Genomic DNA, 226,027 nt, shown 5'->3' on the forward strand with positions numbered 1-226,027 from the left:
CCGTGCCGATCTGCGTGATCGCCGTGAAGGCCGCGCCCGGGTCCTTCCAGCCCGAGAAGGCCGCCGTCAGGCGCAGATGCGCGCTGGAGGAGACGGGGAGGAACTCGGTCAGCCCCTGGACGAGTCCGAGGATGAGTGATTCGAACCAAGACATGAGGTAGCGGAGTCCAAGTGCCGATCGTGGGACGGACGACGGGCACACCGGGCCGCCGTTGCGATGAACGGGGGATCATGTGTGCCGAGGGGGAAGCGTAGCGCCCCCGGAAGGCCGCCCGGACACAGGGGTTTGGATGCGCCCCCGGAGCGGTGGGGATCAGGCCGCCGTCGGTCCGGTCACCGTCCAGCCGGGCGCCTGGGGGCGGGCCGTGAGGTCCTCGTGGCGCACCTCGTCGCCGCAGGCCCGGCAGGTGACGACCGGGGCGAGCGCCTGGCCGCAGGAGTGCTCCAGGACCATCGGACGGTCGCCGTCCCCGCGGAGATGGCGGTCGCCCCACGCCATGAGGGTCATGAGCACCGGCTCCAGCTCCAGGCCCGCCTGTGTCGGCCGGTACTCGAAGCGCTGCGGGCGCTCGCTGTAGGGCTGCTTGACCAGGATCCCGGCGTCCACCAGCCGGCGCAGCCGCGTGGCGAGGATGTCGCGCGGGGCCCCGATGTTGCGCACCAGCTGGTCGAACCGGCCGTTGCCGAGGCACACCTCCCGCAGTACGAGCAGGGAGTGCTTCTCACCGACGAGCGCGAGGGTGTCGGCGATGGAGCAGGGGCGCGGGTCTTTGCTGGCGGCCATGAAGCTCAGTCTAGGAGAGGGTTGGATTTTCCAACCCTGCGGGATACCGTGAGTTCGGATTTCCTACTCACCGGTAGTCGTGGAGGCCCGCACATGCGTGACGCAGTGATCGTCGAAGCCGTACGCACCCCGATCGGCAAGGGCAAGCCCAACGGCGCCCTCGCGCACGTCCACCCCGTGGAGCTCCTCGCCCACACCCTGCGCACGCTCGTCGAGCGCTCCGGTGTCGACCCGGCGCTGATCGACGACGTCATCGGCGGCACCGTCGACCAGGTCGGCGAGCAGGCCATGAACACCACCCGCTACGCCGTGCTGTCCGCGGGCTTCCCGGAGTCGGTGCCCGCGACCACCGTGGACCGCCAGTGCGGCTCCTCCCAGCAGGCCGTGCACTTCGCGGCGCAGGGCGTCCTCTCGGGCGCGTACGACCTCGTCGTGGCGTGCGGGGTGGAGTCGATGAGCCGGGTGCCGATGTGGTCGAACGTGCCCGAAGGCAAGGACCCCTTCGGCCCCGGGGTCGCCGAGCGGTATCCGGAGGGGCTCGTCCCGCAGGGCATCAGCGCCGAACTGATCGCCGCCAAGTGGTCGATCGGGCGCGAGCAGATGGACGCCTTCGCGGTCTCCTCCCACCGGAAGGCCGCCGCGGCCTGGGAGAGCGGGCTCTTCGACGCCGAGGTCGCGCCCCTGGAGGGCGTCACGCGCGACGAGTGCGTACGGCCCGGCAGCACCACCGAGGTCCTCGCCGGGCTCAAGCCCGCCTACTACGACCCCGGCTTCGCCGAGCGCTTCCCGCAGATCGAGTGGAACGTCACGCCCGGCAACGCCAGCCCGATCAACGACGGCGCCTCGGCGGTGCTCATCACCTCCGGCGAGACGGCGGCCCGGCTCGGGCTGCGCCCGCTCGCCCGTCTGCACAGCTTCGCCGTCACCGGCTCCGACCCGCTGCTGATGCTCACGGGCGTCGTCCCGGCGACCGAGAAGGTCCTGCGGCGGGCGTCCCTGACCCTCGACGACATCGACCTGTTCGAGGTCAACGAGGCGTTCGCCAGTGTCGTCCTGGCCTGGCAGCAGGAGACCGGCGCCGACCTCGACCGGGTCAACGTGCACGGCGGCGCCATCGCGCTCGGCCATCCGCTGGGCGCGAGCGGCACCCGGCTGACGACGACGCTGGTGCACGCGATGCGGGAGAGGGGTGCCCGGTACGCGCTCCAGACGATGTGCGAGGCGGGCGGGCTCGCCAACGCCATGGTGCTGGAACGGGTATGAACCGGGAGGTAACGGTTCGTCAGAGCCGGCGCAGGTGGTGCCGCTTGCGCCAGGCCACCACCACGCCCGCCAACGCCGGCAGGGCGATGCAGGCCAGGGCGATCAGGAAGGCCGGGGACGTCGGCGTCGAGGCGCGGGCGCCGGCGACCACGTAGGCGGCGGTGTTCGGGATGGAACCGAGGCCCGTGGCCAGCAGGAACGGCAGCAGGCCCATACGGGAGACGGAAGCGCAGTAGTTCGCGGCCCAGAACGGCACGCCGGGGAACAGGCGCACCGCGAGCATCGAGCGGAAGCCGTGCCGGCTGAGCTGGCCGTCCGCCGCCTTCAGCCAGCGCCCGCGCAGCAGCGGCCGCAGGGCGTCCTGGCCCAGCGCCCGGCCCAGGCAGAAGGCGATCCCGGCACCGAGCACCGTGCCGGCCAGGGACACGCCGAGGCCCAGCTGCGAACCGAACAGCGCACCCGCCGCCAGGTTCAGCAGCGGACGCGGCACGAACGCCACGGTGCACACGCCGTACGCCACCGCGAACACCAGTGCCGCCATGGCCCCGCCGAGCTGCGGCGGCCAGCCCTGCGTCAGCAGCCGCTGCGGCTCGAACAGCAGCACCCCGCAGGCGCCCGCGGCGAGCAGGGCGACGAGCAGGGAGAGCCGCGACCACGGAGAGAGCAGAACTCTGGTGCAGCGAGCGGTGAAACCGGTGGGTGCGGCGGGCGAGGCGGTCGCTGCCGGGGAAGCGGCGACGGCGAGCTCCGCGGTGGTGGCCCGGGGAGAGGCCGTGGCGGTGCCCCCAGAGCGGGTGGTGGCATCGAGCATCCGGTGACACTAACCGACAAATGTGTGTGATCGCCGTATGGTTCGTCTCACGAGCGTCACAGACAGCCGTACGCCTGTCTGTACGCAGGGCGGAGGAAAACCGTTCGACGTGCGGTAAAGCGTCGGCAATGATCTGTCTCATGTTCCGGCACGCCTTCGCCCTCGCAGCATCCGTGGTCACGGATGCCCCGAAGGCTGCCGTCGCCGTTCTCACGGCCGTTTCCGACGGCGCCCGAAGCTGACCCTCTCCGGTTCGTCCGGCGGACCCCGCAAGGGGAGGGTCGGGCAGGTCCTCGGGGTCCCACTTCTTCTTCGTCGACCAGACGCTTCGAGGTACAGCCATGTCCAAGACGGCCTACGTCCGTACGAAACCGCATCTCAACATCGGCACCATGGGTCATGTCGACCACGGCAAGACCACCCTGACGGCCGCCATCACCAAGGTCCTCGCCGACCGCGGCAGCGGCGCGTTCGTGCCGTTCGACCGGATCGACCGGGCGCCCGAGGAGGCGGCGCGCGGCATCACCATCAACATCGCGCACGTCGAGTACGAGACCGACACCCGGCACTACGCGCACGTCGACATGCCGGGCCATGCCGACTACGTCAAGAACATGGTCACCGGCGCCGCGCAGCTCGACGGGGCGATCCTCGTCGTCTCCGCGCTCGACGGGATCATGCCGCAGACCGCCGAACACGTCCTGCTCGCCCGGCAGGTGGGCGTCGACCACATCGTCGTCGCCCTCAACAAGGCCGACGCGGGCGACGAGGAGCTGACCGACCTGGTCGAGCTGGAGGTCCGCGACCTGCTCACCGCGCACGGCTACGGCGGTGACTCCGTGCCCGTCGTACGGGTCTCGGGGCTGAAGGCGCTGCAGGGGGACCCGCGGTGGACGGCGTCGATCGAGGCGCTGCTCGACGCGGTGGACACGTACGTGCCGATGCCGGAGCGGTATGTGGACGCGCCGTTCCTGCTGTCGGTGGAGAACGTGCTGACCATCACCGGGCGGGGGACCGTGGTCACCGGTGCGGTGGAGCGGGGTGTGGTGCGGGTCGGGGACCGGGTCGAGGTGCTGGGGGCTCCGGTCGAGACGGTGGTCACCGGGCTGGAGACCTTCGGCAAGCCGATGGAGGAGGCGCAGGCCGGGGACAACGTGGCGCTGCTGCTGCGCGGGGTTCCGCGGGATGCCGTCCGGCGGGGGCATGCGGTGGCCGCGCCGGGGAGTGTGGTGCCGAGTCGTCGCTTCACGGCGCAGGTGTATGTGCTGTCCGCGCGGGAGGGCGGGCGGACGACGGCTGTCTCCAGTGGGTATCGGCCGCAGTTCTACATCCGGACGGCGGATGTGGTGGGGGTTGTCGACCTCGGTGAGGCGGCGGTGGCGCGGCCCGGGGAGACGGTGGTGATGACCGTCGAACTGGGGCGGGACGTGCCGTTGGAGGCGGGGCTCGGGTTCGCCATCCGTGAGGGTGGGCGGACTGTGGGGGCGGGGACCGTGTCCGTGGTGGGTTGACGTTGTGGGGGACTGCGGGGCCGTTGTGGCTGGTCGCGCAGTTCCCCGCGCCCCTTAAGGGCCTGCTGCACAAAGGCACAATGGAGGGGTGAAGGAAGCCATTCCCGTTGCACGAGCCGTCGATCACGGGTTCGCCAAGCTGATGCCCGACATCGACCGGGAGCGGGCCTGGCTGCTGACCGTGGACGGGGCGCCTCAGTCGTATGTCGATCTGGACGACCCGACGCACCTGGAGTTCGAGTACGCGCGGCGGCTCGGGCATGTGCTGGATGTGCTGGCCGAGCCGGGGGCCGCGCTGGACGTGGTGCATCTCGGGGGTGGGGCGCTCACGCTGCCCCGGTATGTGGCGGTGACGCGGCCGGGGTCCCGGCAGGACGTCGTCGAGGCCGACCAGGGGCTGCTGGAGCTGGTGGCCGAGCATCTGCCGTTGCCCGAGGGGGCTCGCGTCGCGCTGCACGCGGCGGACGCGCGGCGGTGGCTGGAGGACGCCGCCGGGGACTCGGCCGATGTGATCGTCGCCGATGTGTTCGGCGGATCGCGGGTTCCGGCGCATCTCACGTCCGTCGCCTATGTGCGGGAGGCCGCGCGGGTCCTGCGGGGGAGCGGGGTCTACCTCGCCAATCTCCCCGATGCGGCGCCGTTCGGCTTCCTGCGCTCCCAACTCGCCACGCTGGCCACCGCATTCGAGGAACTGGCGCTGATCGCCGAGCCGGGGGTGCTGCGGGGGCGGCGGTTCGGGAACGCGGTGCTCGTCGCCGGGCACGAGCCGGTCGACATCGCCGCGCTGACCCGGCTCACGGCTGCCGACGCCTTCCCGGCCCGGGTCGAACACGGTGCCGCGCTGCGGGAGTTCGTCGGTGTCGCGCGGCCGGTGCGGGACGAGGACGCCGTGCCGTCACCCGAGCCCCCCGACGGGGCGTTCGGTATCGGCTGAGTCGTGGCCGGCGGCCCCGCCCCAGGGGCACCGGGACGGCGAGTGCGGCCGTCCGGCCCGCGGTTCAGTCTCCGGTTCAGCCGCCGGTCGGCTCCCCGTGCAGCCGGACCGTGCTGAGGATCTTCATGATGGTCTCCTTGGGCACCTCGCCCTTGACGCCCTTGGCACCGAAGAAGCTCCACGCGACGAAATCGCCGGCCGAGTTCTTGAAGCCGAACGTGACCGCCTTGCCGTCGCTGGCGCACTTGCCCTTGTCGGGCGTGTTCTCCGACCAGGCCCAGGCGACGCTGCCCTTCACGCCCGAAGCGGTGGTGTAGGGCTTGGCCTTGTCGTCGGTCTTGACGCTCTTCTTGTCCGGCTGCGTGTAGCCGCCGAACACCCACCAGGCCACCTGGTTGACCGCGACCTCGTCCGTGTTCTTGGCGCCGTCGGCGCCCTTGGTGCCCGCGCCGGCCAGGGCCTCGGTCTCGGTCCTGCCGTCCTTGTCGTCGTCGCTCGTGCACCACTTGGACTTGTAGAACGCCGGTGCCGACATGATGATGAGCGGCTTGCCGTCGTCGGACTTCTCGTCCTCGAAGAAGACGGACGACGTCGGGGACGCCACCTCCCAGTCCGCCGGGACGTCGAAGGCCGTGCCCCACTTGGGGTTGATGACGACCTTCCAGCCCTTGACCGTGGGCTGCTCCTCCTCGCCGCCGCGGGGGTTGTCGCCCGTCGCGGGCGCGCTCGGCTCCGAGGCCGACGGGCTCACCGACGCCTTGTCGCTCTTGCCGCCGCCGTCCGCGGTGTCGTCCTTGTCGCCGCCCAGCACCAGGAAGCCGGTGACGCCGGCCGCCACGACCACCGCCGTCGCGGCGATGATCGCGACCAGCTTCGTCCGGTTGCCGCCGCCACCGCCCGGCGGGGGCTGCGGCGCGCCGGCCGGCGCGGGGGCGCCCCACTGCGGCTGCGGCGGCTGCTGCGGCGGCTGCCCATAGGGGTGGGGCTGCTGGTACCCCGGCTGCTGATACGGATTCGGCTGCTGGTACCCCGGCTGCTGGTACGGGTTGTTCGCTTGCGGGTTCTGCTCGCCCCCGGGCGGCTGCTGTCCTGGCCACATGGGCAGCAACCCTAGCCGCGCTCCGGACACGATTCGGTCACCGCTCGTGGACGGAGACGTAGCAACGCAGGGACGGGACGGAGCCAACCGGCGTGCCGGGGGCGGCACGGAGTCGAACCGGCGTGCCGCGGACCCGTGCGGCGGTCGTCACACCGGCCTGGCCAGCCGTCTCTACTCGTGAGTAACATGCGGCCATGAGCGCAGACCAGATGTCCATCGGCGAGATGCTCGCCGCCACGGTGCCCATGGCCCGGACCCTGAACCTCGAGTTCCTGGAGACCACGCCGGAGCGGGCCGTGGTGTCGCTGCCGGACCAGAGCGAGTACCACAACCACGTGGGCGGCCCGCACGCCGGTGCGATGTTCACGCTCGGGGAGTCCGCGAGCGGGGCGATCGTGCTGGCCGCGTTCGGGGACCAGCTCTCGCGGGCCGTGCCGCTCGCCGTCAGCGCCGAGATCTCCTACAAGAAGCTGGCGATGGGCGCCGTCACCGCCACCGCCACGCTCGGCCGCCCGGCCGCCGAGGTCGTCGCGGAACTGGACGCCGGTGAACGGCCCGAGTTCCCGGTGGCCATCGCCATCCAGCGGGCGGACGGCGCCGTCACCGGCGAGATGACCGTGGTGTGGACGCTGCGTCCCAACGGCTGATCCGCCCGATGCGTGAGCGGTGCCCCGGCCACGTGCCGGGGCCCTCGCGCGTCAGGCCGCGATGTCCCGCCGCGAGGGGAGCGCGTCGCCCAACTCCGCGACGAACCCCTTGAGCCACGCCACGAACTCCGGCCCCAGATCGGGGCGTTCACAGGCCAGCCGCACCACCGTGCGCAGATAGTCGGCCTTGTCGCCGGTGTCGTAGCGCCGGCCCTTGAAGACGACTCCGTGCACCGTGCCGCCCGCGGCCAGTTCCTGGAGGGCGTCGGTCAGCTGGATCTCGCCGCCCCGGCCCGGCGGGGTGCGCTCCAGGACGCCGAAGACGGCCGGGTCGAGGACGTAGCGGCCGATGACGGCGTAACGGCTCGGCGCGGTGTGCGGGGCCGGCTTCTCGACCAGGCCGGTGACGCGGACGACGTCCTCTTCGCCGGCCGGCTCGACGGCGGCGCAGCCGTAGAGGTGGATCTGCTCGGGCGGGACTTCCATCAGGGCGACCACGCTGCCGAGCCGGCGCTCGCGGACGTCGAGCATCCGGCTGAGCAGCGTCTCGCGCGGGTCGATCAGGTCGTCGCCGAGGAGGACCGCGAAGGGCTGGTCGCCGACGTGCCGGCGGGCGCAGAGCACGGCGTGGCCGAGGCCGAGCGGGTCGCCCTGCCGGATGTGGTGGATGCTCGCCAGCCGCGCCGGGTCGCGCACCGCGTCCAGCCGCACGGTGTCTCCCTTGGCCGTGAGGGCCTGTTCCAGTTCGAAGGCGTGGTCGAAGTGGTCCTCGAGGGCCCGCTTGTGCCGGCCCGTGACCATCAGGACGTCGTCGAGTCCCGCCGCTGCCGCCTCCTCGACGACGTACTGGATGGCCGGCTTGTCGACGACCGGCAGCATCTCCTTGGGGGTCGCCTTCGTGGCTGGCAGGAAGCGGGTGCCGAGACCGGCGGCCGGGACGACCGCCTTGCGGACGGAGCGGGCGGCGGAAGCGTCGGAAGGGTGGGGGGCGCTCATGCGGCCCATGCTGGCGGGCGGAGCTGGGAGTGCGCCGAGAGCCGCATGCGAGAGCGCTGTGGAGGAGGAGATTTCGTGCACCAATCGCCCTTGTTCACACACAACTTGGCGCGCTGAGCGGCAGCTTTTCGAAAGCCGGTGCGGATACCGACGGTAACAGATCTGAATTCCCCGCGTTTTGAACTTGGGTCATCCGAACTCCTTGTTACCTGTGAGTCGTATGTGCGAAAGTGAGCCGCCTCACAGCCGAGTCCGCAGTTGACACGGCCCAGGTATGCACCAATCACGCACCTGCTTTCCGACGGACGCGCAATTCGCATGCCGTCCTGCGGCTGGAAGGAAATGGTTCCGTGCAATCCCGCTACCCCCCACGCCCGCCGTACCCGCCGCGCCCCGGAGCGAGGCCCGCGGAGTCCGACCGCAATCTCCTCGCCCGGGTCGGCGAGCCCGGTGAAGGCCCGCGTGCCGTCGCGCTGTTGCTGGCGCGGCACTGGCGGGCGGTCTACGAGTACGCAGTGATCTGTCTGGCCTCCTCGGCGGATTCCGCGTCGATGGCTGCCGCCGCCGCGTTCCGCCGGGAACTCGCCCGGCCGGGCGGCGGCGCCCTGCGTCCGCGGCTGCTCGCGGCCGTGCGGGACACGGTCGGGGAGTGGGCGGCCGACGACGGTATTTCCGGAGTGCTGCCGGAACTCCGCAAAACCGTCGGCGCCCGCGGTCTGCGCGCCGCCCGGTCCGTGACACCCGAAAGGCGACGCCTCGCCGAGCGTGCATTCCGGGCCCTTCCGGGGGCTTCCCAATGCCTGCTCTGGCACACGGAGGTGGAGGCCGAGCCCCTATCCGTACCGGCCGGTCTGCTGGGGGTGGACGCCGGTACCGCGTCGACCGCGCTGGAGCAGGCGCGCGAGCAATTCCGGGCCGGGTGCGTACGGGCGCACCGGGAACTCGCGCCGACGCGGGAATGCCGCTTCTACAACCGCCTGCTGGACGTTCCGATGCGCCGCGGCGGGGCCTTGCTGCCGGATGTGCAACGGCATCTCATGGCCTGTCGCTACTGCCGGCACGCCGCCGAGCAACTCAGCCATTTCGAGGGCGGTTTGGAGGACCTGCTCGCCGAAACCGTGCTCGGCTGGGGCGCCCGCCGCTACCTCGCGTCACGGCCGGGCCGCGACGAGGGCGGGAGCGCCCTGCCCGTCGGCGGCCGCCATCGCCTCCAGGCCCGTGCGCTGCCGGCGGGCGGCCGGTCCGGGCAGCCGAGACGGCACGCGAAGGCGCTGGCCGCCGCGGTCGGGGTGACCTCCCTCGTGCTGCTCGCGACGCTGCTCGCCGCCCGGGGCTGGTCGGAGGAGGGCGGTACGACCGGCCCGCAGGCCACCTGGGGAGCGGTCAGCGGCCACTCCGTCGACCCGGACGCCGTGGGTTCCTCGTCCACGGAGTCGTCCGCGGCCGGTGCCCCCGCGGCCGCCTCCGCGGGCGGTCCCGCCGAAGTGGCCCGTGGGCGGCTGCGCAACCTCGACGCCGGGCTCTGCCTCGACGTCCGGGGCCGGGCCGACGCCCGCGTCGTGCTCACCGCCTGCTCCGCCGGCTCCCCGCAGTGGTCGTACCAGGACGACGGCCTGCTGCGCAGCGCCGCCGACCCCACCCGCTGCCTCGGCTCCGACCCCGCCGACGGCTCGGTCGTCCTGGCCGGCTGCCTGGTGCACGCCGGGGTCGTGCGCTACGACCTGACCGTGCGCGGCGAACTCCTGCCCCGCGCCGGCAAGGGACTGGCCGTCGCCGCCGGCAAGGGCCGGGACGTGATCGTCACCGGGCGCGACGGCTCCGAGGCCCAACGCTGGGCGCTGGAACCGGTGACCGCCGTGGCCGCCCCCGAGGGCGCGGGACCGTCCCGGGAGAAGCGCGCCGAGGACGCCCCTCGGGAGAGCCGGCGCGAGCAGCGGGGCCCGGACGACCACGCCCCGCCCGGGCACCGGCCCGGGCCGCCGCGGACCACGCCCGAGGCACCGCCGCCCGAGCGCTCCGGGACGCGGTTCGCGCAGGCGGGGTGCTGCGGTGAGGCCGAGCCGGAGCCGGCCCACGCCGACACGGGCGCGTCCGGCACCGATGCCCTCGCTCCCGCGACGGACATGGTGACCGACGCCGTGTCGACGCTCCACACTGCGGCGTTGCGGTAGGGCCGCGGGGCGGCGGCGGGGCACAGGCCACGGCCTCCGGCCATGGCTCCGGGCCACCCGGCGACGCCCTGCCCCGATGCGACGCCCTGCCCCGATGCGGGACCCTGGCCCGGTGGCCCGGTGGCCCGGTGGCCCGGTGGCCCGGTGGCCGGGTGGCTCGGTGGCTCGGTGGCTCGGTGGCCGGGTGGCTCGGTGGCCCGGTGGCCCGATGGCCCGATGGCCCGATGGCCGGGTGGCCCGGGTGGCACCCTGGCCGGGTGGCCGGGTGGCCGGGTGGCCGGGTGGCCGGGTGGCCGGGTGGCCGGGTGGCCGGGTGGCCCGGGTGGCCCGGTGGCCCGCCGGCGCGAGCTGCGGCTGGCGGCCCCGCCCCCGCTGCCTCGCCGCCACATGGCCCCGACCCCCGTGTCACCCGGCCAGGTGACACGCCGTCGATGCCCGGGAAGAGGTTCACCCGCCCTGCCGGTGGTGTCCGGCGGGGCGGCAAGACGGGCCTGGCGCATAGTGCGTTCCATGACCGACACCGCGCCCCGATTCCCCCGGCGATTCCCCCGGCGCTCCGCCCTGCGTCTGCTCGGCGGAGCGGTCGCCGTCGCCGCGGCGGCCGCCGGGGGGCTCACCCCGCCGTCCCGTGCTCACGCGCGGGGCGGTCACACCCCGGGCGCCGGCGCCGGCGCACGCGTCGAGGCGCTGCTCGCCCGGCTCACCCGCGACGAGAAGATCTCCCTGCTGCACGGCGCCACCGACCTGCACCCGCTCGGCCAGGCGGGCTACGTGCCCGGGGTGGAGCGCCTCGGCATCCCGCCGCTGCGCCTCGCCGACGGCCCGGCCGGTGTCCGCGTCACCCGGCACGCCACGGCCCTGCCCGCCCCCGTCCTGCTGGCCTCCGCCTTCGACCCCGGCCTGGCCCGCCGCTACGGCCAGGTCATAGGACGGGAGGGCCGCGCCCTCGGCCAGGACGTGCTGCTGTCCCCGATGGTCAACCTCATCCGCACCCCGTACGCCGGCCGCAACTTCGAGACCTTCAGCGAGGATCCAGTGCTCTCCGCCCACCTGGTCGCCGCCGAGATCGAGGGCATCCAGGGCGAGGGACTCATCGCGACCGTCAAGCACTTCGCGCTGAACAACCAGGAGCGCGACCGTATGTCGGTCGACGTGCGCGTCGACGAGCGGACCCTGCACGAGACGGAGCTGCGCGGCTTCGAGGCGGCCGTCGCCGCCGGCACCGGCGCGGTCATGGGCGCGTACAACAAGGTCAACGGCACCTTCGCCTGCGAGAACGAGGCGCTGCTCACCGGCGTGCTGCGCGAGCGGTGGGGCTTCACCGGCTGGGTGATGAGCGACTGGTCGGCCGCGCACAGCACGCGCGGGGCGCTCCTCGCGGGCCTCGACATGGAGATGCCCGACGGCACCCACTTCGGCACGGCACTCGCCTCGGCCGTACGGGACGGCACCGTGCCCGAGCGGTACGTCGACCGGGCCGTCCGCCGCGTCCTGGGCGTCATGGACCGCTTCGGGCTGCTCGACGGCACCGCCCCGCACCGCCGGGACCGTGACGCGAAGGCCGGCGCGGCCGTCGCACGCGAGGTCGCCGAGGCGGGTGCCGTCCTCCTGCGCAACGAGCACGGCACCCTGCCCCTGGCCGGCGCCGGAAGCGTGGCGGTGATCGGGCCGACCGGCGCCCGGCCCCTGGTCAGCGGCGGCGGCAGCGCCCACGTCGTGCCCGAGCACGCCGACAGCCCCCTCGACGCCATCCGCTCGCGGGCCGCACGGGTGACCTACGCACTCGGCGAGGACGTCTTCGGCAAGCCCGTCCCGGCGAGCGCGCTCGACCCCGCCTTCGACACCGAGGCCCAGCGCGTCGAGGCCGGCCGGACCTGGACCTACGACGGCACCCTCACCGTCACCGAAGCCGAAGCCGAAGCCGAGGTTGAGGACTGGACCTTCGTCCTGCACTATTCCGGCCCGCCCCCGCTCCGCCCGAAGGTCCGCCTCGACGGCGAGGAGCTTTTCCCGCTGATGCCCGGCTGGAACGAGTACTTCATGGGCGGCCTGCTCACGCACGCGGACGACGGCCTGTCCGTGCGCCGCAAAACCCTGAGACTCACCAGGGGCCCGCACCGGCTGTCGATCACCGCGCGGGGCGGCGACGCCGGTGGGCTGTTCCGGCTGCGCCGCATCACGGACGCGACCCGGGCCGGCGATGTCGCCGAGGCCGTACGGTCCGCCCGGTCCGCCCGGGACGTCGTCCTCTTCGCCTACGAGGACGCCATCGAGGGCCAGGACCGCACGACGATCGCCCTCCCCGGCAACCAGGAGCGGCTGATCGAGGCCGTGACGGCGGCCAACCCGCGCACCACCGTCGTCCTCAACACCTCGTCCGCCACCTCGATGCCGTGGCTGGAGCGCACCGGGGCCGTGCTCCAGATGTACTACCCGGGCCAGGAGGGCGCCGCCGCCACCGCCGCCGTCCTGTACGGCGAGTGCGACCCCGGCGGCCGCCTCACCCAGAGCTTCCCCACCGACGACGACCACCACCCCGTGGCCGGCGACCCGCGCCGCTACCCGGGCGTGGCCGGGACGGAGGAGTACACGGAGGGCATTCACGTCGGCCACCGCTGGTACGACGCCGAGGACGTGCGGCCGCTGTTCCCCTTCGGCCACGGGCTGTCCTACACGTCCTTCGCCTATACGGACCCGGACGCGCACTGGACGCCCGACGGCCTCGACGTCGCCTTCACGGTCCGCAACACCGGCCCGCGCGACGGCGTGGACGTGCCGCAGGTGTACGCGGGGCCCTCCCCGGACCTCCCGCTCGACCAGCCGGTTCGCGTGCTGGCCGGATACCGGCGGCTCGCGCTGCGGGCGCGGGAGGAACGGCGTATCACCGTACGGGTCGAGCCGCGGACCCTGTCCTCCTGGGACCCGGGGGTCCACGACTGGGTGCTCGGCACCGGCCCGCGCACCCTGTGGATCGGGGCGTCGTCCCGGGATCTGCGGCTGCGGACGAGCGTTCGGGTGGGCGGCTGACCGGCGCGCACCCGACAGCAGGGTGACGCACGGCCGAGAGGCGCCGGGCATCGAACCGGAACAGACTGGTACTCCTCCTGAGGCCGCCGCAGAACCCAGGGAGTCACCCATGCCCGAGGCCCCGCGCCAGGACAGCCCGACCGCACCGACCGACGAGGAACTGCGCGCGCTGGACGCCCACTGGCGGGCCGCCAACTACCTGGCGGCCGGTCAGATCTATCTGCTGGCGAACCCGCTGCTGACCGAGCCGCTGCGGCCCGACCACATCAAGCCGCGGCTGCTGGGGCACTGGGGCACCTCGCCCGGGCTGAACCTCGTGTACACGCACCTCAACCGCGTGATCAAGGCGCGCGAGCTGGACGCCCTGTGCATCTGGGGCCCGGGGCACGGCGGGCCGTCGGTCCTCGCCAACTCCTGGCTGGAGGGCAGCTACAGCGAGAAGTACCCGGACGTGACGCGGGACGCGCAGGGCATGGAGCTGCTGCTGCGGCAGTTCTCGTTCCCTGGCGGCGTGCCCAGCCACGTCGCCCCGGAGGTCCCCGGCTCGATCCACGAGGGCGGCGAACTCGGCTACTCCCTGGCCCACGCCTACGGCGCCGCCCTGGACCACCCGGGCCTGCTGGCCGCCTGCGTGATCGGCGACGGCGAGGCGGAGACCGGCCCGCTCGCCGGGTCCTGGCACGCCAACAAGTTCCTCGACCCCGTCCACGACGGCGCCGTCCTGCCGATCCTGCACCTCAACGGCTACAAGATCGCCAATCCGACCGTGCTGTCCCGTCTGCCCCGGGAGGAGCTCGACGCGCTCCTGCGCGGCTACGGCCACGACCCGATCCACGTCGCCGGTGACGATCCGGCCACCGTCCACCGCGCCATGGCCGAGGCGATGGACACCGCCCTCGACCGCATCACCGAGGCCCAGCGCGCCGCCCGCGAGGAGGGCGCGACCGAGCGCCCGCACTGGCCGGTGATCGTGCTGCGCACCCCGAAGGGCTGGACCGGCCCCGCCGAGGTCGACGGCGAGCCCGTGGAGAACACCTGGCGCGCCCATCAGGTGCCGCTGTCGGGCGTCCGCGACAACCCCGACCATCTGCGGCAACTGGAGGCGTGGCTGCGCTCGTACCGGCCCGAGGAACTGTTCGACGCCCAGGGCCGCCCGGTCGCCGACGTCCTCGCCTGCGTTCCCGAGGGCAGCAGGCGGCTCGGCGCCACCCCCTACGCCAACGGCGGACTGCTCGTGCGCGACCTGCCGGTCCCGTCCCTGGACGACTTCGCCGTCCCCGTCGACAAGCCGGGCACGACGACGCACGAGCCCACCCGCGTCCTCGGCGACCTGCTCGCCCGGGTCATGCGGGACACCGCCGACCGCCGCGACTTCCGCCTGGTCGGCCCGGACGAGACCGCCTCCAACCGGCTCCAGGCCGTCTTCGACGCCAGCGGAAAGACCTGGCAGGCCGAGACACTCGACGTCGACGAGCACCTGGACCGGCACGGCCGGGTGATGGAGGTCCTCTCCGAACACCTCTGCCAGGGCTGGCTGGAGGGCTACCTCCTCACCGGCCGGCACGGGCTGTTCTCCTGCTACGAGGCCTTCGTGCACATCGTCGACTCCATGGTCAACCAGCACATCAAGTGGCTGCGCACCTCCCGCCGGCTGCCGTGGCGGGTCCCCATCGCCTCCCTCAACTACCTGCTGACCTCCCACGTGTGGCGGCAGGACCACAACGGCTTCTCCCACCAGGACCCCGGCTTCGTCGACCACGTCCTCAACAAGAGCCCCGAGGTCGTCCGGGTCTACCTCCCGCCGGACGCCAACACCCTGCTGTCCGTCGCGGACCACGCCCTGCGCAGCCGCGACTACGTCAACGTGATCGTGGCCGGCAAGCAGCCCTGCTTCGACTGGCTGTCGATGGACGAGGCCCGGGTGCACTGCGCCCGCGGCGCCGGCATCTGGGAGTGGGCGGGCACCGAGGACGGCAGCGAGCCCGACGTCGTCCTGGCCTGCGCGGGCGACGTGCCCACCCAGGAGACCCTGGCCGCCGCGCACCTGCTCCGCCGGTACCTGCCCGAGCTGGCGGTCCGCGTGGTCAACGTCGTCGACCTGGCCCGGCTGCTGCCCCGCGAGGAGCACCCGCACGGCATGAACGACTTCGAGTACGACGGCCTCTTCACCACCGACAAGCCGGTGATCTTCGCCTACCACGGCTACCCGTGGCTGATCCACCGCCTCGCCTACCGCCGCACCGGCCACCAGCACCTGCACGTGCGCGGCTACAAGGAGGCCGGCACCACCACCACGCCGTTCGACATGGTCGTCCGCAACGACCTCGACCGCTACCGCCTCGTCATGGACGTCATCGACCGCGTCCCGGGCCTGGCGGTGCGCGCCACGGCCGTACGCCAGCGGATGGCCGACGCCCGCACCCGCCACCACGCCTGGATCCGCGAGCACGGCACGGACCTGCCCGAAGTCGCCGAGTGGAGCTGGAACGCCTGAGCCGCGAGGGGCGTCCTATGACCCGGTAGGCTTCCCGTGCTCGCAGGGAAGCACAGGGAAAGGATCCGGCGTTGCACGTCCAGGAGTGGCTCGAAACCGTACCCGCGGTCGCCGTCTACGCGCTGGTGGGAGTGGTCATCGGCCTGGAGAGCCTGGGCATTCCGCTGCCGGGCGAGATCATCCTCGTCTCGTCCGCGCTGCTCGCCTCCCAGCACGGCGACATCGACCCCGTCGTCCTGGGCGCCAGCGCCACGGCCGGCGCGATCATCGGCGACTCCATCGGCTACGCCATCGGCCGCAAGGGCGGGCGGCCCCTGCTGGCCTGGCTGGGCGGGAAGTTCCCCAAGCACTTCAGCGAGGGCCACATCGCCACCGCGGAGCGCTCCTTCGAGAAGTGGGGCATGTGGGCCGTCTTCTTCGGCCGCTTCGTCGCCCTGCTCCGCATCTTCGCGGGCCCCCTCGCCGGTGTGCTGCGCATGCCGTACTGGAAGTTCCTCATCGCCAACGTCCTCGGCGGCATCGTCTGGGCGGGCGGCACGACGGCGGTCATCTACTACGTCGGCATCGTCGCCGAGTCCTGGCTGAAGCGCTTCTCGTGGCTGGGCCTGGTGGCGGCGGTCCTCGTCGGCCTGACGTCCATGCTGGTACTCAAGCGCAAGGCGAAGAAGGCGGGGCAGAACCTGGAAGCGGCAGAACCGCAGGTTCCTTAGGGGCGCGGGGAACTGCGCGACCAGCCCCCACGAACCCGCACCCGCCGAACAACCTACGCATGCACCTCACGATGCGCCTGCGCCAACTCGGCGTACATCCCGCCGTTGAGGGTGATGCCCTGCCGCTCTTCCTCTGTAAGAGGCCGCTTTACCTTGGCCGGCACACCCGCGACGAGCGACCCCGGCGGCACCACCATCCCCTGCGGCACCAAGGCCTGCGCGGCGACCAGCGACCCGGCCCCGATGACGGCCCCGTTCAACACGGTCGCCCCCATCCCGATCAGGCAGTCGTCCTCGACGGTCGCCCCGTGCACCACCGCGTTGTGCCCGATACTGACCCGCTCACCCACGCTCACCGGAAACCCCGGGTCGGCGTGGAGCGTGCAGTTGTCCTGCACGTTGCTGCTCGCCCCCACCGAGATCGACTCGACGTCCCCGCGCAGCACGGCCCCGTACCAGACACTCGCGCCGACGCCCAGCGTCACGCTCCCGATCACCGACGCCGTGGGCGCCACGAACGCCGTCTCGTCGATCTCCGGCTCCCGGCCGCCGATCCCGGTGATCATCGCCCGCTGTCCCATGTCCGCCTCCACAACGTCGTCGACAACGCGCAAACCGTACGCCACTCGATGGGGCGAAGATCACAGGCCTCCGACGCCGCGTGACGAGCTACCGCTGAGTACGGTGAGCGGGTGCCGAAGCGCAGGAACACGTTCTCATCCTGGCGGCGGGGTCTCGCGCAGCGCGCCGTCCACGCCGGCTGGGCCTGGCTGCAACGGACGGGGTCCGTCACGGCCGAGCACCCCGGGCGCTACCGGTTCGGCGCGATGGGAACAGGTACCAGACTCGCCTTCCCGCTCGGCACGGTCTTCGGCGAACCCTGGATCCACCTCGGCTCCCACTGCATCATCGGCGAGCAGGTCACCCTCACCGCGGGCCTGATGCCCGACCTCGACCTCGGTCCGGACCCGATCCTGCGCCTCGGCGACGGCGTCGTCCTGGGCCGCGGCAGCCACCTCATCGCCGACACGACCGTCACCATCGGCAGCGACTGCTACTTCGGCCCGTACGTCTACGTCACGTCCACGAACCACTCCTACGACGACCCGCACGAGCCGATCGGCAAGCAGTGGCCGCGGATGGAGCCGGTCGAGATCGGGCCCGGCTGCTGGATCGGCACGGGGGCGGTGATCCTGCCGGGTGCCCGCGTCGGGCGGAACGTGGTGGTGGCCGCGGGCGCGGTGGTCCGGGGCACGGTGCCGGACCACGCCGTGGTGGCGGGCGCGCCGGCCCGTGTCGTCCGGCGCTGGACCCCCGCCGACGGCTGGCAGCCGCCCCTGCGCACCCCGCCGCCGGTGCCGATCCCGGAGGGCGTCACGCCCGAGCAGCTGCGCGCGCTGTCGGGCCTGGACGAGGAGACCGCGGCGCGACTCGCCGAGCTGGACGAGGAGGCGGCGGCCGGACTCGCCGAGCTGGAACCGGGGTCCTGACCGTCCGGGCTCAGCCCGACGCCAGCAACACCGTCCCGACCAGCGCCAGCCCCGCGCCGGCGGCCTGCACGGCCCGGAGCCGTTCGCGGAGGATGCCGCGCGCGGCCACGGCCGTCACCACCGGGTAGAGGGAGGCCAGGACGGCGGCGACGGTGACCGGGCCGTGCTGCGCGGCGATCGAGTACGTGCCGTTGGCGGCGACGTCCGCGAGGCCGACGAAGGCGAGCGCCGGCAGGGAGCGCCAGGGGAAGCCGTCCGCCGGAAGGGCGGGCATCCCGCGCCGCACCGACACGCACAGCGCCAGTCCGCCGGCGGCGACGTTCGTCACCCGCTGCACGAACAGGGCCAGGAACAGGCCGGTGAGCGTCGTCGACGCCTCGGCGATCAGGGCCATCACCGCACCGAAGCCGAACGCCGCGAGCAGGGTCAGGGCGATGGCCTGGCGTTGGACGGGCGCGCCCCGGAACTGCGGGCCGCCGGCGAGGCAGACACCGGCGACGGCGACCAGGATGCCGAGGAACTGGAGCACCCCGGGCCGCTCGCCCAGCATCAGGCCCACCCCGACCGGCACCGCCACGCCGATCGAGCCCAGCGGCGAGACCACGCCCATCGGCCCCAGCGCGAGCGCCTTGTAGAACGCGAGCATCGCCACCGGCCCCACGAGACCGGCGGCCACGGCGAACCACAGCTGCGGTCCCGCCTCGCTCCATCCGCCGGTCGCCACCACCAGCGCGCCGAGGACGACCACCGCGATCGACTGCGAGACCACGACCACCGTCAGCGCGGGCGTGCGCCGGGTCAGCAGTCCGCCCGCCGAAGTCGGCCAGTCCCCACAACAGGCTGGTGGCCAGGGCGAAGAGCGCTGTCATGGGACGGATGCCTCGCAGTACAGTTCAGTAAACGATCAGGTCAACCACACCATAGTGCATCCTGTTGCACTGTGTCATACAGAATATTGGACGGAACGTGTCGGACCTCGACCTGCTGACCCAGTCCCTGGCGCGCAGCGTCAAGCACTGGCGCGCGGTGCGCGGCTTCACCCTGGACGTGCTCGCCGCCCGGGCAGGCGTCAGCCGCGGCATGCTCATCCAGATCGAGCAGGCCCGCACCAACCCCAGCCTCGGCACCGTCGTCAAGATCGGCGACGCCCTCGGCGTCAGCATCACCACCCTGCTCGACTACGAACAGGGCCCGAACGTCCACATCGTTCCCGCCGACCAGGCCGTCCGGCTGTGGCACACCGACGCCGGCAGCTACAACCGGCTCCTCGCGGGCACGGAGGCGCCCGGACCGCTGGAGATGTGGGACTGGCGGCTCATGCCCGGCGAGAGCAGCCCGTCGGACCCGCACCCCGCCGGCACCACCGAGCTGCTCCACGTCACGGCGGGCGAGCTGACGCTCACCGTCGACGGGGTCGAGCACCGCGTCCCGGCGGGCGCCAGCGTCCACTTCGAGGCCAACGTCCCGCACACATACGGCAACACCGGCGAGGTGCCGATGGAGATGGTCATGGCCGTCTCGGTGCCGCCCGTGCCCTGAACCGCCCGCCCGGGGAGCCCTCGGAGTTGCTAGCGTGCGGTCATGCGCGCACCCATCGGACACTTCGACAACGCCCGTCCGGCCCCCGACTGCCTCGACGAACTCACCGGCCCGGTCGCCGACGCCGTACGCCACTGGGCGGGCAGCGTCCCCGTCGAGGAGATCGTCTACGTCGACACCGACCCGGAGTGGGCCGACACCGCCACCTTCGTCGAGCACTACGGCCGGGAGCTGCTGGAGCAGTCCGCGAACTGCGTGGTGGTCGCGGGCAGGCGCGGCGGCGAGACCACGCTCGCCGCGTGTGTCGTGCTGTCCACCACCCGGGTCGACGTGAACGGTGTCGTCCGCCGTCACCTCGGCGTCCGCAAGGCCTCGTTCGCCCCGATGGACACCGCGACCGGTGAGACCGGCATGGAGTACGGCGGCATCACCCCGCTCGGACTGCCCGGCGGCTGGCCCGTGCTGGTCGACGCGGCCGTCGCCGACCTGCCGTACGTCCTCGTAGGCAGCGGCCGCCGGCGCGGCAAGCTCCTGGTCCCGGGCAAGGCCTTCGCGGAACTGCCGGGCGCGGTGGTGCTGGAGGGGCTCGGAGTCGCCTGAGCTACGCCGCCGCGTGATGGGCCAGGGGCAGATGCGGGTCGGTCTCGCCGGGGGCCGGTTCCGGGTCGGCGTGGACCAGGGCGGCGGTCAGGCGGGGTACGGCGTGCAGCAGCGCGTGCTCGGCGTCGACGGCGATGCGGTGGGCCTCGCGCACCGTCACGGTGCCGTCCACCACGACCGCCACCTCGGCGCGCAGCCGGTGCCCGATCCAGCGCAGCCGCAGCTCACCCACCCCGCGCACCCCGGGAACCTCCGTCAGCGCGCGCTCGGCCCGGTCCACCAGGGCCGGGTCGACGGCGTCCAGCACCCGCCGGAACACCTCCCGGGCCGCGTCCCGCAGCACCAGGGCGATCGCCGCCGTGATCGCCAACCCGACGATCGGATCCGCCAGTTGCCAGCCCAGGGCCGAGCCTCCGGCGCCCAGCAGCACGGCCAGTGAGGTGAAACCGTCGGTGCGGGCGTGCAGCCCGTCGGCGACCAGCGCGGCGGAGCCGATCGCGCGGCCGACGCGGATGCGGTAGCGGGCCACCCACTCGTTGCCCGCGAATCCGACGACAGCGGCCACGGCGACCGCCGGGACGTGCTGGACCGGGCGCGGGTCGAGGAGGCGGTCGATCGCCGTCCACCCCGCGAAGGCCGCCGACGCGGCGATCGTCAGCACGATCACCAGGCCGGCCAGGTCCTCGGCCCGCCCGTAGCCGTAGGTGAAGCGGCGGGTGGCCGCGCGCCGGCCCAGCACGAAGGCGATGCCGAGGGGGACGGCGGTCAGCGCGTCCGCCGCGTTGTGCACCGTGTCCCCGAGCAGCGCCACCGAGCCGGAGAGGGCCACCACGACCGCCTGCGCCAGCGCCGTCACGCCGAGCACCGCGAGCGAGACCCAGAGCGCCCGCATCCCGCGGGCCGAGGACTCCAGGGCGGAGTCCACCTTGTCGGCCGTCTCATGGGAGTGCGGGGTGAGGAGGTGGCCCAGCCGGTGCCGCAGGCCGTGCCGGTGCTCATGGGAGTGCTCGTGCCGGTGGTCGCTCACGTGGATCTCCTTCCGGTGCGCGGGGGTGGACGTGCGCACGCCCACGGCGCCATTATGTGCGTATGAGCGCACGCATGCACCTGTCACCTGCGCACGATGCGCACCCGCGCAGCCCCGGCGAGGAGCAGTTCGCGCTCGCCGCCGAACTGCTCGCCCTGCTCGGCGACCGCACCCGGCTCACCCTGCTGCACGCCCTGACCAGGGGAGAGGCCGATGTCACGACCCTCACGGAGGCGTGCGGCGCGGCGCGGCCCGCTGTCAGCCAGCACCTGGCGCGGCTGCGCCTCGCGGGCCTGGTGAACACGCGCAAGGAGGGCCGCCGGGTGATCTACGCACTCCGCGACGGCCATCTGCGCCGGCTCGTGGACGAGGCGCTGAACGTGGCCGACCACCGGCTCAGCGACCGCCCCCCGCACGACTGAGTCAGTACCGCGCGGCCGTCCCGAGATACTGCTCGGCGAAGGCGGCGGCCGCCGCGGGCGAGGTGAACAGGCGGCGCAGCCGGGCCAGCGTGGTGCCCGCGCGGAACGGGTCGCCCGCCGCCGTGCCGTGGTACACCTCGGACAGCCACTGCGAGAACTCCTGGGAGTCCCACACCCGCCGCAGGCACGCCTCCCCATAGCCGGCCAGGCCGCTGTCGTCACCCGTGGTCAGGTGGGCCACCAGGGCGTCGCCCAGCAGGAAGGCGTCGTGCAGGGCGAGGTTCATGCCCTTGGCGGCGATGGGGGCGACGAGGTGGGCGGCGTCGCCGGCGAGGAAGAGCCGGCCGGACACCATCGGCTCGACCACGTAGTCGTGCATGTCCAGCACGCGCTTCTCGATCAGCCGGCCCTCCGTCAGCGGCGGCACCCCGGCCGCCCCGAGCCGCTCCTGGAGCTCCGCCCAGACCCGCTCGTACGGCCAGTTCTCCGGATCGTCGCCCGGCGGGCACTGGAGGTAGTAGCGGGTCACCTCCGGGCTGCGGGGCATCTGGCCGGCGAACCCGCGGGTGTGGCAGCCGAACAGCACGCAGTCCGCGGACGGCGGCGCCTCGGCGAGCAGCGCCAGCCAGCCGATGCCGTAGTCGTGCCGCGCGATCCGGACCCGCTCGGGCGGCAGCGAGGCCCGGGTCACTCCGCGCGCCCCGTCGCAGCCGGCGATGAAGTCGCAGTGCACGACCTGCCGTTCACCCGTGTCCGGGCAGAGGTACGACACCGACGGCCGGTCGGTGTCGATGTCGTGCACCGCCACGTCCCGGACCCCGAAGCGGATCCGGCCGCCGCGCACGTCGGCGTACTCCCGTACCAGATCCGTGACCAGCAACGGCTGCGGGTATACGAAGTGGTGACTTCCCGTCAGCTCGCCGTAGGGGAACCGGTACCGCTCCCCGTCGAAGCGGAACTCGCACGCGGTGTGCAGCTCCGCGCGGTCCAGCAGGTTCCGGGCGAGGCCGCGCTTCTCCAGGCCCCGCACGGCCCATTCCTCGATGACGCCGGCCCGGGGCCGCTGTTCGATGAACTCCCGGGTCTCGGTCTCCAGCACCAGGCAGTCCACGGACGCGGCCCGCAGGATGTTGCCGACGGTCAGCCCGGCGGGACCGGCGCCGACGACAACGACTGGGAAGCGTTGCGGGGCGCCGGAGTTCGCGGGCGGGGCGGCGAGGGTCATGGGCTCATTATGGAGGCGGGTCTCAGTGGGCGGGCACCTCCGTGACGGCCAGCTCCTCGATGCTCCGCTCGATCTCCTCGGCCCGTGACGCCGAGGCCCGCGCCCAGTAGTAGACCGCCAGCGAGAACACCGCGATGACCGCCATGTCCCACCACATCCCGATGTGCCCCTGGCCCCCGAACCCGCCCTGCCAGGAGATGACGCCCATGCCGACCAGGTACACGGGCAGCCACTGCGCGGCCCTCCAGTCGAGCCGGGGAGCGTCGGGCAGGCCCTTGCGGGTGGCGTACCAGGCGTAGCCGCCGAGCAGGACGTAACCGAGGACGATGGCCACGCCGAGCCGCCACAGGGTGTCCCAGGTGGACCAGTAGATGATGAGGTTGGCCACCACGAACGACAGCGGGGAGACGACCTTCCCGCCGGGCAGCCGGTAGGGGCGCCCGCGGTGCGGCAGCCGGTCCGCGAAGACGCCGTAGGCCAGCGGGGCGCCCGCGTACATCAGGACGCTCGCCGAGGTGATGAAGCTGACCAGCTGCTGCCAGCTCGGGAACGGCAGGAAGCAGACCACGCCGGTCACGAAGGAGACGATCAGCCCGAACCACGGCACGCCGCGCGCGTCGGTGCGGGTGAAGATCTTCGGCGCGTAGCCGTTGCGGGCCAGGCCGTAGGAGATGCGGGACGTGGCCGTCGTGTAGATCAGGCCGGTGCCGCCCGGGGAGATCACCGCGTCCAGGTACAGCACCACGCTCAGCCAGCCGAGTCCCAGCAGGGTGGCCAGCCCCGCCCAGGGGCCGCTGATGCCCGGGTAGTCGAGCTTCGTCCAGCCGTGCGCGAACGACGCCGGCGGCAGGGCGGCGATGAAGACGACCTGGAGCAGGAGGTAGACGACCGCGCCGATGGCGACCGAGCCGATCGTCGCGCGCGGCAGGTCCCGCGCCGGGTCGCGGCTTTCGCCCGCGAGCTGGATCGCCTGCTCGAAGCCCAGCAGGGCGAAGATGATGCCGCTGGAACTGACGGCGCTCAGCACGCCGTGGGCGCCGAACGGGGCGAAGCCGTGCTCGGTGAAGTTGCCCGGGTGGAAGTTGCCGGCCGCGATGATGAAGATCGCGGCCAGCGGGACGGCCACCTTCCACCAGGTGGCGGCGCTGTTGGTGTGCGCCAGGAGCCGCACGCCGAGGAAGTTGATCACGACGAACACGGCCATGAGGACCACGGCGACGACGAACCCACTGGCCGTCAGCGTCCCGTCCTTGGCGTGCTGGAAACCCTGCGCCCAGTGCCAGTGCCCCGCGTAGCCGATCATGGCCTCGACCTCGATCGGTGCCACCGTCGCCGCCTGGAGCCAGGAGAACCAGCCGAAGGACATGCCGGCCAGTCCGCCGAACGCGTAGTGCGGATAGCGCGCCGTGCCGCCCGCGACCGGGAACATGCCGCCCAGTTCCGCGTGCACCAGGGCCAGCAGCACGATCGCCACCGCGCCGATGAGCCATGACAGGATCGCCGCGGGACCGGCCGCCACGACCGCCTTCTCGGCGCCGTACAGCCAACCGGATCCGATGATGGACCCGACCGAGGCCCACATGAGCCCGATCAGTCCGACGTCCCGGCGCAGCCCGTCTCTTTCCATGAACCGAGGGGCCTCTCATCAGTGAACTCGGGGAGTCCGGCGAGCAAGAGGCCTCAGGTTAGGAATCGGTCGGGCGGCGGCAGAAGACGAGTTGTGCAGCCTTGACCGGGCGCGGGGTTTTCCTGGGAATCGCTTCAGGAATTCTGTACGCGGCCCTGGGGAAGTCGTGGGATCTCGATGGCCGGGCAGCGGTCCATCACCATCTCCAGGCCCGCCGCGCGGGTCCGGTCGTACGCCGCCTCGTCGACGACGCCGAGCTGGAACCACACGCCCTTCGCTCCCTTCGCGACCGCCTCGTCCGCGACGGCCCCGGCGAGGTCGCTGTTCACGAACACGTCCACGACGTCCACGTCGAAGGGGATGTCCGCCAGGCTCGCGTACCCCTGCTCGCCGTGCACCGTCTCCGCCTTGGGGTGCACGGGAACGACCCGCTTGCCGAAGCGCTGGAGCACGGCGGCGACGCCGTAGGCCGCGCGCCGCTGGTTCGACGACAGGCCCACCACGGCCCAGGTGTCGCCGAGCTCGGTGAGGATCCTGCGGACCGTTGCCTCGTCGCCGTACACCGGCGGCCTCCTCGAAAGTCGCGGAAGAGCTGCTGCCGCGACAACGACGCAGGACGCGCGGTGATTCCCCGAGGCCCTCCGTGATAGCTTGCCGAGGCCAGTCGAACCCATGTACGTGGGTCAGGGAATCCGGTGCGAATCCGGAACTGACGCGCAGCGGTGAGGGGGACGGGCGGGGCCTCGGCCACTGGACGACTCGAATGGCGTCCGGGAAGGCGCCTCGCACCGGACGAACCCGAGTCCGAAGACCTGCTGGCGGCCCCCGCGGCCGGCGCGCGGCGGGGGAGCACCGTACGACCGGGCCCCGCGACCGGGCCCTCGACGACTGAGGACTGGTTCCCCGTGCCCCTCGCCCCACCTGCCCGTGCCGCCGTCCTGCTCGCGGCCGGCTCCCTGCTCCTGACCGGCTGCGGCGACGCGAAGGCCGGCCCCGCGAAGGCCGCCGTCACCCTGGACAACTGCGGCCACGAGGTGCGCGTCCCGGCCGTGCCCGAGCACGCCGTCTCCCTCAACCAGGGCACCACCGAGATCCTGCTCTCCCTCGGCCTCGCCGACCGCCTCGCGGGCACGGCCACCTGGACGGACCCCGTGCTGAAGGGGCTGGAGAAGGCCAACGCCCGGGTGCCGCGCCTGGCCGACGACAACCCCTCCTTCGAACGGGTCCTGGACGCGGACCCCGACTTCGTCGCCGCGTCCTTCGTCTCCACCCTCGGCAAGGGCGGCGTCGCCACCCGCGAGCAGTTCGAGAAACTGGGCGTGCCCACGTACGTCTCCCCGTCCGACTGCGCCGGCAAGGACAACTCGGGGAACGGCGACGGCGCGCGCGACAAGGCGCTCGGCATCGACACCGTCTACGGCGAAGTACGGGACCTGGCCACCGTCTTCGGAGTGCCGGAACGCGGCGACGAGCTGGTGGCCTCCCTCCAGCGGCGCATGCGGAAGGCCACCTCGGACATCGACGCCTCCGACGTCACCCTCCTGTACTGGTTCGCCAACTCCGAGTCGCCCTACCTGGCGGGCTGTTGCGGAGCGCCCGGCATCATCACCCGGGCACTCGGCGCGAAGAACGTCTTCGACGACACGCACGAGGAGTGGCCGCAGGTCAACTGGGAGACGGTCGCCGACCGCGACCCCGAGGTCCTCGTCATCGGCGATCTGACCCGGAAGTCACAGACCGCCGAGTCGGCCGCGAAGAAGATCGCCTTCCTGGAGTCCAACCCGGTCACCAGGAACATGGAAGCGGTCCGGCACAAGCGGTACGTGCTGCTCAGCGGACAGGCCATGAACCCGACCATCCGCACGGTCGAGGGCGTGGAACGGGTCGCCGCCGGGCTGCGCCGGTTCGGGCTGGCCGAGTGAGCGTCCGGGACCTGCCGGAGGTCGCGGGCCCGGCGGCCGGGGCCCGGCCCCGGCGCGGCGCCGGGCTCGCTCTGGGCGCGGCCGGGGCCGTCGCGCTCGTCGCCTCCCTCGCCGTGGCCATCACCATCGGTCCCGCCGACATCCGCGTCGGCGACGTGTGGTCGGTCGTGGCCGCCCACCTCGGTCTCGGCAGCTCGGACCTGACGCCGATCCGGGACGGGATCGTCTGGCAGCTGCGGCTGCCGCGCACCCTGCTCGCGGCCGTGTGCGGAGCCGGGCTCGCGGTGTGCGGGGCCGTGCTGCAGTCCCTGCTGCGCAACCCGCTCGCCGATCCGTTCGTGCTCGGGGTGTCCTCGGGCGCCTCCACCGGCGCGGTGCTCGTGGTCGTCCTCGGCGTGGGCGGCGGTGCCGTCTCGGTGTCCGCCGGTGCGTTCGCCGGCGCCCTGGTGTCCTTCGCGCTGGTGCTGCTGCTCAGCCACACCCTCGGCGGCACCACCGACCTGGTCGTCCTGGCGGGCGTCGCCGCCATGCAGCTCTTCTCCGCGCTCACCTCCTTCGTCGTGATGACGGCCGCCGACGCCGAGACGACCCGGGGCGTACTGTTCTGGCTGCTCGGCTCGCTCGGCGGCGCGGGCTGGACCGACGTGTGGCTCTGCCTGGCCGCCCTGGCGGTGGCGCTCGTGGTGTGCCTGTCGTACGGCCGTACCCTCGACGCCTTCGCCTTCGGGCAGGACGCGGCGGCCGCGCTCGGCGTGTCCGTGGCCCGGACCCGTCTGGTGCTGCTGTGCGTCACGGCCCTGCTCACGGCCGCGCTGGTCAGCTCGGCCGGGGCGATCGGCTTCGTCGGACTGGTCCTGCCGCACGCCACCCGGGCCCTGACCGGCCCCGGCCACGTCCGGCTGCTGCCGGTCACGGCCCTCGCCGGCGCGGTCTTCCTGGTGTGGGTCGACACCCTCGCCCGGACCGTCCTGGACCCGCAGGAGGTGCCGGTGGGCGTCGTGACGTCGCTGATCGGGGTGCCGGCGTTCGTGGCGGTGCTGTACCGGACGCGGAGGGCGCGGTGACCGACGCTTCTCTTGTGAGGACCGGGCTCCGCGCCGACCGGGTGAGCCGGCGGACCGACGGGCGCCTCATCCTCGACGGCGTCGTCCTCGCCCCGGAGACCGGCTCCACCGTCGGCGTCCTCGGCCCCAACGGCTCCGGCAAGTCCACGCTGCTGCGGCTCCTGGCCGGGCTGCTCACGCCGACGGCCGGAGTCGTCACCCTCGACGGCACGCCGCTGGGCGACCTGCCCCGCCGTACGGTCGCCCGCCGCCTCGCCGTCGTCGAGCAACAGTCCGACACGCAGGTCGAGTTGACCGTCGCGGACGTCGTACGGCTGGGCCGTGTGCCGCACCGCCGTGCCTGGAACCCCGCCTCGGCGGACGACGAGCGGGCGGTGCGTGCAGCCCTGGAGCGCACCGGCCTCGCCGACCGGGCCGGCCGGCGCTGGCACACCCTCTCGGGCGGCGAACGCCAGCGGGTGCAGATCGCCCGCGCGCTCGCGCAGGAACCCCGCGAACTCCTCCTGGACGAGCCGACCAACCACCTCGACATCCACCACCAGCTCGACCTGCTCGCCCTGGTCACGGAGCTGCCCGTCACCGCCGTCGTCGCCCTGCACGACCTCAACCTCGCGGCGATGTACTGCGACCAGGTCGTCGTGCTGAGCGGGGGGCGGGTCGTGGCGGCCGGTGCTCCGGGTGAGGTCCTCACGGAAGGGCTCATCGCGGAGGTGTACGGGGTGCGGGCCGCCGTCAGCCGCGAAGGGTCTGAGGGGCGGCCCCATGTGCGGTTCCTGGGGACGCTGGGGTGAGGGCTGGATGCCATGGGTGTCTGCACGCCATTGGTGGGGTGATTTCGCCACAGTGACCGAAAATGGCCGAACAGGCCTGCGCGGGCCCGCCCACCCGCCTACGCTCGCCTCGTGCTGCGCATCATCGACGCCCGTACCGGCGAGCCGGTCGACGCCGCCCCCGCCCGCCGGGGCCTGACCCGTGTCGAGGTGCACGCGCCCGGCTCCGACACGACGAACCTGCGGGTGCTGCTCGTCGCGGACCTCCTCGTCCGGGCCCTGGAGCTCGGCGGCACCCCCGTGTGGGCCACGCTGACCGGCGGACGCCGGCAGGCGGAGCTGCGAGCGGGCGCCGCGCTGCTCGGCATCCGCCCCTTCGAGGACAGCCCCGACGTCGGCGCGGGACTGGGCGAGGCCCAGGTCGTCCATGTCGCGGCCGAGGGCGGGTCGGCATCGGAGGGAGTGCGGATCGCTGTGGCGCCTGTGCAGCGGGGGGATGCGGGCGCGTCGGTCGGTGGGGCGGGGGGAACGGGTGCCTCGGCCGGTGAGCCGGGGGAGTCGGACCCGCCGCACGGTCGGTCGGCGGAATCGGGCGCGTGGATCGGTGGGTCGGCGGGATCGGACCCGCCGCACGTGCGGTCGACGGAATGGGGCCTGCTGCCCCACGCCCAGCCGGCGGAATCGGACCCGCCGGAGCACACCGACCCCGCCGTTCTGCGTCTCGCACTCCTCTCCCGGCACCACAGCGCTCCCGTCCACCTGGAGGCGGCCGGGCTCGACGACGCCGGTGTCACCCTCGCCCGGTGGCGGGGCGCCGTCGCCCGCTGGGCGCGGCGGCCTTCGCGGCCGGTGCCCGACGACGTGCGCGGGCGGTTGCGTGCGGCCTGGGAGGACGACTTGGACGTGCCCGGGGTGCTGGACGTCCTGCGCCACGTCGAGACCGACCCGGACCTGCCGGACGGCGCCCGGTTCGAGACGTACGCCTACGCCGACCGGCTCCTCGGCCTCGACCTCACCCGCGACCTGGGAACACCGTCATGATCGAGCGTGCCGGAGCGGGCCCGCTGCGCCGACTGGTCGTGCTGCGGCACGCCAAGTCCGCCTGGCCCGTGGACGTCGCCGACCACGAGCGCCCGCTCGCCCCGCGCGGCCGCCGGGACGCCCCCGCGGCCGGCCGGGCCCTGGCCGAGGCCGACTGCCTGCCGGACCTCGCGCTGTGCTCCACCGCCGTACGCGCCCGCCGGACCTGGGACCTGGCCGCCGCCCAGTGGGGCACGCCCCCGCCGGTCCGCTACGACCGGCGCCTGTACGCCGCCGGCGCCCCCGGCCTCCTGGCCGTCGTGCACGAGGTGCCCGCCGAGGTGGAGACGCTGCTGCTGATCGGGCACAACCCCGGCCTGGAGGAACTGGTCCTGGCGCTCGCCGGCGACGGCCTCGACGACAGTCTGGAGCGGGTCCGCACGAAGTTCCCCACCTCGGCGATCGCCGTCCTGTCCTGGCGCGGCACCACCTGGCGGGCCCTGACTCCCGGCACCGCGCTGCTCACGTCCGTGACCGTGCCCCGGGGCGCGAAGAAGTAGCCCCGGGCCCGCGCATAGGCTGGCCGGATGCAGGACGAATACCGCACGGTCGCCCGCGCCGGCGTGCACGAGACCGAGGTCAACCGCTCCCGCTTCCGGTGCGCCCTCGCCCCGGCGGCCACCGAGCAGGAGGCCCAGGCGTTCATCGCCACGGTCCGCAAGGAGCACGCCGACGCCACCCACAACTGCTGGGCCTACGTCATCGGCGCCGACGCCTCCGTCCAGAAGGCGAGCGACGACGGCGAACCCGGCGGCACCGCAGGCGTCCCCATGCTCCAGATGCTGCTGCGCCGCGACATGCGGTACGTCGTCGCCGTCGTCACCCGCTACTACGGCGGGGTCAAGCTCGGCGCGGGCGGGCTCATCCGGGCGTACGGCGGGGCGGTCGGCGAGGCCCTGGACACCCTGGGCACGCGCACCCGCCGCAGGTTCCGGCTGGCCACGGTCACCGTCGACCACCAGCGGGCCGGCAAGCTGGAGAACGACCTGCGCACCACTGGACGCGAGGTGCGGGACGTGCGCTACGGGGAGGCCGTCACGATCGAGATCGCCCTGCCGGACGCCGACGTGGACGCCGTCCGCGCCTGGCTCGCGGACGTGACCTCCGGCACGGTCCGCTTCGAACTGGGCGGGGAGGCGTACGGCGACGCCTGACGGTCCGGGCGAAGCATGCATAACGGGCGGGGCTGGGGCGAGTGATGACGGTCGATACGGGAGTAACCACCCGTGATGTCAGGCCCGGCGGTTAGTCTCGGGGGATCATGAGACTGCTGCACACTTCCGACTGGCACCTCGGCCGGGCGTTCCACCGGGTGAACATGCTCGGCGCGCAGGCCGAGTTCATCGGCCACCTCGTCACGACCGTGCGGGAGCGGGCCGTGGACGCGGTGGTCGTGTCGGGGGACGTGTACGACCGGGCCGTGCCGCCGCTCGCCGCGGTCGAGCTGTTCGACGACGCCCTGCACCGCCTCGCCGACCTCGGCGTGCCGACGGTGATGATCTCCGGGAACCACGACTCGGCCCGCCGGCTGGGCGTCGGCGCCGGCCTGATCGGGCGGGCCGGCATCCATCTGCGGACCGAGCCGTCGGCGGCCGGTACCCCGGTGGTGCTCGCCGACGCGCACGGTGACGTCGCCTTCTACGGACTGCCGTATCTCGAACCGGCCCTGGTGAAGGACGAGTTCGGCGTGGAGAAGGCCGGGCACGAGGCGGTGCTCGCCGCCGCCATGGACCGGGTCCGCGCCGACCTCGCCGGCCGCGCGCCCGGCACCCGCTCCGTCGTCCTCGCGCACGCCTTCGTCACCGGCGGCGAACCCAGTGACAGCGAACGGGACATCACCGTCGGTGGCGTGGCCGCGGTGCCCGCCGGCGTGTTCGACGGCGTCGACTACGTGGCGCTCGGGCATCTGCACGGCTGCCAGACCCTCACCGACCGCGTCCGCTACTCCGGCTCCCCGCTGCCCTACTCCTTCTCCGAGGCCGCCCACCGCAAGAGCATGTGGCTGGTCGACCTGGCCGCCGACGGCTCGATCGACGCCGAGCGCGTCGACTGCCCGGTGCCGCGCCCCCTGGCCCGGATCCGGGGCACGCTGGAGGACCTGCTCGCCGACCCGCAGCTGGCGCGGCACGAGGAGGCGTGGGTCGAGGCGACGCTCACCGACCCGGTCCGCCCGGCCGACCCGATGGCCCGGCTCACCGAGCGCTTCCCGCACACGCTCAGCCTCGTCTTCGACCCCGACCGGGACCAGGAGGAGACGGAGGTGTCGTACGCCCGCCGCCTCGCCGGACGCAGCGACCAGCAGATCGCGGAGGACTTCGTCGCCCATGTGCGCGGCGCCGGGCCCGACGCGCACGAACAGGGCGTACTGCGGGACGCGTTCGACGCGGTGCGGGCCGACGAGACGGTGCGGGAGGTGGCCCGGTGAGGCTCCACCGGCTCACGGTCACCGCCTTCGGGCCCTTCGGGGACACCCAGACCGTCGACTTCGACGAGCTGTCGGCCGCCGGGCTGTTCCTGCTGCACGGCCCGACCGGCGCGGGCAAGACCTCCGTCCTCGACGCCGTGTGCTACGCGCTGTACGGCTCGGTGCCGGGCGCCCGGCAGAGCGGCGGACAGGGCACGACCCTGCGCAGCGACCACGCCGCCCCCGCGACCCGCACCGAGGTCACCCTCGACCTCACCGTCGCCGGACGCCGGCTGGAGATCACCCGGCAGCCCCCCTGGGAGCGCCCCAAGAAGCGCGGAACCGGCACGACCCTGGACAAGGCGCAGACCTGGCTCCGCGAGCACGACGCGGCGGCCGGGGCCTGGAAGGACCTCAGCCGCTCCCACCAGGAGATCGGCGAGGAGATCACCCAGCTGCTCGGCATGAGCCGGGAGCAGTTCTGCCAGGTCGTGCTGCTGCCGCAGGGCGACTTCGCCCGGTTCCTGCGCGCCGACGCCGAGGCCCGCGGCAAGCTGCTCGGCCGCCTGTTCGACACCCGCCGCTTCGCCGACGTCGAGAAGCGCCTCGCCGAGCGCCGCCGCGCCACCGAGGCCGCAGTGCGGGACGGCGACGCCGAGCTGCTGGCCGACGCCCACCGCATGCAGCAGGCCGCGGGCGACGCCATGGAGCTGCCGGACCTCGCCCCGGGCGAACCGGGACTCGCCGAAACCGTGCTGGGCGCCGCCGCCGTCGCCCGCAGCACCGCCCGGGAACAGCTCACCGTCGCCGCGTGCACGCTCGCCGCCGCCGAGTCCGCGCAGGCCACCGCCGCCCGCGCCCTGGACGAGGCACGCGAACTCGCCCGGCTCCAGCACCGGTTCACTCAGGCCCGGGAACGGGCGGCGCGCCTGGAGGCGGGAGCCGAGGCGTACCGGGAGGCGCAGGCGCTCATGGAGCGGGCCCGCAAGGCCGAGGCAGTCGCGCCCGCCCTGGACCTGCGCGAGTCCGCCGACGCCGAACACCGGCGCACGGCCGCGGGCGAGGCACGCGCGCGTGCCCTGCTGCCCGAAAGCTTCGCCGACGCGGGCCCGGCCGGACTGGCCGCCGCCGCCCGCCGCGCCACCGAGGAACTGGGCGGGCTGGACTCGGCCCGCCGCGCCGAACGGCGCCTGGCCGAACTCCTCGACGAGCGCGTCGGCCTGGACCGCCAGGAGCGCGCCGACGCGGACGTCCTGCACGAGGCGCAGGCCTGGCTCGACGGCTGGGAGGAGACGCGCACCGCGCTCCAGGCCCGGGTCGACTCCGCCCAGCAGGCCGCCTCCCTCGCCGAACAGCTCGCCGTACAACGCGAGCCCGCGCGGCAGCGGCTGCGGGCGGCCCGGCTGCGCGACCAGCTCGCCGAGGACACGGACGAGGCCGTCGACCGGGTCCGCACGGCGCAGGACCAGGCACTGCGGGCCAAGCAGCACTGGCTCGACCTCAAGGAACAGCGCCTGACCGGCATCGCCGCCGAACTGGCGGCGCACCTCACCGACGGCGAGCCCTGCGCCGTCTGCGGTGCCACCGAGCATCCGGCCCCCGCCCGCAAGGTCGCCGGGCACGTCGACCGCGAGGCGGAGGAACAGGCCCTCGCCGCCTACCAGCGGGCCGACGAGGAGCGCGCCGAGCACGAGCGGCGCCTCGGCGTCGTACGGGAGGCGCTGGCCGCCGCCACCGCCGAGGCCGGGGACACCCCCACCGACCGGCTCGCCGTCGAGGCCGAGGAGCTGGAGGAGCGGTACGCGCACGCCCGCGGGGCCGGCGCCGAGCTGCACTCCGCGCAGGAGCGGCTGCGGCAGGCCGGGCACGAGCACGAACAGCGCGTCGCCGCCCGGCAGGAGGCCGCCGTGCGGACCGCCGCCCGGGTCGGCCACCGGGAACGGCTGGACCGCGAACGGGCCGTCCTGGAAGAGGAGCTGGACCGGGCGCGGGGCGCCCTGGACAGCGTCGCCGCGCGGGCCGCGCAGCTCCAGCGGCAGGCCGCGCTGCTCACCGACGCCGCCGACGCCGCCCGCGCCGCCGAGGACGCGGCGCAGCGGCTCAAGGACGCCGACGCCCGCCTCGCCGACGCCGCCTTCCGCGCCGGCTTCGACACCCCGCAGGCCGCGGCCGCCGCCCTCCTCGACGACGCCGCCCACCGCGAGCTGCAACGCCGGCTGGACGCCTGGCAGAGCGAGGAGGCCGCCGTACGCGCCGTCCTCGCCGAGGCCGACACCGCGACCGCCGCCCGGCAGCGGCCCGCCGACGTCGCCTCGGCGCAGCGGGCCGCCGACGACGCGGCCCGCCGCCTGCGCGACGCCGCCTCCGCCCACGACGCCGCCGGCCGGCGCTGCGCCGAACTCGACCGGCTGTCCGCCTGCGCGACCGCCGCCGTGCGCCGGCTGGCGCCGCTGCGCGAGGAGTACGACCGGGTCGCCCGCCTGGCCGGGCTCACCGCCGGCACCTCGGCGGACAACGAACGCCGGATGCGCCTGGAGTCGTACGTACTGGCCGCCCGGCTGGAACAGGTCGCCGCCGCCGCGACCGTACGGCTGCGGCGCATGTCGTCCGGCCGCTACACCCTCGTCCACTCCGACGACCGCACCGGACGCGGCCGCAGCGGCCTCGGCCTGCACGTCGTAGACGCCTGGACGGGCCGCGAGCGGGACACGGCGACGCTGTCGGGCGGCGAGACGTTCTTCGCCTCCCTCGCCCTCGCCCTCGGCCTCGCGGACGTCGTCACGGACGAGGCGGGCGGGGTGCGGCTGGACACCCTCTTCATCGACGAGGGCTTCGGCAGCCTCGACGACCAGACCCTCGACGAGGTCCTCGACGTCCTCGACTCCCTGCGCGAACGGGACCGCAGCGTCGGCATCGTCAGCCACGTGCCCGACCTGCGGCGGCGGATCCACGCCCAGCTGGAGGTCGTCAAGGGCAGGTCGGGGTCGGCGCTGCGGCAGCGGGGCACCGGCTGACGGCCTGAACCCCCGATTTTTTGCCGCGAGTTGACCCTGTAGGTTCTTGCGCCATGGTGCGATACGCGGAGCCGGGCGTCGTGGAGTGGGTGGAGTCGGGCGGTGGGCCGCTGATAGCGGTACCCGAGACCGTCCTGCCGTTCTGGGCGGGCGCCGACGGCGAGGAGACGGCGTCGGACTACGACCGGGCCTGCGAGGTGGACGGACACGTCGGACTCCTCCCGGTCGGCGACTGCACGGCGCTGGTTCTGGGTGACGAGCCTGCCTCGACGGCCTATCTGCCCGACCGTGCGATGTTCGTCCGGTGGTGCGCGGGCAACTCCGAGGACGAGTTGCTGGCGAGCGTGCCACTGGCTGTCGACACGGCGGAGTGGGAGCCGGAGGTTCACTGGGAGGTGCCCGGATCCGTGCTTCTCTTTGACGCGGCGTGGCCCGGGTCGGGCCCTTCGGGGAGCGAGGGTGTCCGGGTGGTCCTGGAGCCCGGGCGCTACGAGGTGCGGGCGGCTCGGGTTCAGCCGGGGCCTGAGACCTGGCTGGGTCTGGTGCAGCTTCGGCTGCTGGCGCCCAGATGACCTTGGGCCGACGGCTGTTCGGCCTGTGCGGGCTTTTTGTGGCTGGTCGCGCAGTTCCCCGCGCCCCTGAAGGGCGATATTCGCGTGCGTCGCTCAAGAAGCCCGGGCCACCATGATCCGTATGCCTCGACTTCCCCACCCCACCCCCGAAGAACTGCGCCGCGACCCCCTGCCCCTGCGCGGCCGGACGGCCCTTGTCACCGGTGCCAGCCGGCGCGCCGGTATCGGCCATGCCGTGGCCCGGCGGCTCGCCGCCTACGGGGCGAGCGTCTACCTGCACCACCACGTGCCGCACGACGCCGACCAGCCGTGGGGTGCCGACCGCCCCGAGGACGTCCTCGCCTCGGTGCGCGACGCAGTCTGCGCCCCCGAGGCCCGGGTCGTGGCCGGACCCGGCGACCTGGCCGATCCGGCCGTGCCCGCCGAGCTCGTCGCCCGGGCCGCCGACGCGCTCGGCGGACGCCTCGACATCCTCGTCGCCAACCACGCGCAGAGCGGATTCGACGGCGCCCTCGACGACATCGACGCCACGATGCTCGACCGGCACTGGGCAGTCGACACCCGGTCGGTCCTGCTGCTGATCCAGGCCCACGCCCGGCTGCGGCCCCCCGGCCCCGGGGGGCGCGTCGTGATGATGACCTCCGGGCAGGACATCGCGAGCGGCATGCCCGGCGAGATCGCCTACGCCCTCCAGAAAGGCGCCCTCGCCTCGATCACCCGCTCCCTGTCGGCCACACTCGCCGAGCAGGGGATCACGGTGAACACCGTCAACCCCGGCCCCGTCGACACGGACTACCTGAGCGGCGCGGACTACGAGGCCGTCGCCGCACGCTTCCCCTCCGGCCGATGGGGCATGCCCGACGACCCGGCCCGCCTCATCGCCTGGCTGGCGACCGACGAGGCGGGCTGGATCACCGGCGAGGTCATCAACTCCGAGGGCGGCTTCCGGCGCTGATCACAGGGCGGACAGCTCGTCCACCAGGTCGTCCAGACCCAGGGACCCCTGCGACAGCGCCGCCATGTGCCACGCCTTCGGGTCGAAGGCCTCCCCGTGCCGGGCGCGGGCGTTCTCGCGGCCCAGCAGCCAGGCCCGCTCGCCGAGCTTGTAGCCGATGGCCTGGCCCGGCATCGACAGGTAGCGGGTCAGCTCGCTCTCCACGAAGTCCGCCGGCCGGCTGCTGTGCGAGCCGAAGAACTCCTGCGCAAGCGCGGGCGTCCACCGCTCGCCGGGGTGGAACGGCGAGTCGTCCGGGATCGTCAGCTCCAGGTGCATGCCGATGTCGATGATGACGCGCACGGCCCGCATCATCTGCGCGTCCAGGTAGCCGAGCCGGCGCTCCGGGTCCGTCAGGAAGCCCAGCTCGTCCATCAGCCGCTCCGCGTACAGGGCCCAGCCCTCGGCGTTGGCGCTCACCATGCCGACGCTCGCCTGGTAGCGGGAGAGGTCCTTCGCCACGTGCTTCCACTGGGCCAGCTGGAGGTGGTGGCCGGGCACGCCCTCGTGGTACCAGGTCGACACCAGGTCGTAGACCGGGAAGCGGGTCTCGCCCATGGTCGGCAGCCAGGTGCAGCCGGGGCGGGAGAAGTCGTCCGACGGCGGCGTGTAGTAGGGGGCCGCCGCGCTGCCCGGAGGCGCGATCCGCGACTCCACCCGGCGCACCCGCTCGGCCAGGTCGAAGTGGGTGCCGTCGAGCGCGTCCATCGCCTCGTCCATCAGGGCCTGGAGCCAGTCGCGGACCTCGTCGACGCCCTCGATGTGCGTGCCCTGCTCGTCGAGGTGGGCCAGCGCCACCCACGGCGTGGCCGCACCCGGCAGGATCTTCTCGGCCTCGGTCCTCATCTCGCCGAGCAGGCGGTGGTACTCGGACCAGCCGTACGCGTACGCCTCGTCCAGGTCGAGATCCGTGCCGTTGAAGTACCGCACCCAGCGCGCGTACCGCTCCCGGCCCACCACGTCCGGCGCGCCCTCGATCGTCGGCGCGTACACGTCCCGCATCCAGTCGCGCAGCCGTACGACGGCCTCGGAGGCCGAGCGGGCCGCCGCGTCCAGGTCGGACCGCAGGGCCTCGGGGCCGGCCGCCGCGAAGATCTCGAACCAGCCGCGTCCCTCGCCGTCCGCGTCGGCCCACTCGCCGAGCTGCTCCACGAACGTGGCCGTGGCGCGCGGTCCGCCGTACAGCTTCCGCTCCAGGCCGAGCGCCAGGGACTCCCGGTAGCCCTCCAGGGCGGCCGGGACCGCGCGCAGCCGCTCGGCGATCGCCGTCCAGTCCTCCTCCGTCTGCGCCGGCGTCACCGTGAACACCTGCCGCACCGAGTGGGCGATGGAGCTCAGGTTGCTGACGGAACGCAGGGCCTCGTCGGCCTCGTGCACGGCGAGTTCGGCGGTGAGCCGCTCGCGCAGCAGCCGCCCGCACCGGCGTTCGACGTCACTGTCCGCGCCGGGCTGCCGCTCGGCCTCGTCCAGCCGGGCCAGCGTCCGGCGAGCCAGCTCCGCGAACGCCTCCTGGCCCGCGGGGGAGGTGTCGGGCAACCTGCTCGAACTCTCCTTCACGCCGAGGAACGTGCCGGTGATCGGGTCGAGGGAGACGAGCTCGTCGACGTAGGCGTCGGCGACCTCACGGGGCAGCGGGCTCTTGATCTCAGACATGCGGTCCATCCTGGTACGACGGGAAGCGCACGTCACGCGGATTGAGCCGAGGGCGAAGGAGGCAGCAGCGGCCCGCACTCCCACTGCTGGAAGATCAGCCGGGTCTCCACCCGGGCCACCTCCCGGCGCGCGGTGAACTCGTCCAGCACGAGCCGCTGGAGGTCGGCCATGTCGGCGACCGCGACATGGACGAGGTAGTCGTCCGGCCCGGTGAGGTGGAAGACGGTCCGCGACTCCGGCAGCGCCCTGATCCGCTCCACGAACGGCCCCACCAGCTCCCGCCGGTGCGGTCTGACCTGCACCGACAGCAGTGCCTCCAGGCCGCGCCCCAGCTTGGCGGGATCCAGCTCCAGCCGGTGCCCGAGGATCACGCCGCAGCGGCGCAGCCGGGCCACCCGGTCCAGGCAGGTCGACGGCGCCACCCCGACCTGGGCGGCGAGATCCCGGTACGTCGTCCGGGCGTCGTTCTGCAACAGCCGCAGCAGGTGGAGATCCACCGGGTCCAGTACGACAGATTCGGCCATCGGCCGAACGTAGCACGGCGTCCGTGCCCACAGACCCGTTCGGTGTTCACCCTTTCGTCATGGACACAGCGAGCCTGGGCGCCCACGACGACGTACGCACCCCACCGCGAGCACTCGCCACCGAGGCCGTGCACGCCGGGCGGGACGACCTCGCCCGGCAGGGCCTGCACGCCCCGCCGATCGACCTGTCCACCACCTACCCGTCGTACGACAGCCGCGGCGAGGCGGCCCGGATCGACGCGTTCGCCGCCACCGGCGCGGAGCCGGACGGCCCGCCCGTGTACGGCCGGCTGGGCAATCCGACCGTCGCCCGCTTCGAGACCGCGCTCGCCCGCCTGGAGGGCACCGAGGCGGCGGTCGCGTTCGCCAGCGGCATGGCGGCGCTGAGCGCCGTCCTCCTCGTACGGGGCTCGATGGGCCTGCGCCACGTCGTCGCCGTACGCCCCCTCTACGGCTGTAGCGACCATCTGCTGACCGCCGGGCTGCTGGGCTCGGAGGTGACCTGGACCGATCCGGCCGGCGTCGCCGACGCGCTGCGCCCGGACACCGGCCTGGTCCTGGTGGAGTCCCCGGCCAACCCCACCCTCGCCGAGGTCGACCTGCGGGCCGTCGCGCACGCCTGCGGCTCGGTGCCGCTGCTGGTGGACAACACCTTCGCCACGCCGGTCCTCCAGCGCCCCGCCGAACAGGGCGCGCGGCTGGTGCTGCACAGCGCCACCAAGTACCTCGGCGGGCACGGGGACGTGCTGGCGGGCGTGGTCGCCTGCGACGAGGAGTTCGCGGGCCGACTGCGGCAGATGCGCTTCGCCACGGGCGGCGTCCTGCACCCGCTGGCGGGCTATCTGCTGCTGCGCGGCCTGTCCACCCTCCCCGTGCGGGTACGGGCCGCCTCCGCCACCGCCGCCGAACTCGCCCACCGCCTCGCCGCCGACCCGCGCGTCGCCCGGGTCCACTACCCGCGCATCGGCGGCGCCATGGTCTCCTTCGAGGTGCACGGCGATCCGCACGAGGTCATCGCCGGAGTACGCCTGATCACCCCGGCGGTGAGCCTCGGCAGCGTCGACACCCTCATCCAGCACCCCGCCTCCATCAGCCACCGCATCGTGGACGCGGAGGACCGCAGGGGGGCGGGGGTGAGCGACCGTTTGCTGCGCATGTCCGTGGGCCTGGAGGACGTAGAGGACCTGTGGTCAGATCTCGACCAGGCGCTTACTCAGGGGCGCGGGGAACTGCGCGAACAACCACAACGCACCCGCACCCGCCAACGGTCATGACCTCCTACGACGCTGAGGCGCTCCCCAACTCACCCGCACCCGTCGCAACAGACTCACCCAGCCGCGCCGTGATGACCAGCGTCCCCTCCTCGACCTGATAGTCGAGAGGAAGCCCCAGCCCCCGCATCGCCGCGACCATCCCCGTGTTGGACGCCTGCGTCACGGCATACACACTCGTGCACCCCGCCTCGGCCGCCATCGCCACCAGCCGCCCCAGCAACTCGGAGCCCACACCCCGCCGCTGCCACGCGTCCTCGACGATCAGCGCCACCTCGGTCTCGTCGCCGTCCCACAGCAGATGACCGAGCCCGACGAGCCGCCCGGAAGCCGTCTGCACGGCCAGCGTGCGCCCGAACCGCGGGCTGAGCAGGTGGTTGAGATACCGGTCCGCGTCCCCGACCGGCCCGTGATAGCGGAGCTTCAGCGTGCGCTCCGAGCACCGCTCGTGCATCGCCCGCGCGGCCTCCAGGTCACGCGTGTCGGCCCGCCGCACGGTGATGTCACTGCCCTCGGCGAGGGTGAGCACGTCCCGGCCGTGCGGGACGCGCGGACCGAGCCGGGCGTCCAGTTCCACCAGGGCCCTGGCCCGGGCGAACTCGGTCGGGGTGAACGGCAGGTACGGCCGCTCCACGGTGATCATCCCGCCTTCCGGCGCGCGCAGGCGCATCACCGTGTCGTCGAGGGCGCCCTCCACCGGAGCGCCGCTCGGTGCCCGGTCGTCGCCGGCCGGGGCGGGCTGGGAACGGATCGTGCACCGGCCCAGCAACTGGCGCAGGGCCAGGGGCAGTTCCGCGGCGTCCAGGGCGGTCCGGGCGGCGAGGCCCAGGACCCGGGTCGGCGCGTCCACCAGGTCGTGGGCGTCGGCCCGCTCGATCCAGGTGTCGAAGCCGCCCGCCGACCGGACGGCCGTGGTGATCGCGGACGCCGACAGCGCGTCCGGGGCGCGCAGCAGGAACTCGTCCACCGTGCCCTCGGCCAGGGGATGCGTCTGGAGGCTGAGGATGTCGACCCGGTGCCCGGCGAGGGCCGTGCACAGCGCCGCCAGTGACCCCGGCTCGTCCTTGACCGTCGTCCGCATCCGCCACAGGGTGTTCGCCCCCGGCACCGGCTCCGGTGCCGGGGACTCGGTATCACCCGTCGGCGGCGCGTGTTCGTGGCGTCGTGTTCGCCAGGCCTGGAACGCCGCCGAGACCCGCTGCCAGGGGCCCGCGGGGCCGCCGTTGTTGAGGTGCGTCACTTCCGTTACGTTTCGCGTCATGCACCCACTGTGAAGGAAGGGTGTTGCGTGATCACGAACGCCTTGTGACTGGCGGGTAAAAAGGGCATCGTGCCCTCTTTATCACCCCTTCAAACGTTGAGTTCCGTACCTACTGGCCGACCAGGCCGGGCTGGAGCACCTGGGTGAAGAGCACGGTGCCGTCCTGCTCGCGCAGACGCACCGTCAGTTCGCCGCTGCCGCCGTCGATGTCGACCTCGCCGAAGAACTGGTAGCCGCCCGCGGGGGAGACGTTGGCGGTGGTGGGGGCCTTCACGAAGACGCGCTCCGGGCCGAAGGTGCCGTCGAGCGTGTTCGCCGGGAAGGCACCGGCGTTGAGCGGGCCCGACACGAACTCCCAGAACGGCTCGAAGTCGGTGAAGGCGGCCCGCGACGGCTGGTAGTGCTGCGCCGAGGTGTAGTGCACGTCCGCCGTCACCCACACCGTGCCCGTGATCCGCCGGTGCTTGATGAACCGCAGCAACTCGGCGATCTGGAGTTCACGCCCGAGCGGCGCGCCGGGGTCACCCTGGGCGACGGCCTCGATGTTCGGCTTGCCGTCGCCGGTGTCCGGGACGACCAGGCCGAGCGGCATGTCGGAGGCGATCACCTTCCACACGGCACGGGAACGGGACAGCTCGCGCTTGAGCCACTCCAGTTGCTCGCGGCCGAGGATGCCTCGCGGGTCGGTGGGCTGGTCGTCCGGGGAGTTGGCGTTGCGGTAGGTGCGCATGTCCAGGACGAAGACGTCCAGCAGCGGGCCGTGGTGCTGCACCCGGTAGACGCGGCCGTCGGGGCGGCGCAGCGTGGAGATCGGGAAGTACTCCGAGAACGCCTGGCGGGCGCGGGTGGCGAGCACGTCGACGTTCTTCTCGGTGTACCGGGTGTCGCCGAGGATCTCGCCCGGGTACCAGTTGTTGGTGACCTCGTGGTCGTCCCACTGGATGATCGACGGGACCTGGGCGTTGAAGGCGCGCAGGTTCTCGTCCAGGAGGTTGTAGCGGAAGTTGCCGCGGAACTCCGCGAGCGTCTCGGCGACCTTCGCCTTCTCCTCGGTGGTGATGTTCCGCCAGGTCCGGCCGTCGGGCAGGGCCACGGTCGGTGCGATCGGGCCGTCGGCGTAGATGTTGTCGCCGCTGCAGATGAAGAAGTCCGGGTCCAGGTCGGCCATCGCCCGGTAGATCCGGTAGCCGCCGAGGTCCGGGTTGATGCCCCAGCCCTGCCCGGCCAGGTCGCCGGACCAGACGAACCGCACGCCGTCGCGGCGTTTGGCGGACGCGGTGCGGAAGGTGCCGGTGACCGGCTCGCCGGTGCGGCGCGGGTCGTCCGGGTCGGCGAGCAGCACGCGGTAGTGGATCTGCTCGCCGGACGGCAGGCCGCGCAGCGGGGTCGTGCCCGTGAAGTCCGTGCCCGGGCCCAGCAGCGGGCCGCGCCATCTGCGCGCGTTGCGGAACGACTCGGTCGCCGACGTCTCGACGATCATCCGGGCCGGCCGGTCGGACCGCACCCACACCAGCCCGGAGTCGCAGGTCACGTCTCCCGCCTGCACACCCCACTCCGCCTTCGGACGTCCGGACCGCGCGAAGGCCGGTGCCGCGCCGAGCGCGGTGGGCAGGGAGAGGGCCGCCGACGCGGCGAGGGAGCCGCGCAGGACGCTGCGGCGCCCGGGGAACGGACGGTGTGACATGGATACGCCTCCAGGGACGGGATCCGGCCAGTGTGCAGAGCCACAACTACTGGTACGCCGCAGCGCACACACGAACCCCAAGTGAACAACTGGCCGCGGGGTGAGGGAACCCGTGAGCGCGCCCGGCTCACCCGGTCGCGGCCTCCGCCACCAGACGCACCCGCGCCCGGCTCACCCGGTCGCGGCCTCCGCCATCAGACGCACCCCCTCGGCGATCCGGGCCGGCGGGACGTGCGCGTAGCCCAGGACGAGCCGCACCTTCTTCGCGGTGTCCTCGGTCCGCGTGTGGGCGCAGGCCGACAGCGGACGCACCGCCACCCCGGCCTCCGCCACGCGCGCGAGGAACCGCTCCTCGGGGCCGTACCGCTCCGGCAGCGTGGCGATCACATGCAGGCCCGCGGCGATCCCGGACACCTCCGAGCCGGGGAAGTGTTCCTCCAGGGCGGCGACCAGCGTGTCACGCCGCTCGCGGTAGGCGCGCTGGCAGCGGCGCAGCTGACGGTCGTAGTCGCCGCGTTCCAGGAAGCGGGCGAACAGCGCCTGGTCGAGGGCCGGGTGGCCGAGATCCATGGTGCGCTTGCGTTCGACGACGTCCTCCGCCCAGGACGCGGGCACCAGCAGCCAGCCCAGCCGCAGGCCCGGGGCGAGGGACTTGCTGACCGAGCCCGTGTAGGCGACGTGGTCGGGGTCGAGGCCCTGGAGCGCGCCGACGGGGGCGCGGTCGTAGCGGAAGTCGCCGTCGTAGTCGTCCTCCAGGACGATGCCGTCCACGGACCGCGCCCAGTCGAGCAGTTCGGCGCGCCGGCGGGCCGAGTAGGCGATACCGGTGGGGAACTGGTGGGCCGGTGTCGTCACGACGGCCCGTACGCCCGACTCCCGCAGCGGCTCCAGGGCGATTCCCTCGCCGTCCAGGGGCAGCGGCACGGCCGTGACCCCGGCCGAGGCGTACAGCGCGTCGTGCTGGGGACTGCCGGGGTTCTCCACGCCGACGGCGCGCATCCCGCGCGCGTGCAGCGCGAAACCGAGCAGGGTGGTCGCCTGGGTCACCCCGGAGACGATCATGATCCGCTCCGGGTCGGCCACCACGCCCCGCCGCCGGGTGAGCAGTTCGGCCAGCGCGGTCCGCAGCCCGGGCAGTCCGCGCGGATCGGGGTATCCCAGGTCCTGGTGCGGTGATTCCGCCAGCACAGCGCGGTGCGCGGCGGCCCACGCCGAGCGCGGGAACAGCGACAGGTCCGGCGTCCCTGGCACGAAGTCGGCGCGGGCACCGGGCGCGCGCGGTGCGAGGTCGTGCGCACGCGGCCGGGCGGCCCGTACGGCGGCGCCCACCCAGGTCCCGGCGCCCCGGCCGCTGCGCAGATAGCCCTCCGCCGTCAGCTGCTCGTACGCCTCCGTGACCAGCCCGCGCGACACCCCCAGGTCCGCCGCGAGGTCCCGGCTCGACGGCAGCCGCGTGCCCGGCGCCAGCCGGCCCGAACGAACCGCCTCGCGCAACGCCGCCTGGAGGGCGCGGCCACGCGTGCGTGCCGGTGCCGAAGCGGCCGGGAGCAGCACCTCCCAGGCGGCGGACGCGGCACCCCTGCCCGGATCGCTCTTGGATGGCCTCATGAGGGGAGACCTTAGAACCCCCGTGCCGGTAGCAGGAGTTCCGGTTCAGCGGCTGCCGTCGAGCACCACCCTGGCCACCAGCGCCGGGTCGTCGTTCATCGGGACGTGGCCGCAGCCGGGCAGCCGGACCAGCCGGGCGCGGGGGATGACGCTCTTGGCGCGCACGCCCTGGCGGGGGATCAGCAGCCGGTCCCGGTTGCCCCACGCCACGGTGACCGGCGTGCCCACGATGTCGTCCGTGAACTGCACGCTCCGGCCGGAGCGGAGCGTCTCGGAGAACCCCTGGGCCCGGGCCAGCGCGAGCGTCTCGGCGACCACGGCCTCGGGCGAACGACGGCCCGGGCGGGCGTAGATGGTGCTCGTCAGCAGGGTGCGGCCGATCGCCGGGCGGGCCAGCCGCTCGACCACGGGCAGCGGCATCCGCTGGGCGATCTGCCGCATCGCCGTCAGCACGGCGAACGCGTAGCGGCGCTCGGCCTCGTTCCAGAACCCGGCGGGGGACAGGGCGGTGACGGAGCGGACGAGGCGCGCCCGGGCCAGCTCCAGGGCCAGCAGGCCGCCCAGCGAGTTGCCCGCCACGTGCGGGCGTTCGAGCTCCAGCGCCTCGCACAGTGCCGCGAGGACGGCGTTCATCGTCGGCAGGTCGTGCGCCATGCCGTCGGGGAGCGCCGGTGACTCACCGCAGCCGGGCAGGTCCACGGCGATGACGTCGCGCTCGGCCGCCAGCGCGGGGATCACCGGGTCCCACACCTGCCGGTGGTGGCCGATGCCGTGCAGCAGGAGCAGCGGTTCGCCGCTGCCCTCGCGCGTGTACGACAGGGTCACGTGCTGCTCACCGCGCGGGGTGGCGACGTCGAAGGAGACGGTGGCGGCCATGGGGTGCTCCTCGGCTGTGCTGGCTGACGGACGCTGTAGACAGCTTGTCAGCAATTGCTACCGACGGGTAGCCCCATGGGGCCGCCACCTTCACGGCCCCGTGCCGCTCAACGGGCCCGGCGCACCTCCAGATTGAAGTCCGCGTGCCCGAACTTCTGCAGCAGGCCGACCCACAGGGGCAGCCACATCTCCACGGCACGGGCCGTCTTGATGCCGCCGAGGTCGAGCACCCGGTCCGCCGGCCAGCCGAACTCCCCGAGCAGCGCCGTCACCTGCTCCTTGGCGCCCGGGTCGTCCCCGCAGACGAAGACGTGGTGCTCACCGGGCACGCGCGCGGGATCCACCATGACCCGGCAGTTGACGGTGTTGAGCGTCTTCACCACGCGCGCGTGCGGAAAGGCCCGCTGGATCTGCTCGCCCACGCTGTCCGACTCCACCGGGGACAGCCGCAGCTCGCCCTCCTCGAACGCCAGCGGATTGGAGACGTCCACCAGCACCTTCCCGCCGAGGTTCGCCGCCCCCGCCGCCTCCAGCGCGGCGAGCGCCACCCGCCCGCCCACCGCGTTCACCACGACCTCCCCGAACGCCGCCGCGTCCGCGAACGTCCCCGTCCGTGCCCCGGCGCCAGCTGCGGCGGCCCACTCCGCCGCGGCCGGGTTGTCCCGCGTCCGCGAGCCGAGCGTCACCTCGTGTCCCAGCTCCACCAGACGGCCGCCGAGCGTGCGCCCGACCTCCCCCGTCCCCAGCACCGCGTACCGCATCGCCACCTCCGGGAGCCGTACCGCCGATCACCGGCGTCCTCTCGGCCATTGTGTCCGGCACGGGGCGATTCCGCCTGGACAGGGCCCCACCGGTGGGCTGGGATGGAGCCGTGACCACCGAGACCGCGACCGACGTCTTCGAAGCCCACCGCCCCGTCCTGCTCGGCGTCGCCTACCGCATGCTGGGTCGCGTGGCCGACGCGGAGGACGTGGTCCAGGAGGCCTGGCTGCGCTGGTCGGGCGCCGCCCGCGACGACGTGCGCGAACCGCGCGGCTACCTGGTGCGGATCACCACCCGCCTCGCCATCGACCGGCTGCGCCAGATCAAGGCCCGCGGCGAGACGTACGTCGGCCCCTGGCTGCCCGAGCCGTACGTCACCGACTTCGGCGACACCGTGCCGGACACCGCCGAGCGGGCCATGCTGGCCGACTCCGTCTCCCTCGCCGTCCTCGTCGTGCTGGAGTCGCTGTCACCGCTGGAGCGGGCGGTGTTCGTGCTGCGCGAGGCCTTCGGCTTCCCGTACGGCGACATCGCCGCCATGCTCGACCGCGGCGAACCGGCGGTGCGGCAGCTGGCCGGCCGGGCCCGCAAGCACGTCGAGGAGCGGCGGTCGCGCTACGAGGTCGACCCCGCCCAGCGGCGTGACCTCACCGAACGGTTCCTGGCCGCCGCGGCGGACGGCGACCTGGAGGGCCTGATGGCCCTGCTCGCCCCGGACGTCCGGCTCGTCGGCGACAGCGGCGGCAAGGCGCGGGCGCCGCTGCGGGTGCTGGAGAGCGCCGACAAGGTGGGCCGCTTCCTCGCCGGCGCCGCCCAGAAGGGCCTCCCGGACCTGTCCGTGCGTTTCCTGGAGCTCAACGGCGGCCCGGCCGTGCTGGTCCTGTCCGGCGACAAGCCCGACGCCGTCTTCCAGCTCGACGTCGCCGACGGCCGCGTCCAGGCGGTCTACGTCATCAGGAACCCCGACAAGCTGCGGTCGCTGGCCGCCGTCTAGACGCGGCCGGGCCGTGCGGCCGAGGGGCCGTACGGATGTCCCGTGAACGTTCCCGGCCATTGGTCTTGACCAAGGATCAGGGCCGCCCTATGGTCGCAGAGAAGTGCAACAACCTTTAATAAACAAGGGCGCGAAAAAGCCGCCGACCACGGCGATTGCGGAGGACAGGGTGGGGACCACGCAGCTGGAATCGGTGCCGGAACCGAAGTACTGGCATCTCAAGACCGTGCTCAGTCAAGCGCTCGACTCGGAGTTCTCCGTGGGCGAGATCCTGCCCAACGAGCGCGACCTCGCGGCCCGCTTCGGCGTCGCCCGCGCCACGCTCCGCCAGGCCTTGGAGCAGCTCGAACTGGAAGGCAGGCTCCAGCGCCGCCGCGGTGTCGGCACGACCGTCGCGCCGCCCCGCGTGGGCGTCTCCCTCGGCACCGGCCCGCACACCTGGCCGGGCGGCCCCGATGACGCCTGGCAGCCCGTCGACTGCTCGGCGGCCGTGCCGCCGGCGGCAGTCGCCGAGGTACTGGGGACCGGCGCCGACGAGCCCGTGCACATCGTGCGCCGCTCGCGCGTCTCGCAGGGGCGGCCGGTGGCCGCCGAGCTGCTGTACGTCCCGCAGTCCTCGGTGCCGGAGCTCTCCGCGATCGACGCGCCGTCCGGAGCGGCACGTGCGCGTGCGGTGCTCCGGGAGCTCCAGCGGCTGGAGCTGGAGCGGCAGGAGAACGCGGTGGAGCTCGGTTCCGCCGGGGCCGATGACGCGAAGGAGTTGGACCGGCTGCCCGGGGCGCCTGTGCTGGTGGTGACGACGCGGTTCGTCGCCGCGGGGGGTACGGCTGCGCTTTCGGTTGCCACTTATCGCGCTGACACGTGCCGGTTGACCTTCGGTGATGCGGGGGGCGTGGAGATCGATGCCGGGCCGCAGCGGCGGGCGTCTTGACCTTGGCGCCGTAGGGGTGTGTGGTGCGTTGGGGGCTGCGGGTGCGTTGTGGCTGGTCGCGCCCACGCGGCGGAGCCGCAAATCGATACAGCCCCGCGCCCCTAAAAGGCTGTTGCACTGCCGTCCATCGTGAAGAGCTGTTCCTCCACGTGGTCCAGGGCCAGGCGTAGGGCGCCTGTCGCGACTGCCGCGTCGCCGAGGCGGGAGAGGGTTACCTGTGGGGGGCGCAGGCAGTAGCGGGCGAGTTCGTGGCGGAGGGGGTCCAGGACGCCGTCCAGGCCCGCCGCCCAGCCGCCGATGACGACCAGTTCCGGGTCGAGGGCGAGGGCGAGGGCGGCCACGTCGTGGACCAGGCGCCGGATGAAGCGGTCGACGGCGGCGCGGGCCCGCTGGTCGCCCTGGCGGGCCTGGGCGAAGACCTCCGCGACCGCCTGTTCGTCGAGGGGGTGGAGGGGCTCGTCCGTGGTGGACAGGAGCCTCTCGGGCGTCACCTCCCGGCCCAGCAGGTGCAGCGCTCCGATCTCGCCGGCCGCGCCGCCGTAGCCCCGGTGCAGCCGCCCCCCGATCAGCGAGCCGGCGCCGGGGCTGAGCCCCGCCAGCACGAACACCACGTCGCCGGACTCGACGGCCGCACCCTTCCAGTGCTCGGCGACGGCCGCCGCGTTGGCGTCGTTCTCGACCAGGACCGGGCACTTGAACGACCGGCTCAGCCGCTCGCCCAGCCGCAGCCCCGTCCACCCGGGCAGCGCCGTGCCCAGCCGTACCGTGCCGTCCGCCTCGACGATGCCGGGCGTTGCCACGCCCACGGCCCGCAGCGAGCCGCGGGCGACCCCGGCCCGCCGCAGCAGCTCGGCGACCGCGCCCCGCACCCGCTCCAGTCGCTCGTCGGCCCCCGCCGTCTCCGTCACGTCCCTGGCCTGGGCGCCGATCACCCGGCCGTCCAGGTCGGCCAGCAGCGCCGCCACCCGGTGCGCCCCGATCTCCACGCCCAGCAGGTGCCCGGCCTCCGCCCGGAACCGGAACCGCCGCGCCGGCCGCCCCTGCCGCCGGGCGGCACCCTCCTCGGCGGCCTTCTCCACGACGAGCCCGGCCTCGATGAGCCCTTCGACGACGCCCTCGACGGTCGGCCGGGACAGCCCCGTCACCCGGGTGATCTCGGTCAGCGTCGCGCAGTCCGTGGCACGCAGCGCGTGCAGCACCACCGCGGAGTTGATCCTGCGCAGCAGCGAGGGATCCCCGCCGGTCAGCCGCCCCACCGTCCGTCCTCCCAGGTCGTGCGCGTGTTGGCCGGATCGTACTTCGGCGCGGCACACCCCGGCGAGGGGCGGGCACCGGCCCCGGTGATCAGCCCGGCGCCACGAACCCCGACTCGTACGCGGCGATCACCGCCTGGGTGCGGTCCCGCGCCCCCAACTTCGCCAGCACGGAGCTGACATGCGACTTCACGGTCTCCGTGCCCACGACCAGCCGGGCCGCGATCTCCGCGTTCGACAGCCCCCGCGCCATCAGCCGCAGCACCTCCGCCTCGCGCTCGGTCAGCTGGGCCCGCTCCAGCACGGCCCGCGCCGCACGGTTCCCGCCGCCCTCGCCGTACTCGGCGGCGAGCTGCCGCACCGACGCCGGGAACAGCAGCGACTCGCCCTCGGCGATCAGCCGCACCGCGTGCACGATCTCGGCCGGCCGGGCCCGCTTCAGCAGGAACCCGTCGGCACCGGCGCGCAGCGCCTCGTACACGTACTCGTCGTTCTCGAAGGTCGTCACCACCAGGATCCGCGGCGGCTCGTCGACCGTCCGCAGCAGCGCCCGGGTGGCCTCGATACCGTCCAGCAGCGGCATCCGGACGTCCATGGCGACCACGTCCGGCCGCAGCCGCCGCACCAGCGGGATCACCGACGCCCCGTCCGCGGCCTCCCCGACCACCTCGATGTCGGGCTGTGCCTCCAGCACGGCCCGCAGACCCGCGCGTACGAGGGGTTCGTCGTCGACGAGGAGAACGGTGACCGGCATCGGCCTAGCCTAGATCAACTCAACGGCAGCTCGACATGAACCTGCCAGTCACCCTCGTCGGGGCCGGTCCGTGCCAGTCCGCCCAGCAGGGCCGCGCGCTCGCGTATGCCGCGCAGGCCGCTGCCGCGACCGGGGCCGGGTATCCCCGCCGGGCACGGATTGCGTATCGCGATGACGAGAGTGTCGTCGGCGGCGTGCACACGCACCCGTACCGGGACCGCCCCGGCGTGCCGCAGCACATTGGTCAGCGACTCCTGGAGGATCCGGTAGCCCTCCCGGGACACCGGACCGGGCACCGTGTCCACCGGGCCGGTCACCTCGGCGTCGACCTTCGCCCCCGACGCGCGCGCGGACTCCAGCAGGCGGTCGGCATCCGCGAGGGTCGGTCTGCTGCTCACCGGTTTCTCCGACTCGCGCAGGATGCCGAGCACCCGCTCCAGGTCCTCCAGGGCCGCCCGGCCGGTCTCCTCGATGGCGCCCAGCGCCCGGTCGGTGAACTCCGCGTCGCCCGCCGCCCGCGCGGCCCCCGCCTGCACCACGGCGACCGTGAGCGCATGCCCGATGGAGTCGTGCAACTCGCGGGCGATACGCGTGCGTTCCAGAAGCTGTTCGGTGCGCTCCTCCAGGGCGGCGAGCCGCTCGGCGGGGGAGGGGCCCAGCAACCGCAGGGCGAGCCGGGTGACGAGGTGCCCCGAGCCGACCACGAGGGCGGCCGTCAGCACCAGGGGCAGGGGTGCGAGCAGCACATGCCACCAGTGGTGGCCGCCCACGGGAATCCAGGAGCCGGCGGCGCGCTCACCGCTGAGCGCCGTCGACACGAGGTCCACCGAGAGGAACGGTAACTGGAAGGTGAGGTGGGACACCACGGCGCCGAGGAGCAGCCGAAGCTCCAGCCACACCACCGTCCGTCCGCGGTCGGCCCACGTGGCCGAGGGAGCGACCATGATCCCCATGCTCGCGCTCTCGTCCCGATGGCCGAACAGCAGCAGCCGGGCCTGGAACCCCTCCACGACCCGCGCGGCGGGTATCAGGCCCGCGAGCCCGAGCAGCACCACCGCGGTGACCGGAGTCCACCACGCCTCGTCGATGAACAGCCACAGCGCCGGCCACACGACGGCCATCGCGAGATGCAGCCACCGCGTGTACGTCACCGCCCGCGTGAACGGGCGCAGCATGCGGACCATTGCGTCATCGTGCCAGCCACCACTGACAGCGAGCCTCCCCCGCCCGGGGGAGACGATCTCCACCGCCGGGGGAGGCCCGGACCCCGCCCCGGCGGCCAGGCTGCTGCCATGACCAGCATCGACGTCCAGGACCTCACCAAGGAGTTCGGCGGCCGGCGAGCCGTGGACCACCTCACCTTCCGCGTGCTGCCCGGCCGCGTCACCGGTTTCCTCGGCCCCAACGGCGCCGGGAAGTCCACCACCATGCGGCTGGTGCTCGGCCTCGACCGGCCGACCGCCGGCAGCGCCACGCTCGGCGGCCGCCCCTACGCGACCCTGCGCGAACCCCTGCGCCATGTGGGCGCCCTGCTCGACGCGCAGGCCGCGCACGGCTCCCGCACCGCCCGCGACCACCTCCGAGTTCTGGCCGCGAGCAACCGCATTCCGGACCGACGGGTCGACGAGGTGCTGGAGGAGACCGGCCTGGCGTCGGTGGCCCGCCGCCGCGTGCGGACCTACTCCCTGGGCATGCGCCAGCGGCTGGGCATCGCCGCCGCCCTGCTGGGCGACCCCGAGGTGGTCATGCTGGACGAGCCGTCCAACGGCCTCGACCCCGAAGGCATCGTGTGGATCCGCAGGGTGCTGCGCCGGCTCGCGGCGGAGGGCCGCACGGTCCTGGTCTCCAGCCACCTGATGAACGAGACCGCGTCCTTCGCCGACCACCTCGTGGTGCTCGGTAGGGGCCGGCTGCTGGCGGACACCCCGATGCGGGACTTCATCCACGCGCGTGTGCGGCCGCGCGTCCGCATCCGTACGACCGACCCCGTCGCCCTGAAGTGCGCCCTCGCCCGGCACGGCCACGACGTCGTGGAGCACGAGGACGGCCACTGGACCGTGCACCACGCGCGCGTGGACGACATCGGCCGCGTCACCTCCGGCGCGGGCGTGCCCGTCCTGGAACTCGCGGCGGAGGAAGGCACGTTGGAGCAGGCCTACTTCGACCTCACCGGGACCGAGAGCGAGTTCACCGCACCCTCCCAGGAGGCCTGACCATGCACCACACGGCTGTTCTCCGTTCCGAGTGGCTGAAGATCCGCACGCTCCGCTCGCTGCCGGGCGCGCTCCTGGCCCTGTTCGCCGCGACCACGGCGTTCTCCGCGATCGCCGGTGTCTCCGGCACGTCGGACCCGGGGTTCGACCCGCTGTTCACGGCGCTGTCCGGTGTCATACCGGGGCAGATCGCGGCCGTCGCCTTCGGGGCCATGGCCGTGTCGTCGGAGTTCCACCAGGGCGCGCTCCGGCTCTCACTGGCCGCGGTTCCGCAGCGGGGCCGGTGGTTCGCTGCCAAGGCGGCCGCCATCGCCGTACCGGCCCTGGTGGTCGGGCTGGTGACGGCACTCGCCGCCCTCCTGGTGGCGCGGGCGGGGCTCGGCACGGCGGCCGACCGGCTCAGCACCGGCGAGCAGGTGCGCGGTGTCGTGGGCTGCGGGGTCTACCTCATGCTGATGGCCCTGTTCGCCGCCGGGCTCGCCGCCCTGCTGCGCAGCGGCGTGGCCACGCTGTCCCTGATGGTCCCGTTCATCCTCGTCGTGTCGTTCGTGATCGGCGACGCGACCGGCACCGTCGCCGACTTCCTGCCCGACAAGGCGGGACAGCTGGTCCTCCACGAGACGTACGACGGAACCCTCGGGCCCTGGTCGGGTCTCGCGGTGACCGCGCTGTGGACGGCCGGCGCCCTGCTGGTGGGAGCGTGGCGCCTGCGCCGCCGGGACGCCTGACCGGGACCGGACTGATGCCCCGCCAAGTGTCAGTGGCGGCGGGTTTACTGGACCCATGAACATCGCACAGCACCTCGCCCTCATCGACGAGCTGTGCTACCGCCCCTTTCCGGCGGAGCACGGCCCGTCGGACGTCGGCGCCTCGGGACCCGGCCACCACGTCGCGGTGTTAGACGCCGCGGCGGACAGCGACCCGGCGCGGTGGGCGGTGGTGGTCGACCAGTTCGAGAAGGACCGGGACGCCGTCTACGAGCTGCTCGCCTCGCGCTGGGGCGACACACCGCCCTACAACCTGCAGACCGTCCTCCTGCGCACCGAGCGCGAGGAGATACCCCGGCCGTGGGCCGAGTTGAGCGAGCGCGCCGACGTCGCGTACCTGTGGGAGGTGGAGGGCACCGGCCGCTGGGTCGCCGTGGCGGTCACCGGCCGGGACGCGTCGCAAGAGGTCCAACTGCTGGCCCTGGTGACGGAGATCGACCCGCCGTGAGCGATCCCCTGGTCACGGACATCGACCCGCCGTGAGGGTCAGCCCTCGGCGGCCTCCCGCAGCCGCGCGAACTCCTTGGCCATCGTCTCGGCCGTCCAGTGAGCGTTCAGCCCGCTCGGGTTGGGCAGCACCCACACCCGCGTGTCCCCGATGGTCCGCGCCTGCGGTCCGACCCGGGCCTTCCGGTCGTCGAACGCCGCGCGGTACGCGGTCACTCCCACCACGGCCAGCCAGCGCGGCCGCAGCCGCCCCACCTTCAGCGCGAGCAGCCGCCCGCCCTCCCGGTACTCCTCGGCACTCAGCTCGTCGGCCCGAGCCGTGGGCCGTGCCACGACGTTGGTGATGCCGAGCCCGTACGACAGCAGCTCCCGCTGCTCGGACGGCTTGAGCAGCCGCGGCGTGAACCCGGACCGGTGCAGTACCGGCCAGAAACGGTTGCCCGGGCGGGCGAAGTGATGGCCCGTCGCGGCGGTCATCAGACCGGGATTTATCCCGCAGAACAGCACCCGCAGACCGTCCGCGACCACGTCCGGCACGACACGGTCGCGGGCGGCCTGAAGCTCCTCCGGCGTGAATCGCGCCATGGTGTGCGGCGCGTCAGAGAATCGCCCCGGGCGTGTAGCCCGCGGCCTGGGGGTGCTGCTTGACGATCTCCTCGACCCGGGCGACGACGGCGGCGACCTGGTCGCCCGCGGCACCCGTGAAGGACAGCTTGTCGGCCATCAGCGCGTCCAGCTCCGCGCGGTCGAGCGGAATGCGCGCGTCGGCGGCCAGCTTGTCGAGCAGTTCGTTGCGCTCGGCGCCCTGCTCGCGCATGGCGAGCGCGGAGGCGACGGCGTTCTCCTTGATCGCCTCGTGCGCGAGCTCCCGCCCGACACCCGCGCGCACGGCGCCCATGAGGACCTTGGTGGTGGCGAGGAACGGCAGGTAGCGGTCCAGCTCACGGGCGACGACCGCCGGGAACGCGCCGAACTCGTCGAGCACCGTCAGGAACGTCTCCAGCAGACCGTCCAGCGCGAAGAACGCGTCCGGCAGCGCGACCCGGCGCACCACCGAGCAGGACACGTCGCCTTCGTTCCACTGGTCGCCCGCCAGCTCGCCGGTCATCGAGGCGTAGCCGCGCAGGATCACCATGAGGCCGTTGACGCGCTCGCAGGAGCGGGTGTTCATCTTGTGCGGCATGGCGGAGGAGCCGACCTGGCCGGGTTTGAAGCCCTCCGTGACCAGCTCGTGCCCGGCCATCAGCCGGATCGTCTTCGCCAGCGACGACGGCGCCGCCGCCAGCTGCACCAGCGCGGTGACGACCTCGTAGTCCAGCGAGCGCGGGTAGACCTGGCCGACCGAGGTGAAGGCCTGTGAGAAGCCCAGGTGCGCGGCGATCCGCTGCTCCAGGTCCGCGAGCTTCGCGGCGTCCCCGCCGAGCAGGTCAAGCATGTCCTGCGCGGTGCCGACCGGGCCCTTGATGCCGCGCAGCGGGTAGCGGCCCAGCAGCTCCTCGACCCGGCCGTAGGCGACGAGCAGCTCGTCGGCGGCGGTCGCGAAGCGCTTGCCGAGGGTGGTGGCCTGCGCGGCCACGTTGTGCGAGCGGCCGGCCATGACCAGCTCGCCGTACTCACCGGCCAGCTTGCCCAGGCGGGCCAGGACCGCCACCGTGCGGTCGCGCATCAGCTCCAGCGACAGCCGGATCTGGAGCTGCTCGACGTTCTCGGTGAGGTCGCGGGAGGTCATGCCCTTGTGCACGTGCTCGTGCCCGGCGAGGTCGTTGAACTCCTCGATCCGCGCCTTCACGTCGTGCCGCGTGACCTTCTCCCGCTCGGCGATGGAGGCCAGGTCGACGGTGTCGAGCACGCGCTCGTAGTCGGCGAGCGCCGCGTCCGGCACCTCGATCCCGAGGTCCTTCTGGGCCCGCAGCACGGCGAGCCAGAGCTGCCGCTCCAGCTTCACCTTCTGCTCGGGCGACCAGAGCGTGGCGAGCTCGGCGGAGGCGTAGCGTCCGGCGAGGACGTTCGGGATGCGGGGCTTGGCGGGAGCGGAAGTCACGTGGACGGAGTATACGCAGCGTCCACGGCGGCCCAGAAGCGTCCATACCTTCCGGAGAGCGCAGGTCGGAGCCACCTTGACCTGCGCGTCTCGGTCGTGGTCCCTACACGCTGTCGAGGATCTTCGTCCGGCGATCCTGGTACTCCGCGTCCGTGATCGCTCCGGCCGCCCGCAACTGGTCCAGCGTGGCCAGGCGCGCGGCGATGTCACCGGCGGGGGAGGCCGCCGCAGGCGCGGCCTGGGCCGGAGCGACGGGGGCGGCACTGCCCGAGATCTTCATGCGCAGGTGGTCGGCCAGCGCCTTCCCCTGGTCCTTCGGCACCTGCTTGATCTCGGCCTTGTTGCCCGACGCGAACACCGTCAGCGTGCCCATCAGCATGCCGCCCGACCACTGCACGGAGCTGATCCGGCTGTACGGGAAGTCCTCCACCTGCTGGGACATCACCCCGTGGAAGTAGAACACCAGCCGCTGGTTCGTCATCGCCAGCAGGCCGTTGCCCCTGCCGTACACCCCCGCGGCGAGCATCTCCACCGTCTCGCCCTCCCACAGCACCTCGGGAAGCCTCTGGATCTCACGCTTCGCGCCGAAGGAACTGGACAGCTTCTCGGCCGCTGCATCGATGTCCGGCCGTACGTTGAACGCCACCATGGCGGTCCCCCCCTTCAGGATGTGCCCGGATCGTACCGACGCGGGACGGGAACCGCTTACATCCGGTCCTCGTACGGCAGCAGTTCGGGGCGCTTGGGCGGCAGTCCGTCGCCCGAGGAGCGGCCCGTCAGGCGGCGGCCGATCCACGGCAGCAGGTGCTGCCGGGCGAAGCGCACGTCCGCCGCACGCCGCATCAGCCAGCCCGGCGGCAGCGTCGTCGGCATCGGCGTGCGCCACTCGGTGTCCTCGGGCTCGTGACCGAGCTGCTGCCACACGGCCTCGGCGACCCGGCGGTGGCCCTCGGCCGTCAGGTGCAGCCGGTCCACGTCCCACAGCCGCGGGTCGGCGAGCGAGGGGGCGCCGTACAGGTCGACGACCAGTGCGCCGCGCCGCGCGGCCAGCTCGTCGACACAGGCGAACAGCTCCTCCATGCGCGGCCGGAACCGCTCCAGGACGGGGCCCCGCCGGCCCGGGCTGCGCATCAGCACGAGCTGCTTGCAGGAGGGGGCCAGCTTCTCCACGGCCTCCTCCAGGAGCCCGCGCACCCGGCCCATGTCGCACTTGGGCCGCAGGGTGTCGTTGAGGCCGCCGACCAGGGTGACGACGTCGGCTCCCATGGCCGCCGCCACGTCCACCTGCTCGTCGACGATCTGCCGGATCAGCTTGCCGCGGACCGCCAGGTTGGCGTACCGGAAGCCGGGCGTACGGGCCGCCATCCGCGCGGCGAGCAGGTCGGCCCAGCCTCGGTAGGTGCCGTCGGGCAGCAGGTCCGACATGCCCTCGGTGAAGGAGTCGCCGACCGCGACCAGGCTGGTGTAGGTGGGGTTCGTCTGCATGGCGACGGAAATGGTATCCCGTGCACATACCCAGCGGTCGGTCGGCCTGTGAGGGGGCCGGGCCGCTCACGCCCGCTGACCGAACAGCTCCCGCAGCACGTCCTCCATCGTCACCAGCCCGGCCAGCCGCCCGTCCGCCCCGAGGACCGCCGCGAGATGCGTACGGCTGCCCCGCATCGCCGTCAGGACGTCGTCCAGCGGTGTGCGCTCCCGCACGCGCGCGATGGGCCGCATGTCCCGCAGCCGGAACGGCACACCCCGCCCGGCGGCGTCCAGGGCGTCCTTCACGTGCAGATACCCCACGATCCGGCGCCCCTCGTCCACCACCGGGAAGCGGGAGAACCCGGACTCGGCCGACAGCCGCTCCAGCTGCTCCGGAGTGACACCCACGCGCGCGTACACCACGCGTTCCAGCGGCAGCACCACGTCCCGCACCGGACGGCGGCCCAGCTCCAGCGCGTCGTGCAGCCGCTCCTGGGCGCGGTCGTCGATGAGGCCGGCCTCGGTGGAGTCCTTCACGATCTGCGCTATCTCCGCGTCCGAGTACGAGGCGGCGACCTCCTCCCGGGCCTCCACGCGCAGCAGCTTCAGCAGCGCGTTGGCGAAGGCGTTCACCGTGAAGATCACCGGCCGCAGAGCCCGGGACAGGGCCACCAGGGGCGGCCCGAGCGTCAGCGCGCTGCGCACCGGCTCCGCGAGCGCGATGTTCTTCGGCACCATCTCGCCGAGCAGCATGTGCAGGTACGTCGCCAGGGCCAGCGCGATCACGAAGGACACCGCGTGACCCGCGCCCTCGGGCACGCCCACCGCGTGGAACACCGGCTCCAGCAGGTGCGCGATGGCCGGCTCGGCGACCACGCCCAGCACCAGCGTGCACAGCGTGATGCCGAGCTGGGCGGCCGCCATCAGCGCGGACACGTGCTCCAGGCCCCACAGCACGCTCTTCGCGCGCCGGTCGCCCCGGTCGGCGTACGGCTCGATCTGGCTGCGGCGCACCGAGATCAGCGCGAACTCGGCGCCGACGAAGAAGGCGTTCACGACCAGCGTCGCCAGACCGATCAGCAGCTGTACGGCGGTCACAGCTGGACCCCCTTCTCGTCGGGCTTCTCGTCGTCCAGGGGCGCGGACAGCAGGACCCGAGCCGCCCGGCGGCCCGTGGCGTCCAGGACCTCCATCCGCCAGCCGGCGACCTCCAGCCGGTCACCGGCGGCCGGTATCCGGCCGAGCACCGTCGCCACCAGCCCGGCGAGCGTCTCGTACGGCCCTTCCGGCGCGCGCAGCCCGACGCGCTCCAGATGGTCCACGCGCGCGGAGCCGTCCGCCGAGTACAGCGCGTGGCCGGCCTCGTCCGTGCCGGCCGGCGCGAGATCCGGCAGCTCGTGCGGGTCGTGCTCGTCGCGCACCTCGCCGACGACCTCCTCGACGATGTCCTCCAGGGTGGCCACGCCCGCCGTGCCGCCGTACTCGTCGATCACGACGGCCATCGTGCGCTTGCCGGAGAGCCGGTCCAGGAGGCGGTCGACGGTGAGCGTCTCCGGGACCAGCAGCGGCTCGCGCATCAGCTCGGAGACGAAGATCCGGGTCCGGCGCTCGGCCGGTACGGCCAGCACGTCCTTGACGTGCGCCGTCCCGACGACCGAGTCGAGCGTGCCGCGGTAGACGGGGAACCGGGACAGGCCGGTCGCCCGGGTCGCGTTCGCCACGTCCTCCAGGGTCGCCTGCACCTCCAGGGCGACGACCTGCACCCGGGGCGTCATCACGTTCTCAGCGGTCAGGTCGGCGAGGTTCAGCGTCCGCACGAACAGCTCGGCGGTGTCGGCCTCCAGGGCGCCCTCCTTGGCGGAGTGCCGGGCGAGCGCCGCCAGCTCCTGCGGCCCGCGCGCCGAGGCCAGCTCCTCGGCGGGCTCCACGCCGATCCGGCGCACGACCCGGTTCGCCGTGTTGTTGAGGTGGGTGATGAAGGGCCGGAACGCGGCGCTGAACCAGCGCTGGGCGTTGCCCACGGTCTTGGCGACGGTCAGCGGCGAGGAGATCGCCCAGTTCTTCGGCACCAGCTCGCCGACGACCATCAGGAACACCGTCGACAGGGCCGTCCCGAGCACCAGCGCGAGGCTGTGCGACGCCGAGCGCGAGACGCCGAGGTGCTCCAGCGGCCCGGCGATCAACGCGGCGATCGACGGCTCGGCGAGCATGCCGACCACCAGGTTGGTGACGGTGATGCCGAGCTGCGCCCCAGAGAGCTGGAAGGTCAGGTTCCGTACGGCCTTCAGCGCGCCCTGCGCGCCCCGCTCACCGCGCTGCGCCGCCCGCTCCAGCTCGGCGCGCTCGACCGTGGTGAGGGAGAACTCGGCCGCCACGAAGGCACCGCAGGCGAGCGAGAGCAGGATCGCCGTGAACAGGAGGAGCACTTCGGTCATCGGTTCACCCCCGTTCCATGGTTCTCCAGAACGGGGCCGGACGCGCGGTGTCGCGGACTGGGAGGCTCGCCCATGGGCGGACGCTCACAACCTTTCATACAGAACCGAGTGGCCATCCCAGGGTAAAGGATGGGCAAAGTCCTCCTGTCGGGATGCTCAGGGCCCACCGCGACGCCCTCGACACCTAGTCGGTGAGCGGCTTCACCCAGCGGCGCCACTGCTCCTCGGGCGCGTACCCGGCGGCGCCCCACGCGTGGTGCGCGGTCTCGTTGCGTGTGAGCACCATCGCGTCCGCGCGCCGCCCGCCGAGCCGTACGAACCGCTCCTCGGCGGCGGCGAGCAGCGCGGACCCGATCCCCTGGCGGCGCTGGTCCGGATGCACGGCCAGCCGGTACAGATGGCAGCGCCAGCCGTCGAACCCCGCGATGACCGTGCCGACCACCTCGCCGTCCCGCTCGGCGAGGATCAGGGCGTCCGGGTCGCGCTCCACGAGCCGCTCCACACCACCCCGGTCGTCGCTGATGCTCGTGCCCTCGGCGGCCACCTTCCAGAAGGCCAGCACGGTGTCGAGGTCCTCGGGCGTCGCGGCCCGGATACGCAGCTCCGTCATGCGGTGATCACACCACGCGCGCCCGGCCGCGACACGCCTTTTCACGATGTGGACGGCAGGCCCCGCGCACCCGCTCCATGATCGGCGCGAACGCCTCCATGCAGGGCTCCAGGACCGTGAAGTACGTGAATCCGTAGCGCTCGCGCCGGGCCAGGACCTGCTCCGTCAGCTCGTCCAGGGTGCCGACCAGGGTGATGGGAAGATCCAGCACCTGTTCCACCGTCATGTCCGGTACCAGTTCCAGGAACGGCTGCACCGCGGCCTCGCGGTCCTCGGTGCCGATCACCATCTGGAGCAGCAGGTTGAACTCGGGCGGCTCCTCGCGGTGCGCCGCGAACTTCCGGTACCGCGCCACGCGCTCGTCGAGTTCCTCCGCGGTGATCGGCGTCAGCTGCCCGCTCGTGCTGCCCGGCGCCGTACGCGCCCCGGTGAACGCCGCGATGTCGGCGTGCTCCGCGCTCAGCCGCAGTATGCGGTCACCGTTCCCGCCGATCAGCAGCGGCACCCGCGGCCGCTGCGCCGCCCGCGGCTGGTGGTCCTCCGAGCCCAGCAGACGCGTGAGCTCCTCGACCGTGCGCCGCAGATGGTCCACCCGTTCGCCCGGGGAGCCGAACGGCAGCCCGGCCGACTCGTGCTCCGCGCGTACATAGCCGGTGCCGAGGCCGAGCTCCAGCCGGCCGCCCGTCAGCGCGTCCGTCGTCGCCACCTCGCGGGCCAGCAGCGCCGGGTTCCAGAAGCCCGCGTTGAGCGTGAAGGTGCCCAGCCTCGGGCGCTCGGTCGCCTCGGCGGCCGCCACGAGCGCGGGGAAGGGCGCGGGCATGCCCAGATGGTCGGGAACCAGGATCACGTCGTAGCCCAGCTCCTCGGCCCGGCGGCACTTGGCGCGCCACTCCTCGGCGGACGCGGGTTCGAGCAGGTTGACCCCGAAGCGGAACGGACGCGGCATGAACTCTCCTCACGCGTAAGCGACTTGAGTGCCCGCCGCGATTCCATCACTCGTGCGCGATGGCCGCCAGCACGTTCATGCGGGAGGCACGCAACGCCGGCAGCAGCGCCGCCACCACCCCGATCACCGCCGAGCCGATCACCACCGCGACGATCGTGACCCACGGGATCGCGAGGGCCGCCATCCCCTGGAGCGCGAGCACCTGCTGTGTGCACAGACCCCACACCAGCCCCAGCGCGAGCCCCAGGACCGCGCCGAACACCGCGATCACCACCGACTCCAGCCGGATCATCCGCCGCAGCTGACGCCGGGCCAGGCCGATCGCCCGCAGCAGCCCGATCTCCCGCGTCCGCTCGACGACCGACAGCGCGAGGGTGTTGACGACACCCAGCACCGCGATGATGATCGCCAGCCCCAGCAGCGCGTACACGAGGTACAGCAGGACGGCGATCTGGTCGTGGACCAGCTGCTTGTAGTCGGCCAGGTCGCGCACCTGCACCTGCGGATACGGGTCCAGGGTCGCCTCCAGGCCCGCGCGCAGCTCGTCGTCGCTAGTGCCCGGGGCGGCGTTGACGTACAGCGCGGAGTCCTGCCCGCCCGGCGCGTACCGCTCCAGCGTGCCGAGTCCGAAGTACAGCCCGCCCTGCGTCCCGAAGCCCTCGGCGGAGTCCTGGTCGGTGAGGGCGCCGACCGTCAGGTCGGCCGAGCGTCCGCCCTGGAACTCCACCGGGACGGTGCTGCCCACCCGTACCCCGTGGTCGCGTGCGAAGTCCCGGTCCATGGCCAGGCGCCCGTCCGCGAGCGCCGCCGCCGAGTTCCCTTGCGTGTAGGTGATGTTGGCGACCTCGTCGAGCCGCGGATCGTAGCCCGCCGCGGTCGTCTCCACGCGGTCGCCGTCCGGCAGCCGCACCGCGACCGGCGTGAACCGCCCCCGCACCACGAGGCCGACGCCCTCGGTGTCCCGCACCTCGTCGGTGACCTCCCGCGGGAACGGCAGGAAGTTGGTGTTCTGGATGACGAAGTCGGCCCCCAGGGTCTTGTCGATCTGCTGGTCGAACGACCTGGTCATCGACTCGCTCGCCACCGACATGCCGCCCACCAGGGCGAGGCCCACCATCAGCGCGGCCGCGGTGGCGCCCGTACGGCGGGGATTGCGCAGGGCGTTGCGCTGGCTCATCCGGCCGATCGACCCGAACAGGGCGGGGAAGGCCCCGCCGAGCACGCGGATCACCGGGCGCACCAGCAGCGGGCCGGCGATCACGGTCGCGATCAGGGTCAGGACGACACCGAGGCCCAGCAGGGACGCCGCCGACGAGGTCCGCTCGGACACCGCGCATCCCACGAGCGCCGCCGCTCCGGCCGCCCCGACGACCGCGCCCGCCACCGCGCGCACCCGCAGCGGCCGGCCCACCCCGGCGACCTCGGCATCCGCCAGCGCGGCCATCGGCGAGACACCCGCGGCCCGCCGCGCCGGAAGGTACGCGGCGACGAAGGTGACGCCCAGACCGACCCCGTACGCCGCCACGGGCGTCACCCAGCCGATGACCATCTCGTCGGCGGCGATGTTCATGCCGAGCAGGCCCATCAGCTCGATGAGCCCGGCCGCGAGCCCGATGCCCACGGCGAGCCCCAGCGTGGAGCCGACCAGACCGAGCAGGAGAGCCTCGGTCAGCACCGAGCGGCGGACCTGGCGCCGGTCGGCGCCGAGCGCGCGCAGCAGGCCCAGCTCCCGGGTGCGCTGCGCGATGAGCATGGAGAAGGTGTTGACGATCAGGAACACGCCGACCAGCACGGCCACCCCGGCGAAGCCGAGCATCACGTACTTGATGACGTCGAGGAACCCGCCGAGCTGCTCGACGTCCGACTTGGCCTGCTCGTCGGCCGTCCTGAAGTCGTAGGTCTGCGCGCCGAGCGCGGCGGCGACGCGCTGCTTGAGCTGCTCGTCACTGACCCCCTGCGCCGCGTCGACCGAGATGGTGGTGGCGGCCCGCGGGTCGCCCAGCAGTTTCGTCCGCGCGGTGGACGGGTCGAGGAAGACCAGTGCGGCGCCGGGGTTGGTGGTGGTGAACGTGACGATGCCGACGACCCGGACCTGGAACGACCCGGGCGGCGCGATCACGGTGAGGCTGTCGCCGATCGCCACGTCCTTGCGGCCGGCGGTCTCCGAGTCGAGCAGCGCCTCGCCGGGCCCTCGCGGGGCGTGGCCGGAGGTCAGCTCCACGGGGCTGCGGTCGTTCGGGTTCCAGGCGTTGCCGAGCGTGGGTGCCCCGGTGGTCGGGCCCACCGGCTCGTTGTTCTCGTCGGCGACCGTGAGGCCGTCCACGTCCACCTCGGCGCGTGCCGCCGCGACCCCGTCGATCTGCCGCACGCGTTCGGCGAGCGCGGCCGGCAGGGTGGCCGTCCGGCCCGAGGGCACCGCTTCGTCGAGGCCCTCCTTCGGGCTCACCGTGACATCGGCGGCGGTGGAGGCGAACAGCCGGTCGAAGGTGCGGCTGACGGTGTCCGAGAAGATCAGGCTCCCCGTGACGAACGCGACGGACAGCAGGACGGCGAGCGCGGAGAGCAACAGCCGCCCCTTGTGCGCCAGGAAGCTCCTCAGGGTCGCCTTGAGCACGGGGTCAGTTCTCCTCGGGCGACATCGGGTCGTCCTCGAACCGCGTGCGGATCACGTCGAACCTCTTCATCCGCTCCAGCACGGCTTCCGCCGTCGGCCGCGGCATCTCGTCCACGATCCGGCCGTCCCCGAGGAAGAGCACCAGGTCCGAGTGGGCGGCGGCGCCCGGGTCGTGGGTGACCATGACGACGGTCTGCCCGAGGTGGTCCACCGCCTCGCGCAGGAAGCCGAGCACCTCCAGACCGGCGCGCGAGTCGAGGTTGCCGGTCGGCTCGTCCGCGAAGATCAGCTCGGGCCGGGAGGCCAGCGCCCGGGCACAGGCCACGCGCTGCTGCTGACCGCCGGAGAGCTGGGAGGGCCGGTGCCCGAGCCGGTCCCTCAGACCGAGCGTGTCGATCACCTGGTCCAGCCACTTCTCGTCGGGCTTCTTGCCTGCGATGTCCATGGGCAGGGTGATGTTCTCCAGCGCGTTCAGGGTCGGGATGAGGTTGAACGACTGGAACATGAACCCGATCCGGTCCCGGCGCAGCCGTGTCAGCTCGCGCTCCCGCAGCCCCGTGATCTCGGTGTCCCCGAGCCACACCTGGCCGGCCGAGACCGTGTCGAGCCCCGCCAGGCAGTGCATCAGCGTGGACTTCCCGGAGCCCGACGGCCCCATCACCGCGGTGAACCGGCCGCGCACGACGTCCACGTCCACCGAGTCGAGCGCGAGCACGGTCGTCTCGCCCGAGCCGTACGCCTTGGTCAGGCCGCGGGCGCGGGCCGCGATCCCGTCGGCCGACGCGAGGCCGGGAGCGTGCTCCGCAGCAGGTATGGACAAGGCCGCCTCCTTGAGGATCTGCGTCAGGACCTCCTGGCTCTACCCGAGGGTAATGTGACCCGGCCCACACTCGGTATCCTCCGTGGGGCGGACTCCGCCCTTGCCGGTGCTAGCGTCTCCGCGCTAGCGTCGTGGTATGGCGAAGACCCAGCTGAACGTGCGAGTCGACGAGGGCACCGCCCGCGCCGCCCGCGAACGCGCCCTGGCCCGCGGGATGAGCGTCAACCGCTACATCGAGGAGCTGGTCAGACAGGACACCGGCGAGGTCGGCCACACGTTCGTGGAGGCCGCCGCCGACTTCATGAAGCAGTACGAGTCCGTCTTCGCCGAGGAGTTCGGCCCGGACCGTGAGGGCACGCGCGAAGGTCGCCACTGAACCGTTGAACAACCTCGAGATCGACCTCGCCTGGCTGCTGATGCTCGCCGAGCAGAAGACCCCCGGGGACCCCCAGGTCACCGACTGGGGAGCCCTCGTCGCCGCCGTCGCACGCCATCAGGCCCGGATATTCGACGTCCCCGTCTACGACAGCCCGCACGCCCGCGCCGCCGCGCTGCTCCAGCTCCTCATCCACGTCCCCGCGCTGGAACGCTCCAACGCGCTGTTCGCCTCCGCCGTCGCCTACGCGTACCTCGTCGCCAGCGGCGCCAAGGTCGTCACCTCACCCGAGCAGGTCCGCGACCTCGCCCGGCTGGTCAAGAGCGGCGAGGCGTCCCTGCGGGACATCGAGCAGGAACTGCGCCAGTGGAGCTTGTGACTAGGTGGTGACCGGGCGCCACGCCGTGCCCAGCACGCAGTACGAGGTGGGCAGCACCGGCCCCTGCTCCGGCAGCATCATCCGCCGGTAGGGGCCCAGCTCGAACCCGGCGTCCCGCAGCGCCCGCACCGGCTCCCGCGAGAGGTGGCAGCCGCCGTTCAGCACCGGCCACACCGTCCGGTCCAGCGCGCGCTGTGTGAGCGTCATCGCCCGGCCGCCGCCCCGGCCGTGCTCGAAGAACCGCACCTCACCGCCCGGCCGCAGCACCCGCCGCAGTTCCCCGAGCGCCCGGGGCACGTCCCGCACACTGCACAGCACCAGCGACACCACGGCCGCGTCGAAGCCCTCGCTCTTGACCGGCAGCGCCTCGGCCGCCCCCGGCACCACGTCCACGGGCACCTCGGCGCGCAGGGCGGCCTCCACGGCGAGCTGCCGCAGCCGCCGCTCCGGCTCGATGGCCACGATCTCCGAGACGGTGCCCGGGTAGTGCGCGAAGTTCAGCCCGTTGCCCGCGCCGATCTCGATCACCCGCCCGGACAGCCCGCCGAGCAGTCTCTCGCGCACCCGGCCCATGCCCAACCGGGTCTCGGCGGTGACGCTGATCCGGGCGTAGTAGCGGGCGAACAGCGGATGGTGCACGGCATCGCGCGGCACCTTGCCGGAGCGGAGCGGCATGGGGACCTCCCTGTCGAGGCGGGCCTAACGCGATTCTCCCCAGCGGAGGCCCGGCGCACCCCTGCCGTCCACCGCGGACGTATGCCGCCCGGAGCCCGCCGGCCGAACGCGCCCCCTCCGGACACCCGGCCCGTCGGGCACGGCGGAGTGGGGGGCCGGCAGACCGGCGGCGCCGACCCTGCCGCCGGTGAGCCGGGCGCCCCCCGGGACGGCCCGCTAGGCGAGTTCCGCCGCCAGCAGTTCGGCCGTCCTGGCCACCAGCGGGTTGTCGGCCGGGGCGTCCTCCTCCGGCTGGGTCGTCAGGACGGACATCACGATCGGCGGACCGTCCGGCGGCCAGGCGATGCCCACGTCGTTGTTGCCGCCGTACCGTCCGCCGCCGGTCTTGTCGGCGATCAGCCAGTCGGCCGGCAGGGCCTTGCGGAACTTCTCGCCGCTCGTGGTGTTGCGCAGCAGCCAGTCCGTGAGCCGGGCCCGGTCCCGGGGCGCCAGCGCGTCGCCGAGCACCAGGCGGGCGTAGGTCAGGCCGATGGCGCGCGGGGAGGTCGTGTCGGTCACGCGCCATGGTTCCGCGCTGTTCAGCTCCGGCTCCCAGCGGTCGAGCCGGGTGACCCCGTCGCCGATCGAGCGGGCGAAGCGCGTGACGGCGGTCGGTCCGCCCAGCTCCTTCAGCAGCAGGTTGCCCGCGGTGTTGTCGCTGAAGCGGATGGTGGCGTCGCACAGTTCGCCGACGGTCATGCCGGTCGCGACGTGCTTCTCGGTGACCGGGGAGTACCCGGACCGCGTGACGTAGTGCTGGGTGTAGCGGATGCGCCGGGCCAGGAACTCGCCGTCGCGGTCGAGGTCGCGCAGGACGGCCGCGGCGGCGAGCGTCTTGAACACCGAGGCCATCGGGAAGCGTTCGTCGGCCCGGTACGCCACCGTCCGGCCGGTGCGCAGATTGCGGGCGTACACCCCGAGCCGGGCCGTGTGCTCCCGCTCGATCTCCCTCAGCCGCGCGGTGACGCCACCCGTGGCGGGCAAGGCGTGGGCCGTGCCGCCGCCCAGCGAGAGAGCGGCGGCGGCGCCCAGCACGAGGGCCGTACGGCGGGACGGACGCGGGTGTTTCGTGTGCACGGTGTTCCCTTCGGAAGTGATCACGTACGTAGTTCAACACGCGACCATGTCCGCGCCGGTTTCACCGCGGCCCCGCCAGGACTCTCAGGACGCCCGGGGCGCCTCCCGCACCCGGAACGCCTCCGCGTCCCACGTACCGTCCAGGCGCGGCGCCAGCCAGTGCGGCGCCGACGCCCGGAAGTCGGCGGGGGAGAGGCCCCCCGCCCCGGCGGGAACGGAGCCCAGCAGCGGTGCTCCGGCGACGTCCGGCAGGTCCGCGAGATTGCAGCGCGCGGCGAGGTCCGGCACGGCCGGCCAGCTCCCGATCACGATCCCGGCCAGGTCCAGCCCCCGGCAGCGCAGTTCACGCGCCGTCAGCTCCGTCGTGTTCAGCGTGCCCAGGCCCGCCGGGGCCACGACCAGCACCGGAGCCGACAGCAGCCGGGCCGCGTCCGCCAGGGTGCCGCCGGCCGCGTCGAACCGCACGAGCAGCCCGCCCGCCCCCTCGACCAGCACCAGGTCGTGCTCGGTGGCCAGCTTGGCGGCGGCCTCCGCGACCTCGTGCGGATGCACCGGGGCGCGCCCGGCCCGGCGGGCGGCCGTCGCCGGCGCCAACGGCTCGGGGTACCGGGCGATTTCGGCCGTCGTCACCGGGCCCGCGAGACGCGCGACCTCGGCGGCGTCCCCCGGCTCGTCCGGCCGTACACCGGTCTGCGCGGCCTTCAGCACGGCCACCGAACGGCCTGCCGCCAGGGCCGTCGCGGCGACGGCGGCGGTCACGACCGTCTTGCCGACCTCCGTGCCCGTGCCCGTGATCACCAGTACCGGCATGTCATCCCTCCCGTGCCGCCGCGCACACAGCCCGCGCGATCCGCGCCACGTCCGCGTCGCCCGTGACGTACGGCGGCATCGTGTAGACCAGATCGCGGAACGGCCGCAGCCACACGCCCTCGCGTACGGCCGCCGCCGTGGCCGACTGCATGTCCACGGCGTGGTCCAGCTGCACGACCCCGATGGCCCCGAGGACCCGCACGTCCTTCACGCCCGGCAGGTCCGAGGCCGCCGCGAGGCCGTCGCGCAGCCCGGCCTCGATCCGCTTGACCTCCGCGAGCCAGTCCTGCCCGAGCAGCAGCTCGATCGAGGCGCAGGCCACGGCCGCCGCCAGCGGATTGCCCATGAAGGTCGGGCCGTGCGCGAGCACCGGCACCTCACCCCGGGAGATCCCGTCGGCCACCCGCGCGGTGCACAGCGTCGCCGCCATCGTCAGATAACCGCCTGTCAGCGCCTTGCCCACGCACATCACGTCCGGCGTCACCGCCGCGTGCTCCGCCGCGAACAGCGCGCCCGTACGGCCGAAGCCGGTCGCGATCTCGTCGAACACCAGCAGCACGCCGTGCGCGTCGCACGCCTCGCGCAGCACCCTCAGATACGCGGGGGAGTGGAAGCGCATCCCGCCCGCGCCCTGCACCACCGGCTCGACGATCACCGCGGCCAGCTCGTCGGCGTGCCGCTCGATCAGCGACCGCACGTGTTCGGCGTAGGTCTCGTCGTACTGCGCCGGGGGCGGGTCCGCGAACACCTGGCGCTGGAGCACCCCGGTCCACAGCTCGTGCATCCCGCCCTCGGGATCGCACACGGACATCGGCTGCCAGGTGTCGCCGTGGTAGCCGCCGCGCCAGGTCAGCAGCCGCTGCTTGCCGGGGCGGCCCAGCGAGCGCCAGTACTGGAGGCACATCTTGACCGCCACCTCGACCGACACCGACCCGGAGTCGGCGAGGAAGACATGCTCCAGCCCCTCCGGTGACATGTCGACAAGGAGCTTCGCCAGGCGCACGGCGGGCTCGTGGGTGAGCCCGCCGAACATCACATGGCTCATCCGCCCGAGCTGCTCGCGCGCGGCCTCGTTCAGCACCGGGTGGTTGTAGCCGTGGATCGCCGACCACCAGGACGACATGCCGTCGACCAGCTCTCCCGAGCCGTCCGCGAGCCGGAGCCGCACCCCGCTCGCCGACTCCACGACGAGCGGTTCCTGCCGGCCGGGCATCGGGCCGTACGGGTGCCACACATGCCGCCGGTCGAGCTCCAACAGCTCGGGCACCGCGAGCTCAGGCATTGGGCGCGAGGTCCGTCCCGGCGCCCCGGCGGCGCACGGCGACCAGGTCGGTACGGGGCTCGTTGACGTCCGGCACGGACCCACAGGCCCCGCCGCCGTCGGAGCCGCAGCCGCCACCGCTCCCGCAGCCGCCGGAGGCCCGGTGCTCGGGCAGCGTCACCTGGTCGGTGCCCTCCACCTCGAACCCGGCGTCCGCGATCATCTCCAGGTCGGCCTTGCCGGCCTGGCCCTCGCTGGTGAGGTAGTCGCCGAGGAAGATCGAGTTGGCCAGGTGCAGGGCGAGCGGCTGCAGGGTGCGCAGATGGACCTCGCGCCCGCCCGCGATGCGCACTTCGACGTCCGGGCAGACGAACCGCGTCATCGCCAGGATCCTCAGGCACCGCTGCGGCGTCAGGTTCCACTCCTTGCCGAGCGGGGTGCCCTCGAACGGGATGAGGAAGTTGACCGGAACCGAGTCCGGGTCCAGCTCGCGCAGCGAGAAGACGACGTCGACCAAGTCCTCGTCCGTCTCGCCCATGCCGGCGATCAGCCCGGAGCAGGCGGACAGGCCCGCCGCGTGCGCCTTGTTGACCGTGTCGACGCGGTCGGCGTACGTGTGCGTGGTGGTGATCTCGCCGTACGTCGCCTCGGACGTGTTGAGGTTGTGGTTGTAGGCGTCGGCGCCGGCCTCGCGCAGCCGCTCCGCCTGGCCGTCGGAGAGCAGTCCGAGGCAGGCGCACACCTCGACGCCCTCGTTCTTCTCCTTGATCGTCCGGATCGTCTCGGAGACCCGGTCCACGTCCCGGTCGGTCGGGCCGCGCCCGCTGGCCACCAGGCAGACCCGCTTGGCGCCCCCGGCCACCCCGGCCGCCGCCGCCTCGGAGGCCTGGTCGGGTTTGAGCCAGGTGTACTTCAGGATCCCGGCCTGGGAGCCGAGCCGCTGCGAACAGTAGGAGCAGTCCTCGGGGCACAGGCCGGACTTCAGGTTGACGAGATAGTTGAGTTTCACCCGTCGGCCGAACCAGTGCCGGCGCACCTTCCCGGCCGCGGCCACCACATCGAGCAGGTCGTCGTCGGACGTCGCGAGGACGGCCAGTGCCTCGTCACGGGTCGGCAGCTCGCGCCGAAGCCCCTTGTCCACCAGCGTGTTCAGCAGGTCCATGGGAGCCGATCCTGTCGTACGGAGCCGCCCGCGGCCAAGGAGAGTTCGCACAACAGAGTCGCTTCGAGGTGTGGGTATTGCCACACAGTGACCTGCTGGAGGTCCGGCTAGTGTCTGTGCACTGCCTACAAATTCCCCCGGAGGACCACCCATGGCGTTCGGCTGGATCGACGAGCAGGCGCGGCTGCGCCGCCGCGCCGGACTCGTACGGACCCTGCGCCCCCGTCCGGCCGCCTCGCCGCTCCTCGACCTGGCGAGCAACGACTATCTGGGACTCGCCCGCCACCCCGAGGTCACCGAGGGCGCGGCGCGCGCCGCGCGGACCTGGGGCGGCGGCTCGACCGGCTCCCGGCTCGTCACCGGCAGCACCGAACTGCACGCCGAGCTCGAACGGGAACTGGCCGATTTCTGCGGTGCCGAGGCGGCCCTCGTCTTCTCCTCCGGCTACGCCGCCAACCTCGCGGCGGTCACCGCGCTGGCCCCGCACGGTGCGCTGATCGTCTCCGACGCGGGCAACCACGCCTCGCTCATCGACGGCTGCCGGCTGGCCCGCGGCACGACCCAGGTGGTGGCGCACGCCGAGCCGGAGGCCGTGCGCAAGGCGCTGGCCGACCATGAGGGCCCGGCGATCGCCGTGTCCGACACGGTCTTCTCGGTCGACGGCGACGCGGCCCCGCTCGCCGAGCTGGCCGCCGCCTGCCGGGAGTACGGCGCCGGGCTGGTCGTCGACGACGCCCACGGCCTGGGCGTCCTCGGCGACGGCGGCCGCGGCGCCCCGCACGCGGCGGGACTCGCGGGTGCCGACGACGTCGTCACCACGGTCACGCTGTCCAAGTCGCTCGGCAGCCAGGGCGGAGCCGTCCTCGGTCCCGCCCGGGTCGTCGACCACCTGGTCAACGCGGCACGGACGTTCATCTTCGACACGGGACTCGCCCCCGCCGCGGCGGGGGCGGCCCTGTCGGCACTGCGGCTGCTGCGCCGCGAGCCGGAGCGCGCGGCGCGGGCCCGCGCGGTGGCGGGCGAGCTGTACGTGGGCCTGACCGCCGCGGGTCTGGAAGCGGTGCGTCCGGACGCCGCGGTGGTCTCGGTGCGGGCGCCCTCCCCCGAGGACGCCGTGCGCTGGGCGGCCGAGTGCCGCGCGGCGGGCCTGGCCGTGGGCTGTTTCCGTCCTCCTTCCGTGCCCGACGGCATCTCACGGCTCAGGCTGACCGCCCGCGCGGACCTGACCGGTCAGCAGATCGAACGCGCTGTACGGCTGATCGGCGAGACGCGGCCATGAGTCGGCGTGACACGGCCGTGCGTCGCACGATGGCGGCCTGATCGGACGGGGTTCACATACGGTCCACCGCGGCCGTGAACTCCGCCCAGCTCCTGAAGGAGAAGAGCAGGGCGGGCCCGGCCGGGGCCTTGGAGTCGCGCACGGCGAGGAGTCCGGCCCAGGGCGGGACGTCCGGACACGCGGTCTCGACGCAGTTGTTCGCGCCGGTGCTGTAGCTGCTGCGCAACCACCGCACACCGTGCAGTTCGCTGCTTGAGGGGAGGTGACGAGGCAGTGCACGCATAGGTGCCTCCTTACGCGCCGGCGGCTGTCCCGGCGATGTAATCCAACGAATCCTCGGGCGAAAGGGCGTGGATCTGAAGGGCGCTGAAGGCCTCCGTGTAGGCCTGGAGGTCTTCTTTCCGTTCGAGATAGAGGCTACTCGTCAAGTGGTCGAGAACAACCACATCCAGATCAGATGTGCTCGAGAATGAGAAGATAACGAAAGGCCCGGTGACACCGATGTGCGCCCCGGCGGCGAACGGCAGCACCTGGAGCCGTACTTGGGGCAGCCGCGCCGCCTCGATCAGCCGTTCCAGCTGTCTGGCCATGACTCCGGGCCCGCCCACCTCGCGGCGCAGCACCGCCTCGTCCAGCACGGCGCTCAGCTCCAGCGGCGGCTCCGCCCGCAGCACGTCCTGCCGGGCCAGCCGTACTTCGACGAGGGTGTCGAGCCGGTCCTCCGACAGCCCCTCCACGGCGGCCTTCGTCACCGCACGCGCGTACTCGGGCGTCTGGAGCAGGCCCGGGACGACGGTGGTCTCCAGCGTGCGCATCGCGCTGGCCTGCGACTCCAGGCTGATGAAGTCCCGGTAGGTCGGCGGCAGCACCCCGCGGTAGGCGTGCCACCAGTGGTGCCGGCCGCCGCTGTCCTCGGACCCCGCCAACACCATGAGCAACTCGCGAAGTTGGGAGTCTGCCACACCGTAGGCATCGAGAAGTAACCGCACATCGGCCGGTTTCACCCCACTCGTGCCCGTCTCGATCCGGCTGACCTTCGACTGGTGCCAGCCCACCAGCCGGGCCGCCTCGCCACTGGTGAGCCCCGCAGAGGTGCGCAGCGCACGCAGTTCGGCGCCCAGTTTGCGGCGGCGCACCGCGGGACCGTGCTGCATGGGCTTCTCCTTACTCCTTCCGAGCCACCCAAATACGGTCTCGCGTCGTAGAGTTCACCGCATCGAGCGACAGATATATGCATATCTTGGTGGATCGCCGCCCTTGATGGGTGTTCTGGTGGCAGTCTGGCGACGAAGCACCAGTCCGGGACCGTACTCGAACCATCCGCTCCGTGTCGGACTGCGGTCCCGTGGGAAAGGGACGACGTCGCCATGGCAGACCATTTGGAAGCCTCCGTCACTCTGCCGAGCGATCCCGCCTCGGTCTCCGCAGCGCGCGCCTACGTGGTGGGCACGCTGGCGGAGTGGGGCCTGCCGGCGGACACGGAAGTGTCCGACACCGTCCGGCTCATCATCTCCGAACTCGCCACCAACGCCGTCCAGCACACCTTCGGGCAGTCGCCCACGTTCCGGGTGGACGTCGAGCTCGACCGCGACGAACACCTGCGCGTCGGCGTCACGGACAGCCACCCGCGCTTCCCGAGACGGCTCCCCGCCGCCGTCCAGCAGGACAACGGCCGCGGTCTGGCCATCATCCGCTGGCTGACCGCGGAATGCGGCGGCCGGCTCCGCATCCGCCCCACCCGCGAGGGCGGCAAGACCATCTCCGTCGAACTCCCGTGGGCGGTCCCGGCCCAGCCCGTGACCGCGGCGGGGCAGCAGGAGCCGTAACGACCCTGTCTGCCACGCGGCAGGGCCTCAAGGGCGTCACCGCGTCGCCCCGGCAGGCGACCAGAACCCTACGACGCGCCCCACTGGGGCAGCCCCGCGCCGTCCGGCGCGTCCCCGGGCGCCGCGCCCGCCACCGGCGAACCGGCCCCGGCCCGCGCGAGCCCAGCCGCCACCGCCCGCGTCACCGGCGTCGCGCCGGTACTTCCCGATGTGGTGCCGTTCCCCGCAGTGCCGACGGCTGCCTGACGGTGTCCCGCAGGGGTGCGGGAATCCTGACCGGGCCGGCCTCGGACGATGCCGGTTCCTCCGCTGTCCTGCTCGTCTCGTCGCGCAGTCCCGCCCGCCGCACCAGCCGAGGGAGCAGCCCCCACAGGCCGACGCAGACCAGGAAGGTCGCGGCGCTCGCGGCGATCCCGCCGGCCCGGCCGGTCGTCACATCGACCACCAGCAGGACCGAACCGCTGAACGCGAACACGAGCACGACCAGGCCCGTGGTGGCCAGGCGCGAGGAGACCTGCACGATGCGCGGCTTGGCGCCCTGCTGGAAGAGCGAGCGGTGCAGCGCGGCCGGCGCGGTGAACAGCGCCGCGGCGAGGACCGCCAGCAGCAGCGTGATGACGTAGGTGACGCGCTGGACCGTGTCGAGGTCCTCGAAGCGTGAGGTGAAGGCGAGCGACAGCAGGAAGGCGAAGAGGATCTGTACGCCCGTCTGGGTGACGCGGAGCTCCTGGAGCAGCTCGACGAAGTTGCGGTCGGCGCGCTGGAGCGGAGTCTCGTTGCGTGCGGTGCAGGGACGGTGCTCGGCCATGGGTGACGGGTAACCACCTGAGCCCGTGTCACGCTCCGGCGTGCGGCGGCGCGTAAGACGCGCCGCCGCACGCCGGGCGGATCACTTCACGCGCCCGTACCAGACGCTCTTGGTCCAGATCTTCTGAAGCCGCACCACGTCCCCGGTCTTCGGGGCGTGCCAGAGCTTGTTCTTACCCGCGTAGATACCGACGTGGTACACGCTCTTGCCCGAGTGGAAGAACACCAGGTCCCCCGCCTTGCGGTTCTTGGCGGAGATGTGGCGCGTCTTGTTGTACTGCTGGGCGGCCGTGCGGGGCAGCTTCTTGCCGGCCTTCTTGAACGAGTACAGCGTGAGCCCTGAGCAGTCGAACCGGTGCGGCCCGGTGGCCCCGTACTTGTAGGGCGAACCCTTCTTCGAGGCTGCTATCTGGAGTGCCTTCGTCGCCGACGTGGCTGCCGCGGCCTCCGAGGAGAAGCCGGGGGCCACGATCGAGCCGCCCACCGCGGCGATGGTGAGGGCCGAGGCCGTACCGGCCCGGACCATGAGCGACGGGACACGATTGAGCGCAGTCATGCGCAACCCTTCGTCAGCCGCCTGTGAAGGATGACCTGTCGGATTCGGGCTGGCGAAGTTGCCCGGCCGCTGACGCGGCTTCACCCCAAGGGCTGCTCGGGTCCGGTCATGGCGTGACCGTCCCGGCGACCCGTCGTGCTTGGGTCCTCCACTCCTGCCGATCCACTTCTGTCGACCGGTCATCCGGGCGGCGGCAGGACTCGGCGTCCGCCCGGATCGCCCCGCCGTTGTGGCGGGGGCTTGTCGTCAGACAGGGATCTTGGCTCATGGTTGTCCCGAAATCCCAACGGAACCGGGGGTTTGTGTTGTTACTCACCACTCACCCGTTCGGGTGGACACGTCTGTGTTCGAGCCGCTGTCCACAGCTCCGTGAACCGCCGGACCAGGGATGGAATGTCCCATTCCGCCCTGTGGCTACGCGCGTTGCGCAACTCTGAGGGCCCAAAAAAAGGATCCCCGTCTACTCCGAACAGGGGTACGTCGTTTGGTCCGTTTCGACTCAGGCCCGGACGCTCCGTCGACAGGACGGGCGCCCGGGCCGTCGGATCCGCGTCAACTGACCGACTCGGGGGGCAGCGTGAGCCGGGCCGTGCGCCGCTCGCCGTCCAGCACCCGCAGCGCCCGGGCCAGTGTCCCGGCGTGCAGTTCCGTCTCGCCCCGCTGGTGCATCAGGGCCAACGCGTCGCGCAGCGCGGTCGCCTTGCCGACCAGGGCCTGGGCGGCGCGCAGTCCGCGGTAGGTGTCGCCGTGCAGCGCCGGGTTGATCCGGCCGAGCAGGTCGACGACGTCGAGGTAACGGTCGATCAACTCCGCCTCGGCGCGCGTCAGCGCGGGCAGCGGCGGCAGTTCGGGCGGCAGCACCGGAGCCTCACCGCCCGGTCGGGGCGGTCAGCGTGGCCCTGCGGTTGGGGACGATCCGGTCCACCAGGCCGTACTCCACCGCCTCCTGGGCGGTGAGGATCTTCTCCCGCTCGATGTCGGAACTCACCTGCTCCCGGGTGCGGCCGGTGTGGCGCGCGAGCATCTCCTCCATGCGCGTGCGGATGCGCGTCAACTCGTCGGCCTGGATCGCCAGGTCGCTGGCCTGGCCGCGGACCGGCTCGGGCAGCGCCGGCTGATGGATCACCAGACGCGCCTCGGGCAGCACGGACCGCTTCCCGGGTGTGCCCGCGGCCAGCAGGACCGTGGCGGCCGCGCCGGCCTGGCCCAGGCAGATCGTCTCCACGTCGCAGGTGACGTAGCGCATCGTGTCGTAGATGGCCGTCATCGCGTGGAAGGTGCCGCCGGGGGAGTTGATGTAGAGCGCGATGTCCCGGTCCGGGGCCTGGTGCTCCAGGTACATGAACTGGGCCATCACGTCGTTCGCCGAGGTCTCGTCCACCGGCGTGCCGAGGAAGACGATCCGCCCCTCCAGCAGCTTGGAGTACGGGTCCATCGTCCGGTACCCGGACGACGTGCGTTCGGTGAACTCGGGCAGCACGTAACGGGCGGACGGTCGGGTCATGGCGAACCCCTCCTCGCGGGCAGAGCCGTCTCCGGCGACGGCTGACTCTGTAAGAAATGTACAGGACGTACGTGACGTTATGATGGGGGTATGGCCTACGAGATTCCGGTGACGCAAGCCAGGGCTGAACTCGCCGACCTGATCAACCGCGTGGTGTACGGCGGTGAGCGCGTCGTCGTGACCCGGCACGGCAAGCCTCTCGTCGCCCTCGTCTCGGCCGATGACCTGCGGCGCCTCGAGGAAGTCGCGGAGTCGGCGGGGCTGACGGAGCCCGCGGAGGAGCAGGTGATCAGCGCCGTCTCCACCGTCCGCGAGGTCGCGTCCGCTCCTCGCGAACGGCAGCGGTTCGGGATCGCGGCGGAGCACCGGGGAGCCGACCCGGCGTAGCCCGCGAGGGGGTGGACGCGTGCGCTGAGCAGGCAGGCAACCTTGCAGAGGTGAACCGTGCGCTGAGCAGACGGAAACCGCGCACCCCCGTCCGCTACAGCGGGGGTGCGCGGTCGTTTCCGGGCGGTGCGGGAGGCCGCTCAGCCGACGGTCGCGAGCTTCCGGTCGTCGGTCGTGGGCGCGCTGCCCGTCTTCCGCCTCCTGAGCGAGCCGCCGAGGAGTACGGCGCCCAGACCCAGCGCCGCCCACCAGGCCAGGGTCAGGGCGGGGCCGGTCGCCGCCGCGCCGTCGAAGTACGCCACCGAGCGCAGCAGCGTGGTGCCCGCGCCGGGCGGCAGCCACTGGCCGATCGCACCGGCCGGCTCCGGCAGCATCTGCGGTGCCGAGGGGGCGGCGGAGAAGGGGTTGCCGAGGAGCATCACCACCGCTGCGGCGATCCCGAGGCCGGCGGTGCCGACCAGGGCGGCGAGTCCGGCGACGGCACCGCTGACGGCCAGCGTCGAGAGCGCGAGCACCGCGGCCTCCGCCCACCAGTCGCCCGTGAGTACACCGAGCCAGCTGTGCGCGATCCCGGCGGCGACCACCCCGACCAGGGCGGACGCGCCGAGCAACGCGCTCGCGGCCCGGACGCCCCGCAGGCCCAGCACGGTGACCACCGCGCCCGCCGCGATGCCGGCCAGCGCGAGGGGCAGCACGGCGGCGTTCAGCGCCGCGCCGCGCGGATCGCTCGCCGGGGCGGCCACGACGTCGACCGTCTTGATCGGCGTGCCCTCGGCGGCGGCCTGCCGGCCCACGGCCTGCTGGAGGAACTGGGCGACGGCCGGCCCCGCGGCGGACGCGGTGAGCAGTTCGGGCCCCTGGGGCGTGACCACGACCGCGCCGTACACGGTCCGGTCCTCGATGGCGTCCCGGGCGGCGGCCTCGTCGGCGTAGCGGTGGATCTCGAACGCGCCCTCGTGCCGCTCCAGCCCCTTCTCCACCTGGGCCGTCGCGGCGGGCGGTCCGGCGATGCCCAGCGGCAGGTCGCGAGGCGCGGTGCGGGCGGCCGGCCAGGCGAAGGCCCACAGGGCCAGGGCCGCGAGGACGGGGACGAGGACGACGACCGCGATCACGTGGCGGGTGCTGGTGGAAGGCATGAGGGTCTCCTGTGAGCGAGCGGAACGGGACCGCGAGCGGCGGACCGGACCGCTAAAAAGAAGGATCGTTCGTTTTTGCTTCTGTCCTCACCGTGCTCCGCCTGGACCGTCTTGTCAAGAAGGAATATTCGTTTTACGTTGTGGACCATGGCTCGCGTGTCCCAGGAACATCTCGACGCCCGCCGCCGCCAGATCCTCGACGGCGCCGCGGTCTGCTTCGCCCGCAACGGCTTCCACGCCACGTCCATGCAGGACGTGCTGAAGGAGGTCGGCCTCTCCGCCGGTGCCGTCTACCGCTACTTCAGCGGCAAGGAGGAACTGATCGGGGCGATCGTCGGCGAGGTGCTCGGCTCGGTCCGCGGGGCCTTCGAGGAGGCGGCGCGGCAGAGCCCGCCCCCGCCGCCGGACGAACTCGTCGCGTCCGTGCTCGGTACGACGTTCGCTGCCCGCGAGTCCCTGGTCGTCGACGGCCGGCCCGCGTTTCCGCGGCTCGTCATCCAGGTGTGGACGGAGACGCTGCGCAACGAGGAGCTGGCGGCCGTCCTGCGGGAGGGCTACGGCTCGGTCCGCGCGGCCTGGGGGAGGATCGTCGAGGGTTACCAGGAGGCCGGGATGATGCGGCCGGACGTGGCGCCGGACCATGTGGCCCGCACGATGATCGCCGCCGTGCTCGGGTTCATCGCCCAGCAGTCCCTCTTCGGACCCGCCCCGGTCGAGGTCCTCCGGGACGGTCTGCGGGCCCTGATGAGCATGCGGGACGACCGCGCCCCGTCCGAGGGATCACAGCTCGGTTAACGTGCCTGAAACCCGGTCCAACTAGCCTGCCGCCACGCCACCAGGGCTTTTCCCCCGGGGCTGCGGCAACCGGGCCCCGCACGGTCCGGAGCGAGGACTGTGAGGTGGGACGTGCAACTGACCCCGCACGAGCAGGAGAGACTGCTCATCCATGTGGCGGCCGACGTGGCGGACAAGCGCCGGGCCCGTGGGCTGAAGCTCAACCACCCCGAGGCCGTCGCGCTCATCACGTCGCACATCCTCGAAGGCGCCCGTGACGGCCGTACCGTCGCCGAACTCATGGCCTCCGGACGCAGGCTGCTCACCCGGGACGACGTCATGGAGGGCGTCCCGGAGATGATCCACGACGTCCAGGTCGAGGCCACCTTCCCGGACGGCACCAAGCTCGTCACCGTCCACGAGCCGATCGTCTGAGAGGGGTCTCGATGATTCCCGGAGAGATCCTCTTCGCCGACGGCCCGATTGCCTACAACGAGGGCCGCGAGGTCACCCGGCTCACCGTCCTCAACGCCGCCGACCGGCCCGTCCAGGTCGGCTCCCACTACCACTTCGCCGAGGCCAACCCCGGTCTGGAGTTCGACCGCGCCGCCGCGCGCGGCAAGCGGCTGAACGTCGCCGCCGGCACGGCGGTGCGCTTCGAGCCCGGGATCCCCGTCGACGTCGAACTCGTCCCGCTGACCGGCGCCCGCGTCGTGCCCGGCCTGCGCGGGGAGACCGGAGGTGCCCTCGATGCCTGAGATCTCGCGTGCCGCGTACGCCGACCTGTTCGGCCCGACGACCGGCGACCGGATCCGGCTCGCCGACACCGATCTGCTGGTCGAGATCGAGGAGGACCGTTCCGGCGGCCCCGGACGCGCCGGTGACGAGGCCGTCTTCGGCGGCGGCAAGGTCATCCGCGAGTCCATGGGCCAGGCGCGCGCCACGCGTGCCGAGGGCACCCCGGACACCGTGATCACCGGCGCGGTGATCATCGACCACTGGGGAATCGTCAAGGCCGACGTCGGCATCCGCGACGGCCGGATCACCGGCATCGGCAAGGCCGGCAACCCCGACACCATGGACGGCGTCCACCCGGACCTGGTCATCGGCCCGGAGACCGAGATCATCGCCGGCAACGGGCGGATCCTCACGGCGGGCGCGATCGACGCGCACGTCCACTTCATCTGCCCGCAGATCGCCGACGAGGCGCTCGCGTCGGGCATCACGACCCTGGTCGGCGGCGGCACCGGCCCGGCGGAGGGCTCCAAGGCCACGACCGTGACGCCCGGCCCCTGGCACCTGGCGCGGATGCTGGAGGCGATGGAGCAGTACCCCCTCAACATCGGCTTCCTCGGCAAGGGCAACACCGTCTCCCACGAGGCGATGCTGTCGCAGATCCGGGGCGGCGCGCTCGGCCTGAAGCTGCACGAGGACTGGGGCTCCACCCCGGCCGTCATCGACGCCTCGCTGACCGTCGCCGAGCGGACGGGCATCCAGGTCGCCATCCACACGGACACCCTCAACGAGGCCGGGTTCGTCGGTGACACGCTCGCCGCGATCGCCGGGCGGGGCATCCACGCGTACCACACCGAGGGCGCGGGCGGCGGGCACGCGCCGGACATCATGACCGTGGTCTCCGAGTCGCACGTGCTGCCGAGCTCCACGAACCCGACCCGGCCGTTCACCGTCAACACCGCCGAGGAACACCTCGACATGCTGATGGTGTGCCACCACCTCAATCCGGCCGTGCCGGAGGACCTCGCCTTCGCCGAGTCCCGGATCCGGCCGTCCACGATCGGGGCGGAGGACGTGCTGCACGACCTCGGCGCCATCTCGATCATCTCCTCCGACTCCCAGGCCATGGGGCGCGTGGGCGAGGTCGTCATGCGCACCTGGCAGACCGCGCACGTGATGAAGCGGCGGCGGGGCGCGCTGCCCGGCGACGGGCGGGCCGACAACCACCGGGTGCGCCGCTATGTCGCCAAGTACACGATCAACCCCGCCCTCGCCCAGGGGCTGGCCCGCGAGATCGGGTCGGTGGAGAGCGGCAAGCTGGCCGACCTGGTGCTCTGGGAGCCGGCGTTCTTCGGCGTGAAGCCGCAGCTCATCATCAAGGGCGGGCAGATCGCGTACGCGCAGATGGGCGACGCGAACGCCTCGATCCCCACCCCGCAGCCGATCCTGCCGCGTCCGATGTACGGGGCGATCGGCCGGGCCCCGGCCGCGAACTCCTTCAACTTCGTCGCCCCGCTCGCGATCGAGGACGGGCTGCCGGAGCGGCTGGGCCTGGGCAAGCGGTTCACGGCGATCGAGTCGACGCGCGGGGTCACCAAGGCCGACATGCGGGAGAACGACGCGCGGCCCGAGGTGCGGGTCGACCCCGACAGCTTCGCCGTGCACATCGACGGGGAGCTGGTCGAGGCGACACCGGCCGCCGAACTGCCCATGGCACAGCGGTACTTCCTCTTCTGAAGGCGGGGTTGTGATGTCGCGCGCGGCGCTTCTCGTCCTGGCCGACGGCCGCTTTCCCGCCGGTGGGCACGCCCACTCCGGCGGCGCCGAGGCGGCGGTCAAGGCCGGGCGGATCAGCGGGGCGGCGAGCCTCGCGGACTTCTGCCGGGGTCGGCTGCACACGGCGGGGCTGGTGGCGGCGGCCCTCTCGGCGGCCGCGGCGCTCGGGATCGACCCCGTCGCGCTGGACCGGGCCGCCGACGCCCGTACGCCCTCGCCCGCGCTGAGGGTCGCCGGGCGCAAGCTGGGGCGGCAGCTGATGCGGGCCGCGCGGGCGGCCTGGCCGTCCGCCGAGCTGGACGCCCTGGGACGGGAGTTCCCCAAGGGAGCCCATCAGCCGGTGGTGCTCGGGCTCGCCGCACGGGCGGCGGGCCTGGGGCCGGTCGACGCGGCGTACTGCGCGGCGTACGAGAGCGTGAGCGGACCGGCCACGGCGACGGTGCGGCTGCTGAGCCTGGACCCCTTCGACGCGACGGGCGTGCTGGCCCGGCTGGCGCCGGAGGTGGACCGGGTCGTGGACCGGGGCGTGGAGGCCGCGCGGCGAGTGGTCGACGAGGGCGTCGACGCGCTGCCCGCCGCTTCGGCGCCGTTGCTGGAGATCGGAGCGGAGGCGCACGCGCGGTGGGGGGTGCGGCTGTTCGCGTCCTAGCTGCCTTCTCGACGCCGCGCAGGCCACCTCCCTCGGGGGCGCGGGGAACTGCGCGACCGACCCCCGCTCACCCGCACCCCGACACCAGAGCCCGCCACCCCTGAGCCAGTCGCCCGTCAGCCCGGGCCCGCCCACCAGGAGCCGCACATGCACCTCGACCACAACCACGACGGCCGCGCCGCGGTGAGCGCCGACGCCCGCCGCCCCGACGGCAGCCGCCGTGCCCTGCGCATCGGCCTCGGCGGACCCGTCGGGTCCGGGAAGACCGCCACCGTCGCCGCGCTCTGCCGGGCGCTGCGGGACGAGCTGTCGCTCGCCGTCGTCACCAACGACATCTACACCCGGGAGGACGCCGAGTTCCTGCTCCGGGAAGCCGTGCTGCCGCCCGAGCGGATCACCGCCGTGGAGACGGGGGCCTGCCCGCACACCGCGATCCGGGACGACATCTCCGCCAACCTGGAAGCGGTGGAGGACCTGGAGGACGCCGTGGGGCCGCTGGACCTGGTGCTCGTGGAGTCCGGCGGGGACAACCTCACCGCGACCTTCTCCAAGGGGCTCGTCGACGCGCAGATCTTCGTGATCGACGTCGCCGGGGGCGACGACATCCCGCGCAAGGGCGGGCCGGGCGTGACCACCGCCGACCTGCTCGTCGTCAACAAGACCGACCTCGCCCCGTACGTCGGCTCCGACCTCGCCCGCATGGCCGCCGACGCCAAGGCGCAGCGGGCCGAACTGCCGGTCGTCTTCCAGTCGCTGCGGAGCGAGACCGGGGTGGCCGACGTCGCCGCCTGGGTGCGCGCGCGGCTCGCCGCCTGGGCGGCCTGAGCGTGCGGGGCTCCGCCGGGGTGCGGTCCGTCGCGAGGATCCTGGCCCGGGACGACGGGCGGGGTGGGACCTCCCTGCCCGTGCTGGAGAGCGACGGGCCCCTGGCGCTGCGGCGCACCCGGTCCACGGGCACCGGCGCGCGGGTCATGCTGGTCGGCGCGATGAGCGGACCCCTCGGCGGTGACCACTTCACCGTGGAGGCGCGCGTGGAGGAGGGAGCGCGGCTGTCCCTCGGATCGGCCGCCGCCACCATCGCGCTGCCCGGGCAGGCCAAGGGCGAGGCACGCTACGACGTCCGGCTCGACGTCGCCGACGGCGGCGAACTGCACTGGCTGCCCGAGCAGTTGATCTCCGCCCACGGCAGCGACCTGTACGTCGCGACCCGCGTGGAGCTCGCCGCCACGGCCCGGCTCGTGCTGCGCGAGGAGCAGGTGCTCGGGCGGACCGGTGAGGAACCCGGGCGGCTGACGAGCCGTCTGACCGTGCGGGTCGCCGACCGGGTCGTGCTCGACCAGGAACTGGCCTGCGGGCCGGGCGCGCCGGGCGGCTGGGACGGGCCCGCCGTGCTCGCGGGACACCGGGCGGTGGGGCAACTTGTCGTCGTACGGCCGGAGTTCGCCACCGAGCCGGTGACGGCCCGGGCTCTGGGGGAGGGGGCCTCCCTCGTGCCGCTCGCCGGTCCCGCCGCACTGGTGACGGCCGTGGCGCCGGACGCCCTCCGGCTGCGGCGGCTGCTCGACGAGGCCTTGACGTCCCTCGCGTAGCCGTCCGTAGAGCAGACTCCCTTCTCCGTTTATCGGATTGGCAAAGAAGGTCACTACCCCCTGTTCTCAGGTACCTGACAACCGCGAGGATCCCCCGTACTGATCGCAACGATGTACGGGGAGGTCCCACTTGAGGGGTACGAGACCGAAGAGGCGGATGACGGCGCTCGGTTCGGCCGGCGCGCTCGTCACGGCCACGCTGATAGCCGGCGCCGTCGCGGCGCCCACGGCGAACGCGAGCGCGGGCGCGAGCAGTGGCCACGGCCAGGACCGGGAGGCCCGGGGCGCCGCCATCGCCGCCGCCCGGGCCGCGCAGGCCGGCATCGACTGGCAGGACTGCCCCGCCGACTGGAACCTGGCCAAGCCGATCCAGTGCGGGTACGTCACCGTGCCGCTCGACTACGCCAAGCCGTACGGCAAGCAGATCAAACTCGCCGTCGACCGCATCGGCAACACCGGCACGAAGGACGAGCGGCAGGGCGCGCTCATCTACAACCCCGGTGGCCCCGGCGGCTCCGGACTGCGCTTCCCGACCCGGGTCACCAGCAAGAACCCCCTCTGGGCCAACACGGCCAAGGCGTACGACTTCGTGGGCTTCGACCCGCGCGGCGTCGGCAAGTCGACGCCCATCTCCTGCGTCGACCCGCAGGAGTTCGTCAAGGCGCCGAAGATGGACCCGGTTCCCGACTCCGAGGCCGACAAGCTCGCCCAGCGCAAGCTGGCCCGCGAGTACGCCGAGGGCTGCTACGAGCGCAGCGGCTGGATGCTGCCGCACATGACCACGCCGAACACCGCGCGCGACCTCGACGTCATCCGCGCCGCCCTGGGCGAGAAGAAGCTCAACTACCTCGGCGTCTCCTACGGCACCTACCTCGGCGCCGTCTACGGCACCCTCTTCCCGGGCCACGTACGCCGGATGGTCGTCGACAGCGTCGTCAACCCGTCCCGGGAGAAGATCTGGTACCAGGCCAACCTGGACCAGGACGTCGCCTTCGAGGGCCGCTGGAAGGACTGGCAGGACTGGGTCGCGAAGAACGACGCGACCTACCACCTCGGCGACACCCGCGCCGAGGTCCAGCAGCAGTGGCTGAAGCTGCGCGCCACCGCGAAGAAGAGCCCGCTCGGCGGGGTCGTCGGCCCGGCCGAGCTGATCTCCTTCTTCCAGAGCGCCCCGTACTACGACTCCCGGTGGGCCCCGGTCGCCTCGGTCTTCAGCAAGTACGTCGCCGGGGACACCCAGGCGCTGATCGACGCCGCCGCCCCCGACCTGTCGGACACCGCGGGCAACGCCGCCGCGGAGAACGGCAACGCCGTGTACACGGCCGTCGAGTGCGCCGACGCCAAGTGGCCCACCAGCTGGCAGCGGTGGGACCGCGACAACACGCGGCTCCACAAGGACCACCCGTTCATGACCTGGGCCAACGCCTGGATGAACCTGCCGTGCGCCACCTGGCCGGTCAAGCAGCAGACGCCGGTGGACGTGAAGACCGGCAAGGGCCTGCCCGGGGTGCTCATCGTCCAGTCCGAGCGGGACGCGGCCACCCCGTACGAGGGTGCCGTCGAGCTGCACCAGCGGTTCAAGGGCTCCCGCCTGATCACCGAGAAGGACGCGGGCTCCCACGGCGTCACCGGCCTGGCCAACCCGTGCATCAACACCCGGGTGGACGCCTACCTGCTCACCGGCAAGCTGGACGGTGCGGACGTGACGTGCGCGCCGCACGCCACGCCGAAGCCGTAGCCGTCGACCGAACGGTGGTGAGGGGCGGCCGGAGCACCCGGCCGCCCCTTCCTCATGCCCCCTGGGCCGCGAACCAGGCGTCCTCCGCCGCGTAGTCGAAGAGGTCCGGGTAGATCCGCCCGAGAGCGGGGAACGCATCGCGCCAGTCCTGCCCGGAGAGCCGACGGGTGAGCCAGTCGACCGTCTCCGGCAGGCTGTCGGCGTACGACACAACGGGGCGGTAGCCCAACTCCCGCTCCGCGGCGGACATGTCGCACACCACGGGCCGTTGTGCCGACCAGGGCGAACGGCCCACGGACGGCGACGGTTCGGGCCCGTCCACCAGGACGGTCTCCGTCTCCACACCCATGACCGCGTCGATCGCCGCCCCGATCTCCGACACCGTCGGCGGGTGCGGATCGCAGGCGTTGAGCGCGCGCGAGCCCGGCCGGGCCGCCGCAAGCCGGATCAGTTCGGCGATGTTGCGGGCGGCGGCCGTGTGGAACAGGCTCTCGCCCCGGTGGGCGAGCACGCGCCTGCGCCGGCCGTCGAGGTTCCGCTTCACGAAGTAGAGCTCGCGGGGGAGCGGGCTGCGGGGACCGTGGATCGCGCCGGCGCGCAGCAGCGTGGTGGGCAACCGGCCGCCGGCGGAGAGGAGTTCCTGCTCCAGGGCGGCCTTGCCGGTGCTGTACGTGGCGTCCCCCGGCGGGACCGTCGGCTGGTCCTCCCGGATCGGCACGGGATACTCCGGGAACCCGTCCGGCTCGTCCATCGTGTCGAAGCTCCGGCCCTTGCCGTCCTCGTACACCGACACGGTGGACACCACCACGGCCGAGCCGATCCGGTCGGCCAGGCCGGTCAACTGCCGGGCGTGCCGGGCCCCGTAGGCGACGACGTCCACCACCAGATCGCAGCCGTCGCCGATCAGCGCGGCCAGCGCCGCGTCGTCCTCGCGGTCCAGCCGCTCCGTCCGTACCCCGCCGGGCCAGTTCTCGTCCCGGCCGCCGCCGCGCGAGGCGGCCGTCACCTCCCAGCCGTCCCGCGCCAGCGCCGCCACCGCCGGCCGCCCGATCTGCCCGTTGGCCCCGATCACCACAGCACGTCTCATGCCCCGACCGTAGATCGCCGGGGAGTGCCGGGCCACGGAGTTCTGCCGACAGCAGAGGTCAAGTGAGCGGCAGGCGCGGGAACTTGCGCTCCTTCGCGGCGGCGGCCTCCTCGGCCTTCACCACGGCCGCGTACTGGTCGACGTACTCCTGCTCGGACAGGGAGAGGATCGCGTACATGATCTCGTCGGTGACGGCGCGCAGGACGGCCTTCTCGTTCTCCATGCCCTCGTACCGGGAGAAGTCGAGGGGCTCGCCGAAGCGGATCACCACGGGGTGGACGTTGGGGATGACCTTGCCGGGCGGCTGCGCCTCGAAGGTGCCGATCATCGCGCAGGGGACGACCGGGACGCCGGCCTTCAGGGCCATCACCGCGACCCCGACCTTGCCCTTGTAGAGCCGGCCGTCGTGCGAGCGCGTGCCCTCGGGGTAGATGCCGAGCAGCTCGCCCTTGCTCAGCACGCCGAGGCCCTCCCGGATCGCGGCCTGGCCCGCGTCCTTGCCGGAGCGGTCGACCGGGATCTGCCCCGCGCTGCGGAAGAAGGACGCCGTCAGCCGGCCCTTGATGCCCGGGCCGGTGAAGTACTCGGCCTTCGCCAGGAAGGTGATGCGCCGCTTGAGGACCGCGGGCATCAGGAAGTGGTCCGAGAACGACAGGTGGTTGCCGGCGATGATGGCGGCGCCCTCCGAGGGCACGTGCTCCAGGCCTTCTATGCGAGGCCGGAAGACCAGTCTCAGCAGCGGGCCGAGCAGCACGTATTTCAGCAGGTAGTAGAACAAAGCGGGCGCTCCTCGACTCTTGCGGTGGACTCAACCGCCGCGTTCCAGCAGGTCAACCGGCATGTCGTGGGGTGCCAGTGTAGGTGCAGGCGCAGGCCCCGGGCACCTGGTGCGGCCGGACGGCACAGATCCTTTGCCGATTGACTGACGGTCAGTCAGGCACGTGTCTCCGCTGGGGTTCCAGCGGCTGGGGAGGACAGTGTGACCAGCGTGCTGCCCCGCACGGGTGACCGGCGAGCCGCGCCCCCGCCGAGTACCCTGCGAAGCATGCGGATCTCTGTTTCCTCGGACATGGACGAGCCCGTCGCCCGCTCCCTCGTGGCCGCGCTGCGCGACCGGGGACACGAGGTGCGCCCGCACGGCGCGCTGCGCCCCGGGGACGACCCGCAGTGGGCGGTGTGCTCGGAGGCCGCGGCCCGTGAGGTCGCCGACGGCACGGCCGACCAGGCGGTGGTGTGCTGCTGGACCGGCACGGGCGCCTCGATCGCCGCGAACAAGGTGCCCGGCGTGCGGGCGGCCCTGTGCACGGACGCCTACACGGCCGACGGGGCCCGCCGCTGGAACGACGCCAACGTGCTCGCGCTCAGCCTGCGGCTGACGTCCGAGCCGCTGCTGAGGGAGATCCTCGACGCGTGGTTCGGCGGCGCGCCCAGCACGGACGCCGAGGACCGGCAGAACGTGGACCGCGTCCGGCTGCTCGACCACGGCAGGAGCCGCGGGTAAGGGGACCTCGCACCATGAGGCTCATGGTGGAAGACCCCTGAGTCACAGCCGCACGATGACGAGCGCCGTGTCGTCGGTGGCGCCGCCGGGCGGCAGCAGTTCCAGCAGGACGGTGTCGGCGAGCGCCTCCGGATCCTGGTCCCGGTGGCGGCGCAGGGCGTCGGCGAGCCGGGCCAGGCCCACGTCGATGTCCTCGCGGCGCCGTTCGATCAAGCCGTCGGTGTAGAGCACGAGCGTGGCGCCCGGCGTGAACACCGTGCCGGCCTGGGGTCTCGGGATCGGGTCGGGGCGGGCGTCGAGCGGGGTGTCGGTGGCCCGGTCGAGGAACTCCGTGCGGCCGTCGGGATGGACCAGCACGGGCGGGGGATGGCCGGCGCTGCTGTAGGTGACGGTGTGCCGGTCGAAGTCGACGAAGGTCGTCACCGCGGTCGCCGACTCGGCGCCGTCGACCACGTGCGCGTAGCGCCCCAGCACGTCCAGCGCCTGCGCCGGGCCCTCCGCGACCCGGGAGGCCGCGCTCAGCGCGCTGCGCAGCTGGCCCATGACCCCGGCGGCCTCCAGCCCGTGCCCGACCACGTCGCCCACGGACACGCCGATCCGGTTGCCGCCCACCAGGTCGACCAGGTCGTACCAGTCCCCGCAGACGTTGAGCGCGCCCACGGCGGGCCGGTAGCGGACCGCGGCCCGATGGTGGTGGCGGACCTGACGGCCGGCGGGCAGCATCGCCTCCTGCAACGCCAGCGCCACCTCCCGCTCCCGGGAGTGCGCGAGGCGCAGCCGCTCGTTCAGCTCCTGCAGCTCCCGGGCGCGGGTGTACAGCTCGGCCTCCAGCACCCGCGCGCGGCTGCCCCGGCTCCCCCGCGCCCCTCCGGAGCGGCCCCGGGCCCGGATCAGCTCCGTGACCTCCTCGACGCGGTGGACGATCAGCGCCACCTTCCCGTCGGGGCCGAGCAGCGGCGCGTTCACCGGACTCCAGTAGCGCTCCTCCCACTCCCCTGGGTGCTCGGGGTCCTCGACGTCGTAGCGCTGGAGGGCCATGGTGTCGCGCTCCCGGGTGGCCAGGACGCGGTAGAGCGAGGCCTCCAGGTTGCGCATGCCCGTCGCGGCCGGGTCGTTGGGGTTGTCGGGGAAGACGTCGAACAGGTAGCGGCCGACCAGCTGCTCGCGGGAGCGGCCGGAGGCGCGGACGAACTCCTCGTTGACGTCGGCGTACACGAGCTCGGGTGTCAGGAGCGCCACCATGCCGGGCAGGGCCTGGAACACCGCCGCGTAGTCGATCGCCGTATCCGTCATGGCCGCCGCCTCACCGCTGCCGGGATCACCCCAGTTTCGCACGGTATGTGCGAGGTGGGGCCCCGCTTCACTCCGCCAGGTCGGTCAGGGACTGCTCGGCCCAGATGATCTTCCCCTCGGGGATGAACCGCGTGCCCCACCGCTGGGTGAGCTGCGAGACCAGCAGCAGTCCGCGCCCGCCCTCGTCCGTCGTGCGGGGGTGGCGCAGATGGGGCGCGGTGGGGCCGCCGTCGAAGACCTCGCACACCAGCGCCCGCTCCCGGATCAGCCGGAGCCGGATCGGCCCGGTGGTGTACCGCATGGCGTTGGTGACCAGCTCGCTCACCACCAGTTCCGTGGTGAAGACCAGCTCGTCCAGGCCCCAGTGCGCCAGCTGCCGGGTGGCCATGCGGCGGGCCTCGGCGACGACCGCCGGGTCCGAGGGCAGGTCCCAGGCCGCGACCTGCTCGGTGCCGAGCCGTTTCGTGCGGGCCATCAGCAGGGCCACGTCGTCGTACGGGCGCGCCGGGACCAGCGCGTCGACCACGGCACGGCAGCACGAGTCGAGCGGTCCCGCCTGTGCCAGCGCCCCGCGCAACCGCTCCCGGCCGGCATCGACGGCCCAGGTCTCGCCCCGGGCCAGCAGCCCGTCGGTGTGCAGGGCCAGCGTGCTGCCCTCCACCAGGGACAGCTCGACCGGCTCGAAGGGCGGGCCGCCCACGCCGAGCGGCGGCCCCTGCGGGAGATCGACGAACGTGACCGAACCGTCGGGCAGGACGACGGCCGGCGCGGGGTGGCCCGCCGCGGCCATCGCGCACCGGCCGTCGACGGGGTCGTAGACGACGTACAGGCACCCGGAGCCCACGGACCGCGCGCTGTCGGCGCCCGGCTCGACGCCCTCCTCCCGCGCCGACCGCGCGACCAGGTCGTCGAGGTGGGCCAGCACCTCCTCGGGCGCCAGATCCAGCGCCGCCAGGGTCCGTACGGCGGTCCGCAGCTGCCCCATGGCCGCGGCGGCGTCGATGCCGTGCCCGGGGACCTCGCCCACGACGAGCGCGACGCGGGCCCCGGACAGCGGGATGAGGTCGTACCAGTCGCCGCCCAGGCCGGTCAGCTCGTCGGCCGGCCGGTAGCAGGCGGCCACCTCGACGGCGTCCTGCTCGGGCAGCCGGTGGGGGAGCAGACTGCGTTGCAGGACGAGCGCGGCGTCGCGCTCGCGGGTGTAGCGGCGGGCGTTGTCCACGCAGACGGCCGCGCGGGCGACGAGGTCCTCGGCCAGGTGCAGGTCCTCCTCGTCGAAGGGCTCGCGGTGGTCGCGCCGGAAGAAGGTGGTGACGCCCAGGGTGGTGCCGCGCGACCGGATCGGCACGGTCATCGCGCTGTGCAGGCCCGGCTCCGGGAAGGCTGCACGCCGGCCGCCCCCTGCGTCCGCGGTCCACTCCCGGGCCGGCGGATCGAGCCGCTCCGCGCGCCAGGACCGTCCCGTGGTCAGGGAGCGGACCGGGGGCGACCCGGGCAGGTAGGCCGCGTCCTCGCCGATCCCGACGACGTCCTCCGGGAGGTCGTCCTGTGCGGACCGGTGGCCCGCGCGGCGCAGTGCCACCGGCTCCGTGTCCGCGAGCGGCCCCGGCGCCGGCTCCGCGCCCCGCAGCACCGTCTCCAGCAGGTCCACGGTGACGACGTCGGCCACTCCCGGCACGGCCACGTCGGCCAGTTCCTGCGCGGTGCGCATGAGGTCCAGGCTGCGGCCGATGCTCTCGCCGGCCCGGTCGAGGAGCGCCAGCCGCTGCCGGGCCCGGTGCCGCTCGGTCATGTCGACGACCGTGTAGTAGACGCCCAGCGGCCGGCCCCGGTCGTCCTCCAGCCGGGTGAAGGACAGCATGTGCGCGGTCTCGCGCAGCGGTGCCGACCGGACATGGCCCACGTGCTCGTACCCGACCACCGCCTCGCCGGTCTCCAGCACATGCCGCATCTGCGCCTCGACCGCCTGGGCGTCCATACCGGGCTGGACGTCCGCGAAGCGCAGGCCGAGCCGACGCGGCGCCGGTCCGCCGCCGAACTGCTCCAGGGCGGCGTTCGACCACACGAAACGCAGGTCCGTGTCCACGATGGCGATCCCGACCGGGGCGTCGGACACCATCCGCTCCAGCACCGTACGGCTCATGTCCCAGCCGGGCGCGTCGGCCAGTTCCGACAGCAGCACCAGCCAGCGCGAGCAGCCGTGCGCCTCGTCGGCCGCGGCGATCCGGGCCATGACCCGCACCGGCTGCCCGTCCCTGCGGCGGGCCGTCAGCAGCCCCGTCCAGCCGCCGTCCCTGCGGCACCGCTCGACCAGGTCCGGCACCCGCTGCGCGTCCTCGGCGGTCAGCAGGTCGGCCAGTTTCCTGCCCACCGCCTCGGCGGCCGGGTATGCCAGCAGCCGCCGGGCATCGCCGGTCCAGCCCGTCACCACGCCCTGCGGATCGAGCAACAGGGGCGCGGCGTCGGCCACGTCGAACCGCTGCCGGGCAACGCCGTACTCCTCGTCTGCGCCCACGGCCGACCTCTCTGTCGCTGAGAGTGGTCTACCACCTCTTGCCCCCACTTTCACCCTTCCCGCAGGAGGGGGCGGTCCGGGCGGGGCCGGTCGGGGCGGCACGGGCCGGGCAGGCCGCTCACCCGGCCCGTGCTCGTCAGCCCCTCACCTCAGTACCTTCTCCAGGACCCCGAGCGCCCCTTCGAGCTCCTCGGCGGTGATGGTGAGGGGCGGTGCCAGGCGGATCGTGGAGCCGTGGGTGTCCTTCGCCAGGACGCCCTCCCGCATGAGGCGCTCGCTGATCTCGCGGCCGGTGCCGAGCGCGGGGTCGACGTCGACGCCCGCCCACAGCCCGCGCGACCGGAATCCGACCACGCCCTTGCCGACCAGCCCCGCCAGGCCGTCGCGCAGGACCACGCCCAGCTCGACCGCCCGGCGCTGGAACTCGCCCGTCTCCAGCAGCTCGACCACCGCCGTGCCGACCGCGGCTGCCAGCGGGTTGCCGCCGAAGGTCGAGCCGTGCTCGCCCGGGTGCAGCACCCCGAGCACCTCCCGGCGCCCGACCACCGCCGACACCGGCACGATGCCGCCGCCCAGCGCCTTGCCCAGCAGCAGCACGTCCGGCACCACCGACTCGTGCTCGACCGCCAGTGTGCTGCCCGTCCGGCCGAGCCCGGACTGGATCTCGTCCGCGACGAACAGGCAGCCCTTGCGGCGGGTCAGCTCGCGCACGCCGGCCAGGTAGCCGTCGTCCGGGATGATCACGCCCGCCTCGCCCTGGATCGGCTCGATCAGCACCGCCGCCGTCGTCTCGTCGACCGCCGCCTCCAGCGCGGCCAGGTCGTTGTACGGCACGATCCGGAATCCCGGAGTGAAGGGCCCGAATCCCGCCCGGGCGGTCTCGTCCGTGGAGAAGCTGACGATCGTCGTCGTACGGCCGTGGAAGTTGTCCGCCGCGACCACGATCGTCGCCCGGTCCGCCGGGACGCCCTTGACGTCGTAGGCCCATTTGCGGGCCACCTTCACGCCGCTCTCCACCGCCTCCGCGCCGGTGTTCATGGGCAGCACCATGTCCATGCCCGTCAGCGCCGCCAGCCGCTCGGCGAACTCGGCCAGCCGGTCGTTGTGGAAGGCGCGCGAGGTGAGGGTCAGCCGGTCGAGCTGGCGGTGGGCCGCCTCGATCAGCGCCGGATGCCGGTGGCCGAAGTTCAGCGCCGAGTACCCGGCCAGCATGTCGAGGTAGCGGCGGCCCTCCACGTCCTCCACCCAGGTGCCCTCGGCGCGGGCGACGACCACGGGCAGGGGGTGGTAGTTGTGCGCGAGGACCGGCTCCTCGGCGCGGATGAGCTCCTCCGAGCCACGGGTACGGACGGGTGCGGTCATTTGCGGATCTCCCGGATCTCCTGGGTGCAGCACTTGATGCCGCCACCGGCCTTGTGGAACTCGGACAGGTCGACGGGGACGGGGACGTAGCCGCGGCCGGCGAGCTGCCCGGCCAGGCCCGTCGCCCCCGGCGAGATGAACACGTGGCGCCCGTCGGAGACGGAGTTGAGCCCGAACGCCAGCGCGTCCTCGCGGGTGGCGAGCACCGCGTCCGGGTACAGCCGGGCCAGCACCTCGCGGCTGCCCGGCGAGAACGCCTCGGGGTAGTAGGCGATGTTGTCGTCGTCGAGAACGAACAGCGCCGTGTCCAGGTGGTAGAAGTACGGGTCCACCAGGGTCAGGCCGATCACCGGCACCCCGAAGTACTCCTGGACCTCGCTGTGGGCCTCCCGGGTGGTGCGGAAGCCCGTCCCGGCGAGGATCCAGCGGCCGGCCGGGACCAGATCGCCCTCGCCCTCGCAGACCGACTCGGGGTGGTACACCTCGTAGCCCTCCGCCTTGAACCAGGCCTCGTACGGCACGGACTCGGGACGGCGCTCGGGCGCGTGGAAGAGGGAGCCGAAGACGCGGCCGTCGACGACGACTGCCGCGTTCGCGGCGAAGACCATGTCGGGCAGGCCGGGAACCGGTTTCACAGTGTCCACGGTATGGCCGTGGGCACGGTAGGTGTCCACCAGCGCCTGCCACTGGTCGAGGGCGCGGATGACGTCGACGGGTTCGTCGGGGTGCATCCACGGGTTGATCGCGTACTGCACGGCGAAGTGTCTGGGTTCGCAGACGAGGTAGCGCCGCCGGCGCGGCACACGGGAGTCGGGCACGAAGGGGTCCCTCCGCTTCCTCACGGTGTGTGACTGGGGGTTGACACAACGGTAGGAACTGACGGAGGGTGCCGACAAGAAACAAAGATTGCGTGGTCGCGCAGGAACGATGCGTCTTCCGGCCGGTCAGCGCACGACTGCTGCGCCGCCCGGGGGCTCCTCGGGCGCGGGATGGCTGGCCCCCGCCTCCGGGCTCTCCGGCAGCAGATGCGACAGCACCATCACGCTGATCGTCTTCCGGATGAACGGCTCCTGGCGGATCCGCTCCAGCACCTCCTCGAAGTGCTCCACGTCCCGCGCCCGCACATGCAGCAGCGCGTCCGCGCCGCCGGTCACGGTCATCGCCGCGGTGATCTCGGGGTAGTCGCGCACGACCTCGGCCAGCCGCCGGGGCGGGGCCGCGCCCTCGCAGTACACCTCGACATAGGCCTCCGTGCGCCAGCCCAGCGCCGACGGCTTCACCGTGGCCGTGAACCCGGTGATCACGCCCGTCTCGCGCAGCCGGTCGACCCGCCGCTTGACCGCCGTGGCCGACAGCCCGATCGCCGTGCCGATCTCGGCGAACGACGTCCTGGCGTTCGCCATCAACGCGGTGATGATCTTCCGGTCGAGCTCGTCGAACGGCGTGGACCTGCTGCTCATGCGGGCACTGTATCCACCGGCACCCCGCCCCGCGCCCGGCCCGGCGCGGGCACCGTGTCCAGCGGCGATGTCCCGCCCCGGCGCATGTACCAGAGGCACGCCTCGCGCCTACACTCCACGTTCATGCTGCGCGCCCTGGCTGTCGACGACGAACGCCCCTCGCTCGAGGAACTGCTCTACCTGCTCCAGGCCGACCCCCGCATCGGCAGTGCGGAGGGCGCCGGTGACGCGACCGAGGCGCTGCGCCGCATCAACCGCGCCCTGGAGTCCGGCCCGGGCGGGCCCGAGGCGATCGACGTCGTCTTCCTCGACATCCAGATGCCCGGCCTCGACGGCCTCGACCTCGCCCGGCTGCTCACCGGCTTCGCCCGGCCGCCGCTCGTCGTGTTCGTCACCGCCCACGAGGACTTCGCCGTGCAGGCCTTCGACCTCAAGGCCGTCGACTACGTCCTGAAACCGGTCCGCAAGGAACGGCTCGCCGAGGCCGTGCGCCGGGCCGCCGAGCTGCGCGGCGCCGCCCCCCGCATACCCGTGCACGAACCCGACCCGGACCACATACCCGTCGAGCTCGGCGGCGTGACCCGCTTCGTCCCGGTCGACGACATCACCCACGTCGAGGCCCAGGGCGACTACGCCCGGCTGCACACCGACAAGGGCAGCCACCTGGTCCGCATCCCGCTGTCCACCCTGGAGGAGCGCTGGCGCTCCCGCGGCTTCGTCCGCATCCACCGCCGCCACCTCGTCGCCCTGCGCCACATCGGCGAGCTCCGCCTCGACGCCGGCACCGTCAGCGTCCTCGTCGGCTCCGAGGAGCTCCAGGTCAGCCGGCGCCACACGCGCGAACTGCGCGACCTGCTGATGAGGAGGCCGTGACGTGCCCCAGGACCACACCGAACGCCGCGTCGTCGTCACCGGCCCGCCCCGCCAGACCCGCAGAGCCTCGGGTTACTACCGCCCCCGCACCGAGATCGACGAACAGACCACCCTCGGCCACACCTACGTCCGCTCCCTGATGCGCACCCAGCTGCGCGCCGCCCTCACCGTCTTCGCGGTCCTCGGCCTGCTCGTCGGCCCGCTCCCGCTGCTCTTCGCGGCGATGCCCGACGCCCGCCGCCTGGAGTGGGCCGTCCTCGGCTTCGGCCTCTACGTCCCGCTGGTCCTGCTCGCCCGCTGGTACGTCCGCCGCGCCGAACGCAACGAGCGCGACTTCGTCCGCCTCGTCGAAGACCGCTGACTCCACCCCCATGAACTCCAGCTACGCCGTCCCCGCCGTCGCCCTGGTCGTCGTCGCGACCGTCCTGGTCGGCGCCTTCGGCCTGCGCATCTCCCGCACCACCTCCGACTTCTACGTCGCCTCCCGGACCGTCGGCCCCCGCCTCAACGCCGCCGCCATCAGCGGCGAGTACCTCTCCGCCGCCTCCTTCCTGGGCATAGCGGGCCTCGTCTTGGTCCAGGGCCCCGACATGCTCTGGTACCCGGTCGGCTACACCGCCGGCTACCTCGTCCTGCTGCTCTTCGTCGCCGCCCCGCTGCGCCGCTCCGGCGCCTACACGCTCCCCGACTTCGCCGAGGCCCGCCTCGCCTCCCAGGCCGTACGGCGGCTGGCCGGAGCCTTCGTCGTCGGGGTCGGCTGGCTGTACCTGCTGCCCCAGCTCCAGGGCGCCGGACTCACCCTGACCGTGCTGACCGGGGCGCCCGACTGGCTCGGGGGAGTGATCGTCGCCGTCGTCGTGACCGCCATCGTCGCCGCCGGCGGCATGCGCAGCATCACCTTCGTCCAGGCCTTCCAGTACTGGCTGAAGCTCACCGCCCTGCTCGTCCCCGCCCTGTTCCTGATCCTCGCCTGGCAGAGCGACGGCGCCCCCCGCCACGCCTTCGACGAACCGGCCGCCTTCCGCGAGCAGCGCGTCGTCCGCGTCGACGACAGCATCGACCTGACACTGGACCGGCCGCTGCCCGTCACGGTGACCGGCACCGTCGACGGCCGGACGCACACCGACACCCGCCTGGAACTCCCCGCCGGCACCCACCACATCGAACGCGGCACCCGGCTCACCTTCGCCGAGGGCGCGACCGTCCCCCACGCCGAGCGCAGCGGCGGCGGCAACCTGTCGACCTCACAGGCCGAGAGCCGCGAGGAACGCCCCCTGTACGCCACGTACGGACTGATCCTCGCCACGTTCCTCGGCACCATGGGCCTGCCGCACGTCGTGGTCCGCTTCTACACCAGCCCGCACGGCGTCGCCGCCCGCCGCACCACCGTCGCGGTACTCGGCCTGATCGGCGCCTTCTACCTCCTGCCCCCCGTCTACGGCGCCCTCGGCCGCCTCTACGCCCCCGAGCTCACCCTCACCGGCGACCCGGACGCGGCCGTCCTCCTGCTGCCCGACCGCATGATCGGGGGAGTGGGCGGCGACCTGCTGGGCGCCCTGGTCGCCGGGGGCGCCTTCGCCGCGTTCCTGTCCACGGCCTCGGGGCTGACCATGGCGGTCGCGGGCGTCCTCACCCAGGACGTCCTGCCGTCCCGGGGCGTACGGCACTTCCGGCTCGGGACGGTCCTCGCCATGGCCGTGCCCCTCGCGGCGAGCGTCCTCGTCGGCGGTCTCCCGGTCGCCGACGCCGTGGGGCTGGCCTTCGCCGTGTCGGCGTCCTCGTTCTGCCCGCTGCTCGTCCTCGGCATCTGGTGGCGCCGGCTGACCCCGCCCGGCGCCGCCGCCGGAATGCTGGTCGGCGGCGGCTCGGCCCTGCTCGCCGTCGCCGCGACCATGGCGGGCTACCCGGGCCAGGGCGCCGCCCTGCACGCCCTGCTCGCCTGGCCCGCCCTGTGGTCGGTGCCCCTGGGCTTCCTCACCATGGTCCTGGTCTCCCTGGCCACCCCCGGCCGGGTGCCGCCGGGCACGGCAGGGGTCCTGGCCCGGTTCCACCTGCCCGAGGAACTGCGCACCGAGGTGACGACATGAGCGGATTCCTGGCGGGCCTGTGCGTCGCCGTCCTCCCGGTGCTGGCCCTCGGCGTCTGGCTCGGCCGGCGCACCGCACGGGCCAAGAGCCTCGCCGGCCTCGGCACCCCCGTCGAGCACGCCACCTTCGAGACCCTGCACACCGCGTCCCTCGCCGCGCCCCCGCTGCGGGCCGGCCTGACCGAGGAGACCGCCCGCAGGTCCGCCCGCAAGCTGCGTTCCCTGCTCGGCACGGACGCCCTCTGCCTCACCGACCGCGCACAGGTGCTGGTCTGGGACGGCGACGGCGCCCACCACCGCGGCGAGATCATGGAACGCCTCGCCGGCGCCCTGGACACCGGCCGCGGCGAGGCCTTCCAGCTCACCTGCGACAGCCTCGACTGCTCGGTGCGCTGGGCGGTCGTCGCGCCGCTCACCGTCGACGACCGCGTCCACGGCGCCCTGGTCGCCTGCGCGCCCCGCGAGTCCGCCGTCCTGGTCCGGGCCGCCGGCGAGGTCGCCCGCTGGGTCTCGGTCCAGCTGGAGCTGGCCGACCTCGACCAGTCCCGCACCCGCCTCATCGAGGCCGAGATCAAGGCGCTGCGGGCCCAGATCTCCCCGCACTTCATCTTCAACTCGCTCGCGGTGATCGCGAGCTTCGTCCGCACCGACCCCGAGCGCGCCCGCGAACTGCTCCTGGAATTCGCCGACTTCACCCGCTACTCGTTCCGCCGGCACGGCGACTTCACCACCCTCGCCGACGAGCTCCACGCCATCGACCACTACCTGGCGCTCGTCCGGGCACGCTTCGGCGACCGCCTCTCCGTCACCCTCCAGATAGCCCCGGAGGTGCTGCCCGTCGCCCTGCCCTTCCTGTGCCTGCAGCCGCTCGTCGAGAACGCCGTCAAGCACGGCCTGGAGGGCAAGGCGGTGTCCCCGGGCAAGTGCCACATCCAGATCACCGCCCAGGACGCGGGCGCCGAGGCCCTCGTCGTCATCGAGGACGACGGCGCCGGCATGGACCCCGAGCTGCTGCGCCGCATCCTCGCCCGCGAGGCCAGCCCCTCGGGCGGCATCGGCCTGTCCAACGTCGACGACCGGCTCCGCCAGGTCTACGGCGACGACCACGGCCTCGTCATCGAGACCGCCACGGGCGCGGGCATGAAGATCACCGTCCGGCTCCCGAAGTACCAGCCGGGCGTGCACTCGGCGGGCCGGCTGATCCGGGAGTGAGCCGTCAGGTGCTGCGCGTGGTGACCACCATCCCCAGGGTGATCAGGCCCAGGACGACCCAGCCGAACCACAGCCAGCCGTTGCTGCCGAGCGCCACCGTGTAGGCCGTCACCACGACGAGGCCGCCGACGGTCAGCACTCCCATGGTCTTCGTCGCGTTTGAACCGTTCGTGGAACCGGGCATCGCAACACCCTCCTCATGGTTCGGTCCCCTCCATGGTGCCCCCGTTCTGCCTCCTGACGGTGCACACGACGACATGAGTACCGGATTTCCAGGGACCCTCGCTGGTCCACGAACCGGCCTCGTAGACGGACGGATCGAAGCCGTAGTCGAGCGGGGCGACGTCCCGCGCGCACGCCGCGTCCGACGAGGTCCGCGCCTCGGCGAGCGTCACGTCGGCGCCCAGCCGGGTGAATCCGAGCACCTGTTCGTCGTACCGTCCGCCACACGGCACCAGCCGCGCCTCCCGGTTCGAACGGACGTCCAGGCAGTCGCGCTTCTGCATGGTCGCGGTGTCGGCGAACGGCGTACCGAACCTACGCCGCTCCCCGAGCGGCCCGTACAGCGGCCCGTGCGCGCCGAGCACCAGGCAGGCGGTGCGCCGCCCGGCCGCCTCGAACCCGGTGCCGCTCGGCACGACGGCGTGACTGCGCACATCGGCCAGCCGCTCCCGCAGCTCCCGCGTCCGCTCCTCGCACCGGGCCGGACCCAGCTTCCGCGCCTCCGCCGCGGAGGCGGCCCCGGCGAACGCCACCACCTGCCCGTCGGGCGCCTTGTCCCGGCAGGTCGGATCCAGGGCCAGCCGGGGCGTGCCCGCGAAGCGCCGCCCGCCGGGCCAGTCGGCGAGCACGCAGTCCCCGTCCGCGAGCGGCTTCGCCAGCCCGACGGCGTCCCCGTACGGCGCCCCTGCCCCGCCGCCAGCGCGGTCGCCCAGCGCGTACCAGACGCCGCCCAGGGCGAGAACCAGTCCGAGACCACAGGCCGTGACGGCCCGGAGGGCGGTGGAGCGCTGCCGCCGCCGAGTGCCGGACGCGGCGGCGACGGGTCCGAAGCCGCCCGGGCCGGCCGCCGCCTCCCAGGGGGACGGCGACCCGGGGTCGGTCCGGGTCCGCTCGTACGCCTCGGACTGGGGAGTGACGAGCCCCGACAGCGCGGCCTCCGCCTCCGGCGCGGTCATCCGCAGATCCGGATCCTTGGCGAGCAGCCCGCGCAGCACGGGCTCCAGCGCACCGGCCCGCACCGGCGGGCGCGGTTCCTCCATGACCACCGCGGTGAGCGCCGCCAGCTGTGACTCCCGCTCGAAGGGGCTGCGGCCCTCGACGCCGAAGTACAGCGTGCAGCCCAGCGAGAACAGGTCCGCGGCCGGCGTCGGCGTACCACCGGACGCCCGCTCCGGTGCCAGATACCCCGCCGTGCCGACCAGCACCGACGCCTTCGTGTACCGCGTCTCACCGGCGTCCGGCTGCACCGAGATGCCGTAGTCGGTGAGCAGCACCCGCCCGTACGGCGCGCCCGTGCGGTCCGGCGCGAGCAGGATGTTCGCCGGCTTCACGTCCCGGTGCAGCACGCCCCGCTCGTGCCCGGCGGTCAACGCGTCCAGCACGGCGAGGCCGACCCGGGCGCACTCGGCCGGGGCGAGCGGACCGCGCCGCGCCACCAGCTCGCGCAGGTCGACGGCGTCGGTCACGTACTCCATGACGATCCATGGCAGCCCCTCGTGCTCCAGCACGTCGTGCACCGTCACCACGTGCGGATGGCCGCGCAGCCCGGCCGCGTGCCGGGCCTCCGCACGGGCCCGCGCGACCCGCGCCTCCCGCTCGTGACCGGCCTCGGCCGGGTCACGGAACACGATCTCCTTCAGCGCGACCTCGCAGGCCAGTCTCTGGTCGTGGGCCAGCCAGACGTGCCCCATGCCGCCGCTGCCGAGCCGGTGCAGCAGCAGATAGCGGCCGGCGATGACCCGGCCCACTCCCGACGTCGGTGATCCTGAGGACATCCGGTGACTCCCGGGTTCGGCGGGGGTGCGCTACTGGTGACCGGCTTGCTTGTGGCCGGGGGTGGTGAGCTGGTGGTCCGGGGTGGTGGGCTGGTCGGCTGTGGTGGTGGGCCGGCGGTCTGTGGCGGCGGGCTGGTCGACTGCGGCGGTGGACTGGTCGTCTGTGGCGGTGGGCTGGTGACCTTCGAAGGTGCGCCGGTGACGGGTGGCGGTGAGCTGGTCACGGCGGGTGGGGCGCTGCTCCGGGGCGGCGCGCTCGACGGGGGCGGCGCGGAGCCGGGCGGCACGGCACTGGACGGTGGCGGCCCCGAGCCGGGCGGCGCGGCACTCGACGGGGGCCGCCGCGAGGGCGGTTCCTGCCCCGGCGAACCGGTGCTCGTCGGCCCGGAACGAGTGGGCCCGGAACCAGTGGGCCCGGAACTAGTGGGCCCGGAACTAGTGGGCCCGGCGCTCGTCGGCGGCCCGGAACCGGCCGGGGGAGTGGCCACCCGCACCGTCACAGGCGCCCCGAACCGCAGCTCGGTCCCCGCCCCCGGCTCGGTCCCGGTGACCCGTGCCCGGTCCGGCGGCAGCCCCTCACCCGCATACGCGACCGCCAGCCCCGCATCGGCCAGCCGCCGGCTCGCCTCCCCGAAGGTCGTCCCGGCGAGAGGCGGCACGGCCCGTCGCTCGGTCGCGTCGAAGCCCGAGTCCGCCTCGCCCGTCGTCCCGACGGGCCGCTGGATCCCCCGCGCGGCGTCCTCGACGTCGACGAGGGCGATCCGCTCCAGCTTCCGGGAAGCGGGCCGCACGACCACCACCTCGGAACGGTCGTAGCCCTGCCACTTCTCGTTGCCGTCCTCGAATGCGACCGATATCCGGCTGGTGTCGCCCTCGAAAGGCCGAAGCGGATTTCCGCACGAACACTTGACCGACGGAAGTCCCTTCTCGTCGACGAGAACCGCGATTCCCGCCTGGAGCAGGGCGTGGAAGGAAACAGCCTTTCCCTTCTTGTAGTCGTGGTTCAGGGCAAGCGTGTCGTGGCGCAGGAGAACGGGGGTGAGCCGGTCGAGATAGTCGGGGATGTCACCCGCACGGAGATCGAGAGCGGTCGCCCACGCCCGCGCCTTCCCGGCGTTCCGAGGCGCGGTGAGGAACCGCTTCAACCGCTCGACGTCACAGATCCTCGGCTGCTCGGTTCCCCCGTACAGCCCGGGCGTGTCCCCCTGCTGAAGCCCGCCGTGCACCGGCCGGGAACGGACCCGGGCGTCTCTGCCGAGCCCGCTGTCCTCGGCGAAGAAGGGCGACAGCGACGGTACTCCCGCGGCGACCGCCTTCACCTCGACCAAGGAAGGGCTCGCATCGCACCCCCCGAGAGCCATCAGAAAGACGACCAGGACAGCGATCTTCCGCATCACCGCTCCCCCCTGCGGTTCCCCCGACGCGTTTCATGCTACTGAAGGAAAATGCCATTCAGCCGCGTTGTGGAGAAAGAGCAGAGGGGGAGGAAAGAGCGGCCCGGAGAGAAGGGGGAAATCAGTTCCCGCGTGCGTGCAGCGAGCTCAAATAGGCGTTGTACGCCTCGAGTTCCTTGTCCCCGTCGCGGTCGGCGGCCCGGTCCGTGCGCCGGGCCTGCCGCTGCTCCGAGGCGTACCACTGGAACAGCAGCGCGATCAGCACCAGCACGGACGGGATCTCGCTGAACGCCCAGGCGATGCCGCCCGCCGCGTTCTGGTCGGAGAGCGCCTCGATGCCGAGCGAGGCGGGCGGGTTCCTGAACGTCTCGACCATCGGCTCGGACGCCATCATCAGCGCGATCCCGAAGAACGCGTGGAACGGCATGCCCGCGAACAGCTCCAGCATCCGCATCAGATAGCCCGGCCGGTGCGGTCCCGGGTCCACGCCCATGATCGGCCAGAAGAACACCAGGCCGACGGCGAGGAAGTGCAGCATCATCGCGATGTGCCCCGTCCTGGAGCCCATCAGGGTGTCGAAGAGCGGCGTGAAGTACAGCCCGTACAGGCTCGCGATGAACAGCGGGATCGTGAACGCCGGGTGCGTGATGATCCGCATGTACCGGCTGTGCAGCACCATCAGCAGCAGCTCACGCGGCCCCTTGCGGCCCCGGCCCGCCGTGGGCAGCGCGCGCAGCGCCAGCGTGATCGGCGCCCCGAGCAGGAGGAGGATCGGCGACACCATGCTGATCACCATGTGCTGCACCATGTGCACGCTGAACATGACCATGCCGTAGTCGTTCAGCTGGGTGCACATCATGAGCATGATGCTCAGCACGCCGACGACGTAGGCGACGGTCCGCCCCACGGGCCACTTGTCCCCGCGCCGCACCAGCCGCACGACACCCCACCCGTACAGCGCCAGCGCGGCCAGGCAGGCGACGAGAAAGAACGGGTCCGCCGACCATTCCAGCCCTCGCCCCAGCGTGAACGGCGGCAGATCCATGGTCATGCCGTGCCCGCTGTGATCCATTCCGCCGGCTCCTGTTTCGTGGGGGTGTGCAGCAATCTGTCCGCCCCAAGACTAGAACCGCCCCCGGCCGCACCAGCGACCGGGGGCGTATTCAGGGGCGCGGGGAACTGCGCGAACAACCACAAACGACCCGCACTCGGCAGATCAGCTCAACCTCAGAGCACACACTCCGCCTCGTCGTACCGATCCTCCGGCACGGTCTTCAGCGTCTCCACGGCCTCGGCCAACGACACCATCACTATGTCGGTCCCGCGCAGCGCGGTCATCCGCCCGAACTCCCCGCGATGCACGGCCTCCACCGCATGCCACCCGAACCGCGTGGCCAGCACCCGGTCGTACGCGGTGGGCGTTCCGCCTCGCTGCACATGCCCGAGAATGACCGGCCGCGCTTCCTTCCCGAGCCGCCGCTCGAGCTCCACGGACAGCTGCCGCGCGATGCCGGCGAACCGCTCGTGCCCGTAGATGTCCTTGCCGCCCTCGTCGAACTCCATGGTCCCGGGCCGGGGCTTGGCCCCCTCCGCCGCCACCACGATCGCGAAGCGCTTGCCCGCCTCGAACCGCTCGCCGACCCGCCTGGTCAACTCCTCTATGTCGAAGGGCCGCTCGGGCACGACGATGGCGTGCGCGCCGGCCGCCATGCCGGAGTGCAGGGCGATCCAGCCGGTGTGCCGGCCCATGACCTCGACCACCAGGACCCGCTGGTGGGACTCGGCGGTGGTCTTCAGCCGGTCCAGCGCCTCGGTCGCCACCCCCACGGCCGTGTCGAAGCCGAACGTGACGTCCGTGACCGCGATGTCGTTGTCGATGGTCTTCGGCACACCCACGATGGGCAGACCGCTGTCCGACATCAGCCGCGCCGCCTTGAGAGTGCCCTCGCCGCCGATGGGGATGATCGCGTCGAGGCCGAGCTCGTCGACATGGCCCTTGGCCCGCTCCACACCGTCCCGCAGATGGGAGGGCTGGACCCGGGAGGACCCGAGAATCGTGCCGCCGCGGGCGAGGATGCCACCCACCGCGTCGAGGTCGAGCTTGAGGTAGTCGCACTCCAGAAGGCCCTTCCAGCCGTCCCGGAAGCCGATGACCTCGTCGCCGTGGTCGGCGACGGCGCGGTGCACGACGGACCGGATGACGGCGTTCAGGCCGGGGCAGTCGCCGCCGGACGTGAGGACACCAATGCGCATAGCCCGAAAACCTTCTCGATGTGGGCCGGGACCGGACCACGTTGTCCGGCTCGAATCCCCGCCACCCTAGCGGCATCGAGGGGCCGGACCGAAGCACGCGTCCGCCTGCTGGACGACCCCGCTCACCTGTGCGGATGGGTCGTCATACGGGCTGTTGACCAGCAGGTTGACGCGTGCTTACCGCACGCTGCACGGCAGCGGCTAGGCAGGCTGCTGCGCGGCCGCGATGCGCTCGTTGCGCAGGGCCTCGTACCAGCGGTCGTCGGTCGGCGGCAGCGCGTTGACGTCGAGCGCCAGCTTCAGCAGCAGGTCCGCGATCAGCGGGTTGCGCGCGAGCACCGGCCCGTGCATGTACGTGCCGAAGACGGTGTCGTTGTACGCGCCCTCCGTGCCGTCGCCCGTGCCGTTGCCGTTGCCGAAGCGCACCTGGGCGAGCGGGCGGGCGGTGGGGCCGAGGTGGGTGACGCCCTGGTGGTTCTCGAAGCCGGTCAGCGGGGGCAGGCCGAGACGCGGGTCGATGTCGCCCAGCACGTCACCGACGCACCGCTCGCCCTCGCCGCGCACGGACACCACGTCCAGCAGCCCGAGTCCGGGCTCGCGCTGGCCGAGGTCGTTGATGAACTCGTGGCCGAGGATCTGGTAGCCGGCGCACACCGAGAACACGATGGCGCCGTTCTCCACGGCCCGGGCCAGTCCGGCGTCCCGGCGCAGCCGCTCGGCCGCGAGCCGCTGCGGGCGGTCCTCACCGCCGCCGATCAGGTAGATGTCACCGGAGGTAGGGATCGGCTGGTCGCTGCGCACATCGAGCCGGGCCACGTCGAGGCCGCGCTGCCGGGCCCGGCGCTCCACGACGAGGACGTTGCCCTGGTCGCCGTAGGTGCTGAGCAGGTCGGGATAGATCCAGACGATGCGCAGTTGGTTGTCGCTCACAAAAGTCCCCTGACGTCTCTCGTGCTCAGTTGCCGACGCGGCGGCGCAGGTCCTGGAACGCCGTGTAGTTGGCGATGACCTCGATCCGGCCCGGCGGGCACGCCTGCACGGCCTGGTCGAGGTTCTCGTAGACCTGGAAGTGCTGGTCGGCGACTTCCAGGCGCACCGCGAGGTCCAGTCGCCGGTCGCCGACGACGCAGATCGGGTGGCCGGTCAGGCGCGTGTAGTCGACGTCCCACAGCCAGGAGGTGTCGGTGCCGTCGGCGGAGCGCGCGTTCACGGAGAGGATCACCGGGGCGGGCGGCGGGTCGATCAGGGAGAACGTCTCCAGCCAGCCGGCCGGGTTCTTCGCGAGCAGGAGCCTGAGGTCACGGCCCTGGAACTGGACGACGTCGTACCGCCCGGCCACCGCCTGCACCTGGTACATGCGCTCCAGCGCGACCTGGGGCGGCACCCCGAACACGGCGGCGACGGCGGCCGAGGAGGCGGCGTTGGCCTTGTTGGCGCGGCCGGGCAGCTGGAGGTGGATCGGCCAGGCCGAGCCGTGCGGGTCGAGGACGTGGTCGCCGGACAGGGCCCAGCTCGGCGTCGGGCGGCGGAAGCCGCACTCACCGCAGTACCAGTCGTCGCCCGGGCGCTGCATCACGCCGCCGCAGGACGGGCAGGACCAGGCGTCGTCCTTCCACATCTGCCCGGCGGCGACCCAGATCACATTGGGGGAGGAGGACGCCGCCCACACCACCAGCGGGTCGTCGCAGTTGGCCACGACCACGGCCTTGGAACCGGCGAGCCCTTCCCGCCAGTTCTCGGCGAGCATGCGGGTCTCGGCGGCGCGGTCGAGCTGGTCGCGGGAGAGGTTGAGCAGGGCGATGCACTTGGGGGCGGTGTCCCGGGCGACGCCGGCGAGGTACTTCTCGTCGACCTCGATGACGCCGTACCGGGCGTCCGAGCCGCCGGCGAGGGCCGAGGTGATGCCGGCCGGCATGTTGGCGCCGAGCGCGTTGGAGACGACCGGGCCCGCCGCGCGCAGGGCCTCGGCGATGAGCCGGGTGGTCGTGGTCTTGCCGTTGGTCGCGGAGACCAGGATCACGTCCAGGTTCTGGGCGAGCCGGGCGAGGAGGTCGGGGTCGAGCTTGAGCGCCACCCGGCCGCCGATCACCGAACCGCTGCCGCGTCCAGCGGCGCGGGATGCCGCTGCGACCGCCTTGCCCGCGGTCACGGCCAGCTTGGCCCGCGGCGAGAGCGGGTCCGAGTTGCCTGCCATCAGTTCTCGATCCTCCTTGCGTACGCGCCGCGCGTTGAAGCCTGACGGCCACGTGGTGTGGACCTCAGCCTATCGAGATCCCTTCGCACTCCCGAACCGCGGCACTGTGGGGAACTCGTGCGGGAGGCGCGGATCGACAGGACCTTACTCTTGCCGCCATGCGACACAGCTCCATCCCCGGCGCCCGCGGCCGCGTGAGACCCCTCACCCTGCACGGCGATCCGCTCCTGCACACGCCCTGCGCGGAGGTCACCGACTTCGGCCCCGAACTGGTCCGCCTCGTCGAGGACTTGTTCGCGACCATGTACGCCGCCCAGGGCGTCGGCCTGGCCGCCAACCAGATCGGCGAGCCGCTGCGGGTCTTCGTCTTCGACTGCCCCGACGACGAGGACGTCCGTCACCTCGGCCACGTGGTCAATCCGCGCCTGGTCGAGGCGGACGGAGTGGTGATCCGGGGCCCCGAGGGCTGCCTGTCCCTACCGGGCCTGGAAGCGGGCACGGAACGCTACGACCACGCGGTGGTCGAGGGCTTCACCATGACCGGCGACCCCATCACGGTGCACGGCACGGGCTTCTTCGCCCGCTGCCTCCAGCACGAGTACGACCACTTGGAGGGCCGCATCTACGCGGACCGTCTTACGGGCTGGCGCCACCGCAGACTGATGCGGCAAGTGGCCAAGGCCTCATGGCGCCGGGTGGGGTGACTCCTCAGGGGCGCGGGGAACTGCGCGAACAACCCCCACCGGCCGTCAGTCGAAAAGCAACGGTCAGAACCCCGGACCCCCCACCCGGTCACCCGTCGCCGCAAGCCGCCCCCACAACAGATCGGCAAGACTCCGCACCAACTCCGCACGGGAACACGGCCGTTCCCCCAGCCACCAGTCCCCGGCGGCATGCATCATGCCGACGATCCCATGCCCCCACACCCGCGCCAGCTGCTGCCCACCCGGCCCGAGGTCCACCCGCTCCTCGATGACCTGCGCCAGCTCCTCGCCCATCCGCCGCAACAACGGCGCACTGTGCTTGCCGACATCGAACCCCTGGTCCCCCGGCTGGCTCCCCTCCGCCGGATGCATCAGGAACCGGTACACCTGAGGCCGCGCCTCGATCGCCGCGAGGTACGTGTCCAGCGTCGCCTCGACCCGCTCCCGCCGCTCCGCCGGCGCGTCCAGCGCCGCCCGCAGCGAGTCCAGCAACGCGTCGGTGTGCCGCTTGGCAAGGGCCGCGTAAAGTCCGCCCTTGTCGCCGAAGTGCCGGTAGAGAATCGGCTTGGTGATCCCGGCCTCCGCCGCGATCGCGTTCATCGAGGCCTGCGGGCCGTCGCGCAGCACCACGCGGTCGGCGGCCTCGAGCAGCTCACGCCGCCGGCGGTCGGCGGACCGTTGCTGATCGGTCCGCTGCGTGGTGTCCATGTGCTCTCCCCACCCGTGCTGATTCGATGACGCCTGCGCAAACTAACACTGAAGCATGCCCCGGACACCGAAAGGGTGCCGACCGGTCGGTAGGAGTTGACGCGGACTACCCACCGGTAACAGACTGGGTGTTACCGCAAGTAACATGCACGTGTGCCGCTGGAGGGGACCGACATGGCCGAGTTCACCATGGAGCTCAACGACGAACAGAAGGAGGTCCGCGACTGGCTCCACGGCTTCGCCGCCGATGTGATCCGCCCCGCGGCCGCCGAATGGGACGAGCGTGAGGAGACTCCCTGGCCGGTCATCCAGGAGGCCGCCAAGGTCGGCATCTACTCCCTGGACTTCTACGCTCAGCAGTACTTCGACCCCACCGGCCTCGGCATCCCCATGGCGATGGAGGAGCTGTTCTGGGGCGACGCGGGCATCGCCCTGTCCATCGTCGGCACCGGCCTCGCCGCCGTCGGCGTCCTCGCCAACGGCACCGAGGAGCAGATCGGCACCTGGATTCCCCAGATGTACGGCGACGCCAACGATGTCAAGGTCGCCGCCTTCTGCTCCTCCGAGCCCGACGCCGGTTCCGACGTGGCCTCCATGCGCACCCGGGCCGTGTACGACGAGGCCAAGGACGAGTGGGTGATCAACGGCACCAAGACCTGGGCGACCAACGGCGGCATCGCCAACGTCCACGTCGTGGTCGCGGTCGTCGACCCCGGGCTGGGCTCCAAGGGGCACGCCTCCTTCATCATCCCGCCGGGCACCCAGGGCCTGTCCCAGGGCCAGAAGTTCAAGAAGCACGGCATCCGCGCCTCGCACACCGCCGAGGTCATCCTCGACAACGTGCGCGTGCCCGGCTCCTGCCTGCTCGGCGGCAAGGAGAAGCTGGACGAGCGCCTGGCCCGCGCCCGGGAGAAGGCCAAGCAGGGCGGGGAACGTGTGAAGAACGCGGCGATGGCCACCTTCGAGGCGTCCCGCCCGGCCGTCGGCGCCATGGCGGTCGGCACCGCCCGCGCCGCGTACGAGGTCGCCCTCGACTACGCCGTGACCCGTGAGCAGTTCGGCCGGCCGATCATCGACAACCAGGGCGTCGCCTTCCAGCTCGCGGACATGCGCACGTCCATCGACGCGGCCCGGCTCCTCGTCTGGCGCGCCTCCTGGATGGCCGTCAACGGCAAGCCGTTCACCGCGGCCGAGGGCTCGATGTCCAAGCTCTTCGCCAGCGAGACGGCGAAGAAGGTCACGGCCCAGGCGATCCAGATCCTGGGCGGCAACGGCTACACGCGGGAGTACCCGGTGGAGCGGATGCACCGCGACGCGGCGATCTACACCATCTTTGAGGGCACCAGCGAGATCCAGCGTCTGGTCATCGCCCGGACGCTGTCGGGCAAGCCGATCCGCTGACGCGGCGGTCGGGCCCCCTCCGGTATCCGGAGGGGGCCCTTTTCCGTGTGCGCACAGGGCGGACGCGAGGGCAGGCTCCCGGGTTGCCTCGATCATCGGATTTTTTTCGGTGAACCGTGCAACCATGCATTTCCTTTGCGAGTCCTTCACCTACGTGTCACAGAACCCTGGGGGGATCATGAGCAACTACAGCCGGATCAGAATCACCGCCGCAGCGGCGGCCGTGATCGGCGCACTCACCATCACCGCCTGCGGTGGCTCCGGCGACTCCGTCGTCGACAAGCCCAAGGCCAAGGCCTCCGCCAAGGCCGACAGCGGGCAGCAGGCCAAGAAGAAGGCCGCCGAGAAAGAGGCCGCACCCGAGGTCGCCAAGACCGGCGACACCCTCGCCCTGAAGGGCATGGAGGACGGCAGCAAGCTCGACGTCACCGTCGTCAAGGTCGTCGACAACGCCAAGTCCGGCGACGAGTTCACCGCTCCCGAGTCCGGCAACCGGTGGATCGCCGTGCAGTTCCAGCTCGTCAACACCGGAACCAAGGCCTACACGGACAGCCCGCAGAACGGCGCTCAGGTCGCCGACGACCAGGGCCAGCAGTTCCAGACCACCTTCGCCGAGGTCACCGCCGGCCCGTCCATGTCGTCCGCCGTCCGGCTCAAGCCCGGCGCCAAGGCCCTGGGCTGGATCGTGTTCGAGGTGCCGAAGGCCTCGAAGGTGGCGACGGTCCAGTTCGCGATGGACTCCGGCTTCGCCGAGCAGACCGGCGAGTGGCAGCTCACCTGACGCCTGCCGGTCGTCCGGCGGCGCCCGCCGGTCCTCACCGGTGCCGGAGCGGCGTCAGCTGTTCGATGTCGTAGCGTGCCCGCAGTTCCTGGATCGCCGTGTGATCCGGCGGGCCCCCGCTCGCCAGGATCTCCAGGAGCTCCTCGAAGTACCGCTCGTGATCCGGCGGCGGGGAGGCCTGGAAGAACATCTTGGCCGGGGTGTCCGTCGGGTTGGCGAAGGCGTGCGGGCACCCCGGCGGGACGACGATGACCGTGCCCGGCGTCGCCCGTACCGCCCGGTTGCCCGAAGTGGACTCCCACTTCTGCCAGTTGTCGGGGGTGCGGACGCGCGGCTCGAAGGCGAGGACGTCCAGCTCGCCTTCGAGCACGTAGAACAACTCCTCACTGCGCGTGTGCACATGGGCCCCGACGTCGAAGCCCGGGGGCACGACCACCTCGAAGGTGGAGGCCATGCGCGAGTGCGTGCCGGTCACCTTGAAGGTCACATGCTGGGCGGGGGCCTGAACGACCCGGCCGTGCCCCGGTGGGACGAGCAGGCCTTCCGTCGCCGTCATCGCCGGCTCACCACGTCACGGGCAGGGCCTCGGGCCCGCGGATCAGCGCGCCCTTCTTGAAGGGCACGTCCTCGGCCGGCACCGCGAGCCGCAGGCCCGGGACGTCGTCGAGAAGCGCGTCGACCAGGAGCTCCGACTCCAGCCGGGCCAGCATGGCGCCCGGGCAGTAGTGCGGGCCGAAGCCGAAGGAGACGTGGGGGTTCGGGTCACGGGAGAAGTCGATGGTCTCCGGGTCCGGGAAGACGTCCGGGTCGCGGTTGGCGGCCAGGTACGACACGTAGATCGCGTCGCCCTCGCGGATCCGTACGCCGCTGATCTCCACGTCCTCCAGGGCGATCCGCGACAGACCGACCGCGTTGCGGTGCGGGATCCAGCGCAGGAGTTCGTCGACGGCCCGGGGGCGGATCTCCGGCTCGGCGCGCAGCCGCTCGGCGAGCTCGGGGCGGGTCAGCAGGACGTAGAACATCTGGCCGCTGTTGTTGGTGACCGCCTCGCCGCCGATCTGGAGGAGGACCGCGAGGCCCACCGCCTCCTCCACGGTGACCTCGCCGCGGCCCACGGCGGCGCCGAGCAGGGAGGTGACGTCCTCGCCGGTGCTGCCCTCACGCAGGCCGATCAGGTCGGCGAAGTAGGCGCCCATCTCCTTCTTGGCCTTCTCGCTGACCTCGGCGCCGTGCGCGGAGGACAGGATCAGCTGGGTCCAGGTGTGCATGCCCTGCCGGTCGGCGGCCGGGACGCCCATCAGCTCGCAGATCACCGCGATGGGGAACGGGCCGAGCACGGCCTCGGTCAGAGTCGGCGGGCGGCCCGTCCTGGAGCATCTCCTCGACCAGCTCCGCCAGCATGCGCCGGGACCGCTCGCGCACCCGCTCCACCCCGCGCGCGGTGAACGCGGCGGCGACGCTGCGGCGCAGCCGGGTGTGGTCCGGCGGATCCAGGAACCCGACCGCGCCCCGGGCCGGGATGAAGTGCGGGGCCAGCCGGGTGACCTGCCGGTCCATGACGGCCTCGCGGCTGAAGCGCGGGTCGTTGGTCACCGTCCGCACGTCGTCGTAGCGGGTGACCAGCCAGGCCCAGCCCTCGCCGTTGGGCAGCTTGATACGGGTGACCGGGCCCTCGTCCATCAGCTCCCGCAGGACCGGGTCGAAGTCCGCGCCGGACAGGTCGAGCGCGGGCCAGTCCCGGACCGGGGGCAGGGTGTCGGTGATCGTCTCTTCGCTCATCTCACATCGTCTCGTCCGCGCGGTGCCAGCGGCCCAGGGCCATCTCGGCGGTGATACCGGGTCCGAACCCGGCGAGCAGCCCGCGCGCCCGGTGCTCGGGACCGCCCTCGTCGAACAGCCGGCGCAGCGCGTCCAGGACGACGGCGCTGGCGATGTTGCCGTACTCGGTGAGCGTGGCCCGGCTGAAGCGGAAGGCGTGCGGGTCGACGTGCAGGAAGGTGCTGAGGTCGTCGAGGATGCGGGGCCCACCCGCGTGGACTATGTAGAAGTCCAGGTCGGAGGCGTCCCAGCCGTGCTCCCCGGCCAGGTCCTTCAATGCCGGCGCGAGCGGTTCCATGGTGGCCGGGACCCGCTTGTCCAGCAGGAAGTGGAAGCCGGTGGCCTTCACGTCGTACATGATCCACTCCTCGGTCTTGGGGATCAGGTACGAGCCGTTGCGCTCCAGGCTGACACCCTCGCCGCCCCGGCCGCGGACCACGGCGGCCGCGATGCCGTCGCCGAACAGGCCGTTCCACAGCAGCGAGCCGACACCGATGTCGGTGGGCTGGTAGCACAGCGAGCAGAACTCGCAGGCCACGATCAGCGCGTTGGCCTCGGGGTAGGCCGTGCAGAAGTCGTGGGCCCGGTTGATCGCCGCACCGCCGGCCGCGCAGCCCAGCTGGGCTATCGGCAGCTGCCGCGTGGTGGAGTCGAAGCCCATCTCGTTGATCAGCCAGGCCGTGAGCGAGGGCATCATGAAGCCCGTGCACGACACGTAGATGATCACGTCGATGTCGGTGGTGAGCAGCTCCGCGTCGTCGAGCGCCCGCTGGATGACGCCGGGCACCCGTGCCTTGGCCTCGGCCTCGTAGAGCTTGTTGCGCTCCTCGAACCCGGGGTGCTTCAGGGTTTCCTCGATGGGCTGCACGATGTGCCGCGTGCGCACACCGGTGTTCTCGATCAGCCGGAGGGCCAGCGGCAGTTGGGGATGGTCGGCGTGGCGCTAACGCGCCAGCTCCAGCGTCTCCTCCATCGTGATCACGTGCTCTGGAACGGACACCGAGGGTCTGCACAAAGTCGCCATGAACCGTGCCTGCTTTCGCCTCCCGGAAGGCCCTTCGCCCCCCGGTCAGAAGGTGGTTCACCTCAAGGGGTGGTCCACCCACGATCACCCGGTGGGACGCCGATCTCGCGCCGGACTACTCCGTATCGGGGACGCCGTGCCAGGCTCGTCCCGACACCTCACGACGGAGGACGCGATGACGCACCCGGCCCGGGACCTGCTGAAGACGACCACGGCGACCCTCGCCCCGGACCCCCACGGCAACCCCCTGGTCCCGCGGATCGCCCAGGGCACGGCGCCCCGCTCCACCCTCGCCGCGCTGGCCCTGGAACAGACGTGGGTGATCCCGGCGGACCGCCGGGCCTTCGAGCATCTGGCGGAACGCTCGGCAGCGACCGACCCCGAAGCCGCGGCCTTCTTCACGACGCTCGCGGAAGGCGAGGCCCTGGCGGGCGAGCGACTGACGGCGTTCGCGCGGGCGTGCGGCGCGGACGAGACGGCCGAGGCATCGTACGAGCCGCTCCCGGGCTGCCAGGCCTACCCCGCGTACGTGGCCTGGCTGGCCCTCAACGCCGCACCGGCAGACGTGGTCCTCGCCCTGACGGCCAACTTCTCGGCCTGGGGCGGCTATTGCGCGACGATCGCCACCGCGCTGCGCGAGCGCTACGGCTTCCCCGACGAGGCCTGCGCGTTCTTCGACTTCTTCGCGGAGCCGTCACCGGAGCTGGACAGGCTGGCGGCGAGGGCGGTGGAGGCGGGTCTGGACGAGGGACGACTGAACGAGACGCGAGCACACGGATACGGTCGCCTGCTTCAGGCATACGAGGCGAGCTTCTGGTCGACGCTGGGTGAACCGACCTCTTAGGGGCGCGGGACTGTGTCGAATTGCGGCTCCGCCGCGCGGGCGCGACCAGCCACAACGCACCCGCACACGCCGCCGCTACGTTCCGCCCCCACTGCTGTGCGCGATACAGGCCACATCAATACGGTCGGCCAGCTTCGCCAGCTCAATGGCCAGCTCGGCGACCGTGTCCTCGTCGAGCCCCGACTCCCCGCCCTCCACCAGCCGCACCCACCGACCCCCCACGGTCCGCAACAGCTTGCTGACATCCGCCGCAGCCACCTGCAAGGTCCCGCGGTCGTCGACGATCAGAGGCAGAGTCACTTCGCGGTTCACACATGGGATCGTAGCCCCGCAACACTCACGCACCGTGCCAAACGGTGGTGATGTTGCAGAACTCCCGGATTCCGTGCCCGGACAGCTCACGCCCGTACCCGGACCGCTTCACCCCGCCGAACGGGAACGCCGGATGGGACGCCGTCATCCCGTTGACGTACACGCCGCCCGCCTCCAGATCCCGGACGAACCGGTCTACCTCCGCCTCGTCCCGCGTCCACACGTTCGAGCTCAGCCCGAACGGCGAGTCGTTCGCGATCAGCACGGCCTCGTCCAGATCGGCCGCCCGGTACAGCGTGGCGACGGGCCCGAACGCCTCCTCCCGGTGGATCCGCATCTCGCGGGAGATGCCGGCGAGGATCGTCGGCAGGTAGTACCAGCCGGGGCCGTCCGGACGTTCGCCACCGCACAGCACCTCGGCTCCGCCGCGCACCGCGTCGTCGACCAGCTCCTCCAGGTCCCGCAGTCCCTGCTCGCTGGAGAGCGGCCCGACCTCGGTGTCCTCGGCCATGGGGTCGCCGACCTTCAGCGCCCGCATGCCCTCGGCGAACCGCTCGGCGAAGGCGTCGTAGACGTCCGAGTGCACGATGAAGCGCTTCGCGGCGATGCAGGACTGCCCGGTGTTCTGCACCCGCGCGGTCACCGCGACCTTCGCGGCCCGGTCCAGATCGGCCGAGGGCATGACGACGAACGGGTCGCTGCCGCCCAGCTCCAGCACCGTCTTCTTGATCATCTCCCCGGCGGTGGAGGCGACCGCGCGGCCCGCCGGCTCGCTGCCGGTGAGCGTGGCCGCCTTGACGCGCTCGTCGCGCAGGATGTCGTCGACCGCCGCCGAGCCGATCAGCAGGGTCTGGAAGCAGCCCTCCGTGAAGCCCGCCCGGTGGAAGAGATCCTCCAGGTAGAGGGCGGTCTGCGGGACGTTCGAGGCGTGCTTGAGCAGGCCCACGTTCCCCGCCATCAGCGCGGGCGCCGCGAAGCGGATCACCTGCCACAGCGGGAAGTTCCACGGCATGACCGCCAGCACCGGCCCCATCGGCCGGTAGCGCACCCGCACGCGCGAGGCGCCGGAGTCCTTGACGTCGGCGTCGGCGGCCTCCTCGTCGGCGAGCAGCTCCTCGGCGTGGTCGGCGTACCAGCGCATCGCCTTGGCGCACTTCGCCGCCTCGGCCCGGGCCTGCTGGATCGGCTTGCCCATCTCGGTGGTCAGCACCCGGGCGATGTCCTGCTGATCCTCGTCGAGAAGGTCGGCGGCCCGGTGCAGCAGCCGGGCGCGCTCGCCGAAGGTGGTCGTCCGGTACGTGCGGAACGTGGCCTCCGCGAGCTGGAGCCGGCGCTCGATCTCCTCCTCGCCCATGGCCTCGTACGTCTTGAGCGTCTCGCCGTTCGCCGGGTTCACCGTTGCGATGGGCATGGCTGACCTCCCTCGGTGCGGGCTGTGTCTCGACCTTCCCGCGCGGCGGAGCGGACCGCAACGCGGGAGCGTCTCGTCAGGGCGAGTGCTCCGCCAGGCGGTCGAGAAACGCCGCCTGGGCCTTGACGATCACCTGGCGGGCCCGGTCGAGCCCGAACCACGCCACCCGGTCCAGCTCGGGGAACTCCTGGAGCTGCCCGGAGCGCGGCGGCCACTCCATCCGGAACGTGCCGGGCGCGATCGTCGCCGGGTCGAGGTCCGCCTCGATCGCCCAGGCCGTGACGATCTTGCCGCCTGTCTGCCGGACCTCGCCGAGGTCGATGGCCTCCCCGTCGGGCGGGGGCAGCCCCAGCTCCTCCTGGAACTCGCGGCGGGCTGCCGCCCAGGCGGACTCGTCGGGGTCGTACTCGCCCTTGGGGACGGTCCACGCCCCGGCGTCGCGGCGGGCGAAGAACGGGCCGCCCATGTGGCCGAGCAGCACTGCGAGGCCGTCGTCGGTGCGGTGGAAGAGCAGCAGGCCGGCACTGCGCCTCACGGGCTCACCTCCGGGTGCGCGGCCAGCAGCGTCTCCACCGTGTCGGCGTCCTCGGGGCGCTTGTCCTCCCGGTAGCGGACCACGCGGGCGAAGCGGAGGGTGACGCCGGCCGGGTAGCGGGTGGAGCGCTGGAGTCCGTCGTAGGCGATCTCGACGACGAGTTCCGGGCGTACGGTCACGACGAAGCCGTTGTCCGCCACGGCGAGCTGCCGGAGCCGTTCGGTCTGCCAGGTGAGCATCGCGTCGGTCATGCCCTTGAAGGTCTTGCCGAGCATGGCGAGGCCGCCGTCGGCGGTGCGGGCGCCGAGGTGGAGGTTGGAGAGCTTGCCGGTGCGGCGGCCGTGGCCCCACTCGGCGGCCAGGACGACCAGGTCGAGGGTGTGGACGGGCTTGACCTTGAGCCAGGAGGCGCCGCGCCGGCCCGCGCTGTAGGGGGCGTCGAGCGCCTTGGCGACGACGCCCTCGTGGCCGCGCTTCAGGGTCTCGGTGAGGAACTCCTCCGCCGTGCGCACATCGTCCGGCCCGGACACCACCGTGCGCCGCACCCGCATCGGCTCGGGGACCAGGCGGGCCAGCTCGGCGTGGCGCTCGGTGAACGGCAGGTCGAGGAGGTCGCGGCCGTCGACGGACAGCGCGTCGAAGAAGACGGGGGAGACCGGGACCGCGCGGGCGGCCGTCGCCACGTCCGTGCGGGAGCCGACGCGCCCGGCGGTCTCCTGGAACGAGCGGGGGCGCCCGGCCTCGTCGAAGGAGATCACCTCGCCGTCCAGGATGAATCGCTCACCCCGCAACTCCAGGGCGGCGGCCGTCACTTCGGGCAGGCGGTCGGTGATGTCGTCGAGGGTGCGGGTGTAGAGCCGCACGGTGTCGCCGTCGCGGTGCACCTGGACGCGGATGCCGTCCAGCTTCTCCTCGACCGCGCAGGCGCCCAGCTTGTCCACCGCCTCGGCGACCGAGGAGGCGCTGTGCGCCAGCATCGGCAGGACCGGGCGGCCGACGGTGAGGCGGAACCGGTCGAGGGAGGCGGGGCCGTCCGCGAGCAGCGCCTCGGCCACCGACTGGAGAGAGCCCGCGAGCATCACCGCCCGCCGCACGTCCGCCGCGGGCGCCCCGGTCGCCTGGGCCAGTCCCTCGACCGCGACCGCGTCCAGCGCGCCCTGCCGGACCTCGCCGGTGAGCAGCCCGAGCAGGAACCGCTGCTCCTCCTCGGTGGCCGCGCCCATCAACTCCCCGACCAGCCGGGCGCGTTCCGCCTGGGAGCCGGGGCCGGACACCTTCGCGAGCTCCGCCAGCCGGGCGTCGACGTCCCGCACGGTCAGGCTCGGCTCGGCCGCCGGGGCGACCGGGCGGCTCAGCACCTTCCAGCCGACGCCGATCCGGCCCTGCGGCAGCCGTCCCGCCAGGTACGGGATGACGATCGGCACGTCGTCCGCCTCGGCGTCCCGGAAGAGCTCCGCGAGCAGGGCCGTCTTCCGGGACCGCGCCGAGGTGGCGGCGACCTCCTGGGACACTCGGGCCAGCCGGTGCAGCAGCATGCAGCCATGGTGCACCGGAGGGGCCGCCTCTACACCCGGACGGCCGTGCCGAGGCCGTCGGTCACCAGGCCGCCGATGATCACCAAGGCCCTGCCTCGGCACCCGGGCGGCGGCGTCTCTACACCCGCACGCTCGCGTCCAGGTCCGCCATCAGCAGATCCCCGACGATCGCGGACGCCGCCCGGTACCCGCCGCTCGCCGCGTGTACGACCTGCTCGGCGAAGCCGATCGCGTTGCCCGCGGCCCACACGCCCGGCACGGTCGTCTGCCCGTTCCCGTCGACCACCGGGTACGCGCCGAACGGCGTCTCGTGCAGCTCGGCGCCGAGCCGCTCCAGCAGGCCGGTCTGAGGGACGGGCCGCGGTCCGACGAACAGCACCGAGCGGGCATGGACCGTGCCGTCGGCGAGCCGGACGCCGGTGAGCCGGTCGTCCTCGACCACCAGCTCGGCGACCTCCCCGGGCACCACGTCGACCCCGGCCGCGGCGAGCCGGCGCAGATCCTGGTCGGACAGCTCCTCCTCGGCGACCGTGTGCAGGAAGAACCGCACGTCCTTCGACCACTGGGACACGATCAGCGCCTGGTGCACACTTGCGGGGCTGGTGCCCAGCACCCCGAACGGCTGGTCGCGCACCTCCCAGCCGTGACAGAACGGGCAGTGCAGCACGTCCCTGCCGAACCGCTCGGCGACCCCGGGGACCGCCGGCAGCTCGTCCTGTAGCCCGGTCGCCACGACCAGCCGCCGCGCCCGCACGGTCCGGCCACCGGCCAGGACCACGGCGAAGTCCTCGCCCTTCTCGACGTCCACCACCCGGTCCCGCACCAGTTCCACGCCGTACCGCGCGATCTCCTCCCGGCCGACCGCGAGGAACTCGGCGGGCGGCATGCCGTCCCGCGACAGGTACCCCTGCATGTGCGCGGCGGGCGCGTTGCGCGGCTCGCCCGCGTCGACGACCAGCGTGCTGTGCCGGGCCCGCCCCAGCACCAGCGCGGCGGACAGGCCGGCCGCGCCCCCGCCGATGACGACCACTGCGTACTTCTCGGTCATGGTGACCACCTCCGCAGCCGAGGTTCGCCCCAGCGGTACGGGATTGACAAACGCGTTTGCCGAATCTGCAATACGAGTATGACGACGGACGAGGTACTCGCGGGCGTGGGCCCCCGGCTGCGGCAGATGCGGAAGGACCGGGAGGTGACGCTGGCGGCGCTCTCCGAGGCCACCGGCATCTCCGTCAGCACCCTCTCGCGACTGGAGTCGGGCCTACGTAAACCCAGTCTGGAACTGCTGCTGCCGATCGCGCGCGCTCACCAGGTGGCGCTGGACGAGCTGGTCGGAGCACCGCCGGCCGATGATCCGCGGGTGCGCTCGAAGCCGATCGTGATGGGCGGCCGCACCCTCTGGCCGCTCACCCGGCAGCCCGGCGGCCTCCAGGCCTACAAGGTGCTCGAACCCCAGCGCAGGGAGGAGCCGGACCCGCGCACGCACGAGGGCTACGAGTGGATGTACGTGCTGTCCGGCAAGCTCCGCCTGGTGCTGGGCGAGCACGACGTGGTGCTCACGGCGGGGGAGGCCGCCGAGTTCGACACCCGGGTGCCGCACTGGTTCGGGTCGACGGGGGAGGGACCGGTGGAGTTCCTCAGCCTGTTCGGGCCGCAGGGGGAGCGGATGCATGTGCGGGCGCGGCCGAAGCGGTCGTGACGCACGAGATACCGGCCGGCCGGACTCTTCGCCCGGAGGCTGTTCCCTGATCGGCAAGCGACCGCTTAGTATGCGAACCGACCCCGGTCAGGCGAAGCAGTCCCGTGGAGGCACCGCATGCAGGCATGGCAAGTGCACGAGAACGGCGAGCCGAGCGCGGTGATGCGCCTGGCGGACGTGGCGTCGCCGGCGCCCGGCGACGGCCAGGTCCTGCTGAAGGTGCGCGCCGCGAACATCAACTTCCCCGACGCCCTGCTGTGCCGCGGCCAGTACCAGGTCAGGCCGCCGCTGCCGTTCACCCCGGGCGTGGAGATCTGCGGCGAGACCGAGGACGGCCGCCGCGTGATCGCCAACCCCGTGCTGCCCCACGGCGGCTTCGCCGAGTACGCCGTCGCGGATTCCGCCGCCCTCCTGCCCGCCCCGGACGCCCTGGACGACGCCGAGGCCGCCGCCCTGCACATCGGCTACCAGACGGGCTGGTTCGGACTGCACCGGCGGGCCGGTCTGGAGGCCGGCGAGACCCTGCTCGTCCACGCTGCCGCAGGAGGGGTCGGCAGCGCGGCCGTGCAGCTCGGGAAGGCCGCCGGCGCCACCGTCATCGGTGTCGTCGGCGGCTCCGGGAAGGCGGCCGTCGCCAAGGACCTGGGCTGTGACGTGGTGATCGACCGGCGCTCCGAGGACGTCGTCGCCGCGGTCAAGGAGGCCACCGGCGGCCGGGGCGCCGACGTGGTCTACGACCCCGTCGGCGGTGAGGCCTACGCCCAGTCCTCCAAGGTCGTCGCCTTCGAGGGGCGGATCGTCGTCGTCGGCTTCGCCAGCGGCACGATCCCCAGCCCGGGCCTGAACCACGCCCTGGTGAAGAACTACTCGATCCTCGGCCTGCACTGGGGCCTGTACAACACCAAGAACCCGAAGCTGGTCCGGCACTGCCACGAGCAGCTCACCGAGCTGGCCGCCCGGGGCGCGATCAAGCCCCTGGTGAGCGAACGGGTGCCGCTCGGCGGTGCCGCCGACGCCGTACAGAAGGTCGCGGACGGCCTCACCACCGGCCGGGTCGCCGTCGTCATGGAGGGAGCGGCATGACCGGCACCGAGGAACTGCGCCGCCGTACCCGGGAGTTGCTGGCCGCGCACCCGCCGGCCTCGACCGACCGCCTGGACTTCCTCCGGGCCCGCTTCGACGCCGGACTCGCCTGGGTGCACTACCCCGAGGGCCTCGGCGGCCTCGGCGCACCCCGTTCCCTCCAGGCCGTCGTGGACGCCGAACTGGAGGCCGCCGGGGCCCCCGACAACGACCCGCGGCGCATCGGCATCGGCCTCGGCATGGCCGCGCCGACCATCCTGGGCTTCGGCACCGAGGAGCAGAAGCGGCGGTTCCTGCGGCCGCTGTGGACCGGGGAGGAGGTCTGGTGCCAGCTCTTCAGCGAGCCGGGGGCCGGATCCGACCTGGCCGCGCTCGGCACCCGGGCCGTCCGTGAGGGCGACGAGTGGGTGGTCAACGGGCAGAAGGTCTGGACGTCCAGCGCCCATGTGGCCCGCTGGGCGATCCTCATCGCCCGCACCGACCCGGACGTGCCCAAGCACCGGGGCATCACCTACTTCGTCTGCGACATGACCGACCCGGGCGTCGAGGTGCGCCCGCTGCGGCAGATCACCGGCGAGGCCGAGTTCAACGAGGTGTTCCTCACCGACGTCCGCATCCCGGACACGCACCGCCTCGGCGAGGTCGGCGAGGGCTGGAAGGTCGCCCAGACCACGCTGAACAACGAGCGCGTGGCCATCGGCGGCATGCGACTGCCCCGCGAGGGCGGCATGATCGGCCCGGTCTCGAAGACCTGGCGCGAGCGGCCCGAGCTGCGCACCCACGACCTGCACCAGCGGCTGCTGAAGCTGTGGGTGGAGGCCGAGGTCTCCCGCCTCACCGCGGAGCGGCTGCGCCAGCAGCTCGTCGCCGGCCAGCCCGGCCCCGAGGGCGCTGGCATGAAGCTGGCCTTCGCCCGCCTCAACCAGGAGATCAGCGGCCTGGAGGTGGAACTCCTCGGCGAGGAGGGCCTGTTGTACGACGACTGGACCATGCGGCGGCCGGAGCTGGTCGACTTCACCGGCCGCGAGGCCGGCTACCGCTACCTGCGCTCCAAGGGCAACAGCATCGAGGGCGGGACCAGCGAGGTCCTGCTGAACATCGTCGCCGAGCGGGTCCTCGGCCTGCCCGCCGAGCCGCGCACCGACAAGGACGTCGCCTGGAAGGACCTCGCCCGATGAGCGACCTGTTGTACTCGGAAGAGGAAGAGGCGCTCCGCGCCGCCGTCCGCGACCTGCTCACCGACCAGTGCGACGCGCCCGGCGTCATCGCCCGCACCGAGTCGGACGCCCCGCACCACCTGGCGCTGTGGAAGACACTCACCGACGGCATGGGCCTCGCGGGCCTGCTGGTGCCCGAGGAACTGGGCGGCCAGGGCGCCACGCACCGGGAAGCCGCCGTGGTGCTGGAGGAACTGGGCCGCGCGGTCGCACCCGTGCCGTATCTGACGAGCGCGGTCGTCGCCACCGAGGCGCTGCTCGCCTGCGGCACCGAGGACCTGCTGCGCGAGCTGGCGTCCGGGACGTCGATCGGCGTCCTCGCGGTCGCCCTCAACGTCGCACCGGGCGCCGCCTACAAGGTCGTCCGGCACGAGGGCGGCGTGCTGCGCGGCGAGCTGACCGGCATCGCCGACGCGGCCGTCGCGGACGTGCTGCTCGTGCCGGCCGACGACGGCGGCCTGTACGCGGTCGACGCCACCGCCGCGACCGTCACGCCCCAGATCTCGCTGGATCTGACCCGGCCGCTCGCGACCGTCGCCCTCGACGGAGTGCGGGGCCGCCTTCTGGGCGACGCCGAGCCCGCCCTGCGCCGGGCCCTGCGCGCCGGGGCCGGGCTGCTCGCCTCCGAGCAGTTCGGCCTGGCCGACCGGTCGCTGACGGACACCGTCCGCTACCTGAAGGAACGCAAGCAGTTCAACCGGCCCGTCGGTGGCTTCCAGGCGCTCAAGCACCGGCTGGCCCAGCTGTGGCTGGAGGTCGTCAACCTCCGCGCGGCGGCCCGCAATGCCGCTGACGCCCTGGCGAGGGGCGAGGACGTCGACATGGCCGTCACTGTCGCCCAGGCCTACGCGGCGCCGGTCGCCGTGCACGCCGCCGAGGAGGCCCTGCAGCTGCACGGCGGTCTCGGCATGACCTGGGAGCACCCGGCGCACCTGTACCTCAAGCGCGCCAAGGCCGACTCCCTCGCCTACGGCACGGCGGGCGCCCACCGGGAGGCACTGGCCGCACTGGCCGACCTCCAGGCCCCCTGACGTACACCCGGCCGACACCGGGCAACAGCCCGCCGAAAACCCGGAAAAGCCCGTCCCACCTGGGGCGGGCCTTTTCGTGCACCCCGGCCCGGTGAAGTGAACGCACAGCGGCGGTCCGGCCAACTCCCCGCGCGGGCCTGCTCCTTGGCGCTATCGGGACCTCATACTCGCAGGGTTCCCGTACGGCACTTCCAGGGAGGCAGAGCATGGCCCTCACCACCCGTCGCAGAGCCCTCACCACCCTCGGCGCAGCCCTCGCGGGCGCGGTCGCCCTGCCCGCCACCGACGCACTGGCCGGCGAACGGCGGCACCGGCCCCGCCCGTTGTGGCGCGCCCACGCCCACAACGACTACGAGCACCCGCGGCCGTTGTTCGACGCCCTCGACCACCGCTTCGGCAGCGTCGAGGCCGACATCTACCTCGTCGGAGACCAGCTCCTCGTCGCCCACGACCCGGAGGACCTCGACCCGGCCCGCACGCTCGAGTCCCTCTACCTCGACCCGCTCGCCGCCCGCGTCCGGGCCAACTGGGGTTCCGTGTACCGGGGACACCGGGGCTCGCTGCAACTGCTCATCGACATCAAGACCGACGGTGCGTCGACCTATCTCGAACTCGACCGCCACCTCCGGCGTTACCGGCACCTGTTCACCACGTACGCCCACGGCCGCGTCCACCGCGGCCCGGTCACCGCGGTCATCTCCGGCGACCGCGCGGCCCGCGTCCCCATGGAGGCTCAGACGGTCCGGCGCGCCTTCTACGACGGCCGGCTCGCCGACCTCGGCAGCCAGGCACCGGCCTCCTTCATCCCGCTGATCAGCGACAACTGGACGCTCAACTTCACCTGGCAGGGCGTGGGCGCGTTCCCTGACGCCGAGCGGCAGAAGCTGCGGGGCATCGTCGAGGCCGCCCACCGGCGCGGGCAGAAGGTGCGGTTCTGGGCGACGCCGGACCAGGTCGGACCCGCCCGGGACGCGCTCTGGGGCGAACTGCTCGCCGCGGACGTCGACCACCTCAACACCGACGACCTCGCCGGCCTGGAGGCGTTCCTGGACGCCCGGCGGGCGGCCTAGAGCGGGCGGAACACCACACGTTCGGCGGACAGGTCAGCCGCCCGGACGAACCCTCCGCTACGCCACACTTACGGCCGAACGCCGTGAACCGGACATGGCGGCGTGGCGGAGGAGTTGACGATGGCCATTTCCATCTCTGTGGTGCTGCTGCTCGTGATCCTGGCGGTGATCTTCCTGCGCAACGGCGGGCTGAAGGTCTCCCACGCGCTGGTCTGCCTGCTGCTCGGCTTCTACCTGGCGAGCACCAGCATCGCCCCCACCATCCACAGCGGCCTCACGGCGACGGCCGAGATCGTCAGCAGTCTGCGGCCCTGACGGTCACGTCCCTGAGAACACGCCGATGCCGTTCGGAACGGCCCGTTCGGCACCACCGCTCGGATGGTTGCGCACGGAGACGGCGCTCGCGCCCGGCTTCCGGGCGACCAGCGTCGACGAGCCGCCGCCGTCCAGGCTGAAGGCGTCGTCCGAGCCCAGCTTCCGCATGGCGTCGGCCACTTCGGCGATCGTCAGGCCGCTGCGGTAGGCGGCCGCGCCGTCCAGCGCGAGCAGCAGCATGCGCCGCCCGCCGTCGGCGATCCCCACCGCCGTACGGACGGCCGCGGTCGTGTCGTCGAGACCCGCCAGCGGCCGGCCGCCCGTGAGGACCGGGTAGCCGCCGAGGGCGAGGCGGTACGGGGTGCCGCTCGTGGCCGCCACGAGAGCGTGCTCGATCTCGACCGCCTCACCGGTGGAGAACTTCCGCAGCTGCTGGGCGCCCGCCTCCCGGCCGACCAGCACGGTGGTCCCCGCGGCGATGGGACCGCTGCCGGGCGTGTCGGCGGCCGAGACGACCTTTCCGTCGCGGACCGTCACCTCGTAGGTGTCCGTGCTGCACGGCGCGGCCCGGTCCGTGTCCGTGCCGCAGGTGGCGCGCACCCGGGAGGCGCTGCCCCAGTCGGCGGTGAACGCGCCGACGGAACCCACAGGCAGCGCGTACTGGTTGAGCCCCCCGAGCGGCAGCTGCGCCTCGGAGGTGCGGACGGAGCCGTTCAGCGCCAGCCGGTCCAGCCGCGCCACTCCGTCGGTACCGACGCCGAACACGTCCTCGGTGGTCGTGCCGGGCGGCAGCGCCGGCCCGAAACGCTGGCCGTTCGGCACGGCCGCCTTGAGCGTCCGCCCGGCCGCGATCGCCGGACCCACGCTCGCGCCGGTCGCCTCCACGCCCGGGTGCTGCGTCTCGGTGATGTTGAAGAAGTCGCCGTTGACCCCGGCGACCGCCCCCTGCGCGTCGGCCATCCGCGAGACCTGCGCGCGCGAGGCCACCGCCCCGGGGTACAGCAGATCGACCCGTACCTGCGGATGGCCCAGGTCGACCTTCAGCACATGCGCGTGCGTCACCCCCTTGGCGGCCTTGATGTCGAACTCCTCGTACGTGACGCCCGGCGCGACCCGTACGCCCTTCTGGACGGCGCCGGCCGGTGCCGCCCCCGCCAGGGCCGCACCGGCCAGTGCCCCGAACGCCGTGAGGAACGCCAGTACCGCTCTGCCTGCTCCCCGTCGTGTGTGACGACCTGTCACCGTGCCCCCTGATGTCTCGTCAACTGTCCCGACACTCAGGGGCAGTGCACCAGACCGCGGGGGCCGGCAGGGTGGCTGAGCGCGCACTACGCGGGAACGGCTGAAAAAACTACCCCTCCGGGTGCTTCAGCTGTCGTCCGTTCCGGTGGCGTACGGCGTGTAGTGCGCGGGCGCGTGGTCGATCGGCAGGTGCGGCCGCCAGGCGGTGAGGGCCTGCGCGCTGCACACGAACAGCTGCTCCGGCAGCCGGTCCAGGGCGAACCAGCGCCAGCGGCCCACGCTCTCCCCGGGCTGGTCCGAGGGCTCGCCCCGCCAGGCGGTGACCCGGGCCGGCACGGTCACCCGGACGACACCGCCCGCGTCGTCCAGGAGCGTCCCCAGCAGCCGGACGTCCTGCGGCCGTGCCTCGATCCCCGTCTCCTCGGCGAGCTCGCGCACGACCGCCTCCGGCAGCGACTCCCCGGGCTCCACCGTCCCGCCGGGCAGCTCCCACGTCCCGCGCCGGTGCCGGCCGAGCAGCAGTCCGCGCGGCCCGTACAGGACTGCGCCGACGCCGAGCGCCGCATGCGCCACCGGCGGCCTCCCGACGCGGGGCCGGGAGGAGACGCGGACGGGCCGGGTCACCTGGAACAGCCGGTAGGACGCCTGGTTGCCGTCCTGCGGCGGGTCGAGGACGTCGACGCGCTCCACACGCAGCCCGTACTCGGTGAGCAGCTCCGTCCACAGCTCCGGGGTCAGGACCCACATCTGGACGGTGACGTCACCGCCGCCCGCCAGCCGCAGGATCTCCGGCCGGGCGCGGACACGGTCCGACGGGCCGTCACCGCGCGCGTTGGTGTGCAGCACCGTGAAGCAGAGCCTGCCGCCCGGTCTGAGCGCCCCGGCGAGGGCGGGCAGCAGCCGGTGCGGGTCCAGGTACGGGACGGCGTTGACGGAGTAGACGACGTCGTACGGCTCGGCCGAGCGCAGGTACTCGACCGCGTCGGCCAGGACCAGCCGCAGTCCGGGCAGCGAGCCGTACCGGGCACGGGCCCGTTCGCACTGGCCGGGCGAGGCGTCGACCGCGTCCACCAGCGCGCCGTGGGCCCGGACCAGATGCGCGGCGTGCCGGGCCGGACCGCACCCGAGATCCAGCACCCGCCGGCCCGTCAGCTCCCCGAGCACCTCCGCCCCCGGCCCGCCGCCCCCGAACCCCCAGTCGAGCCCTGCCGCTTCGGGCAGCACCGTGCCGCGCCGCAGATGATGTGCCCCGTACACCTCCCACGCCTCGGCGTTGACCGCCTCCGGTCGGCTCGGCAAGGCTCAGCCGCCCGCCGCCGCGTCGCGCGGCAGCACCGTGACGCGGTGGAAGTTGCACCCGACGAGCCGTGGCTCGCCGGTGTCGGGCCGGGCCTGGTGGGCCTTGAGGGCGCCGCTCACCAGGGTCAGCAGCAGGTCGACGTCCGCCTCGCAGTCGAGGTGGATCGTCACCCAGCACGATCCGGGAACCAGGCGGATGGCGCTCGAACCGGCGAGGTCGTAGTGGAAGCGCTGGATGGCCCGGCGGGTGAGGTGGAGGTCCACGTCCCGTGCTGAGTGGAAGTGGACGATCTCGTCACGGACGGAACGGAGCGCCCGTCCGGTACCGCAACTCGCCGGGCCCGCCATGAGATCGGGCCAGGCTTGCAGGCGCTCCAGGGCGCGCTGGGCCAGAGTCATGGTCCCATCGTCGCCTGATTACCGTTCCGCAACCAGAGGTTGAGTGGTTTGTAACCGGGACGTGAGGTGGGCGAGGGGGCGGCTGCCGTCGCGTCAGGCGGAGTTGACCAGTCTGAGGTAGCGCTTCCAGTCCCAGTGGCGGCCCGGATCCGTGTGGTCGCTGCCCGGTACCTCGTGGTGGCCGATGATGTGCGCGCGGTTCCGGGGGATGTCGTACCTGGCGCAGATCGCCGCGGTGAGCCGGGCAGACCTCTCGTACATGGCGTCGGTGAAGTACCCGGGCCGGTCCACCCAGCCCTCGTGCTCGATGCCGATGGTGCGGGTGTTGTAGTCCCAGTTGCCCGCGTGCCACGCGATGTCCGACTCGCGCACGCACTGGGCCACCTTTCCGTCCGAGCGCACCACGTAGTGCGCGGACACCTTGGTCCTGGGGTTCCGGAAGACGGACAGGGTGCCGGCGTAGGTCGTCTGCGCGACGTGGATGACCACATAGTGCAGCGGATGGGCGCGGGGGCGGTGCGACGGCGTGTAGTTGGCGCGGATCGCCGGGTGCCACGCGGCTCCGGGATGGTCGACGGCCCGGGGCCGGGCGGCGGCCCGGGCGTCGGGCAAGAGGGCCAGGGGGACGGCGGTGAGGGCGGCTCCCTTGAGGAGGCCTCGCCTGCTGGGGAAGAGAGTGGTCCGTTCCATGAGTGGGTGCCTTCCGGGTTCGACGGGCGGTGTCACTCGCTCAACTGCGCAGAGCGGCGGCCGTTGTGGTCGCGGCTCGCGTGGATCAAGTTACGGCGCCTGCCGGTCGGCCGGCGGAACGCGATCTGATTCCGTGGACGGGCCGGAGAATGTGGACAACTCGCTCACGCGGTCGGGTGATTGGGGACGATGGATGACACGCGGCCCTTTGCGACGGACCCTTTTCAGGCCCGCTCGGCGACGGCCGCCGGATCGTCCAGCACCGCCCGCACCACCGAGTGCGCCGCACCGAGCAGCGGCCCCTGTGGGCCCAGCTGGGACACGGTCACGGGACAGACCGGGCCCGCGGTGCGCCGCGCCAGCTCGTCCCGCAGCGAGGGCAGCAGCCACGGCGCCACGCCGGACAGCTCCCCGCCCAGCACCACACCGTCCGGATCGAGCAGGTTGACCGCCCCGGTCAGGGCGACACCGAGCGCGGTGCCCGCGTCGCGCAGGGCCCGGCGCACGTCCTCGTCGCCGTCCGCGGCGCGCCCCGCGAGCAGTCCCACGCGGTCCTCGTCCGGCTCCAGACCGGCCGCGCGCAGCACGGCCTCCTCGCCGGCGTACTGCTCCAGGCACCCGCGTCCGCCGCACGCGCACTCCGGCCCGTCGGGCTGGACCGGCACGTGCCCCAACTCGCCCGCGAAACCGCGCGTTCCGCGCAGCAGCCCGCCGTCCACCACGACCGCCGCACCGATGCCGATCTCCGCCGACACGTGCAGGAAGTCGCGCGGCGTGCCGTCACCGAGCCAGAGCTCGGCGAGCGCGCCGAAGTTGGCCTCGTTGTCCACCGTCAGCGGGAACTCCGCCGGCAGCAGGTCACCGAGGTCCGTGTCGTGCCAGTCGAGGTTCGGGGCGCGGACGACGGTCCGGGAGTCGCGCGCCACCAGACCCGGTACGGCCACGGCGAGCCCGGCCGGCCACAGGCCCTCGCCCTCCGCCTCGGCGACGACCTCCAGGATCAGTGCGGTGAGCTCCGCGATCACGGGCTCGGGGGAGCGGCCGCGGTTCGCGCCCTGCCGTATCGCCCGCGCCCGGGTCGTGCCGCGCAGGTCGACGGCGCAGACCGCGAGATGGTCGACGCCGACCTCCGCGCCGATCCCGGCCGGGCCGCGCGCGCTGACGGCGAGCGCGGAGCCGGGGCGGCCCACCCGGCCCGGCCGCTCGGGCCCCAGCTCCTCGATCAGCCCCGAGCGGATCAGCTCGTCGACCAGCGTCGACACCGCCGCCCGGGTCAGGCCGATCCGGGCGGCCACGGCGGCCCGGGACAGCGGCCCCTCGGCGCGGACGGCGTGCATGACGCGGGCGAGGTTGCGGCGGCGCATGCCCTGCTGGGTGTCGGGCGTCGCCCGCCGCGGGCCGCCCGCGTGCGGCGCACGCCCCGGTTCGCCGGGGCGGGTCTCGTGCGGCGGTGCGGTCATGCCTGCGTCAGCCTCCGGGCTGGGTCCGGGGTTCGGGTGGACACCCGGCGGTGGGCGTCCACGGGATCGTTCGAGTCAGCTCCGCGCCTCCACGGGGTCGTCGCGTCGGCTCCAGTTCCGTCAGCTCCCGGCCGTTCCCCGCTCCAGCAGCGGAGCCGCGTCGGAGAGTACCCCGGCGATCCTGGCCAGCGTCTCCTCGTCCCGCTCGACGGCGCCGAGCACCGGCCCGGCCGCCGTGTCCCAGCGGCGCGCGACCGCCGCCGGGTCCTCCCCGGTCAGCAGCCCGGCCGCCTGCGCGGCGGCGCCGAGCGCCACCAGCTCCTTCGCCTCGGGCACCTGCACCGGGCGCCCCGACAGCCGCCGTACGGTCTGCTGCCAGGCCGTGCCCCGGGCGCCGCCGCCGATCAGCAGCAGGGGCGCCGACGGGTCGGCGTCCTCGTCCAGGACCAGGTCGAGCGCGCCCAGCAGGGAGTGGACGGCACCGTCGTAGGCGGCCTGGAGCAGCTGGCCGGCGGTGGTGTCGTGGCGCAGGCCGTGCAGCAGGCCGGAGGCGTTCGGCAGGTTCGGCGTGCGTTCGCCGTCCAGGTAGGGCAGCAGGGTGACGGCCGTGCCGGGCTCGACGGCCTCGCGGTCCAGGCGCAGCAGCGTCGCCACGCGGTCGACGGCGAGCGTGCAGTTCAGGGTGCAGGCCAGCGGCAGCCAGTCGCCGCGGGCGTCGGCGAAGCCCGCCACCGTGCCGCTCGGGTCGCCGGGCCGCCGCTGCGACACGGCGTACACCGTGCCCGAGGTGCCGAGGCTCATCACCGGCACGCCGGGGCGGATCCCGAGGCCCAGCGCCGCCGCCGCGTTGTCGCCGGTGCCGGGCGCGACCAGGGTGCCCTTGGAGAACGGCAGGTCATGGCTGTCGCGCACCGTGCCCGCCACCTCGCCGGGCCGGACCACCCGGGGCAGCAGGGCCGGGTCGAGCCCCACGTGCACCAGGATCTCCTCGTCGTACGCCTCCGTCGCGGACGCCCACCAGCCCGTCCCGGAGGCGTCACCGCGGTCGGTCGTGCCCTGGCCGGTGAGCCGCTCGGTGAGGTAGTCGTGGGGGAGGCGCACGGCCTTCGTGGCGCGGACCGCCTCCGGCTCGTGCTCGGCCAGCCAGGCCCACTTGGTGACCGTGAACGAGGCCGCGGGGACGAGGCCGGTGCGCTCGGCCCAGAACTTCGCGCCGCCCAGCTCCTCGGTCAGCCGGCGCGCCTGCGGCGCCGAGCGCACGTCGTTCCACAGCAGGGCCGGACGCACCGGCTCGCCCCGGTCGTCCAGGGCGACCAGGCCGTGCTGCTGCCCGCCGACCGACACCGCCGCGGCCTCGTGCGCCGCGTCGCCGCACTGGCGCAGGGCCTCGCACAGCGCGTCCCACCACTGGCGCGGATCGCTCTCGCGGCCCGCCCCCGAGGAGACGGTGTGCGGCGCCTGGCCGCTCGCGACGACCCGGCCGGTGGCCGCGTCGACGACCAGAGCCTTCGTGGACTGGGTGGACGAGTCCACGCCGACGACGAGCGGACCCTCGGCTGCTGACATCGGGCTTCTCCCTACTGAACGCGGCACGTGTCTCTGTTCGGAGCACCTTGTCTCTTCCCAGAGAGGTGCTCGCATACTAATTTGTAAATCGGCATGACGAAATAGCCTCAGCGAGCAAGGAGCCGCGGCATGAGCTACCAGCCCACCCCCGAGGACAGGTTCACGTTCGGCTTGTGGACCGTCGGCTGGCAGGGACGGGACCCCTTCGGCGACGCCACCCGGCGTGCCCTGGACCCGGTCGAGACGGTGCAGCGCCTGGCCGAACTCGGCGCCCACGGCGTGACCTTCCACGACGACGACCTGATCCCGTTCGGCTCGAGCGACACCGAGCGCGAGGCCCACATCAAGCGCTTCCGGCAGGCCCTGGACGCCACGGGCATGAAGGTCCCGATGGCCACCACCAACCTCTTCACGCACCCGGTCTTCAAGGACGGCGCGTTCACCGCCAACGACCGCGACGTGCGCCGCTACGCGCTGCGCAAGACCATCCGCAACATCGACCTCGCCGTCGAGCTGGGCGCCCAGGTGTACGTGGCCTGGGGCGGTCGGGAGGGTGCCGAGTCGGGTGCCGCCAAGGACGTCCGCGCGGCCCTGGACCGGATGAAGGAGGCCTTCGACCTGCTCGGCGAGTACGTCACCTCCCAGGGCTACGACCTGCGCTTCGCGATCGAGCCCAAGCCGAACGAGCCGCGCGGCGACATCCTGCTGCCGACCGTCGGCCACGCCCTGGCGTTCATCGAGCGCCTGGAGCGGCCGGAGCTCTACGGCGTCAACCCCGAGGTCGGGCACGAGCAGATGGCCGGGCTGAACTTCCCGCACGGCATCGCGCAGGCCCTGTGGGCGGGCAAGCTGTTCCACATCGACCTCAACGGCCAGTCCGGCATCAAGTACGACCAGGACCTGCGCTTCGGCGCCGGTGACCTGCGCGCCGCGTTCTGGCTGGTCGACCTGCTGGAGTCGGCCGGCTACACCGGCCCCCGGCACTTCGACTTCAAGCCGCCGCGGACCGAGGACCTCGACGGGGTGTGGGCCTCGGCGGCCGGCTGCATGCGCAACTACCTCATCCTCAAGGAGCGCGCCGCCGCCTTCCGCGCCGACCCGGAGGTGCAGGAGGCGCTGCGCGCGGCCCGCCTGGACGAGCTGGCCCAGCCCACCGCGGCGGACGGCCTCCAGGCCCTGCTCGCCGACCGGTCGGCCTTCGAGGCCTTCGACGTCGAGGCCGCCGCGGCCCGCGGCATGGCCTTCGAGCAGCTGGACCAGCTGGCGATGGACCACCTGCTGGGGGCGCGTGGCTGAGGCCACGCGTGCGTGCGGCGGGCCGGCTTCAGGCGGGCGTTGCGCACCCCGGAGCCGTGAGGCCGCACGCGCGCTTGCGGGCCATTGCGCGGCCCGCGCCGTGCGGTGTCGCGCAGCGTGAGCCCGCACGCGCGCGTGCGGGCCCGTCGGCCGGTCACCGCGATCGGCTGACGGGGCCGTCATGCTCCGGAATCATGCGATCCATGCCATGAGCCGGTATCAACTTCCGTGCGCCCCTCCCGCCTTGTGCGGCAGGCGGCGACCCTGGCGGTATGGCCCTGCCGCCCGTACCGCCTCACCCGCCCGGACCTCCCCGGCGCCGGAGTCCGCTGCTCATCCTGCTCGCCGTGCTCGTGGCCGCCGCAGCCGTGTCCGTCGTGGTGCTGATGGCCTCGGGACGGGACGACTCGCCGGACGAGGGGACGCCCGGCGAGGGCACGAGCAGCACTCCCGCGCCGTCCTTCGGCATTCCGACCGAGCTGCCCACCGGATTGCCGAGCGAGCTGCCGACCCGGCTGCCGTCGGGCTTTCCGAGTCAGCTGCCGAGTGATCTACCGAGTGATCTGCCGAGCGACCTCGAATCGCTCCTGCCGTCCCTGGACACCGGCGGGCTACTGCCCTGACCGCGGCGCGGATCCGTCCCCGGCGGCGAGTTCCGCCGACGTCAGCGCCGTCGCCGGATCCTGGGCGGCGCCTCCCGCGGGCAGCCAGCGGCCGCCTTCCCGGTGGTACGGCCACCACCGGCCGTCCCGGCCTAGCCGGAGCTGAACCGGTGCGCCGACGACCGTCCACCGGTTGCCCCGGGCCCGCAGCTCGGGCCGCTCGTCCGCGTCCCAGGCCGACTCCAGGGCGGCACGCGCGCGTGCGAGCGCTTCGCCCTGAACCCGCCACTCCTCGTCGAGGACGGCCAGCGCGTCCGAGCCGCCGAGACGCCAGGCGCGCACCGCTGCCGCCAGCCCCTCCCGGCCGCGTCCCGACCCGTCGGCGAGACGGCCCGCCACCTCCCGTCCAGGGTCGCCCGCGGCCAGCCGTACCGCGTCCTGCGCCACCGTCAGCTCGGCGTCGCAGCCGCCCCGGAGTGCCTCCGCGAGCAGGCGGCGGGCCTGTACGGCGGTCCGTGCGGCCAGGAACTCCAGCGCGGCCGGGTCGATGCCGGCGGCGGGCGGTGTCCCGGTGTCCAGGGACGGCGGCAGGCCCGGCTCCTCGGGCAGGTCGGGCAGGGCCGGCAGCGGGGGCAGGATGTCACCGGCCGCGTACGCCTCGGCCGCGTCCACACCCTTGGGCCCGGAGGAGTCGGCGGCGGATGCGCCACTGCGCGACTGGAGGTCACCCAGCAGGGTCGCTTCATCGCGCCCGCGCATCAGCAGCAGGACGAACGGGTCCTGGTCGAGCAGCCGTGCCACCTGGTAGCAGAGCGCCGCCGTGTGCCCGCAGTGGTCCCAGGCCCCGCAGCCGCACTCCGGTTCCAGATCGCCCAGGCCCGGCAGCAGTTCGACGCCCGCGGCCGCCGCGTCCTCGACCAGGTGCGGCGGCATCTCCCGGTCCAGCAGCGCCGCCACATGACCGGACCGCTCCACGGCCATGTCCAGGAGGCGGTCCCATTGCTCGGGCGTCAGCTCCGCCAGCAGGACGTCGGCCCGGTGCGCCGTGCGGTCGCGGTCCTGGACGACGGCCGTGAGGCGCCCCGGGCGCACCGACACCGCGCCCACCGCTCCGGCGCGCGCCAGCCGGCGTCCCGACTTGAGCTGCGTCGAGTCCAGCGCCGTGTCCTCCAGCGCCTTCAGCCAGGCCTGTCCCCACCAGGTCTGCGCGAAGCCCCGCCCCTGTGCGGGCGGCAGCGCCGCGAACGTGCGCTCCCTGTCATCGTCGTACCGAGTCATCGCAGGCCCCCTCGCAGCTCGACCAGATCCGCCAGCTCCGCGTCCGTCAGCTCCGTGAGCGCCGCCTCACCGGAGCCCAGGACCGATTCCGCCAGCTCCCGCTTGCGGACCAGCAGTTCGGCGATGCGGTCCTCGATGGTCCCCTCGGCGACGATCCGGTGCACCTGCACGGGCCGGGTCTGCCCGATGCGGTACGCGCGGTCGGTCGCCTGCGCCTCCACGGCCGGGTTCCACCAGCGGTCGTAGTGCACGACGTGCTCGGCCCGGGTGAGGTTCAGGCCGGTGCCCGCCGCCTTCAGCGACAGCAGGAACACCGGCACGTCGCCGTCCTGGAAGCGCCGCACCATGGCCTCGCGCTCGGCGACGGGCGTCCCGCCATGCAGGAACTGCGTGGGCGTGCCGCGGGCGGCCAGGTGCCGTTCGAGGAGGCGGGCCATCTGCACGTACTGCGTGAAGACCAGCACGCCCGCCCGCTCCGCGAGAATCGTGTCCAGCAGTTCGTCCAGCAGCTCCAGCTTCCCGGAGCGCCCGGCGATCACCGGCCGCTCCTCCTTGAGGTACTGCGCGGGATGGTTGCAGATCTGCTTGAGACCGGTCAGCAGCTTCACGATCAGACCCCGCCGCGCCATGCTGTCCGCCCCGGCGATCTCCGCGAGCGCCTCGCGCACCACGGCCTCGTAGAGCCCCGTCTGCTCCTGGGTGAGCGACACGGCGTGATCCGTCTCCGTCTTCGGTGGCAGCTCGGGCGCGATCCCCGGGTCCGACTTGCGGCGGCGCAGCAGGAACGGCCGTACGAGCCGGGCCAGCCGGTCCGCGGCGGCCGGGTCCTGGCCGCCCTCGACGGCCTCCGCGTACCGCCTGCGGAAGGTGCCGAGCCGGCCCAGCAGCCCCGGGGTGGTCCAGTCGAGGATCGCCCACAGCTCCGACAGGTTGTTCTCCACCGGGGTGCCGGTGAGCGCCACACGCGCGCGTGCCCCGATGGAACGCAGCTCCCGCGCGGTCGAGGAGTAAGGGTTCTTCACGTGCTGGGCCTCGTCCGTCACGAGCAGGCCCCACGGCACCCCGGCGAGCCGGGGCGCGTCCAGGCGCATCGTGCCGTACGTCGTCAGCACGAACTCCCCGTCGGCCAGGCCGTCCAGGCTGCGCCGTGCGCCGTGGAAGCGCCGCACGGGGGTGCCGGGCGCGAACCGCTCGATCTCCCGCTGCCAGTTGCCCATCAGGGACGTCGGGCAGACCACGAGGGTGGGACCGGCGGATTCCGCGTCCGTCTGCCGGTGCAGGTGCAGGGCGATCAGCGTGATCGTCTTGCCGAGCCCCATGTCGTCGGCGAGACAGCAGCCGAGGCCCAGCGAGGTCATGCTCGCGAGCCAGTTCAGACCCCGCCGCTGGTAGTCCCGCAGGGTGGCCGCGAGGGCGGCCGGCTGCTCCACGGGCTGCTGCGCCTCGGGGTTCTCCAGGCGCTCCCGCAGGGCCGCCAGCCATCCGGTGGGCCGCACCTCGACCCGGCGGCCGTCCACCTCCGCCCAGCCGGTGAGGGCCGCGCCCAGCGCGTCCACCGGCGTGACCCTGTGGTCCTGCCGGGAGCGGGCCAGGCGTACCTCCTGAGGGTCGATCAGGACCCACTGGTCACGCAGCCGCACCACCGGGCGCTTGGCCTCGGCGAGACGGTCCAGTTCCTCGCGGCTCAGGCTCTGGTCGCCCAGCGCGAACGACCAGTCGAAGGCGAGCAGCGCGTCCGCGGAGAGGAACGACGGCAGGGCGGCGAAGGTCTTGCCGGACTCCGGCTCGTCGTCGGACGGCCCCGCCCCCGCGGGGCCCACCTCCGCGCGCGTGGTGAGCTCGCGGGCCAGACCCTTCGGCCAGTGCACCTCGACCCCGGCCGAGGCCAGCGCGCGGGCGCCCGCGCCGAGGAGCTCGGTGACCTCCTCGTCGGCGAGCTCGACCGCGTCCGGGACGGTCGCCGACAGCAGGGGCGTCAGCGGGGTCCAGGCACGGGCCGCGCGGCGCAGGGCGAGCAGGGCGTCCATCCGCGCGCGTGGGCCGAAGGCCTCTCCCCGGGCGTCGCCCGCCCAGACGTCGGCGGCGTCCGCGACGAGGGCGGCATCGCTCACGCTGTGCACCTGGAGGACGGCTCGGAAGGTCACGTCCGCGGCGTCGGGTGTTGTTACGTCGGACGTCGTGGCGTCGGGCGTCGTGACCTCGGACGTCGTGGTGTCGGACGTCGTGGTGTCGGGCCTCGTGGCCTCGGAGTTCGTGGCGTCGGCCGTCCCGTCGTTCGCCGTCGCCTCCGCAGGGCCGTGTGCCTCGATCAGGCGCTGTGCCTCGATCAGGCCGTGCGCCTCGATCCGCAGCGACAGCCGCACGCCCGCGTCGTGACCCGCGGCGACGTCCGCCGCCCACGCGCGCTGCTCCGGCAGGTGCACCGGCTCGGGAGCCGCGTAGGCGGGACCGCCCGTCACCAGCGGCGCGGCCGGGGAGCGCGGCAGGGTGTCGGCGACCGCGTCGAGGAAGGCGCGCAGGAGCTGCTCCGGGTCGGGCAACCGCAGCGGCCCGGCGCCGCCGCGCAGCACGGCATGCGCCTCGGGCGGCATCGCGGCGGCGAGGCGGCGCACGGCCTCGACGTCCTGGGCACGCAGCGGGCCCGTGCGCCAGGCGTCGTGGTCGCCCGGGGACAGCCCCGGCAGCAGCAGTCCGCGCGCCACGAGGTGCAGGGCGTGCAGGGCCGCCGCGCCCCAGAACACGGTGGACCGGTGTCCCTGCGCGCCGGTACGCGCACGCGCGAGGACCGGCAGGGCCGCGCGCACGGGTACCAGGACGGCGGGCACGCTCTCGGTCTCGACCCCGCCGTCGCCGGGCACGACGACGGTCAGGTCCGCGATGGTCGCCGACGCGACGGCCGCGGATGCCACGGCCGTGGGGGCTACGGCCGTGGCGTCCGCGCCGTCGGGTCGCCAGAAGGCGATGGTGCCCGTGCGGGCGGGGTCGCCGGGCAGGAAGACGGCGCGGCAGTGGGCCAGTTCGGGAATCTCGGAGGAGGGTGCCGGGGGAGTCGGGTGCTCGACTATGACTGATTCCTCAAATTTGACTACTTGGCGGAGTCGCCGAGGGTACAGCATTTTCGGCGCACATGGGTATGGCTGAGCTGTGAGCTGGGTCACCATGGAGGTCTCAGGGGTGCGTCGGGGTCGCACCTCAGGGATGTCTCAGGGTCGCGGTCGGAACCGCCGCACGCGCGGGTCCGTTTTCGGGACAGAGAGCGGCAATGGCCGCGAAGGAGGCGACAGTCATGTCGAAGAACGCCAAGATCGCCGCGGGCGGTGTGGCGGCCGGACTCATCCTGCTGATCTGGCTGCCCTGGTGGGCCGCGCTGCTGATCATCCTGGGAGTCCCGGCCGCCGCGTACCTCACGCTGGACCCCTCACAGCGGCGCAGGCTGCGCCGCGCGACCCGCAAGGAGCTCGGCCGCTGATCGGCCGTACCGGTCAGTTCGGCCGTACGGCCATCTTGTCGAGCGCCTCGAGGAGACCCGGCAGCTCCGGCCCCCGGCCCACCGGCAGGACCTCGCCGGGCTCCTCGTCGAGCAGTACGAACGCGATGTCGTCGGTCCTGGCCACGAGCGACCAGCCGGGACCGTCGGCGCGCAGGGTCCGCGCGTCCCCCGGCGCGAAGGACGACCGGACCCGGCCCAGCGGCGGCGGTGAGTCGACATAGGTGCGGGCCTCGGCGAGGACGCGCCGGATGCCGCTGTGGCCCGGCTGCCCGTTCTCCCCGCTCCGCTCGGGACCGTCGGCCGCTCCGCCCCCGTCACCCGGTGTCCCGGAGGTCCCCGGTGTCGAGAACGCCGAGTCGTCGACCTGCTCCCGCCACACCGCCCACTGGAGCGCGATCTCGTCGGCGCCCAGGCGCCGCTGGGCCGGCCCCCAGACGGTGGTGTCCGGCGGGGCGAGCGGCGGCCGGTCGTCGACCTCCGGGCCGGGATCGTGCGGCGCGGGCACTCCGGGGGCCGCGACGGCGACCGCGAGGGGCCAGCCGGGCAGTGCGGCGACGACCGTGCGCTCGTCGGGCGACAGCTCGTACTCCATGCCGCAGTCCCACGACGCGATCGCGACGGCCACCAGGGAGACGTCGTCGATGACCACCGTCCACCGGGCGCCGTCGCCGTCCTGGCCGAGCACCAGCCCGTACCCGTCGGCGAGCGGCGCCAGGCCGAGCGCCGCGCACGCCTCCGGGTAGTCGTCGCCGAGCACACTCGGGAACTTCGCCGGCGTCAGCAGCACCGCCGTGAGCACATAGAGCGCATCGTCCGCGGCGGCGACGGCGTCCTCGTCCGTCCCGGCCATCCCAGCCTCCCCATCGTTGGTCCACCGGCGCGACCCTAGTGCGCCCGGAAGCCGCTTGTCACGACCTCGCAAGCGCACCCGGAGCTGCAGTTTTCCGGCGGACGGGGCGAATCGGCCGTCCGGGCCGGGCGCCTCACGTCGTCGGCAGCCCCAGCAGCTCACGGGCCACGGTTCCCGGCGACTCGTCCCGTTCCCGCGCGAGTGCGATGACGGCCCGGCAGGCCAGCTCGTTCACCCCGAACGACAGGGCCTCCGGCGACACCCACCCTGCCGCCTCGTCGGCCCGCTCCTGGTCGTCCTCGGCGCACGCCGTGACGTAGACGGCCGCGGCCTCGAAAAGATTGTGCGGACGTGTGTCCCCGTCGGGCTTCGTCTCCGTGCGCAAGGCATGAGCGACTCTGCCCCCGGCCTTGCGGACCTTGTCCCACATGTGCTGACCACCTTCCCCCTGTGCGTTTTCCCCGCTCACCGTTCATCTCCCGCCCATCAAAGTAGAGTTGGAGCTTCGGTGGCAGAAGGGGGAGGGTACCGTGAAGCGCTTCGAACGGCTCGAACAAATCCGCCGGATGGATCCGTACCGGGACGCCTCGGAGATCTACCGGCTGAGCGTGGCGTACGAGTTCCCCTGGGACTTCGCCCGGTCGCTGGAGCTGGCCCTGTACCGCACCTACGCCGTCCCGAGCATCGGCCGGCTGCTCGCGGAGACCGCGGAGCTCACGGAGCGCACGCAGAAACGCTACGACGACACCTCGCTGCTCCTGGACGCCGTCGTCGAGCACGGCTTCGGCAGCGAGCAGGGCAGGACCGCCATCCGCCGCATCAACCAGATGCACCGCAGCTACGACATCAGCGACGAGGACATGCGCTACGTGCTCTGCACGTTCGTCGTGATGCCCAGGCGGTGGATCGACGCCTACGGCTGGCGCAGGATGTCGCGCCACGAGATCGTCGCCAGTGTCGTCCACTACCGCACACTGGGCCGGCACATGGGCATCAAGGACATCCCCGAGACGTACGAGGAGTTCGAGACCTGCCTCGACACCTACGAGGCGGCCCACTTCGCCTGGGACGAGGACGCCCGCCGCGTCTCGGACGCCACGCTCGACCTCATGGCCTCCTGGTACCCGCGCCCCCTCGCCCCCCTGCTGCGCACCACGACCCTCTCACTCCTCGACGACTCGCTCCTGCGCGCCTTCCGCTACACCCCGCCGAGTGCCGCCACGCGCGCGTGGGTGCGTCGCGCGGTACGGCTGCGGGGGCGTGCCGTCCGTCTGCTGCCGCCCCGGCGGGCCCCGCACTTCGCCCGGCAGAACTGGGAGATCAAGGGCTACCCGAACGGCTACCGGATCGCCGATCTCGGCACGCACCCCGTCCCCGGGGTCCGGGGCTGCCCCGTGCGGCACGTGGAGATGCCCGGCTCCGAGGCCGGGTGACGCGGCGGCTCAGTCCTCGCGCACCGCGAGCGCCAGGAAGCGGGCGTCCTCGTCGACGTACGACGTCAGGAGCCACCCGGAACCGGCCAGCAGCGGACGGAGGTTGGGCTCGGCGCGCAGGTCGTCCGGGGTGAGCGGGCGGCCGTGGCGCGCCGCCAGCGCCGCCCTGCCGATCGGGTGGAACAGCGCCAGCACTCCACCGGGCCGCACCACGCGCGCCAGCTCCCGCAGGTTCTCGGCCGGGCTCGGCAGATGCGAGATGAGGCCCGCCCCGAACACGGCGTCCAGCGTCCGCGTGCGCAACGGCAGCGCGGCGACGTCCGTGAGCAGCAACGCCCCGTCACGGTCCCGTCCGGCCCGTACGGCCTCCCGCAGCATGGCCGGGGTCAGATCGGCCCCGATGACCACTCCTGACGGCCCCACGGCGGCCCGCAGCGGCGGCAGAGCACGCCCGGTGCCGCAGCCCGCGTCGAGCACCCGGTCGCCCGCACGCAGCCCGAGCTCCGCGACCGCGGCGGCGTAGGCCGGGCCGTCGTCGGGGAACCGGGTGTCCCAGTCGGCGGCGCGGGCGGTGAAGAACTCCTGGACACGCGTCTGCTCGTCGCTCATGTACCGCATGATTCCTCACCGGCACGGATGACGCCTCAGTGCACACGTTCGAGCGTGACCCGATCGTTCCGGTACATCTCTGCGTCATATTCCAACACCTTTCGAAATGCGCCCCCTTCGCACGCCCCTGGCGGGTCTAGCGTCCCGGGGCCATGGGACACCTGGACCACGCCGCCCTGGGGTGGCTGACCCCCGCGCTGTCGTACGTGATGGCCTGCATAGGCGCCGCCCTCGGACTGCGCTGCACCGTCCGCGCGCTCGCCGCCACCGGCCGCTCGCGCCGCAACTGGCTCCTCACCGCCGCCTCGGCGATCGGCACCGGCATCTGGACCATGCACTTCGTGGCCATGCTCGGTTTCAGCGTCGCCGGCACCGACATCCGCTACGACGTGCCGCTCACCCTGCTGAGCCTGCTGGTCGCCATGGTCGTCGTCTGCGCCGGCGTCTTCGCCGTCGGCTACAGCCGGGACCGCGGCCGGGCCCTGCTGCTCGGCGGCCTCACCACGGGCCTCGGCGTCGCGAGCATGCACTACCTGGGCATGGCGGCCGTCCGCCTGCACGGCGACGTGACCTACGACCCGGTGCTCGTCGGGCTCTCCGTGCTGATCGCCGTCGTCGCCGCGACGGCGGCCCTGTGGGCGGCGCTCAACATCAAGTCGCCCGTCGCCGTCACCATCGCCTCCCTGATCATGGGCGCGGCCGTCAGCAGCATGCACTACACCGGCATGTTCGCGGTGAGCGTGCGCGTGACGCCCTCCGGGGAGGTCCTGCCCGGGGCCACGGCGATGCAGTTCATCTTCCCCCTCGCCGTCGGCCTCGGGTCCTATCTCTTCCTCACCTCGGCCTTCGTCGCGCTGTCGCCGACGGCGGGGGAGCGCGAGGCGTCCGCCTCGGCGCAGCGGCCGGTCGAGAGTCCCGCCCACTAGCCGCGGCCGCGGCTCCGGCTGCGGTCCGGCGGCCCGGACGACCACCCGTAGCTAGCCCGGACGGCACGACGAAGCCTGGACGGCACGAACCGAAGCCCGGACGGGACGACCCGAAGCCTGGACGGGACGCCCCATAGCCCGGACGGCACGACCCGAAGCCTGGTGGCACGCCCCGCAGCCGGGGTGGCACGGCCCCCGAACCACTCCCGAGCGAGGAGTCCATGCGTACACCCCGTAGGACCCCCACAGCCGGCGCCGAGGCGCCGCCCCCGCCGGTGCGCGGTCGCCGCGCGCACGCCGGGCCACCGGCCGACGAGGACCCTGAGGCACCCTCGGGCGCCGCACCGGACGGGGCCCCCGCGCGTGCCGAGCGTTGGCACATACGCCCGCGTACCGTGCGCGCCAAGATCGTCTGCCTGCTGATGGTGCCGGTCGTCTCCCTCCTGGCCCTGTGGGCCTACGCCACCGTCACCACCGCCCAGGACGTCTCCCGGCTCCGGCAGGTGCAGCGCGTGGACACCACCGTCCGCGCCCCCGTCTCCGCCGCGGTCGCCGCCCTCCAGGCCGAACGCGCGGCCGCGGTACGCCACGCCACCGAACCGTCCGCCGTACGCACGGACGAGCTGGACGAACTCGCCCGGCGCACCGACCAGGCCGTCGCGAAACTGCGGCTCGGCAAGGACAGCACCGTCGCCGACAGCGGGGAACTGCCCGCCGGAGTCGCCCGCCGACTGGAGGAGTTCGTCACGGGCGCCGAGCAACTGCGTCCGCTGCGCACCGAGGTGCGGGACCGGAGCGCGGACTGGGCCGAGACGTACACCCGCTACACCCGGACCATCTCGGCGGCCTTCGCCGTCGGCGGCGCCCTCACCGGCATCCAGGACGCCGACCTCGGCTCCGACGCACGCGTGCTGCTCGAATTCGCCCGCGCCGGCGAGGCGCTGGCCCGCGAGGACGCCGTCCTGGCGAGTGCCCGCCTGGACGGCGCCCTGAACGGGGAGCGCCTACGGATCTTCACCGGCGCCGTCGAACTGCGCCGCTCCCTCACCGAGTCGGCCGTCGCCGACCTGCGCGGCACCGAACGCTCCGCCTGGGACGCCCTCTCCGACAGCAGCGCCTACGCCGGCCTGGGCGACGCCGAGGACGAGATCCTCGCCGGCGCGCCGGGCGAAAAGGCGGTCGAGGCGGCACCCGAGAGCACCTGGAACACGGCCCACGCGCGCGTGCAGAGCGGCATGCGCACCATCGAGGGCGACGCGGCCCGCGGTGTCGCGGAGCGGGCCGACCCGTTCGCCCGAGGACTGCTCACCCCGGCCGGCGCCGCCGTCCTGCTCGGCCTCGCCGCCGTCGCCGCCTCGCTCGTCATCTCCGTCCGCATCGGCCGCGGCCTCGTGGTGGAACTGGTGAGCCTGCGCAACAGCGCCCTGGAGATCGCCCGGCGCAAACTCCCCGAGGCCATGCGGAAGCTGCGCGCGGGGGAGGAGATCGACGTCCGCGCCGAGGCCCCGCCCGGGCCACCCGCCGACGACGAGACCGGGCAGGTCGCCGAAGCCCTCGGCACGGTGCACCGCGCCGCGCTGCGGGCCGCCGTGGAACGCGCCGAACTCGCCAGCGGCATCTCCGGTGTCTTCGTGAACCTCGCCCGCCGCAGCCAGATCCTCGTCCACCGGCAGCTGAGCCTCCTCGACAGCATGGAACGCCGCTCCGACGACCCGAACGAACTGAGCGACCTCTTCCGCCTCGATCACCTCACCACCCGCATGCGCCGCCACGCGGAAAGCCTGATCATCCTCTCCGGAGCCGCCCCCGGCCGGGCCTGGCGCATGCCCGTCTCCCTGACCGACGTGGTCCGCGCGGCCGTCTCCGAAGTCGAGGACTACGCGCGCGTGGAGGTACGGCAACTCCCCGAGACCGCCGTCATCGGCACGGCCGTCGCCGACCTCACGCACCTCCTGGCCGAGATCATCGAGAACGCCGCCCAGTTCTCGCCGCCCCACACGCGCGTACGCATCACCGGCGAACCCGTCGGCAACGGCTACGCCGTCGAGGTCGAGGACCGCGGCCTCGGCATGGGCAAGGAGACCCTCGCCGAGGCCAACCGCCGCATCGCGCAGTCCGAGGCGCTCGACCTGTTCGACAGCGACCGGCTCGGCCTGTTCGTCGTCAGCAGGCTCGCCGCCCGGCACGACGTCAAGGTCCACCTGAGGCCCTCGCCGTACGGCGGCACCACGGCGGTCGTCCTGCTGCCCACCGCCCTGCTCCACACCGGGACGCCGGAACGTTCCCCCGGCGAGGCGGCCCCCGCGCGGCAGCCCGCGGAACGCGCCTACGCGCGCGTGCCCGACGACACCCCGCTCCAGGACACCGTCGCCGCACCGGCCGACCGGCGCGCCCTCGTGGCTCCCGTACCGGCCGCCGCGGAGTCCGCCCGCCACGCGGAGAACGCGAGCAGCACCCCGGCCCCAGGAGTCGCCACCTTGCGACTGCACCGCCCCCAGGAGCAGCCCGAGGGCTCCGACGACCTCCCGCGCCGCGTACGGCAGGCCAGTCTCGCCCCCCAACTGCGCGACGGACGCCCCGAGGAGCCGCCGCCCGCGCCCGAGCCGCAGGACCACGCACGTACCCCCGAACACGTACGGGACCGGATGGCGGCGTACCGCGACGGCTGGGCCCGCGGCGGCGGCCGGCAACCCGGCCGCGGAACCACGCCCGGCGCCGCGGCGGGCAGCGACAGCAGCGAAGGAGACCCCGCATGATCCAGGACCCGAGCACCCACACCGCCCGGCGCTCCGGCGAACTCGACTGGCTGCTGGACGACCTGGTGCTCCGCGTGAGCGCGATACGGCACGCCGTGGTGCTGTCCAACGACGGTCTCGCCGTGGGCGCCTCCAGCGACCTGCGCCGCGAGGACGCCGATCACCTGGCCGCGGTCGCCTCGGGCTTCCACAGCCTCGCCAAGGGCGCGGGACGGCACTTCGGCGCCGGCGGCGTCCGCCAGACCATGGTGGAGATGGACGAGGGCTTCCTGTTCGTGGCGGCCGCGGGCGACGGCTCCTGCCTCGCCCTCCTCACCGCCGTGACCGCGGACATCGGCCTCGTGGCGTACGAGATGGCACGCCTGGTCAAGCGCGTCGGCGAGCACCTCGGCACGGCGCCCCGCGCCGGCGCGCGACCTCCTGCCGCCGGATGAGCCGAGAGGGCGGTCCGCGCAGATGACCGAGGACATGAGGGGCACCCCGCGCGAGGAGGGCACCCAGTGGTACGACAACGAGGCCGGCCCTCTGGTGCGCCCCTACGCCATGACGGGCGGACGCACCCGGCCCGGCCCCACGGGCGTGCGGTTCGACCTGATCGCCCTGGTCACGCTGGACCCGGGCGCACCCGGCGTGGACGACGCCCTGCTCGGCCCGGAGCACCGGGCCCTGATCGGCCTGTGCCGCACGGAGACCCAGTCGGTCGCCGAACTCGCCGCCGGCGCGGACCTGCCCGTGGGCGTGGTCAGGGTCCTCCTCGGCGACCTCCTCGAACTCGGCTGCGTCACCGTCAGCCGCTCTGTACCACCGGCGCAACTGCCCGACGAACGCATCCTGCGCGAGGTGATCGAGGGACTGAGGGCGCTGTAGATGAACCCACACCACACCCGCACTCACGTCACCTGTTGCCGGCACTCCCGAGAGAAGTGATCAATGGTCTCCGAGCACTCCGACGCCCCGGGCGGCGAAACCGCCGCACTGGCGCTGAAGATTCTGGTCGCCGGCGGATTCGGCGTGGGCAAGACCACCCTGGTCGGAGCCGTCAGCGAGATCCGGCCGCTGCGCACCGAGGAACTGCTCAGCGAAGCCGGCCAGTCGGTGGACGACACCGACGGGGTGGACCACAAGACCACCACGACCGTCGCCATGGACTTCGGGCGCATCACCATCCGGTCCGGCCTCTCCCTGTACCTGTTCGGCACACCGGGGCAGGACCGGTTCTGGTTCCTGTGGGACGAGTTGTCACAGGGAGCGCTCGGTGCGGTGGTCCTCGCGGACACCCGTCGCCTGGAGGACTGCTTCCCCGCGGTCGACTACTTCGAGCACCGGCGCATCCCGTTCGTGGTGGCCGTCAACTGCTTCGCGGGCGCCCGGCGGCACGGCGCCCCGGACGTCTCGCGCGCCCTCGACCTCGACCGGGGCACGCCCGTGGTGCTGTGCGACGCCCGGGACCGCGACTCGGGAAAGGAGGTGCTGATCCGTCTCGTCGAATACGCCGGGCGGATGCACACCGCCCGGCTCCTCGACTCGGTCGGCTGACCGCGGCCCGCGCGGTCAGCCCGCGACGTCCCGCTCCGCCAGAACCCTTTCGATGCCGACGCGGACCAGGAGTTCACCCGGGACGCCGTTGCGGGCGCCGAACTCCTCCGCGCGGTCCTCGCCCATGTACCGGGCGCCGATACGGGTGGCCCAGTGGCGTATCTCGTCGAGGTCCTCGGAGACGCGGGCGCGGCCCCGCAGCACCACGAAGGAGTACGGCGGCCGGTCGTCGTCCACACACAGGGCGACCCGGCCGTCCCGGGCGATGTTGCGCCCCTTCACACTGTCCTTGCCGGTGTTGAACACCAGCTCGTCCCCGTCCAGCACGAACCAGATCGGCGTCACGTGCGGGCTCCCGTCGGCCCGGACCGTGGAGAGCTTTCCGGTGCGGGTGCCGTGCGAAACGAACTCCCGCCATTGCGCGTCGGTCATCTTCTCTGCCATGGCTCCCATCCTCCTTGCCCCGACAGCGGTCGTGGGGAAGGCTGGCGTGGAGATCCTCCGGCCAGGAGGAGAATCACACGGGGAAAACGGGGAGATCGGACATGGCGCACAACCAGGGGCTCGACTGGCTGCTGGACGACCTGACCGAGCGAGTCCACGAGGTGCGGCACGCACTGGTCCTGTCCAACGACGGCCTGGTGACCGGGGCGAGCACGGGACTGCGCCGCGAGGACGCGGAGCACCTCGCGGCGGTGTCGTCCGGACTGCACAGCCTGGCCAAGGGCTCGGGACGGCACTTCGGGGCGGGCAACGTCCGCCAGACGATGATCGAGTTCGACGACGCGGTGCTCTTCGTCACCGCGGCCGGCACGGGCAGCTGCCTGTGCGTCCTCAGCGGCGCCGAGGCCGACATCGGCCAGATCGCGTACGAGATGACGCTTCTGGTCAACCGGGTCGGCGAGCACCTCGACGTGGATGCGCGCCAGCCCGAACGGAAACCGGCCACAGACCTCTGACCTGCGCATTCGTCATCCCCCGCGGAGTTATCCACAGGCTCGCCACGCGAGACGCCGAAGCGGCTACGGTTTTTCCACGGCGATCGCGCACGGCGTGAGCCGCTGACTCCACGGGGGAGACCGACCATGTCAGGCACCAGCACCCAACCCGACCGCCTTTCCTGCGCCCCGAGCCGGGCCGCCCGCGAACTCGGCCTCAAGCGGGGCGAGTTCGACCTGGCGGTGAACCTCGGGCTCATCCGGACCGTTCCCGACGAAGGCGGCGGGGGGCGGCGCGTCGCCCGCGCCGAGATCGACCGGTTGCGCGCGGGCGACGGCTCCCCGGACGACCTGCGCCGACGCGTCGCGACGGTCGGCACGACTGAGGGCGCCGAACTCCTGGAGGTGACGCCCACCAGGTTCACGAGCCTCGCTCGCTACGGCCTGCTGATTCCGGTCCGCTTCTACCTCAACCGCTACCGGACCGTCGTCTGGCTGTATCTGGCCGAGGAACTGGAGCAGTTCGCGGCCGAGACGAGCAACACCCGCCTGCTGACCGGTCGCACGCCCGCAGAGATCCGGGAAGGCCTCAAGGCCGGGCTGGACCGGCGGCCCCGCAACTGGCGGGGACGCCACCTCGGATTCCTGACACGGCAGGCAGGCGACGACGCCTGGGCACACGCGGCAGCCGTCGCCTGCTTCCTCGACCAGGCCGACGTGGCGGAGGTCGTCGAGGACCCCTGCGAGCGCGCCCACCTGGACCGCTGCCGCCCCCGGCTCCCGGCACACGGCGCCCCCGGCTCACCCGCCGCCGAACTGGCCGAGACGCTCATGACGGCGAGCGAGCCGGACGAAGTGGCCTGGCTCCGCGCGGACCTGGCCCACACGATGGAGACGGCGCGCGGGCAGCGCCCGGCACCCCGCCCGACGCCGCAGCAGGTGCCGCCCCCGGCACCACCCTCGGCGCCGGAACCCGAGCCCGCCACACCACCCCCGGTTCCGCCGGCGGACCGGCCCGCGCCCTCGGAGCACACCCCTTCCCACGGCCTGCTGGCCTGGCTGCGCCGCAGAGGCCGGCGACCTGCGGGCTGAGGCGGGCCGGCCCGGGAGCGCGAACCCCGGCTGAAGACCACGGGCCGGACGTCGGCGAGGGCGGTGCTCGGCCGCGCCCCTCGGCCGGGCCAGGGTGCCCGCAGGCAAAGCCGGGGGACAGGTCGCCGCTGTCTGCGCGCTCGCGATCCCCACGCGCTGGTGATCAGGCCCGGGGGAGAAGGCGCATCTGGTCGCCGTCGCCGTCGCCGTCGCCGTCGCTGTCGCCGGTCGGCCGGTGGCACCCGTGGGCTGCCGGCGAGTCGGTCACCGAGCTGGCGCGGGCGACTCCGCCTACTTCGCGGCGGACGCGGTACACGGGTACGTGAACCCGGGCGGGACGCCCTGTGTCCACCACGTCGCCGCCCTGATCACGCGCTCCCGAGCCCGGGGCCGGAGCACCCCCACGCGGCGATGAGTTTCCGGACGCGTCCCGGTCCTACATACGAGAAGACCGATTCCGGGAGGCGATCATGTTCGGTACGACAAAGGCGTTCAGCGGCTTCTCCGTGAACGACATCGACGCGGCCAGGACGTTCTACGGCGACACGCTCGGACTGCGGGTGTCCGAGGAGGAGGGCATGCTGTTCCTGCACATCGCGGGTGACCGGGACATCCTGGTCTACCCTAAGGCGGACCACACCCCGGCGACGTACACCGTCCTGAACTTCCCCGTCGACGACATCGAGGCCGCGGTCGACGAGCTGGACAGGAGAGGGGTGCGGTTCGAGCGCTACGACCAGTACAAGACGGACGACAAGGGCATCTTCCGCGGCGGCGGCCCGCTGATCGCCTGGTTCACCGACCCGGCCGGGAACGTGCTGTCCGTCCTCCAGGAGACCTGACGCTCCCGCCATGCCCGAGCTGCCCGATGTCGAGGGGTTCCGGCAGGTGCTCGAGTCCTGCGCGAAGGGCCGGGTCATCCGGAGCGTGGACGTGCGGGACGCGGGCGTCCTGCACGGGGTCGACGCCCGGCGGCTGCGCGACGCGCTGGAGGGGCGACGGTTCGGCACGCCGGAGCGGCACGGCAAGTGGCTGCTCGCCCGCACCGGCGGCCCGACCCTGGTGCTGCACTTCGGCATGACCGGCCGGCTGGTCTGCGGGCGCTCCGAGGACGCCGTCGAGGCCCATGACCGCGTCCTGTTCACCCTGGGCGGCGGCCGTCAGCTGCGCTTCCGTGACCAGCGCAAACTCCAGGGGCTCTGGCTGGCCCACGACGAGTCCGACATCGACCGGCTGCTGGCGCGGCAGGGCCCGGACGCGATGGCGGTGGACCGCGCGGAGTTCGAGACCGCGCTCTCGGCACGGCGCGGCGCTCTGAAGACGGCACTCACCGACCAGTCCGTCCTCGCCGGCCTCGGCAACCTGCTCGCCGACGAGATCCTGTGGCGCGCCCGGCTGCGTCCCGACCGCCCGGCGCGTGACCTCGCCCAGGCCGACCGCCGCCGCCTGTACAGCGAGATGCGCCGCACCCTGCGCTCCTCCGTCTCCGCAGGCTGCGTCCCGCCGCGCGACTCCTGGCTCACCGGCCATCGCGACGACCGGGAGCCGAGGTGCCCGCGCTGCGGCACCGGCCTGCGCCGGTCCCGGATGGCAGGCCGCGGCACGGTGTGGTGCCCGCGGTGCCAGCCGGACGGCTGAACCGGGCGCGGCCGGTCAGTCGGCGGGGTTCAGGACGGCCGGCGGGCCGGCGAGGATGCCGCCGTCCACGACGAACTCGCAGCCCGTCGAGAAGGTGGCGTCGGTGACGATGAAGAGCACCATGCGGGCGACCTCCTCGGGCTCGCCGAACCGGGGGATGGGCTGCCCCGCGGTGTACGCGTCGCCGAAGCCGGCCGTCATCCGGGTGCGGATGGCGCCGGGGTGGACGGAGCAGACCCGGACCCGGTCGGGCGCGAGTTCCAGCGCGGCGGCCTTGGTCAGTCCGCGCAGCCCCCACTTGCTGGCCGCGTACGCTCCGACCCCGGCGTAGGCGGTCAGCCCGGCCAGGGACGACATGTTCACGATGACGCCGCCCCCGGCCCGGCGCAGCGACGGTGCCGCCGCGCGCATCCCCAGCCAGGCGCCCGTGAGGTTGACGTCGACGACCCGGCGGAACGACTCGGGGCTCTGCTCCTCCATCGGCCCCCAGTCGATGATCCCCGCGATGTTCGCGAGGACGGAGACCGGCCCCAGGTCCCGCTCGGTGTCGTCGACGACCCGCTGCCAGTCGTCCTCGCTGGTGACATCCAGGTGCGTGAAGCGGGCCCGGCCGCCGAGCCGTGTGGCCAGGTCCGTGCCCTCGGCGTCCCGGATGTCGGCGACCACGACGCGGGCGCCCTCGGCCGCGAGCATGCGCGCCACCGCGCCTCCGATGCCGCCGGCCCCACCGGTGACGACCGCCACCTGCTCGTCGAGACGCCCCATCGTGACCTCCTTCGCTCAGGGAGCTGCCGCGGTCCGGCGCTCCTCGTCCGGTGCCACCAGCGACTGGGTGAGCGGAATCCGCGCCAGCGCGAGAACCCCCGCGGCGATCAGCGCGACACCGAACACCTGGGGCAGCAGCCACCACCCGGAGCGGATGCTCTCCTCGTACAGGGTGATGCCGAGGGCGAGGCTCACCATGGCGTCGCCGAGGGTGAGCGCGGGCTGCGAGGCGACCAGCGGTCCGGCCTGCATCGCGTTCTCCAGCAGGAACAGCGCGCACACGCCGGTCGCGGCGAACGCGTACGTCTGCCAGGCGGTGAGGAAATCCACCAGCCCCTGGTCGTCGAGGATGTGGGTGGCGGCCTTCATCAGCGCCGCCGTCACCGCGTAACTGATCGCCGTCGCGGCACCCAGGCACGCCGCCCGGGCGCGGCCCTCCGGGCGCCGGACGGCGGCGAGCGCGAGGCCCACGACCGCCCCCGCGCACACGGCGAGCGCGGGAATCCAGCGGTCCAGCTCCACATGTGTGCGGTTGCCGGAGGGCGACGCGGCGGCGAGCGCGACCGCCAGCCCCGCCACCACCCCCGCCACGGCCAGCCAGCCCGTACCCGGCAGCCGCCGGTGCATCAGCAGCGAGGCGACGACGAGGGTCAGCGGCAGCTCCAGCACGAACAGCGGCTGCACGATCGTCAACGGCCCGGTCGCCAGCGCCAGCGCCTGGCAGACGGCGGCACCGATCACCGCGAGGATGCCCGCCAGCCAGACGGGCCTGCGCAGCAGATCGAGCATCAGCCCGGCCCGGAAGCCTTCCGAGCGCGGCACGGTCAGCGCCGCCTTGCGCTGCAGCACCGTCGCCACGGCGTTGCTCGCGGCCGCGCAGACCGCGAACACGACGGGGAGCACGGTGTGCAGCGTGGCCACCTCCCGGATCGGCGGGCGTGTGACGCCGGCTGGGCCTCCTCCTGCCATGGTCGCCGGACGGGGGCGCCGACGCGATCGGAGCCGCCCGGCTGATTCCCGCGGGGCCTTGGGGGGCGTTGCGTGCCGCCGCGCTGGGCACCGGCACGGCGTGGACCTGGACCGGGCCGGGGCTGATCCGCGCTCGACGGCCCCGGCCGTCGGGTCCTCGCCGCCCGTCTACAGTCTGGCCATGGTTCACGTGAGGGTGCTGCGCGGATACTTACTGGAAGAGGCCGTCGCCTGGCTTCTGCGGTCGAGCGGCTACGAGTTGCTTTCCGCGGCGGACGACAAGGAGAAGCATCCGGCGCACCGCGTCCTCGAGCAGCGGCACAACGGGCTGGCCGTACGCGGCAGAGGCGCATGGCACCAGGCGGACGCGCTCGGGCAGTTCCGTTACGTGCCGCCGTTCTCGCTCCCGGTGAGACTCTTCGTGGAGGCGAAGTTCACGGACCAGAACGTCAAGTTGCCGACCGTGCGCAACGGCCACGGAGTGGTGCACGACGTCAACGAGAACGTGGTGACCTCGGTGCAGGGAGCCGCCCCCAGCCGGCCCAGGCCGCGCTACCACTACAGCTACGCCATCTTCTCCACCGCCGGCTTCAGCCGGGACGCCCAGGAGTACGCGCTCGCCCACCAGATCTCGCTCGTCGACCTGTCCATGCCCGACTTCGCGGGGCTGCGGCACCTGGTGTCGACGCGGGCGCAGCGCGTCCACGAGGCACTCGACGCGCTCCCGGCGGGACAGCGGCCCCGGGTGTACGAGATACGCAGTCACCTGCGCCGGCGCCTGCTCGAAGTCAGCGACGACTACGGCTCCTTCCTGTACGGGGACACCGTGCCCGAGCTGCCCCCGAGCGTGGCACAGCCGCTCGACGACATCGCCGGGCACCTGAACAGCCCCCAGATGCCGGGGCTGGTCCTCGCCTTCCCGTCGGCCCCCTTCGTTCTCGGCTTGGCGTCCGAGAACCTCTACGCCTTCGTCGACCACGCCCGCCGCCACCCCACCCACACGGTGCACCTGGGCAGACTCCCGCAGGCCGCCTCCCACCCGGTGTGGCGGATCCGCCCGGCCGAGGATCCCGGTGCCTACGCCATGACGTTCAGCCTGCCCCAGCGGGTCGAGTCCTGGATCCGGGCGCAGGAGGAGACCGTCAACGACCGGGCGCGCTGGATCAAGCGCAATGTGCTGTCGACCATGACCGTCTACTGGCAGGACGGTGACCACACCCTCACCTTCCAACTGCGGTACGCCCCGGTCGAACTGCGTCAGTGACCGAGGGTCCCGGTCTCACGCCTGGCCCGACGCCAGTTCCACCACCGTCACGCCCGCGCCCCGGGACACGTCCAGCTGGGTGTCGCCGTACCGTTCCAGCCCCGCGTACGTGGGGGTTGGTCAGCTCGGCCACGTAGTTCACCCCGTGACGGGGCCGCAATCCGCTGATCGGCTCGACCGCCGCTCCCCGGCCAGGACGCCGAGCAGCACCAGTTGGCGCGTCCGAGCAGGTTCATCACGGCGAGCCTGGAAAGGTTGAGTCAGGGGGTGGCAAGTTTCCAGCGGCGTGGTATATCAGGAGGTAGAGCGAAGAACGTTGGGGACGACGTCAAGGAGGGATGATGATGCTGCTGCGTACGGATCCCTTCCGCGAGCTGGACCGGCTCGTCGAACGGGTCTGGGGTACGGCCGCGCACCCGGCGGGCATGCCGATGGATGCCTGGCGCGAGGGTGACTCGTTCTTCGTGGAGCTGGACCTGCCGGGTGTGAACCCGGAGTCCATCGACCTCGACGTCGAGCGCAACGTCCTGACGGTGAGGGCCGAACGCAAGCCGGCGTACGGCGACGACACCGAGACGGTGATCACCGAGCGGCCCGCGGGGACGTTCAGCCGGCAGTTGTTCCTCGGCGAGACCCTCGACGTCGAGCGGATCGAAGCCTCCTACGAGGCGGGTGTGCTCCAGCTGAGGATCCCGGTCGCGGAGCCGGCCAAGCCCCGCAAGATCGCGATCAGCGGCGGCGGTGACCAGAAGGAACTGGGCGGCTGATCGACACACTTCGTGTTCAGGCCGCGGGCGTCCCGGCCCGGGGCCTCGCCCATGGGGGACGCATCAGGGCCGGGCCGGGCGTTCCGGGTCTCCGCCGTCGGCGTCGAACACCTTGGTGAAGGTGGCCCCGCAGCGGCAGCGGGAGTGCTCGATCAGTTCCCCGTCTTCCGACACGCTCAGCCCCTGGCTGAGCCGCACGTGCACATGATCGCCCATGAGGAGCTGCTTTCCTTGACGTCGCTGGTCCGGCCATGGTGGAGGCCGACCGCTTTGTCCGGCAATGCCGCAGCTCACATGTCCTGGCGATCGTCACGCGAAAGGTGCTGCCGTCCCTCGCGTGAGGCTCCCGGCGCGGGACGGCGTGCCCCGGCGGGTGGGCGCTTCTCGGAGGCCGGTGCAACGCCGTCCCGCAGGTGTGGCCGCCCGCAGCGGATCATCCGGACGACCGCGTGGACGGCTGGGACGCCGGTGAGCCGGGCCGCGGCTGCGGGTGACCGGCGGCGTGCAGCATCGGTGCGGCGTGCCGCTCGGGGCGATGGCCGCCCTCGGCCGTGACAGGGCTGCGGGGAGCGTCGGCATCGCCTGGCAGTGGCACGGGGCGGCGCGCCACGAGGCGCCCGACCCAGCGCCGGCCGCACTGCGAACACGGCGGAGCGCCTTGCGGGGTGTACGGAGCAGGCACCGCCGTGTTGTCGCGGTAGAAGTACTCCCACTCGTCCCCGGTCTCGTCCCGGTAGCGCTGCACGTCGTAGTCGACGCTCCAGCGGTGCCAGCACGAGCCGCAGGTGAACTCGACACGTTCGACGGCAAGTTCGGTGATCACTGGACGACACCTCCTGTCCGGTGACGGGCCTGGTGAGGCGGCGGCGATGGCTGCGTCGAGGGAGAGGCAGCTGAGGTCCCCCCTGACGTCCCCCTGGCATCCCCTCTGACAACCCCTATACCTCCCCAGGCAAACCTTGACAAGACCAGACTCAAGTCTTAACCCATTGGTGTAGGCAAGTCGGGTCCGAAGCGCAGCTCAGCGGGCGAGGAGGTGGCCACGGTGCACGCGCGGGACCAGAGGGCCGACCTCTACGCGGTACTGGGGGTGGAGCCCTCGGCGACGGCGGAGGTGATCACCTCCGCCTTCCGTGCCCGGGTGCGGGAACTGCGCCCCGACACCAGCGTCGACGCGGACACCGCCGAACGGTTCGGTGAGGTGCGGGCGGCCTACGACACCCTCCGCGATCCCGTCCTGCGCGCGGCCTACGACCAGACGTACGAGCGAACGCACGACCGCGGGCGCGCCTCCGCCCCGCGCGTCCGGCCGCCACGGCGGTACCTGGTGGTGCTCGGGACCGTCCGTCCCGAGCCGCAGCTGCGCGCGGGCCCCGTCCAGTGGGGCCCCCTGTCCCGCTGAGAGCCGCGAACGACACGGGAACGACATCTGAGGCGGAGCAAGCCTGAGGCGGAGCAAGCCAGAGCAAGAGCGAGGAGGGAGCACCAGATGGCGCGCTCGGTCGGTATCGACCTCGGTACGACGAACTCCGTGGTCTCGGTCCTCGAAGGCGGCGAGCCCACCGTCATCGCCAACACGGAAGGCGCGCGGACCACCCCGTCGGTCGTGGCGTTCGCCAAGAACGGCGAGGTGCTGGTCGGCGAGGTCGCGAAAAGGCAGGCCGTGACGAACGTGGAGCGCACCGCGCGGTCCGTCAAACGGCACATGGGCGACCACGGCTGGCGGTTCCCCGGGCACGGCAGCATCGACGGCAAGCACTACACCGCGCAGGAGATCTCCGCACGCGTCCTCCAGAAGCTCAAGCGGGACGCCGAGGCGTACCTGGGTGAGGACGTCACCGATGCCGTGATCACCGTGCCCGCGTACTTCGACGACGCCCAGCGGCAGGCGACCAAGGAGGCCGGGGAGATCGCGGGCCTGAACGTCCTGCGGATCATCAACGAGCCGACGGCCGCGGCGCTGGCGTACGGCCTGGACAAGGAGAACGACCAGACGGTCCTCGTCTTCGACCTGGGCGGCGGCACCTTCGACGTGTCCCTGCTGGAGATGGGCGAGGGCGTCATCGAGGTCAAGGCCACCAACGGCGACACCCACCTCGGCGGCGACGACTGGGACCAGCGGATCGTGGACCACCTGGTCAAGCAGTTCAAGAACAACTACGGCGTCGACCTGTCCAAGGACAAGATGGCCGTGCAGCGCCTGCGCGAGGCGGCGGAGAAGGCGAAGATGGAGCTGTCGTCGTCCAGCGAGACGACCGTCAACCTGCCCTACATCACGGCCTCCGCCGAGGGCCCGCTGCACCTGGACGAGAAGCTGACCCGTGCTCAGTTCCAGCAGCTGACGGCCGATCTCCTGGAGCGGTGCAAGGCGCCGTTCCACAACGCGATCAAGGACGCCGGCATCAAGATCTCCGACATCGACCACGTGGTTTTGGTCGGCGGCTCGACCCGGATGCCCGCGGTGACCGACCTGGTCAAGGAACTCACCGGCAAGGACCCGCACAAGGGCGTCAACCCCGACGAGGTCGTGGCCATGGGAGCCGGCCTCCAGGCCGGTGTGCTCAAGGGCGAGGTCAAGGACGTGCTGCTGCTCGACGTCACCCCGCTGTCCCTGGGGATCGAGACCAAGGGCGGCATCATGACCAAGCTGATCGAGCGGAACACGACCATCCCGACCCGGCGTTCGGAGATCTTCACCACGGCCGAGGACAACCAGCCGTCGGTGACGATCCAGGTCTACCAGGGCGAGCGGGAGATCGCGGCCTACAACAAGAAGCTCGGCATGTTCGAGCTGACCGGCATCGCGCCCGCGCCGCGCGGGGTGCCGCAGATCGAGGTCGCCTTCGACATCGACGCCAACGGCATCATGCACGTCTCCGCCAAGGACCTGGGCACCGGCAAGGAGCAGAAGATGACGGTGACCGGCGGTTCGGCCCTGCCCAAGGACGACATCGACCGCATGGTCCGCGAGGCCGAGCAGCACGCGGACGAGGACCGGCGGCGGCGCGAGGCCGCGGAGACCCGCAACCAGGGCGAGCAGCTCGTCTACTCGACCGAGAAGCTCCTGAAGGACAACGCCGAGAAGATCCCGGCCGACGCGAGGAGCGAGACGGAGACGGCGCTGGCCGACCTGAAGGAGAAGCTGAAGAGCGAGTCGACCGACACCGCGGCGATCCGGCAGGCGATCGACCGCACGGCGCAGGCCGCGCAGAAGATCGGCACGGCGCTGTACGAGCGGTCGCGCGCCGAGCAGCCCGCCGGCGGCGGCCAGGCTTCGGGCGGCGCGGCAACCGGCTCCGGATCGGACGACGAGGTGGTGGACGCCGAGATCGTCGACGACGACAAGCCGGAGGCCGGCTGATGGCGCAGGAACACCCGGATCTCCGGCAGCTGCTTCAGGAGCGCACCGCCGACCTGCAGCGGGTGAAGGCCGAGTACGACAACTACCGCAAGCAGGTGCGGCGCGACCGCATGGCGGTGCGCCACATCGCGGTGGCCAACGTGCTCACCGCTCTGCTGCCGGTGCTGGACGCCGTCGAACAGGCCTGCGCGCAGGAGGCCATGACGCCGGGTCTGAAGGAGATCTCCGACACCCTGCACACCCAGGTGGGCTCGCTGGGACTCCAGGCGTTCGGGGAGGAGGGCGAACCCTTCGACCCTGAGTGCCACGAAGCGCTCCAGCACCATGTCGTGCCGGATGCCGAACGCCTGGTCTGCACGCAGATCCTGCGCTGCGGGTACCGGCTCGGTGACCGGCTGCTGCGCCCGGCCCACGTGGTGGTCACCGGGCCGCCGCCGTCGTCCGCCGGCACCGTCCAGCACGGCAGGGCGCGGCCCGGCGTCCTCGGGGGAGGCGGGGAAGGCCCCCGGCCGCTGCCCTGACGAACGGAACGACGCCGGGCGCCGACCGACTCGGCGCCCACTGTTCATATGGGTGACCGTGAATCAACCGCCTAGCTATTGACGTGTTCTTGGCAAGTCTCTACGTTCGCGGAAAGCGCTTTCTCCGGGCTGCGGTGCGAATTCGGTCCTCCAGGCCGTTCACGTTCTCGAACCACCCGCATCGTCGCCCTCAACCCGGCATTCAATGGCGAATGGGGAGACGAGATGAGGCGATCAGTCGCACTGCGACTCCGTGCGGTGCTGGCCCTGACAGGCCTCGCTGCCGCGACCGGTGTGGTCCTGCCGATGTCCCAGGCGTCGGCGGCGACAGGCGGTGTCACCGGCTACGCGACCCAGAACGGCGGGACCACCGGGGGCGCGGGCGGACGGACGGTACGCGCCACCACGGGAACCGCGATCCACGCGGCCCTGTGCGGCCGGGCGAGCACCGGCACGCCGATCACCATCGAGGTCCAGGGGACCATCAACCACGGCAACACCAAGAAGGTGTCGGGCGCCGGCTGCGACACCGCCGACGGCGTGATCGAGCTCAAGAAGGTCAGCAACGTCACCATCATCGGGGTCGGCAGCGGGGCCGTCTTCGATCAGGTGGGCATCCATCTGCGCGAGGCCAGGAACATCATCGTCCGGAACGTGACCGTCCGGAACGTCAAGAAGTCGGGCTCACCCACGTCCAACGGCGGTGACGCCATCGGCATGGAGCGCAACGTGCGCAACGTCTGGGTCGATCACACCACCCTGGAGGCGTCGGGCGGGGAGCCGGAGGGGTTCGACGGCCTCTTCGACCTGAAGGACAACACCCAGTACGTGACCCTGTCGTACAGCGTGCTGCGCAACTCCGGGCGCGGCGGCCTCGTCGGGAACAGCGAGAGCGACCGCTCGAACAGCTTCATCTCCTACCACCACAACCGGTACGAGAACATCGACTCCCGCGCTCCGCTGCTGCGTGGCGGCATCGCGCACATGTACAACAACCACTACGTGCGCCTGAACGAATCCGGCATCAACTCCCGGGCCGGAGCGCGCGCCAAGGTGGACAACAACTACTTCGAGGACTCCAAGGACGTCCTGGGCACCTTCTACACCGATGCCGCCGGGTACTGGCAGGTCGGCGGGAACATCTTCGACAACGTGACCTGGTCCAGCCCCGGCAGCGAGAACCACCCGGCCGGCCCGAACCCGCAGTCCAACACCACGGTCGCCATCCCGTACTCCCACAGCCTCGACGCGGCCCGTTGCGTGCCGAGCATCGTGAGCCGGACGGCAGGCGCCGACAAGGGTCTCCAGGTGTCGGACGGCAAGTGCTAGCAGCAGCCACCTGCACAGGGGCCGTTCAGTCGGTCTGCCGGATCCGGAACACCGCGTACGTCTCGCCGTCCCTCGGCGGACGCGTCCAGGAACGGGTGGCGAACGTGTGCAGCCGCCCGTTCACGATCGCATGGCGCGGCAGCGACACACCGAACTCCCCGGCCACCGCTTCCAGCAGCGACCGTTCCACCTCGGCGCCGTCCTCCAGGTCGCCGAAGAACCGGCCCGGATCCAGCGCCGGGGGTATCTCCCCGCTCCGCCGGGTCTCTCCGCCCACATAGGTGAAGGCGTACTGCTCGGCACCGTCGCGCGCCACCGACAGGTGGAAGAACGGCTCCGTGTGCCCTGTCCTCAGGCCGCTCCACACCACCACCGCGCGCGTGCCCTCGCAGGCGGTCGCGGCCGGGGAGACGAACCGCCGCGGGGCGAACGGGGCGGGATCGCCGTCGAAGGCGAAGCTCCAACCTCCGCCGGCCCGGCCGACCGCCATGAGAGCCCGGTCGTCGTAGGACGAGAACTCCCCCTGGTTGTCGTGCAGCGATCTGCGGCGCGCCTCCCAGGAGGTCATCGGTTCGTTCAGCGCGGTGCCGTCCCCGTCCGCGAGACGTGCGGGCAGCTTTTCCGGCTCCACTCCCTCCACCAGGACGAACCGGTACGACGTGCGGTTGTTGCCCGGGTCCGGCTCCGCGAGCCAGGCCAGGCCGCCCGGGTCGAGCCGGGGCGCCGGGCTCGGTGCCTCACCCGCCTGCCCGCCCCTCGGCGTGGACAGCAACTCCCGGCCCCGCTCCGGGGTCAGCAGCGGTCCCAGCACGGGGTCGGCCACCCAGCCCAGCGGCGCCAGGTGATCCGGCCCCAGCGGCTCCCACAGCGGCAGGGCGTCCATCAGTGTCCGCCACGCCCCGTCGGAGTCTCCCCACCGCGCCAGCTCCCGCGCCCGCTCGACCGCTTCCCCGAACGGTCCGGCCGCGGTGTACCGGTACGTGCCGTTCCGCACCTGATCCAGCATCTGCTGAGCCAGTGACATCAAGTCCTCGTCCGCGCCGCGCAGTTGGAACCCCCGCGCGAAGTCGGCCCGGTACGAGTGCGCCGCGTGCTCGGCGACCAGCGGTGGCAGCAGCTCGGGCGCGTACCGGGCGTCCGTCACCAGTCCGTCGAAGGAGACCGCGTGGGTCTGTCCGAGCAGGCGGCGTATCTGGTCGCCCAGCCCGGTGGCCCGCGGTCTGCCGTACGACTGTGCCTCGTCCAGCGCCTGCCCGGCCCGTTCCCAGCCGCCGCGCAGTGCCTCCAGCCGGGCCTCCTCCACCTGGGCGTCCAGCTCGCGCGTCGTGTCGTTGGCGAACACCGGCTCCTCGGCGCTCCGGTGCGCCCGCAGGCTGTGGAACTCCCGGTGCATGTCCCGCATGAACGCACGGAAGTTCGCGTACCGCTCGGGTGGCGCCGCCCGCCAGCTCGCCCACGTGTACACGGCCCACTCGCCGTCCTCGTCCACGTCCTCGGGATCCATGAGGACGTAGGTGGCGTCGGACTCGACGTCGAGCTGTAACCCGCGCCGCCAGAGGTCCACCTGCCGCCGCTCCTCGGGCCCGGCGTCCTCGTCCAGATACTCCTCGAACGTGACGGCGAGTCCCGACGCGTCCTGGTGCCAGCGCGCGTCCTCGGTCCCGGCCAGCAGCCACACGAACCCGCCCGCGTGCCGCCACCCGTCGCTGACCTTGAGGAACTCCCGGTACGACGGAGGCATCCGTCGGCCGAGGCGCTGCTCCATGGCCGCGATCCGCTCCTCCGACGCGGGCGGGAACCCCAGCCAGCGCGCCAGCAGCGCGCTCTCGTCCTCGCCCCGCGTGTCGCCGTCCCGCAGGGAATCCGCCCACTCCCCGCTCCACTTGAGCAGGAAGGACCGCCAGTCGACTGCCGTGGTCTCCGTCATACGACCGATGCTGCCACCCACCACTGACAGCGCCCCCGCCCGCCGCGGCCACCAGGACTTTCGCCTCCGTCGGCGAACTCCGCGCCGGTGTAGCAGGTCAATGGGGGGTGGGCCGGTAGACGAACTCCTGGATGTGACCGTCGAGCGTCCGGCTCTCCAGCAGCTCCAGGTCGAAGTCGGCCGCACCCTGGAAGATCGGGTCCAGCCCCGTCCGACCGGTGATGACGGGGAAGAGCGTCACCTGCAAGCGGTCGACCAGGCCGGCGGCCATCAGCGCCCGGTTCAGCGACAGGCTGCCGTGCGAGCGCAACGGCACGTCGGACTCCTCCTTGAGCCGGGCGACGACGTCGACGGCATCCCCGCTCGCGACGGTCGCGTCCGGCCAGTCGAGGGGGCCCTCCAGCGTCGTCGACACCACCGTTGCCGGCAGGCTCCTCATCCGCGTGACCCAGGGGTCCCGCACGTCGGACTCCTCGGTGCTCGACGCGAGCATCTGCGCGAACGCCCGGTACGTGTTGGCCCCGAAGACCATCTGCTGCTCCTCGCCGTACACGGCAAGGCGGTGTGCGAGCAGCTCGGGGCCTTGCTTACCCCAGTAGCCGGTCCAGTCGCCGCCGGCGGCGCCGTAGCCGTCGAGGCTGGAGAAGACGTCGAAGGTGTAGGTGGCGGGCATGTCGTTCTCCTCGAGCGCGGTCGGTCGGTGGGGGTATGGGCACGGCCGGCCGATCTCCTCCGGGGGCTTCGGCGACCGTCACACCCATAGACCCGGCGCGCTCCGGAAACTCATCGCCCGCTGCCGGCGGTCAGTGCGGCTGACGCCTGCCGTGGTAGCGCTGGGCGAGGCGGGCGAGGGCGACCGCGCCGAGCAGCAGTCCGAAGTCGCGCAGCGCGATGTCGTAGTGGCCGGGGATGGTCAGCAGGTTGACGATGATGCCGGCCAGCCACCCGGCCACCAGCCAGCCCCCGAAACGGGGGGCGAGGGCGACGACGAGGCCCGCGACGATCTCGATGACACCGACGGCGTACATGGCGGCCTGGGCGCTGCCGGGCACGACGTCGTTGATCCACGGCGCGAGATAGGCGGGCCAGTCCACGAGCAGGTTGGCGAACTTGTCCAGCCCGAACAGGATCGGCGCCACGGTGAACCCGGTGCGCAGGATGACGAACGCCTGGTAGCCGGGATCGCCGAGCGCGGCCCGCCTGGACTCGGCGGATGTTGTGGTGGTGGTTGCGGACGACATGACGCACTTCCTTCTATCGACAACCTTCACTATCAATAGAAGCTCGCGGCCCTTCTTTAGTCAATGCCTGTGGCTTTTACACTGGTGCTCGTGGACCACCCGAATGAGGCACCCGCTGAGGCACCCGCGTCCGACGTCTCCGCCGTCGCCGCCCTGGACGAGCCGACCCGCCGGAGGCTGTACGACCACGTGGTACGCCAGCCCGCACCGGTCAGCCGCGATGAAGCCGCTGCCGCCCTCGGCCTGGCGCGCCAGACCGCGGCCTTCCACCTGGACCGCCTGGCGGACGAGTCGCTTCTGGACGTCGTCTACGAGCGGCGCAGCGGCCGCACCGGTCCGGGAGCCGGCAGGCCCGCCAAGCTGTACAAGCGCTCCGCGAAGCAGGTCACCGTCAGCCTGCCCGAACGGCGCTACGAGCTGGCCGGACGGCTCCTCGCCCAGGCCATGGAGGAATCCGAGACCACCGGCGAACCGGTCCGCACCGTCCTGCACCGGAAGGCGCACGCCCTCGGCGTGCGGCTCGCCGGGCAAGGCGCCGCGAGCGTGTCCGACCTTCTGGAGCGGTACGGCTTCGAGCCGCGCCGCGACGGTGAGGCGATCGTGCTGGGCAACTGCCCGTTCCACGCGCTCGCCCGCGAGCACACCCAGACCGTGTGCGGCATGAACCTCCACCTGCTGCGCGGCGTTCTGGAAGGGCTCGGCGAACGCAGCCGTGAGGCGTGCCTGGCCCCGAGCCCCGGCCACTGCTGCGTCCGCCTGGAGCCGGCTGCGTCCCCGCCCGCGCCCGCGAGCGCCGGCTGATGCCGCAGAAGGGGAGAGGGGTGTTCTAGACGCTGCGCCCGCTGCTCTCCGGCACGCCGCGCTCCACGGCGTCCATGAAGTCCAGCATCAGGCGGTTGCTTCGCTCGGCATGGTCGATCTGGGGGCCGTGGCCCGTGCCGGACAGGATCTCGGCGCGTGCGCCCGGGATCAGCCGCGGTACCCGCTCCAGCTGCCGCTGCGGATGCACCAGCAGGCTGCGCCTGCCCATGAGCAGATACAGCGGCGTGGTGATGCCCGCCAGTTCGGCGTCGGACAGGGGCAGGGGCGCGGGGCGGCGTATGCGGTAGGCGCGGACCCCGACCCTGACCAGGGTGCGCAGTTCCGGTACGACGAGCACCGGCTGCTCCAGCCAGGAGGCGAGGCGGGGGCGGAGCGCCTTGGGGGCGAAGGTGGCGAAGAGACTCGCGAAGATCCAGACGAAGAAGCGCAGCCCCACCTTCTCCAGGCCGCCCGGGTCGAGCAGCGTGACCGAGGCCAGGCGCTCGGGCCTCAGGTGCGCCTGGATCAGGGCGAGCCAGCCGCCGTACGAGCTGCCGACGAGGTGGGCCCGGTCGAGTCCGAGGGCGGCGAGGGCCTCGTCGAGCCACTGGGCGGCCCGCTCGGGCTGGTGGATGGGGGCACGCTGGACGCTGCGCCCGGGATCGCCCGGGGTGTCGAGCGCGTAGACGGGCCGTTCAGCGCTGAGGTCGGCGGTGTTCGGGTACCACATGGCGGAGCAACTGCCCGCGCCGTGTACGAGGACGACCGGGGTGCGGTCCCGGGCGGCGGGGTCGGCGGGGTCGTAGCGGTAGGCGTGGGTGGTCGCGAAGGAAGTCTCCACGTCCTGCTCCCAGGACGCCGGTGCGCCCAGCGCGTAGACCGCGTCGCAGGCGGCGAAGTAGCGGTCGCGCCAGGCGTCGCTGACGAAGCGGCCGACATCGGCCGGCGGACGGGCTGCTGCGGACTGGGGCACGGCTACCTCCCGGATGGCATCTTTGTGATACGACCGTACCATGATGGTGGTACGGCTGTATCATCAAAGGGGCCTGAGGCCCTGCGCACTGCCGACCGACGAGCGGAGAGCCGAAGGATGCCCAAGCGTGTGGACCATGCGGAGCGGCGGACCGAGATCGCGGAGGCACTCGTCCGGGCCGCCGGCCGGCTCGGCCTCCACGCGGTGGGGATGCGCGACGTGGCGGCGGAGGCGGGCGTGTCGCTCCGGCTGGTGCAGTACTACTTCGAGTCCAAGGAGAAGCTGCTCCTCTTCGGGCTCCGGCATCTCGCCGAGCGGTTCGCGCAGCGGGTGGCCGCCCGGGTGCGGGCCGCCGGGGCCGATCCGGGAGCGCGCGCGGTGATCGAGGCGCTCTTGGCGGCGGCCCTGCCGGTCGACGCGGAGAGCCGCACCTTCCACCACCTCTACACGTCGTACGCGGTCCTGGCCGTGACCGACGAGGCGCTGGCCGCCCAGCCGTTCATCAAGGACCCGGACAGCGCCGAGGACACCGTGGCCGGACTGCTCCGACAGGCCGCGGAGCAAGGGCGGTTGCGGCCCGGCGTGGACCCCCGCGCGGCGGCCGCCGGCCTGCTGGCCATGTCCGCCGGACTCGGCACCGGCGTCCTCGTCGGCCAGCGCAGCGCGGAGTCGGCCACCGGCGTACTCGCCCACCACCTGGACCTGATCTTCCTGCCCTCGGGCGCCGACGCCGTCTGAGGAAGATCTTCCGTCGGCGGAGCGTGCTTCGGCGGCGCTCTTCTTCGAGGCGGACCGGATCGGCAGAAGGGTCTGCGAACCGGAGATCGAGCCTCGTTCGGAGTCCGCTTCCCAGCAGTGGATCGACCGGATGCGGCACTACCTCCGCGTCGACCCGGGCGGATGCTGGGTCGCGGTCGGCGAGGACGGCGACGTCGTCGGGTTCGCGATGTCACAGAACCGTGGGGGCGTCTGGTATCTGGCCACCTACGGGGTGGTGACGCGCTGCCGGGGGCTCGGAGTCGGCAGGCGCCTGATGGACGCTTCGCCGGCGCATGCCGACGGCCGCCCGGGACTGTTCTCCTCGACGGTGCACCCGGGGGCCACCCGCCGGTACCGGATGGCCGGCTTCACGCTGCACCCCCAGATGCGCATGGTGGGGACGGTCGACCGGTCGACGCTCCCCGCCGTCCAGGGGCTGCGGGAGGGCCGCGCGGACGACTTCGCCTGGATGGACCGGCTGGACGAGCGTGTACGCGGCGCGGGGCACGGGCCCGATCACGCGTACATGCTCGAACGTCTGCGTCTGGTCGTGTCCGACGACCTCCGTCGCGGACATTTCCTCTGATGCGTACGGACCTGAACGTGGACGACGGTCAGCCCAGCTTCCGGAACAGCCCCTCCTGGACGACCGACACGACCAGCCGGCCCTCGCGGTCGTAGATCCGGCCCCGGGCCAGACCGCGGCCGCCGACCGCGATCGGTGACTCCTGGTCGTACAGCAGCCAGTCGTCCGCGCGGAACGGGCGGTGGAACCACATGGCGTGGTCCAGGGACGCCATGTCGAAGCCGCGCGGGCCCCACAGCGGCTCGACCGGGATGCGGACGGCGTCCAGGAGGGTCATGTCGCTGGCGTAGGTGAGGGCGCAGGTGTGGACGAGCGGGTCGTCGCCGAGCGGTCCGACCGCGCGCATCCACACGGCGCTGCGCGGCTCGGCGTCCCGGGCCTCCTCGGTGGTCCAGCGCAGCCGGTCCACGTAGCGGATGTCGAAGGGCTGGCGGCGGGCCATCCGCTCCAACTGCTCGGGCAGCGTGCCCAGATGCTCCCGGATCTCGTCCGTGACCGTGGGCAGGGACTCCGGGTCCGGGACCTCGCGGGCCGGCGGCAGCTGGTGTTCGAAGCTGCCCTCCTCCGGCTTGTGGAAGGAGGCGGTGAGGTTGAAGATCGTGCGGCCCTGCTGCACGGCCGTGACCCGGCGGGTCGTGAACGACCGGCCGTCGCGCACCCGCTCGACCTGGTAGACGATCGGCACGCCGGGGATGCCCGGGCGCAGGAAGTACGCGTGCAGCGAGTGCACGGGGCGGTCGCCGTCCGTGGTGCGGCCCGCGGCGACCAGCGCCTGGCCCGCCACCTGGCCGCCGAAGACCCGCTGGAGCGACTCCTGCGGGCTGCGGCCACGGAAGATGTTGACCTCGATCTGCTCCAGGTCGAGCAGGTCCACGAGCCTCTCGGCCGGATTCGTCGTCATCAGTGCGTTTCTCCTGTGCTCAGAGCTGGCCGACGTCGGTGACGCGGACGACCGCGCGGCCCTCCGCGTCCGAGGCGGTGAGGTCGACCTCCGCGCTGATGCCCCAGTCGTGGTCGCCGTTCGGGTCGTGGAAGATCTGCCGGACCCGCCACAGGGCGTTCTCCGGCTCCTCCTCGATGATCAGCAGCTTGGGGCCGCGGGCGTCGGGGCCGGTGCCGAGGTCGTCGTACTCGTCCCAGTACTTGTCCATCGCCTCGCCCCACGCCTCGGCGTCCCAGCCGGACTCGGCGTCCATCTCGCCCAGTTCCCCGACCTGGTCGAGGGCGGCCAGTTCGACGCGGCGGAACATGGCGTTGCGCACCAGGACGCGGAAGGCACGGGCGTTGGCGGTGACCGGCTTGACCTCGTCGGCCTTCTCCTGGGCCTCCTCGGCGGTCATCTCCTCCGGGTTGGCCAGCTGCTCCCACTCGTCCAGCAGGCTGGAGTCCACCTGGCGCACCATCTCGCCCAGCCACTCGATCAGGTCCTGGAGGTCCTCGGACTTGAGGTCGTCCGGGACGGTGTGGTCGAGGGCCTTGTAGGCGCTGGCGAGGTAGCGCAGCACGATGCCCTCGGTGCGCGCCAGCTCGTAGTGGGACACCAACTCGGTGAAGGACAGTGCCCGTTCGTACATGTCCCGGATGACCGACTTCGGCGACAGCGGGTGGTCGCCGACCCAGGGGTGGCTCTTGCGGTACGTGTTGTACGCGTGGAAGAGCAGCTCCTCCAGGGGCTTCGGGTACGTGATGTCCTGGAGGCGCTCCATGCGCTCCTCGTACTCGACGCCGTCCGCCTTCATCGCGGCCACGGCCTCGCCCCGCGCCTTGTTCTGCTGGGCGGCGAGGATCTGCCGCGGGTCGTCGAGCGTGGACTCCACGACGGACACCATGTCGAGCGCGTACGACGGCGACTCGGGGTCGAGCAGTTCGAACGCGGCGAGCGCGAACGTGGACAGCGGCTGGTTGAGCGCGAAGTCCTGCTGGAGATCGACCGTGAGGCGGACGATACGGCCCTCGGCGTCCGGCCGGTCGAGCTTCTCGACGATGCCGCCGTCCAGCAGCGAGCGGTAGATCGCGATGGCCCGGCGGATGTGCCGCAGCTGCTGCTTGCGCGGCTCGTGGTTGTCCTCCAGCAGGCGGCGCATCGCCTCGAAGGCGTTGCCCGGCCGGGCGATCACCGACAGCAGCATCGTGTGCGTCACCCGGAACCGGGAGGTCAGCGGCTCCGGTTCGGAGGCGATGAGCTTCTCGAAGGTCTGCTCCGACCAGGCGACGAAGCCCTCCGGGGCCTTCTTGCGGACGACCTTGCGGCGCTTCTTCGGATCGTCACCGGCCTTGGCGAGCGCCTTCTCGTTCTCGACGACGTGCTCGGGCGCCTGCGCGACGACGAAGCCCTCCGTGTCGTAGCCGGCCCGCCCGGCGCGGCCCGCGATCTGGTGGAACTCCCGGGCGCGCAGGGTGCGGACGCGCGTGCCGTCGTACTTGGTGAGGGCCGTGAACAGCACCGTGCGGATGGGCACGTTGACGCCCACGCCGAGCGTGTCCGTGCCGCAGATGACCTTCAGCAGACCGGCCTGCGCCAGCTTCTCCACCAGGCGGCGGTACTTGGGCAGCATGCCGGCGTGGTGGACGCCGATGCCGTGCCGGACGTAGCGGGAGAGGTTGCGGCCGAACTTGGTGGTGAAGCGGAAGTTGCCGATCAGCTCGGCGATCTGCTCCTTCTCCTCCTTCGAGCACATGTTGATGCTCATCAGCGCCTGCGCCCGCTCCACGGCCTGCGCCTGCGTGAAGTGCACGATGTAGACGGGCGCTTGCCGGGCTGCCAGCAGGTCGGTCAGCGTCTCCGTGAGCGGCGTGTAGCGGTACTCGTAGGACAGCGGCACCGGGCGGGTCGCCGAGCGGACCACCGCTGTTGGGCGGCCGGTGCGGCGGGTGAGGTCCTTCTCGAAGAAGGAGACGTCGCCGAGCGTCGCCGACATCAGCACGAACTGCGCCTGCGGCAGCTCCAGGATCGGGATCTGCCAGGCCCAGCCGCGGTCGCCCTCCGCGTAGAAGTGGAACTCGTCCATCACGACCTGGCCGACGTCCGCGTGCCTGCCGTCGCGCAGCGCGATCGACGCGAGGACCTCGGCGGTGCAGCAGATCACGGGGGCGTCGGCGTTGACCGACGCGTCGCCGGTGAGCATGCCGACGTTCTCCGTGCCGAAGATCTTGCACAGCTCGAAGAACTTCTCCGACACCAGGGCCTTGATCGGCGCCGTGTAGAAGGTGACCTCGTCCCGGGCCAGGGCGGCGAAGTGCGCGCCCGCCGCGATCATGCTCTTGCCGGAGCCGGTGGGCGTCGACACGATCACGTTCGCGCCGGAGACCACCTCGATCAGCGCCTCCTCCTGGTGGGGGTAGAGCGTGAGACCCCGCTCACCGGCCCACGACTCGAAGGCTTCGTACAAGGCGTCGGGGTCGGGGGTCCGCGGCAGCTGATCGATGAGGGTCACGCCCCCCATCTTGCCTGGCCTCTCGCCCGATGCGGGAATCGGCTGCGGGCCCGAAGATCGCGAACGCTACGCTGTGTCGCCGACGGGACGTCAGCGCGCCCGGTCAACTGGACAGCGGCACACGAGGAATGGGGCGGGCAGCGGCCATGATGGGACCAGCACACTCACTGTCGGGCGCCGCCGCCTGGCTCGGCGTCGGGGCCGCGGCCGCCGCGGCCGGGTACCCGATGCCCTGGCCGGTCCTCCTCGTCGGCGCCCTGATCTGCGCCGGAGCCGCCCTCGCCCCGGACCTCGACCACAAGGCGGCCACCATCTCCCGGTCCTTCGGACCGCTGTCGCGCTGGCTGTGCGAGGTCGTCGACAAGCTGTCGTACGCCGTCTACAAGGCGACGAAGAAGCAGGGCGACCCGCGCCGCTCCGGCGGGCACCGCACGCTCACGCACACCTGGCTGTGGGCGGTCCTGATCGGTGCGGCCACCTCCGTCGCGGCGATCACCAGTGACCGGTGGGGGGTTCTCGCGATCCTCTTCGTGCACCTGGTGCTGGCCATCGAGGGCCTGCTGTGGCGGGCGACCCGCGGCTCCAGCGCCGACGTCCTGGTCTGGCTGCTGGCCGCGACCACCGCGTGGATCCTCGCGGGCATCCTGGACAAGCCGGGCAACGGCGCGGACTGGCTGTTCACGGCGCCGGGCCAGGAGTACCTGTGGCTGGGGCTGCCGGTCGTGCTGGGCGCGATCGTGCACGACATCGGGGACGCGCTGACCGTCTCCGGCTGCCCGATCCTGTGGCCCATTCCCGTCGGCCGCAAGCGCTGGTACCCGGTCGGGCCGCCGAAGGCCATGCGGTTCCGGGCGGGCAGCTGGGTCGAGCTCCGGGTGCTGATGCCGGCGTTCATGCTGCTCGGCGGGGTGGGCTGCGCGGCGGCGCTCAACGTCATCTGAGCGCGACCCGACAAGGGGTCTCAGCCGCCGCCGTACCGCCGCTCGAACGCCGCGACCCGGCCCTCCGAGTCCACCGTGCGGGCCTTGCCCGTGTAGAAGGGGTGGCTCTCCGAGGAGATCTCCACGTCCACGACCGGGTAGGTCTCGCCGTCGTCCCACTCGATGGTCTGGTCGCTGGTCGCGGTGGACCGGGTGAGGAACGCGTACCCGGCGGCCCGGTCGCGGAAGACGACGGGGTGGTAGTCGGGGTGCTTGTCCTGCTGCATGGATGCTCCTCGGACGGCTCGGATCGGTTCTGCGATCAGCCGGACAGGGTGTCCTCGTCGACGATGTGCACGGCGGCCTCCTCGGCCGACGCGGCCCCGCCGTCGATGCCCACGTCCATGGCGACCAGCGCGGCCTCCTCGTCCTCGTGCGCGCCCTCGTCGGGTGCCACCAGGCGGCCGGAGCGGGCGGCGCCGACCTCGTTGTCCAGGAGTTCCCCGTCCGTGCCCTGGCAGTCCCCGAGACCGTCACCGTCCGGGGCGACAGGATCCGGCAGCTCCTCGCTGAGCCGCTGGTCCAGCGTCTCGCCCCGCAGCCGCTCGGCCGCCGTCACGCCGAGGTGCTCGACGGCCCAGGGCCGCTCGGGAGGGGACCAGCCCCGGTCCAGGGGATCGTCGACGCCGTCGTACTCCAGGGTGTCCTCGGCGTCGAGCACCCCCGTGTCCTCCCTCTGCTCGTCTTGGTCCGGCTGGTAGACGTCGTCTCCCCAGCCGTCGGAGCTGTTCACGGGTACCTCCAGGGGGTGGAGCCGGGCCCGTTGTCACGAGGCCCGCGCCGGGCCGCCGCCGCACGGAGCACTGGCGCCGCCCGTCGCCGAACCGCGTGGTTGCCGGGCGTTCCCCGAGCCGGTGCCTGACTCCAGCCTTCCACCGAGCCTCGGCACCGCGCAACGCCAAGGCCGCTCGGGGCACCTGCCCCTGCCCCCGGCCCCCTCACCCGTGCCAGGACCTCCACAACGCCGCATACGCCCCGTCCGCCGCGACCAGCTCCTCATGGCTGCCCAGCTCGCTGATCCGGCCGTTCTCGACGACGGCGATGACGTCCGCGTCATGGGCGGTGTGCAGGCGGTGGGCGATGGCGACGACGGTGCGGCCGTCGAGGACCCGGGCCAGGGAGCGTTCCAGGTGGCGGGCGGCGCGCGGGTCGAGCAGGGACGTCGCCTCGTCCAGGACCAGCGTGTGCGGGTCGGCCAGCACCAGGCGGGCGAGTGCGATCTGCTGCGCCTGCGCCGGGGTGAGGGCCACACCGCCCGAGCCGACCTCCGTGTCCAGGCCGTCGTCGAGCGCCCGGGCCCAGCCGTCCGCGTCGACCGCGCCCAGCGCCGCCCACAGCTCGGCGTCGCCGGCACCCGTCCGGGCGAGCAGGAGGTTGTCGCGCAGGGACCCCACGAAGACGTGGTGCTCCTGGTTGACGAGGGCCACGTGCGCGCGGACGCGCTCGGCGGGCATCCGGGACAGCTCGGCGCTGCCCAGGGTGATCCGGCCGTCCCGGGGCGCGTAGATCCCGGCGAGCAGCCGGCCCAGCGTGGACTTGCCCGCCCCCGAGGGGCCGACCAGGGCCAGCCGCGTGCCGGGGGCGACCTCCAGGGACACCTTGCGCAGGACGTCCACGCCCTCCAGATAGCCGAAGTGCACCCGGTCTGCGTGCACATGACGCCCGTCGGGGGCCAGCTCGGCGTCCCCCTGGTCCGGCTCGATGTCCCGGACCCCGACGAGCCGGGCCAGCGACACCTGCGCGACCTGGAGCTCGTCGTACCAGCGCAGGATCATGCCCACCGGGTCGACCAGCATCTGGGCGATCAGCGCACCGGTCGTGAGCTGGCCCACGTCGATCCACCCGCGCAGGGCGAACACGCCGCCGATCATCAGGACCGAGGCGAGCACGGTCACGTGGGTGACGTTGATGACCGGGAAGAGCACCGACCGCAGCCACATCGTGTACCGCTCCCAGGCCGTCCACTCACGGATCCGCTGCTCCGACAGCGCGACGCGGCGGTCGCCGAGGCGGTGGGCCTCGACGGTGCGCCCGGCGTCCACCGTCTCGGCGAGCGCGGCGGCCACGGCGGCGTACCCGGCCGACTCCGAGCGGTACGCGGAGGGCGCCCGCCGGAAGTACCAGCGGCAGCCGACGATCAGCAGCGGCAGGGCGAGCAGCACGGCGAGCGCCAGCGGCGGCGCCGTCACCACCAGCCCGCCCATCAGCAGGACCACCCACACCACACCGATCGACAGCTGCGGCACGGCCTCGCGCATGGCGTTGCCCAGCCGGTCGATGTCCGTCGTGATCCGGGACAGCAGGTCGCCGGTCCCGGCCCGCTCCAGCACGCCGGGCGGCAGCCCGACCGACCGGACGAGGAAGTCCTCGCGCAGGTCGGCCAGCATCCGCTCGCCCAGCATCGCGCCGCGCAGCCGCACCTGCCGGACGAACACGGCCTGGACGGCCAGCGCGGCCACGAAGAGCCCCGCGGTGAGTTCCAGCCGCAGCTCCCGCGCCCCGTCGGAGACCCGCTCCACGAGCCCTCCGAGCAGCCACGGACCGGCCATCGAGGCGATGACGGCCGCCGTGTTGACGGCGACCAGCAGCAGGAACGCCCGGCGGTGCCGCCGCAGCAGTTCGGCCACGTAGGCGCGGACGGTCGCGGGGGCGCCGACCGGCAGCGTGTTCGCCGTCGTCGGGGCCGCCGGGTCGTACGCCGGTGGCGCCACGCCGATCATGCCTTCTCCTCGATCTCTTCCAGTTCTTGCAGGACGTCCGTCAGGGCGACGGAACCGCTCAGCGCGGCCTCGTCGTCGGTCTCGCGGGTGACCACCGCCCGGTAGCGGGGCTCGGTGTGCACGAGTTCGCGGTGCGTGCCGACCGCCGCGACCTCGCCCTCATGCAGGAACACGACCCGGTCGGACCGGTCCAGCAGCAGCGGGGAGGAGGTGAACACCACGGTCGTGCGCCCCGCGCGCAACTCCCGCACGCCCTCGGCGATCCGGGCCTCGGTGTGCGAGTCGACGGCCGAGGTCGGCTCGTCCAGGACCAGCACCCCCGGGTCCGTGATCAGCGACCGGGCGAGCGCGAGCCGCTGCCGCTGGCCGCCGGACAGGGACCGGCCGCGCTCGGTGATCCGCGCGTCCATGGGGTCGGCGGCGTCCAGCGACCCCTGCACCAGCGCCGCCAGTACGTCGTCGCACTGCGCGGCCGCCAGCGCCTCGTGCGGCTCCACGTCGCCCGACGCGGGGACGTCGAGCAGCTCGCGCAGCGTGCCCGACAACAGCACCGGGTCCTTGTCCTGCACGAGGACGGCCGTACGGGCGCTGTCCAGCGGGAGTTCGTCGAGCGGCACGCCGCCCAGCAGCACCGAGGTGCCCTCCTGCGACGGATGCCCGCCCAGCCGTTCCGCCAGCCGGCCCGCCGCGTCCGGGTCGCCGCACACCACGGCGGTCAGCCGCCCGGCGGGCGCGAGCAGCCCGGTCTCCGGGTCGTACAGGTCACCGCTCGGGAGGTCCGCCGCGCGCGATCCGGCGGTGTCCGTGGCCCGCTCCAGCGCCAGCACGCCCGCGGCCCGCTTGGCGGACGGCCGGGAGAAGGAGTACGCCATGGCGATCTCCTCGAAGTGCCGCAGCGGATAGGTGAGGACCATGACCGAGCTGTAGACGGTGACCAGTTCGCCGACGGTGATCCGGCCCTGGCGCGCCAGGTGCACGCCGTACCAGACGACGGCGATGAGCAGCAGTCCGGGCAGCAGGACCTGGATCGCGGTGATCAGGGACCACATCCGGGCGCTGCGCACGGCCGCGTGCCGGACCTCCTGGGAGGCGCGCCGGTAGCGGTCGAGGAACAGCTCCTCACCGCCGATGCCGCGCAGCACGCGCAGCCCGGCGACGGTGTCCGAGGCGAGTTCGGTGGCGCGTCCGGCCTTCTCGCGCTGGACGTCGGCGCGCCGGGTGGCGCGGGGGAGCAGCGGCAGCACGGCGAGCGCCAGCACGGGCAGGCCCACGGCGACGACCACGCCCAGCGCGGGCTGGTAGACGAGCAGCCCGGCGCAGACCAGCACGACGGTGACCACGGCCGCGGTGAACCGGGACAGGGCCTCGACGAACCAGCCGATCTTCTCCACGTCACCCGTGGACACCGCCACCACTTCACCGGCCGCGACGCGCCGGGTCAGCGCCGAGCCCAACTGGGCGGCCTTGCGGGCGAGGAGCTGCTGCACGCGGGCCGCCGCCGTGATCCAGTTGGTGACGGCGGTGCGGTGCAGGAAGGTGTCGCCGACCGCGTTGCCGACGCACGCCAGCGCCAGCAGGCCGCCCGCCAGGGCGAGTCGCGAGCCGGAGCGGTCGACGACGGCCTGCACGGCGACACCGACGCAGAACGGCAGCGCGGCGACGGAGGCGAAGTGCAGCAGCCCCCAGGCCAGCGACTTGAGCTGCCCGCCCAGCTGATTCCGGAAGAGCCACCAGAGGAATCGGGGACCCGATCGCGCGTCCGGCACGCCCGGGTCGGGGTACGGAAGGTCTTGAATCTGCATGACGTCCCAGTGGCTCGTGTCAGGGGGATGGGGTCGGGGGCGGCGGCAACAAACCGTGACAGGTTCGCGTCGTCGCGTGGTCGGGGGCAACAGGTTTTCCGCCCACCGAACGGAACCGGCCGACACGGGTGGGAACAGGGCCGCCTCGGCTTGCCGGTGCTCATTGCGGTGGCGGCGGACTCCCCGTAGAACACCGCCCATGAAGAGACGGATCGTCATGTCCATGCTTGCGGGAGCGACCCTCCTGGCGAGCACCCTCCTCGGCACCGGTCCCGCCCGGGCGGCCGACGTCCCCGCCGAGTTCGGCACCGACTGGCACGACCCGGTCACGGCCGCCCCGCCCGTCGAGCGGCCGTCCGGAAAGTCCTGCGAAGTCACCGTCGCCCAGGCGCAGTTCCGCGACTTCACCCCGTACCGCGGCACGTACACCCCGCCCGCGGGCTGCGGCGACCGCTGGAGCAAGGTGGTGCTGCGGCTCGACGGCAAGGTCAAGGGCCGCCAGTACGACCGGCTCGGCTATCTGCACGTCGGCGGGGTGGAGATCTTCCGCACGTCGACGCCGCAGCCCTCGCCGGACGGCATCGAGTGGTCCGTGGAGAAGGACGTCACGCGCTACAGCGACACCTTCCGCGCGAGCCGGGACGTCGAGATGCTCATCGGCAACGTCGTGGACGACACCTACACGGGCGTCCTCGACGTCAAGGTCACGCTGACGTTCTATCAGGGCCGCCCCGACGGCGGGATCCCTGACCAGGTCCTCACCCTCGACGGCGACTCGGCCCTCACCACCCCGCGCAACAGTGAGCGCATCGTCGCCGAGGTGTACGCCACCGGCTCCGGCGGCGGCTGCGAGGAGTACTGGTACCTCACGGTGCCCGATCCGGCGCCGTACTCCTGCAAGGCCGGCCAGGGCCCCTACCGCGAGGTGCAGATCCGCGTGGACGGCCGCCTCGCGGGCATCGCCACGCCGTTCCCGACCGTGTGGACCGGGGGCTGGTCCAACCCGTTCCTCTGGTACGTGGTCCCGGGTCCGCGCGCCTTCGACATCAAGCCCATCACCTACGACCTCACCCCCTTCGCCGGGATCCTCAACGACGGCCGCCCGCACCGCGTCGAGGTCTCGGTCGTCGGCGTGCCCGAGGGGCAGACCGGCTGGAGCACGCCCGTGAACGTCCTCGTCTGGCAGGACGAGCGGCGCGCCCGGGTCACGGGCGAACTCACCGTGCACAAGGTGGGCGATCTGGCCAACTCCTCTGTATACGAGCCCGGTTCGGAGCACCGGGTGGACACCGAGGGCGCCCACCGGCTGACCGTCGCCGGATACGTCGACACCTCGCACGGCCGCGTCACGACCACCGTCGGCCGCTCGCTCGCCCACACCTCCGAGCACCGCTGGACGGACGGCGAGACGAGCGACGGGCTGAAGGCCGCCTGGACCGACGAGGAGTCGGTGACCGTCGACGGCCCCGGACCGGCCCGCACCACGCGCACGCACCGGACCTACACGATGGACGGCACGACCACGCTCGGCGCGGGCGACCGGCTGCGCACGGTCCTGACCCTCGGCGACCGCGCGACGGCCGTCGAACTGCGCGGCGGCCGGCGCACGGCGTGGTCCCGCCTCGACGACACCTACACGGGCGACGCCACCTACACGGCCAACGTCCCGCGCGACCAGCGGCACGCGGTCGGCACCACGAGCGAGCGCTACCGGCTGTACGGCTCGCACGGCTGTTACGACCGCACGCTGACCACCGTGCAGGGGGTGCTCACGGAGGATCGCCGCCGGTGCTGAAGTGAGCAGTGGGGCTCGTGTGATGTGCGTCACTTAAGGCGCTTTTACATGGCTGAAACGTTGCGGTCTTGCGCGCGATCAAGACAGCCTCCACAGTGATCGGTCACGGAAGCCGCTTTCCGTATCGCAGAAGTCCCCTCCGGCTTCTGTGTGTGTCCCGTTCTCCAAGGAGGCCCCGTGCCACCGTCCGTACCGTCCCTGCCGCGACGCGTCGCACGCACCCTGCGTACCTCACTCTTCGCGCAGGTCCTCTGCGCGCTCGTCCTCGGCATCGTCGTCGGGAAGCTGTGGCCGGAAACGGCCACGGCCTTCCAGCCGCTCGGCGACGGTTTCACCCGGCTCATCAAGACGGTGATCTCACCGCTGGTGTTCTGCGTGGTCGTCGTCGGCATCGCCAAGGCCGGTGACCTGAAGGCGTTCGGCCGGATCGGGGTCAAGGCCCTGATCTGGTTCGAGGTCGCCTCCACGGCCGCCCTGGTCATCGGCCTCGTCGCCGCCAACGTCGTCGGCCCCGGCAAGGGCATGAACGTCGACCCGTCCTCGCTGGACGCCGCCGCGGTGAACGAGACGACGGGCGGTGGCCAGCTGCCCTCGACGACCGAGTTCGTCCTGAACGCGCTGCCGCAGAGCTTCGTCGGGGCCTTCGCCGAGAACGAACTGCTCCAGGTCCTCATCCTGGCCTGCCTCGTGGGCGCCGCCCTGCTCCACCTCGGGCACACCAAGGTGCCCAAGATCCTGCCCGCCATCGAGCAGGCCCAGGAGATCATCTTCGCGGTCGTCGGCTTCGTCATGCGGCTCGCCCCGCTGGCGGTGTTCGGCGCGATGGCCCACCTGGTCGGCAACTACGGGCTGGGCGTGATGAAGACGTACGCCAAGCTCATCGTGCTCTGCTACGTCGCGGCGGCGCTGTTCATCGTGCTGCTCGCCGTCGCCCTGCGGCTGGTGACCGGGCTCAGCCTGTGGAAGTTCCTGCGCTACATCCGCGAGGAGATGCTGCTCGCGCTCGGCACCGCCTCCACCGAGTCCGTCATGCCGCGCGTGATGCAGAAGCTGCGCCGGGCGGGTGCCCGCGACGACGCCGTGGGCCTGGTGCTGCCCACCGGTTACTCGTTCAACCTCGACGGCGCCTCGCTCTACCTGTCCATCGGCACGCTGTTCATCGCCCAGGCGGTGGGGGTGGACCTGAGCCTCGGGCAGCAGGTCACGGTCGTCCTGGTCCTCATGCTGACCAGCAAGGGCATGGCAGGCATCCCCGGCTCGGCGTTCCTCGCCCTGGCCGCGACCGCCTCGTCCCTGGGCGCGATCCCGGCCGGAGCGGTCGCCCTGCTGCTCGGCGTGGACCGCATCATGGACTCGATGCGGGTCGTCACGAACCTGCTGGGCAACTGCGTGGCCGTGTTCGCGGTGTCCCGCTGGGAGGGGGCGCTGGACATCGCCCGGGCGAAGAAGACGCTCGACGGCGAGGAGACGGACCCGCCGGAAGACGGCGACGAGGGTGAGGCCCGGGCGGTCGAGCCGACGACGGCCGAGACCCCGGCGCCCGGCATCCCCGCCCAGAAGCCCAAGGAACCCGCCCCAGAGGCCGGTTGATCCGAACCCGACGGGCCGCGGCCCGTTTCGGTGTCCGGGGATGTCAGCAGGACCGCACCGGTGTTCCGTCGATCAGCGTGTTCAACAGCCCCCCGAGCGCCTCGCGCTGCTCCTCCGTCAGCGGCGCGAGGATCTCCTCGGCGGCCGACCTGCGCGCCGCCCGCAGCTCGCGCAGCGCGCCCCGGCCGTCGTCCGTCAGCTCGATGCGGATCACCCGCCGGTTCGCCGGATCCGGGACCCGCCGCACCTTGCCGCTCGCCTCCAGCCCGTCGACCAGGGTCGTCACCGCCCGCGGCACCACCTCCAGGCGCTCGGCCAGATCGGCCATGCGCGGGGGCGAGCCCCAGTGCGCGAGAGTGCGCAGCAGCCGGGACTGGGCCGGGGTGATGCCGAGCTCGCGCTGCTCCAGATGGCGCTTCTGGATGCGCTGCACCCGGCGGGTGAGCCGCAGCAACTGCTCGGCGAGCAGGCCGTCGGAGTCGGGGGTGGTCATGCGGGAACAATATCAGGATGCCGTTCATTGTGAGTATAGGTAACAATGAGCTACGATCCGATCCGCCGCATCGCCCTCGAAGGAGCCCATGCATCCCGATCACGAAGCCCCCTGGACGCCACCCGCCGGAGCGCAGGAACAGCCCCGGCAGGTCCGCCGCATCCTCCGGCTCTTCCGCCCCTACCGGGGCCGCCTCGCGGTCGTCGGCCTGCTGGTCGGCGCCTCGTCGCTGGTCTCGGTCGCCACGCCCTTCCTGCTGAAGGAGATCCTCGACGTCGCGATCCCCCAGGGGCGCACGGGCCTGCTCAGCCTGCTCGCCCTCGGCATGATCCTCAGCGCCGTCCTCACCAGCGTCTTCGGCGTGCTGCAGACCCTGATCTCCACGACGGTCGGCCAGCGCGTCATGCACGACCTGCGCACCGCCGTCTACGGCCGCCTGCAGCGCATGTCCCTCGCCTTCTTCACGCGCACGCGCACGGGCGAGGTGCAGTCCCGCATCGCCAACGACATCGGCGGCATGCAGGCCACCGTCACCTCCACCGCGACCTCGCTCGTCTCCAACGCCACCAGCGTGATCGCCACGGTCGTCGCGATGCTCGCCCTCGACTGGCGCCTGACGGTCGTCTCGCTGCTGCTGCTCCCGGTGTTCGTGTGGATCAGCCGCCGCGTCGGCAACGAACGGCGGAAGATCACCACCCAGCGCCAGAAGCAGATGGCCGCCATGGCCGCCACGGTCACCGAGTCGCTCTCCGTCAGCGGCATCCTGCTCGGCCGCACGATGGGCCGCTCCGACTCGCTGACGAAGTCCTTCGCCGACGAGTCCGAGGAACTCGTCGACCTGGAGGTCCGGTCGAACATGGCCGGCCGGTGGCGCATGGCCGTCATCACGATCGTCATGGCCGCCCTGCCCGCCGTCATCTACTGGACCGCCGGCATGGCCCTCCAACTGGGCGGCCCCGCGGTCTCCATCGGCACGATCGTCGCGTTCGTCTCGCTCCAGCAGGGCCTGTTCCGCCCGGCCGTGAGCCTGCTGTCGACCGGCGTGCAGATCCAGACCTCGCTCGCCCTCTTCCAGCGCATCTTCGAGTACCTCGACCTGCCGGTCGACATCACCGAACGCGCGGACCCGGTCCGTCTCGACCGGGTCAAGGGCGAGGTCCGCTTCGAGAACGTCTCCTTCGGCTACGACGACCAGGGCGGCCCCGTCCTCGACGGCATCGACCTCACCGTCCCGGCCGGCGGCAGCCTCGCCATCGTCGGACCCACCGGCGCCGGCAAGTCCACGCTCGGCTACCTCGTGCCCCGGCTGTACGACGTCACCGGCGGCCGCGTCACCCTCGACGGGGTCGACGTCCGCGACCTCGACTTCGACACCCTGGCCCGCGCGGTCGGCGTCGTCTCGCAGGAGACGTACCTCTTCCACGCCACGGTCGCCGAGAACCTCCGCTTCGCCAAGCCCGACGCCACCGACGAGGAACTGCACGAGGCCGCGAAGGCCGCCCAGATCCACGACCACATCGCCGCCCTGCCCGACGGCTACGACACCGTCGTCGGCGAGCGCGGCCACCGCTTCTCCGGCGGCGAGAAGCAGCGCCTGGCCATCGCCCGCACCATCCTGCGCGACCCGCCGGTCCTCATCCTCGACGAGGCCACGAGCGCCCTGGACACCCGGACCGAGGCCGCCGTCCAGGACGCGATCGACGCGCTGTCGGCGAACCGCACCACACTGACCATCGCCCACCGGCTCTCCACCGTCCGGGGCGCCGACCAGATCGTGGTCCTCGACGCGGGCCGCGCGGTCGAACGCGGCACGCACGAGGAACTGCTCGGGCGGGACGGCCGGTACGCGGCGCTCGTACGCCGGGACGCCCAACTGGAACCGACAAGATGAAAATATGCCGGGTTTATGACGATATGCGGGTTACCGTGCCCGCATGCAGAAGAACACTCCGCCACGGAGCACGATTCGACTGACGCGCCGGGGCCGTATCGCCCTCGTCGCGACCGGAGCCGTCGTGGTCGGTACCGCCGTGGCGGTGCCGCTGCTGACCCTGGCTCCCGAGGAGGACGGCCGGCCCACGACCCTGGTGATCCCCGAGGGCTGGCGCGCGAGCCAGGTCTACGCCGCCGTCGACAAGGCCCTCGCCCTGCCCGCCGGCAGCACGAAGAAGGCCCTCGCCAAGGCCGCCCTGAAACTGCCGAACGACGCCGAGGGCAACCCGGAGGGGTATCTCTTCCCGGCGACCTATCCCCTCCAGGAGAAGGCCACGCCGGAGAAGCTCCTGGCGCTGATGGTCGACACGGCGAACGAGAAGTTCAACGGCGCGCCCATCGCCGCGGGGGCGCAGCGCAACGCCATGAACGTCTACCAGGCCGTCACCATCGCGAGCATCGTCCAGGCGGAGGCGGCCACCCGCGCCGACATGGGCAAGGTGGCCCGGGTGATCTTCAACCGCCTGGAGCGCGGCATGCCGCTCCAGATGGACTCCACCCTCAACTACGCGCTGAACCGCTCCACGCTCCGCACGACGGCGAGCGACACGCGGATCGACAGCCCCTACAACTCGTACCAGCGCATGGGCCTGCCGCCCACGCCCATCGACAATCCTGGCGAGGAGGCGATGCGCGCCGCCGTCAACCCGCCCCCGGGCGACTGGCTGTACTTCGTCACGGTCAGACCGGGCGACACCCGCTTCACCGCGGACTACCGCGAACACACCCGCAACGTCGCGGAGTTCAACGCCCACCAGAAGAGCAGGGGGGAGCGCCCCTGAGGGGCGCGGGGAACCGCGCGACCGGCCGCGGCCGACCCGCAGCCGACGTGCGCTACGCCGCGGCCGGCTCCCGTTCCAGCAACCGCCTGATGTCGCGGACGGCCGCCCGCCCCGCGCGGTTCGCGCCGATCGTGCTGGCCGACGGGCCGTAGCCGACGAGGTGGACGCGGGGGTCGGCGGCCGCGTGCGTGCCCTCCATACGGATGCCGCCGCCCGGGCCGCGCAGCCGCAGCGGGGCCAGGTGGTCGATGGCGGCGCGGAAGCCGGTGGCCCAGAGGATGACGTCGGCGTCGACGTGCCGGCCGTCCGCCCAGTCCACCCCCGTGGGCGTGATGCGGTCGAACATCGGCTGCCGGTCGAGGACGCCGTCCTCGATGCCCCGCCGGATCGCGTCGTTGAGCGGCAGCCCGGTGACCGAGACCACACTGCGGGGCGGCAGCCCCTGCCGGACCCGTTCCTCGACGAGCGCGACGGCCGCCCGGCCCGCGTCCTCGTCGAAGGGCCCCTCACGGAAGACGGGCGGGCGCCGCGTCACCCACGTGGTGGCCGCGGCGTACGCGGCGATCTCCAGCAGGTGCTGCGTGCCGGAGGCGCCGCCGCCCACCGCCACGACCCGCTGCCCGGCGAACTCCTCGGGCCCGGGGTACTGCGCGGTGTGCAACTGCCGTCCCCGGAAGGTCTCCTGGCCCGGATAGCGCGGCCAGAACGGCCGGTCCCAGGTGCCGGTCGCGTTGATCAGCGCCCGCGTCGACCACACGCCGTCCGAGGTCTCCACCAGCAGCCGCCCTCCCCCAAGGACTCCGACAGGCTCCGTCCAGGGGGGACCCCCATGCCCCTCGCGCACGGCCCGGACGTCGACGGGCCGCCGCACCCGCAGGTCGAAGGTCCGCTCGTACCGGTCGAAGTACGCGCTGATCACCTCGGCCGACGGCCGCGCCGGGTCCGCGTCCGTCAGCTCCATCCCCGGCAGCGCGTGCATCCCGTGCACCTTGCCGTACGTCAGCGACGGCCAGCGGAACTGCCAGGCGCCGCCGGGCCCGGGGGAGTGGTCCAGCACGACGAAGTCGCGGTCCGGCTGGAAACCGGATCGCCGCAGGTGATAGGCGCCGGCCAGACCGGCCTGACCAGCGCCTATGACGACTACCTCGACCTCGCGTGTGTTGTTCACGCTTCTACTAACCACATGGTGGTCGTGGATCTTCCCGCTCTACGAGCCCTCCGAGGGCCGGGCCGCCGAGGTCGACGGCGGCAGATCCCCGTTGAACCGGGCGTCGGTGAACTCGGCGAAGTCGACCTTGCGCGGGATGAGCTTCAGCGCCGTGAACGTGTCGGCGATCTCCTGCTCGGAGTTGATCAGTGGCTTGTCGACGGCGACCGCGATCCGGGTCGTGTAGGTGCGCCTGACCGCGGCCAGCGCCACATCCTCGGGCAGCCCGGTGTCCTTCGCCCAGACCTCGGCCCACTCCTCCTCGTGGTCGTACACCCAGGTGTAGGCGCGCCGCAGCCGCTCCAGGTAGTCCTTGACGGCGGCGGCCTTCTTCCTGTCCTTCAGTGCCGCCGGGGCGGCGACCTGGAAGGTGAGCCCGTTGGTCACGCCGTCGCCGTCGGTCAGGACCCGCCCCTGCCCGGCCTTGAGCACCTGCGAGGTGTACGGGTCCCACACCGCCCACGCGTCGACCTTGCCGGACGTGAACGCGGCCAGCGCGTCGGCCGGCTGAAGGTACTTGACCTTGACGTCGCTCAGGCTCAGCCCGGCCTTCTTCAGGGACGCGACCAGCTGGAAGTGCGCGGAGGACCCCTGGGCGACGGCGACCGACCTGCCCCTGAGCTGCCCGGGGTTCTTCAGGGGCGAGCCGTTCGGGACGAGGATGGTGTCGCCCTTGGACGTGCCGTGCCAGGCGGCCACGACCTTGATCCTCGACCCCGCCCCGGCCGCGAAGACCGGCGGGGTGTTGCCGACGCCGCCGATGTCGACGGCCCCGGCGTTGACGGCCTCCAGCAGGGGCGGACCCGAGGTGAACGTCGACCATTTGATCTTGTAGTCGAGGTTCTTCAGTTCTCCGGCGGCCCGCAGGATGGCCTCCGAACCGCCTTTCTGGTCACCGACGTTGATGGTGACCGGGCCCTGGCCGTCGGTGCCGCCGTCCGACGTACTGGCGGCGGAGTTCCCGCCGCAGGCGGTGAGCAGCAGGGCGAGGGGGAGGAGCAGGGCGGCGGGGGCGAGACGTCGTCGCATGGCGGTTCCGTTCGTGTGGGTCGTACGTGTGGTCGTACGTGTGGGGCGTATGCGGGAAGGTCAGGCGGCCTCGGCGGCCGTCGCCTCGACGCCCAGGCGTTCGAGGAGACCGGCGCGCAGGGCGGCGAAGCGCGGGTCTGTGATGTCGCGGGGCCGTTCGAGGCCGACGCGCTGCTCATGGGCGATGACGCCGCCGTCCATCACCAGGACGCGGTCGGCGAGCAGCACGGCCTCCTCCACGTCATGGGTGACGAGCAGCACCGCGCAGCCCCGGCGCTGCCACAACTCGCCCACGAGCCGCTGGGCCTTGATACGGGTGAGCGCGTCGAGGGCGCCGAACGGCTCGTCGAGCAGCAGCAGATCGGGTTCGCGCACCAACGCCCGGGCCAGTGAGGCGCGTTGGGCCTCGCCGCCGGAGAGGGTCTTGGGCCAGGCGTCCGAGCGGTGACCGAGGCCGACCTCGTCGAGGGCCTGCTCGGCGACGGCCCGTTCGGGCTTGCCGGGCAGGCCGAGCAGGACGTTGCGCCACACCTTCTTCCAGGGCATCAGCCGCGGTGCCTGGAAGGCGACGGCCTTGCGGCGCGGCACCAGGACGGTGCCCTCGATGTCGCGGTCGAGCCCGGCGAGGATGCGCAGCAGCGTCGACTTGCCGCAGCCGCTGCGGCCGAGCAGGGCCACGAACTCGCCCGGCCGGACGTCCAGTCGCAGGTCGTCGATGACGGCCCGGCCGTCGAAGGAGCGGGTGAGCCTCTCGACGTGGACCGCCTGGGGGGTCACCGGCCGGTGAACGTCGGTCGCCATTGCAGCAGCACCTTTTCGAGAGAGCGGACGATGAAGTCGGCGAGCAGGCCGAGGAAGGCGTAGACGACCAGGCAGACCACGATCACGTCGGTCCGCAGGAAGTCCCGGGCCTGCACCATGAGGAAACCGATGCCGGAGTCGGCGTTGACCTGCTCGGCGAAGACCAGCGCGAGCCAGGCGATGCCGAGCGAGTAGCGCAGGCCGGTCATGGCGTTCGGCAGCGCACCCGGGAGGACGACGTGCCGCACGAGCCCCCACCGCGACAGTCCTAGAGACTCCCCGGCCTCGATCAACTGGGCGTCCACGCCCCGGATTCCGGCGTAGACGTTGAGGTAGAGCGGGAAGGTCACGCCGAGCGTGATGATGGCGACCTTGGGCGCCTCGCCGATGCCGAACCAGATGATGAACAGCGGGATGAGACCCACGAACGGCACGGTCCGCAGCATCTGCACGGGCGCGTCGACGAGGTCCTCGCCGATCCGGAACAGGCCCGAGACCAGGGCGAGTCCGGTGCCGACGACCAGGCCGAGCAGCAGCCCGGCCGCGACGCGCCGGAGTGAGGTGCCCATGGCCGCGGGCAGCGAACCGTCGGCCACCATGTCCCCGGCGACCTGGGCGATCCGGCCCGGCGAGGCGAGCACGTCCGGGGGCAACGCGCCGGTGCCGCTGAGGAGTTGCCACAGCGCGAGCAGCAGGACCGGGCCGGTGGTGCGGCGCAGCCAGCGGGGGACGCGGGCGCGGCGGGAGGAGGCGGGCACGAGGGGCTGAAGGTCGAGATCAGCACCCGATATAGACGAAATATCGGGTGTCGATGACGTAGGCGGGGCATGGCTGATGCTCATGAAGGCTCCACAGGACAAGAGCGAAGGCCGAGGGCCTAGGTGAGGGCACGCCTCGTCTGCGCCGCGCCGGCGAGATCAGGACCGATCAGCGGGCAGGCGCGACAAAGGCGAGGAAAAGAAAACGGAGGAGAAGGGCGTCAGCAGCCGCGGCGACACGCGGCGGAGGCCACCCGCAGCAGGTCGATGTGACCGCGCGTGGTGAGCAGGGCTGAACGCAACATGCGCCCGAACTTAGCCAGGTGGCATGCGCACGGTCAACGGGCGTCTCGTCCAGTGGACTCCGGTATCACCACACGGTCCGGTGTGTCCGGGTGAAACCCGGTGCGTACGTCAGGATGGGTGGCATGTCAGATGCCTTCACCACCCGAGTTCTGAACGTCACCACCGGTTCCACCGAGCGGGTCGTCGACATCACCGGCGACTGCGAGTCCTTCCTGCGGGACGCGGCCGGCGACCGCGACGGCCTGCTCAACGTCTTCGTCCCGCACGCGACGGCCGGCATCGCCGTTCTGGAGACCGGCGCCGGCAGCGACGACGACCTCCTGGCCGCACTGCACACCCTGCTGCCCGCCGACGACCGCTGGCAGCACCGGCACGGCAGCCCCGGCCACGGCCGCGACCACGTCCTGCCGGCCCTGGTCCCGCCCCATGCGACCCTGCCGGTCCTGGGCGGCCGACTGGAGCTCGGGACGTGGCAGTCGGTGTGTCTGGTGGACACCAACGTCGACAATGCCAACCGCCACGTTCGCCTGAGCTTCCTGGCCTGAACGCCCTCGCCGCCGCCTGCTTCCATCCCTGCGTATCCCTCCTGTCCGGCTGTCGTCTGCCGGACAGATCGCCATGAGGCAGGGCTCACCACGGAGGAGCGGGAGAAGGCTGTCGCCGGCCTGCGGGTGCTCGTCTCAGCACACTCCCGGTGCACCGGCATGTGGACCTCACCGGACGACCCCAGCCGCGAGATCTTTTGGGTCGGACGTGGCCCGTCGCTGCGCCCGAGGGGTCCGGCACACCGTGACGCGTGCCCGCAATGCCCGTATCCTCATCAATGCAAGATTCTTTTCCGAAAAGCAGGATTTCTTCCGGCCAGCGGATTGTCGCGGGCGCAAGTGAGGCGGAGCGTGGTTCGGTCCGGCGAGGAACCGAAGCCGGCGGGTCGTGCGACTGAGGGCACGGGGCCCGCCCGTCTGCGTGAGCGGTTTCTCCAGGGCGAGCCGGTCGAGACGGGCGTGCGGCCGTCCATCCTGAACTCCTGGCAACGCTGCCGTTCCCTGGGCCTGTCGCCGGGCACGTCCGATCTCCCCTATCGCGAGGACTTCGACCCGAGCGGCCGTATCGTCCGCGCCGCCGTGCCCGTGCTCGACCGGTTGCAGGCCACGTTCGCGGGCAGCCAGGTCAACATCTCGATCGCGGACGCGAACGGGACGGTCCTGCTGCGCCGCTTCGGGGATCCGTCCATGGTCAGGAACCTCCCGGCCATCCAGGTCGTCCCCGGGTTCGTCTTCGCCGAGCAGGTCGCCGGCACCAACGGCATCGGACTGGCCCTGGCGGAGCGGCAGCTCATCCGCGTCTACGGCGCCGAGCACTTCGCGGAGCGCTCTCAGGGCAGCGCCTGTGTCGCGCTGCCCGTCCGCGACCCGCTCAGCGGGCGTATCGAGGGCGTCCTGTGCTTCGGCTATCCGCGCGGCTTCGAGCAGCCCGGGCTGGGGGTCACCATCCGCAGGGCGGCCGAGGGCATCGAGCGGCGGCTGCTGGGACAGAGCTCCGCGCACGAGCGTGCGCTGCTGCGGGCGTACGTGGCCAGTGGCGCGGAAGGGGCCGGGCTGCGCCGCGGCGGCGTGAGGGGCGCGCCGGCGCACGAGTTCCACCCTCGTGACCGGGCGATCCTGATGGACAAGGCCGCCGAGCTGATCTCCCGTGCGCAGCGGGCCGCCGTCGACGTGACCCTGCCGGACGGCCGGCGCGTGACGCTCGTCAGCCGTCCGATGGTGAGTGCCTCCGGCGTGCGGGGCTTCGCCGTGGAGGCCGTGCTGCCCGGCTCCTCGGCGGGCGAGCCCCTCGTCCTCCCTCACCAGCTGGACACCTTGCCGGACCTTGCCGCCCTCTCGGCCGCCCCCCGCGCCGTACGGCCGTCCCTCACCGTGCCGTCCGGTCACCTCGCAGCCGCCGCCGCCCTCGGCCCGGTCGCCCCGGGCGAGAGCGCCAGAGCAGACGGGGACCGGGTCCTGGCCGAGCCGGGCAAGACCGTCACGGCAGCCGAGGGTCGAGGCGCCGCCGGGCCGGGCAGGACCGTCACGGTCGACGGAGGCCGGAGTGCCGCCGGTCGGGACGAGGCCGTCACGGCAGGCGAGGGCCGGGGCGCCGGCGGGTCGGGCGAGAGCGTCACGGCTGACGGAGGCCGGAGTGCCGCCGGTCGGGACGAGGCCGTCACGGCAGGCGAGGGCCCGGGCGGCGCCAGGGCGGGGAAGGGCGTCACGGTCGGCAGGGGTCGGGGCCCGGCCCGGTCGGGGGAGACCGTCGCGGCCGACGGCGGCCGGGGCGCCGTGGGCGAGCGTCCCGACTCGCCGTTCCCGGCCAGGGGGCTGCTGATGGTGGGGGAGCCGCACGTCGGCGCCTACGCCCTCGCCGCGCGCCGGCGTCTGGAGCTGCTGTCCGAGGCCAGCGCCCGCATCGGCACCACCCTGGACGTGCGCCGCACCGCCGAGGAACTGGCCGAGACGGCGGTCCCGCGCCTCGCCGACTTCGTCACCATCGACCTGCCCGATGCCGTCCTGCGCGGTGAGGAGTCCGCCGACCCGCTCGCCGACCTGCGCCGCACCGTGGTCCACGGCGTCCGCGAGGGCCTGCCCTTCACCCCGCCCGGCAAGCGCATCGACTTCGGCCCGACCGCACCGCAGCTGCGCTGTCTGACCAGCGGCGAAGCCGTACTGGAACCGGACCTGGAAGCCGCCGCGGGCTGGCTCGCCCAGGACCCCGAGCACACCGCGCGCCTGCTGGCCCACGTCCACTCCCTCATCGCCGTGCCCCTGCTCGCCCGCGGTGTCGTCCTGGGCATCGCCAGCTTCTACCGCTCCGGGGGCTCCTTCGGGGACGACGACCGCTCGCTCGCCCAGGAACTCGCCACCCGCGCCGCCCTGTCCATCGACAACGCGCGCCGCTACACCCACGAACGCACCATGGTCCTGGCCCTCCAGCGGCGCCTGCTCCCGCACGGCCTGCCCGACCAGGACGCCGTCGAGGTCGCGCACCGCTACCTGCCCGCCGAATCCGACGTGGGCGGGGACTGGTACGACGTCATCCCCCTGTCCGGCGCCCGCGTCGGGCTCCTCGTCGGCGACGTCGTCGGCCACGGCATGCTCTCCGCGGCCACCATGGGCCGGCTGCGCACCGCCGCGCGCAGCTACGCCGAGCTGGACTTCCCCCCGGACGAGGTCCTCACCCACCTGGACAACCTCGTCGGACGCCTGGACCGGGAGGACCCCGACGGCAAGGGCGCCGGCGTCATCGGCGCGACCTGCCTGTACGCCGTCTACGACCCGTCCGTACAGCAGTGCGTCATGGCTCGCGCCGGCCACCCGCCGCCCGCGCTCGTCCGCCCCGACGGCACCGTGACCTACCCCGACCTGCCGGCCGGGCCCCCGCTCGGCCTCGGCGGCCTGCCCTTCGACGCCGTCGAGGTCGACCTCCCCGAGGGCAGCCAGCTGGTCCTGTACACCGACGGGCTCATCGAGGACCGGCACCGCGACGTCGACGTGGTCCTGGAGCAGCTGCGCGCGGCCCTGGCCCACCCCGAGCGCGCCCCCGAGGAGACCTGCCAGGCGGTCCTGGACACCGTGGCGCCCGCGCACCCGCACGACGACATCGCCCTGCTCGTCGCCCGTGTCCACGCCCTGGATCCCGACCGGATCGCCACCTGGGAGCTGTCCGCCGACCCGGCGCTCGTCGGCGAGGTCCGGGCCTCCGCCATGCGGCGACTGGCCGACTGGGGGCTCGACGAGACCGCGTTCGCGGCGGAGCTGATCCTCAGCGAGCTGATCACCAACGCCATGCGGCACGGGGCGGGTCCCATCCGGGTACGGCTGCTGTACGGCAGCAGCCTGATCTGCGAGGTCTCCGACGCCAGCAACACCGCCCCCCACCTGCGCCGGGCGGCCAGCACCGACGAGGGCGGCCGCGGCCTGTTCCTCGTCGCGCAGCTCTCGCAGAGCTGGGGCACGCGCTACCTCCCCGAGGGCAAGGTCATCTGGGCCGAGTGCGGGCTCGACGCGGCGTGACGAGGCCGCGGGCCGCAGCGAAGGCGCAGCGCACCTGAAAGGCGTCCGAAATGCTGTAATTTGTTCGGGTGCGTGACGCTTCCGACACTTCAGCGCAGGCGGCCTCGCCCCTCGGCCCGGAGCCCCTGGTCCGCGTCCGCGGGCTCAGCAAGCGGTTCGGCGGGACCGTCGCGCTGGCCGGGGTCGACCTCGACGTCCACGCCGGCAGCGTGCTCGCCCTGCTCGGGCCCAACGGCGCCGGGAAGTCCACGCTCATCAAGATCCTCGCCGGCGTCCACCACGCCGACGCGGGACAGATCACGGTCGCCGGGCAGCCCCTCGGCGGCCATACCGCCTCCCGGAGCATGTCCTTCATCCACCAGGACCTCGGCCTCGTGGACTGGATGACGGTCGCCGAGAACATCGCCCTGACCACCGGGTACGCCCGCCGGGGCGGGCTGATCTCCTGGCGGCGCACCCGCGAGCGCTGCGTGGCCGCCCTGCGGATCGTCGCCGCGCACCTCGACCCCGACGCGCCGGTCTCCCACCTGGCCCCCGCCGACCGCTCCCTGGTCGCGATCGCCCGGGCCCTCGCGGCACGCGCGCGGCTCATCGTCCTCGACGAGCCGACCGCCCGCCTGCCCGCCGCGGACAGCGCCCGGCTCTTCCGCGTCCTGCACGACCTGCGCGACCGGGGCCACGCCATCCTCTACGTCACCCACCGCCTGGACGAGGTGTACCAGGTCGCCGACGCCTTCGCCGTCCTGCGCGACGGCCGGCTCGTCAGCCACGGGCGGCTCGCCGGCCACAGCCCCGCCCGCCTGGTCCACGACATCGTCGGCGAGGAGGCCGCACCGGACGCCCACCGCCCCGCCCGGGCCCCGGCCGACGCGCCGGTGGTGCTGACCCTCGACGGCGTACGCACCGCCCGGGCCGGGCCGGTCGGCCTGGAGCTCACGGCCGGGGAGGTCCTCGGCCTGGTCGGCCTGTCGGACGCCGGGCACACGGACCTGGGGCGCGCCCTGGCCGGCGCACGGCCCCTCCTGGGCGGACGGGCCGTGCTCCACGGGCGGCCGTACCACCCCCGCACGGTCGCGGAGGCCGTCGCCCGCGGTGTCGGCTTCGTACCGGGCGACCGGCTGCGGGAGGGCTGCCTCGCCGAGCTGACCGTGCGGGAGAACCTCATGGCCAACCCCCGCGCGGGCGGCCGGCCGGCACCCCGCTGGATCGGCCCCCGCCGCGAACGCGCCCAGGCCGCCGCCTTGCTCGACCGGTTCGCGGTGCGCCCCCGCGACAGCGAGACCCCGATCGCCACGCTCTCCGGCGGGAACCAGCAGAAGGTCATGATCGGCCGCTGGCTGCGGACGGACCTGCGGCTGCTGATCCTCGAGGAGCCCACCGCGGGCGTCGACGTCGGTGCCAAGGCCGCGGTCCACCGCCTGCTCCAGGAGGCGCTGGAGGCGGGCCTGGCGGTCCTGCTGCTGTCCACCGACTTCGAGGAGGTCGCGAGCGTGTGCCGGCGCACCCTGGTCTTCGTCCGCGGGGCCGTGACGGCCGAGTTGCGCGGCCCCGCCCTCACCGTCGCCGGACTCACCCGGGCGGCCTCGGCCCTGCCCCCGTCGACCGCCGCGCGCCCATGACGCCGCCGCCCCGGCCACAGCGCCGCCCCGGCCGCCCGGGCGGGCACCTCATCGGCGCCTACGGCCTGCTCGTCCTTACCGCCCTGCTCTGGCTGGTCTTCTCCCTCGCCCTGCCGGACACCTTCCCCACCCTGGACACCGTCGACTCGATCCTGTCCAGCCAGTCGATCCCGGCCGTCCTGGCCCTGGCCGCCATGGTCCCCATCGTCACCGGCGCCTTCGACCTCTCCATCGGCTACGGCCTCGGCCTCGCCCATGTGATGGTGATGCAGCTCGTGGTGCACGAGGGCTGGCCCTGGCCGCTCGCCTGCCTCACCGTGATCGCCGGAGGGCTGGTGGTGGGTGTCCTCAACGGCGTCGTCGTCGAGTTCGGCCGGATCGACTCCTTCATCGCCACCCTCGGAACCGGCAGCATGATGTACGCCGTGACCGGCTGGGTCACCGACGGCGGCCGGATCGTCCCCGGCCCCCAGGGCCTCCCGCCCGCCTTCACCGACCTCTACGACTCCTCGTTCCTCGGCCTGCCGGTCCCCGCCTTCTACGTGCTCGCCCTCGCGGCCGTCCTCTGGCTGGTGCTGGAGCGGCTGCCGCTCGGCCGGTACCTGTACGTCGTCGGGTCGAACCCGCGCGCGGCCGACCTCGTCGGCATCCCGACCCGCACGTACACCGTCTACGCGTTCGCCGCCTCGGGCCTGATCGTCGGCTTCGCCGGGGTGCTGCTCGCGGCCCAGCAGCAGATCGGCAACCCGAGCGTGGGACTCGACTACCTGCTGCCCGCCTTCGTCGGCGCCCTCCTCGGCTCCACGGCGATCAGACCCGGCCGGCCCAACGCCCTCGGCACCGTCGTCGCCGTCGCCGTCCTCGCCGTCGGCCTCACCGGCATCGCCCAGCTCGGCGCCGACTTCTGGACGGTCCCGCTGTTCCACGGCGGCACCCTGCTCATCGCCGTCGGCCTGGCCGGATACGCCGCCCGCCGCAGGCTGCGCGGCGGTGCCGCGGCGCGCGACACACCCGCCGCGCCGCCCCCGCCACCGTCCCCAGCGGCGCCGGAGGGTGGCACGGCCGGCACACCCCCCTGAGCCGCCCCGACTTCCTTCCAGGAGCTTCCCGTGTACCGCACCCGCAAGGCCGCCCCCGCCGTCCGTACCGCGCGGCTCGCCTGCTGTGCCCTGCTGGCGACGGCCGCCGCCCTCGTCGGCTGCGAACGCGGCTCGTCGGACGGCCCGGACGAGACGGCGACCGGCCGGAACGGCTGCCCCGCCGTCCACGCCAGGGCCCAGGCCGCCGTCACGCGGGCGGAGCGGACCGACATCCCCTGGGGCGGGCCCACCAGCGGGCCGCGGGCGGTGCCGCGCAGGACGATCGTCTACGTCGCCCAGACCATGACCAACCCCGGTGTCGCGGGCGCCGCCAACGGCGTGCGGGAAGCCGCGCGGGTCATCGGCTGGGACGTCCGGGTGATCGACGGCGCAGGCACCCCGGCCGGGATCCAGGCGGCCATGAGCGAGGCCGTGGCCCTGCGGCCCGCGGGCATCGTCATCGGCGGCTTCGACCCCGACTCGACGGCCCAGCAGGCCGCCCGGGCCAACGCCCAGCGCATCCCGCTCATCGGCTGGCACGCGGTCCCCGAGCCCGGCCCCAGCCGGCAGCCCGACCTCTTCACCAACGTCACCACCCGCGTCCAGGACGTGGCCCGCATCAGCGCGCAGTGGATCATCGCCGACTCGGACGGCCGCGCCGGGGTCGTGCTCATCACCGACGCCTCGATCCCCTTCGCCAGGAACAAGTCCGACCTCATCAGGAAGGAGCTGACGAGCTGTCAGGGGGTGCGGCTGCTCTCGGTGGAGAACATCCCGATCCCGGACGCGAGCAGCCGCACCCCGCGGGAGATCTCTTCCCTGCTCTCCCGGTTCCAGGACCGGTGGACCCACTCCGTCGCCATCAACGACCTGTACTTCGCCGACGCCGCACCCGCCTTCCGCGCGGCCGGCCGGAAGGGCTCCGGCCCGCCCTTCAACATCGGCGCCGGCGACGGCGACCCGTCCGCCTTCCAGCGCATCGACAGCGAGCAGTACCAGGCCGCCACCGTGCCCGAGCCGCTGTCCCTCCAGGGCTGGCAGATCGTCGACGAGTTCAACCGCGCCTTCTCCGGCCGCCCCGCCAGCGGGTATGTGGCCCCCGTCCACATCGCCACGGCCGACAACAGCGAGGGCGCCACGACCTGGGACCCGGCGGGCTACCGGGAGGCGTACCGGAAGATCTGGGGGAAGTGACGGGCGGTCAGGGTGCCGATGTCTTCACGGAACGTGCACGGAATCCCAGATTCACTTTAATTTTCAATGGCTAATGTCACCGTCAGTCGAGTGGCCGCCGGGTCGAGCCGAGCGGGGCCCGTCCGTGGCGGCACTCGCACCCCCCCACCAGGCACAGGAGACTCGGTGTGTTCGACGGCGACGTAGTGGTGATCGGCGGCGGCTACGCCGGTGTCCGGCTGGCGAAGCGGCTGGACGGCACGGCCCGGGTCACGCTGGTGGACCGCAAGGAGGTCTTCTTCCACCGCGTCGCCTCGCTGCGCGCCGGTGTGCGGCCCGAGTGGACGCACACCCCCTTCATCCCGTACGACCGGCTGCTGCACCACGGCCGGGTGGTCGCGGGCAAGGCCGTCCGCATCGACACCGCCGAACGGCAGGTCGCCCTCGCCACCGGCGAACGGCTGCCGTACGACGTCCTCGTCATCGCCACCGGCGCCGACTACCCCGAGCCCGCCCGCTTCTCCGGCACCACCACCGAGGAGGCGGCCAAGTCGTTCGCCGAGCACCAGCGCAACATCGCCACGGCCGAGCACGTCCTCGTCGTCGGCGGCGGCCCCGGCGGCGTCGAACTCAGCGCCGAGATCCGCCTCGCCCGGCCGGACGCCCGGGTCACCCTCGCCCACTCCGGGCCGGCCCTGCTGCACTCCACCGGCAGCGAGCGGCCGGGACGCAAGGCACTCGCCTGGCTGGAGTCCCACGACGTGGAGGTCCGGCTCGACTCCTTCATGTCCCCCGGCAACGACTTCGGCACCTACCGCGACGCCCGCGGCACCGTCATCGAGGCCGACCTGTCCTTCTGGGCGACCGGCACCACCCCCAACACGCTCTGGCTGCGCCTGGCCGGGCACGGCGACTGGCTGAACGGGACCGGACACGTGAAGGTCGACCGGACGCTCCGGGTCGAGGGGAAGCTCGACGTGTTCGCCGTCGGCGACGTCAACGACGTCAGCGAACTCAAGATCACCCCCGCCGCCCTCGCCCAGGCGGACCTCGCCGCCCACAACATCCGTGCCTACCTCCAGAGTTCGGGCAGGCACCGCAAGGAGCCGCGCCTCTACCGCCAGATGCACCGCACCCCGCTCATCGTGCCGTTCGGCCCGGCCGACGGACTGACCGTGCTGCCCGTACCAGGCGGCGAGTCCGCGGTCCTGGGCAGCCGCACCACCACCCTGGCCAAGGCGAAGACCCTCATGACGCCCTATATGCGGCGTCAACTCGGCTACGCCGCGCCCTGATACGCGACCGGGCCGGTCCTCTCACCCACCCCCCTCGTTACCCGTGCGTTCCGCCTGGGGTAGGGTCCCGAGCGTTTCCGGCTACCGACTGATGGTGTGCCGGTACAGGGCGTGTCGGAGGGTGGCAAGACGATGGAATCCCAGTGGGCTGACGGCGGATCCGTGGACCTGGACGACACGCGGCTGGAGGCGCTGAGTCCGCAACCGCTGCTGACCCGGGACTACGAGACGCGTCCCGCGCTCGTGTACGAGCGGCTGCGGCAGCAGCACGGCCCGGTCGCGCCGGTCGACCTGCTGGGGGTGCCCGCCTGGCTGGTCCTCGGCTACCGCGAGGCGCTCCAGGTGCTCCAGGACGACGACGGCTGGCCCAAGGGGCTGGAGAACTGGCGGGCCCGCTCCGAGGGCCGGGTCCCGGCCGACTGGCCGCTCGGACCGTCCCTGGAGGTCAACCACATCCTGATCCAGGGCGGCCCCGGATACCGCCCGTTGCGCACGGCCTGGGACGTGGCCCTCAAGCCCTTCCAGGACCCGCGCCACCCCCAGGCCAAGCGCCTGAAGTCCGCCGTCACCGCCTACGCCGACGAGCTGATCACGCTGGTCGGGCAGGGCGGCAGGACGGGCGTGGCCGACCTGTCCGCGCAGTTCTCCCGGCCGCTGCCGCTGATGGTGGCCAGCCATCTGCTCGGCTTCCCCGGCTCGCAGGGCGACGACGCTCTGATGGACATGTGGCGCGTGCTCGACGCGGGCCCGGACGCCGAGGCAGCGCTGGAGCGCCTGCTGGCGACGCTGGCCGAACTGGCCGCGCTGAAGCTGGAGAAGCCCGGCGACGACTTCCCCTCCTACCTGCTGGCCGCGCACCCGGGCCTGTCGCTCGACCACCTGGCCCGCGAGCTGTTCATGCTGCTGGGCATGACCTCCGACCACGTCGGCATCCTCATCTCCAACACCGTGGTCGAGGTCATCTCGGGGGAGAGCAGCGTGCGCGCCAGCCTGTCCGCCGGGATGGTCAGGGAGACCATGAACCGGGTGGTCATGCGCAAGCCGCCGCTGGTGAACTTCGTCCCGCGCTTCGCCGCCCGGGACACCCCGCTCGGCAACTACACGATCCGGGCCGGCGACCCGGTGTGGGTCTCCTCGGCCGCCGCGCACGCCGACCCGCTCTTCGCCGACCACGTCGCCTCCGGCACCACCATCAGCACCCGGGCGCACCTGTCCTGGGGCGCGGGCCCGCGCCAGTGCCCGGCGCGGGAGCTAGCCTCGACGGTCGCGGCGGCCGGTGTGGGGCGTCTTTTCGAGCGGTTCTCCCACCTGGACCTCGCCCTGCCCGCCGACCAACTGCCGTGGCGGTCCTCGCCGTTCATGCGCGGCCTGCGCTCGCTGCCCGTGCGGTACGCCCTGGCCTCGGCGCCGCCCGCGCGGCCGATGGTGGACGACCCCGTGCCGGGGGTGGCCGAGGAGGTCCTGCCGGACCAGTCCGCCCGGCAGCGCTCCTCGCTGTGGCGCTATCTGACGGGGCTGATCCGCGGCGGGCGCTGACCGCGGACCCGGTCGAAAACACCCGGGGCGCATCGCCGTTTCTCCCGGCCCCGGGGTGACGATCTCCCGCCGCACGCGTGACAAACGGAGGTGTTCCGCGGCGATCGACTCTGCAATCCTCGGTAGTGACCCCGGGTGAACGTTCCCCCCACGAAGTCCAGAAGGCTCCACTCATCTCAGGAGCCATGGATCCGCCTTACCGGCATCGAGCCCCTCGCGGGCATCGAGCCCATCGGCAGAGACCCGGGAGACTCCCGTGGACATGCGCTACGAGGCGTTCTGCCTCATGGACCCGGATTTCTACGACACGCCCGCGCGTGCCAAAGGGCAGAGCGACAGCTTCGAACTGGCGCGATGTCCGGCCCCGGACGGGTGGGTCCGGTCCGATCTGGAAAGCTGGGTGGTTCTCACCCCCGACGGCCTGGTGCTTCCGCCGCAGGGCTGGAAGATCCACGTGTCGGCCTCGCTCGGCACGGCGCGGGACGTCCTGACCGCCGTATGGGACTACTGCGTCCCCCGTCGTATCGCCTTCAAATTCCTGCCGAGCGAGGACCACCTCCTCCTCGCCAACGCGAAGTACGCCCCCCGCGGATCCAGCGGCAAGTTCGTGACGATCTACCCGGCGGACGAGGCCCAGCTCGAAACGGTCCTCCACGAGCTGGGCCCCGTCGTGGCGGGTCGTCCGGGCCCGTACATCCTCAGCGACCTGCGCTGGGGTGACGGACCGCTGTACGTCCGGTACGGGGGGTTCGCCGTCCGGACCTGTGTGGCGCCCGACGGCGAGCTGGTGCCGGCGATCGAGGACGCGTCCGGGCGGCTCGTGCCCGACGTGCGCGGACCGGTGTTCCGGGTGCCCGACTGGGTGACCCTGCCCGCCTTCCTCGAACCCCACCTGGCCGAACGCAACAGGACGACCGTCGCCGACCTGCCCTACCGCATCGAGAGCGCCCTGCACTTCTCCAACGGGGGTGGCCTCTACGCCGGCCAGGACCTGCGGACCGGGCAGCGGGTCGTGCTCAAGGAGGCCCGGCCGTACGCCGGGCTCACCCTGGACGGCGCCGACGCGGTCACCAGGCAGCACCGCGAGCGGGACGCCCTCGAACGACTGGGCGGGCTCGACTGCGTGCCCGCCCTGCTCGACCACTTCGTCCTGGGGGAGCACCACTTCCTGGTCGAGGAGTTCGTCGAGGGACCCACGCTCAACAGCCTCTTCGTCGAACGCTGTCCCCTCGTCCTGCCGGAGAGCAGCGACATGGACACCGCGGGCCACACCGCCTGGGCTGGACATGCTGGACCAGGCCGAGCGCGCCGTCGCCGCCGTGCACGCGAGGGGCCTGATCGTGGGCGACCTCCACGCCGACAACATGCTGGTCCGCCCCGACGGCCGTCTCGTACTGATCGACTTCGAGGGCGTCGCGGACGTGACCGACCGGGCAAGCCAGCGCCTCGCCGCCCCCGGGTTCGCGGTCCCGCGCGACCTGACGGGTGCCGACATCGACCGCGACGCGATGGCCTGCCTGCGTCTCTTCCTCTTCCTGCCGCTCACCAACCTGTTCCCGCTCGACGCGGGGAAGGCACGGCAGCTCGCCGAGGAGGCAGCCCGGATCTTCCCCGTCCCCCCGGGCTTCTTCGACGACGCGGTACGGGTGATCACCGGGGACGGCGCCGGCGTACGGGCGGCCTCCGGCGCGCCGCGGCGGCTGGAACCGGACCACGAGAGCTGGGTGCGCGTCCGCGCGTCCATGACCGCCGCCATCCTGGCGGCCGCCACACCGGACCGTGACGACCGGCTCTTCCCGGGGGACGTCGAGCAGTTCACCGTGCCGGGCGGGGGCCTGGGCCTGGCGCACGGCGCGGCAGGGGTGCTGTACGCGCTGGACACGGTCGGCGCCGGCCGCCACCCGGATCACGAGGAGTGGCTCGTCCGGCATGCCCTGCACCCCGAGCCCGGGGCGCGCCTCGGCCTCTACGACGGCCTGCACGGCGTCGCGTACGCGCTCGGCCACCTCGGCCACCGCGAGGAGGCGACGAAGGTCCTCGACATGTGCCTGGGCGAGCAGTGGCAGCAACTGGGGCTCGACCTGCACGGAGGCCTGGCCGGTATCGGCCTGAACCTCCAGCACTTCGCGGCGGCCACCGGCGACCCCGCGTTCCGCGACGCTGCCTTCTCGGTGGCGGGCCTCGTCGCCGACCGGCTGGGACCGGCCGACGAGGCGGGGTCCGACGACGGTGAGACCCCGAAAGCCGGGCTGCTGCACGGCTCGACCGGACCGGCCCTGATGTTCCTGCGGCTGTACGAGCACACCGGCGACCCGGAGTTCCTCGACCTGGCCGGCACGGCACTCCGGCAGGACCTGCGCCGCTGCGTCACCCGCGAGGGAGGGTCCCTGGAGGTCGACGAGGGCTGGCGGACCCTGCCGTACCTGGGGACCGGCAGCGCCGGGATCGGCCTCGTGCTCGACGACTACCTGGCCCACCGCCAGGACGACGCCTTCCGCGCGGCGTCCGCCGCCATCCGCACGGCGGCCAGGGGGCGGTTCTACATCCAGTCGGGGCTCTTCCAGGGCATGGCGGGAATGATCCTCTGCCTCAGCCGGCCGCATCCCCCGGGCACGGCCGCGCAGCGCGACCCGGTGGTCGCCGCGCACATCCGCCACCTGTCCCGCCACGCGCTCGCCTACCGGGGCCACCTGGCCTTCCCGGGCGAGCAGCTGATGCGGCTCTCCACCGACCTGTCCACCGGCAGCGCGGGAGTCCTGCTCGCCCTCGGCTCCGCGCTGCACACCAGCCCCGTACGGCTGCCGTTCCTCGCTCCCAGCGAGCGGCGGAACGCGCCGCACGGCCATGTTTCCCCGTCCCCACGAGGTCAGGGAGGAGGTGAACCCTCATGACACTCCTGGAGCTCCAGGCCATGGACCCCACCGTCTCCTACGGCGGAGGCAAGGGCGGCAAGGGCCGGCACAGCCGGCTCAGCGTCACGCTCTGCGCGGGTGGCGCCAGCAACCTCAGTGCGCTGCTGTGTCGCGGCAAGTGACCCGCGACGCGGGGGCGCCCAGCGCGTCCCCGCCCACCTGTTTCCCTCGAACTGTTTCCCTCGATCCCGCACCACGGGACGGCCGGGAGGAACCATGAGCCTGCGCGCGCCGGACCGCCTGCTGCTGGCCTCGGCCCGGCGGGGCGGCGTCTGGGTGGGCGTCACGGTGCTCACCTCCCTGCTGCTCACCGGAGCCACCCTCGCGCTGCCGGCCGTCATGGGCCGCACCCTCGACGCCGTCCTCGGCCACGGTGACGTGGCGCGATGGCTCGCGCTGAGCGGCGTGCTGGTCTTCGTCCTGGTGGCCGTCGACGCCGTGGACGATCTCGTCGGGCAGGCGGCCGAGGCCCGGTCGACCGCCTGGCTGCGGCACACCCTGTTGCGGCACGTGCTGGCGCTGGGCACCCGGGCCACCCGCAGGTTCACGCCGGGAGACCTGGTGAGCCGGCTGGTCGGCAACTCCGCCCGGACCGGGGACGCCGCGTCCGGCCTGGTGTGGATCGTCATGGGCGTCGTCCCCCCGCTCGGCGCGATCGTCGCCCTGGCGCTCATCGACTACTGGCTGTGCCTCACCTTCCTCGCGGGCATGCCGATCCTGGTTCTCCTGGTACGGGCCTTCCTGCGCGACATCTCCGACGCCGGCGAGGGCTACTTCCGGGTGCAGGGGACCATCGCCGCACGGCTCGTCGACGCCCTGGGCGGCATCCGCACGATCACCGCGGCGGGGACCCTCGACCGCGAGGCCCAGCGAGTCCTCGCGCCCCTTCCCGAGGTGCACCGGCACGGACTGGGCATGTGGAACGCCCTCGCGCGGATCTCGGCACGCGGAGACCTGGTCGTCCCGCTGCTCGTGGTCGCCGTCCTGGCGGTGGCCGGTCTGGGGCTCACCCAGGGGCGCATCACGCCCGGAGAGGTGCTCGCGGCGAGCGAGTACGTGATCATGGCGGCCGGTATCGGCGGCGTGATGTCCTCGCTGAACGAACTGGCCCAGGCCCGCGCGGCGGCCGCTCGGGTCGCCGAGGTGATCGCCGAACCAGCCATGGCGTACGGCAGCGAGCGACTCCCCGAAGGCCCCGGACGGCTTCAGTTCCGGGGCGTGACCGTCCAGGGCGCGGACGGCCCCGTCCTGAACGACCTCGACCTGACGATCCCCGGCGGCGCCCTCGTCGCCGTCGTCGGCCGCTCCGGGGCCGGCAAGTCGCTGCTGGCCGCGCTGGCCGGGCGCCTCGTCGACCCGGACGAGGGCGAGGTCCTGCTCGACGGCGTGCCGCTGCGCCGCCTCGCCCGCGAGGAGCTGCGGCGTGCCGTGGCGTACGGCTTCGAACGCCCGGTGCTGCTCGGCGAGACCTTCGCCGACGCCATCGGGTTCGGGTCGGGCTCCCCGTCCCCCGGGGAGCTGGCGGCGCGGGCCAGGGCCGCGCGGGCCGACGGGTTCATCCGCCGCATGCCCGCCGGTTACGCGAGCCGTGTCGCCGACACCCCGCTCTCCGGCGGGGAGGCGCAACGGGTCGGGCTGGCCCGGGCGTTCGTCCAGGCCGGGCGGGTGCTCATCCTCGACGACGTCGCCGCCAGCCTCGACACCGTGACCGAGCACCACATCAGCCAGGTGCTCACCGGCGCGCTCGCCGACCGCACACGTCTCATCGTGACCCACCGGGCCTCCACGGCGGACCGGGCGGAGCTCGTGGTCTGGCTCGCCGACGGCGGCGTCCGGGGCCGGGGGACGCATCGCGGCCTGTGGGCGGATCCCGAGTACCGGGCGGCGTTCCAGCCGCTCTCCGTGACCAGGACGCCGGTCCGTACGGGCGCGGGGGGTGCCCGGTGAGCCGGCGCTCGGTCCAGATCCTGCGCTCCTCGCTGAGCCGCCGGCGCCGGGAGTACGGGCGGCTCGTGGCCTGGTCGCTGGTGCAGGCCGTGCCCGCCTTTCTCTCCGGGTGGCTCGTCGCCCGCGCCGTCGACCGCGGCTTTCTCGCCGACCGGCCGGCCACCGGCTTCCTCTGGCTGGGCGCGCTGGCGGCCGCCTATGTGGTCGGAGCCTGGGCGACCCGGCACGCCGTGCTCGGCCTCGCCGCGCTCATCGAACCCTTCCGCGACGAGCTGACCACCCTCGTGACCGAGGGCACCCTGCACCGGTCCGCCCGCCTGGGCGAGCCGGCCGACACCGCCGGAGTGGCACGGCTCACCGAGCACGTGGAACGGGCCCGGGACGCCTACGGCGCGATCGTGCTGTTCGTCCAGGGCTTCCTGGTCACCGCGGTCGGCGTGCTGCTGGGCCTGGCCGGCCTCATCGTCCTGGTCGCCCTCGTGCTGCCTCCGCTGCTGCTCGGGCTCGCCCTGTTCGCCGCGGCGCTGCGGGCGATGGCCGCGCGTCAGCGGGAGGTCATCCTGGCGGACGAGCGCGTCGCCGGGACCGCGGGCGACCTGACCGGCGGGCTGCGGGACGTGGTGGCCTGCGGCGCCGAGGACCGGATGGGGGCGGCGGCGGGCGCGCACGTCGACGACGCGGCACGGGCGACCCTGTCGCTGGCCCGGCTCACCGCGGTACGGACCGCCGCGCTGGGCATCAGCGGCTGGGTGCCCCTGCTGCTCATCCTGGTCGCGGCGCCCTGGCTGGTGCGCAACGGCGTGACGGCGGGGGCGATCCTCGGCGCGGTGACCTACGTCTCCCAGGCCCTCCAGCCGGCCCTCCAGGGCTTCGTGCAGGGCCTCGGCAGCAGCGGACTGTGGCTCCTGGTCACCGTCGGCCGGATGGCCGAGGTCGCAGCGGAGTCCCGCCCCGGGCCGGGGCAGGGTGTGACGGCGTCCGACGCCGTGGAGTCCGGTGCTGCGGGGTCCCGTCCCGGGTCGGCGCGGGGTGTGACGGCGTCCGGGCCCGGGGCGTCCGATGCCGCGGCGTCCCGTCCGGAGCAGGCGCAGGGCGCTGCCGCGTCCTGGCCCGGGGGGCGCGAAGCCGGCGAGGCCGGCCCGTCCGTGGCCCGGCCCGGTGCCTGTCGCGTGGAGGTGCGCGGTCTCACCTTCGCCTACGCGCGGTCCGCGGACCCGGTGCTCCGCGATGTGAACCTTCTCCTGCGGCCTGGTGAGCACCTCGCCGTGGTCGGCCCGAGCGGCGCGGGGAAGTCCACCCTGGCGGCCCTGATCGCCGGGGTGCTCGAACCGCAGGCCGGGCAGGTATACCTCGATGACCTGCCCGTCCGTGCTCTGGTCGGCCGCGGCGAGGGTCTGGCCCGGCACCGCGTCCTGATCCCCCAGGAGGCGTACGTCTTCGCCGGCACGCTGGCGGAGAACCTCACCTACCTGGCCCCCGGGGCGCCCCGGGCGGACGTGGAGTCGGCGGTGCGTGCCGTGGGGGCCGCGCCCCTCGTCGAGCGCCTCGGCGGCTACGACGCGCCCCTGGACCCGCGGCGCCTCTCGGCCGGTGAGCGGCAGCTCGTCGCCCTGGCCCGCGCCCTGCTCCCGGCGCCCCGGCTGGTGCTGCTGGACGAGGCGACCTGCCACCTCGACCCGTTCGCCGAGGCCGTCGCCGAGGACGCCTTCGCCCGCGGCCCGGGCACCCTGATCGTCGTGGCCCACCGCATCAGCTCGGCGCTGCGGGCCGACCGCGTCCTGGTCATGGACGGCACGCGACTCGCCCTCGGCACCCACGAGCAGCTGATGGCCGCGTCCTCGCTCTACCGCGACCTGGTCGGCCACTGGGGCGCGGCCGGCGCCGCCCCGGGCAGCGGTGACCGGCCGGCGCGTCCGACGGCCGGGGCGATGGCGCGCACCGGGATGGCCGCGGCGCTGCGGATGACCGCGCAGCGCATCTCGGGACGCGCGCGAACATCCCGGAAGGGACGCGGCAGAGGCCGCCTCACACCCAGCCGGACTCCCGGGCGATCCGGATCGCGTCGATCCGATTACGTCCCCCCGTCTTCCGCGTGATCGCGGACAGGTGGTTGCGCACCGTCGCCACGGACAGCGACAGCCGCTCGGCGATGTCCCGCGTGGGGGTGCCGTCGGCGGCCAGCCGCAGCACCTCCACCTCGCGCGGCGTCAGCGGGTTCTCTCCCGCGTCCAGCGCGACCAGCGCGAACTCCGGGTCGATGAACCGCTGCCCCCTGACCAGCTTGCGGACCCCGTGGACCAGACGGTCGGCCGGGGCGTTGGTGCAGATGACGCCGGCGGCATGCAGATCGAGCATGCGGCGCAACCGCTCGGGTGTCGTCGAGGCCATCAGCAGCAGCATCCGGCAGTCCGGGAGCCGGGCCCTCAGCTCGCCTGTGGCGGCGAGTTCCTCGCCCTCCCGGGAGTCCACGTCGATCACGACCACGTCCGGGCGGCAGGACAGGGCACGGGCGAGAACCTCACCGTTGCCCTCGGCTTCCGCGACGACGTCGATGTCGTCCTCACGCGACAGCAGAGCGGCGAACGCTCCCCGCACCAGGCGGGTGTTCTCGACGAGAAGAACGCGGATCAATGTCGCTCCCACTCGGCTGTGCGGCCCCCGTACCCGCTCCGGCATGCTCCGGTCCTCTGCACCTCCTAGAACGGATTATCGCCGCATATGTCGTGAATTTCAGTTCGGTCGTCCGCCGCCACTAAAGGGGGCCGCACAGGCTGACGTTGATCGAGTGGTGAGGTCCGGGAGGCGGGCGTACCGTCGAACGGTGGACACCGCAGGCAGCAGCCCGCAGCCGGCCTCACCACAGACGACCACCACCAGGGAAACCGGTGGTGGCGGAAGCGCGATGGCGCTTCTGGTCATCGCCTCGTGCCAGCTGATGGTGGTCCTCGACATCACCATCGTGAACATCGCGCTGCCGCACATCCAGAGTTCGCTGGACTTCTCCACCACCAGCCTGTCCTGGGTGGTGAACGCCTACACCCTCACCTTCGGCGGCCTGCTGCTGCTCGGCGGCCGGACCGGCGACATCCTGGGCAGGCGACGGGTCTTCGTGTTCGGAGTACTGCTCTTCGCACTCGCCTCCCTGCTCGGCGGATTCGCCCAGAACTCCGGCCAACTCCTCGCCGCCCGCGCCCTCCAGGGCGTCGGCGGCGCCATCGCGTCCCCGACCGCCCTCTCGCTGGTCAGCACGACCTTCCGGGAAGGCCCGGAGCGGAACAGGGCCTTCGGGGTGTTCGCCGCGGTCTCGGCGGGCGGCGGCGCGATCGGGCTGCTGGCGGGCGGGCTGCTCGTCGAGTGGCTGGACTGGCGGTGGGTGCTCTTCGTCAACGTCCCGATCGGGCTCCTCATCGCCCTCGCCACACCCCGCTGGATCAGGGAGTCCGAACGGCACCCCGGGCACTTCGACGTCACCGGCGCGCTGACCTCCACCGTGGGCATGGTGCTGCTCGTCTACGGGTTCATCAGAGCCGCGCAGGACGGCTGGCGCGACGCGCTCACACTGGCCTCGTTCGCCGCCGCCGTCATCGTCCTGGCGGGCTTCATCCTGGTCGAGCGGCGCTCCAGACAGCCCATCACGCCCCTGCACATGTTCGCCGACCGCAACCGCGCGGGCACCTACGGCATCATGCTCTGCCTGGCCGCCGCGATCTTCGGCATGTTCTTCTTCCTGACGCTCTTCGTGCAGAACGTCCTGGACTTCAGCCCGTTGCAGGCCGGGCTGGCCTTCCTGCCGGTCAGCGCGGTCATCGCCATCGGCGCCGGGCTGGCCTCGCGGTTCCTGCCCACGTACGGGCCCAAGCCGTTCATGGTGGTGGGCGCCATCCTGGCGGCGGCCGGGCTGGCCTGGCTCACCCTGACCGACGTCCACTCCACCTACGCGGGCAGCGTCCTCGGCCCGATGCTCGTCTTCAGCCTGGGCATGGGCATGGAGTTCGTGTCGCTGACGCTCATGGCGCTGTCCAACGTCACCACCCGGGAGACCGGGGCGGCCTCCGGACTCCTCAACGCCACCCAGCAGGTCGGCGGCTCCCTCGGCCTGTCCATCCTGGTCACCATGTACGGCACGGCCAGCACCAACGAGGCGGAGAAGCAGGTCCCGGACTTCCTCCAGCAGGCCACCCCGGCCGAGCGCCTGAGGTTCGAACGCACCGGACAACTGCCCAAACCCTGGTCCGACGAGGTCCTCACCTCTGGCGTCTCGGCCGCCTTCATCATGGCGGCGATCTTCACCGTCGCCGCGGCGCTGATCGCCCTGGTCGTCATCCAGGTCCGCCCCTCCGACCTGGACCGCCTCAAGGGCGGGGCGGGCCCCGGTCCGCTGTGAGGCCCGCCCCCGGGGTGTCTACGCCCCGATCCTCGCCGCGATGACCGGTGCCAGCCGGTCGGCGATGACCCGGTGCCCCCGGTCGTTGGGATGCACCGAGTCCGTCAGATCGTCCGACCCCAGCCATCCGGTCGTGTCGACGAAGGACACCCGCGCGTCACCGCCGGCGACCGCGGCCCGCACGGCGGCCTCGGTCTGCGGGACGTACCGCCCGCGGAACGTCTCCAGCGCGAAGATCCACGCCTGCGGGTAGGCGGCCCGGACCTTGCGCAGCAGGCTGCTGTACGCCGACTGGAACTGCGTGGAACTCACCCCGTGCCCGACGTCGTTGGTGCCGAGGTTGATGACGACCGCGTCGGCCCGGTAGCGGGAGAAGTTCCAGTCCGGCGTCGCCGCGTTCGGGTTGAGCTTGGTGAACTGCCGCTCCAGGCCCACGCATCCGTCCGCCGCGGCCACCAGGCACGCGCCGCCCTGCGCGATCTGCGTGTGCTCGACGCCCAGCCGCTCCCCGATCAGCCAGCCGTACGCGGTACGGGCGTTCTGCGAGGTCGTGGTGCCCACGGTGATCGAGTCACCGACGAACTCGACCAGCTTGGCCGGGGTCGGCGGCGCGAAGGTCGTCGCCCCGCTGTCCAGGACCAGCCCCTGGAAGACGGCGTCGCCCTTGTAGGAACCGGCGACCACCTGGTAGTTGACCTGGAGCGTGTGGTTGCCCGGGGCCAGGGGCGCCGGGGTCAGGTCCACCGTCCCCTTGACGTCGTCGTAGAACCTCACCGGCCCGTTGTCGATCCGCGCCCACAGGTCGATGGTGCCGCGCTGCTTCAGCTTGACCGTGCGTCCGGTGAAGCCGGCCCGGTAGTAGGCGCCCGCCCAGTACGGCGTGTACGCGGTACTGGAGCTGGTGGTGTCCCAGCGGCCGACGAACTTGAGGTTCGGATCGCCGGGCTGCCCGGGAGCGGCGGCCTTCGCCGCGGCGCCGTTGCCCAGCCGGGCGGCGACGACCGGGGCCAGGCGCTCGGCGAACCTGGAGTGACCGGCCTCGTTCGGATGCCCGTTGCCGTCCTCGTAGTCGGCGCCGTCGGTGAGCCAGCCGGTGGTGTCGACGTAGTGCACCCGGGCGTCACCGGCACCGTTGCGGGCGCTGACGGCGGCCCTGGTCTCGGTGACGTAGCGCTTCTTGAGCGTCTGCACCGCGAAGAGATGCGCGGCGGGGTACTTGGCGCGCACGTCCCGCAGGAACGTGGTGTACGCCGACTGGAAGGCCGGGCCGGACACGCCGTGCCCGATGTCGTTGGTGCCGAGATTGATGACGACCGCGTCCGCCCGGTAGCGGGAGAAGTCCCAGTCCGTGCCGCCGGTGCTGCCCGTCTTGAAGAACTGCCCGCTCAGACCCGTGCAACCCGACTGGGCGACCAGGCAGTATCCGGACCGGGCGATCCGCGTGTGCCGCATCCCCAGCCGCTCGCCGGTCTTCCAGGCGTACGAGTCCAGCGCGAGCCGGTCGGTGAGGGCGCCGGCGGTGATGGAGTCGCCGACGAACTCCACCAGCCCGGACGGGGCACCGGCGGCGACGGTCCGCGCGCCGGAGTCCAGGACCAGGCCCTGGAAGACCGTGTCGCCGGAGCGGTACGACAGGCGCAGGGTGTGCGTGCCGGGCGACAGCGGGCGCGGGGTGAGGTCCACCGTGCCGCGCACGCCCGCGTGGAACACGTCGGGGCCGCCGTCGATGCTGGCGTAGAAGTTGACCGCGTTCCTGGCCCTGACCTTCACCGTGGTGCCGGTGAAGCCGGTCTGGAGATAGGCGCCGGTCCACTGGGGCACCGCGGCGGTGCCCGAGGAGGTGTCCCAGCGCCCGACGTACGTGATGTTCGGGTCGGACACCGAGCCGTCCCCGGCCGCGGCCCGCGCGGGCGAGCCGCCCTTGAAGGACAGCAGGCAGGCCAGGAGCACGGCCGTCAGGAGAGCGGGGAGGGCACGTCTGAGGGAGGGGTGGGGGGAGGTCTGCACGGGCTTCCCTTCACGTGGGGGTGGTTGGGAGCGCTCCCATAGGCAGCCTTTCGAGGGAAGCAGTGAAACGGTTCACCGTCAAGGGGACGGGACGGCACGGAAGTTGAGCACGAGGCCGCAGGTCCACGGCATCGTCGGTGGCGGCGGACCTACGGCCCCGCGTACCGCCGGGTGGCGGGTGCCCCGGGCGCTTCCGTCGGGTGAATCCGGCGCCGCGGGCGGCTCGCGCACCCGCCCGCACGGAACCCTCACAGGGTGAACGGTGGTACAAGTGCTCCCCAGACTCCCGCCCCGCCGCGCGAAGGGGGACTGTCCCGGCTGCTCCGGCGAGCGCTGCTCGACGGGCTCGGCGTCCGCCGCGCGCTGCACCGGCGCCGGCTGATGCGACAGGGCTACGACCGGACCAGAGTCTGGCGGGTCCGCAAGAGCGGCGGGTACGTGGCGCTGCTCGTCCTGACGTTCCTCGGCGCGATGCTCCTGCTGTTCCTGGTCGTCACGGCCGTGATCACCCTGCCGCAGGAGAAGAGCTTCCAATCACCCGTCAGATGGGTTGATCAACAGTGCAAGCCGGACGACGGGTTCAGCTGCACCGTCCTCCAGTCCCTCTTCATGCCCTTCCTCACCCTCGCCCTGGCCACCGTCACCTACCTGTTCTTCCGGTTCAGCCATGTGCGCCGGGCCTACCTGAGGAAGGCCCGTCTGGACCCCCACGAACTCGTCGAGACGGCGGGCGGCATCTTCGGCCGGGTGGTCGGCCGCGACCAGCTCTGCTCCGTCCTCATGGAGGACCTGCGCGACCGCCGCTTCCGCCGTACGCACGTCGTCGTCGGCGGCATCGGCACCGGCAAGACGGCGCTGGTGGTGCTGCTGACCCAGCGGCTCGCGGAGCGCGGGGCGGTGCCCGTGCCGCTGCGGCTGCGGGCCGCCGACGAGAGCCTGGACTTCCGCGAGCTGGCCTTCGCTCGCTTCTACCGGGAGGTGCAGGGACACATCCGCTCCGACGCCGAGGCGGAGAAGGTGTGGCGGCGGCTGTGCCAGCAGGGGCGGATCGTGGTGCTCGCGGACGGGCTGGAGGAGGCGCTGACCGCCGAGGGCCTGACGGAGGAACGCGACAGCATCATCCGGCTGGCCATCCGCCGCGCCAACGACGAGGGCCTGCCGCTGATCATCACCTCCCGGCCGCACGACTCGCTGCGCGGCATGGAGGCCTCCCTCACCGAGCTGGAGCCGCTCAGCGAGGAGGCCGCCCTCACCTACATCTCGTCCGGGGGCGCCGGGGAGGACCGGCAGCGCCTGGACTGGATCGTCGAACGGGCCGGCATCGCGGAGGCCCCCACCTACCTGGAGATCGCCGCCGAACTGCACGAGCAGGGACTCCTGGAGCGCGCCCTGAGCGGCTCCGGGGAGGAGGAGGCCGTGGAGACCCGGGGCGGTGACCGGGCGTCCCTGCGGTTCCACCTGTTCGAGACCTGGCTCAGCGCCCTCATCAGCGGCCGCTTCCGCCCGGACCTGCCGCTCTCCCCGGAGGAGCGCCGCTCGACCGTCCACTACCTGTCCGCGCTGGCCTGCGTGGGACTCGCCCTGGACACCTCCGAGGTACGGTTCACCGACGTCGTCGACGAGCAGGACCCGGACCGCTCCCGCTTCCCCGAGATCGTCCGGGAACTGGCCCGCAGGGTCGGCGACAGCGGCATCGACCTCAGGCTCGCCGCCCACTGGGGTGCCCGGATGGAGCTGGTCGAGCTCGGCGGGGACCGCGTCCGCTTCCAGCACAGCGTGATCCAGGCCCAGTTGGGGGCCCGCTTCCTGAACGCCGTGATCCACCCGGACGTCCCGGCGCAGCCGACCGAGGGCCGCTACTTCCCGGCGGCCCTCCAGAGCCCCGGCCGGGAACTGCTGATCGCCATGGTGCTGCACTCCCGGCTCCCGGACGGCGCCTGCGTCCACGAGGAACCGGGCGCGGCGGGCCCGGACGGCACACGATGGTGCCCGGTGAGCGCCGCCCGGGACCTGCTGATGGAGGCCGCCTGCCAGGCGCAGACGGTCCGGACCACCGGCCACGACAACAACGACAAACAGGGGGTACGCCCCCTCTTCGGTCGCACCCTGCACAGCAAGGCCCTGGAGCTGTACGCCGCCGCCCTGGAGATCGACAGCGTCGAGGCCCGGCCGGAGCAGCACCTGATCGCCATGCGGCTGTGCACGTCCTGGCCGGACCTGCGGGCCCGCGACCCGCACACCCTGCGCACCGCGAAGGCCCTGCTCGTGACCCGGTTCGGGGAGGCCATGCGCGGGGTCGCCCAGCGGCAGACCCTGCGGCCCGCCTACCTGGAACTGTTCGAGATCGCGCGCCTGGAGCCCTCGTACGCGGTCCGGCTGGCCATCGCCCAGGAGATCGGCGCCGGCGGCGACCTGGCCTTCGCCGCGCTCCAGCCCCGGCTGCGCGGGCCGCAGGTCGTCGTGGGCCAGCGCGTCGAGCGGGAGCCGGACTGGCGGGAGAAGCTGTGGGTCGGGCAGCAGCCCGAGCTGGTGGGGGAGCGGGAGACCAGGCAGCGCCGGCGCGGCGAAGGGCAGGTCGCGCGGATGAAGAGGGAGCTGAAGGAGCGCGAGGAGCAGCGGCGCCAGGAACGCCGGCGGGAGCGCGAGGACCGCGAGGCCGAGGAACGGCAGTGGCGGGACAACACCCTGTGCGCCTGGCTGGTCCCGCTGCTCGTCGGCTCGGTCACCACCCACCGGCACCAGGACACGCCGTACGCGTTCCTGGAGAGCTGGGTGCGGCGCGTGGGCATCCCCGAGGACAGCGCCGACGCGCCCGCGGGACTCGACCTCAGCGTGGAGGTCGCGCTGGCCCAGGGCTTCAAGTACGCGGCGAACCGCCGGCACCGGCATCCGCACGCCCGGCCCGAGGCCCGCGAGTACCTGAGCGAGCAGGCGTGGGACATGCTCAAGCGCACCCGCTTCTGGTTCACCCGCCTCACCCTGCTGCACGCGCTGACCCTGTGGGACCTGCCCGACGGCGCCACGGCCGGGTTCCCCTCCCGAGGCCACGGGTCCGACCCCGCGCAGCAGGTCCGCCAGTGGCTCGCCCGCCCCGACGGCGAACCGGAGCACCCCTTCGTGACGGCGGCCGGGAAGCTGTGCGTCTGGGCGCTGGAGACCCGGCAGCCCGAACGGTTCCTGTGGATCGACGAGTCGGGCGTCGCCGCCCACGTCGGCTCCCAGACCTCCCGCGGCGAGGCCCGCAAGCACAACCTCTGGATCCCGCCGTCCACCGGCTGGAGCGCCCTGCACCCGAGCGCGCAGCAACTCCTCGCCGACGTGCTGCTGCTCCTGAACCTGGCCGAACGCGGCGACTGGCCCACCGACCGCATCCGCCGCCTGAAGCACACCGCCCGGCCCGACCTGCCGCCCTGCCTCACCCTCGACCGCACCCCGCTCGACCCGGGCCGCACCGCCGTCCGCACGGCCTCCTCCCAGGCGGGCTCCAACTGCCGCGACGACTGCGCCTTCGAACTGTGCCCCTACCCGCCCAAGGGCCTCGACGGCCAGCGCGTGGAACTGGGCGAGGCCTTCTGCCGCGCCCAGTTCACCCTGCTGTCCCGCTCCCGCTCGCCCCTACGCCCCAAGGCCTCGTGGCAACGCCGCGCGCACCTCGGCGAGCTGCGGAGGTTCTGGGAGGTGATGGGGCATCGGGCGCAGCACAATGCGAAGGCGCGATGAGCGAACCGGCGGTCGGGGCGGTGCGCGGCCGGGCTCCCGGGCGCTACCGCTCGTGTCGGGAGCGGTTCGGCAGGGCGTCGGGGAGGCCGGATGCGTCCGTGCCGAGTTTTCGGTACACGGAGGACAGCAGGTGCCGTACGCCCTGCTCGGTGAGCCGAAGGTCCTTCGCGACCACCGATGCCGGGTGGCCCAGGGCCGTCATCTCGGCGGCCTTGCGTTCCTGGGCCGTCAGCATGTCCGTCTGCGCGTAGCGCAGGGGCAGCGGGCGCAGTCCCGCGGCGGAGAGCTCCCGCCTGGCCCGGGCGGCCAGACCCTCGGCACCGCAGTGCACCGCGCCCTCCAAGCCCTGGTAGAGCCGGTCGGCGGCGTCGTGCAGATGGCCGTTGCGGGCCAGCGCGGCGCCGTGGCTCACCTGGGCCCGGGCCAGTTCGTACGCGGCGGGTGACTGTTCCAGATGGTCGACAGCCTGCGCGTGCAGATCGAGCGCCGCCTGCCCGCCCGTTACCTCCGCCTGGACATGCAGCGCCTGGCCGATCGCGGACGCGGCGCCGAAGTCCCGGGCCCGCTTGACGGCGTCCTGGGCATGGCGGACCGCCTGGTCAGGGGCGGTCCGGGCGAGTGCCGAGGCCAGTCCGAGCTGCCAGGGGCACCACGCGGGGTTGCGCCAGTCCCGCGCCTCCAGCCAGTCCCCGACCTTGGACAACAGCCGCGCCGCCTGAGCGAGTCGCCCCTCCGCCAGGAGCAGGTCGGCGTAGACCGTGCGGGGATCCGGGAAGATGACGGCGTTGGGGACCACGTCGCCGTAGTGGTAGCTGTCGGCGAGCCGGCGCGCGTCGCCGGTCCGCCCCCGGGCCAGCAGGGTCTGGATGAGAATGCCGATGGCGAACCACTGGGCGGGCACCGCTCCTTCGACGCGCTCGGCGGTGTGCAGCCCGGCCCGGACGAGTTCCTCAGCCTCGGGCAGGCAGCCACGGCGGTAGCGGATGTAGCCCAGGAGCGTCTGGCCCTGCGCCAGATGGGAGCCGCGCCACCCCATGTGCTCGCACTCGGCCATGCCTTCGGCGAAGAGCTCCTCGGCCCGCCGTGGCTGGTCGCAGTACATGAACAGCAGGGCCACCGCGGCGGGCACCTCGAAGCCGCGGTTCTCGTCGGTCCAGCTCATCCCTCCGCGCAGGGCCTCCTCGGCGTACTCGAGGGCGGTCCGCCGCGGCTCGCCGCGCACGAGGGCGTCCCAGGCCCGCAGACCGAGGATGTAGCGCTCCTCCAGGCCACGGCCGGTCAGCTTGTCCGCCAGCCGCGCCAGCCGCCGCGAGCGGGCGGACGAGTCGGGCTCGTCGGCGCGGAACGCGCTCCATACGAAGTGGTCGGCCTGCATGCGCAGTTTGACGCGCGCGTTGGTGGCGCGCCGCGCCTCGTCGGCGGCCACGGTCGCGGCCTCGGTCAGCCGGTCGGTGTGGGCCAGCGCCTGGGTCAGCCGGTAGACGATGGAGGCGCGCAGGTCGGGGTCGATTCCCGGCTCCGTCAGCGCCTCCCGGAGATGGCTGACCGTGGCCGTGGGCTCGATGAGGAAGGTCGAGCAGGCCAGCTCGTGGAGAAGGGCGGCGCGGTCCTCGGCAGGGGGCGGTTCCCGCAGCGCTCGGGTGAGCACGCGCCGGGCGGCCTCCGGGGCCCCGGCGCGGAGGTACTCACGCGCGGCGGCGCGCAGGCACGCGACCGCTTCGGGCCGGCCGTCGCAGGGAACTTCCAGCAGGTGCCGGGCGGCGACGGTGGGGTCGGCTCCGACCACCTGGGCGGCGTGGGCAGCCGCGTTGTGCATGCCGACCCGCAGGCCCGGAGGAATGTCGCGATAGATCGTCGTGGCGATCTGCGGGTGGACGAACTCCAGGCCGCCCGCGGGGTCGTCGGCGTCCGCGAGGATGCGGCGGGCGCGCAGCTTCTCGGCCGCCTCTGCGGCCTCCTCGCTGCCGACCACCGCGAGGTCGGCGGCGACCTCCGGTGAGAAGGGCCCACCCAGGACGGCGCCGGCCCACGCGAAGCGGACCGTGCCCGGGCCGAGCCGTTTGAGGCGCTCGATCAGGCCGGGGCCCTTGACCGCGGCGGCGAGGTCCCGCATCACGGGCACCTCCTCCTGGGTGCCCCGCACCTTCCGCTCACGGAGCCGGATGGCCAGTTCGACGGCCTCGAAGGGGCTCCCGCCGGTGACCGTCCAGCACTCGCCGCAGAACTCGTCCTCGGCTTCCTCACCCACTTCCTCCCTGATGATCCGCGCCACACCGGCCTCGCCGAGCGGAGACAGCACATGCGGGCGCTGCTCATGGTGTTCGACGAGCGCACGGAAAGAGGTCGCGTCGGACGGAAGTTCGTCGGGCCGGTAGCCGACGACGATCAGCAGCGGGAGGTTCGCGACCCGGGGCGCGAAGGAGGCGAGCCAGTCCAGGGATTCGGCATCGGCCCAGTGCAGGTCGTCCAGGAGCAGAACGACAGGCGAGTTCAACATCGTCAGGCGCGTCATGACCCAGTCGAGGCCGTCGCGTACGCCGGTCGGGTCCGGCATCCGAGCGGTGTCCGTCGCCTCGAGACCGAGCGCGGCGCCGACGATGTCGTACCAGCTGCCCAGGAAGGCCCGACGCTCCGTCTCGCTCATCCTGGCCAGGATGGGCTGCATGGCCTGGCGGACGACGCGGAACGCCATCCCCCGCTCGTTCTCGCCGCCCTTGCCGGAGAACACCGTGAACCCGAGGGCGGCGGCGCGGGCGCGCGCCGCCGCGATGAGTGTCGTCTTGCCCAGCCCGGCCTCACCGGTGAAGGCGAGCAGACCGCCGCGTGGTAGTCGGGGCACACCGTCGACGGTGTCACGGAGCTCCGCCAACGCGTGGTCGATGGCTTGGAGTTCCTCGTCGCGTTCGACTAGAGGCCGGTGCTCGGTGATCGGTTGCCGCAGCCCATGGGCCATGTGGTCTACCGCTTCCTGTCGTTGCTCCCCGCCGGACGGGGCGAGCGTACGCCCTCGTCCAGGCCCCTTGGCCGGGTCGGAGCAGGAGGTCGACAGGGAGGGTGAATTTCCCGCAGGAGCGGTTCGGGTCTCAACTTTTCGGGGTAATCTGCTGCGTTTCCGCCCCTCTGGGAACCCTGGAGTGAAGGAGACCGGTCGGGCAGCGGATCAGATCACCACGGGGGCCGCCATCGTGTCCGCGTACCGGGGCACGGTCCGGGACCAGAAGTAGCAACCGCGGATCCAGCCGGCCATGCCCTCCACGTAGCCGACGCCGGACGGGGTCAACTCCGGCCTGAACTCACCGTAGAGTTCCTCGAACTCGCGGATCGTGCTGTTGATGTGCCGTGTGGCGAGCGTGACGGCCACCGGCAGGGAGCACCGGTGGGTCCGCTGGTAGGCGAGGGCCAGGTTGATCACGCCGCCCGCCCGCTGTTCCTTCACCGCGGAGAACAGGTCGGGTATCCACACGGCCGCGTCGGCCGACAGTCGGCTCAGGCGTCGCATGACGGGGTGATGGATCTCCTCCGGGGTCAGTTCGCACGGCTGCGCGGCCTCGCACAGCGGGTAGAACGGCTCGACGCCCGCGATGAGGGAGCGTATGGACCGGCACAGCCCGCTTCCCACCGGGACGGGGTGGGTCTGGGCCACCGCTTCGTACAGCAGGCCGTGCACGTACTCACGGCTGTTCCAGGCCCATCGTGCGGCCTGAGCGGGTGTGCACCGCTCCTGTACCTGTCGCTGGAGGTCGGCCAGGGCGGCCCCGAGCGGGGTGGTGGGCGGTTGGCCGTCCCGCAGGATCGCGATGCTCTCGCACAGCATGGGCAGCAGCCGGCCCGGTGCGTGCCGGCCGACATCCTCCGCGCGGTCGTCGAAGATGAACTGGTAGGCGATCTGGTTGGCCATGATCTGGAGGAGCCCGGCATCCATGGTCGGACTGTTGTAGGCCGCGAGTTCGGCGGGGCGCGTATAGGAGATCATGGCCGCCACCGCCGGGTCGTCGGTCAGCCCCCAGGTGCCCAGCCATTCCTCGACGCCTGCGGCCGCTTCGGACGCGTGGGGATTGCGCTGGAAAGCGAAGGGCATGTAGAGGGTCGCGTCGATCAGTTCCCGCAGATCGACGACCGGAACGCGGTCCTGCGCGGCGAGCGTGATTTCCTCATGCGTCGCGGACATCATGGCCACCTGCCGTTCGGGAGTTGTGGACGACGGGTACGACAGTTGTCCCGGGTGGGCGGGAATCCGCCCGGGGTGGTGTGCCCACCGGCCGCCTCGTTCGCGGCTCGCTGACCATCACCAATCCCCTCGGCCCCAACGACGCCGCGGGGCGCAGCCGTTCGGTGTGGCCGGGCAGATGGCGCAGCCGCCAGTGGCGGGCGATGAACGCGACGGCCACCGTGGCCTCCGCCAGCGCGAGTGTCTCGCCGATGCATTTCCGGCTGCCCGCGCCGAACGGAATCATCGCTCCGGGCGGGACGGAGACGGTCTGCCCGGGCAGCCAGCGGTCGGGGAGGAAGCGATCGGGGTCGGGGAACAGGGTGGGGTCGTGGTGCAGGAGGTACGGGCTGAACATGACGGTGGTGCCCTGCGGGAGACGGTGCCCCGCGAGCTCCGTTTCCCGCGTGGTGACGCGGGTGAAGAGCCAGCCGGGCGGGCGGTGGCGGAGGGTCTCGGTGAGGACGCACCGGGTGTGGACGAGGCGCGGCAGCTCGTCGGGGCCGGGCGGCTGCCCCGAATCGAGCACGGCGTCGACTTCGGAGTGCAGGCGGCGTTCCTCCTCGGGATGCCGCCCCAGGAGTTCCAAGGCGGAGGAGAGGCACAGGGCGGTGCTCTCGGCACCGGCGAACATCAGCGTCATCACCTGGCCGTGGACTTCCTGATCGGTGATCACCGTCCCCCCGCCGTCGGCCCGTGTGGCCGCCAGCAGGGTCCCGAGCAGGTCGTCGCGCTCGTCGTGGGAAGTGCCTTGCCGGCGCTGGGTGATGGCCGCGTCGACGATCGCGCGCAGGCGGTCGGAAGCATGCCGGTAACGACGGTTCGCCGGCGTGGGAACACGGAAGAGGGCGTCGACCGGCATCACCGTCCGGACGAACATGCCGCGGACCACGGTGGCCAGGCACTCGCGCATCTCGGCGGCCGTCGCGGTGTCGAGCGAGTCGGAGAAGAGGACGCGGCTGACCACACGCGTGGACAGGTCCAGCATGGTCGCGCTGACGTCGACCACTTGCCCGGCCCGCCACGCGCGGCACACCGCCTCCACTTCCTCGCCCATCAGGCCCACCTGGTCGGCGACGCGGGCCTTGCGGAAATCGGGCTGGAGCAGCCTGCGCTGGCGCCGGTGATCCTGATGGCGGCAGGTGCCGACGCCGTCCCCCAGCAGCATCCGCAGCCTGTCGTAGAGCGGGCCGCCCTTGTCGAACGTGCGCGGGTCCCTGAGTACCTGGTGGACCAAGTCCGGGTGACACGCCATCCAGGCACGCTGCGGACCCAGGCGTATCTCGACCAGATCGCCGTGCCCGGGCAAAGAATTCAGAAAGGCCAGCGGTCGACGGACCAAGTCGATACCGTGGCCAAGGAATGGGAATATGCCTGGAGCAGTGCCCACTGTCCAATCTCGGGCCGGTCCGGGAACGGAGCCGCTCATCGAATACCACCTGCCTCAGTTGGCACACGGGATTTCGGTGCGATCGCACCGACTTGATGCTCGCCTCATGTACTGCCCAGTGGAATCCGCCGACGGCTCGACGAATCCTTTCTCCATGGGGGCGCACGGATGCACGGAGGGGCGTCGAGCGAATCACGATTGCTACATGCATCCAGCTATTGATTGATTTTCTGTGCACGCAGAAATCTGTGATCTCGCCCGTGCTCCCGAAGAACACCTCAGTCGTGGCAGGCGCCTGGCATGGGCATGAGGGCCGCGCCCGGGCGCCTGCCGCTGGCCTAGTGGTCCGGTGCTTCCACGCCCGGTACGACGGCGGGGCCGGGATCGAAGGCGCGGTGGTAGCTCTCCGGTGGCGCGAGATAGCTCGCGGGCAGGCCGCCCGTGTCGATCACGATCTGATCCACCGCGATCGCCGCGTCCACCATGAACACCCTCAGCACATGCTCACCCGGTGCGGACACGGTCAGACGGGCCGTCAGCTTCTCGACGCCCTCCTCCACATTGCGGGCCCAGGCATCCCCCCGGTTGCCGGTGGCGATCGCCTGGCCCGACAGGACCGTCGGCGGCTGGTCGTCGAGGGCGACCGCCAGTCGCCGTGCGCCCCGCTCGTCCAGGGAGGGCAGCCGGAAGACCGTCACCGGGAAGGTGCCGGTGCTGGTGAAGCGCACCCGGTAGCGCAGCTCCGGTGACCGGGTGGGGAGGTCCTCGGTGATCGGCGGTGCGGTCGTCGGGACCGCCTCGACGGCGGCCGTACGGCGGCCCAGGCCGCGGACGACCCGCCAGTGGGCCCCACCGCGGGCCACCCGGCTCTCGAAGTGCGCCGCGTCGATCGACACATAGCCGTGGGCCTCGACGAAGCCGCGGGCCCGCCGCCGTGCCCGCTCCCCGTCGTTGACCACCCGCACCGGCACCTCGGCGGTCGTGCCGGCACCGGTGAAGGCCAGGGTCGGGTGGTGTGTGCCCTCCGGGACCCGGTCCCAGTCGATCTCGACCCACACCCGTGTCTGGTCGGTGAGTTCGCCGCCCGCCGTGCTCAGCCTCAGCCACGGGTGGCTCGGCTCGGCGTGCCACTCCAGCGGAAGGAAGCCCGTGTTGAAGACGTCCACGAAGCGGCGGTCCCGGGTGTAGGAGGAGAAGGACAGCGGACGGTCCGCTCCCGTCTCGTTCCCCTCCGCGGCCAGCCCGAGGCCCGAGGTGTCCTGCCGGGGCACCCGGGTCACGGAGGGGCGGCCCGGGGCCTTCGGGATCTGGGACGGATACGGGTTGACGATGCCGTCCCACTTCCCGCCCGCGATCTCGGTGGTGTAGCGCCGGGTGATCGCCTGCTCCTCGGCGTGCGCGGCCTCGGCCAGGTCCGCGAAGCGGTTCGTGCCCGCGCCGCGCCCCTGGCGGACGGCGAGGGCGTTGCGGTCCGCCCAGTAGTACTTCAGGTTCATCAAGTAGGCGCCGTGGACCGGGTATTCGACCAGTTCGTAGTAGGCGTCCCGGTAGGTCTCGGGGAGCTTCGCCCCCAGTCGGCGGACCCGTTCCAGCAACTGCTCGTAGGCCGTCATGCGGCGGCCCGCCTCGTCGCCGTGGTGGACCGTCGAGAAGACGGCCCGGTCGATGAACTCCGGGCGGCGTTCCGCCGCCAGGCGGTAGTACTCCGTGCGGATGGCGGCGATCTCCGCGCCGTACCGCCGGCCGAACTGGCGCCCGGCCCACTCCACGAGGAAGTCCTCGACGTTCCCGGGGCCCCAGCGGTCCGCGTCCCAGGCCATGTCCAGGCAGAAGGACAGTCCCGTCTCGATCGACTTGATGTCGCCGACGTTGAAGATCCACATCCGGTCGGCCCGATGGTCGTGGACCCGGCGCAGCTCCTGCCACACCTTGCTCAACTGCGTGGTGTCCAGCCACAGATAGCTCCGGGGCCGGCCCCAGTAGGAGAGGTGGTAGTAGATGCCGTTGCCGCCGGCGCGGCGGCGCTCCGCGTCGTTCGGGAGCTGGCGCATGTTGCCGTGGTTGTCGTCCGGCCAGATCAGCGTGACGTCGTCGGGCACCTGGACGCCCGCGTTGTACAGCTCCAGGACCTCCTTGTACGGGATGAAGATCTGCGGCTGGGCGGCCTCGCCCACCTCCTCGGCCAGGATGCGGCGCTGGTCGGCGATGATGTCGTTCATCACCGCGACCTTCTCCGGGATCGTGGTGGCGTACTTCGTCTCCAGCGCGGAGTCGTGCAGGCCCCGCATGCCGATCGTCCAGCTGCTCTCGTAGGCGGCGTTCTGGCGGGCCCGGGCCCGCCAGTAGTCGGAGATGACGGCCGGGTTCACCGTGTAGTCGTAGAGCGGCAGGGTGCCGTCGGGGTTGCGGTGCTCCTCGGCCCACGGCTGCCACTCGTGCACGCCGTTGCGCAGCATGGCCTCGGGGTGGCTGGAGCCGACCACGATGCCGTAGCGCTCGGCGAGTTCCGGGTTCTCGCGGTGCTTGTTGAAGAAGTCGGAGTACGGGTGCATCGCGGGCCACAGGTAGTTGGCCTTCAGGCGCAGCAGCAGCTCGAAGACCCGCTCGTAGGTCTTCGGGCCGATGTTCTTGTCCGGCTCCTGGGTGCGCTGGGACCACGTGGTGAGGTTCTGCTCGTCGTTGATGAAGATGCCCCGGTAGCGGACGGCGGGTTCGAGGCGCTTGAGGGGGCCGGCCGGGACCGTCACGGTGTCGCGGCGGACGACGGGGACGTCGGCCCACCAGTACCAGGGCGAGACGCCGATGCGCTCCGAGGTGTCGTAGAGGCCGTAGACCGTGCCGCGCCGGTCGCTGCCCGCGATGACCAGGGCGCGGTCCACGCCGGGCAGCGGACGGTCCACGACCTGGGTGACGGACGCCTCCCAGCGGCCCTCGACCCGGGAGACGTCCAGGCGCCTGTGACGGACGAGCCGGTCGATCACCGGGCTCGCGCCGATCGTCCCCACCAGCACGAGGAGTCCGGCCCGCGCGGGCACGGAGTGCAGCAGGCGGGGCCGTACGCCTGCCACCCGCTCCACGTCCGCCTGGAGGTCGCCGGCCGCGCGGAGGACGGCGGGGTCGTCGGCGGCGTCCACGAACACGTCCACCGCGGTGCCGCCCTGGACCAGGGGGAAGTCGGGGCGGGCCGAGGGAGCGGCTGCGGCGGTGGTGACGGGGAGCAGGGGAGCGGCGCCCACGGCTGCCATGCCCCGTAAGAACGACTTGCGGCTCACTGAGGGAAGGGACGGTCTCTGCTGCACGGGCACTGCCTTTCCGCGCCGGGCCCGCGCCGGTTCCTCGTCCGGGCCGTCGGCGGGGCTGCGCACAGGGAGGTTGGCTTGGGCAGGAGTTCGGCTTGGGCAGGGGTTTTGCATGGGCAGGCTAGAAAGCGCTTGCCGTGGCACCCTAGGCGAGCGGGTGCGGGGCGTCCAGATGTGGGACGTGGTGCCGCTGCGCACCGGGCGGTGTGAGGGGGCCTCGGCGAGCCAAGCGCCGGACGGGGTCGGTAAGTTGGCGCCCGCCTCCCACGAAAGGACACCCTGTGCGCCCTGAACGACTCCGCTCGGCTCTCACCCTGCTCACCGCCGCGACCGCGCTGGCCCTCGGTACGGCCGCCCCGGCGACCGCCGCCGTCGAGCGGCCCGCTCCCGCACCGCACGCGGCCGCCGCCGCACACGGCCTCACGTCCGTCACCGAACTGATCGCCCAGCGGCTGCTGCTCGCGGACAAGGTCGCCGCCGCCAAGTACGGCACGGACACGCCGATCGACGACCCGGCGCGCGAGGCGCAGATCCTGGACGACGTCCGCGCCCGGGCCGCCGCCCTCGGCCTCGACCCGGACGCCGTGGCCGCCGTGTTCCGGGACCAGATAGAGGCGAACAAGCTGGTGCAGCGCGGCCTGTACGCCCGCTGGGACGCCCACCCCGGCGAGCGCCCCACCGAGCGCCCCGACCTGGCGAAGGAGGTCCGCCCCGCCCTGGACCGCATCACGACCCAGCTGCTCGCCGCGCTGCAGGACACGGAACGGAGCCGGGCCGTGCCGTCCTGCGGTCCGCGCCTGGCCGCGGCGGCCGGCTGGTCGGCGTACACCCACCGGCTCGACGCCCTGCACCTGAAGGGACTCGGGCGGGCGCTGCCGTCGGTGTGTTCCGGCTCCTAGAAGGAGGCGCCGCCCGCTTCGACGAACCGGGCGATGTCCGTCAACTCCTGTGTGTCAGACCGCCGTAGCGGCAGCCGGCACCACCGCCGGCTGCCGCCACGGCGGCATGTGAGACGTCGTCAGGTGGTTCAGAGCAGGTCGCGGGGGACCTGTTCGTTCCACGTGCGCGAGAAGACCCGGCGGTCGGCCTCGTACGCGTCGAGGGTCGCGTCCACGAAGAAGTCCCTCTCGTCGCACGTGAGCCGGGTGTGGGTCACCACGCGCACGTCCCAGTCGTCGCGGCGGAAGCTCATCGTCCAGGTGGACTCGCCGCCGGCCGACGTGAAGTCGTCGGCGACCGCCGTGTAGCGCTCGTGGGCGCGGCGGCCGGCCTCAAGGCCGATGTCCTCGAAGCGGACCGTGCCCCGGTCCTTCACGATGTCCAGCTCGGCGTGGTAGTCGACCAGATCCCGCTTGACCTCCCAGCGCTCCTCGGGCGGCGTCACCTGGGTGGTGGCGAGCGGAGGCGTGCCCTCCGGCTCGCCGAACGGGGACGACGGCACCTCGTCGGGTTCGTCCACCGGCCGCACCGGCAGAGTGAGCGTGCTGGAGTGCTCGTGGACGCTGAGCAGGGCCGGCTTCGGCGGCGGCCAGGCCAGCGGCCAGTAGGACGTGGAGAGGGAGAGCCGGATGCGGTGCCCCGGCGGGAACGCCTGCGCCACCCCGTTCAGCGGGATGGTGGCCCGGTAGCGGCGCCCCGGCTCCAGCGGCTCGGGGGATTCCGTGCTGTCCAGGCGGGTGAGGTTCAGGATGCCGTACGAGACGCGGGTCGCGGCCCCGTCGGGGCTCACGTCGGACAGCCGCGCGGCCACCAGGGCGACCGGCTCGCTGACCGACAGGTCGAGTTCGACGCTCGGCGATCCGAGGATCTCCAGCGGCTCGGTCAGCGGCTCGCTGTCGAAGACGAGGGAACCGCCGTCCTCCTCCCGCTGGTCGTAGGGCAGGTCCGGCGGGGCGTTGTAGGAGGCCCACTTGCCGGCGAACTGGCCGACGGACAGCGGCGACCTCACGGTCATCGCCGCGCCGTCCGGGGCATCAGGGCCCGCCGGGTCCTGCGGGGGCTCGATCCGGTGCCGGGTGAGCGGATGCCTGACCGGCCGGATGTGCGGGGACGGCCAGTCCGGCTCGCCGACCCAGCGTCCCGGCCGTTCCTCGTACGACGTGGAGGGCGGCACGCTGTCCTGCATCCACGCCTGGAGCATGGGGCCGTCCATGACGCCGTTGTCGACGCCCTTGAGCCAGTGGTCCCACCACCGGACGAGTTCCTGAAGGTAGCCGATCGCGGGGCCGGGCTCCCCGAGGTGCGGGAACTTGTGCGACCAGGGGCCGATCAGCCCCTTGCGGGGGACCTCCAGGTTGCCGAGCAGCCGGGTCACGGCGTTGGAGTAGCCGTCGGCCCAGCCGCTGGAAGCCAGTACCGGGCACTGCACGCTCGTGTAGTCCTCGCACACCGAGGCGTGCCGCCAGTAGTCGTCGCGGCGCTGGTGGCGCAGCCACTGCAGGACCCAGGGCTCGGTGTTCTCCAGCCGTTCGTGCCACATCTCGCGCCAGCGGTCGCCGACCACGGCCGGGTCGGGCGGGCAGGTGCCGTAGGCGAACATGGTGCCCGCCTCGGCCAGATTGTCCGACAGCAGGGCGCCGCCCATGTAGTGCATGTCGTCGGAGTGCCGGTCGTCGGTGAAGGAGGCGATGGCGATGGCCTTCAGGCTCGGCGGCCGACGGGCCGCCACCTGGAGCGCCGCGAACGCGCCCCAGGAGATGCCCATCATGCCCGTGCCGCCGTCGCACCAGGGCTGCTCGGCCAGCCAGGCCAGCACCTCCTCGGCGTCCGCCTGCTCCCGCTCCAGGTACTCGTCGCGCAGCACGCCCTCCGAGTCGCCGGTGCCGCGCAGGTCGACGCGGACGCAGGCGTAGCCGTGCCCGGCGAGATACGGGTGGTGGACGGAGTCCCGTACGGCCGTCAGGTCGCGCTTGCGGTACGGGATGTACTCCAGCACCGCCGGCACCGGCTCCTGGTCGGAGGAGGTGGGGCGCCAGATGTGCGCGGAGAGCCGGACCCCGTCCGACATCGGGATCGTGACGTGCTCTTCTTCCTTGGTCGCGTACGGCAGGTTGGTCACGTAACGCATGGAACCGACGTGCTCCTCACTCTCGCGGGGTTTCGGCCTCGGGCGGGGCGTCGTCGAAGACGAGGCCCAGGGCGGCCACGCAGTGGTCGAACTTCTCCCGCAGCTCCTGCTCGTTCGCCCCGCCGGTGTAGATGTGCGCCAACTCGTAGCTGTAGCTGTCCTGTCCGGGCAGCTCGGAGAGCCTGGTGCCCTCTTCGGGGATCACCTCGATGCGCACGCCCGGGGTCTCCCGCTCGATGCGGTCGATCTCCTCGCGGCTCGGCACCCGGCGCACCACACCGTCGGTGAACCAGCGGTGGTACCACTTCGCGGCCATCGCGTACGGGCCCTCGCGGTGCGGCATGCGCGGATCGTCGCCGAGGGCGAGGCTGACCATGCAGTGGTGGTTGGGCACGCCGTCGACGTACTGGAACAGCTCGGCGTGCGACTGGGAGTGCCGGGGGTTGATCTCCAGCAGGTTGATCTCCTGCGTGTGCGGATCGTAGAAGTACTCGATGCTGAAGGTGGCCGAGTCCATGCCGATCTGCCGCATCACGCGCTTGCTGACGTCGTGCAGCTGCGTGATGACCGGCGCCGGCAGCGTCGAGGGGTACTGGTGGCGCAGGAAGCAGGACGAGTCCGGGTAGTTGATGGAGTCCAGGACGCCGTAGACCGTCACCTCGCCCTGGTGGACGTAGCCCTCGACGGCGACCTGGACGCCGGACATCGACTCCTCCGCCAGGCAGACCCGGCCGCCCACGCCGTCCATCTCCGGCGGCAGGTCGACGCGTTCGAGGATGTGCTCGAAGGGGCCGCCGATGCGGGAGATGCCGTCGCGGATCTCGGCGACCGCCTTCCGGAACTCCTCCTCGTCATCGACGCCGAAGGCGAGTTCGGAGGAGTACGAGAGCGCGGGCTTGACCCACATCGGGAACCGCACGTCCTCCGGCGGGTGGGGCGGCTCGGCCGACAGGTCGACCCGGCCGAAGCGCGGGTGCCGGTCGGTGGCCTTCTGCTGCTCCAGCCGGCTCCAGTACTTGTGCTCGCACTTGACCACGGACGCAAGGCTCGTGCTGCGGGTGCCGTAGCGTTCGCTCAGGATCGGGACGAGGGTGCTGACCGGGAAGTCCCAGTAGCCGACGATCGCGTCGATGCTGCCGTCGAAGCCGTCCAGCACACCCTGCGCCTTGTCGAGCAGCGTGGGCAGATGCACCTCGCCGACCTGGAGTTCCTCGACGGTCAGCAGCTGGTGAAAACGCAGCCGTTCGGCGCCGGGGACCTGCCGGAGCGTCGGCAGATTGGCCTCGTCGAGCCCGATCACAAAGACGTTCTTCACCGTCTCGTCAGACACACGGCTCTCCTTCCGATGGCCGGCTCGAAGGCCGGGATTGCAAGATCGTCGGAGTACCCCTTGTGCCTGCCGGCAATCTGATCCGGCCCGTCGCCCGTCCGGTACGACGCGGAACATGGCGGCCGCTGTTGTGGGAACGCGGTGCGGGACAGAACGGTGCGGGCCAGGACGAACGGCCCCGCCGTGGACGACACGGGAGAAGGGGAAGCCTTGTCTCACGAGGAGGGACAGTCCGCACCGCAGGTCGTGTCCGAACCCGCGCCGCCCTACGACTCCGACAAGCAGCGGCGGCCCGGCATCGAGGCCGACATGCGCACCGAGCCGCGCTACCGGGCGAGCCGCTACCGAGCCAGCGGGAAACTCGAGGGCAAGGCCGCGCTGATCACCGGCGGCGACTCCGGCATCGGACGGGCCGTGGCCCTGCTGTACGCGCGCGAGGGCGCCGACGTCGCCCTCGTGTACCTGCCCGAGGAGCAGGTGGACGCGGAGCGGGTACGGCGCGAGGTGGAGGAGGACGGGCGGCGCTGCCTGCTGCTGCCCGGCGACCTCACCGACCCGGCGTTCTGCCGCAAGGCCGTCGAGCGGACCGTGGCGGAGCTGGGCGGGCTGAACATCCTGGTGAGCAACGCCGCGTACCTCAACAGCAAGCTGGAACTGGAGCAGTTGACCGCGGAGGACTTCGACCGGACGTTCAGGACGAACGTCTACGCGTACTTCCATCTGCTCATGGCGGCGCTGCCCCATCTGGAGCCCGGCGACGCCGTCATCGCCACCGCGACCGAGGAGGCGCTCAAGGGCAGCACGACGATGATCGACTACGCGGCGTCCAAGGCCGCGCTGATCACCCTGACCAAGTCGGTGGCCGTGCACCTGGCCAAGCGGGGTGTCCGCGCGAACGTGGTGGCGCCCGGCCCGACCTGGACACCGCTCAACGAGGCCGACCCGCACATGCCGCCGGACGGGCTCGCGCGGATCGGCAGCGAGGCTCCCCTGGAGCGCGCCGCGCAGCCGGAGGAGATCGCACCCACGTACGTCTACCTCGCCTCCGACGCCGACTCCAGCTACACGGTCGGGGAGGTCATCGCGGTGACCGGCGGCATCGTCGACACGCGGTAGTCCGGCCCGGCCGAGGGCCCGGGGGAGTGCAGGCCGCCGGGTGCCCGGCCGGTGGGTGAACCCCGGTGCTCACGGGTACTCGCCGGGCATGATCAGGCGTGCGCTGTGGCAGGGGCTCCTCGCCGGTACCGCGGGCGGTGTCGTGATGACCCTCGGCGAGAAGATCGAGCAGGCCGTCACCGGCCGGCCCGGCTCCCATGTGCCCGCGCGGGTGCTTCAGCGGCTGACCGGACTGCCCGAACGCCCCGGCACCCAGCCGCTGCCGGCCAACTGGGCCATGCACTATGGCCAGGCCGCCCTCCTCGGCGTGCTGCGCTCCGTCATGGCCCAGGCGGGACTGCGCGGACCGGTCGCCTCCGCCCAGTTCACCGTCGTCCGCCTCACCAACGACCAGATCCTCGAGAACGCGACCGGTGTCGGCGCCCCGCCCGCCACCTGGCCTCGCGGGGAACTCGTCGTCGACGTCCTGCACAAGGCCGTCTACGCCTTCGTCACGGGAGCCGTCGCCGACGCCCTGGCCGCCCGGCACGGCCCCGGGCCCGGGCAGCGCCACGCGGCCCTCCGCCCCGGCCGCCACCCTGACGTCGGGCCGCTGCCCCGCGGGGGGTGACTCCCGGGCGGCACGGGGACGTGTCCGTCCGGTGCCGTCTCCGAAGGAGCCGGGTACTCGTTCCGGCGGCCCGCCACCGCTTCCCCGGACAGCGCCGGTGACCTGCCGAAACAGCTCACGGCAGGGCGACAGCGGCCCCGCCCCGGCGCATGGTCAGATGGCCGCGCGGACGGCCCGTTCAAAACCCTCGACGTGACCGCGGGCCAGCCGCGCCGCCTGCTCCGGCTCGCCCGCGACGATCGCCTCGATCAGCGGCCCGTGCTCCTCCACATGGCCGGCCATGTCGGACAGCCGGTCGAGGAACAGGCACCAGATGCGGGTCGCCAGGTTGTCGTGCCGGACGAGGGTGTCCTCCAGGTACGGGTTGTGGGCGGCGGCGTAGACCGCGCGGTGGACCTGGAGGTCCAGGTGCATGAGCTCGGTGGCGTCCTGCCGCCGGGCGTCCGCGCTCAGCAGCTCCTGGCGCAGAGCCGTCAGGACGGCCCGGTCCGCGGCCGTGGCGCGCCGCGCGGCCTGGGCGGCGGCCAGCGGCTCCAGCTCCTGGCGCACCTCGGAGATATGGGCCAGGTCCGTGATGTTGACCTCGGTGGCGAAGGTGCCGCGCCGGGGGTAGGTCGTGATCAGCCGCTCGTACTGGAGCCGCTTGAGCGCCTCGCGCACCGGCGTCCGCCCGACGCCGAGGGACTGGGCCAGCTGCTCCTCGTGGATCGGCGCGCCCGGGCGGATCTCGAGCATGACGAGCCGGTCGCGGATGGCGCGGTAGGCGCGCTCGGCGAGGGACAGCTCCTCGCCCCCTGCCTCACCGCTCCTGGGCTCGGTCGCCAGCTGTTGCATGAATGCCCCCTTGACCTGTCCGGCGAGCTCCCATACCGTACCGCAGAGTCTGATATATCAGTTGCGCATTAGTCGGCTCCCAGGATGGTGCACAGATGGCGACCAGCCCGTCGACCAGCACGCTCGCCTCCCCCCTCGCCCTCCCGCTCGGCGAGCTCGACCCGGAGATCGCCACCGCGCTCCAGGCCGAGCTGCACCGCCAGCAGTCGACCCTGGAGATGATCGCCTCGGAGAACTTCGCCCCGGCCGCCGTCATGGAGGCCCAGGGCTCGGTGCTGACCAACAAGTACGCGGAGGGCTACCCGGGCCGCCGCTACTACGGCGGCTGCGCACACGTCGACGTCGTCGAGCGGCTGGCGATCGCCCGGGTGAAGGAGCTGTTCGGCGCCGAGGCCGCGAACGTGCAGCCGCACTCGGGCGCCCAGGCCAACGCCGCCGCGATGTTCGCGCTCCTGAAGCCCGGCGACACGATCCTCGGCCTCGATCTGGCGCACGGCGGTCACCTGACCCACGGCATGCGCCTCAACTACTCCGGCAGGCTGTACGACGTCGTGCCGTACCACGTGCGCGAGTCCGACCTGCGCATCGACATGGACGAGGTCGAGCGGCTCGCCCTCGCGCACCGGCCGAAGATGATCGTCGCCGGCTGGTCGGCCTACCCCCGGCAGCTGGACTTCGCCGCGTTCCGGCGGATCGCCGACCAGGTGGGCGCGTACCTGCTGGTGGACATGGCGCACTTCGCCGGGCTGGTGGCCGCGGGCCTGCACCCGAACCCCGTCCCGTACGCCGACGTCGTCACGACCACCACCCACAAGACCCTCGGCGGCCCCCGGGGCGGTGTGATCCTCAGCCGCGCCGACCTGGCCAAGAAGATCAACTCGGCGGTGTTCCCGGGCCAGCAGGGCGGCCCGCTGGAGCATGTCATCGCGGCGAAGGCGGTCGCGTTCAAGGTGGCGGCGGGGGAGGAGTTCCGGGAGCGCCAGCAGCGCACCCTGCACGGCGCCCGCATCCTCGCCGGACGGC

At 72.8% G+C, this 226,027-nt stretch carries 203 protein-coding genes, 4 pseudogenes and 2 riboswitches (2 of these 209 only partly in view); of the genes and pseudogenes, 100 read left to right on the forward strand and 107 right to left on the reverse strand.

Annotated features, from left to right (window positions below; translation table 11 throughout):
• Positions 1–154, reverse strand: partial view of an undecaprenyl-diphosphate phosphatase gene (locus tag IE255_RS15380; RefSeq protein WP_190050822.1) — the beginning only. 722 nt of this gene lie to the left of the window's left edge; the window shows 154 of its 876 coding nt (coding positions 1–154); its start codon is at positions 152–154; the stop codon falls past the left edge of the window.
• 159 nt (positions 155–313) lie between these two features.
• Positions 314–784, reverse strand: a complete 471-nt coding sequence (locus IE255_RS15385; protein ID WP_190050823.1) for a winged helix-turn-helix transcriptional regulator — start codon at positions 782–784, stop codon at positions 314–316.
• A gap of 93 nt (positions 785–877) precedes the next feature.
• Between IE255_RS15385 and IE255_RS15390 the strand changes: the two genes are divergently transcribed.
• The gene (locus tag IE255_RS15390) at positions 878–2,047 is read left to right on the forward strand and encodes a thiolase family protein (protein ID WP_190050824.1); all 1,170 of its coding nucleotides are present in this window, start codon (positions 878–880) and stop codon (positions 2,045–2,047) included.
• 19 nt (positions 2,048–2,066) lie between these two features.
• On the opposite strand, the gene IE255_RS15395 is transcribed toward IE255_RS15390, so the two are convergent.
• A complete protein-coding gene (locus IE255_RS15395; RefSeq protein WP_190050825.1) occupies positions 2,067–2,858 on the reverse strand; it encodes a TVP38/TMEM64 family protein in 792 nt (263 codons plus the stop codon).
• 341 nt (positions 2,859–3,199) lie between these two features.
• Here IE255_RS15395 and tuf point away from each other — a divergent pair, with 341 nt between their 5' ends.
• Together tuf and IE255_RS15405 are read left to right on the forward strand one after the other, a co-directional pair.
• Positions 3,200–4,369, forward strand: a complete 1,170-nt coding sequence (tuf, locus tag IE255_RS15400) for an elongation factor Tu (RefSeq protein ID WP_190050826.1) — start codon at positions 3,200–3,202, stop codon at positions 4,367–4,369.
• An 88-nt stretch (positions 4,370–4,457) separates the two neighbouring features.
• Complete coding sequence (locus IE255_RS15405; protein WP_190050827.1) at positions 4,458–5,303, forward strand: spermidine synthase; 846 nt, start codon at positions 4,458–4,460, stop codon at positions 5,301–5,303.
• Between the two features lie 76 nt (positions 5,304–5,379).
• Here the strand turns inward: IE255_RS15405 and IE255_RS15410 are convergent, their stop codons facing one another.
• Entirely contained in the window at positions 5,380–6,402 is a 1,023-nt protein-coding gene (locus IE255_RS15410) for a DUF8017 domain-containing protein (protein WP_190050828.1), read from the reverse strand.
• Positions 6,403–6,596: 194 nt separating this feature from the next.
• Between IE255_RS15410 and IE255_RS15415 the strand changes: the two genes are divergently transcribed.
• Entirely contained in the window at positions 6,597–7,049 is a 453-nt protein-coding gene (locus IE255_RS15415; RefSeq protein ID WP_190050829.1) for a DUF4442 domain-containing protein, read from the forward strand.
• 51 nt (positions 7,050–7,100) lie between these two features.
• On the opposite strand, the gene galU is transcribed toward IE255_RS15415, so the two are convergent.
• Complete coding sequence (galU, locus tag IE255_RS15420) at positions 7,101–8,045, reverse strand: UTP--glucose-1-phosphate uridylyltransferase GalU (RefSeq protein ID WP_372487547.1); 945 nt, start codon at positions 8,043–8,045, stop codon at positions 7,101–7,103.
• A 350-nt stretch (positions 8,046–8,395) separates the two neighbouring features.
• Between galU and IE255_RS15425 the strand changes: the two genes are divergently transcribed.
• The 4 genes from IE255_RS15425 to IE255_RS15440 all read left to right on the forward strand — a co-directional run bounded on the left by IE255_RS15425 (position 8,396) and on the right by IE255_RS15440 (position 16,447).
• A complete protein-coding gene (locus IE255_RS15425) occupies positions 8,396–10,216 on the forward strand; it encodes an RICIN domain-containing protein (protein WP_229906424.1) in 1,821 nt (606 codons plus the stop codon).
• Positions 10,217–10,726: 510 nt separating this feature from the next.
• The gene (locus tag IE255_RS15430; RefSeq protein ID WP_190050831.1) at positions 10,727–13,243 is read left to right on the forward strand and encodes a beta-glucosidase family protein; all 2,517 of its coding nucleotides are present in this window, start codon (positions 10,727–10,729) and stop codon (positions 13,241–13,243) included.
• A 109-nt stretch (positions 13,244–13,352) separates the two neighbouring features.
• Positions 13,353–15,737, forward strand: coding sequence for a phosphoketolase family protein (locus tag IE255_RS15435; protein ID WP_190050832.1), 2,385 nt, complete (start codon positions 13,353–13,355; stop codon positions 15,735–15,737).
• 71 nt (positions 15,738–15,808) lie between these two features.
• Positions 15,809–16,447 (forward strand): DedA family protein, encoded by a 639-nt coding sequence (locus IE255_RS15440; RefSeq protein WP_190050833.1) that lies wholly within the window; start codon positions 15,809–15,811, stop codon positions 16,445–16,447.
• Positions 16,448–16,500: 53 nt separating this feature from the next.
• Here IE255_RS15440 and IE255_RS15445 read toward each other — a convergent pair whose 3' ends face one another.
• Positions 16,501–17,028: a gamma carbonic anhydrase family protein gene (locus IE255_RS15445; RefSeq protein ID WP_190050834.1), complete on the reverse strand. Its 528-nt coding sequence runs from the start codon at positions 17,026–17,028 to the stop codon at positions 16,501–16,503.
• A 111-nt stretch (positions 17,029–17,139) separates the two neighbouring features.
• On the opposite strand from IE255_RS15445, the gene IE255_RS15450 reads away from it, so the two are divergent.
• Positions 17,140–17,937: an acyltransferase gene (locus tag IE255_RS15450; protein WP_190050835.1), complete on the forward strand. Its 798-nt coding sequence runs from the start codon at positions 17,140–17,142 to the stop codon at positions 17,935–17,937.
• Positions 17,938–17,947: 10 nt separating this feature from the next.
• Here IE255_RS15450 and IE255_RS15455 read toward each other — a convergent pair.
• Positions 17,948–18,806 (reverse strand): annotated as a pseudogene (locus IE255_RS15455) (EamA family transporter).
• Positions 18,807–18,903: 97 nt separating this feature from the next.
• On the opposite strand from IE255_RS15455, the gene IE255_RS15460 reads away from it, so the two are divergent.
• Positions 18,904–19,476, forward strand: a complete 573-nt coding sequence (locus tag IE255_RS15460) for a helix-turn-helix domain-containing protein (RefSeq protein ID WP_190050836.1) — start codon at positions 18,904–18,906, stop codon at positions 19,474–19,476.
• A 42-nt stretch (positions 19,477–19,518) separates the two neighbouring features.
• Positions 19,519–20,076, forward strand: a complete 558-nt coding sequence (locus tag IE255_RS15465; protein WP_190050837.1) for a YbaK/EbsC family protein — start codon at positions 19,519–19,521, stop codon at positions 20,074–20,076.
• A gap of 1 nt (position 20,077) precedes the next feature.
• Here IE255_RS15465 and IE255_RS15470 read toward each other — a convergent pair whose 3' ends face one another.
• Positions 20,078–21,142 carry a cation diffusion facilitator family transporter gene (locus IE255_RS15470; RefSeq protein WP_372487555.1) on the reverse strand — a complete coding sequence of 355 codons (1,065 nt, stop codon included), beginning with the start codon at positions 21,140–21,142 and terminating at the stop codon, positions 20,078–20,080.
• A 23-nt stretch (positions 21,143–21,165) separates the two neighbouring features.
• Between IE255_RS15470 and IE255_RS15475 the strand changes: the two genes are divergently transcribed.
• Positions 21,166–21,525, forward strand: coding sequence for an ArsR/SmtB family transcription factor (locus IE255_RS15475; protein ID WP_190050838.1), 360 nt, complete (start codon positions 21,166–21,168; stop codon positions 21,523–21,525).
• 1 nt (position 21,526) lies between these two features.
• On the opposite strand, the gene IE255_RS15480 is transcribed toward IE255_RS15475, so the two are convergent.
• The 3 genes from IE255_RS15480 to IE255_RS15490 all read right to left on the reverse strand — a co-directional run bounded on the left by IE255_RS15480 (position 21,527) and on the right by IE255_RS15490 (position 24,940).
• Positions 21,527–22,750, reverse strand: a complete 1,224-nt coding sequence (locus IE255_RS15480; protein WP_190050839.1) for a 4-hydroxybenzoate 3-monooxygenase — start codon at positions 22,748–22,750, stop codon at positions 21,527–21,529.
• Positions 22,751–22,772: 22 nt separating this feature from the next.
• Positions 22,773–24,377 carry an APC family permease gene (locus IE255_RS15485; protein WP_190050840.1) on the reverse strand — a complete coding sequence of 535 codons (1,605 nt, stop codon included), beginning with the start codon at positions 24,375–24,377 and terminating at the stop codon, positions 22,773–22,775.
• Between the two features lie 134 nt (positions 24,378–24,511).
• Positions 24,512–24,940, reverse strand: a complete 429-nt coding sequence (locus tag IE255_RS15490) for a CoA-binding protein (RefSeq protein WP_190050841.1) — start codon at positions 24,938–24,940, stop codon at positions 24,512–24,514.
• 81 nt (positions 24,941–25,021) lie between these two features.
• Positions 25,022–25,211, forward strand: a riboswitch (cobalamin riboswitch).
• Between the two features lie 71 nt (positions 25,212–25,282).
• Here IE255_RS15490 and IE255_RS15495 point away from each other — a divergent pair.
• From IE255_RS15495 to IE255_RS15545, 10 genes are all read left to right on the forward strand, one after another.
• Positions 25,283–26,299: an ABC transporter substrate-binding protein gene (locus tag IE255_RS15495; protein WP_190050842.1), complete on the forward strand. Its 1,017-nt coding sequence runs from the start codon at positions 25,283–25,285 to the stop codon at positions 26,297–26,299.
• Complete coding sequence (locus IE255_RS15500) at positions 26,296–27,363, forward strand: FecCD family ABC transporter permease (RefSeq protein WP_372487548.1); 1,068 nt, start codon at positions 26,296–26,298, stop codon at positions 27,361–27,363. Before IE255_RS15495 ends, IE255_RS15500 begins: the two co-directional genes overlap by 4 nt.
• Positions 27,364–27,377: 14 nt before the next feature.
• A complete protein-coding gene (locus IE255_RS15505; RefSeq protein ID WP_229906425.1) occupies positions 27,378–28,154 on the forward strand; it encodes an ABC transporter ATP-binding protein in 777 nt (258 codons plus the stop codon).
• Between the two features lie 111 nt (positions 28,155–28,265).
• Positions 28,266–29,174, forward strand: a complete 909-nt coding sequence (locus tag IE255_RS39190) for a hypothetical protein (protein ID WP_229906426.1) — start codon at positions 28,266–28,268, stop codon at positions 29,172–29,174.
• Complete coding sequence (locus IE255_RS15520; RefSeq protein WP_190050844.1) at positions 29,171–29,713, forward strand: SixA phosphatase family protein; 543 nt, start codon at positions 29,171–29,173, stop codon at positions 29,711–29,713. Before IE255_RS39190 ends, IE255_RS15520 begins: the two co-directional genes overlap by 4 nt.
• A 27-nt stretch (positions 29,714–29,740) precedes the next feature.
• The gene (locus tag IE255_RS15525; protein ID WP_190050845.1) at positions 29,741–30,367 is read left to right on the forward strand and encodes a YigZ family protein; all 627 of its coding nucleotides are present in this window, start codon (positions 29,741–29,743) and stop codon (positions 30,365–30,367) included.
• A gap of 107 nt (positions 30,368–30,474) precedes the next feature.
• Complete coding sequence (locus IE255_RS15530) at positions 30,475–31,638, forward strand: exonuclease SbcCD subunit D (protein WP_190050846.1); 1,164 nt, start codon at positions 30,475–30,477, stop codon at positions 31,636–31,638.
• On the forward strand, positions 31,635–34,631 hold the full coding sequence (locus IE255_RS15535) for an AAA family ATPase (RefSeq protein ID WP_190050847.1): 2,997 nt from the start codon (positions 31,635–31,637) through the stop codon (positions 34,629–34,631). The genes IE255_RS15530 and IE255_RS15535 overlap by 4 nt, the downstream gene beginning before the upstream one ends.
• Before the next feature lie 53 nt (positions 34,632–34,684).
• Positions 34,685–35,203: an immunity 21 family protein gene (locus tag IE255_RS15540; protein ID WP_190050848.1), complete on the forward strand. Its 519-nt coding sequence runs from the start codon at positions 34,685–34,687 to the stop codon at positions 35,201–35,203.
• 121 nt (positions 35,204–35,324) lie between these two features.
• Positions 35,325–36,158, forward strand: a complete 834-nt coding sequence (locus IE255_RS15545) for an SDR family oxidoreductase (RefSeq protein ID WP_190050849.1) — start codon at positions 35,325–35,327, stop codon at positions 36,156–36,158.
• On the opposite strand, the gene IE255_RS15550 is transcribed toward IE255_RS15545, so the two are convergent.
• Complete coding sequence (locus tag IE255_RS15550; RefSeq protein ID WP_190050850.1) at positions 36,159–37,850, reverse strand: DUF885 domain-containing protein; 1,692 nt, start codon at positions 37,848–37,850, stop codon at positions 36,159–36,161.
• A 32-nt stretch (positions 37,851–37,882) separates the two neighbouring features.
• A complete protein-coding gene (locus tag IE255_RS15555) occupies positions 37,883–38,374 on the reverse strand; it encodes an Lrp/AsnC family transcriptional regulator (protein ID WP_190050851.1) in 492 nt (163 codons plus the stop codon).
• A 59-nt stretch (positions 38,375–38,433) separates the two neighbouring features.
• Here IE255_RS15555 and IE255_RS15560 point away from each other — a divergent pair, with 59 nt between their 5' ends.
• On the forward strand, positions 38,434–39,648 hold the full coding sequence (locus tag IE255_RS15560) for a trans-sulfuration enzyme family protein (protein ID WP_190050852.1): 1,215 nt from the start codon (positions 38,434–38,436) through the stop codon (positions 39,646–39,648).
• 4 nt (positions 39,649–39,652) lie between these two features.
• Here IE255_RS15560 and IE255_RS15565 read toward each other — a convergent pair whose 3' ends face one another.
• From IE255_RS15565 to IE255_RS15585, 5 genes are all read right to left on the reverse strand, one after another.
• A complete protein-coding gene (locus tag IE255_RS15565) occupies positions 39,653–40,906 on the reverse strand; it encodes a GNAT family N-acetyltransferase (RefSeq protein WP_190050853.1) in 1,254 nt (417 codons plus the stop codon).
• Between the two features lie 109 nt (positions 40,907–41,015).
• Positions 41,016–42,590, reverse strand: a complete 1,575-nt coding sequence (locus IE255_RS15570; RefSeq protein ID WP_190050854.1) for an alkaline phosphatase D family protein — start codon at positions 42,588–42,590, stop codon at positions 41,016–41,018.
• Between the two features lie 171 nt (positions 42,591–42,761).
• A complete protein-coding gene (pdxR, locus tag IE255_RS15575; RefSeq protein WP_190050855.1) occupies positions 42,762–44,198 on the reverse strand; it encodes a MocR-like pyridoxine biosynthesis transcription factor PdxR in 1,437 nt (478 codons plus the stop codon).
• A 45-nt stretch (positions 44,199–44,243) separates the two neighbouring features.
• A complete protein-coding gene (locus IE255_RS15580) occupies positions 44,244–45,074 on the reverse strand; it encodes an alpha/beta fold hydrolase (protein ID WP_190050856.1) in 831 nt (276 codons plus the stop codon).
• Positions 45,075–45,181: 107 nt separating this feature from the next.
• A complete protein-coding gene (locus IE255_RS15585; protein WP_190050857.1) occupies positions 45,182–45,835 on the reverse strand; it encodes an NADPH-dependent F420 reductase in 654 nt (217 codons plus the stop codon).
• A gap of 110 nt (positions 45,836–45,945) precedes the next feature.
• On the opposite strand from IE255_RS15585, the gene IE255_RS15590 reads away from it, so the two are divergent.
• Together IE255_RS15590 and IE255_RS15595 are read left to right on the forward strand one after the other, a co-directional pair.
• Entirely contained in the window at positions 45,946–46,830 is an 885-nt protein-coding gene (locus IE255_RS15590) for an RNA polymerase sigma-70 factor (protein ID WP_190050858.1), read from the forward strand.
• Between the two features lie 169 nt (positions 46,831–46,999).
• On the forward strand, positions 47,000–47,761 hold the full coding sequence (locus tag IE255_RS15595; RefSeq protein WP_190050859.1) for a GntR family transcriptional regulator: 762 nt from the start codon (positions 47,000–47,002) through the stop codon (positions 47,759–47,761).
• Between the two features lie 101 nt (positions 47,762–47,862).
• On the opposite strand, the gene IE255_RS15600 is transcribed toward IE255_RS15595, so the two are convergent.
• The 3 genes from IE255_RS15600 to IE255_RS15610 all read right to left on the reverse strand — a co-directional run bounded on the left by IE255_RS15600 (position 47,863) and on the right by IE255_RS15610 (position 50,952).
• Positions 47,863–49,017, reverse strand: coding sequence for an ROK family transcriptional regulator (locus IE255_RS15600; RefSeq protein ID WP_190050860.1), 1,155 nt, complete (start codon positions 49,015–49,017; stop codon positions 47,863–47,865).
• 88 nt (positions 49,018–49,105) lie between these two features.
• Complete coding sequence (locus IE255_RS15605; protein ID WP_190050861.1) at positions 49,106–49,768, reverse strand: response regulator; 663 nt, start codon at positions 49,766–49,768, stop codon at positions 49,106–49,108.
• Between the two features lie 14 nt (positions 49,769–49,782).
• Positions 49,783–50,952 (reverse strand): sensor histidine kinase, encoded by a 1,170-nt coding sequence (locus tag IE255_RS15610; RefSeq protein ID WP_190050862.1) that lies wholly within the window; start codon positions 50,950–50,952, stop codon positions 49,783–49,785.
• 108 nt (positions 50,953–51,060) lie between these two features.
• On the opposite strand from IE255_RS15610, the gene IE255_RS15615 reads away from it, so the two are divergent.
• Genes IE255_RS15615 through IE255_RS15625 form a run of 3 tightly spaced genes read left to right on the forward strand, consistent with a single transcriptional unit; the run spans position 51,061 to position 53,196 of the window.
• Positions 51,061–51,981 (forward strand): ABC transporter ATP-binding protein, encoded by a 921-nt coding sequence (locus IE255_RS15615; protein WP_190050863.1) that lies wholly within the window; start codon positions 51,061–51,063, stop codon positions 51,979–51,981.
• Between the two features lie 2 nt (positions 51,982–51,983).
• Positions 51,984–52,709 (forward strand): ABC transporter permease, encoded by a 726-nt coding sequence (locus IE255_RS15620; protein ID WP_190050864.1) that lies wholly within the window; start codon positions 51,984–51,986, stop codon positions 52,707–52,709.
• 55 nt (positions 52,710–52,764) lie between these two features.
• Positions 52,765–53,196, forward strand: a complete 432-nt coding sequence (locus tag IE255_RS15625) for a hypothetical protein (protein WP_190050865.1) — start codon at positions 52,765–52,767, stop codon at positions 53,194–53,196.
• Between the two features lie 38 nt (positions 53,197–53,234).
• On the opposite strand, the gene mug is transcribed toward IE255_RS15625, so the two are convergent.
• The 10 genes from mug to IE255_RS15675 form a co-directional block, all read right to left on the reverse strand.
• A complete protein-coding gene (gene mug, locus IE255_RS15630) occupies positions 53,235–53,780 on the reverse strand; it encodes a G/U mismatch-specific DNA glycosylase (RefSeq protein WP_190050866.1) in 546 nt (181 codons plus the stop codon).
• Between the two features lie 13 nt (positions 53,781–53,793).
• Positions 53,794–55,236 carry an adenylosuccinate lyase gene (purB, locus tag IE255_RS15635; RefSeq protein ID WP_190050867.1) on the reverse strand — a complete coding sequence of 481 codons (1,443 nt, stop codon included), beginning with the start codon at positions 55,234–55,236 and terminating at the stop codon, positions 53,794–53,796.
• A gap of 103 nt (positions 55,237–55,339) precedes the next feature.
• Positions 55,340–55,885: a PH domain-containing protein gene (locus IE255_RS15640; protein WP_190050868.1), complete on the reverse strand. Its 546-nt coding sequence runs from the start codon at positions 55,883–55,885 to the stop codon at positions 55,340–55,342.
• A 56-nt stretch (positions 55,886–55,941) separates the two neighbouring features.
• Entirely contained in the window at positions 55,942–56,721 is a 780-nt protein-coding gene (locus tag IE255_RS15645) for an SGNH/GDSL hydrolase family protein (RefSeq protein WP_190050869.1), read from the reverse strand.
• A gap of 66 nt (positions 56,722–56,787) precedes the next feature.
• On the reverse strand, positions 56,788–57,801 hold the full coding sequence (locus IE255_RS15650; protein ID WP_190050870.1) for a hemolysin family protein: 1,014 nt from the start codon (positions 57,799–57,801) through the stop codon (positions 56,788–56,790).
• Positions 57,798–59,138, reverse strand: coding sequence for a hemolysin family protein (locus IE255_RS15655; RefSeq protein ID WP_190050871.1), 1,341 nt, complete (start codon positions 59,136–59,138; stop codon positions 57,798–57,800). The genes IE255_RS15650 and IE255_RS15655 overlap by 4 nt, the downstream gene beginning before the upstream one ends.
• 184 nt (positions 59,139–59,322) lie before the next feature.
• Entirely contained in the window at positions 59,323–59,748 is a 426-nt protein-coding gene (locus tag IE255_RS15660; RefSeq protein ID WP_190050872.1) for a GNAT family N-acetyltransferase, read from the reverse strand.
• 7 nt (positions 59,749–59,755) lie between these two features.
• Positions 59,756–60,694: an LLM class F420-dependent oxidoreductase gene (locus tag IE255_RS15665; RefSeq protein ID WP_190050873.1), complete on the reverse strand. Its 939-nt coding sequence runs from the start codon at positions 60,692–60,694 to the stop codon at positions 59,756–59,758.
• A 46-nt stretch (positions 60,695–60,740) separates the two neighbouring features.
• Positions 60,741–63,308, reverse strand: a complete 2,568-nt coding sequence (locus IE255_RS15670) for an ABC transporter permease (protein WP_190050874.1) — start codon at positions 63,306–63,308, stop codon at positions 60,741–60,743.
• 4 nt (positions 63,309–63,312) lie between these two features.
• Positions 63,313–64,128: an ABC transporter ATP-binding protein gene (locus tag IE255_RS15675; protein ID WP_190050875.1), complete on the reverse strand. Its 816-nt coding sequence runs from the start codon at positions 64,126–64,128 to the stop codon at positions 63,313–63,315.
• Positions 64,129–64,264: 136 nt separating this feature from the next.
• On the opposite strand from IE255_RS15675, the gene IE255_RS15680 reads away from it, so the two are divergent.
• Positions 64,265–64,504, forward strand: coding sequence for a hypothetical protein (locus IE255_RS15680; RefSeq protein WP_003988727.1), 240 nt, complete (start codon positions 64,265–64,267; stop codon positions 64,502–64,504).
• A 4-nt stretch (positions 64,505–64,508) separates the two neighbouring features.
• Complete coding sequence (locus tag IE255_RS15685) at positions 64,509–64,883, forward strand: fic family toxin-antitoxin system, toxin component (protein WP_190050876.1); 375 nt, start codon at positions 64,509–64,511, stop codon at positions 64,881–64,883.
• Here IE255_RS15685 and IE255_RS15690 read toward each other — a convergent pair whose 3' ends face one another.
• The 5 genes from IE255_RS15690 to bioB form a co-directional block, all read right to left on the reverse strand.
• Complete coding sequence (locus tag IE255_RS15690) at positions 64,884–65,558, reverse strand: class I SAM-dependent methyltransferase (protein ID WP_190050877.1); 675 nt, start codon at positions 65,556–65,558, stop codon at positions 64,884–64,886.
• Positions 65,559–65,774: 216 nt separating this feature from the next.
• Complete coding sequence (gene bla / locus IE255_RS15695; protein WP_190050878.1) at positions 65,775–66,698, reverse strand: class A beta-lactamase; 924 nt, start codon at positions 66,696–66,698, stop codon at positions 65,775–65,777.
• 60 nt (positions 66,699–66,758) lie between these two features.
• Positions 66,759–67,484, reverse strand: a complete 726-nt coding sequence (gene bioD, locus IE255_RS15700) for a dethiobiotin synthase (RefSeq protein ID WP_190050879.1) — start codon at positions 67,482–67,484, stop codon at positions 66,759–66,761.
• Position 67,485: 1 nt separating this feature from the next.
• Positions 67,486–68,766 (reverse strand): adenosylmethionine--8-amino-7-oxononanoate transaminase, encoded by a 1,281-nt coding sequence (locus IE255_RS15705; protein WP_190050880.1) that lies wholly within the window; start codon positions 68,764–68,766, stop codon positions 67,486–67,488.
• Positions 68,759–69,907, reverse strand: coding sequence for a biotin synthase BioB (gene bioB / locus IE255_RS15710; RefSeq protein ID WP_190050881.1), 1,149 nt, complete (start codon positions 69,905–69,907; stop codon positions 68,759–68,761). The genes IE255_RS15705 and bioB overlap by 8 nt, the downstream gene beginning before the upstream one ends.
• A 151-nt stretch (positions 69,908–70,058) precedes the next feature.
• Between bioB and IE255_RS15715 the strand changes: the two genes are divergently transcribed.
• Positions 70,059–71,186, forward strand: a complete 1,128-nt coding sequence (locus IE255_RS15715; RefSeq protein ID WP_190050882.1) for an 8-amino-7-oxononanoate synthase — start codon at positions 70,059–70,061, stop codon at positions 71,184–71,186.
• A gap of 52 nt (positions 71,187–71,238) precedes the next feature.
• Here the strand turns inward: IE255_RS15715 and IE255_RS15720 are convergent, their stop codons facing one another.
• Together IE255_RS15720 and IE255_RS15725 are read right to left on the reverse strand one after the other, a co-directional pair.
• Complete coding sequence (locus IE255_RS15720) at positions 71,239–71,469, reverse strand: DUF397 domain-containing protein (RefSeq protein WP_190050883.1); 231 nt, start codon at positions 71,467–71,469, stop codon at positions 71,239–71,241.
• Positions 71,470–71,479: 10 nt separating this feature from the next.
• Positions 71,480–72,340, reverse strand: coding sequence for a helix-turn-helix domain-containing protein (locus IE255_RS15725; protein WP_190050884.1), 861 nt, complete (start codon positions 72,338–72,340; stop codon positions 71,480–71,482).
• 213 nt (positions 72,341–72,553) lie between these two features.
• Between IE255_RS15725 and IE255_RS15730 the strand changes: the two genes are divergently transcribed.
• Entirely contained in the window at positions 72,554–73,012 is a 459-nt protein-coding gene (locus IE255_RS15730; RefSeq protein WP_190050885.1) for an ATP-binding protein, read from the forward strand.
• Positions 73,013–73,193: 181 nt separating this feature from the next.
• Here the strand turns inward: IE255_RS15730 and IE255_RS15735 are convergent, their stop codons facing one another.
• The 4 genes from IE255_RS15735 to IE255_RS15750 form a co-directional block, all read right to left on the reverse strand.
• The gene (locus IE255_RS15735) at positions 73,194–73,820 is read right to left on the reverse strand and encodes a DUF6328 family protein (protein WP_190050886.1); all 627 of its coding nucleotides are present in this window, start codon (positions 73,818–73,820) and stop codon (positions 73,194–73,196) included.
• Between the two features lie 81 nt (positions 73,821–73,901).
• Positions 73,902–74,375, reverse strand: a complete 474-nt coding sequence (locus tag IE255_RS15740) for a C40 family peptidase (RefSeq protein ID WP_190050887.1) — start codon at positions 74,373–74,375, stop codon at positions 73,902–73,904.
• A gap of 3 nt (positions 74,376–74,378) precedes the next feature.
• Positions 74,379–74,559, reverse strand: a riboswitch (cyclic di-AMP (ydaO/yuaA leader).
• A 368-nt stretch (positions 74,560–74,927) separates the two neighbouring features.
• Positions 74,928–75,236: a hypothetical protein gene (locus IE255_RS15745; RefSeq protein ID WP_037765613.1), complete on the reverse strand. Its 309-nt coding sequence runs from the start codon at positions 75,234–75,236 to the stop codon at positions 74,928–74,930.
• Positions 75,237–75,243: 7 nt separating this feature from the next.
• Positions 75,244–75,879 (reverse strand): ATP-dependent Clp protease proteolytic subunit, encoded by a 636-nt coding sequence (locus IE255_RS15750; RefSeq protein ID WP_190050888.1) that lies wholly within the window; start codon positions 75,877–75,879, stop codon positions 75,244–75,246.
• 90 nt (positions 75,880–75,969) lie between these two features.
• Between IE255_RS15750 and IE255_RS15755 the strand changes: the two genes are divergently transcribed.
• Complete coding sequence (locus IE255_RS15755) at positions 75,970–76,266, forward strand: type II toxin-antitoxin system Phd/YefM family antitoxin (protein WP_190050889.1); 297 nt, start codon at positions 75,970–75,972, stop codon at positions 76,264–76,266.
• A gap of 140 nt (positions 76,267–76,406) precedes the next feature.
• On the opposite strand, the gene IE255_RS15760 is transcribed toward IE255_RS15755, so the two are convergent.
• Complete coding sequence (locus IE255_RS15760) at positions 76,407–77,402, reverse strand: ABC transporter permease (protein ID WP_190050890.1); 996 nt, start codon at positions 77,400–77,402, stop codon at positions 76,407–76,409.
• Positions 77,403–77,549: 147 nt separating this feature from the next.
• On the opposite strand from IE255_RS15760, the gene IE255_RS15765 reads away from it, so the two are divergent.
• The 8 genes from IE255_RS15765 (at position 77,550) to IE255_RS15800 (ending at position 84,663) form a co-directional block, all read left to right on the forward strand.
• Positions 77,550–78,197: a TetR/AcrR family transcriptional regulator gene (locus IE255_RS15765; RefSeq protein WP_190050891.1), complete on the forward strand. Its 648-nt coding sequence runs from the start codon at positions 77,550–77,552 to the stop codon at positions 78,195–78,197.
• A 111-nt stretch (positions 78,198–78,308) separates the two neighbouring features.
• Positions 78,309–78,611, forward strand: a complete 303-nt coding sequence (locus IE255_RS15770) for an urease subunit gamma (protein WP_190050892.1) — start codon at positions 78,309–78,311, stop codon at positions 78,609–78,611.
• An 11-nt stretch (positions 78,612–78,622) separates the two neighbouring features.
• Positions 78,623–78,934: an urease subunit beta gene (locus tag IE255_RS15775; RefSeq protein WP_190050893.1), complete on the forward strand. Its 312-nt coding sequence runs from the start codon at positions 78,623–78,625 to the stop codon at positions 78,932–78,934.
• A complete protein-coding gene (locus IE255_RS15780; protein ID WP_190050894.1) occupies positions 78,927–80,648 on the forward strand; it encodes an urease subunit alpha in 1,722 nt (573 codons plus the stop codon). The genes IE255_RS15775 and IE255_RS15780 overlap by 8 nt, the downstream gene beginning before the upstream one ends.
• Before the next feature lie 13 nt (positions 80,649–80,661).
• The gene (locus tag IE255_RS15785) at positions 80,662–81,336 is read left to right on the forward strand and encodes an urease accessory protein UreF (protein WP_190050895.1); all 675 of its coding nucleotides are present in this window, start codon (positions 80,662–80,664) and stop codon (positions 81,334–81,336) included.
• A gap of 147 nt (positions 81,337–81,483) precedes the next feature.
• Positions 81,484–82,161: an urease accessory protein UreG gene (ureG, locus tag IE255_RS15790; protein WP_190050896.1), complete on the forward strand. Its 678-nt coding sequence runs from the start codon at positions 81,484–81,486 to the stop codon at positions 82,159–82,161.
• A 2-nt stretch (positions 82,162–82,163) separates the two neighbouring features.
• Positions 82,164–82,925, forward strand: a complete 762-nt coding sequence (locus tag IE255_RS15795; protein ID WP_229906427.1) for an urease accessory protein UreD — start codon at positions 82,164–82,166, stop codon at positions 82,923–82,925.
• 157 nt (positions 82,926–83,082) lie between these two features.
• A complete protein-coding gene (locus IE255_RS15800; protein ID WP_372487549.1) occupies positions 83,083–84,663 on the forward strand; it encodes an alpha/beta hydrolase in 1,581 nt (526 codons plus the stop codon).
• Positions 84,664–84,715: 52 nt separating this feature from the next.
• Here IE255_RS15800 and IE255_RS15805 read toward each other — a convergent pair whose 3' ends face one another.
• Together IE255_RS15805 and IE255_RS15810 are read right to left on the reverse strand one after the other, a co-directional pair.
• A complete protein-coding gene (locus IE255_RS15805) occupies positions 84,716–85,750 on the reverse strand; it encodes an NAD-dependent epimerase/dehydratase family protein (protein WP_190050898.1) in 1,035 nt (344 codons plus the stop codon).
• A 58-nt stretch (positions 85,751–85,808) separates the two neighbouring features.
• Positions 85,809–86,528, reverse strand: a complete 720-nt coding sequence (locus IE255_RS15810) for a lysophospholipid acyltransferase family protein (protein WP_190050899.1) — start codon at positions 86,526–86,528, stop codon at positions 85,809–85,811.
• Positions 86,529–86,795: 267 nt separating this feature from the next.
• On the opposite strand from IE255_RS15810, the gene IE255_RS15815 reads away from it, so the two are divergent.
• A complete protein-coding gene (locus IE255_RS15815) occupies positions 86,796–87,251 on the forward strand; it encodes an RpiB/LacA/LacB family sugar-phosphate isomerase (protein WP_190050900.1) in 456 nt (151 codons plus the stop codon).
• 42 nt (positions 87,252–87,293) lie between these two features.
• Here IE255_RS15815 and IE255_RS15820 read toward each other — a convergent pair whose 3' ends face one another.
• The 5 genes from IE255_RS15820 to IE255_RS15840 form a co-directional block, all read right to left on the reverse strand.
• Positions 87,294–88,544: a PP2C family protein-serine/threonine phosphatase gene (locus IE255_RS15820; protein WP_190050901.1), complete on the reverse strand. Its 1,251-nt coding sequence runs from the start codon at positions 88,542–88,544 to the stop codon at positions 87,294–87,296.
• 67 nt (positions 88,545–88,611) lie between these two features.
• Entirely contained in the window at positions 88,612–91,059 is a 2,448-nt protein-coding gene (locus tag IE255_RS15825) for a SpoIIE family protein phosphatase (protein ID WP_190050902.1), read from the reverse strand.
• Between the two features lie 144 nt (positions 91,060–91,203).
• A complete protein-coding gene (gene rocD, locus IE255_RS15830) occupies positions 91,204–92,421 on the reverse strand; it encodes an ornithine--oxo-acid transaminase (protein WP_190050903.1) in 1,218 nt (405 codons plus the stop codon).
• Entirely contained in the window at positions 92,418–93,239 is an 822-nt protein-coding gene (ddaH, locus tag IE255_RS15835) for a dimethylargininase (RefSeq protein ID WP_190050904.1), read from the reverse strand. The genes rocD and ddaH overlap by 4 nt, the downstream gene beginning before the upstream one ends.
• A gap of 126 nt (positions 93,240–93,365) precedes the next feature.
• On the reverse strand, positions 93,366–93,881 hold the full coding sequence (locus IE255_RS15840) for an Lrp/AsnC family transcriptional regulator (protein WP_190050905.1): 516 nt from the start codon (positions 93,879–93,881) through the stop codon (positions 93,366–93,368).
• Positions 93,882–94,004: 123 nt separating this feature from the next.
• On the opposite strand from IE255_RS15840, the gene IE255_RS15845 reads away from it, so the two are divergent.
• The 4 genes from IE255_RS15845 to IE255_RS15860 are packed head-to-tail and all read left to right on the forward strand — an operon-like array spanning position 94,005 to position 98,052.
• Complete coding sequence (locus IE255_RS15845) at positions 94,005–94,754, forward strand: LytR/AlgR family response regulator transcription factor (protein WP_190050906.1); 750 nt, start codon at positions 94,005–94,007, stop codon at positions 94,752–94,754.
• A 1-nt stretch (position 94,755) separates the two neighbouring features.
• Complete coding sequence (locus IE255_RS15850; RefSeq protein ID WP_190050907.1) at positions 94,756–95,115, forward strand: hypothetical protein; 360 nt, start codon at positions 94,756–94,758, stop codon at positions 95,113–95,115.
• 10 nt (positions 95,116–95,125) lie between these two features.
• Complete coding sequence (locus IE255_RS15855) at positions 95,126–96,841, forward strand: sodium/solute symporter (protein WP_190050908.1); 1,716 nt, start codon at positions 95,126–95,128, stop codon at positions 96,839–96,841.
• Positions 96,838–98,052, forward strand: a complete 1,215-nt coding sequence (locus IE255_RS15860; RefSeq protein ID WP_190050909.1) for a sensor histidine kinase — start codon at positions 96,838–96,840, stop codon at positions 98,050–98,052. The genes IE255_RS15855 and IE255_RS15860 overlap by 4 nt, the downstream gene beginning before the upstream one ends.
• Positions 98,053–98,056: 4 nt before the next feature.
• Here IE255_RS15860 and IE255_RS15865 read toward each other — a convergent pair whose 3' ends face one another.
• From IE255_RS15865 to IE255_RS15895, 7 genes are all read right to left on the reverse strand, one after another.
• The gene (locus IE255_RS15865) at positions 98,057–98,236 is read right to left on the reverse strand and encodes a hypothetical protein (RefSeq protein ID WP_190050910.1); all 180 of its coding nucleotides are present in this window, start codon (positions 98,234–98,236) and stop codon (positions 98,057–98,059) included.
• Positions 98,237–98,249: 13 nt separating this feature from the next.
• Complete coding sequence (locus IE255_RS15870) at positions 98,250–100,022, reverse strand: serine/threonine-protein kinase (protein ID WP_229906463.1); 1,773 nt, start codon at positions 100,020–100,022, stop codon at positions 98,250–98,252.
• Positions 99,911–101,443: a DUF6777 domain-containing protein gene (locus IE255_RS15875; protein ID WP_308280879.1), complete on the reverse strand. Its 1,533-nt coding sequence runs from the start codon at positions 101,441–101,443 to the stop codon at positions 99,911–99,913. Before IE255_RS15875 ends, IE255_RS15870 begins: the two co-directional genes overlap by 112 nt.
• A 121-nt stretch (positions 101,444–101,564) precedes the next feature.
• Positions 101,565–102,515: a cytochrome c oxidase assembly protein gene (locus IE255_RS15880; RefSeq protein WP_190050912.1), complete on the reverse strand. Its 951-nt coding sequence runs from the start codon at positions 102,513–102,515 to the stop codon at positions 101,565–101,567.
• Positions 102,516–102,670: 155 nt separating this feature from the next.
• The gene (locus IE255_RS15885) at positions 102,671–103,696 is read right to left on the reverse strand and encodes a 6-phosphofructokinase (protein ID WP_190050913.1); all 1,026 of its coding nucleotides are present in this window, start codon (positions 103,694–103,696) and stop codon (positions 102,671–102,673) included.
• A gap of 201 nt (positions 103,697–103,897) precedes the next feature.
• A complete protein-coding gene (locus IE255_RS15890; RefSeq protein WP_190050914.1) occupies positions 103,898–104,626 on the reverse strand; it encodes a type 1 glutamine amidotransferase in 729 nt (242 codons plus the stop codon).
• 25 nt (positions 104,627–104,651) lie between these two features.
• A complete protein-coding gene (locus IE255_RS15895) occupies positions 104,652–105,890 on the reverse strand; it encodes a MurT ligase domain-containing protein (RefSeq protein WP_190050915.1) in 1,239 nt (412 codons plus the stop codon).
• A gap of 158 nt (positions 105,891–106,048) precedes the next feature.
• On the opposite strand from IE255_RS15895, the gene def reads away from it, so the two are divergent.
• Positions 106,049–106,594 carry a peptide deformylase gene (def, locus tag IE255_RS15900; protein WP_190050916.1) on the forward strand — a complete coding sequence of 182 codons (546 nt, stop codon included), beginning with the start codon at positions 106,049–106,051 and terminating at the stop codon, positions 106,592–106,594.
• Positions 106,595–106,657: 63 nt separating this feature from the next.
• Here def and IE255_RS15905 read toward each other — a convergent pair whose 3' ends face one another.
• A complete protein-coding gene (locus IE255_RS15905) occupies positions 106,658–107,302 on the reverse strand; it encodes a TetR/AcrR family transcriptional regulator (RefSeq protein WP_190050917.1) in 645 nt (214 codons plus the stop codon).
• A gap of 174 nt (positions 107,303–107,476) precedes the next feature.
• On the opposite strand from IE255_RS15905, the gene IE255_RS15910 reads away from it, so the two are divergent.
• Complete coding sequence (locus tag IE255_RS15910) at positions 107,477–108,703, forward strand: acyl-CoA dehydrogenase family protein (protein ID WP_190051357.1); 1,227 nt, start codon at positions 107,477–107,479, stop codon at positions 108,701–108,703.
• A gap of 178 nt (positions 108,704–108,881) precedes the next feature.
• A complete protein-coding gene (locus IE255_RS15915) occupies positions 108,882–109,484 on the forward strand; it encodes a DUF4352 domain-containing protein (RefSeq protein WP_190050918.1) in 603 nt (200 codons plus the stop codon).
• A gap of 34 nt (positions 109,485–109,518) precedes the next feature.
• Here IE255_RS15915 and IE255_RS15920 read toward each other — a convergent pair whose 3' ends face one another.
• The 3 genes and pseudogenes from IE255_RS15920 to IE255_RS15930 form a co-directional block, all read right to left on the reverse strand.
• Positions 109,519–110,040 (reverse strand): cupin domain-containing protein, encoded by a 522-nt coding sequence (locus IE255_RS15920; protein WP_190050919.1) that lies wholly within the window; start codon positions 110,038–110,040, stop codon positions 109,519–109,521.
• 7 nt (positions 110,041–110,047) lie between these two features.
• Positions 110,048–111,263 (reverse strand): annotated as a pseudogene (locus IE255_RS15925) (cytochrome P450).
• Between the two features lies 1 nt (position 111,264).
• Positions 111,265–112,224 carry a type III polyketide synthase gene (locus IE255_RS15930; protein ID WP_229906465.1) on the reverse strand — a complete coding sequence of 320 codons (960 nt, stop codon included), beginning with the start codon at positions 112,222–112,224 and terminating at the stop codon, positions 111,265–111,267.
• 277 nt (positions 112,225–112,501) lie between these two features.
• Between IE255_RS15930 and IE255_RS15935 the strand changes: the two genes are divergently transcribed.
• Positions 112,502–113,170: a transcriptional regulator gene (locus IE255_RS15935; protein ID WP_190050920.1), complete on the forward strand. Its 669-nt coding sequence runs from the start codon at positions 112,502–112,504 to the stop codon at positions 113,168–113,170.
• Between the two features lie 75 nt (positions 113,171–113,245).
• On the opposite strand, the gene IE255_RS15940 is transcribed toward IE255_RS15935, so the two are convergent.
• The 5 genes from IE255_RS15940 to IE255_RS15960 form a co-directional block, all read right to left on the reverse strand.
• On the reverse strand, positions 113,246–113,482 hold the full coding sequence (locus tag IE255_RS15940) for a DUF6213 family protein (RefSeq protein WP_190050921.1): 237 nt from the start codon (positions 113,480–113,482) through the stop codon (positions 113,246–113,248).
• A gap of 25 nt (positions 113,483–113,507) precedes the next feature.
• The gene (locus IE255_RS15945) at positions 113,508–114,893 is read right to left on the reverse strand and encodes an NADP-dependent succinic semialdehyde dehydrogenase (RefSeq protein WP_190050922.1); all 1,386 of its coding nucleotides are present in this window, start codon (positions 114,891–114,893) and stop codon (positions 113,508–113,510) included.
• A gap of 76 nt (positions 114,894–114,969) precedes the next feature.
• Positions 114,970–115,428, reverse strand: a complete 459-nt coding sequence (locus IE255_RS15950; RefSeq protein ID WP_190050923.1) for an NUDIX hydrolase — start codon at positions 115,426–115,428, stop codon at positions 114,970–114,972.
• Positions 115,425–116,963 carry an ATP-dependent DNA ligase gene (locus IE255_RS15955; RefSeq protein WP_190050924.1) on the reverse strand — a complete coding sequence of 513 codons (1,539 nt, stop codon included), beginning with the start codon at positions 116,961–116,963 and terminating at the stop codon, positions 115,425–115,427. The genes IE255_RS15950 and IE255_RS15955 overlap by 4 nt, the downstream gene beginning before the upstream one ends.
• 118 nt (positions 116,964–117,081) lie before the next feature.
• The gene (locus IE255_RS15960; protein ID WP_190050925.1) at positions 117,082–118,011 is read right to left on the reverse strand and encodes an NAD(P)/FAD-dependent oxidoreductase; all 930 of its coding nucleotides are present in this window, start codon (positions 118,009–118,011) and stop codon (positions 117,082–117,084) included.
• A gap of 78 nt (positions 118,012–118,089) precedes the next feature.
• Here IE255_RS15960 and IE255_RS15965 point away from each other — a divergent pair, with 78 nt between their 5' ends.
• From IE255_RS15965 to IE255_RS15990, 6 genes are all read left to right on the forward strand, one after another.
• Positions 118,090–118,662 carry a helix-turn-helix domain-containing protein gene (locus tag IE255_RS15965; protein WP_190050926.1) on the forward strand — a complete coding sequence of 191 codons (573 nt, stop codon included), beginning with the start codon at positions 118,090–118,092 and terminating at the stop codon, positions 118,660–118,662.
• A 117-nt stretch (positions 118,663–118,779) separates the two neighbouring features.
• Positions 118,780–119,745, forward strand: coding sequence for an NADPH:quinone oxidoreductase family protein (locus tag IE255_RS15970; RefSeq protein WP_190050927.1), 966 nt, complete (start codon positions 118,780–118,782; stop codon positions 119,743–119,745).
• On the forward strand, positions 119,742–120,923 hold the full coding sequence (locus IE255_RS15975; RefSeq protein WP_190050928.1) for an acyl-CoA dehydrogenase family protein: 1,182 nt from the start codon (positions 119,742–119,744) through the stop codon (positions 120,921–120,923). The genes IE255_RS15970 and IE255_RS15975 overlap by 4 nt, the downstream gene beginning before the upstream one ends.
• Complete coding sequence (locus IE255_RS15980) at positions 120,920–121,993, forward strand: acyl-CoA dehydrogenase family protein (RefSeq protein WP_190050929.1); 1,074 nt, start codon at positions 120,920–120,922, stop codon at positions 121,991–121,993. The genes IE255_RS15975 and IE255_RS15980 overlap by 4 nt, the downstream gene beginning before the upstream one ends.
• 206 nt (positions 121,994–122,199) lie before the next feature.
• Positions 122,200–123,063 (forward strand): phosphatidylinositol-specific phospholipase C/glycerophosphodiester phosphodiesterase family protein, encoded by an 864-nt coding sequence (locus IE255_RS15985; RefSeq protein WP_190050930.1) that lies wholly within the window; start codon positions 122,200–122,202, stop codon positions 123,061–123,063.
• A gap of 120 nt (positions 123,064–123,183) precedes the next feature.
• A complete protein-coding gene (locus tag IE255_RS15990; protein ID WP_190050931.1) occupies positions 123,184–123,378 on the forward strand; it encodes a hypothetical protein in 195 nt (64 codons plus the stop codon).
• 3 nt (positions 123,379–123,381) lie between these two features.
• Here the strand turns inward: IE255_RS15990 and IE255_RS15995 are convergent, their stop codons facing one another.
• The 6 genes from IE255_RS15995 to xylB form a co-directional block, all read right to left on the reverse strand.
• On the reverse strand, positions 123,382–124,620 hold the full coding sequence (locus IE255_RS15995; protein WP_229906428.1) for a phosphodiester glycosidase family protein: 1,239 nt from the start codon (positions 124,618–124,620) through the stop codon (positions 123,382–123,384).
• Positions 124,621–124,746: 126 nt separating this feature from the next.
• Positions 124,747–125,919 (reverse strand): NUDIX domain-containing protein, encoded by a 1,173-nt coding sequence (locus IE255_RS40140; RefSeq protein WP_190050932.1) that lies wholly within the window; start codon positions 125,917–125,919, stop codon positions 124,747–124,749.
• A 3-nt stretch (positions 125,920–125,922) separates the two neighbouring features.
• Complete coding sequence (locus tag IE255_RS16005) at positions 125,923–126,318, reverse strand: luciferase domain-containing protein (RefSeq protein WP_190050933.1); 396 nt, start codon at positions 126,316–126,318, stop codon at positions 125,923–125,925.
• Between the two features lie 93 nt (positions 126,319–126,411).
• A complete protein-coding gene (locus IE255_RS16010; protein ID WP_190050934.1) occupies positions 126,412–127,008 on the reverse strand; it encodes an N-acetylmuramoyl-L-alanine amidase in 597 nt (198 codons plus the stop codon).
• 224 nt (positions 127,009–127,232) lie between these two features.
• Positions 127,233–128,468, reverse strand: a complete 1,236-nt coding sequence (locus tag IE255_RS16015; protein ID WP_190050935.1) for an ROK family transcriptional regulator — start codon at positions 128,466–128,468, stop codon at positions 127,233–127,235.
• A 120-nt stretch (positions 128,469–128,588) separates the two neighbouring features.
• On the reverse strand, positions 128,589–130,034 hold the full coding sequence (xylB, locus tag IE255_RS16020; protein ID WP_190050936.1) for a xylulokinase: 1,446 nt from the start codon (positions 130,032–130,034) through the stop codon (positions 128,589–128,591).
• 129 nt (positions 130,035–130,163) lie between these two features.
• On the opposite strand from xylB, the gene xylA reads away from it, so the two are divergent.
• Together xylA and IE255_RS16030 are read left to right on the forward strand one after the other, a co-directional pair.
• The gene (xylA, locus tag IE255_RS16025; RefSeq protein ID WP_190050937.1) at positions 130,164–131,330 is read left to right on the forward strand and encodes a xylose isomerase; all 1,167 of its coding nucleotides are present in this window, start codon (positions 130,164–130,166) and stop codon (positions 131,328–131,330) included.
• A gap of 272 nt (positions 131,331–131,602) precedes the next feature.
• A complete protein-coding gene (locus tag IE255_RS16030; RefSeq protein ID WP_190050938.1) occupies positions 131,603–131,953 on the forward strand; it encodes a hypothetical protein in 351 nt (116 codons plus the stop codon).
• Here IE255_RS16030 and IE255_RS16035 read toward each other — a convergent pair.
• Both IE255_RS16035 and IE255_RS16040 read right to left on the reverse strand, forming a co-directional pair.
• Positions 131,942–133,210 (reverse strand): SWIM zinc finger family protein, encoded by a 1,269-nt coding sequence (locus IE255_RS16035; RefSeq protein ID WP_190050939.1) that lies wholly within the window; start codon positions 133,208–133,210, stop codon positions 131,942–131,944. The two genes, IE255_RS16030 and IE255_RS16035, sit on opposite strands and share 12 nt — an antisense overlap.
• Positions 133,207–136,326 carry an SCO1167/SCO6262 family helicase gene (locus IE255_RS16040; protein ID WP_229906429.1) on the reverse strand — a complete coding sequence of 1,040 codons (3,120 nt, stop codon included), beginning with the start codon at positions 136,324–136,326 and terminating at the stop codon, positions 133,207–133,209. Before IE255_RS16040 ends, IE255_RS16035 begins: the two co-directional genes overlap by 4 nt.
• 170 nt (positions 136,327–136,496) lie before the next feature.
• Between IE255_RS16040 and IE255_RS16045 the strand changes: the two genes are divergently transcribed.
• The gene (locus IE255_RS16045; protein ID WP_031114931.1) at positions 136,497–136,679 is read left to right on the forward strand and encodes a tail-anchor membrane protein; all 183 of its coding nucleotides are present in this window, start codon (positions 136,497–136,499) and stop codon (positions 136,677–136,679) included.
• A gap of 13 nt (positions 136,680–136,692) precedes the next feature.
• On the opposite strand, the gene IE255_RS16050 is transcribed toward IE255_RS16045, so the two are convergent.
• Together IE255_RS16050 and IE255_RS16055 are read right to left on the reverse strand one after the other, a co-directional pair.
• Positions 136,693–137,550 (reverse strand): hypothetical protein, encoded by an 858-nt coding sequence (locus IE255_RS16050; protein WP_190050940.1) that lies wholly within the window; start codon positions 137,548–137,550, stop codon positions 136,693–136,695.
• 133 nt (positions 137,551–137,683) lie between these two features.
• On the reverse strand, positions 137,684–137,980 hold the full coding sequence (locus tag IE255_RS16055) for a hypothetical protein (RefSeq protein WP_190050941.1): 297 nt from the start codon (positions 137,978–137,980) through the stop codon (positions 137,684–137,686).
• A 100-nt stretch (positions 137,981–138,080) separates the two neighbouring features.
• Here IE255_RS16055 and IE255_RS16060 point away from each other — a divergent pair, with 100 nt between their 5' ends.
• Entirely contained in the window at positions 138,081–138,983 is a 903-nt protein-coding gene (locus IE255_RS16060) for an oxygenase MpaB family protein (RefSeq protein ID WP_190050942.1), read from the forward strand.
• A gap of 9 nt (positions 138,984–138,992) precedes the next feature.
• Here IE255_RS16060 and IE255_RS16065 read toward each other — a convergent pair whose 3' ends face one another.
• Positions 138,993–139,592, reverse strand: a complete 600-nt coding sequence (locus IE255_RS16065; RefSeq protein ID WP_190050943.1) for a class I SAM-dependent methyltransferase — start codon at positions 139,590–139,592, stop codon at positions 138,993–138,995.
• A 152-nt stretch (positions 139,593–139,744) separates the two neighbouring features.
• Between IE255_RS16065 and IE255_RS16070 the strand changes: the two genes are divergently transcribed.
• The 5 genes from IE255_RS16070 to IE255_RS16090 all read left to right on the forward strand — a co-directional run bounded on the left by IE255_RS16070 (position 139,745) and on the right by IE255_RS16090 (position 144,810).
• On the forward strand, positions 139,745–140,518 hold the full coding sequence (locus tag IE255_RS16070) for an MHYT domain-containing protein (RefSeq protein WP_190050944.1): 774 nt from the start codon (positions 139,745–139,747) through the stop codon (positions 140,516–140,518).
• Positions 140,519–140,739: 221 nt separating this feature from the next.
• On the forward strand, positions 140,740–143,274 hold the full coding sequence (locus IE255_RS16075) for a sensor histidine kinase (RefSeq protein WP_190050945.1): 2,535 nt from the start codon (positions 140,740–140,742) through the stop codon (positions 143,272–143,274).
• Positions 143,271–143,708: a roadblock/LC7 domain-containing protein gene (locus IE255_RS16080; protein WP_190050946.1), complete on the forward strand. Its 438-nt coding sequence runs from the start codon at positions 143,271–143,273 to the stop codon at positions 143,706–143,708. The genes IE255_RS16075 and IE255_RS16080 overlap by 4 nt, the downstream gene beginning before the upstream one ends.
• A 22-nt stretch (positions 143,709–143,730) precedes the next feature.
• A complete protein-coding gene (locus tag IE255_RS16085; RefSeq protein WP_190050947.1) occupies positions 143,731–144,141 on the forward strand; it encodes a DUF742 domain-containing protein in 411 nt (136 codons plus the stop codon).
• A gap of 63 nt (positions 144,142–144,204) precedes the next feature.
• Positions 144,205–144,810 carry a GTP-binding protein gene (locus tag IE255_RS16090; protein ID WP_190050948.1) on the forward strand — a complete coding sequence of 202 codons (606 nt, stop codon included), beginning with the start codon at positions 144,205–144,207 and terminating at the stop codon, positions 144,808–144,810.
• A 15-nt stretch (positions 144,811–144,825) separates the two neighbouring features.
• Here the strand turns inward: IE255_RS16090 and IE255_RS16095 are convergent, their stop codons facing one another.
• Entirely contained in the window at positions 144,826–145,254 is a 429-nt protein-coding gene (locus IE255_RS16095; RefSeq protein ID WP_190050949.1) for a PPOX class F420-dependent oxidoreductase, read from the reverse strand.
• 101 nt (positions 145,255–145,355) lie between these two features.
• Between IE255_RS16095 and IE255_RS16100 the strand changes: the two genes are divergently transcribed.
• From IE255_RS16100 to IE255_RS16115, 4 genes are all read left to right on the forward strand, one after another.
• Positions 145,356–145,769, forward strand: a complete 414-nt coding sequence (locus tag IE255_RS16100) for a roadblock/LC7 domain-containing protein (RefSeq protein WP_190050950.1) — start codon at positions 145,356–145,358, stop codon at positions 145,767–145,769.
• A 126-nt stretch (positions 145,770–145,895) separates the two neighbouring features.
• The gene (locus IE255_RS16105) at positions 145,896–146,840 is read left to right on the forward strand and encodes a DUF6397 family protein (protein ID WP_190050951.1); all 945 of its coding nucleotides are present in this window, start codon (positions 145,896–145,898) and stop codon (positions 146,838–146,840) included.
• Positions 146,841–147,310: 470 nt separating this feature from the next.
• Positions 147,311–147,682, forward strand: coding sequence for a VOC family protein (locus tag IE255_RS16110; protein WP_190050952.1), 372 nt, complete (start codon positions 147,311–147,313; stop codon positions 147,680–147,682).
• Positions 147,683–147,692: 10 nt separating this feature from the next.
• Entirely contained in the window at positions 147,693–148,478 is a 786-nt protein-coding gene (locus tag IE255_RS16115) for an Fpg/Nei family DNA glycosylase (protein ID WP_190050953.1), read from the forward strand.
• 15 nt (positions 148,479–148,493) lie between these two features.
• On the opposite strand, the gene IE255_RS16120 is transcribed toward IE255_RS16115, so the two are convergent.
• Both IE255_RS16120 and IE255_RS16125 read right to left on the reverse strand, forming a co-directional pair.
• Positions 148,494–149,243: an SDR family oxidoreductase gene (locus IE255_RS16120; protein ID WP_190050954.1), complete on the reverse strand. Its 750-nt coding sequence runs from the start codon at positions 149,241–149,243 to the stop codon at positions 148,494–148,496.
• Between the two features lie 15 nt (positions 149,244–149,258).
• A complete protein-coding gene (locus tag IE255_RS16125) occupies positions 149,259–150,155 on the reverse strand; it encodes a DMT family transporter (protein WP_190051360.1) in 897 nt (298 codons plus the stop codon).
• Positions 150,156–150,393: 238 nt separating this feature from the next.
• Here IE255_RS16125 and IE255_RS16130 point away from each other — a divergent pair, with 238 nt between their 5' ends.
• Together IE255_RS16130 and IE255_RS16135 are read left to right on the forward strand one after the other, a co-directional pair.
• Positions 150,394–151,476, forward strand: a complete 1,083-nt coding sequence (locus IE255_RS16130) for a PDDEXK family nuclease (protein ID WP_229906430.1) — start codon at positions 150,394–150,396, stop codon at positions 151,474–151,476.
• Between the two features lie 341 nt (positions 151,477–151,817).
• Complete coding sequence (locus IE255_RS16135) at positions 151,818–152,243, forward strand: Hsp20/alpha crystallin family protein (RefSeq protein WP_308280880.1); 426 nt, start codon at positions 151,818–151,820, stop codon at positions 152,241–152,243.
• A gap of 63 nt (positions 152,244–152,306) precedes the next feature.
• Here the strand turns inward: IE255_RS16135 and IE255_RS16140 are convergent, their stop codons facing one another.
• Both IE255_RS16140 and IE255_RS16145 read right to left on the reverse strand, forming a co-directional pair.
• Positions 152,307–152,459 carry a hypothetical protein gene (locus tag IE255_RS16140; RefSeq protein ID WP_190050955.1) on the reverse strand — a complete coding sequence of 51 codons (153 nt, stop codon included), beginning with the start codon at positions 152,457–152,459 and terminating at the stop codon, positions 152,307–152,309.
• A 217-nt stretch (positions 152,460–152,676) separates the two neighbouring features.
• A complete protein-coding gene (locus tag IE255_RS16145) occupies positions 152,677–153,066 on the reverse strand; it encodes a hypothetical protein (RefSeq protein ID WP_190050956.1) in 390 nt (129 codons plus the stop codon).
• Positions 153,067–153,279: 213 nt separating this feature from the next.
• Here IE255_RS16145 and IE255_RS16150 point away from each other — a divergent pair, with 213 nt between their 5' ends.
• The 4 genes and pseudogenes from IE255_RS16150 to IE255_RS16165 all read left to right on the forward strand — a co-directional run.
• Positions 153,280–153,645: a J domain-containing protein gene (locus IE255_RS16150; protein WP_229906431.1), complete on the forward strand. Its 366-nt coding sequence runs from the start codon at positions 153,280–153,282 to the stop codon at positions 153,643–153,645.
• A gap of 87 nt (positions 153,646–153,732) precedes the next feature.
• The gene (gene dnaK / locus IE255_RS16155; protein ID WP_190050957.1) at positions 153,733–155,604 is read left to right on the forward strand and encodes a molecular chaperone DnaK; all 1,872 of its coding nucleotides are present in this window, start codon (positions 153,733–153,735) and stop codon (positions 155,602–155,604) included.
• Positions 155,604–156,125 (forward strand): nucleotide exchange factor GrpE, encoded by a 522-nt coding sequence (grpE, locus tag IE255_RS16160; protein ID WP_190050958.1) that lies wholly within the window; start codon positions 155,604–155,606, stop codon positions 156,123–156,125. The genes dnaK and grpE overlap by 1 nt, the downstream gene beginning before the upstream one ends.
• 225 nt (positions 156,126–156,350) lie before the next feature.
• A pseudogene (locus IE255_RS16165) lies at positions 156,351–157,451 on the forward strand (pectate lyase family protein); the annotation flags it as partial.
• A gap of 28 nt (positions 157,452–157,479) precedes the next feature.
• On the opposite strand, the gene IE255_RS16170 reads toward IE255_RS16165, so the two are convergent.
• The 3 genes from IE255_RS16170 to IE255_RS16180 all read right to left on the reverse strand — a co-directional run bounded on the left by IE255_RS16170 (position 157,480) and on the right by IE255_RS16180 (position 160,622).
• On the reverse strand, positions 157,480–159,381 hold the full coding sequence (locus IE255_RS16170) for an SMI1/KNR4 family protein (RefSeq protein ID WP_190050960.1): 1,902 nt from the start codon (positions 159,379–159,381) through the stop codon (positions 157,480–157,482).
• A 97-nt stretch (positions 159,382–159,478) separates the two neighbouring features.
• Positions 159,479–160,054 (reverse strand): dihydrofolate reductase family protein, encoded by a 576-nt coding sequence (locus tag IE255_RS16175; RefSeq protein ID WP_190050961.1) that lies wholly within the window; start codon positions 160,052–160,054, stop codon positions 159,479–159,481.
• 130 nt (positions 160,055–160,184) lie between these two features.
• Entirely contained in the window at positions 160,185–160,622 is a 438-nt protein-coding gene (locus IE255_RS16180; RefSeq protein WP_190050962.1) for a hypothetical protein, read from the reverse strand.
• Positions 160,623–160,685: 63 nt separating this feature from the next.
• Here IE255_RS16180 and IE255_RS16185 point away from each other — a divergent pair, with 63 nt between their 5' ends.
• Positions 160,686–161,423, forward strand: coding sequence for a helix-turn-helix transcriptional regulator (locus IE255_RS16185; RefSeq protein ID WP_190050963.1), 738 nt, complete (start codon positions 160,686–160,688; stop codon positions 161,421–161,423).
• A gap of 25 nt (positions 161,424–161,448) precedes the next feature.
• Here the strand turns inward: IE255_RS16185 and IE255_RS16190 are convergent, their stop codons facing one another.
• Entirely contained in the window at positions 161,449–162,396 is a 948-nt protein-coding gene (locus tag IE255_RS16190) for an alpha/beta fold hydrolase (RefSeq protein WP_229906432.1), read from the reverse strand.
• 117 nt (positions 162,397–162,513) lie between these two features.
• On the opposite strand from IE255_RS16190, the gene IE255_RS16195 reads away from it, so the two are divergent.
• Positions 162,514–163,134, forward strand: a complete 621-nt coding sequence (locus tag IE255_RS16195; protein ID WP_190050965.1) for a TetR/AcrR family transcriptional regulator — start codon at positions 162,514–162,516, stop codon at positions 163,132–163,134.
• Between the two features lie 85 nt (positions 163,135–163,219).
• Positions 163,220–163,741: a GNAT family N-acetyltransferase gene (locus IE255_RS16200; protein WP_268255754.1), complete on the forward strand. Its 522-nt coding sequence runs from the start codon at positions 163,220–163,222 to the stop codon at positions 163,739–163,741.
• 28 nt (positions 163,742–163,769) lie between these two features.
• Here IE255_RS16200 and IE255_RS16205 read toward each other — a convergent pair whose 3' ends face one another.
• Positions 163,770–164,642 carry an acyl-CoA thioesterase gene (locus IE255_RS16205; protein ID WP_190050966.1) on the reverse strand — a complete coding sequence of 291 codons (873 nt, stop codon included), beginning with the start codon at positions 164,640–164,642 and terminating at the stop codon, positions 163,770–163,772.
• A gap of 19 nt (positions 164,643–164,661) precedes the next feature.
• Positions 164,662–167,175: a DEAD/DEAH box helicase gene (locus tag IE255_RS16210; RefSeq protein ID WP_190050967.1), complete on the reverse strand. Its 2,514-nt coding sequence runs from the start codon at positions 167,173–167,175 to the stop codon at positions 164,662–164,664.
• A gap of 146 nt (positions 167,176–167,321) precedes the next feature.
• Between IE255_RS16210 and IE255_RS16215 the strand changes: the two genes are divergently transcribed.
• Positions 167,322–168,116 (forward strand): metal-dependent hydrolase, encoded by a 795-nt coding sequence (locus IE255_RS16215; RefSeq protein ID WP_190050968.1) that lies wholly within the window; start codon positions 167,322–167,324, stop codon positions 168,114–168,116.
• Between the two features lie 20 nt (positions 168,117–168,136).
• Here IE255_RS16215 and IE255_RS16220 read toward each other — a convergent pair whose 3' ends face one another.
• The 4 genes from IE255_RS16220 to IE255_RS16235 all read right to left on the reverse strand — a co-directional run bounded on the left by IE255_RS16220 (position 168,137) and on the right by IE255_RS16235 (position 172,677).
• A complete protein-coding gene (locus IE255_RS16220; protein ID WP_010040933.1) occupies positions 168,137–168,382 on the reverse strand; it encodes a type B 50S ribosomal protein L31 in 246 nt (81 codons plus the stop codon).
• A gap of 35 nt (positions 168,383–168,417) precedes the next feature.
• Complete coding sequence (locus tag IE255_RS16225; protein ID WP_190050969.1) at positions 168,418–168,888, reverse strand: DUF5709 domain-containing protein; 471 nt, start codon at positions 168,886–168,888, stop codon at positions 168,418–168,420.
• Positions 168,889–169,093: 205 nt separating this feature from the next.
• On the reverse strand, positions 169,094–170,875 hold the full coding sequence (locus tag IE255_RS16230; RefSeq protein ID WP_190050970.1) for an ABC transporter ATP-binding protein: 1,782 nt from the start codon (positions 170,873–170,875) through the stop codon (positions 169,094–169,096).
• On the reverse strand, positions 170,872–172,677 hold the full coding sequence (locus IE255_RS16235; protein ID WP_190050971.1) for an ABC transporter ATP-binding protein: 1,806 nt from the start codon (positions 172,675–172,677) through the stop codon (positions 170,872–170,874). Before IE255_RS16235 ends, IE255_RS16230 begins: the two co-directional genes overlap by 4 nt.
• A 199-nt stretch (positions 172,678–172,876) precedes the next feature.
• On the opposite strand from IE255_RS16235, the gene IE255_RS16240 reads away from it, so the two are divergent.
• The gene (locus IE255_RS16240; protein ID WP_190050972.1) at positions 172,877–174,472 is read left to right on the forward strand and encodes a peptide-N4-asparagine amidase; all 1,596 of its coding nucleotides are present in this window, start codon (positions 172,877–172,879) and stop codon (positions 174,470–174,472) included.
• A gap of 177 nt (positions 174,473–174,649) precedes the next feature.
• On the forward strand, positions 174,650–176,062 hold the full coding sequence (locus tag IE255_RS16245; protein WP_190050973.1) for a cation:dicarboxylate symporter family transporter: 1,413 nt from the start codon (positions 174,650–174,652) through the stop codon (positions 176,060–176,062).
• Positions 176,063–176,105: 43 nt separating this feature from the next.
• On the opposite strand, the gene IE255_RS16250 is transcribed toward IE255_RS16245, so the two are convergent.
• Entirely contained in the window at positions 176,106–176,555 is a 450-nt protein-coding gene (locus tag IE255_RS16250; RefSeq protein WP_190050974.1) for a MarR family winged helix-turn-helix transcriptional regulator, read from the reverse strand.
• A gap of 88 nt (positions 176,556–176,643) precedes the next feature.
• On the opposite strand from IE255_RS16250, the gene IE255_RS16255 reads away from it, so the two are divergent.
• Positions 176,644–178,446, forward strand: coding sequence for an ABC transporter ATP-binding protein (locus IE255_RS16255; RefSeq protein WP_190050975.1), 1,803 nt, complete (start codon positions 176,644–176,646; stop codon positions 178,444–178,446).
• A gap of 43 nt (positions 178,447–178,489) precedes the next feature.
• Positions 178,490–179,329 (forward strand): endolytic transglycosylase MltG, encoded by an 840-nt coding sequence (mltG, locus tag IE255_RS16260; RefSeq protein ID WP_190050976.1) that lies wholly within the window; start codon positions 178,490–178,492, stop codon positions 179,327–179,329.
• Between the two features lie 52 nt (positions 179,330–179,381).
• On the opposite strand, the gene IE255_RS16265 is transcribed toward mltG, so the two are convergent.
• The 5 genes from IE255_RS16265 to IE255_RS40360 form a co-directional block, all read right to left on the reverse strand.
• Positions 179,382–180,497 carry an NAD(P)-binding domain-containing protein gene (locus IE255_RS16265; protein WP_190050977.1) on the reverse strand — a complete coding sequence of 372 codons (1,116 nt, stop codon included), beginning with the start codon at positions 180,495–180,497 and terminating at the stop codon, positions 179,382–179,384.
• Between the two features lie 39 nt (positions 180,498–180,536).
• Positions 180,537–181,565 (reverse strand): ABC transporter substrate-binding protein, encoded by a 1,029-nt coding sequence (locus IE255_RS16270; protein WP_190050978.1) that lies wholly within the window; start codon positions 181,563–181,565, stop codon positions 180,537–180,539.
• Positions 181,566–181,625: 60 nt separating this feature from the next.
• Positions 181,626–182,366, reverse strand: a complete 741-nt coding sequence (locus IE255_RS16275; protein ID WP_190050979.1) for an ABC transporter ATP-binding protein — start codon at positions 182,364–182,366, stop codon at positions 181,626–181,628.
• A complete protein-coding gene (locus IE255_RS16280) occupies positions 182,339–183,208 on the reverse strand; it encodes an ABC transporter permease (protein WP_190050980.1) in 870 nt (289 codons plus the stop codon). Before IE255_RS16280 ends, IE255_RS16275 begins: the two co-directional genes overlap by 28 nt.
• 137 nt (positions 183,209–183,345) lie before the next feature.
• Positions 183,346–183,429 (reverse strand): putative leader peptide, encoded by an 84-nt coding sequence (locus tag IE255_RS40360; protein ID WP_349817350.1) that lies wholly within the window; start codon positions 183,427–183,429, stop codon positions 183,346–183,348.
• Positions 183,430–183,552: 123 nt separating this feature from the next.
• On the opposite strand from IE255_RS40360, the gene IE255_RS16285 reads away from it, so the two are divergent.
• From IE255_RS16285 to IE255_RS39200, 11 genes and pseudogenes are all read left to right on the forward strand, one after another.
• Positions 183,553–183,975, forward strand: a complete 423-nt coding sequence (locus IE255_RS16285; protein ID WP_190050981.1) for a YjbQ family protein — start codon at positions 183,553–183,555, stop codon at positions 183,973–183,975.
• A 351-nt stretch (positions 183,976–184,326) separates the two neighbouring features.
• On the forward strand, positions 184,327–187,479 hold the full coding sequence (locus tag IE255_RS16290; protein ID WP_190050982.1) for a SpoIIE family protein phosphatase: 3,153 nt from the start codon (positions 184,327–184,329) through the stop codon (positions 187,477–187,479).
• A gap of 68 nt (positions 187,480–187,547) precedes the next feature.
• Positions 187,548–189,098: a sugar ABC transporter ATP-binding protein gene (locus tag IE255_RS16295; RefSeq protein WP_190050983.1), complete on the forward strand. Its 1,551-nt coding sequence runs from the start codon at positions 187,548–187,550 to the stop codon at positions 189,096–189,098.
• The gene (locus IE255_RS16300; protein ID WP_190050984.1) at positions 189,095–190,177 is read left to right on the forward strand and encodes an ABC transporter permease; all 1,083 of its coding nucleotides are present in this window, start codon (positions 189,095–189,097) and stop codon (positions 190,175–190,177) included. Before IE255_RS16295 ends, IE255_RS16300 begins: the two co-directional genes overlap by 4 nt.
• A 30-nt stretch (positions 190,178–190,207) precedes the next feature.
• The gene (locus tag IE255_RS16305) at positions 190,208–191,371 is read left to right on the forward strand and encodes a substrate-binding domain-containing protein (RefSeq protein WP_190050985.1); all 1,164 of its coding nucleotides are present in this window, start codon (positions 190,208–190,210) and stop codon (positions 191,369–191,371) included.
• A gap of 167 nt (positions 191,372–191,538) precedes the next feature.
• Entirely contained in the window at positions 191,539–192,645 is a 1,107-nt protein-coding gene (locus tag IE255_RS16310; RefSeq protein WP_190050986.1) for an NAD(P)/FAD-dependent oxidoreductase, read from the forward strand.
• A gap of 132 nt (positions 192,646–192,777) precedes the next feature.
• Positions 192,778–194,181 (forward strand): cytochrome P450, encoded by a 1,404-nt coding sequence (locus IE255_RS16315; protein WP_190050987.1) that lies wholly within the window; start codon positions 192,778–192,780, stop codon positions 194,179–194,181.
• 256 nt (positions 194,182–194,437) lie between these two features.
• A pseudogene (gene lanKC, locus IE255_RS40365) lies at positions 194,438–197,072 on the forward strand (class III lanthionine synthetase LanKC).
• The gene (locus IE255_RS16325) at positions 197,069–197,215 is read left to right on the forward strand and encodes a SapB/AmfS family lanthipeptide (protein ID WP_190050988.1); all 147 of its coding nucleotides are present in this window, start codon (positions 197,069–197,071) and stop codon (positions 197,213–197,215) included. The pseudogene lanKC and the gene IE255_RS16325 overlap by 4 nt, the downstream one beginning before the upstream one ends.
• Before the next feature lie 94 nt (positions 197,216–197,309).
• Positions 197,310–199,040 carry an ATP-binding cassette domain-containing protein gene (locus tag IE255_RS39195; protein ID WP_229906434.1) on the forward strand — a complete coding sequence of 577 codons (1,731 nt, stop codon included), beginning with the start codon at positions 197,310–197,312 and terminating at the stop codon, positions 199,038–199,040.
• Positions 199,037–201,136: an ATP-binding cassette domain-containing protein gene (locus IE255_RS39200; RefSeq protein WP_229906435.1), complete on the forward strand. Its 2,100-nt coding sequence runs from the start codon at positions 199,037–199,039 to the stop codon at positions 201,134–201,136. The genes IE255_RS39195 and IE255_RS39200 overlap by 4 nt, the downstream gene beginning before the upstream one ends.
• Here the strand turns inward: IE255_RS39200 and IE255_RS16335 are convergent.
• Positions 201,066–201,671 carry a response regulator transcription factor gene (locus IE255_RS16335; protein WP_190050989.1) on the reverse strand — a complete coding sequence of 202 codons (606 nt, stop codon included), beginning with the start codon at positions 201,669–201,671 and terminating at the stop codon, positions 201,066–201,068. The genes IE255_RS39200 and IE255_RS16335 overlap by 71 nt on opposite strands.
• A 271-nt stretch (positions 201,672–201,942) precedes the next feature.
• Between IE255_RS16335 and IE255_RS16340 the strand changes: the two genes are divergently transcribed.
• A complete protein-coding gene (locus IE255_RS16340) occupies positions 201,943–203,424 on the forward strand; it encodes an MFS transporter (RefSeq protein WP_190051366.1) in 1,482 nt (493 codons plus the stop codon).
• Positions 203,425–203,442: 18 nt separating this feature from the next.
• Here the strand turns inward: IE255_RS16340 and IE255_RS16345 are convergent, their stop codons facing one another.
• Entirely contained in the window at positions 203,443–205,431 is a 1,989-nt protein-coding gene (locus IE255_RS16345; RefSeq protein ID WP_190050990.1) for a GDSL-type esterase/lipase family protein, read from the reverse strand.
• 255 nt (positions 205,432–205,686) lie between these two features.
• On the opposite strand from IE255_RS16345, the gene IE255_RS16350 reads away from it, so the two are divergent.
• A complete protein-coding gene (locus IE255_RS16350) occupies positions 205,687–209,151 on the forward strand; it encodes an NACHT domain-containing protein (protein WP_229906436.1) in 3,465 nt (1,154 codons plus the stop codon).
• A gap of 43 nt (positions 209,152–209,194) precedes the next feature.
• On the opposite strand, the gene IE255_RS16355 is transcribed toward IE255_RS16350, so the two are convergent.
• The 4 genes from IE255_RS16355 to IE255_RS16370 form a co-directional block, all read right to left on the reverse strand.
• Positions 209,195–212,104, reverse strand: coding sequence for an ATP-binding protein (locus IE255_RS16355; protein WP_190050991.1), 2,910 nt, complete (start codon positions 212,102–212,104; stop codon positions 209,195–209,197).
• A 207-nt stretch (positions 212,105–212,311) separates the two neighbouring features.
• On the reverse strand, positions 212,312–213,319 hold the full coding sequence (locus IE255_RS16360) for a (-)-alpha-amorphene synthase (RefSeq protein ID WP_190050992.1): 1,008 nt from the start codon (positions 213,317–213,319) through the stop codon (positions 212,312–212,314).
• The gene (locus IE255_RS16365) at positions 213,303–214,787 is read right to left on the reverse strand and encodes a cytochrome P450 (RefSeq protein ID WP_190050993.1); all 1,485 of its coding nucleotides are present in this window, start codon (positions 214,785–214,787) and stop codon (positions 213,303–213,305) included. Before IE255_RS16365 ends, IE255_RS16360 begins: the two co-directional genes overlap by 17 nt.
• 299 nt (positions 214,788–215,086) lie before the next feature.
• A complete protein-coding gene (locus tag IE255_RS16370) occupies positions 215,087–217,993 on the reverse strand; it encodes a glycosyl hydrolase 115 family protein (protein ID WP_190050994.1) in 2,907 nt (968 codons plus the stop codon).
• 335 nt (positions 217,994–218,328) lie between these two features.
• Between IE255_RS16370 and IE255_RS16375 the strand changes: the two genes are divergently transcribed.
• Positions 218,329–218,946: a chorismate mutase gene (locus IE255_RS16375; protein ID WP_190050995.1), complete on the forward strand. Its 618-nt coding sequence runs from the start codon at positions 218,329–218,331 to the stop codon at positions 218,944–218,946.
• A gap of 128 nt (positions 218,947–219,074) precedes the next feature.
• Here IE255_RS16375 and IE255_RS16380 read toward each other — a convergent pair whose 3' ends face one another.
• Both IE255_RS16380 and IE255_RS16385 read right to left on the reverse strand, forming a co-directional pair.
• The gene (locus IE255_RS16380; RefSeq protein WP_190050996.1) at positions 219,075–221,114 is read right to left on the reverse strand and encodes a CocE/NonD family hydrolase; all 2,040 of its coding nucleotides are present in this window, start codon (positions 221,112–221,114) and stop codon (positions 219,075–219,077) included.
• 16 nt (positions 221,115–221,130) lie between these two features.
• Entirely contained in the window at positions 221,131–222,444 is a 1,314-nt protein-coding gene (locus IE255_RS16385) for an ATP-grasp domain-containing protein (protein WP_190050997.1), read from the reverse strand.
• Positions 222,445–222,654: 210 nt separating this feature from the next.
• On the opposite strand from IE255_RS16385, the gene IE255_RS16390 reads away from it, so the two are divergent.
• On the forward strand, positions 222,655–223,560 hold the full coding sequence (locus IE255_RS16390) for an SDR family oxidoreductase (protein ID WP_190050998.1): 906 nt from the start codon (positions 222,655–222,657) through the stop codon (positions 223,558–223,560).
• Between the two features lie 88 nt (positions 223,561–223,648).
• Positions 223,649–224,170 carry a hypothetical protein gene (locus IE255_RS16395; RefSeq protein ID WP_190050999.1) on the forward strand — a complete coding sequence of 174 codons (522 nt, stop codon included), beginning with the start codon at positions 223,649–223,651 and terminating at the stop codon, positions 224,168–224,170.
• Between the two features lie 153 nt (positions 224,171–224,323).
• Here IE255_RS16395 and IE255_RS16400 read toward each other — a convergent pair whose 3' ends face one another.
• A complete protein-coding gene (locus IE255_RS16400) occupies positions 224,324–225,004 on the reverse strand; it encodes a GntR family transcriptional regulator (RefSeq protein WP_190051000.1) in 681 nt (226 codons plus the stop codon).
• 95 nt (positions 225,005–225,099) lie between these two features.
• Here IE255_RS16400 and glyA point away from each other — a divergent pair, with 95 nt between their 5' ends.
• On the forward strand, positions 225,100–226,027 hold the 5' portion of the coding sequence (gene glyA / locus IE255_RS16405; RefSeq protein WP_190051001.1) for a serine hydroxymethyltransferase. 377 nt of this gene lie beyond the right edge of the window; 928 of the gene's 1,305 nt are visible here — the first part of the coding sequence; the start codon lies at positions 225,100–225,102; its stop codon lies beyond the right edge, outside the window.

Origin of the sequence: Streptomyces lomondensis, from assembly GCF_014651035.1 — a bacterium.
GTDB classification, from domain to species: Bacteria; Actinomycetota; Actinomycetes; order Streptomycetales; family Streptomycetaceae; genus Streptomyces; species Streptomyces lomondensis.

Excerpts from the sequence above, each read along its gene's own strand:
- IE255_RS16400 (WP_190051000.1), bottom strand. The coding sequence starts at position 225,004 with ATGCAACAGCTGGCGACCGAGCCCAGGAGCGGTGAGGCAGGGGGCGAG.
- IE255_RS15605 (WP_190050861.1), bottom strand. The coding sequence starts at position 49,768 with ATGCCGGTCACCGTTCTCCTCGTCGACGACGAACCCCTCGTACGCGCG.
- IE255_RS16360 (WP_190050992.1), bottom strand. The coding sequence starts at position 213,319 with ATGTCCGCGACGCATGAGGAAATCACGCTCGCCGCGCAGGACCGCGTT.
- IE255_RS15785 (WP_190050895.1), top strand. The coding sequence starts at position 80,662 with ATGTCGCGCGCGGCGCTTCTCGTCCTGGCCGACGGCCGCTTTCCCGCC.
- IE255_RS16315 (WP_190050987.1), top strand. The coding sequence starts at position 192,778 with ATGGAATCCCAGTGGGCTGACGGCGGATCCGTGGACCTGGACGACACG.
- IE255_RS15975 (WP_190050928.1), top strand. The coding sequence starts at position 119,742 with ATGACCGGCACCGAGGAACTGCGCCGCCGTACCCGGGAGTTGCTGGCC.
- IE255_RS15540 (WP_190050848.1), top strand. The coding sequence starts at position 34,685 with ATGGTGCGATACGCGGAGCCGGGCGTCGTGGAGTGGGTGGAGTCGGGC.
- IE255_RS16230 (WP_190050970.1), bottom strand. The coding sequence starts at position 170,875 with ATGATCGGCGTGGCGCCACCGGCGTACGACCCGGCGGCCCCGACGACG.
- IE255_RS15385 (WP_190050823.1), bottom strand. The coding sequence starts at position 784 with ATGGCCGCCAGCAAAGACCCGCGCCCCTGCTCCATCGCCGACACCCTC.
- IE255_RS15690 (WP_190050877.1), bottom strand. The coding sequence starts at position 65,558 with ATGCCGCTCCGCTCCGGCAAGGTGCCGCGCGATGCCGTGCACCATCCG.
- IE255_RS15520 (WP_190050844.1), top strand. The coding sequence starts at position 29,171 with ATGATCGAGCGTGCCGGAGCGGGCCCGCTGCGCCGACTGGTCGTGCTG.
- IE255_RS15845 (WP_190050906.1), top strand. The coding sequence starts at position 94,005 with ATGCTGCGCGCCCTGGCTGTCGACGACGAACGCCCCTCGCTCGAGGAA.
- IE255_RS15545 (WP_190050849.1), top strand. The coding sequence starts at position 35,325 with ATGCCTCGACTTCCCCACCCCACCCCCGAAGAACTGCGCCGCGACCCC.
- IE255_RS15765 (WP_190050891.1), top strand. The coding sequence starts at position 77,550 with ATGGCTCGCGTGTCCCAGGAACATCTCGACGCCCGCCGCCGCCAGATC.
- IE255_RS16140 (WP_190050955.1), bottom strand. The coding sequence starts at position 152,459 with ATGGGCGATCATGTGCACGTGCGGCTCAGCCAGGGGCTGAGCGTGTCG.
- IE255_RS15430 (WP_190050831.1), top strand. The coding sequence starts at position 10,727 with ATGACCGACACCGCGCCCCGATTCCCCCGGCGATTCCCCCGGCGCTCC.
- IE255_RS15550 (WP_190050850.1), bottom strand. The coding sequence starts at position 37,850 with ATGTCTGAGATCAAGAGCCCGCTGCCCCGTGAGGTCGCCGACGCCTAC.
- IE255_RS15480 (WP_190050839.1), bottom strand. The coding sequence starts at position 22,750 with ATGACCCTCGCCGCCCCGCCCGCGAACTCCGGCGCCCCGCAACGCTTC.
- IE255_RS16195 (WP_190050965.1), top strand. The coding sequence starts at position 162,514 with ATGCCCAAGCGTGTGGACCATGCGGAGCGGCGGACCGAGATCGCGGAG.
- IE255_RS16395 (WP_190050999.1), top strand. The coding sequence starts at position 223,649 with ATGATCAGGCGTGCGCTGTGGCAGGGGCTCCTCGCCGGTACCGCGGGC.
- IE255_RS15615 (WP_190050863.1), top strand. The coding sequence starts at position 51,061 with ATGACCAGCATCGACGTCCAGGACCTCACCAAGGAGTTCGGCGGCCGG.
- IE255_RS15475 (WP_190050838.1), top strand. The coding sequence starts at position 21,166 with ATGAGCGCACGCATGCACCTGTCACCTGCGCACGATGCGCACCCGCGC.
- IE255_RS15910 (WP_190051357.1), top strand. The coding sequence starts at position 107,477 with ATGGCCGAGTTCACCATGGAGCTCAACGACGAACAGAAGGAGGTCCGC.
- IE255_RS16185 (WP_190050963.1), top strand. The coding sequence starts at position 160,686 with ATGCCTGTGGCTTTTACACTGGTGCTCGTGGACCACCCGAATGAGGCA.
- IE255_RS15955 (WP_190050924.1), bottom strand. The coding sequence starts at position 116,963 with ATGCTGCTGCACCGGCTGGCCCGAGTGTCCCAGGAGGTCGCCGCCACC.
- IE255_RS15435 (WP_190050832.1), top strand. The coding sequence starts at position 13,353 with ATGCCCGAGGCCCCGCGCCAGGACAGCCCGACCGCACCGACCGACGAG.
- IE255_RS15740 (WP_190050887.1), bottom strand. The coding sequence starts at position 74,375 with ATGACTGCGCTCAATCGTGTCCCGTCGCTCATGGTCCGGGCCGGTACG.
- IE255_RS15820 (WP_190050901.1), bottom strand. The coding sequence starts at position 88,544 with ATGACGGATACGGCGATCGACTACGCGGCGGTGTTCCAGGCCCTGCCC.
- galU (WP_372487547.1), bottom strand. The coding sequence starts at position 8,045 with ATGAGCGCCCCCCACCCTTCCGACGCTTCCGCCGCCCGCTCCGTCCGC.
- IE255_RS15625 (WP_190050865.1), top strand. The coding sequence starts at position 52,765 with ATGAACATCGCACAGCACCTCGCCCTCATCGACGAGCTGTGCTACCGC.
- mug (WP_190050866.1), bottom strand. The coding sequence starts at position 53,780 with ATGGCGCGATTCACGCCGGAGGAGCTTCAGGCCGCCCGCGACCGTGTC.
- IE255_RS16105 (WP_190050951.1), top strand. The coding sequence starts at position 145,896 with ATGTCAGGCACCAGCACCCAACCCGACCGCCTTTCCTGCGCCCCGAGC.
- IE255_RS16065 (WP_190050943.1), bottom strand. The coding sequence starts at position 139,592 with ATGAGCGACGAGCAGACGCGTGTCCAGGAGTTCTTCACCGCCCGCGCC.
- IE255_RS16380 (WP_190050996.1), bottom strand. The coding sequence starts at position 221,114 with ATGCGTTACGTGACCAACCTGCCGTACGCGACCAAGGAAGAAGAGCAC.
- def (WP_190050916.1), top strand. The coding sequence starts at position 106,049 with ATGCGACACAGCTCCATCCCCGGCGCCCGCGGCCGCGTGAGACCCCTC.
- IE255_RS15725 (WP_190050884.1), bottom strand. The coding sequence starts at position 72,340 with ATGCAGCACGGTCCCGCGGTGCGCCGCCGCAAACTGGGCGCCGAACTG.
- IE255_RS15640 (WP_190050868.1), bottom strand. The coding sequence starts at position 55,885 with ATGGTGGCGTTCAACGTACGGCCGGACATCGATGCAGCGGCCGAGAAG.
- IE255_RS15645 (WP_190050869.1), bottom strand. The coding sequence starts at position 56,721 with ATGCAGACGAACCCCACCTACACCAGCCTGGTCGCGGTCGGCGACTCC.
- IE255_RS16175 (WP_190050961.1), bottom strand. The coding sequence starts at position 160,054 with ATGCCCGCCACCTACACCTTCGACGTCTTCTCCAGCCTCGACGGCTAC.
- IE255_RS16180 (WP_190050962.1), bottom strand. The coding sequence starts at position 160,622 with ATGTCGTCCGCAACCACCACCACAACATCCGCCGAGTCCAGGCGGGCC.
- IE255_RS16240 (WP_190050972.1), top strand. The coding sequence starts at position 172,877 with ATGAAGAGACGGATCGTCATGTCCATGCTTGCGGGAGCGACCCTCCTG.
- IE255_RS15815 (WP_190050900.1), top strand. The coding sequence starts at position 86,796 with ATGCGGATCTCTGTTTCCTCGGACATGGACGAGCCCGTCGCCCGCTCC.
- IE255_RS15415 (WP_190050829.1), top strand. The coding sequence starts at position 6,597 with ATGAGCGCAGACCAGATGTCCATCGGCGAGATGCTCGCCGCCACGGTG.
- IE255_RS15555 (WP_190050851.1), bottom strand. The coding sequence starts at position 38,374 with ATGGCCGAATCTGTCGTACTGGACCCGGTGGATCTCCACCTGCTGCGG.
- IE255_RS15865 (WP_190050910.1), bottom strand. The coding sequence starts at position 98,236 with ATGCCCGGTTCCACGAACGGTTCAAACGCGACGAAGACCATGGGAGTG.
- IE255_RS15720 (WP_190050883.1), bottom strand. The coding sequence starts at position 71,469 with ATGCGTGCACTGCCTCGTCACCTCCCCTCAAGCAGCGAACTGCACGGT.
- IE255_RS16030 (WP_190050938.1), top strand. The coding sequence starts at position 131,603 with ATGGCCCTGCCGCCCGTACCGCCTCACCCGCCCGGACCTCCCCGGCGC.
- IE255_RS15915 (WP_190050918.1), top strand. The coding sequence starts at position 108,882 with ATGAGCAACTACAGCCGGATCAGAATCACCGCCGCAGCGGCGGCCGTG.
- IE255_RS40360 (WP_349817350.1), bottom strand. The coding sequence starts at position 183,429 with ATGTTGCGTTCAGCCCTGCTCACCACGCGCGGTCACATCGACCTGCTG.
- IE255_RS15485 (WP_190050840.1), bottom strand. The coding sequence starts at position 24,377 with ATGGAAAGAGACGGGCTGCGCCGGGACGTCGGACTGATCGGGCTCATG.
- IE255_RS16280 (WP_190050980.1), bottom strand. The coding sequence starts at position 183,208 with ATGAGCATCAGCCATGCCCCGCCTACGTCATCGACACCCGATATTTCG.
- IE255_RS16205 (WP_190050966.1), bottom strand. The coding sequence starts at position 164,642 with ATGACGACGAATCCGGCCGAGAGGCTCGTGGACCTGCTCGACCTGGAG.
- IE255_RS15840 (WP_190050905.1), bottom strand. The coding sequence starts at position 93,881 with ATGAGCAGCAGGTCCACGCCGTTCGACGAGCTCGACCGGAAGATCATC.
- bioB (WP_190050881.1), bottom strand. The coding sequence starts at position 69,907 with ATGGACCTGCTGAACACGCTGGTGGACAAGGGGCTTCGGCGCGAGCTG.
- IE255_RS15970 (WP_190050927.1), top strand. The coding sequence starts at position 118,780 with ATGCAGGCATGGCAAGTGCACGAGAACGGCGAGCCGAGCGCGGTGATG.
- IE255_RS16090 (WP_190050948.1), top strand. The coding sequence starts at position 144,205 with ATGGTCTCCGAGCACTCCGACGCCCCGGGCGGCGAAACCGCCGCACTG.
- IE255_RS16080 (WP_190050946.1), top strand. The coding sequence starts at position 143,271 with ATGATCCAGGACCCGAGCACCCACACCGCCCGGCGCTCCGGCGAACTC.
- IE255_RS15920 (WP_190050919.1), bottom strand. The coding sequence starts at position 110,040 with ATGACGGCGACGGAAGGCCTGCTCGTCCCACCGGGGCACGGCCGGGTC.
- IE255_RS15805 (WP_190050898.1), bottom strand. The coding sequence starts at position 85,750 with ATGAGACGTGCTGTGGTGATCGGGGCCAACGGGCAGATCGGGCGGCCG.
- IE255_RS16055 (WP_190050941.1), bottom strand. The coding sequence starts at position 137,980 with ATGTGGGACAAGGTCCGCAAGGCCGGGGGCAGAGTCGCTCATGCCTTG.
- IE255_RS15530 (WP_190050846.1), top strand. The coding sequence starts at position 30,475 with ATGAGACTGCTGCACACTTCCGACTGGCACCTCGGCCGGGCGTTCCAC.
- IE255_RS15680 (WP_003988727.1), top strand. The coding sequence starts at position 64,265 with ATGGCGAAGACCCAGCTGAACGTGCGAGTCGACGAGGGCACCGCCCGC.
- IE255_RS16075 (WP_190050945.1), top strand. The coding sequence starts at position 140,740 with ATGCGTACACCCCGTAGGACCCCCACAGCCGGCGCCGAGGCGCCGCCC.
- mltG (WP_190050976.1), top strand. The coding sequence starts at position 178,490 with ATGCAGAAGAACACTCCGCCACGGAGCACGATTCGACTGACGCGCCGG.
- IE255_RS16270 (WP_190050978.1), bottom strand. The coding sequence starts at position 181,565 with ATGCGACGACGTCTCGCCCCCGCCGCCCTGCTCCTCCCCCTCGCCCTG.
- IE255_RS16095 (WP_190050949.1), bottom strand. The coding sequence starts at position 145,254 with ATGGCAGAGAAGATGACCGACGCGCAATGGCGGGAGTTCGTTTCGCAC.
- IE255_RS15875 (WP_308280879.1), bottom strand. The coding sequence starts at position 101,443 with ATGCGGAAGATCGCTGTCCTGGTCGTCTTTCTGATGGCTCTCGGGGGG.
- IE255_RS16285 (WP_190050981.1), top strand. The coding sequence starts at position 183,553 with ATGTCAGATGCCTTCACCACCCGAGTTCTGAACGTCACCACCGGTTCC.
- IE255_RS16215 (WP_190050968.1), top strand. The coding sequence starts at position 167,322 with ATGATGGGACCAGCACACTCACTGTCGGGCGCCGCCGCCTGGCTCGGC.
- IE255_RS15390 (WP_190050824.1), top strand. The coding sequence starts at position 878 with ATGCGTGACGCAGTGATCGTCGAAGCCGTACGCACCCCGATCGGCAAG.
- IE255_RS15860 (WP_190050909.1), top strand. The coding sequence starts at position 96,838 with ATGAGCGGATTCCTGGCGGGCCTGTGCGTCGCCGTCCTCCCGGTGCTG.
- IE255_RS16255 (WP_190050975.1), top strand. The coding sequence starts at position 176,644 with ATGCATCCCGATCACGAAGCCCCCTGGACGCCACCCGCCGGAGCGCAG.
- IE255_RS16130 (WP_229906430.1), top strand. The coding sequence starts at position 150,394 with ATGGTTCACGTGAGGGTGCTGCGCGGATACTTACTGGAAGAGGCCGTC.
- IE255_RS16010 (WP_190050934.1), bottom strand. The coding sequence starts at position 127,008 with ATGGAACGGACCACTCTCTTCCCCAGCAGGCGAGGCCTCCTCAAGGGA.
- IE255_RS15990 (WP_190050931.1), top strand. The coding sequence starts at position 123,184 with ATGGCCATTTCCATCTCTGTGGTGCTGCTGCTCGTGATCCTGGCGGTG.
- tuf (WP_190050826.1), top strand. The coding sequence starts at position 3,200 with ATGTCCAAGACGGCCTACGTCCGTACGAAACCGCATCTCAACATCGGC.
- IE255_RS16050 (WP_190050940.1), bottom strand. The coding sequence starts at position 137,550 with ATGGCCGGGACGGACGAGGACGCCGTCGCCGCCGCGGACGATGCGCTC.
- IE255_RS16115 (WP_190050953.1), top strand. The coding sequence starts at position 147,693 with ATGCCCGAGCTGCCCGATGTCGAGGGGTTCCGGCAGGTGCTCGAGTCC.
- pdxR (WP_190050855.1), bottom strand. The coding sequence starts at position 44,198 with ATGAGGCCATCCAAGAGCGATCCGGGCAGGGGTGCCGCGTCCGCCGCC.
- IE255_RS16005 (WP_190050933.1), bottom strand. The coding sequence starts at position 126,318 with ATGACTCTGGCCCAGCGCGCCCTGGAGCGCCTGCAAGCCTGGCCCGAT.
- IE255_RS16015 (WP_190050935.1), bottom strand. The coding sequence starts at position 128,468 with ATGACCGCACCGCCGCACGAGACCCGCCCCGGCGAACCGGGGCGTGCG.
- dnaK (WP_190050957.1), top strand. The coding sequence starts at position 153,733 with ATGGCGCGCTCGGTCGGTATCGACCTCGGTACGACGAACTCCGTGGTC.
- IE255_RS15895 (WP_190050915.1), bottom strand. The coding sequence starts at position 105,890 with ATGGCAGGCAACTCGGACCCGCTCTCGCCGCGGGCCAAGCTGGCCGTG.
- IE255_RS15660 (WP_190050872.1), bottom strand. The coding sequence starts at position 59,748 with ATGACGGAGCTGCGTATCCGGGCCGCGACGCCCGAGGACCTCGACACC.
- IE255_RS15705 (WP_190050880.1), bottom strand. The coding sequence starts at position 68,766 with ATGCCTGAGCTCGCGGTGCCCGAGCTGTTGGAGCTCGACCGGCGGCAT.
- IE255_RS15620 (WP_190050864.1), top strand. The coding sequence starts at position 51,984 with ATGCACCACACGGCTGTTCTCCGTTCCGAGTGGCTGAAGATCCGCACG.
- grpE (WP_190050958.1), top strand. The coding sequence starts at position 155,604 with ATGGCGCAGGAACACCCGGATCTCCGGCAGCTGCTTCAGGAGCGCACC.
- IE255_RS16365 (WP_190050993.1), bottom strand. The coding sequence starts at position 214,787 with ATGAGCGGCTCCGTTCCCGGACCGGCCCGAGATTGGACAGTGGGCACT.
- IE255_RS15410 (WP_190050828.1), bottom strand. The coding sequence starts at position 6,402 with ATGTGGCCAGGACAGCAGCCGCCCGGGGGCGAGCAGAACCCGCAAGCG.
- IE255_RS15665 (WP_190050873.1), bottom strand. The coding sequence starts at position 60,694 with ATGCCGCGTCCGTTCCGCTTCGGGGTCAACCTGCTCGAACCCGCGTCC.
- IE255_RS15570 (WP_190050854.1), bottom strand. The coding sequence starts at position 42,590 with ATGTCACACCGTCCGTTCCCCGGGCGCCGCAGCGTCCTGCGCGGCTCC.
- IE255_RS16120 (WP_190050954.1), bottom strand. The coding sequence starts at position 149,243 with ATGGGGCGTCTCGACGAGCAGGTGGCGGTCGTCACCGGTGGGGCCGGC.
- IE255_RS16110 (WP_190050952.1), top strand. The coding sequence starts at position 147,311 with ATGTTCGGTACGACAAAGGCGTTCAGCGGCTTCTCCGTGAACGACATC.
- IE255_RS15735 (WP_190050886.1), bottom strand. The coding sequence starts at position 73,820 with ATGGCCGAGCACCGTCCCTGCACCGCACGCAACGAGACTCCGCTCCAG.
- IE255_RS16235 (WP_190050971.1), bottom strand. The coding sequence starts at position 172,677 with ATGCAGATTCAAGACCTTCCGTACCCCGACCCGGGCGTGCCGGACGCG.
- IE255_RS16045 (WP_031114931.1), top strand. The coding sequence starts at position 136,497 with ATGTCGAAGAACGCCAAGATCGCCGCGGGCGGTGTGGCGGCCGGACTC.
- IE255_RS16300 (WP_190050984.1), top strand. The coding sequence starts at position 189,095 with ATGACGCCGCCGCCCCGGCCACAGCGCCGCCCCGGCCGCCCGGGCGGG.
- IE255_RS15985 (WP_190050930.1), top strand. The coding sequence starts at position 122,200 with ATGGCCCTCACCACCCGTCGCAGAGCCCTCACCACCCTCGGCGCAGCC.
- IE255_RS16325 (WP_190050988.1), top strand. The coding sequence starts at position 197,069 with ATGACACTCCTGGAGCTCCAGGCCATGGACCCCACCGTCTCCTACGGC.
- IE255_RS16250 (WP_190050974.1), bottom strand. The coding sequence starts at position 176,555 with ATGACCACCCCCGACTCCGACGGCCTGCTCGCCGAGCAGTTGCTGCGG.
- IE255_RS16100 (WP_190050950.1), top strand. The coding sequence starts at position 145,356 with ATGGCGCACAACCAGGGGCTCGACTGGCTGCTGGACGACCTGACCGAG.
- rocD (WP_190050903.1), bottom strand. The coding sequence starts at position 92,421 with ATGACCGCACCCGTCCGTACCCGTGGCTCGGAGGAGCTCATCCGCGCC.
- IE255_RS15880 (WP_190050912.1), bottom strand. The coding sequence starts at position 102,515 with ATGGATCACAGCGGGCACGGCATGACCATGGATCTGCCGCCGTTCACG.
- IE255_RS16085 (WP_190050947.1), top strand. The coding sequence starts at position 143,731 with ATGACCGAGGACATGAGGGGCACCCCGCGCGAGGAGGGCACCCAGTGG.
- IE255_RS15885 (WP_190050913.1), bottom strand. The coding sequence starts at position 103,696 with ATGCGCATTGGTGTCCTCACGTCCGGCGGCGACTGCCCCGGCCTGAAC.
- IE255_RS15560 (WP_190050852.1), top strand. The coding sequence starts at position 38,434 with ATGGACACAGCGAGCCTGGGCGCCCACGACGACGTACGCACCCCACCG.
- IE255_RS15965 (WP_190050926.1), top strand. The coding sequence starts at position 118,090 with ATGACGACGGACGAGGTACTCGCGGGCGTGGGCCCCCGGCTGCGGCAG.
- IE255_RS16370 (WP_190050994.1), bottom strand. The coding sequence starts at position 217,993 with ATGGCAGCCGTGGGCGCCGCTCCCCTGCTCCCCGTCACCACCGCCGCA.
- IE255_RS16355 (WP_190050991.1), bottom strand. The coding sequence starts at position 212,104 with ATGGCCCATGGGCTGCGGCAACCGATCACCGAGCACCGGCCTCTAGTC.
- IE255_RS15585 (WP_190050857.1), bottom strand. The coding sequence starts at position 45,835 with ATGCGGTACGCGGTGCTGGGGACGGGGGAGGTCGGGCGCACGCTCGGC.
- IE255_RS15525 (WP_190050845.1), top strand. The coding sequence starts at position 29,741 with ATGCAGGACGAATACCGCACGGTCGCCCGCGCCGGCGTGCACGAGACC.
- IE255_RS15610 (WP_190050862.1), bottom strand. The coding sequence starts at position 50,952 with ATGGTCCGCATGCTGCGCCCGTTCACGCGGGCGGTGACGTACACGCGG.
- IE255_RS15715 (WP_190050882.1), top strand. The coding sequence starts at position 70,059 with ATGGCGTTCGGCTGGATCGACGAGCAGGCGCGGCTGCGCCGCCGCGCC.
- IE255_RS16070 (WP_190050944.1), top strand. The coding sequence starts at position 139,745 with ATGGGACACCTGGACCACGCCGCCCTGGGGTGGCTGACCCCCGCGCTG.
- IE255_RS16135 (WP_308280880.1), top strand. The coding sequence starts at position 151,818 with ATGATGCTGCTGCGTACGGATCCCTTCCGCGAGCTGGACCGGCTCGTC.
- IE255_RS15960 (WP_190050925.1), bottom strand. The coding sequence starts at position 118,011 with ATGACCGAGAAGTACGCAGTGGTCGTCATCGGCGGGGGCGCGGCCGGC.
- IE255_RS15655 (WP_190050871.1), bottom strand. The coding sequence starts at position 59,138 with ATGACCGAAGTGCTCCTCCTGTTCACGGCGATCCTGCTCTCGCTCGCC.
- IE255_RS15445 (WP_190050834.1), bottom strand. The coding sequence starts at position 17,028 with ATGGGACAGCGGGCGATGATCACCGGGATCGGCGGCCGGGAGCCGGAG.
- IE255_RS15775 (WP_190050893.1), top strand. The coding sequence starts at position 78,623 with ATGATTCCCGGAGAGATCCTCTTCGCCGACGGCCCGATTGCCTACAAC.
- IE255_RS16035 (WP_190050939.1), bottom strand. The coding sequence starts at position 133,210 with ATGACTCGGTACGACGATGACAGGGAGCGCACGTTCGCGGCGCTGCCG.
- IE255_RS15565 (WP_190050853.1), bottom strand. The coding sequence starts at position 40,906 with ATGACGCGAAACGTAACGGAAGTGACGCACCTCAACAACGGCGGCCCC.
- IE255_RS15750 (WP_190050888.1), bottom strand. The coding sequence starts at position 75,879 with ATGACCCGACCGTCCGCCCGTTACGTGCTGCCCGAGTTCACCGAACGC.
- xylA (WP_190050937.1), top strand. The coding sequence starts at position 130,164 with ATGAGCTACCAGCCCACCCCCGAGGACAGGTTCACGTTCGGCTTGTGG.
- IE255_RS16275 (WP_190050979.1), bottom strand. The coding sequence starts at position 182,366 with ATGGCGACCGACGTTCACCGGCCGGTGACCCCCCAGGCGGTCCACGTC.
- IE255_RS16170 (WP_190050960.1), bottom strand. The coding sequence starts at position 159,381 with ATGACGGAGACCACGGCAGTCGACTGGCGGTCCTTCCTGCTCAAGTGG.
- IE255_RS16040 (WP_229906429.1), bottom strand. The coding sequence starts at position 136,326 with ATGCTGTACCCTCGGCGACTCCGCCAAGTAGTCAAATTTGAGGAATCA.
- bioD (WP_190050879.1), bottom strand. The coding sequence starts at position 67,484 with ATGCCGGTACTGGTGATCACGGGCACGGGCACGGAGGTCGGCAAGACG.
- IE255_RS39195 (WP_229906434.1), top strand. The coding sequence starts at position 197,310 with ATGAGCCTGCGCGCGCCGGACCGCCTGCTGCTGGCCTCGGCCCGGCGG.
- IE255_RS15855 (WP_190050908.1), top strand. The coding sequence starts at position 95,126 with ATGAACTCCAGCTACGCCGTCCCCGCCGTCGCCCTGGTCGTCGTCGCG.
- IE255_RS15945 (WP_190050922.1), bottom strand. The coding sequence starts at position 114,893 with ATGCCCATCGCAACGGTGAACCCGGCGAACGGCGAGACGCTCAAGACG.
- IE255_RS15755 (WP_190050889.1), top strand. The coding sequence starts at position 75,970 with ATGGCCTACGAGATTCCGGTGACGCAAGCCAGGGCTGAACTCGCCGAC.
- IE255_RS15465 (WP_190050837.1), top strand. The coding sequence starts at position 19,519 with ATGCGCGCACCCATCGGACACTTCGACAACGCCCGTCCGGCCCCCGAC.
- IE255_RS16220 (WP_010040933.1), bottom strand. The coding sequence starts at position 168,382 with ATGCAGCAGGACAAGCACCCCGACTACCACCCCGTCGTCTTCCGCGAC.
- IE255_RS15730 (WP_190050885.1), top strand. The coding sequence starts at position 72,554 with ATGGCAGACCATTTGGAAGCCTCCGTCACTCTGCCGAGCGATCCCGCC.
- IE255_RS15935 (WP_190050920.1), top strand. The coding sequence starts at position 112,502 with ATGACGCACCCGGCCCGGGACCTGCTGAAGACGACCACGGCGACCCTC.
- IE255_RS15800 (WP_372487549.1), top strand. The coding sequence starts at position 83,083 with ATGACGGCGCTCGGTTCGGCCGGCGCGCTCGTCACGGCCACGCTGATA.
- IE255_RS15980 (WP_190050929.1), top strand. The coding sequence starts at position 120,920 with ATGAGCGACCTGTTGTACTCGGAAGAGGAAGAGGCGCTCCGCGCCGCC.
- IE255_RS15760 (WP_190050890.1), bottom strand. The coding sequence starts at position 77,402 with ATGCCTTCCACCAGCACCCGCCACGTGATCGCGGTCGTCGTCCTCGTC.
- ureG (WP_190050896.1), top strand. The coding sequence starts at position 81,484 with ATGCACCTCGACCACAACCACGACGGCCGCGCCGCGGTGAGCGCCGAC.
- IE255_RS15395 (WP_190050825.1), bottom strand. The coding sequence starts at position 2,858 with ATGCTCGATGCCACCACCCGCTCTGGGGGCACCGCCACGGCCTCTCCC.
- xylB (WP_190050936.1), bottom strand. The coding sequence starts at position 130,034 with ATGTCAGCAGCCGAGGGTCCGCTCGTCGTCGGCGTGGACTCGTCCACC.
- IE255_RS15780 (WP_190050894.1), top strand. The coding sequence starts at position 78,927 with ATGCCTGAGATCTCGCGTGCCGCGTACGCCGACCTGTTCGGCCCGACG.
- IE255_RS16340 (WP_190051366.1), top strand. The coding sequence starts at position 201,943 with ATGGCGCTTCTGGTCATCGCCTCGTGCCAGCTGATGGTGGTCCTCGAC.
- IE255_RS15580 (WP_190050856.1), bottom strand. The coding sequence starts at position 45,074 with ATGGCCGCCACCGTCTCCTTCGACGTCGCCACCCCGCGCGGTGAGCAG.
- IE255_RS15905 (WP_190050917.1), bottom strand. The coding sequence starts at position 107,302 with ATGGACACCACGCAGCGGACCGATCAGCAACGGTCCGCCGACCGCCGG.